The 218,412-nt window shown below is 59.3% G+C and carries 255 protein-coding genes, 1 tRNA gene, 1 pseudogene and 1 riboswitch (2 of these 258 cut by a window edge); of the genes and pseudogenes, 123 read left to right on the top strand and 134 right to left on the bottom strand.

Going from position 1 to position 218,412, the window contains the following annotated elements:
* Both SynRS9907_RS06290 and SynRS9907_RS06285 read right to left on the bottom strand, forming a co-directional pair.
* On the bottom strand, positions 1-33 hold the 5' end (the start) of the coding sequence (locus tag SynRS9907_RS06290; protein ID WP_188022187.1) for a hypothetical protein. 135 nt of this gene lie to the left of the window's left edge; only the first 33 of its 168 coding nucleotides appear in the window; its start codon is at positions 31-33; its stop codon lies off the left edge, out of view.
* 172 nt (positions 34-205) lie between these two features.
* Positions 206-1,228 carry a phage major capsid protein gene (locus SynRS9907_RS06285; RefSeq protein ID WP_188022186.1) on the bottom strand — a complete coding sequence of 341 codons (1,023 nt, stop codon included), beginning with the start codon at positions 1,226-1,228 and terminating at the stop codon, positions 206-208.
* A gap of 392 nt (positions 1,229-1,620) precedes the next feature.
* Here SynRS9907_RS06285 and SynRS9907_RS06280 point away from each other — a divergent pair, with 392 nt between their 5' ends.
* Both SynRS9907_RS06280 and SynRS9907_RS06275 read left to right on the top strand, forming a co-directional pair.
* Complete coding sequence (locus SynRS9907_RS06280; protein WP_188022185.1) at positions 1,621-2,313, top strand: hypothetical protein; 693 nt, start codon at positions 1,621-1,623, stop codon at positions 2,311-2,313.
* A 35-nt stretch (positions 2,314-2,348) separates the two neighbouring features.
* The gene (locus SynRS9907_RS06275) at positions 2,349-2,573 is read left to right on the top strand and encodes a hypothetical protein (RefSeq protein WP_223157685.1); all 225 of its coding nucleotides are present in this window, start codon (positions 2,349-2,351) and stop codon (positions 2,571-2,573) included.
* Positions 2,574-2,641: 68 nt separating this feature from the next.
* Here SynRS9907_RS06275 and SynRS9907_RS06270 read toward each other — a convergent pair whose 3' ends face one another.
* The 4 genes from SynRS9907_RS06270 to SynRS9907_RS06255 all read right to left on the bottom strand — a co-directional run bounded on the left by SynRS9907_RS06270 (position 2,642) and on the right by SynRS9907_RS06255 (position 8,737).
* Entirely contained in the window at positions 2,642-5,155 is a 2,514-nt protein-coding gene (locus SynRS9907_RS06270; protein WP_188022183.1) for a DUF5906 domain-containing protein, read from the bottom strand.
* 71 nt (positions 5,156-5,226) lie between these two features.
* Positions 5,227-5,382, bottom strand: a complete 156-nt coding sequence (locus tag SynRS9907_RS06265; protein WP_188022182.1) for a ribbon-helix-helix protein, CopG family — start codon at positions 5,380-5,382, stop codon at positions 5,227-5,229.
* Positions 5,383-5,438: 56 nt separating this feature from the next.
* Complete coding sequence (locus SynRS9907_RS06260) at positions 5,439-7,988, bottom strand: U32 family peptidase (protein ID WP_188022181.1); 2,550 nt, start codon at positions 7,986-7,988, stop codon at positions 5,439-5,441.
* Positions 7,985-8,737, bottom strand: a complete 753-nt coding sequence (locus SynRS9907_RS06255) for a M15 family metallopeptidase (RefSeq protein ID WP_188022180.1) — start codon at positions 8,735-8,737, stop codon at positions 7,985-7,987. Before SynRS9907_RS06255 ends, SynRS9907_RS06260 begins: the two co-directional genes overlap by 4 nt.
* A 108-nt stretch (positions 8,738-8,845) precedes the next feature.
* Here SynRS9907_RS06255 and chlP point away from each other — a divergent pair, with 108 nt between their 5' ends.
* Complete coding sequence (chlP, locus tag SynRS9907_RS06250) at positions 8,846-10,228, top strand: geranylgeranyl reductase (RefSeq protein WP_114989068.1); 1,383 nt, start codon at positions 8,846-8,848, stop codon at positions 10,226-10,228.
* Between the two features lie 49 nt (positions 10,229-10,277).
* Here the strand turns inward: chlP and SynRS9907_RS06245 are convergent, their stop codons facing one another.
* The gene (locus SynRS9907_RS06245; protein ID WP_255446014.1) at positions 10,278-10,502 is read right to left on the bottom strand and encodes a hypothetical protein; all 225 of its coding nucleotides are present in this window, start codon (positions 10,500-10,502) and stop codon (positions 10,278-10,280) included.
* A gap of 50 nt (positions 10,503-10,552) precedes the next feature.
* The gene (gene glyS / locus SynRS9907_RS06240) at positions 10,553-12,718 is read right to left on the bottom strand and encodes a glycine--tRNA ligase subunit beta (protein ID WP_188022179.1); all 2,166 of its coding nucleotides are present in this window, start codon (positions 12,716-12,718) and stop codon (positions 10,553-10,555) included.
* An 88-nt stretch (positions 12,719-12,806) separates the two neighbouring features.
* On the opposite strand from glyS, the gene SynRS9907_RS06235 reads away from it, so the two are divergent.
* Positions 12,807-14,549: an NADPH-dependent assimilatory sulfite reductase hemoprotein subunit gene (locus SynRS9907_RS06235; protein ID WP_188022377.1), complete on the top strand. Its 1,743-nt coding sequence runs from the start codon at positions 12,807-12,809 to the stop codon at positions 14,547-14,549.
* Here the strand turns inward: SynRS9907_RS06235 and SynRS9907_RS06230 are convergent.
* The 11 genes from SynRS9907_RS06230 to SynRS9907_RS06180 form a co-directional block, all read right to left on the bottom strand.
* Complete coding sequence (locus SynRS9907_RS06230; protein WP_188022178.1) at positions 14,513-15,214, bottom strand: M15 family metallopeptidase; 702 nt, start codon at positions 15,212-15,214, stop codon at positions 14,513-14,515. The two genes, SynRS9907_RS06235 and SynRS9907_RS06230, sit on opposite strands and share 37 nt — an antisense overlap.
* A gap of 22 nt (positions 15,215-15,236) precedes the next feature.
* Positions 15,237-17,753: an ATP-dependent DNA helicase RecG gene (gene recG, locus SynRS9907_RS06225; protein WP_188022177.1), complete on the bottom strand. Its 2,517-nt coding sequence runs from the start codon at positions 17,751-17,753 to the stop codon at positions 15,237-15,239.
* Positions 17,708-18,829: a hypothetical protein gene (locus SynRS9907_RS06220; protein WP_188022176.1), complete on the bottom strand. Its 1,122-nt coding sequence runs from the start codon at positions 18,827-18,829 to the stop codon at positions 17,708-17,710. The genes recG and SynRS9907_RS06220 overlap by 46 nt, the downstream gene beginning before the upstream one ends.
* A gap of 5 nt (positions 18,830-18,834) precedes the next feature.
* Positions 18,835-19,497: a translation elongation factor Ts gene (tsf, locus tag SynRS9907_RS06215; protein ID WP_038555235.1), complete on the bottom strand. Its 663-nt coding sequence runs from the start codon at positions 19,495-19,497 to the stop codon at positions 18,835-18,837.
* Positions 19,498-19,581: 84 nt separating this feature from the next.
* Positions 19,582-20,298 (bottom strand): 30S ribosomal protein S2, encoded by a 717-nt coding sequence (gene rpsB, locus SynRS9907_RS06210; protein ID WP_006850376.1) that lies wholly within the window; start codon positions 20,296-20,298, stop codon positions 19,582-19,584.
* 130 nt (positions 20,299-20,428) lie between these two features.
* On the bottom strand, positions 20,429-21,361 hold the full coding sequence (locus SynRS9907_RS06205; RefSeq protein WP_186515255.1) for a glycosyltransferase family 2 protein: 933 nt from the start codon (positions 21,359-21,361) through the stop codon (positions 20,429-20,431).
* 91 nt (positions 21,362-21,452) lie between these two features.
* Entirely contained in the window at positions 21,453-21,608 is a 156-nt protein-coding gene (locus SynRS9907_RS06200) for a hypothetical protein (RefSeq protein ID WP_006850288.1), read from the bottom strand.
* A 36-nt stretch (positions 21,609-21,644) separates the two neighbouring features.
* The gene (locus SynRS9907_RS06195) at positions 21,645-22,322 is read right to left on the bottom strand and encodes a DevA family ABC transporter ATP-binding protein (RefSeq protein WP_114989063.1); all 678 of its coding nucleotides are present in this window, start codon (positions 22,320-22,322) and stop codon (positions 21,645-21,647) included.
* Positions 22,322-23,491, bottom strand: coding sequence for an ABC transporter permease DevC (devC, locus tag SynRS9907_RS06190; protein ID WP_188022175.1), 1,170 nt, complete (start codon positions 23,489-23,491; stop codon positions 22,322-22,324). Before devC ends, SynRS9907_RS06195 begins: the two co-directional genes overlap by 1 nt.
* Complete coding sequence (locus SynRS9907_RS06185; protein WP_188022174.1) at positions 23,488-24,384, bottom strand: HlyD family efflux transporter periplasmic adaptor subunit; 897 nt, start codon at positions 24,382-24,384, stop codon at positions 23,488-23,490. The genes devC and SynRS9907_RS06185 overlap by 4 nt, the downstream gene beginning before the upstream one ends.
* Positions 24,384-25,127, bottom strand: a complete 744-nt coding sequence (locus tag SynRS9907_RS06180) for a phycocyanobilin:ferredoxin oxidoreductase (protein ID WP_115082481.1) — start codon at positions 25,125-25,127, stop codon at positions 24,384-24,386. Before SynRS9907_RS06180 ends, SynRS9907_RS06185 begins: the two co-directional genes overlap by 1 nt.
* Before the next feature lie 18 nt (positions 25,128-25,145).
* Between SynRS9907_RS06180 and SynRS9907_RS06175 the strand changes: the two genes are divergently transcribed.
* Together SynRS9907_RS06175 and SynRS9907_RS06170 are read left to right on the top strand one after the other, a co-directional pair.
* Positions 25,146-26,429 carry a pitrilysin family protein gene (locus SynRS9907_RS06175; protein ID WP_188022173.1) on the top strand — a complete coding sequence of 428 codons (1,284 nt, stop codon included), beginning with the start codon at positions 25,146-25,148 and terminating at the stop codon, positions 26,427-26,429.
* On the top strand, positions 26,426-27,682 hold the full coding sequence (locus SynRS9907_RS06170; RefSeq protein ID WP_188022172.1) for a pitrilysin family protein: 1,257 nt from the start codon (positions 26,426-26,428) through the stop codon (positions 27,680-27,682). The genes SynRS9907_RS06175 and SynRS9907_RS06170 overlap by 4 nt, the downstream gene beginning before the upstream one ends.
* Here the strand turns inward: SynRS9907_RS06170 and SynRS9907_RS06165 are convergent.
* Positions 27,679-27,906 (bottom strand): DUF3148 domain-containing protein, encoded by a 228-nt coding sequence (locus tag SynRS9907_RS06165; protein WP_006849608.1) that lies wholly within the window; start codon positions 27,904-27,906, stop codon positions 27,679-27,681. The two genes, SynRS9907_RS06170 and SynRS9907_RS06165, sit on opposite strands and share 4 nt — an antisense overlap.
* A 56-nt stretch (positions 27,907-27,962) precedes the next feature.
* On the opposite strand from SynRS9907_RS06165, the gene SynRS9907_RS06160 reads away from it, so the two are divergent.
* From SynRS9907_RS06160 to SynRS9907_RS06150, 3 genes are read left to right on the top strand one after another with little or no spacing between them, the layout of a single operon-like run.
* On the top strand, positions 27,963-28,532 hold the full coding sequence (locus SynRS9907_RS06160; protein WP_188022171.1) for a biotin transporter BioY: 570 nt from the start codon (positions 27,963-27,965) through the stop codon (positions 28,530-28,532).
* Entirely contained in the window at positions 28,529-29,020 is a 492-nt protein-coding gene (lspA, locus tag SynRS9907_RS06155) for a signal peptidase II (RefSeq protein ID WP_188022170.1), read from the top strand. Before SynRS9907_RS06160 ends, lspA begins: the two co-directional genes overlap by 4 nt.
* 34 nt (positions 29,021-29,054) lie before the next feature.
* Positions 29,055-30,644, top strand: coding sequence for a YcjF family protein (locus SynRS9907_RS06150; RefSeq protein ID WP_188022169.1), 1,590 nt, complete (start codon positions 29,055-29,057; stop codon positions 30,642-30,644).
* Between the two features lie 121 nt (positions 30,645-30,765).
* On the opposite strand, the gene SynRS9907_RS06145 is transcribed toward SynRS9907_RS06150, so the two are convergent.
* Positions 30,766-32,175, bottom strand: a complete 1,410-nt coding sequence (locus SynRS9907_RS06145; protein ID WP_188022168.1) for an aminotransferase class V-fold PLP-dependent enzyme — start codon at positions 32,173-32,175, stop codon at positions 30,766-30,768.
* Between the two features lie 40 nt (positions 32,176-32,215).
* Between SynRS9907_RS06145 and SynRS9907_RS06140 the strand changes: the two genes are divergently transcribed.
* The gene (locus SynRS9907_RS06140; RefSeq protein ID WP_188022167.1) at positions 32,216-32,719 is read left to right on the top strand and encodes a nucleoside deaminase; all 504 of its coding nucleotides are present in this window, start codon (positions 32,216-32,218) and stop codon (positions 32,717-32,719) included.
* Here SynRS9907_RS06140 and SynRS9907_RS06135 read toward each other — a convergent pair.
* Together SynRS9907_RS06135 and SynRS9907_RS06130 are read right to left on the bottom strand one after the other, a co-directional pair.
* The gene (locus SynRS9907_RS06135; protein ID WP_186542228.1) at positions 32,691-33,887 is read right to left on the bottom strand and encodes an alanine--glyoxylate aminotransferase family protein; all 1,197 of its coding nucleotides are present in this window, start codon (positions 33,885-33,887) and stop codon (positions 32,691-32,693) included. The two genes, SynRS9907_RS06140 and SynRS9907_RS06135, sit on opposite strands and share 29 nt — an antisense overlap.
* Positions 33,888-33,986: 99 nt before the next feature.
* Positions 33,987-34,511, bottom strand: coding sequence for an allophycocyanin subunit beta (locus tag SynRS9907_RS06130; RefSeq protein ID WP_188022166.1), 525 nt, complete (start codon positions 34,509-34,511; stop codon positions 33,987-33,989).
* Positions 34,512-34,717: 206 nt separating this feature from the next.
* Between SynRS9907_RS06130 and glnA the strand changes: the two genes are divergently transcribed.
* The 3 genes from glnA (at position 34,718) to SynRS9907_RS06115 (ending at position 37,716) form a co-directional block, all read left to right on the top strand.
* Entirely contained in the window at positions 34,718-36,139 is a 1,422-nt protein-coding gene (gene glnA / locus SynRS9907_RS06125; protein ID WP_188022165.1) for a type I glutamate--ammonia ligase, read from the top strand.
* A gap of 114 nt (positions 36,140-36,253) precedes the next feature.
* Positions 36,254-37,327, top strand: coding sequence for a class I SAM-dependent methyltransferase (locus tag SynRS9907_RS06120; RefSeq protein ID WP_188022164.1), 1,074 nt, complete (start codon positions 36,254-36,256; stop codon positions 37,325-37,327).
* A 74-nt stretch (positions 37,328-37,401) separates the two neighbouring features.
* Positions 37,402-37,716, top strand: a complete 315-nt coding sequence (locus tag SynRS9907_RS06115) for a copper-binding protein (RefSeq protein WP_188022163.1) — start codon at positions 37,402-37,404, stop codon at positions 37,714-37,716.
* A 13-nt stretch (positions 37,717-37,729) separates the two neighbouring features.
* Here SynRS9907_RS06115 and SynRS9907_RS06110 read toward each other — a convergent pair whose 3' ends face one another.
* Positions 37,730-37,999, bottom strand: a complete 270-nt coding sequence (locus SynRS9907_RS06110) for a hypothetical protein (protein WP_188022162.1) — start codon at positions 37,997-37,999, stop codon at positions 37,730-37,732.
* A 49-nt stretch (positions 38,000-38,048) separates the two neighbouring features.
* On the opposite strand from SynRS9907_RS06110, the gene SynRS9907_RS06105 reads away from it, so the two are divergent.
* Positions 38,049-38,303 (top strand): DUF6439 family protein, encoded by a 255-nt coding sequence (locus SynRS9907_RS06105; protein WP_114989049.1) that lies wholly within the window; start codon positions 38,049-38,051, stop codon positions 38,301-38,303.
* Here the strand turns inward: SynRS9907_RS06105 and SynRS9907_RS06100 are convergent.
* The gene (locus SynRS9907_RS06100) at positions 38,263-38,700 is read right to left on the bottom strand and encodes an ATP-binding protein (protein WP_011364176.1); all 438 of its coding nucleotides are present in this window, start codon (positions 38,698-38,700) and stop codon (positions 38,263-38,265) included. The genes SynRS9907_RS06105 and SynRS9907_RS06100 overlap by 41 nt on opposite strands.
* A gap of 53 nt (positions 38,701-38,753) precedes the next feature.
* Complete coding sequence (locus SynRS9907_RS06095; protein WP_186542224.1) at positions 38,754-39,473, bottom strand: GUN4 domain-containing protein; 720 nt, start codon at positions 39,471-39,473, stop codon at positions 38,754-38,756.
* Between the two features lie 40 nt (positions 39,474-39,513).
* Between SynRS9907_RS06095 and mnmH the strand changes: the two genes are divergently transcribed.
* The 6 genes from mnmH (at position 39,514) to SynRS9907_RS06065 (ending at position 46,051) form a co-directional block, all read left to right on the top strand.
* The gene (gene mnmH, locus SynRS9907_RS06090; RefSeq protein ID WP_188022161.1) at positions 39,514-40,557 is read left to right on the top strand and encodes a tRNA 2-selenouridine(34) synthase MnmH; all 1,044 of its coding nucleotides are present in this window, start codon (positions 39,514-39,516) and stop codon (positions 40,555-40,557) included.
* Between the two features lie 30 nt (positions 40,558-40,587).
* Positions 40,588-40,971, top strand: coding sequence for a photosystem II reaction center protein Psb28 (gene psb28, locus SynRS9907_RS06085; protein ID WP_188022160.1), 384 nt, complete (start codon positions 40,588-40,590; stop codon positions 40,969-40,971).
* Entirely contained in the window at positions 40,968-42,047 is a 1,080-nt protein-coding gene (locus SynRS9907_RS06080; RefSeq protein WP_188022159.1) for an AI-2E family transporter, read from the top strand. The genes psb28 and SynRS9907_RS06080 overlap by 4 nt, the downstream gene beginning before the upstream one ends.
* Positions 42,044-43,033 (top strand): AI-2E family transporter, encoded by a 990-nt coding sequence (locus SynRS9907_RS06075; RefSeq protein WP_188022158.1) that lies wholly within the window; start codon positions 42,044-42,046, stop codon positions 43,031-43,033. The genes SynRS9907_RS06080 and SynRS9907_RS06075 overlap by 4 nt, the downstream gene beginning before the upstream one ends.
* Positions 43,034-43,343: 310 nt before the next feature.
* Complete coding sequence (locus tag SynRS9907_RS06070) at positions 43,344-43,964, top strand: hypothetical protein (protein WP_188022157.1); 621 nt, start codon at positions 43,344-43,346, stop codon at positions 43,962-43,964.
* A gap of 500 nt (positions 43,965-44,464) precedes the next feature.
* Positions 44,465-46,051 (top strand): hypothetical protein, encoded by a 1,587-nt coding sequence (locus tag SynRS9907_RS06065; RefSeq protein WP_188022156.1) that lies wholly within the window; start codon positions 44,465-44,467, stop codon positions 46,049-46,051.
* Between the two features lie 316 nt (positions 46,052-46,367).
* Here the strand turns inward: SynRS9907_RS06065 and SynRS9907_RS06060 are convergent, their stop codons facing one another.
* Complete coding sequence (locus SynRS9907_RS06060) at positions 46,368-47,372, bottom strand: hypothetical protein (protein WP_188022155.1); 1,005 nt, start codon at positions 47,370-47,372, stop codon at positions 46,368-46,370.
* A gap of 307 nt (positions 47,373-47,679) precedes the next feature.
* Positions 47,680-47,871 (bottom strand): hypothetical protein, encoded by a 192-nt coding sequence (locus SynRS9907_RS14020; protein ID WP_255446012.1) that lies wholly within the window; start codon positions 47,869-47,871, stop codon positions 47,680-47,682.
* Positions 47,872-48,950: 1,079 nt separating this feature from the next.
* Here SynRS9907_RS14020 and SynRS9907_RS06050 point away from each other — a divergent pair.
* Both SynRS9907_RS06050 and SynRS9907_RS06045 read left to right on the top strand, forming a co-directional pair.
* A complete protein-coding gene (locus SynRS9907_RS06050) occupies positions 48,951-50,045 on the top strand; it encodes a hypothetical protein (RefSeq protein WP_188022154.1) in 1,095 nt (364 codons plus the stop codon).
* An 831-nt stretch (positions 50,046-50,876) separates the two neighbouring features.
* A complete protein-coding gene (locus tag SynRS9907_RS06045; protein WP_188022153.1) occupies positions 50,877-51,164 on the top strand; it encodes a hypothetical protein in 288 nt (95 codons plus the stop codon).
* A 541-nt stretch (positions 51,165-51,705) separates the two neighbouring features.
* Here SynRS9907_RS06045 and SynRS9907_RS06040 read toward each other — a convergent pair.
* Together SynRS9907_RS06040 and SynRS9907_RS06035 are read right to left on the bottom strand one after the other, a co-directional pair.
* A protein-coding gene (locus SynRS9907_RS06040) for an IS3 family transposase (RefSeq protein ID WP_370586624.1) occupies positions 51,706-53,297 on the bottom strand; the annotation gives its coding sequence in 2 pieces (ribosomal slippage) (positions 51,706-52,824 and positions 52,827-53,297; 1,590 coding nt in all).
* A gap of 496 nt (positions 53,298-53,793) precedes the next feature.
* Positions 53,794-53,973 carry a hypothetical protein gene (locus tag SynRS9907_RS06035; RefSeq protein WP_188022152.1) on the bottom strand — a complete coding sequence of 60 codons (180 nt, stop codon included), beginning with the start codon at positions 53,971-53,973 and terminating at the stop codon, positions 53,794-53,796.
* Between the two features lie 129 nt (positions 53,974-54,102).
* On the opposite strand from SynRS9907_RS06035, the gene SynRS9907_RS06030 reads away from it, so the two are divergent.
* On the top strand, positions 54,103-54,324 hold the full coding sequence (locus SynRS9907_RS06030) for a hypothetical protein (RefSeq protein WP_114989039.1): 222 nt from the start codon (positions 54,103-54,105) through the stop codon (positions 54,322-54,324).
* On the opposite strand, the gene SynRS9907_RS06025 is transcribed toward SynRS9907_RS06030, so the two are convergent.
* The 8 genes from SynRS9907_RS06025 to SynRS9907_RS05990 all read right to left on the bottom strand — a co-directional run bounded on the left by SynRS9907_RS06025 (position 54,321) and on the right by SynRS9907_RS05990 (position 60,629).
* A complete protein-coding gene (locus SynRS9907_RS06025; protein ID WP_370586623.1) occupies positions 54,321-54,473 on the bottom strand; it encodes a hypothetical protein in 153 nt (50 codons plus the stop codon). The genes SynRS9907_RS06030 and SynRS9907_RS06025 overlap by 4 nt on opposite strands.
* A 61-nt stretch (positions 54,474-54,534) precedes the next feature.
* Positions 54,535-55,524: a protein translocase subunit SecF gene (gene secF, locus SynRS9907_RS06020; RefSeq protein ID WP_188022150.1), complete on the bottom strand. Its 990-nt coding sequence runs from the start codon at positions 55,522-55,524 to the stop codon at positions 54,535-54,537.
* Between the two features lie 3 nt (positions 55,525-55,527).
* Positions 55,528-57,009 carry a protein translocase subunit SecD gene (gene secD, locus SynRS9907_RS06015; RefSeq protein WP_188022149.1) on the bottom strand — a complete coding sequence of 494 codons (1,482 nt, stop codon included), beginning with the start codon at positions 57,007-57,009 and terminating at the stop codon, positions 55,528-55,530.
* Between the two features lie 5 nt (positions 57,010-57,014).
* Positions 57,015-57,998 carry a pyruvate dehydrogenase complex E1 component subunit beta gene (locus tag SynRS9907_RS06010; RefSeq protein WP_011364166.1) on the bottom strand — a complete coding sequence of 328 codons (984 nt, stop codon included), beginning with the start codon at positions 57,996-57,998 and terminating at the stop codon, positions 57,015-57,017.
* Between the two features lie 182 nt (positions 57,999-58,180).
* The gene (locus tag SynRS9907_RS06005) at positions 58,181-58,498 is read right to left on the bottom strand and encodes a DUF3082 domain-containing protein (protein ID WP_188022148.1); all 318 of its coding nucleotides are present in this window, start codon (positions 58,496-58,498) and stop codon (positions 58,181-58,183) included.
* Positions 58,495-59,418, bottom strand: coding sequence for a 4-(cytidine 5'-diphospho)-2-C-methyl-D-erythritol kinase (gene ispE / locus SynRS9907_RS06000; protein WP_188022147.1), 924 nt, complete (start codon positions 59,416-59,418; stop codon positions 58,495-58,497). The genes SynRS9907_RS06005 and ispE overlap by 4 nt, the downstream gene beginning before the upstream one ends.
* A gap of 9 nt (positions 59,419-59,427) precedes the next feature.
* Positions 59,428-60,252: a 16S rRNA (adenine(1518)-N(6)/adenine(1519)-N(6))-dimethyltransferase RsmA gene (gene rsmA / locus SynRS9907_RS05995; protein ID WP_188022146.1), complete on the bottom strand. Its 825-nt coding sequence runs from the start codon at positions 60,250-60,252 to the stop codon at positions 59,428-59,430.
* Between the two features lie 14 nt (positions 60,253-60,266).
* Positions 60,267-60,629: a YraN family protein gene (locus SynRS9907_RS05990; RefSeq protein WP_188022145.1), complete on the bottom strand. Its 363-nt coding sequence runs from the start codon at positions 60,627-60,629 to the stop codon at positions 60,267-60,269.
* Between the two features lie 78 nt (positions 60,630-60,707).
* Between SynRS9907_RS05990 and SynRS9907_RS05985 the strand changes: the two genes are divergently transcribed.
* From SynRS9907_RS05985 to SynRS9907_RS05965, 5 genes are all read left to right on the top strand, one after another.
* A complete protein-coding gene (locus tag SynRS9907_RS05985) occupies positions 60,708-61,193 on the top strand; it encodes a pentapeptide repeat-containing protein (protein WP_186495107.1) in 486 nt (161 codons plus the stop codon).
* A 3-nt stretch (positions 61,194-61,196) separates the two neighbouring features.
* Positions 61,197-61,625, top strand: a complete 429-nt coding sequence (locus SynRS9907_RS05980) for a hypothetical protein (RefSeq protein ID WP_188022144.1) — start codon at positions 61,197-61,199, stop codon at positions 61,623-61,625.
* Entirely contained in the window at positions 61,622-62,056 is a 435-nt protein-coding gene (locus SynRS9907_RS05975; protein ID WP_188022143.1) for a 23S rRNA (pseudouridine(1915)-N(3))-methyltransferase RlmH, read from the top strand. The genes SynRS9907_RS05980 and SynRS9907_RS05975 overlap by 4 nt, the downstream gene beginning before the upstream one ends.
* A 111-nt stretch (positions 62,057-62,167) precedes the next feature.
* The gene (locus SynRS9907_RS05970) at positions 62,168-62,929 is read left to right on the top strand and encodes a hypothetical protein (protein WP_255446009.1); all 762 of its coding nucleotides are present in this window, start codon (positions 62,168-62,170) and stop codon (positions 62,927-62,929) included.
* Positions 62,930-62,931: 2 nt separating this feature from the next.
* The gene (locus tag SynRS9907_RS05965; RefSeq protein ID WP_188022141.1) at positions 62,932-63,531 is read left to right on the top strand and encodes a 2OG-Fe(II) oxygenase; all 600 of its coding nucleotides are present in this window, start codon (positions 62,932-62,934) and stop codon (positions 63,529-63,531) included.
* Here SynRS9907_RS05965 and SynRS9907_RS05960 read toward each other — a convergent pair.
* Both SynRS9907_RS05960 and SynRS9907_RS05955 read right to left on the bottom strand, forming a co-directional pair.
* On the bottom strand, positions 63,500-63,889 hold the full coding sequence (locus tag SynRS9907_RS05960) for a hypothetical protein (RefSeq protein ID WP_188022376.1): 390 nt from the start codon (positions 63,887-63,889) through the stop codon (positions 63,500-63,502). The genes SynRS9907_RS05965 and SynRS9907_RS05960 overlap by 32 nt on opposite strands.
* A 45-nt stretch (positions 63,890-63,934) precedes the next feature.
* The gene (locus SynRS9907_RS05955; protein ID WP_255446032.1) at positions 63,935-64,666 is read right to left on the bottom strand and encodes a calcium-binding protein; all 732 of its coding nucleotides are present in this window, start codon (positions 64,664-64,666) and stop codon (positions 63,935-63,937) included.
* A gap of 145 nt (positions 64,667-64,811) precedes the next feature.
* On the opposite strand from SynRS9907_RS05955, the gene SynRS9907_RS05950 reads away from it, so the two are divergent.
* Together SynRS9907_RS05950 and SynRS9907_RS05945 are read left to right on the top strand one after the other, a co-directional pair.
* Positions 64,812-65,243, top strand: a complete 432-nt coding sequence (locus SynRS9907_RS05950) for a LexA family transcriptional regulator (RefSeq protein WP_006850817.1) — start codon at positions 64,812-64,814, stop codon at positions 65,241-65,243.
* A 12-nt stretch (positions 65,244-65,255) separates the two neighbouring features.
* A complete protein-coding gene (locus tag SynRS9907_RS05945; RefSeq protein WP_188022139.1) occupies positions 65,256-66,530 on the top strand; it encodes a Y-family DNA polymerase in 1,275 nt (424 codons plus the stop codon).
* Positions 66,531-66,554: 24 nt separating this feature from the next.
* Here SynRS9907_RS05945 and SynRS9907_RS05940 read toward each other — a convergent pair whose 3' ends face one another.
* Genes SynRS9907_RS05940 through dnaG form a run of 3 tightly spaced genes read right to left on the bottom strand, consistent with a single transcriptional unit; the run spans position 66,555 to position 69,212 of the window.
* On the bottom strand, positions 66,555-66,851 hold the full coding sequence (locus SynRS9907_RS05940; RefSeq protein ID WP_006851716.1) for a hypothetical protein: 297 nt from the start codon (positions 66,849-66,851) through the stop codon (positions 66,555-66,557).
* Positions 66,851-67,108: a hypothetical protein gene (locus tag SynRS9907_RS05935; protein ID WP_115132806.1), complete on the bottom strand. Its 258-nt coding sequence runs from the start codon at positions 67,106-67,108 to the stop codon at positions 66,851-66,853. The genes SynRS9907_RS05940 and SynRS9907_RS05935 overlap by 1 nt, the downstream gene beginning before the upstream one ends.
* A 55-nt stretch (positions 67,109-67,163) precedes the next feature.
* Positions 67,164-69,212, bottom strand: a complete 2,049-nt coding sequence (gene dnaG, locus SynRS9907_RS05930; protein ID WP_186515210.1) for a DNA primase — start codon at positions 69,210-69,212, stop codon at positions 67,164-67,166.
* Positions 69,213-69,265: 53 nt separating this feature from the next.
* On the opposite strand from dnaG, the gene SynRS9907_RS05925 reads away from it, so the two are divergent.
* Entirely contained in the window at positions 69,266-70,156 is an 891-nt protein-coding gene (locus SynRS9907_RS05925) for a DMT family transporter (RefSeq protein WP_188022138.1), read from the top strand.
* A gap of 3 nt (positions 70,157-70,159) precedes the next feature.
* On the opposite strand, the gene SynRS9907_RS05920 is transcribed toward SynRS9907_RS05925, so the two are convergent.
* Complete coding sequence (locus SynRS9907_RS05920) at positions 70,160-70,621, bottom strand: hypothetical protein (protein ID WP_188022137.1); 462 nt, start codon at positions 70,619-70,621, stop codon at positions 70,160-70,162.
* 22 nt (positions 70,622-70,643) lie between these two features.
* Here SynRS9907_RS05920 and ruvA point away from each other — a divergent pair, with 22 nt between their 5' ends.
* The 3 genes from ruvA to SynRS9907_RS05905 are packed head-to-tail and all read left to right on the top strand — an operon-like array spanning position 70,644 to position 72,040.
* Positions 70,644-71,288: a Holliday junction branch migration protein RuvA gene (gene ruvA, locus SynRS9907_RS05915; RefSeq protein ID WP_188022375.1), complete on the top strand. Its 645-nt coding sequence runs from the start codon at positions 70,644-70,646 to the stop codon at positions 71,286-71,288.
* 56 nt (positions 71,289-71,344) lie between these two features.
* On the top strand, positions 71,345-71,614 hold the full coding sequence (gene rpsO, locus SynRS9907_RS05910) for a 30S ribosomal protein S15 (RefSeq protein WP_006851408.1): 270 nt from the start codon (positions 71,345-71,347) through the stop codon (positions 71,612-71,614).
* A 12-nt stretch (positions 71,615-71,626) separates the two neighbouring features.
* Entirely contained in the window at positions 71,627-72,040 is a 414-nt protein-coding gene (locus tag SynRS9907_RS05905) for a PAM68 family protein (RefSeq protein WP_188022136.1), read from the top strand.
* A 36-nt stretch (positions 72,041-72,076) separates the two neighbouring features.
* Here the strand turns inward: SynRS9907_RS05905 and SynRS9907_RS05900 are convergent, their stop codons facing one another.
* The 8 genes from SynRS9907_RS05900 to trpD form a co-directional block, all read right to left on the bottom strand.
* Complete coding sequence (locus SynRS9907_RS05900; RefSeq protein WP_188022135.1) at positions 72,077-75,595, bottom strand: DNA polymerase III subunit alpha; 3,519 nt, start codon at positions 75,593-75,595, stop codon at positions 72,077-72,079.
* Positions 75,596-75,664: 69 nt separating this feature from the next.
* Positions 75,665-77,140, bottom strand: a complete 1,476-nt coding sequence (gatA, locus tag SynRS9907_RS05895) for an Asp-tRNA(Asn)/Glu-tRNA(Gln) amidotransferase subunit GatA (RefSeq protein ID WP_188022134.1) — start codon at positions 77,138-77,140, stop codon at positions 75,665-75,667.
* A 28-nt stretch (positions 77,141-77,168) separates the two neighbouring features.
* Positions 77,169-77,414, bottom strand: a complete 246-nt coding sequence (locus tag SynRS9907_RS05890; protein WP_186495541.1) for a DUF1816 domain-containing protein — start codon at positions 77,412-77,414, stop codon at positions 77,169-77,171.
* A gap of 57 nt (positions 77,415-77,471) precedes the next feature.
* Positions 77,472-79,052, bottom strand: coding sequence for a 23S rRNA (guanosine(2251)-2'-O)-methyltransferase RlmB (gene rlmB / locus SynRS9907_RS05885; RefSeq protein ID WP_188022133.1), 1,581 nt, complete (start codon positions 79,050-79,052; stop codon positions 77,472-77,474).
* Positions 79,053-79,068: 16 nt separating this feature from the next.
* A complete protein-coding gene (locus tag SynRS9907_RS05880; protein WP_188022132.1) occupies positions 79,069-79,479 on the bottom strand; it encodes a Mini-ribonuclease 3 in 411 nt (136 codons plus the stop codon).
* Positions 79,476-79,865, bottom strand: a complete 390-nt coding sequence (locus tag SynRS9907_RS05875) for an STAS domain-containing protein (protein WP_188022374.1) — start codon at positions 79,863-79,865, stop codon at positions 79,476-79,478. Before SynRS9907_RS05875 ends, SynRS9907_RS05880 begins: the two co-directional genes overlap by 4 nt.
* A 42-nt stretch (positions 79,866-79,907) precedes the next feature.
* On the bottom strand, positions 79,908-81,068 hold the full coding sequence (gene carA, locus SynRS9907_RS05870) for a glutamine-hydrolyzing carbamoyl-phosphate synthase small subunit (RefSeq protein WP_188022131.1): 1,161 nt from the start codon (positions 81,066-81,068) through the stop codon (positions 79,908-79,910).
* 7 nt (positions 81,069-81,075) lie between these two features.
* Positions 81,076-82,122 (bottom strand): anthranilate phosphoribosyltransferase, encoded by a 1,047-nt coding sequence (gene trpD, locus SynRS9907_RS05865; protein ID WP_188022130.1) that lies wholly within the window; start codon positions 82,120-82,122, stop codon positions 81,076-81,078.
* A 150-nt stretch (positions 82,123-82,272) separates the two neighbouring features.
* Here trpD and SynRS9907_RS05860 point away from each other — a divergent pair, with 150 nt between their 5' ends.
* Entirely contained in the window at positions 82,273-84,036 is a 1,764-nt protein-coding gene (locus SynRS9907_RS05860; protein WP_188022129.1) for an ABC transporter ATP-binding protein, read from the top strand.
* Positions 84,037-84,103: 67 nt separating this feature from the next.
* Entirely contained in the window at positions 84,104-84,367 is a 264-nt protein-coding gene (locus SynRS9907_RS05855; RefSeq protein ID WP_188022128.1) for a hypothetical protein, read from the top strand.
* A 48-nt stretch (positions 84,368-84,415) separates the two neighbouring features.
* On the opposite strand, the gene SynRS9907_RS05850 is transcribed toward SynRS9907_RS05855, so the two are convergent.
* Positions 84,416-84,670: a hypothetical protein gene (locus tag SynRS9907_RS05850; RefSeq protein WP_188022127.1), complete on the bottom strand. Its 255-nt coding sequence runs from the start codon at positions 84,668-84,670 to the stop codon at positions 84,416-84,418.
* A 300-nt stretch (positions 84,671-84,970) separates the two neighbouring features.
* Between SynRS9907_RS05850 and msrA the strand changes: the two genes are divergently transcribed.
* From msrA to SynRS9907_RS05830, 4 genes are all read left to right on the top strand, one after another.
* Entirely contained in the window at positions 84,971-85,684 is a 714-nt protein-coding gene (gene msrA / locus SynRS9907_RS05845) for a peptide-methionine (S)-S-oxide reductase MsrA (protein ID WP_188022126.1), read from the top strand.
* A gap of 10 nt (positions 85,685-85,694) precedes the next feature.
* The gene (locus SynRS9907_RS05840) at positions 85,695-85,883 is read left to right on the top strand and encodes a hypothetical protein (protein WP_188022125.1); all 189 of its coding nucleotides are present in this window, start codon (positions 85,695-85,697) and stop codon (positions 85,881-85,883) included.
* 67 nt (positions 85,884-85,950) lie between these two features.
* Positions 85,951-86,286 (top strand): hypothetical protein, encoded by a 336-nt coding sequence (locus tag SynRS9907_RS05835; protein WP_006850005.1) that lies wholly within the window; start codon positions 85,951-85,953, stop codon positions 86,284-86,286.
* Between the two features lie 14 nt (positions 86,287-86,300).
* Positions 86,301-86,374: transfer RNA gene (locus tag SynRS9907_RS05830), tRNA-Pro, on the top strand.
* Positions 86,375-86,454: 80 nt separating this feature from the next.
* Here SynRS9907_RS05830 and SynRS9907_RS05825 read toward each other — a convergent pair.
* From SynRS9907_RS05825 to SynRS9907_RS05805, 5 genes are all read right to left on the bottom strand, one after another.
* Entirely contained in the window at positions 86,455-87,090 is a 636-nt protein-coding gene (locus SynRS9907_RS05825) for a Crp/Fnr family transcriptional regulator (RefSeq protein ID WP_188022124.1), read from the bottom strand.
* Between the two features lie 193 nt (positions 87,091-87,283).
* Positions 87,284-88,201, bottom strand: a complete 918-nt coding sequence (gene pstS, locus SynRS9907_RS05820) for a phosphate ABC transporter substrate-binding protein PstS (protein ID WP_188022373.1) — start codon at positions 88,199-88,201, stop codon at positions 87,284-87,286.
* A 231-nt stretch (positions 88,202-88,432) separates the two neighbouring features.
* Complete coding sequence (pstS, locus tag SynRS9907_RS05815; RefSeq protein WP_188022123.1) at positions 88,433-89,437, bottom strand: phosphate ABC transporter substrate-binding protein PstS; 1,005 nt, start codon at positions 89,435-89,437, stop codon at positions 88,433-88,435.
* Positions 89,438-89,471: 34 nt separating this feature from the next.
* Positions 89,472-89,741, bottom strand: a complete 270-nt coding sequence (locus tag SynRS9907_RS05810; RefSeq protein WP_188022122.1) for a hypothetical protein — start codon at positions 89,739-89,741, stop codon at positions 89,472-89,474.
* 79 nt (positions 89,742-89,820) lie between these two features.
* Positions 89,821-90,663: a 3'-5' exonuclease gene (locus tag SynRS9907_RS05805; protein WP_188022121.1), complete on the bottom strand. Its 843-nt coding sequence runs from the start codon at positions 90,661-90,663 to the stop codon at positions 89,821-89,823.
* Positions 90,664-90,748: 85 nt separating this feature from the next.
* On the opposite strand from SynRS9907_RS05805, the gene SynRS9907_RS05800 reads away from it, so the two are divergent.
* Both SynRS9907_RS05800 and SynRS9907_RS05795 read left to right on the top strand, forming a co-directional pair.
* The gene (locus tag SynRS9907_RS05800; RefSeq protein ID WP_188022120.1) at positions 90,749-91,204 is read left to right on the top strand and encodes a peroxiredoxin; all 456 of its coding nucleotides are present in this window, start codon (positions 90,749-90,751) and stop codon (positions 91,202-91,204) included.
* Between the two features lie 2 nt (positions 91,205-91,206).
* The gene (locus SynRS9907_RS05795; protein WP_114989005.1) at positions 91,207-91,935 is read left to right on the top strand and encodes a DUF1350 family protein; all 729 of its coding nucleotides are present in this window, start codon (positions 91,207-91,209) and stop codon (positions 91,933-91,935) included.
* Here the strand turns inward: SynRS9907_RS05795 and acs are convergent.
* Positions 91,925-93,898, bottom strand: coding sequence for an acetate--CoA ligase (gene acs / locus SynRS9907_RS05790; protein WP_188022119.1), 1,974 nt, complete (start codon positions 93,896-93,898; stop codon positions 91,925-91,927). The two genes, SynRS9907_RS05795 and acs, sit on opposite strands and share 11 nt — an antisense overlap.
* 129 nt (positions 93,899-94,027) lie before the next feature.
* Between acs and SynRS9907_RS05785 the strand changes: the two genes are divergently transcribed.
* Positions 94,028-94,678, top strand: coding sequence for an HAD family phosphatase (locus SynRS9907_RS05785; RefSeq protein WP_188022118.1), 651 nt, complete (start codon positions 94,028-94,030; stop codon positions 94,676-94,678).
* A 9-nt stretch (positions 94,679-94,687) separates the two neighbouring features.
* Here SynRS9907_RS05785 and sds read toward each other — a convergent pair whose 3' ends face one another.
* Genes sds through SynRS9907_RS05760 form a run of 5 tightly spaced genes read right to left on the bottom strand, consistent with a single transcriptional unit; the run spans position 94,688 to position 99,178 of the window.
* Positions 94,688-95,659, bottom strand: a complete 972-nt coding sequence (sds, locus tag SynRS9907_RS05780; protein WP_188022117.1) for a solanesyl diphosphate synthase — start codon at positions 95,657-95,659, stop codon at positions 94,688-94,690.
* Between the two features lie 37 nt (positions 95,660-95,696).
* On the bottom strand, positions 95,697-96,494 hold the full coding sequence (murI, locus tag SynRS9907_RS05775) for a glutamate racemase (RefSeq protein WP_188022116.1): 798 nt from the start codon (positions 96,492-96,494) through the stop codon (positions 95,697-95,699).
* Positions 96,491-97,585: an N-acetylmuramoyl-L-alanine amidase gene (locus SynRS9907_RS05770; RefSeq protein ID WP_188022115.1), complete on the bottom strand. Its 1,095-nt coding sequence runs from the start codon at positions 97,583-97,585 to the stop codon at positions 96,491-96,493. The genes murI and SynRS9907_RS05770 overlap by 4 nt, the downstream gene beginning before the upstream one ends.
* A gap of 5 nt (positions 97,586-97,590) precedes the next feature.
* Positions 97,591-98,412, bottom strand: a complete 822-nt coding sequence (locus tag SynRS9907_RS05765; RefSeq protein ID WP_186515184.1) for a carbon-nitrogen hydrolase family protein — start codon at positions 98,410-98,412, stop codon at positions 97,591-97,593.
* Between the two features lie 34 nt (positions 98,413-98,446).
* Positions 98,447-99,178: a 2-phosphosulfolactate phosphatase family protein gene (locus tag SynRS9907_RS05760; protein WP_188022372.1), complete on the bottom strand. Its 732-nt coding sequence runs from the start codon at positions 99,176-99,178 to the stop codon at positions 98,447-98,449.
* Positions 99,179-99,241: 63 nt separating this feature from the next.
* Between SynRS9907_RS05760 and SynRS9907_RS05755 the strand changes: the two genes are divergently transcribed.
* The 4 genes from SynRS9907_RS05755 to glmU are packed head-to-tail and all read left to right on the top strand — an operon-like array spanning position 99,242 to position 104,441.
* Positions 99,242-100,804 (top strand): UbiD family decarboxylase, encoded by a 1,563-nt coding sequence (locus SynRS9907_RS05755; protein WP_188022114.1) that lies wholly within the window; start codon positions 99,242-99,244, stop codon positions 100,802-100,804.
* Positions 100,805-100,828: 24 nt separating this feature from the next.
* Positions 100,829-102,154 (top strand): 3-phosphoshikimate 1-carboxyvinyltransferase, encoded by a 1,326-nt coding sequence (gene aroA / locus SynRS9907_RS05750; RefSeq protein ID WP_188022113.1) that lies wholly within the window; start codon positions 100,829-100,831, stop codon positions 102,152-102,154.
* The gene (locus SynRS9907_RS05745; protein ID WP_188022112.1) at positions 102,135-103,052 is read left to right on the top strand and encodes a tRNA (5-methylaminomethyl-2-thiouridine)(34)-methyltransferase MnmD; all 918 of its coding nucleotides are present in this window, start codon (positions 102,135-102,137) and stop codon (positions 103,050-103,052) included. The genes aroA and SynRS9907_RS05745 overlap by 20 nt, the downstream gene beginning before the upstream one ends.
* Positions 103,053-103,088: 36 nt before the next feature.
* The gene (gene glmU / locus SynRS9907_RS05740) at positions 103,089-104,441 is read left to right on the top strand and encodes a bifunctional UDP-N-acetylglucosamine diphosphorylase/glucosamine-1-phosphate N-acetyltransferase GlmU (protein ID WP_188022111.1); all 1,353 of its coding nucleotides are present in this window, start codon (positions 103,089-103,091) and stop codon (positions 104,439-104,441) included.
* Positions 104,442-104,465: 24 nt separating this feature from the next.
* Here the strand turns inward: glmU and murF are convergent, their stop codons facing one another.
* The 6 genes from murF to menD are packed head-to-tail and all read right to left on the bottom strand — an operon-like array spanning position 104,466 to position 111,293.
* On the bottom strand, positions 104,466-105,815 hold the full coding sequence (gene murF / locus SynRS9907_RS05735) for a UDP-N-acetylmuramoyl-tripeptide--D-alanyl-D-alanine ligase (RefSeq protein WP_188022110.1): 1,350 nt from the start codon (positions 105,813-105,815) through the stop codon (positions 104,466-104,468).
* Positions 105,812-106,588 (bottom strand): hypothetical protein, encoded by a 777-nt coding sequence (locus SynRS9907_RS05730; RefSeq protein WP_255446008.1) that lies wholly within the window; start codon positions 106,586-106,588, stop codon positions 105,812-105,814. Before SynRS9907_RS05730 ends, murF begins: the two co-directional genes overlap by 4 nt.
* 2 nt (positions 106,589-106,590) lie before the next feature.
* Positions 106,591-108,126, bottom strand: a complete 1,536-nt coding sequence (glgA, locus tag SynRS9907_RS05725) for a glycogen synthase GlgA (RefSeq protein ID WP_188022108.1) — start codon at positions 108,124-108,126, stop codon at positions 106,591-106,593.
* Positions 108,127-108,181: 55 nt separating this feature from the next.
* Entirely contained in the window at positions 108,182-108,727 is a 546-nt protein-coding gene (locus SynRS9907_RS05720) for a L,D-transpeptidase (protein ID WP_188022107.1), read from the bottom strand.
* Positions 108,728-108,732: 5 nt separating this feature from the next.
* Positions 108,733-109,602: a 1,4-dihydroxy-2-naphthoyl-CoA synthase gene (gene menB / locus SynRS9907_RS05715; protein ID WP_188022106.1), complete on the bottom strand. Its 870-nt coding sequence runs from the start codon at positions 109,600-109,602 to the stop codon at positions 108,733-108,735.
* Between the two features lie 5 nt (positions 109,603-109,607).
* A complete protein-coding gene (gene menD, locus SynRS9907_RS05710; protein WP_188022105.1) occupies positions 109,608-111,293 on the bottom strand; it encodes a 2-succinyl-5-enolpyruvyl-6-hydroxy-3-cyclohexene-1-carboxylic-acid synthase in 1,686 nt (561 codons plus the stop codon).
* A 57-nt stretch (positions 111,294-111,350) separates the two neighbouring features.
* Between menD and lepB the strand changes: the two genes are divergently transcribed.
* Positions 111,351-111,941 (top strand): signal peptidase I, encoded by a 591-nt coding sequence (lepB, locus tag SynRS9907_RS05705; RefSeq protein ID WP_188022104.1) that lies wholly within the window; start codon positions 111,351-111,353, stop codon positions 111,939-111,941.
* Between the two features lie 49 nt (positions 111,942-111,990).
* Positions 111,991-112,344 (top strand): DUF760 domain-containing protein, encoded by a 354-nt coding sequence (locus SynRS9907_RS05700; protein WP_188022103.1) that lies wholly within the window; start codon positions 111,991-111,993, stop codon positions 112,342-112,344.
* Here the strand turns inward: SynRS9907_RS05700 and SynRS9907_RS05695 are convergent.
* The 6 genes and pseudogenes from SynRS9907_RS05695 to SynRS9907_RS05675 all read right to left on the bottom strand — a co-directional run bounded on the left by SynRS9907_RS05695 (position 112,334) and on the right by SynRS9907_RS05675 (position 119,359).
* Positions 112,334-113,503 carry a DUF4336 domain-containing protein gene (locus SynRS9907_RS05695; protein WP_188022102.1) on the bottom strand — a complete coding sequence of 390 codons (1,170 nt, stop codon included), beginning with the start codon at positions 113,501-113,503 and terminating at the stop codon, positions 112,334-112,336. The genes SynRS9907_RS05700 and SynRS9907_RS05695 overlap by 11 nt on opposite strands.
* A 133-nt stretch (positions 113,504-113,636) precedes the next feature.
* Positions 113,637-113,828 (bottom strand): MerR family DNA-binding protein, encoded by a 192-nt coding sequence (locus SynRS9907_RS14010; protein ID WP_255442426.1) that lies wholly within the window; start codon positions 113,826-113,828, stop codon positions 113,637-113,639.
* A 224-nt stretch (positions 113,829-114,052) separates the two neighbouring features.
* Positions 114,053-114,466, bottom strand: a pseudogene (locus SynRS9907_RS14005) (EamA family transporter); the annotation flags it as partial.
* Positions 114,467-114,493: 27 nt separating this feature from the next.
* The gene (locus tag SynRS9907_RS05685; protein ID WP_188022101.1) at positions 114,494-115,663 is read right to left on the bottom strand and encodes an efflux RND transporter periplasmic adaptor subunit; all 1,170 of its coding nucleotides are present in this window, start codon (positions 115,661-115,663) and stop codon (positions 114,494-114,496) included.
* Positions 115,660-118,791, bottom strand: coding sequence for an efflux RND transporter permease subunit (locus SynRS9907_RS05680; protein ID WP_188022100.1), 3,132 nt, complete (start codon positions 118,789-118,791; stop codon positions 115,660-115,662). Before SynRS9907_RS05680 ends, SynRS9907_RS05685 begins: the two co-directional genes overlap by 4 nt.
* Complete coding sequence (locus SynRS9907_RS05675; protein ID WP_226424080.1) at positions 118,784-119,359, bottom strand: hypothetical protein; 576 nt, start codon at positions 119,357-119,359, stop codon at positions 118,784-118,786. The genes SynRS9907_RS05680 and SynRS9907_RS05675 overlap by 8 nt, the downstream gene beginning before the upstream one ends.
* A 107-nt stretch (positions 119,360-119,466) precedes the next feature.
* On the opposite strand from SynRS9907_RS05675, the gene rppA reads away from it, so the two are divergent.
* From rppA to SynRS9907_RS05650, 6 genes are read left to right on the top strand one after another with little or no spacing between them, the layout of a single operon-like run.
* Positions 119,467-120,177 (top strand): two-component system response regulator RppA, encoded by a 711-nt coding sequence (gene rppA / locus SynRS9907_RS05670; protein WP_363159579.1) that lies wholly within the window; start codon positions 119,467-119,469, stop codon positions 120,175-120,177.
* Positions 120,177-121,505, top strand: a complete 1,329-nt coding sequence (locus SynRS9907_RS05665; RefSeq protein WP_186597274.1) for a cell wall metabolism sensor histidine kinase WalK — start codon at positions 120,177-120,179, stop codon at positions 121,503-121,505. Before rppA ends, SynRS9907_RS05665 begins: the two co-directional genes overlap by 1 nt.
* 60 nt (positions 121,506-121,565) lie before the next feature.
* Positions 121,566-121,751, top strand: a complete 186-nt coding sequence (locus tag SynRS9907_RS14000) for a hypothetical protein (RefSeq protein WP_255446007.1) — start codon at positions 121,566-121,568, stop codon at positions 121,749-121,751.
* 12 nt (positions 121,752-121,763) lie between these two features.
* Complete coding sequence (locus SynRS9907_RS13995) at positions 121,764-121,976, top strand: DUF411 domain-containing protein (RefSeq protein ID WP_255446031.1); 213 nt, start codon at positions 121,764-121,766, stop codon at positions 121,974-121,976.
* The gene (locus SynRS9907_RS05655) at positions 121,969-122,724 is read left to right on the top strand and encodes a MauE/DoxX family redox-associated membrane protein (RefSeq protein ID WP_115070382.1); all 756 of its coding nucleotides are present in this window, start codon (positions 121,969-121,971) and stop codon (positions 122,722-122,724) included. Before SynRS9907_RS13995 ends, SynRS9907_RS05655 begins: the two co-directional genes overlap by 8 nt.
* On the top strand, positions 122,721-124,199 hold the full coding sequence (locus SynRS9907_RS05650; RefSeq protein WP_370586622.1) for a multicopper oxidase family protein: 1,479 nt from the start codon (positions 122,721-122,723) through the stop codon (positions 124,197-124,199). Before SynRS9907_RS05655 ends, SynRS9907_RS05650 begins: the two co-directional genes overlap by 4 nt.
* Positions 124,200-124,223: 24 nt before the next feature.
* On the opposite strand, the gene SynRS9907_RS05645 is transcribed toward SynRS9907_RS05650, so the two are convergent.
* Positions 124,224-124,622, bottom strand: a complete 399-nt coding sequence (locus tag SynRS9907_RS05645) for a MerR family transcriptional regulator (RefSeq protein WP_186473045.1) — start codon at positions 124,620-124,622, stop codon at positions 124,224-124,226.
* A gap of 40 nt (positions 124,623-124,662) precedes the next feature.
* On the opposite strand from SynRS9907_RS05645, the gene SynRS9907_RS05640 reads away from it, so the two are divergent.
* Genes SynRS9907_RS05640 through SynRS9907_RS05630 form a run of 3 tightly spaced genes read left to right on the top strand, consistent with a single transcriptional unit; the run spans position 124,663 to position 125,878 of the window.
* Positions 124,663-125,364 (top strand): DUF305 domain-containing protein, encoded by a 702-nt coding sequence (locus SynRS9907_RS05640; RefSeq protein ID WP_186473044.1) that lies wholly within the window; start codon positions 124,663-124,665, stop codon positions 125,362-125,364.
* Between the two features lie 32 nt (positions 125,365-125,396).
* Positions 125,397-125,612 carry a DUF3721 domain-containing protein gene (locus tag SynRS9907_RS05635; RefSeq protein WP_131455963.1) on the top strand — a complete coding sequence of 72 codons (216 nt, stop codon included), beginning with the start codon at positions 125,397-125,399 and terminating at the stop codon, positions 125,610-125,612.
* Entirely contained in the window at positions 125,609-125,878 is a 270-nt protein-coding gene (locus SynRS9907_RS05630) for a hypothetical protein (RefSeq protein WP_131455619.1), read from the top strand. Before SynRS9907_RS05635 ends, SynRS9907_RS05630 begins: the two co-directional genes overlap by 4 nt.
* 34 nt (positions 125,879-125,912) lie before the next feature.
* Here the strand turns inward: SynRS9907_RS05630 and SynRS9907_RS05625 are convergent, their stop codons facing one another.
* The 5 genes from SynRS9907_RS05625 to SynRS9907_RS05605 form a co-directional block, all read right to left on the bottom strand.
* Positions 125,913-126,446 carry a DUF411 domain-containing protein gene (locus SynRS9907_RS05625; protein ID WP_185189735.1) on the bottom strand — a complete coding sequence of 178 codons (534 nt, stop codon included), beginning with the start codon at positions 126,444-126,446 and terminating at the stop codon, positions 125,913-125,915.
* A 290-nt stretch (positions 126,447-126,736) separates the two neighbouring features.
* Positions 126,737-127,516 carry a glutathione S-transferase family protein gene (locus SynRS9907_RS05620; protein ID WP_223157683.1) on the bottom strand — a complete coding sequence of 260 codons (780 nt, stop codon included), beginning with the start codon at positions 127,514-127,516 and terminating at the stop codon, positions 126,737-126,739.
* A 384-nt stretch (positions 127,517-127,900) separates the two neighbouring features.
* A complete protein-coding gene (gene chrA, locus SynRS9907_RS05615; RefSeq protein ID WP_188022098.1) occupies positions 127,901-129,085 on the bottom strand; it encodes a chromate efflux transporter in 1,185 nt (394 codons plus the stop codon).
* A 13-nt stretch (positions 129,086-129,098) separates the two neighbouring features.
* A complete protein-coding gene (gene arsB, locus SynRS9907_RS05610) occupies positions 129,099-130,109 on the bottom strand; it encodes an ACR3 family arsenite efflux transporter (RefSeq protein WP_188022097.1) in 1,011 nt (336 codons plus the stop codon).
* A gap of 528 nt (positions 130,110-130,637) precedes the next feature.
* A complete protein-coding gene (locus SynRS9907_RS05605; RefSeq protein ID WP_255446030.1) occupies positions 130,638-132,263 on the bottom strand; it encodes a DUF2079 domain-containing protein in 1,626 nt (541 codons plus the stop codon).
* An 865-nt stretch (positions 132,264-133,128) separates the two neighbouring features.
* Here SynRS9907_RS05605 and SynRS9907_RS05600 point away from each other — a divergent pair.
* Complete coding sequence (locus tag SynRS9907_RS05600; RefSeq protein WP_188022096.1) at positions 133,129-134,856, top strand: hypothetical protein; 1,728 nt, start codon at positions 133,129-133,131, stop codon at positions 134,854-134,856.
* 728 nt (positions 134,857-135,584) lie between these two features.
* Here the strand turns inward: SynRS9907_RS05600 and SynRS9907_RS05595 are convergent.
* On the bottom strand, positions 135,585-137,522 hold the full coding sequence (locus tag SynRS9907_RS05595) for an iron uptake porin (protein ID WP_255446029.1): 1,938 nt from the start codon (positions 137,520-137,522) through the stop codon (positions 135,585-135,587).
* Between the two features lie 790 nt (positions 137,523-138,312).
* Between SynRS9907_RS05595 and SynRS9907_RS05590 the strand changes: the two genes are divergently transcribed.
* A complete protein-coding gene (locus tag SynRS9907_RS05590; RefSeq protein WP_188022094.1) occupies positions 138,313-139,377 on the top strand; it encodes a thermonuclease family protein in 1,065 nt (354 codons plus the stop codon).
* Between the two features lie 268 nt (positions 139,378-139,645).
* On the opposite strand, the gene SynRS9907_RS05585 is transcribed toward SynRS9907_RS05590, so the two are convergent.
* From SynRS9907_RS05585 to SynRS9907_RS05570, 4 genes are all read right to left on the bottom strand, one after another.
* The gene (locus SynRS9907_RS05585) at positions 139,646-139,921 is read right to left on the bottom strand and encodes an arsenic resistance protein (protein ID WP_255446006.1); all 276 of its coding nucleotides are present in this window, start codon (positions 139,919-139,921) and stop codon (positions 139,646-139,648) included.
* Positions 139,922-140,421: 500 nt separating this feature from the next.
* Positions 140,422-140,751, bottom strand: coding sequence for a hypothetical protein (locus SynRS9907_RS05580; protein WP_223157682.1), 330 nt, complete (start codon positions 140,749-140,751; stop codon positions 140,422-140,424).
* A 185-nt stretch (positions 140,752-140,936) separates the two neighbouring features.
* A complete protein-coding gene (locus SynRS9907_RS05575) occupies positions 140,937-143,084 on the bottom strand; it encodes a PhoX family phosphatase (protein WP_188022092.1) in 2,148 nt (715 codons plus the stop codon).
* A gap of 61 nt (positions 143,085-143,145) precedes the next feature.
* Positions 143,146-143,310 (bottom strand): hypothetical protein, encoded by a 165-nt coding sequence (locus SynRS9907_RS05570; protein ID WP_188022091.1) that lies wholly within the window; start codon positions 143,308-143,310, stop codon positions 143,146-143,148.
* A 492-nt stretch (positions 143,311-143,802) separates the two neighbouring features.
* On the opposite strand from SynRS9907_RS05570, the gene SynRS9907_RS05565 reads away from it, so the two are divergent.
* Complete coding sequence (locus tag SynRS9907_RS05565; protein WP_188022090.1) at positions 143,803-144,132, top strand: hypothetical protein; 330 nt, start codon at positions 143,803-143,805, stop codon at positions 144,130-144,132.
* A gap of 21 nt (positions 144,133-144,153) precedes the next feature.
* Here SynRS9907_RS05565 and SynRS9907_RS05560 read toward each other — a convergent pair whose 3' ends face one another.
* The 5 genes from SynRS9907_RS05560 to SynRS9907_RS05545 form a co-directional block, all read right to left on the bottom strand.
* Positions 144,154-144,459: a hypothetical protein gene (locus SynRS9907_RS05560; RefSeq protein ID WP_223157681.1), complete on the bottom strand. Its 306-nt coding sequence runs from the start codon at positions 144,457-144,459 to the stop codon at positions 144,154-144,156.
* 190 nt (positions 144,460-144,649) lie between these two features.
* The gene (locus SynRS9907_RS05555) at positions 144,650-145,123 is read right to left on the bottom strand and encodes a hypothetical protein (protein WP_188022088.1); all 474 of its coding nucleotides are present in this window, start codon (positions 145,121-145,123) and stop codon (positions 144,650-144,652) included.
* A 381-nt stretch (positions 145,124-145,504) separates the two neighbouring features.
* On the bottom strand, positions 145,505-145,801 hold the full coding sequence (locus SynRS9907_RS05550; protein ID WP_188022087.1) for a hypothetical protein: 297 nt from the start codon (positions 145,799-145,801) through the stop codon (positions 145,505-145,507).
* An 81-nt stretch (positions 145,802-145,882) separates the two neighbouring features.
* Entirely contained in the window at positions 145,883-146,023 is a 141-nt protein-coding gene (locus SynRS9907_RS13940; protein ID WP_186497541.1) for a hypothetical protein, read from the bottom strand.
* A gap of 603 nt (positions 146,024-146,626) precedes the next feature.
* Positions 146,627-147,088 carry a hypothetical protein gene (locus tag SynRS9907_RS05545; RefSeq protein WP_223157680.1) on the bottom strand — a complete coding sequence of 154 codons (462 nt, stop codon included), beginning with the start codon at positions 147,086-147,088 and terminating at the stop codon, positions 146,627-146,629.
* Positions 147,089-147,571: 483 nt separating this feature from the next.
* Between SynRS9907_RS05545 and SynRS9907_RS05540 the strand changes: the two genes are divergently transcribed.
* Both SynRS9907_RS05540 and SynRS9907_RS05535 read left to right on the top strand, forming a co-directional pair.
* The gene (locus tag SynRS9907_RS05540) at positions 147,572-147,820 is read left to right on the top strand and encodes a DUF3104 domain-containing protein (protein ID WP_188022085.1); all 249 of its coding nucleotides are present in this window, start codon (positions 147,572-147,574) and stop codon (positions 147,818-147,820) included.
* A 35-nt stretch (positions 147,821-147,855) separates the two neighbouring features.
* Positions 147,856-148,041 (top strand): hypothetical protein, encoded by a 186-nt coding sequence (locus SynRS9907_RS05535; protein WP_188022084.1) that lies wholly within the window; start codon positions 147,856-147,858, stop codon positions 148,039-148,041.
* A 2,873-nt stretch (positions 148,042-150,914) separates the two neighbouring features.
* Here SynRS9907_RS05535 and SynRS9907_RS05530 read toward each other — a convergent pair.
* Together SynRS9907_RS05530 and SynRS9907_RS13935 are read right to left on the bottom strand one after the other, a co-directional pair.
* Positions 150,915-151,820 carry an esterase-like activity of phytase family protein gene (locus SynRS9907_RS05530; RefSeq protein ID WP_255446028.1) on the bottom strand — a complete coding sequence of 302 codons (906 nt, stop codon included), beginning with the start codon at positions 151,818-151,820 and terminating at the stop codon, positions 150,915-150,917.
* 1,163 nt (positions 151,821-152,983) lie between these two features.
* The gene (locus SynRS9907_RS13935; RefSeq protein ID WP_255446005.1) at positions 152,984-153,163 is read right to left on the bottom strand and encodes a hypothetical protein; all 180 of its coding nucleotides are present in this window, start codon (positions 153,161-153,163) and stop codon (positions 152,984-152,986) included.
* Between the two features lie 388 nt (positions 153,164-153,551).
* Here SynRS9907_RS13935 and phnC point away from each other — a divergent pair, with 388 nt between their 5' ends.
* The 10 genes from phnC (at position 153,552) to SynRS9907_RS05480 (ending at position 163,699) form a co-directional block, all read left to right on the top strand.
* The gene (phnC, locus tag SynRS9907_RS05525) at positions 153,552-154,316 is read left to right on the top strand and encodes a phosphonate ABC transporter ATP-binding protein (RefSeq protein ID WP_188022083.1); all 765 of its coding nucleotides are present in this window, start codon (positions 153,552-153,554) and stop codon (positions 154,314-154,316) included.
* Between the two features lie 44 nt (positions 154,317-154,360).
* Positions 154,361-155,257 (top strand): phosphate/phosphite/phosphonate ABC transporter substrate-binding protein, encoded by an 897-nt coding sequence (gene phnD / locus SynRS9907_RS05520; RefSeq protein ID WP_188022082.1) that lies wholly within the window; start codon positions 154,361-154,363, stop codon positions 155,255-155,257.
* Positions 155,258-155,312: 55 nt separating this feature from the next.
* Positions 155,313-156,122: a phosphonate ABC transporter, permease protein PhnE gene (gene phnE / locus SynRS9907_RS05515; RefSeq protein WP_188022081.1), complete on the top strand. Its 810-nt coding sequence runs from the start codon at positions 155,313-155,315 to the stop codon at positions 156,120-156,122.
* 8 nt (positions 156,123-156,130) lie between these two features.
* Positions 156,131-157,120, top strand: a complete 990-nt coding sequence (locus tag SynRS9907_RS05510; protein ID WP_255446004.1) for a phosphonate dehydrogenase — start codon at positions 156,131-156,133, stop codon at positions 157,118-157,120.
* Positions 157,117-157,887, top strand: coding sequence for a phytanoyl-CoA dioxygenase family protein (locus SynRS9907_RS05505; protein WP_188022079.1), 771 nt, complete (start codon positions 157,117-157,119; stop codon positions 157,885-157,887). Before SynRS9907_RS05510 ends, SynRS9907_RS05505 begins: the two co-directional genes overlap by 4 nt.
* On the top strand, positions 157,884-158,486 hold the full coding sequence (locus SynRS9907_RS05500) for an HD domain-containing protein (protein WP_223157678.1): 603 nt from the start codon (positions 157,884-157,886) through the stop codon (positions 158,484-158,486). The genes SynRS9907_RS05505 and SynRS9907_RS05500 overlap by 4 nt, the downstream gene beginning before the upstream one ends.
* Positions 158,487-158,967: 481 nt before the next feature.
* Positions 158,968-160,047 carry a photosystem II q(b) protein gene (gene psbA / locus SynRS9907_RS05495; protein ID WP_006850357.1) on the top strand — a complete coding sequence of 360 codons (1,080 nt, stop codon included), beginning with the start codon at positions 158,968-158,970 and terminating at the stop codon, positions 160,045-160,047.
* 342 nt (positions 160,048-160,389) lie between these two features.
* Positions 160,390-160,674: a DUF1651 domain-containing protein gene (locus SynRS9907_RS05490; RefSeq protein WP_370586633.1), complete on the top strand. Its 285-nt coding sequence runs from the start codon at positions 160,390-160,392 to the stop codon at positions 160,672-160,674.
* A 730-nt stretch (positions 160,675-161,404) separates the two neighbouring features.
* A complete protein-coding gene (locus SynRS9907_RS05485) occupies positions 161,405-161,548 on the top strand; it encodes a hypothetical protein (protein WP_188022078.1) in 144 nt (47 codons plus the stop codon).
* 1,305 nt (positions 161,549-162,853) lie between these two features.
* The gene (locus SynRS9907_RS05480) at positions 162,854-163,699 is read left to right on the top strand and encodes a sigma-70 family RNA polymerase sigma factor (protein WP_255441955.1); all 846 of its coding nucleotides are present in this window, start codon (positions 162,854-162,856) and stop codon (positions 163,697-163,699) included.
* A gap of 38 nt (positions 163,700-163,737) precedes the next feature.
* On the opposite strand, the gene SynRS9907_RS05475 is transcribed toward SynRS9907_RS05480, so the two are convergent.
* On the bottom strand, positions 163,738-163,917 hold the full coding sequence (locus SynRS9907_RS05475; protein ID WP_255446003.1) for a hypothetical protein: 180 nt from the start codon (positions 163,915-163,917) through the stop codon (positions 163,738-163,740).
* Positions 163,918-164,187: 270 nt separating this feature from the next.
* On the bottom strand, positions 164,188-164,370 hold the full coding sequence (locus SynRS9907_RS05470; RefSeq protein WP_188022076.1) for a hypothetical protein: 183 nt from the start codon (positions 164,368-164,370) through the stop codon (positions 164,188-164,190).
* A 79-nt stretch (positions 164,371-164,449) separates the two neighbouring features.
* Between SynRS9907_RS05470 and SynRS9907_RS05465 the strand changes: the two genes are divergently transcribed.
* From SynRS9907_RS05465 to SynRS9907_RS05445, 5 genes are all read left to right on the top strand, one after another.
* Positions 164,450-164,662: a hypothetical protein gene (locus SynRS9907_RS05465; RefSeq protein ID WP_188022075.1), complete on the top strand. Its 213-nt coding sequence runs from the start codon at positions 164,450-164,452 to the stop codon at positions 164,660-164,662.
* 64 nt (positions 164,663-164,726) lie between these two features.
* Positions 164,727-164,957, top strand: a complete 231-nt coding sequence (locus SynRS9907_RS05460) for a DUF2973 domain-containing protein (protein ID WP_188022074.1) — start codon at positions 164,727-164,729, stop codon at positions 164,955-164,957.
* Between the two features lie 55 nt (positions 164,958-165,012).
* Entirely contained in the window at positions 165,013-165,195 is a 183-nt protein-coding gene (locus tag SynRS9907_RS05455) for a hypothetical protein (RefSeq protein ID WP_188022073.1), read from the top strand.
* Positions 165,195-165,338 carry a hypothetical protein gene (locus SynRS9907_RS05450; protein ID WP_188022072.1) on the top strand — a complete coding sequence of 48 codons (144 nt, stop codon included), beginning with the start codon at positions 165,195-165,197 and terminating at the stop codon, positions 165,336-165,338. The genes SynRS9907_RS05455 and SynRS9907_RS05450 overlap by 1 nt, the downstream gene beginning before the upstream one ends.
* A 205-nt stretch (positions 165,339-165,543) precedes the next feature.
* On the top strand, positions 165,544-165,711 hold the full coding sequence (locus SynRS9907_RS05445; RefSeq protein WP_188022071.1) for a DUF4278 domain-containing protein: 168 nt from the start codon (positions 165,544-165,546) through the stop codon (positions 165,709-165,711).
* 1,024 nt (positions 165,712-166,735) lie between these two features.
* Here the strand turns inward: SynRS9907_RS05445 and SynRS9907_RS05440 are convergent.
* Both SynRS9907_RS05440 and SynRS9907_RS05435 read right to left on the bottom strand, forming a co-directional pair.
* Positions 166,736-166,909, bottom strand: a complete 174-nt coding sequence (locus tag SynRS9907_RS05440) for a hypothetical protein (RefSeq protein ID WP_188022070.1) — start codon at positions 166,907-166,909, stop codon at positions 166,736-166,738.
* 289 nt (positions 166,910-167,198) lie between these two features.
* Entirely contained in the window at positions 167,199-167,345 is a 147-nt protein-coding gene (locus SynRS9907_RS05435) for a hypothetical protein (protein ID WP_188022069.1), read from the bottom strand.
* A gap of 380 nt (positions 167,346-167,725) precedes the next feature.
* Between SynRS9907_RS05435 and SynRS9907_RS05430 the strand changes: the two genes are divergently transcribed.
* Positions 167,726-167,959, top strand: coding sequence for a hypothetical protein (locus tag SynRS9907_RS05430; protein WP_255446002.1), 234 nt, complete (start codon positions 167,726-167,728; stop codon positions 167,957-167,959).
* Positions 167,960-167,961: 2 nt separating this feature from the next.
* On the opposite strand, the gene SynRS9907_RS05425 is transcribed toward SynRS9907_RS05430, so the two are convergent.
* From SynRS9907_RS05425 to SynRS9907_RS05400, 6 genes are all read right to left on the bottom strand, one after another.
* Positions 167,962-169,596 (bottom strand): FAD-dependent oxidoreductase, encoded by a 1,635-nt coding sequence (locus tag SynRS9907_RS05425; protein WP_188022067.1) that lies wholly within the window; start codon positions 169,594-169,596, stop codon positions 167,962-167,964.
* Between the two features lie 238 nt (positions 169,597-169,834).
* Complete coding sequence (locus SynRS9907_RS05420; protein ID WP_188022066.1) at positions 169,835-170,044, bottom strand: hypothetical protein; 210 nt, start codon at positions 170,042-170,044, stop codon at positions 169,835-169,837.
* On the bottom strand, positions 170,037-170,189 hold the full coding sequence (locus tag SynRS9907_RS05415; RefSeq protein WP_186495575.1) for a hypothetical protein: 153 nt from the start codon (positions 170,187-170,189) through the stop codon (positions 170,037-170,039). The genes SynRS9907_RS05420 and SynRS9907_RS05415 overlap by 8 nt, the downstream gene beginning before the upstream one ends.
* Positions 170,190-170,296: 107 nt before the next feature.
* Positions 170,297-170,455 carry a hypothetical protein gene (locus tag SynRS9907_RS05410; protein WP_188022065.1) on the bottom strand — a complete coding sequence of 53 codons (159 nt, stop codon included), beginning with the start codon at positions 170,453-170,455 and terminating at the stop codon, positions 170,297-170,299.
* A 91-nt stretch (positions 170,456-170,546) separates the two neighbouring features.
* Complete coding sequence (locus SynRS9907_RS05405) at positions 170,547-171,194, bottom strand: ParA family protein (protein WP_188022064.1); 648 nt, start codon at positions 171,192-171,194, stop codon at positions 170,547-170,549.
* A gap of 9 nt (positions 171,195-171,203) precedes the next feature.
* Positions 171,204-171,395 (bottom strand): hypothetical protein, encoded by a 192-nt coding sequence (locus SynRS9907_RS05400; protein ID WP_115094203.1) that lies wholly within the window; start codon positions 171,393-171,395, stop codon positions 171,204-171,206.
* A gap of 51 nt (positions 171,396-171,446) precedes the next feature.
* On the opposite strand from SynRS9907_RS05400, the gene SynRS9907_RS05395 reads away from it, so the two are divergent.
* Entirely contained in the window at positions 171,447-171,716 is a 270-nt protein-coding gene (locus SynRS9907_RS05395) for a hypothetical protein (protein WP_188022062.1), read from the top strand.
* Positions 171,717-171,900: 184 nt separating this feature from the next.
* Entirely contained in the window at positions 171,901-172,005 is a 105-nt protein-coding gene (locus SynRS9907_RS05390; protein WP_114988979.1) for a DUF4278 domain-containing protein, read from the top strand.
* A gap of 53 nt (positions 172,006-172,058) precedes the next feature.
* Here SynRS9907_RS05390 and SynRS9907_RS05385 read toward each other — a convergent pair whose 3' ends face one another.
* From SynRS9907_RS05385 to SynRS9907_RS05360, 6 genes are all read right to left on the bottom strand, one after another.
* Positions 172,059-172,223, bottom strand: a complete 165-nt coding sequence (locus SynRS9907_RS05385; RefSeq protein WP_188022061.1) for a hypothetical protein — start codon at positions 172,221-172,223, stop codon at positions 172,059-172,061.
* A complete protein-coding gene (locus SynRS9907_RS05380; protein ID WP_188022060.1) occupies positions 172,220-173,005 on the bottom strand; it encodes a J domain-containing protein in 786 nt (261 codons plus the stop codon). The genes SynRS9907_RS05385 and SynRS9907_RS05380 overlap by 4 nt, the downstream gene beginning before the upstream one ends.
* A gap of 15 nt (positions 173,006-173,020) precedes the next feature.
* Positions 173,021-173,686, bottom strand: a complete 666-nt coding sequence (locus tag SynRS9907_RS05375; protein ID WP_186508830.1) for an SDR family oxidoreductase — start codon at positions 173,684-173,686, stop codon at positions 173,021-173,023.
* 56 nt (positions 173,687-173,742) lie between these two features.
* Positions 173,743-173,955, bottom strand: a complete 213-nt coding sequence (locus SynRS9907_RS05370; RefSeq protein ID WP_114989190.1) for a hypothetical protein — start codon at positions 173,953-173,955, stop codon at positions 173,743-173,745.
* A gap of 110 nt (positions 173,956-174,065) precedes the next feature.
* Positions 174,066-174,251: a hypothetical protein gene (locus SynRS9907_RS05365; RefSeq protein WP_114988977.1), complete on the bottom strand. Its 186-nt coding sequence runs from the start codon at positions 174,249-174,251 to the stop codon at positions 174,066-174,068.
* Positions 174,252-174,459: 208 nt separating this feature from the next.
* A complete protein-coding gene (locus SynRS9907_RS05360) occupies positions 174,460-174,786 on the bottom strand; it encodes a hypothetical protein (RefSeq protein WP_255446001.1) in 327 nt (108 codons plus the stop codon).
* Positions 174,787-174,884: 98 nt separating this feature from the next.
* Here SynRS9907_RS05360 and SynRS9907_RS05355 point away from each other — a divergent pair, with 98 nt between their 5' ends.
* Both SynRS9907_RS05355 and SynRS9907_RS05350 read left to right on the top strand, forming a co-directional pair.
* Positions 174,885-175,040, top strand: coding sequence for a hypothetical protein (locus tag SynRS9907_RS05355; RefSeq protein ID WP_255446000.1), 156 nt, complete (start codon positions 174,885-174,887; stop codon positions 175,038-175,040).
* Between the two features lie 303 nt (positions 175,041-175,343).
* Positions 175,344-175,508, top strand: a complete 165-nt coding sequence (locus SynRS9907_RS05350) for a hypothetical protein (protein WP_170951296.1) — start codon at positions 175,344-175,346, stop codon at positions 175,506-175,508.
* A gap of 135 nt (positions 175,509-175,643) precedes the next feature.
* On the opposite strand, the gene SynRS9907_RS05345 is transcribed toward SynRS9907_RS05350, so the two are convergent.
* The gene (locus SynRS9907_RS05345; protein WP_188022059.1) at positions 175,644-175,808 is read right to left on the bottom strand and encodes a hypothetical protein; all 165 of its coding nucleotides are present in this window, start codon (positions 175,806-175,808) and stop codon (positions 175,644-175,646) included.
* A 175-nt stretch (positions 175,809-175,983) separates the two neighbouring features.
* A riboswitch (guanidine-I (ykkC/yxkD leader) is annotated at positions 175,984-176,084 on the top strand.
* A 26-nt stretch (positions 176,085-176,110) separates the two neighbouring features.
* On the opposite strand from SynRS9907_RS05345, the gene speB reads away from it, so the two are divergent.
* The 7 genes from speB to SynRS9907_RS05310 are packed head-to-tail and all read left to right on the top strand — an operon-like array spanning position 176,111 to position 182,148.
* A complete protein-coding gene (gene speB / locus SynRS9907_RS05340; protein WP_188022058.1) occupies positions 176,111-177,301 on the top strand; it encodes an agmatinase in 1,191 nt (396 codons plus the stop codon).
* A gap of 3 nt (positions 177,302-177,304) precedes the next feature.
* Complete coding sequence (locus tag SynRS9907_RS05335; protein WP_188022057.1) at positions 177,305-177,703, top strand: hydrogenase maturation nickel metallochaperone HypA; 399 nt, start codon at positions 177,305-177,307, stop codon at positions 177,701-177,703.
* A gap of 21 nt (positions 177,704-177,724) precedes the next feature.
* On the top strand, positions 177,725-178,429 hold the full coding sequence (gene hypB, locus SynRS9907_RS05330; protein ID WP_186498088.1) for a hydrogenase nickel incorporation protein HypB: 705 nt from the start codon (positions 177,725-177,727) through the stop codon (positions 178,427-178,429).
* 38 nt (positions 178,430-178,467) lie between these two features.
* A complete protein-coding gene (locus SynRS9907_RS05325; RefSeq protein WP_188022056.1) occupies positions 178,468-179,469 on the top strand; it encodes an ABC transporter substrate-binding protein in 1,002 nt (333 codons plus the stop codon).
* Positions 179,469-180,296, top strand: a complete 828-nt coding sequence (locus tag SynRS9907_RS05320) for an ABC transporter permease (protein ID WP_186495585.1) — start codon at positions 179,469-179,471, stop codon at positions 180,294-180,296. The genes SynRS9907_RS05325 and SynRS9907_RS05320 overlap by 1 nt, the downstream gene beginning before the upstream one ends.
* A 3-nt stretch (positions 180,297-180,299) precedes the next feature.
* Positions 180,300-181,055 carry an ABC transporter ATP-binding protein gene (locus SynRS9907_RS05315; protein ID WP_186495586.1) on the top strand — a complete coding sequence of 252 codons (756 nt, stop codon included), beginning with the start codon at positions 180,300-180,302 and terminating at the stop codon, positions 181,053-181,055.
* A gap of 22 nt (positions 181,056-181,077) precedes the next feature.
* On the top strand, positions 181,078-182,148 hold the full coding sequence (locus SynRS9907_RS05310) for an aromatic ring-hydroxylating dioxygenase subunit alpha (protein ID WP_188022055.1): 1,071 nt from the start codon (positions 181,078-181,080) through the stop codon (positions 182,146-182,148).
* Here the strand turns inward: SynRS9907_RS05310 and SynRS9907_RS05305 are convergent.
* Genes SynRS9907_RS05305 through SynRS9907_RS05295 form a run of 3 tightly spaced genes read right to left on the bottom strand, consistent with a single transcriptional unit; the run spans position 182,070 to position 183,488 of the window.
* On the bottom strand, positions 182,070-182,939 hold the full coding sequence (locus SynRS9907_RS05305; RefSeq protein ID WP_188022054.1) for a sugar phosphate isomerase/epimerase: 870 nt from the start codon (positions 182,937-182,939) through the stop codon (positions 182,070-182,072). The genes SynRS9907_RS05310 and SynRS9907_RS05305 overlap by 79 nt on opposite strands.
* Positions 182,936-183,112, bottom strand: a complete 177-nt coding sequence (locus tag SynRS9907_RS05300) for a hypothetical protein (RefSeq protein WP_255445999.1) — start codon at positions 183,110-183,112, stop codon at positions 182,936-182,938. Before SynRS9907_RS05300 ends, SynRS9907_RS05305 begins: the two co-directional genes overlap by 4 nt.
* Before the next feature lie 37 nt (positions 183,113-183,149).
* Positions 183,150-183,488 carry a phenylpyruvate tautomerase MIF-related protein gene (locus tag SynRS9907_RS05295; RefSeq protein ID WP_188022053.1) on the bottom strand — a complete coding sequence of 113 codons (339 nt, stop codon included), beginning with the start codon at positions 183,486-183,488 and terminating at the stop codon, positions 183,150-183,152.
* Positions 183,489-183,646: 158 nt separating this feature from the next.
* On the opposite strand from SynRS9907_RS05295, the gene SynRS9907_RS05290 reads away from it, so the two are divergent.
* From SynRS9907_RS05290 to SynRS9907_RS05275, 5 genes are all read left to right on the top strand, one after another.
* Positions 183,647-183,988, top strand: coding sequence for a hypothetical protein (locus SynRS9907_RS05290; RefSeq protein ID WP_114989188.1), 342 nt, complete (start codon positions 183,647-183,649; stop codon positions 183,986-183,988).
* Between the two features lie 13 nt (positions 183,989-184,001).
* Complete coding sequence (locus SynRS9907_RS05285) at positions 184,002-185,462, top strand: glycosyl hydrolase family 57 (protein ID WP_188022052.1); 1,461 nt, start codon at positions 184,002-184,004, stop codon at positions 185,460-185,462.
* A 56-nt stretch (positions 185,463-185,518) separates the two neighbouring features.
* Positions 185,519-185,641, top strand: coding sequence for a hypothetical protein (locus tag SynRS9907_RS13990; RefSeq protein ID WP_255441949.1), 123 nt, complete (start codon positions 185,519-185,521; stop codon positions 185,639-185,641).
* A gap of 495 nt (positions 185,642-186,136) precedes the next feature.
* Positions 186,137-186,310: a hypothetical protein gene (locus tag SynRS9907_RS05280; RefSeq protein ID WP_006851491.1), complete on the top strand. Its 174-nt coding sequence runs from the start codon at positions 186,137-186,139 to the stop codon at positions 186,308-186,310.
* A 35-nt stretch (positions 186,311-186,345) separates the two neighbouring features.
* On the top strand, positions 186,346-186,504 hold the full coding sequence (locus tag SynRS9907_RS05275) for a hypothetical protein (RefSeq protein WP_188022051.1): 159 nt from the start codon (positions 186,346-186,348) through the stop codon (positions 186,502-186,504).
* A gap of 3 nt (positions 186,505-186,507) precedes the next feature.
* Here the strand turns inward: SynRS9907_RS05275 and SynRS9907_RS05270 are convergent, their stop codons facing one another.
* On the bottom strand, positions 186,508-186,681 hold the full coding sequence (locus SynRS9907_RS05270) for a hypothetical protein (protein WP_188022050.1): 174 nt from the start codon (positions 186,679-186,681) through the stop codon (positions 186,508-186,510).
* Positions 186,682-186,726: 45 nt separating this feature from the next.
* Between SynRS9907_RS05270 and SynRS9907_RS05265 the strand changes: the two genes are divergently transcribed.
* A complete protein-coding gene (locus SynRS9907_RS05265; RefSeq protein WP_188022511.1) occupies positions 186,727-186,882 on the top strand; it encodes a hypothetical protein in 156 nt (51 codons plus the stop codon).
* On the top strand, positions 186,879-187,280 hold the full coding sequence (locus SynRS9907_RS05260; protein ID WP_188022049.1) for a DUF1499 domain-containing protein: 402 nt from the start codon (positions 186,879-186,881) through the stop codon (positions 187,278-187,280). Before SynRS9907_RS05265 ends, SynRS9907_RS05260 begins: the two co-directional genes overlap by 4 nt.
* A 7-nt stretch (positions 187,281-187,287) precedes the next feature.
* On the opposite strand, the gene SynRS9907_RS05255 is transcribed toward SynRS9907_RS05260, so the two are convergent.
* Entirely contained in the window at positions 187,288-187,428 is a 141-nt protein-coding gene (locus SynRS9907_RS05255; protein ID WP_188022048.1) for a hypothetical protein, read from the bottom strand.
* 87 nt (positions 187,429-187,515) lie between these two features.
* Between SynRS9907_RS05255 and SynRS9907_RS05250 the strand changes: the two genes are divergently transcribed.
* The 3 genes from SynRS9907_RS05250 to SynRS9907_RS05240 all read left to right on the top strand — a co-directional run bounded on the left by SynRS9907_RS05250 (position 187,516) and on the right by SynRS9907_RS05240 (position 190,024).
* The gene (locus SynRS9907_RS05250) at positions 187,516-188,892 is read left to right on the top strand and encodes a DUF2130 domain-containing protein (RefSeq protein ID WP_188022047.1); all 1,377 of its coding nucleotides are present in this window, start codon (positions 187,516-187,518) and stop codon (positions 188,890-188,892) included.
* 3 nt (positions 188,893-188,895) lie between these two features.
* Positions 188,896-189,393 carry an early protein (E6) gene (locus tag SynRS9907_RS05245; RefSeq protein WP_115082102.1) on the top strand — a complete coding sequence of 166 codons (498 nt, stop codon included), beginning with the start codon at positions 188,896-188,898 and terminating at the stop codon, positions 189,391-189,393.
* A gap of 313 nt (positions 189,394-189,706) precedes the next feature.
* Positions 189,707-190,024, top strand: a complete 318-nt coding sequence (locus SynRS9907_RS05240) for a hypothetical protein (RefSeq protein WP_188022046.1) — start codon at positions 189,707-189,709, stop codon at positions 190,022-190,024.
* Between the two features lie 11 nt (positions 190,025-190,035).
* On the opposite strand, the gene SynRS9907_RS05235 is transcribed toward SynRS9907_RS05240, so the two are convergent.
* The gene (locus tag SynRS9907_RS05235; RefSeq protein ID WP_006851686.1) at positions 190,036-190,269 is read right to left on the bottom strand and encodes a hypothetical protein; all 234 of its coding nucleotides are present in this window, start codon (positions 190,267-190,269) and stop codon (positions 190,036-190,038) included.
* Between the two features lie 93 nt (positions 190,270-190,362).
* Here SynRS9907_RS05235 and rpsU point away from each other — a divergent pair, with 93 nt between their 5' ends.
* The 3 genes from rpsU to SynRS9907_RS05220 all read left to right on the top strand — a co-directional run bounded on the left by rpsU (position 190,363) and on the right by SynRS9907_RS05220 (position 191,578).
* Positions 190,363-190,539 (top strand): 30S ribosomal protein S21, encoded by a 177-nt coding sequence (gene rpsU, locus SynRS9907_RS05230; protein ID WP_009790002.1) that lies wholly within the window; start codon positions 190,363-190,365, stop codon positions 190,537-190,539.
* Positions 190,540-190,682: 143 nt separating this feature from the next.
* Positions 190,683-190,922 (top strand): hypothetical protein, encoded by a 240-nt coding sequence (locus SynRS9907_RS05225; RefSeq protein ID WP_114988968.1) that lies wholly within the window; start codon positions 190,683-190,685, stop codon positions 190,920-190,922.
* Between the two features lie 251 nt (positions 190,923-191,173).
* The gene (locus SynRS9907_RS05220) at positions 191,174-191,578 is read left to right on the top strand and encodes a hypothetical protein (protein ID WP_255445998.1); all 405 of its coding nucleotides are present in this window, start codon (positions 191,174-191,176) and stop codon (positions 191,576-191,578) included.
* Here SynRS9907_RS05220 and SynRS9907_RS05215 read toward each other — a convergent pair.
* The 4 genes from SynRS9907_RS05215 to SynRS9907_RS05200 form a co-directional block, all read right to left on the bottom strand.
* Entirely contained in the window at positions 191,568-191,864 is a 297-nt protein-coding gene (locus tag SynRS9907_RS05215; RefSeq protein ID WP_255445997.1) for a hypothetical protein, read from the bottom strand. The two genes, SynRS9907_RS05220 and SynRS9907_RS05215, sit on opposite strands and share 11 nt — an antisense overlap.
* Before the next feature lie 195 nt (positions 191,865-192,059).
* Positions 192,060-192,215, bottom strand: coding sequence for a hypothetical protein (locus SynRS9907_RS05210; RefSeq protein ID WP_006850963.1), 156 nt, complete (start codon positions 192,213-192,215; stop codon positions 192,060-192,062).
* Between the two features lie 108 nt (positions 192,216-192,323).
* The gene (locus SynRS9907_RS05205; protein WP_250397550.1) at positions 192,324-192,827 is read right to left on the bottom strand and encodes a DoxX family protein; all 504 of its coding nucleotides are present in this window, start codon (positions 192,825-192,827) and stop codon (positions 192,324-192,326) included.
* A 91-nt stretch (positions 192,828-192,918) separates the two neighbouring features.
* Positions 192,919-193,137 carry a CP12 domain-containing protein gene (locus SynRS9907_RS05200; RefSeq protein WP_006852050.1) on the bottom strand — a complete coding sequence of 73 codons (219 nt, stop codon included), beginning with the start codon at positions 193,135-193,137 and terminating at the stop codon, positions 192,919-192,921.
* Positions 193,138-193,324: 187 nt separating this feature from the next.
* On the opposite strand from SynRS9907_RS05200, the gene SynRS9907_RS05195 reads away from it, so the two are divergent.
* Positions 193,325-193,483, top strand: a complete 159-nt coding sequence (locus tag SynRS9907_RS05195) for a hypothetical protein (protein WP_156915504.1) — start codon at positions 193,325-193,327, stop codon at positions 193,481-193,483.
* A gap of 147 nt (positions 193,484-193,630) precedes the next feature.
* Here SynRS9907_RS05195 and SynRS9907_RS05190 read toward each other — a convergent pair whose 3' ends face one another.
* Entirely contained in the window at positions 193,631-193,801 is a 171-nt protein-coding gene (locus SynRS9907_RS05190) for a hypothetical protein (RefSeq protein ID WP_255445996.1), read from the bottom strand.
* Positions 193,802-193,878: 77 nt separating this feature from the next.
* Here SynRS9907_RS05190 and SynRS9907_RS05185 point away from each other — a divergent pair, with 77 nt between their 5' ends.
* Together SynRS9907_RS05185 and SynRS9907_RS05180 are read left to right on the top strand one after the other, a co-directional pair.
* The gene (locus tag SynRS9907_RS05185; protein ID WP_188022044.1) at positions 193,879-194,376 is read left to right on the top strand and encodes a hypothetical protein; all 498 of its coding nucleotides are present in this window, start codon (positions 193,879-193,881) and stop codon (positions 194,374-194,376) included.
* A 17-nt stretch (positions 194,377-194,393) separates the two neighbouring features.
* On the top strand, positions 194,394-195,143 hold the full coding sequence (locus tag SynRS9907_RS05180) for a sulfite exporter TauE/SafE family protein (RefSeq protein ID WP_115132798.1): 750 nt from the start codon (positions 194,394-194,396) through the stop codon (positions 195,141-195,143).
* Here SynRS9907_RS05180 and SynRS9907_RS05175 read toward each other — a convergent pair.
* A complete protein-coding gene (locus SynRS9907_RS05175; RefSeq protein WP_188022043.1) occupies positions 195,120-195,350 on the bottom strand; it encodes a hypothetical protein in 231 nt (76 codons plus the stop codon). The genes SynRS9907_RS05180 and SynRS9907_RS05175 overlap by 24 nt on opposite strands.
* 97 nt (positions 195,351-195,447) lie before the next feature.
* On the opposite strand from SynRS9907_RS05175, the gene SynRS9907_RS05170 reads away from it, so the two are divergent.
* The 6 genes from SynRS9907_RS05170 (at position 195,448) to SynRS9907_RS05150 (ending at position 198,027) form a co-directional block, all read left to right on the top strand.
* The gene (locus SynRS9907_RS05170; protein ID WP_006850218.1) at positions 195,448-195,717 is read left to right on the top strand and encodes a hypothetical protein; all 270 of its coding nucleotides are present in this window, start codon (positions 195,448-195,450) and stop codon (positions 195,715-195,717) included.
* 52 nt (positions 195,718-195,769) lie between these two features.
* Positions 195,770-195,895 (top strand): hypothetical protein, encoded by a 126-nt coding sequence (locus tag SynRS9907_RS13985; RefSeq protein WP_006850359.1) that lies wholly within the window; start codon positions 195,770-195,772, stop codon positions 195,893-195,895.
* A gap of 4 nt (positions 195,896-195,899) precedes the next feature.
* Positions 195,900-196,799 (top strand): DUF481 domain-containing protein, encoded by a 900-nt coding sequence (locus SynRS9907_RS05165; protein ID WP_188022042.1) that lies wholly within the window; start codon positions 195,900-195,902, stop codon positions 196,797-196,799.
* Entirely contained in the window at positions 196,799-197,245 is a 447-nt protein-coding gene (locus tag SynRS9907_RS05160; RefSeq protein WP_255445995.1) for a nuclear transport factor 2 family protein, read from the top strand. Before SynRS9907_RS05165 ends, SynRS9907_RS05160 begins: the two co-directional genes overlap by 1 nt.
* 22 nt (positions 197,246-197,267) lie before the next feature.
* A complete protein-coding gene (locus SynRS9907_RS05155) occupies positions 197,268-197,777 on the top strand; it encodes an ATP-binding protein (RefSeq protein ID WP_255445994.1) in 510 nt (169 codons plus the stop codon).
* Positions 197,778-197,844: 67 nt separating this feature from the next.
* The gene (locus tag SynRS9907_RS05150; protein ID WP_041434599.1) at positions 197,845-198,027 is read left to right on the top strand and encodes a hypothetical protein; all 183 of its coding nucleotides are present in this window, start codon (positions 197,845-197,847) and stop codon (positions 198,025-198,027) included.
* Between the two features lie 8 nt (positions 198,028-198,035).
* Here the strand turns inward: SynRS9907_RS05150 and SynRS9907_RS05145 are convergent, their stop codons facing one another.
* The 5 genes from SynRS9907_RS05145 to SynRS9907_RS05125 form a co-directional block, all read right to left on the bottom strand.
* A complete protein-coding gene (locus SynRS9907_RS05145) occupies positions 198,036-198,188 on the bottom strand; it encodes a hypothetical protein (RefSeq protein ID WP_170950581.1) in 153 nt (50 codons plus the stop codon).
* Positions 198,189-198,368: 180 nt separating this feature from the next.
* Complete coding sequence (locus tag SynRS9907_RS05140; RefSeq protein WP_006851951.1) at positions 198,369-198,566, bottom strand: hypothetical protein; 198 nt, start codon at positions 198,564-198,566, stop codon at positions 198,369-198,371.
* 122 nt (positions 198,567-198,688) lie between these two features.
* Positions 198,689-198,907, bottom strand: coding sequence for a hypothetical protein (locus tag SynRS9907_RS05135; RefSeq protein ID WP_188022039.1), 219 nt, complete (start codon positions 198,905-198,907; stop codon positions 198,689-198,691).
* A gap of 108 nt (positions 198,908-199,015) precedes the next feature.
* A complete protein-coding gene (gene psbA, locus SynRS9907_RS05130; protein WP_006850794.1) occupies positions 199,016-200,092 on the bottom strand; it encodes a photosystem II q(b) protein in 1,077 nt (358 codons plus the stop codon).
* A 141-nt stretch (positions 200,093-200,233) separates the two neighbouring features.
* Complete coding sequence (locus SynRS9907_RS05125) at positions 200,234-201,550, bottom strand: YcjF family protein (RefSeq protein WP_370586621.1); 1,317 nt, start codon at positions 201,548-201,550, stop codon at positions 200,234-200,236.
* Between the two features lie 136 nt (positions 201,551-201,686).
* Between SynRS9907_RS05125 and SynRS9907_RS05120 the strand changes: the two genes are divergently transcribed.
* From SynRS9907_RS05120 to SynRS9907_RS05100, 5 genes are all read left to right on the top strand, one after another.
* Entirely contained in the window at positions 201,687-202,589 is a 903-nt protein-coding gene (locus SynRS9907_RS05120; RefSeq protein ID WP_115082094.1) for a cation diffusion facilitator family transporter, read from the top strand.
* Positions 202,582-203,109: a hypothetical protein gene (locus SynRS9907_RS05115; RefSeq protein WP_188022037.1), complete on the top strand. Its 528-nt coding sequence runs from the start codon at positions 202,582-202,584 to the stop codon at positions 203,107-203,109. Before SynRS9907_RS05120 ends, SynRS9907_RS05115 begins: the two co-directional genes overlap by 8 nt.
* 16 nt (positions 203,110-203,125) lie before the next feature.
* Complete coding sequence (locus SynRS9907_RS05110; RefSeq protein ID WP_188022036.1) at positions 203,126-203,626, top strand: hypothetical protein; 501 nt, start codon at positions 203,126-203,128, stop codon at positions 203,624-203,626.
* Positions 203,627-203,629: 3 nt separating this feature from the next.
* Positions 203,630-204,643 (top strand): tryptophan--tRNA ligase, encoded by a 1,014-nt coding sequence (gene trpS / locus SynRS9907_RS05105; protein WP_115082091.1) that lies wholly within the window; start codon positions 203,630-203,632, stop codon positions 204,641-204,643.
* Positions 204,644-204,876: 233 nt separating this feature from the next.
* Positions 204,877-205,566 carry a glycoside hydrolase family 104 protein gene (locus tag SynRS9907_RS05100; protein ID WP_255445993.1) on the top strand — a complete coding sequence of 230 codons (690 nt, stop codon included), beginning with the start codon at positions 204,877-204,879 and terminating at the stop codon, positions 205,564-205,566.
* On the opposite strand, the gene SynRS9907_RS05095 is transcribed toward SynRS9907_RS05100, so the two are convergent.
* Positions 205,551-205,907 (bottom strand): DUF2605 family protein, encoded by a 357-nt coding sequence (locus SynRS9907_RS05095; RefSeq protein ID WP_188022034.1) that lies wholly within the window; start codon positions 205,905-205,907, stop codon positions 205,551-205,553. The genes SynRS9907_RS05100 and SynRS9907_RS05095 overlap by 16 nt on opposite strands.
* A 3-nt stretch (positions 205,908-205,910) precedes the next feature.
* Here SynRS9907_RS05095 and thrS point away from each other — a divergent pair, with 3 nt between their 5' ends.
* The 6 genes from thrS to SynRS9907_RS05065 are packed head-to-tail and all read left to right on the top strand — an operon-like array spanning position 205,911 to position 213,867.
* The gene (gene thrS, locus SynRS9907_RS05090; RefSeq protein ID WP_188022033.1) at positions 205,911-207,746 is read left to right on the top strand and encodes a threonine--tRNA ligase; all 1,836 of its coding nucleotides are present in this window, start codon (positions 205,911-205,913) and stop codon (positions 207,744-207,746) included.
* The gene (locus SynRS9907_RS05085) at positions 207,743-208,138 is read left to right on the top strand and encodes a DUF1824 family protein (protein ID WP_188022032.1); all 396 of its coding nucleotides are present in this window, start codon (positions 207,743-207,745) and stop codon (positions 208,136-208,138) included. Before thrS ends, SynRS9907_RS05085 begins: the two co-directional genes overlap by 4 nt.
* 35 nt (positions 208,139-208,173) lie before the next feature.
* Positions 208,174-209,208 carry a glucokinase gene (gene glk / locus SynRS9907_RS05080; RefSeq protein WP_188022366.1) on the top strand — a complete coding sequence of 345 codons (1,035 nt, stop codon included), beginning with the start codon at positions 208,174-208,176 and terminating at the stop codon, positions 209,206-209,208.
* A 14-nt stretch (positions 209,209-209,222) separates the two neighbouring features.
* Positions 209,223-210,170, top strand: coding sequence for a homoserine kinase (gene thrB, locus SynRS9907_RS05075; protein WP_188022031.1), 948 nt, complete (start codon positions 209,223-209,225; stop codon positions 210,168-210,170).
* Between the two features lie 57 nt (positions 210,171-210,227).
* A complete protein-coding gene (locus SynRS9907_RS05070; protein WP_188022030.1) occupies positions 210,228-211,763 on the top strand; it encodes an NAD(P)H-quinone oxidoreductase subunit 4 in 1,536 nt (511 codons plus the stop codon).
* A gap of 1 nt (position 211,764) precedes the next feature.
* Entirely contained in the window at positions 211,765-213,867 is a 2,103-nt protein-coding gene (locus SynRS9907_RS05065; protein WP_188022029.1) for a M3 family metallopeptidase, read from the top strand.
* A 2-nt stretch (positions 213,868-213,869) separates the two neighbouring features.
* Here SynRS9907_RS05065 and SynRS9907_RS05060 read toward each other — a convergent pair whose 3' ends face one another.
* The 5 genes in view from SynRS9907_RS05060 to SynRS9907_RS05040 are tightly spaced (at most 8 nt apart) and all read right to left on the bottom strand, a layout consistent with a single transcriptional unit that may run on beyond the window.
* Positions 213,870-214,457 carry a triacylglycerol lipase gene (locus tag SynRS9907_RS05060; protein WP_188022028.1) on the bottom strand — a complete coding sequence of 196 codons (588 nt, stop codon included), beginning with the start codon at positions 214,455-214,457 and terminating at the stop codon, positions 213,870-213,872.
* Positions 214,454-214,825, bottom strand: coding sequence for a dihydroneopterin aldolase (locus SynRS9907_RS05055; RefSeq protein WP_114988319.1), 372 nt, complete (start codon positions 214,823-214,825; stop codon positions 214,454-214,456). Before SynRS9907_RS05055 ends, SynRS9907_RS05060 begins: the two co-directional genes overlap by 4 nt.
* On the bottom strand, positions 214,825-216,132 hold the full coding sequence (locus SynRS9907_RS05050) for a glutamate-5-semialdehyde dehydrogenase (protein ID WP_188022027.1): 1,308 nt from the start codon (positions 216,130-216,132) through the stop codon (positions 214,825-214,827). Before SynRS9907_RS05050 ends, SynRS9907_RS05055 begins: the two co-directional genes overlap by 1 nt.
* Positions 216,133-216,140: 8 nt before the next feature.
* The gene (locus SynRS9907_RS05045; protein WP_188022026.1) at positions 216,141-217,049 is read right to left on the bottom strand and encodes an ROK family protein; all 909 of its coding nucleotides are present in this window, start codon (positions 217,047-217,049) and stop codon (positions 216,141-216,143) included.
* A 3-nt stretch (positions 217,050-217,052) separates the two neighbouring features.
* Positions 217,053-218,412, bottom strand: the end of a protein-coding gene (locus SynRS9907_RS05040) for a translocation/assembly module TamB domain-containing protein (protein ID WP_255445992.1). It continues 3,089 nt past the right edge of the window; the window shows 1,360 of its 4,449 coding nt (coding positions 3,090-4,449); its start codon lies beyond the right edge, outside the window — the gene reads right to left on this strand; the stop codon is at positions 217,053-217,055.

The raw sequence follows: 218,412 nt of genomic DNA, 5'->3' as shown, positions 1-218,412 counted from the left end.
GGCGTAGGCCGTAATCCAGTTATGGCGCGGCATGACTGACCAGGGTTATGAACTGAGTTGAGACTTGACTGCTGAGGTGGTGGTCCTGGCTCTGGTGATCTGCCCTTGAAGTGCGGGCGGATCACCGTGCGTGGAAATAGTTGGGGGGAGGGAACTCCAACCTCCCCCCGTAGTGGCGCTCGTTCATCGCCACGATGTGATCGGCCTATGCCGAACCGACCACAACAAGGCTCCGGTCTCGAATCAGGCTGTCGACGTAGTTCTGCACGATCAGCTCGGTTTGGCCCGTGGTGCTCTTGCCGCCAGAGAAGGCATCAACGATCAGCTGAGGCGGGCCATAGAACAGCAACGTGATGGCGCTCATATCCGCCAGCAGCACCTTGCCTTCGGTTGCTGCGGTCGTGGCGAACACCGGGATGCCGGCGATCTTGTAGCCGTTACCCACGAAGCTCAACGTGGTGTCACCACCGCCGGTGGTGACCTGCTGCTTCAACAGCCCGGTCATATCTGAGGGATGCACCAGGAACCGTGCAGCGGTCAGATCACCGTTGGCATCCGCCAGCAGCTCGATCATGTCGACCAGCTCGGCATGAGTCGGGAGGGCGGCGCTGAACGTCTTCGAGCTGATGCCGGTGGTGTTGTAAATCCCGAGCGGCTGGTTGCTGCTGCCGCTGCCGGAAAAGTATTTCTTCTCGATCTCGACCTTGATGGTGCGGCGCAGCTCCGTGAGCAGCGAAGCCTCGAAGGCAGCCTTGTCGGTAGCCAACGCGGCAAGCCTGCGGCTGTAAGCAATCCGGCTGGAACAGCACTTGGGGGAACTCTGAATCGACTTGACGGTCAGAGCTGAGAACGACGGTGCTGCTGCGTTCTCGCTGATCCACGTCGTGTCGGTCACCTCGCCATCGAACACCGGCAGCGTTGCGGCGCTGGTGTCATTGAGCTGCACCACCTGGGCGCCGGCAGCCTCGAAAACAGTCTCCGGACGTACGGCCTGAGCGACAGGCAAAACACTGGTGACCGCCAAGGCTTGGCCACCATCAATCACGCCGGTTTCCAGATCTCGATACAGCTGAACAGTGGGCAAAGCCGCACCGGCACGGCCATGGTTTCCAAGCAACTCGAGCTGCATGCCAGACAGCCCGCGCTCATATTTGCCGCGTCGAATATCACCACCAATCTTCAGAGACTCGGCGAGATCGACGATCGAATATCGCTTCAGACGATGCATACCAACACCACAATCCTCTCCAAAACGTATCCCTAAAATGGGGTAAGTGTTGCCCAGTGATGGACATGCAATCAGAAGAATGGGTGTCCACTGAATGGATGGCTACTGAGATCAACCTCAGCAGCAAAACTCTCCAAAGATTTCGGAAGGCTGGCGTTCTACTGCCAGGTCGTCATTTCTACCGGTCCATGGGGAAACGCGGTCCGCTTTTTTGGAATCGCCACGCGGTCGTTCAGGCCGTTCGCTGTCGTACGGCCTGCCTGGAGTCGTAGTAGCCGCCTGGCTTGTGGATTGATCATTCCGCAATCACAGCGGTCAGATTGGCTCGGAGCATCATCATCACAAAGAGGAAACATATCTAGAATGCGATTAACAACAGGATAAACAATTAAATGGCGATTACTCACAACATCGACAGCATCATCAAGAAGTTGAATCTGATCGAGAAGGCATACCTGCCGCAGGCAGCAGAACAAGCATTGAAGTCATTCGGCTTTGAAAGTCGGAAGACTCTTGCTGATGCGATGCGTGACAAATATCAGACCGCAACCAACTACACGCTGAAGAGCCCTCGTTTCGAACATCGCGGTTCAGAACTACGGATTTACATCAACGACGATCAGAGGCAGAACCAGAGTGCTGCGCAATATTTGTTCCCCACCGACAGCAGCGACGGCAGGCGCCAGAAGCCGATTAAGCCCACCACGTTGGCGGGATTCCTTCAGGGCAAGTACGGCACCAACAAAATCGCGGTGCCGGTGCCCGGCTCCAGGGCCGGCCGCCAGTTCATCGCCAAGAACGGCAACCTCAAAGGCAAGAAGGTTCAGTCGCTGATCAGCCAACTCACGTCACCGAACCCAGCAGGGGCGGAGCGTTACTTCGTTCTGCCGGAACGCCATGGTGGCCTCGGCCCCGGTATCTGGAGGCGCTACAGGATCAAGAACCAGGTGTCGCTCGCCTTCGCCCTGGTGGATCAGAAGCCCAAGGTCGACACCCAGATCGACTTCCACGGCCTGCTGATCAAGAAAGCCGAGGAACAGTTGCCTGCGCTGATCGAGCAGAAGCTGCGGAGGCTGCTCCGGTAGCTCTTGCTACCAACTGGGGGTATCACTTGCCCCTTATGCAGATTCAGCAACGGAAGGCTTTGGTCAAGATCGCGCTCTTGGCATTTGGCTGGCCACTGGCTCTCAATCACTTCTATGACGGCAACACAGCTGGAGGTGTTGGCGCCTTACTCCTGACCTGGTTGGCATGGGTCACCATCATCGGAGTGATTTTCTGGATTTTCCCCTACTTCCAAGCACTCTTTGGCGCTCTCCGAGCCTTCGAAGGTTCTGACGACTGAACGATCAAGGCAGTAGGCATCCCGCGCCTGCATCTCTCGGAGGATGGGCGTCATCTCAGTGGGGTCCATCAGCCCGCCTCCACGTCGTGAGCTGAGCCAAACGGTTGCCAAACGGGTTCCTGCGGCTGAGAACCCTGTTCCCAACTCAACAAACGGTTCAAACGGGTTTGGCCGACTTCACCATCACCAGTGTCTGGAGAAAAGTCAGATTCCTGGTCAGAGGTGCTTGTTAGGCCCCCAGGGGCCTTGTTTTGGAAAAGTTCTGAACCCCTATGAGCTGAAACCTCTTCAGAACCGTTTGAACCGTTTGATCCGTTTGCTTCTGGGGTCTTGGCGTTTGCGAACCGTTCGTGAACCGTTTGGAGGTTGAAAGCTGCATCGATCACCCCTGGATGGTCAGCAGCATCGTCACCACGACGAAAGCGGATGAACGGCACCACGCTGCCTTTGCCATCGATTCGGTATTGCCCCTTATCCAGACGTCCTGGTGGCAATGGGATGCCGATGGCTTGCAGCATTTCCACCAGCGTTCGTTTGAACGTCTTGGTGGTGAGAGCCTCGCCAGTTTCGTTGGCCTCAAACCAGCTCCGGTAGTTGGTGAGGAGGTGGGTTTCAGGATCAGACTGGAGGTTGCCAACGCCCTGGGCGTGCAATGGCTTGCCGTCCTTCTTGAGCGTGGAGTCGTAAACCAACCGCTCGTTTGCCCATTGAGCCAGTGGGTCGGAATCCAGCAGAGATTGCTTGGCAGCATCACGCCGAGCCTCTGACGCCAGGTTTCGGCTCATTGCCCTGATGGCATCAGCCGGATCCATATCCAGAACCCAATTCACCATCGCTGACAGTTCTGGAACAAGGTCACCGATCCAGTTGCCTTCATCGTCGACTTCGCACATCTCGCGAAAATCTTTGTCATCGATGACCTTGTCGACAATCAAGCTGCGGCGCCGGTTGCTGATTGCAGCAGAAGCATCTTTGAAGCAGACAGGAGAATTGCCGGTGATGACAACACCACCCACATAGGTGAAGTCGACTTCTTCAGTGCTGTTCTTTTTCTCAGCGCGGATGCGGTCGCGACCTGTGAGGGCTTTGAGCATCTCCCCTTTGCCCTTGTAGTCCTGCGATTCGCTGAAGACGGCCAGCTTTTTGCCAGAGAGACGCTGGGTCTCAAAACGACTCTTGGAATCTTCGAGCTGGCTGAGGTCACAGCTGACCATGTTGGTAACGCCGACGATGGCCACGATCAGAGAGGTCAGTACTGACTTGCCGGAATTTGAGGCGCCAGTGATCTCCAAGAAGCACTTCATGCTGCGTCCGGTCAGAACGTGCCAAACGAAGGCGCGATACATCTCAACCAGCGCCGGATCACCAAGACGATCCAGAAGGAAGGCTTTGATCTTTTTCGGTTCGCGCTGTCCTGGCTCGTAGTTCAGGCGCAAAACAAAACGGTTCCCATTGTTTGGCGAGTGTTTGATGCACTCCCTGCTCTCCAAGTCGAGGCAGGTGTTGAGGAACGGCAGCAACCTGCGGCTCGCCTTGGGTATTGAGCTGGCGATGCCATTACGCAGCTGAAAGCGATCGCTGCTTAGGTCTCGAAAATCGCGGCTGCTCCAGCCGTTGCGAACGTAAAACTCCTCTTGGAGTGCGTTCACCGCATCGTGCGTGTTCTGCTCCTGCCAGTGCGTGCCAGTGAAGATGTCCCACTTCGTGGGTCCGGAGCGATTGGTCCTGATTTGAGTGCCAAGAGCCTCTGTGATGCGGTTGCCGCGTTGCAGTAACCGCTCAGGGTTCAACTCATGCTTCTCAGGCTCACTCCAGCGTTTACGAAGCCAATAGTCGTTCGTTTGCTCAGGGTGGGATGCACCCCGCAGCATGAGTTTTTCGCGGTCATCGTCATCCATTAGCGACGCCTGCTGAAACTCAGGATCGCTAAGGAGGGGATAGTCGCAGTGGTGATACAGCTCGGTCATGTATCGGCTGCGATCGCGAGGTTCGATACGTCCGATCTGACCTCTGAAAAAAGGATTTATGGGGACGCCAAACCACCGTTTTTCGTCTGCTGGATCCGCAAATAACGGCTCCATGTGGCTCTTAGCGATCAGAAGCGTCAGCCCGCCTTCCATTGCCGCCTTTTGATGGCGGAGAGCCTTCTCTTCCTCATCGGGACGGTCAGGTGTGACGTAGTAACAGCACCATGCGCCCCGATACCTGAGATCTGCATACCGCTGCACCATCTCCTGATGGGATTGGGCATGGTGCGGCTGGCAGAAGGCGTTCCTCTGACCGACATCCGCAGCCGCCTGTGCGTCGATGACATCAGGGAATTCGTAAACCACTCGATCTTCTGGATCCCTGGTTGACCGCAAGTCCTCCAGATAGGCGGAGACGCTTTCAAAGTTGAAGATCGACCAACCGTTAGGGCCAGGACCTTTGAGGAACCTGGTCTCACCAAAACCCTTGTTGGTTGGATCAGCATGCTCTGTGAGCAGCTCCAGGGTCTCTGGATCGCGAAATACCCGCTGGTGTGGGGAGAACTGATAGATCGTCCCCACAGGGCCATGTACTGGCCTGGTGGTGGTGGTCATACTGAAGACGAGAAATTTTTCGAACGCACAGACCCCTCACGCGGTTGCAGCCGCTGAGGGGTCTTTCCTTGTCAGAGCTTTCGGAGCGCAGCACGCACCACCTCAGCCCTGGTGGAGTTGCTGGCCTTGGCGACAGCATCGACGCGCTGAGCCAACTGACGGTCAACGTCAGCGGAGACGCGCACCTCGCGCTTGCCCTCGATGTTGATGGCTCTGGAGCTGGACATGAATCGGACCGGAACAGGTTCGATTCCGTTGTCTCAGACCCTGAGACTCATTGCAATCACTTGTGTTTGCGCTTCCGCCCGAACTTAGAAGGCTCGATGTGCGCACTTGACACCTTGAGGCTGCCGCGGGTGACGCCCAGCTGGTGGTGGATCTGCTCCTGGGACCAGACCTCCTGGGTGGCCATCCGACCCGCCAGAGCCTCGGCGTAAAGGCTGACGCGCCGTTGCGTCGCAGCGGCATCCTCATCGAGAAGTTCGAGCCGGATCCTGCGCACGCCTGCCCGCAGCAGCGACGGAAGCGCTTCAACGCCCGATTGCGCCGTGCCATTGAAAAGGGTGTTCCGACAACCCAGATCAGCCCGCAGGGGGTGTTCAACGCCACTGCGATCCCGCAGGGTGACGTGGTGCTTCTCACAGGGACGACCGCAATCGGTGTGGTCCTTGCCGTCCGAGAGGAATGCACAGAACAGGCAATGCTCCATGTGGAACAACGGCATGTGCTGGTGCAGGGTGACCTCCAGCAGCGCTGGATCAACGGCGGCGGCCAGATCCAGCAGTTGCTGAAGGTTGAGGTCGTAACTGGCCGTGAGTCGCTGCAGCGCCCAATGGTCGCGATACCACTGGAAACTCAGGGGGTTGGCGGTGTTGAGGGAAAAGTCACCAATGCAGGGGGCCAGCGGCGTGAGCACCTCCAGCTGATCGGCATTTCGCACCAGGAAACCGTCAGGACGGGCCCGAATCAGTGGCTCAAGCGACCAGCGTTCATCAGGGCGTGTGATCCGTGCACCGGCCAGCCATACACCCTCAGGCCAGCAGCCTCGGCCGATCGCCACCGCTTCCCGCAGCTCCCGAGGCTGCTCGAGATCCGCCACCACCGAGCGAATCGGCAGGTCCGTGCCGGAGAGATCCACCAAGGCCTGCAGCTGCTCCAGGCTGCGCACCAGCACCACCAAGCCTGGCTTGGTCTCGCTGAGGGGAGCGACAGCTGGTGGGCACATCTGAGCCAGCAGCTCCGTTGGGTCTGCCGTTTTGGTGGCTGCAGGGACAGGCCCTGAATCGGTGCTGCAGTCCCCTGTGGCCTCCAACTGCTCCAGCAGAGCCCTGCGCATGCGGTTCAGTTCCGCCACGGGCAGAAAAAGATCGCCCTCCAGTTCGATCTCCAGATGCTGAAGCGACCAACCGGTTCCCCCGAGGCGTCCCAATTGCTGCTCAAGCCGTTCCCGGTCCAAGGGGCGCTGCGAAGCACTCTGGAGCGGCATGGTGCTGCAGAGCTTCAGCTCAAATCCCTGGGGCTCCAGCACCTGCAACTCCAGCGGGGCATCCAGCCGACCGGACACCCGCAGCGCCAGATCCCGGGACCGAGCCTCCACCGTGCGACGGGCGGCACGCTGCCAACGGGACTGCCAATCGGGATCACTGGTGAGCCAGACCGAGGCGCCTGCTCTCAAGCCAGAGCCATCCACACGATCGGGCCCCAGGCGCAGCTTCCAGCGTTCGTCGCCCATCCGCTCACACACCATGATCCGGCCACCGATCTCCCGAGGCGGCTGCAGCGGGTCGGACGACAGTTGTTCCAGCACAAGGCCCTGCCCGGGATGCAGCTGTTCCCGGCTGCGCAGATGCAACCAACCACCCCGCTCCACCCGCAGCAACTGCCCCAGCAGCGGGCCCCTCTTCTTGCTCCAGCGGCCATGCACCAGACGGCGATGGTTCACCCCTTCCAGCCAACCGGTGGAAAGGCCTCGGGAAAAGGCCAGCTCAAGCTGGCGTTGCACCTGCGGCGCCGAAGCGGGGGTTTGATCCAGGCGCTGGCGATAGGCGTCGGTGACGGCAGCCACGTAGGCAGCATCCTTCAGACGCCCTTCGATCTTGAGGCTGGCCACGCCGATGCGCTGCAACTCCGGCAGCAGCTCCCAGGCCGCCAGATCCTGGGGCGAGAGGAGGTAGCGCTGGTCTTCAAGGGGGTGGGGTTGCCCATCCACCACCATTTCGTAAGGCAGGCGACAGGCCTGGGCACACTCACCTCGATTGGCACTGCGCTGCCCGAGGGATTCACTGGTCAGACATTGACCGGAATAGGCGACGCAAAGGGCGCCATGCACAAACACCTCCAACGGCATCGCAAGGTTCCGCTGAACCAGTTGTGTCTGCAGTCGCTCGAGATCACGCAGGGCCAGCTCACGGGCCAGCACCACCCGCTGGCAACCGAGCGCCGCAGCCTGGGCAATCCCCGCGGCACTGGTGATCGACATCTGGGTTGAGCCGTGCACACAGAGGTTCGGCACCAGCCGCTGGGCCAGGCGACAGAGCCCCACGTCCTGGACGATCACCGCATCCACACCGGCTCGATCTGCAGCGATCAGCAACTGAGCCGCTGACTCCAGTTCATCGCTGAACACCAACACGTTGAAGGTGAGGAATCCCTTCACCCCCCGCTGATGCAGCCACTGCATCACTTCAGGAAGGTCTTGCAGTCGGAAATTTTCAGCCCGCTGGCGGGCGTTGAAGGCATCAACGCCGAAATACACCGCATCGGCACCGGAGGCAGCGGCCGCCTTCATCGCAGCCCAGTCGCCGGCAGGTGACAGCAGTTCGGGAACGGTCAAGGGTCGCGCCTGGAGAAGCGACTGGCCGGCTCGAACAAACGCAGTGCATCCGCATTGCCCTCGTAGCGCCAATGCCAGGGCTCGTACATCACACCCTGTTTGTTGCCCTCAGGGAAGGACAACACGAAGTGATATCTCGCCGCATGGTCCTGCAACCAGCGAAAGGCGGCGGTGTCTTGAAAGCTCTGGGAGAGGTTGGTCTCAGGAAAACGGCCATCGCCGAGATCGACGGCGTAACCCGTGCTGTGCTCGGAGTAGCCCGGTGGAGCTGACACCTGGGCTCGCTCTTCGGCGGTCTGGTTCCGTTCGGAGGCCACATCAAAGAAGATCGATTCCTGGAGGGCCAAGGAGCGGAATCCACTGAGCAGACGCAGATCGATCCCGTCAGCCAAGGCAGAACGCATCATCGTGTCCAGGGCCTCGGCGGCTTTCACATTCAGCTTGATCCCCGGTTCAAAGACGATGAGTTGATCAGCGTCAGCCTCTCCGTAGGGGAAGTGGCCCAGGAGTCGGCCATCGGCGTCAGGACGTTCGCGAAAGCCTGAAATCTCAAGGCTCTGCGTGGGCTGGCGCCGTGACAGCAGCGTGGGAACCAGCATCACTACAGCCAGGCTTCCCGCACAGACGAGAACGAGCCCGAACAGCAATCCAGCTGCGCCATTTCCCTTGCGTTGACGCGGCTGCCGTGTTCGTCGAGCGACCGGAATGTCCTCCCGCTCGATGCGTCGCGCAGAGGAGGCCCGAACCAAGGCGCTGATGCGTGTTGTTTCGATCGTAAAGGCAGCAGCCAGCTCAACCCACAATGGTTGTTGTGACAGTGATAGCTTCACAAAACAATCCAGCGGAGACGGGCTGAGATGTTGCGAGTTGCGGTGATCGGCGGTGGCCCAAGTGGCTCCTGTGCTGCCGAAATTCTGGCCAAGGCGGGAATTGAAACCTGGCTGTTCGAGCGCAAACTCGACAACGCCAAACCCTGTGGTGGAGCCATTCCGCTTTGCATGGTCGAAGAGTTCGACCTGCCCGACGAAATCATCGACCGCAAGGTCCGCAACATGAAGATGATCTCCCCTTCCAACCGGGAGGTGGACATCAAGCTGGATCCCCTCGGTTACGACGAAAACGCCTACATCGGCATGTGCCGTCGTGAGGTGTTCGATGCCTTCCTGCGCAACCGCGCCGCCGATCTGGGCACAACCCTGATCAACGGCCTGGTCCAGAAGATCGACACCGGTGCAGACCGTCAGGGCCCTTACACCATTCATTACGCCGACTACAGCGGTGGTGGCCCGACCGGTGAGCAGAAGACTCTGGCTGTGGATCTGATCATTGGTGCCGATGGCGCCAATTCCCGAGTGGCGAAAGCCATGGACGCCGGGGATTACAACGTGGCCATCGCCTTCCAGGAGCGGATCAAGCTTCCTGCTGAGGAGATGACCTACTACGAAGATCTGGCTGAGATGTACGTCGGAACAGACGTCTCTCCCGACTTCTATGCCTGGGTGTTCCCCAAATACGACCACGTGGCCGTTGGAACGGGAACCATGCAGCAGAACCAGAGCCTGATCAAGGGTCTGCAAAGGGGCATTCGTGAGCGGGCCAACAAGCGCCTATTCCAGGGCGAAGTGATCAAGGTGGAAGCCCACCCAATTCCTGAGCACCCCCGTCCGCGCCGGGTTGTGGGCCGCATGGCCTTGGTGGGCGATGCAGCGGGCTACGTCACCAAGAGCTCCGGGGAAGGCATTTATTTCGCTGCCAAGAGCGGCCGGATGTGTGCCGAAGCGATTGTGGAAATCTCCAACAACGGTGCCTCCATCCCCACCGAAAAGCAGATCAAGTCGACCTACCTCAAGCGCTGGGACCGCAAATACGGTGCCACCTATGCGGTGCTCGACATCCTGCAGCGGATCTTCTATCGCAACGACGCTGCCCGGGAAGCCTTCGTCGAGATGTGCGACGACAAGGACGTGCAGAAGCTGACGTTTGACAGCTACCTGTACAAACGGGTGGTGATGATGAACCCCTGGCAGCAGATCAAGCTCACCCTCCGCACCCTGGGCAGCCTGATCCGGGGCGAGGCTCTGGCTCCATCCGTCTACAACCCTGTTCCTTCGGCCGTTGGCCGTTCCGACGGTGATTTCCTCGCGGAGGAAGCGGCCCAGCAGATCAAGGCTCAGGCTGGCGAATCCAAGGAGGGGAACTCCAAAGGTTCCGAGTCGAAGGAAAAGGCCGGCGTCTCCTGAGGGAGGCCGGCCCTCAACATCACTCCAACACCAATGACAACGCTGCTGGTCAGTTGCGTGACTCGATCGCCTTGCCAGCGGCATCCTTGATCCGCTCAATCCCCTGCTCAATGCTCTTGGCGGGGGATGTTTCTTTCTTGGTCGTCGACCAGACGTTGATGGCGTAAACGGCGGCAGCAGCCAAGATCAGCGCCGCAATCACGCTGCCCAGACCATTTCCTCCCTGGCGGATCACCACAGGCGGCTGGGTGGTGGTCGTCTGTTGATCAGGCATTTCGGCTCAAGCGGCTGGCCCCTGCTTAGCCGCAGAGGCCAGGGCTGCCTTCATTTGGATTGAATCGATTCAAATTCGGCCAAGACCGAAGCCTGATTGCGCAGGACCGCCAACAGGTTGAGGCGATTGAGCCTCAGCGCGGCATCGTCGACCATCACCATCACGCTGGTGTCACCATCAAAGAAGGCCTGGAGCGCCGGGGTTGCCGCGACGAGCGCATCGGCAAGGGCTTGATACGACCGCTGCTGAGCCAATGGCTGCAGCTGCTCGAGAGCTGCGAACAGATCTTTCTCACTGGCGGACTCGAACCGTTCGGCCTCAACCACTTCGCCGGCCACAAGCTGATCGCGTGCCAGATCACCTTTTTCGGCAAGCTTCGCTGCCCGCTGCACCACCGCCTGGACGGCATCCAGCTGACCGCTGTCCCGAAGGTCACGCAACAGTTGAATCCGCTGCTTGACATCCAGGGGATCACTGAGCAGACGCTGGCTGGAGACGGCATCACCAGCCACAGCCTGCACCAGATCAGGCGCAAAGCCGTCGTCTTCCAGTTGAGACACGATCCGCTGCCGCATCAGCTGACAGAGGTCGTTATGCAGTTGGCTGGCATCCACCGCAAAGGCCGGGAACAGAGCAGCCCACTCCTCCACGGCGTTGCTGAGGAAGGCCATGAGGTCGAGGCGCCAGGCCATGCGCCAGAGAATCTGCACAACACCATTGCCGGCCCGCCGCAGGGCATAGGGGTCGGAGGATCCGGTTGGTCGCTCTCCCTTGGCAAAGATGCTGAGCAGCAGCTCGAGCCGTTCCGCCAAGGCGACAACAGCTCCCGCGGGGGTTGCGGGCAGAGCATCACCGGCTCCCCGGGGCAGATAGTGCTCCACCACAGCGAGAGCAACATCGCGGGGTTCTCCCTCCTCCAGGAGGTATTTGCCCCCCATCAGGCCCTGAAGTTCAGGGAACTCACCCACCATCTGGCTGACCAGATCGTTCTTGCAGAAATGAGCGGCACGCTGGGCCGCATCCACCACGCCCTGATCAAGACCGAGTTGCTTCAACAGCAGGCCGGTGAGCCGCTCGATTCGCTCGGAGCGGTCCAGAAGACTTCCCAGGCCCTCGGCGAAGGTGACACGGTCGAGGGCTTCACGCCGGGAGTCGCTGGACTGACGCCGGTCAACATCGAGGAAAAATTCGGCATCCGCCAGGCGAGCTCCAAGCACGCGTTCATTGCCGCGAACAATCAAGGACGACGCCGGGGCCAGGCCATTCCCCACCAAAAGGAACTGGGGCCGAAGCACAGCCTCAGCGGTGAGTCGGAGCGGATCAGCCTCCAGACCAGGCACCTGCAGCGGCACATAACGCTGGTGGGCCTGCATCACCGTGCTGATCACCTCCGGAGGAAGCTGCAGGAACCGCTCAGCAATGGTTCCCTCGAGAATCCTGGGGTCTTCAACCAGGTCCACCAGTTCCTCAAACAGCGACTCCGGACAGTCGGGAGTTCCGTTGGCGGCCTGTGCCGACTGGTCCAGGCTGGTGCGAATTCGTTTGGCCCGCTCCGCACGATCGACAACAACGCCAGCGGCGGCAAGGGTCTCTCCAAACTGCTCCGCTGATGCGATGGAGAGTGGCTCGTCACCATGGAGACGGTGGGCACGGCTGAAACGATCGCTGCGGACCTCAGGGTCAGCGGCGCCCAGCACCACCGGGATCACCTCTGAACCCTTCAGCGCCAGCAGCCAGCGGATGGGGCGGCTGAAGCGCTGGGCTCCGGTGCCCCAGCGCATGAACCGCCGACCTTGCAACGCATCAATCCATTGGGGGATTAGCCCCTGGAGCAGTTCAACGCAGGCTTGACCGGGGGTGAGCACGGTTGCGAAGACACAAGGCCCCTTGGGAGTGTCACGCTGCTCAAGTGCTGAGGGATCAACCCCGCAGCGCTTGGCGAAACCGATCGCCGCTGGCCCTGGGATGCCGTCCTTAAAAGCCTGAGCCACGGGAGGGCCCTTGCGGTCTTCCTCAAGATCGGGTTGGCGGTCCTCCAGATCAGCAACGGAGACCACCAGACGCCGGGGGGTGCCGAACACCGACACCGCTCCATGGCCAAGCCTTGCCTCACGCAGATCACGGCTCACCCGTTGCTGCAGCTGGTCAAGCGCTTGCCTGACAAAATCGGCAGGAAGCTCCTCGGTGCCGATTTCCAGAAGAAAGGTTGCCGTCACGCCAAGGTCAGAGCCGGAAGCGACTGTATTGGAAGCCGTTTCGCTACGTTCAAATCAAGAAATCCTTTTCGGGGTGGGGGAAGGCTCCTTGGCAGTGGCGGAAACAGGAACTCAATCGCTGTCCAAGGCGGAGCAGCGCAAGCTGGACAGCGACCATCTACGCGACCCGTTGTTGAGCGAGCTCAGCAACGACGATGTTCGCTTCACGGAAGATGCCGTTCAACTGCTGAAGTTTCACGGCAGCTACCAACAGCACCACCGCGAACTGCGCAAGACGGACAAGGTTCGCAGCTGGCAGATGATGCTGCGGCTGCGCAGTCCGGGCGGACGCATCCCTGCCCGACTGTTCCTCGCACTCGATGACCTCTCCAACCGCCTTGGGGACGGAACTCTGCGGGCCACCACCCGTCAGGCCTTCCAGATGCACGGCATCGCCAAAGCCGACCTGAAAGAGGTGATCGGCACCATCGTTCGCAACATGGGCTCGACCCTGGCGGCCTGCGGGGACATCAACCGCAATGTGATGGCACCACCAGCTCCTTTTGAGAAAGGCGGCTATCCCGTGGCACGGCGCCTGGCCGACGACATTGCTGATCTACTCAGCCCCGAAGCGGCCGAGGGGGCCTATCTGGACCTCTGGGTGGATGGTAACCTGAGTTATCGCTTCAAGCCCAGCCGAGCCGTTCAGAAGGCCAGAAAGCGCCAGAGCGAGGGCGGCGTTTTTTCCGGCAGCACTGAGGAACCTCTCTACGGGGACACCTATCTACCCCGGAAATTCAAGGTGGCCGTCACCGTGCCGGGGGACAACTCTGTTGACCTGCTCACCCAGGACATCGGCCTGGTGGCCTTCACCGACCCCTCCGGCGATCTGCGGGGCTGCAACGTCTACGTGGGCGGTGGCATGGGCCGCACCCACAACAAGGAGGAGACCTTCGCCCGCACGGCGGACCCCTTGGGTTACGTCGATGCTGCCGACGTTCTGGATGTGGTTCAGGCGATCCTGGCGCTGCAACGGGATCACGGTGATCGGGAGGTGCGCAAGCACGCCCGCATGAAGTATCTGCTGCACGACAAGGGAATCCAGTGGTTCCGCGACACCCTGTGCGCGACCTACTTCAAGGGAAGCCTCAAGGGGCTGCGCAATGAGCCCAAGGCCAAGCTTTTGGACTATCTCGGCTGGCATCGCCAGAAGGCAGGGATGTGGTTCGTGGGACTTCCCCTGCTCTGTGGCCGCCTGAACGGAGATCTCAAGGCAGGGCTGAGGGAGCTGGTGGAGACCTACCAGCTGGAGATTCGCCTCACCGCCAACCAAGACCTGCTGCTGTGCAACATCGGCACCTCCCAGCGAGCCAGCATTCGAACCCAGCTGGAAGCCCTCGGGTTTGAGGTGCCTGAAGCTCCAGCACCTCTGGCCAGGCATGCGATCGCCTGCCCAGCTCTACCCACCTGCGGGCTCGCCATCACCGAATCTGAGCGCATCCTTCCGGATGTTCTGGATCGCCTCGATGCCCAGCTGCGACGTCTCGAGATTGAAAAGTCCCTGCTGGTGAGGATGACCGGCTGCCCCAACGGCTGTGCCCGCCCCTACATGGCGGAGCTGGGCTTGGTGGGCAACGGTGTTAACCAGTACCAGCTGTGGCTCGGCGGCACCCCCAATCTCCAGCGTCTGGCGCGCCCTTACCTGGAAAAACTGCCCTTGGATGATCTGGAGACAACCCTTGAACCGCTCCTCCTCAGCTGGAAAGCCGCCGGTGGACGTCGCAGCTTCGGGGACCACATCGAGAAGCTTGGTGATCAGGAAGTGAGCGCGCTGTTGACGGCCTCGGCGTAGACCGCCACAGCTGCACCTTTTCGCCAGGCCCAGAGCTGATCGCCGAACGAGTAGTGCCACCACTCGTTCGGATGCTGGGCAAAGCCGGCTGATCCCATCACTTCAGCCAGCAACTGCCGGCGTTGATGCCAGCGTCGAGCTTCGGAATCCTGCCGACCGGCGTAGTGCTGCGGTTCAGACACCGCACCTATGGCATCAATCTCTCCCCCCATGGCCAGCGGCGTTCCATCGCTGCTGCTGAGGGTGAGATCAACAGCCGCACCGGTGCTGTGGGGAGGCGGGGTCGCAGGATCCCGACTGGGAGCAGCCCAGAAGCGCCCCACATCGGCCACCACCTGATCGAAGGCGTGCCCTGAGCGCGCTTCCACGCCGCGTTCACGGCAGAGTTCCGCAATGCTGTGGTCCACCATGAAGGCTTGCACGGCGATCGGCCGCCAGGCATCAAAAATGCTCAGGCGCAGGCGGGGATCGTGCTCAACCAGCTGCTGCTGAGCATCAAGCAGGCGCTGAACGACCCCCAGGCGCAATTGAAAGGGATTCCCCGACGTCCCATAGGGCGCCCCCAGCGCCATGTACGGGTGAGGTTCCATCCGCAACAAAGCGGGAGGCAGCGCTTGCAAAGGCTCGCCGCACTCTTCGATTGGAATCGGACTCCAGGGGCGCATCGAATCGCGGCAACGGGATGGATCAGTTCAAGGGGGTGCCACCGCTGAGGCGACGCTGCTGGGCCTCCAGGGTCTCGCGCAGCAACGGGTGCTGCTTGAGCTCAGGATCGTTGTTCAACAGCTCCTGGGCGGCTGTTCGTGCGTCCTCCAGCACAGCACCATCATCGGCAAGGCTGGCCAAGGCCAGATCAGGCAGGCCCGACTGTCGGGTTCCCAGCACCTGGCCAGGCCCCCGCAAGCGCAGATCCATCTCGGCGATCTCGAAGCCATCGGTGGAGCGCACCAGCACATCCAGACGCTGGCGGGCCAGGGGATTGGAGCTGCCATTGATCAACAGGCAATGGGAGGCAGCGGCGCCACGGCCAACGCGCCCCCGCAACTGATGCAGCTGCGCCAGGCCGAAACGTTCGGCATGGTCGATCACCATCACGCTGGCTTCGGGCACGTCCACGCCCACTTCCACCACCGTGGTCGACACCAGCACCTGAGTCGTGCCAGCAGCGAAATCGGTCAGCACCGCCTGCTTTTCAGCACTGGAGAGACGCCCATGCAGCAAACCAACGGCCAGATCTGGGAATACCTCCGAGGCCAATTCAGCGTGAACTTCAACGGCTGAGCGAAGCTCGAGCTTTTCAGACTCGTCCACCAGAGGCAGAACGACATAGGCCCGCTGGCCCAGCTGCACCTCCTCACGGATCAACTCATAGGCCTTCTCCCGCTTTGCGGCCGTGAGCATGCGGGTGCGAATCGGTGTTCGCCCTGGCGGCAATTCATCGATCTGGCTGACATCGAGATCCCCATGCATCGAGAGCGCCAGGGTCCGAGGGATCGGTGTTGCCGTCATGGTGAGCAGATGGGGCTGCAAGCCCTTGTTGAGCAGGCGATCCCGTTGATGCACACCGAAACGGTGCTGTTCATCCACCACCACCAGCCCCAGGCGGTTGAAAACGACAGGATCCTCGAGCAAGGCATGGGTGCCCACCAGCACCTTCAGCGAACCGTTGGCCAGGTCATCCAGCAGCTCCCGACGGCGGGGCCGCGGCGTGGATCCCGTCAGCAAGGCGACGCTCACATGGAGCTGAGGCAGCCACTGACAGAGGTTGCGGTAATGCTGCTCGGCCAACACCTCCGTGGGGGCCATCAGGGCCCCCTGCCAGCCCGAGGCAATGGTGCTGAGCAACGCTGCAATGGCAACCACCGTTTTGCCCGAGCCCACGTCACCCTGCACCAGACGAGCCATGGGTTCGCTGCGCGCCAGATCGGCTTCGATCTCCTGAAACACCCGTTGTTGGGCTGCGGTGAAGCGGAAGGGCAGAAGATCCATGAACTCCCCCACCAGCCCATTGGCACTGGATTGGAGATCCAGGTCCGGACCCGTCCGGGAGCGCAGCGCCTGGCGTCGGCGCAACAGACCGAGCTGCAGGAGCAGAAACTCATCGAACACCAGCCGGCGCCGTCCCCGATCGAGGCTTTCGCGGTCCTTGGGCGCATGCAGGGCCTGCAGGGCCTCCGACAGTGCCGGCAGCTGGAATTGCCGCTGGATCGCGGCGGGGAGAGGATCAGGCCACGATGCCGCGAGGGGCAGGACCTGATCGATCAGGCTGCGGAACCGATCCGCGCCAACTCCTTCGGTGAGGGGATACACCGGGAGAAGCCGTCCGATGCTGGGGGATTTGACTGGAGACGAGGGGCTGTCCAGCACCTCGATCAACGGATCCTGAAAGGTGATGCCGTAGGGGCCGTCTTTCACCAGACCACTGACGGCCACGGTGGCACCAACGGGGTAGAGACGCTGCTGGCCCTTGAGGTAAGCCGGAGAACTGAAGCGTTTGCCCGCCAGGAAACGGCTCACCTTCAGGCGACCGGTCGGGTCCTGCAGCTGGAGCTCAATGATGGCGAGGTTGGTGTTCCGTGGGCTGACGAATCCGTTGCAACGGCGAATCGTGGCGACGATCGTGGCTGTTTCCCCCGACACCAGCGCCTCAATGCGGCGCATCGCGGAGTAATCGACATGATCACGGGGGTAATAGCGGAGCAGGTCACGCACCAGAAGCAGGCCGATCGAAGCCAGCCGTGCCGCGAATTTCGGACCCACACCACGGATCTGGGTGATGGGACTATCGAGCTGCAGTGGTGAGCTGGCACGCTGCTGGGGCGACGCCTGAACCTTGAGGCGTGGCGGTGCCATCGGAGCCGAGGGTTCCAGGCGATGGCGCAGCTCATGCAGCCACTGACGGGCATCGGTGACCAAGCGACGGCGGGCCGGATCAGCGAGCTCCGGATAGTCGGCAAAGCCAGAGCTGAGCTTGGACATGCGTTCACTGACCCCCTGGGGGAAGGGAACGGCCGGAGGCGCTGCGAGTTGCTGCTGCAGAAAGGCGTGAAAGCGCTGCTGGCGACCCTGCAGATTCTGAAAACCACGGTCGGCCTCCAACCCCAGCGAGCGCTGAAGGGGAAGCATCCAGGTGAGGAGCAGCGACAGCTGCTCGCTGGTCAGTCCCCGCTCAGCTGCTGCGTTGAATCCGATGGGGTCTGCCAATGGGTCCGGGCCTCACGATCCAGGGAGCGACGCTGCCAATGACGCTGCTGCCGCACCATTGTGAGCAGAGCATGGTGGTGAGCGCGCAATCGTTTGCGGCACTGACGCAGACGTGGGCTGTCGAACTCCAGATCGTTGCTGCGTAAGAGCACACAGAGCACATCCATGCCCTGGTCGAGCTCACCGACGGCCAGAGGGAGGCGCAGGCGAAGCACGTTCGTGGCGGTTGGCTGCGTTTCGACCTGCCCCTTCAGGACAGCATCCAGAAGGCTGATAGGAAGGAGGGTCTGGGCCAGTCCTGACCGCAACATCTGCACATTCACCGCATGGGACAGGTTGCGAAGGCGTCGCTCAAGCGCCTGATCCATGGCCTGAATCCAGTGCAACAGCGCATCCGGTTCATTCGGGATAAAGTTGTCGTTGCCCTCCACCGAAGGATCAAGAACAGCACCGGGATCAAGGGGCTGTTGGGCCTGCTGCATCGCATCACCGGCCAGCTCGAACAGTGAGCGGAGCACATCCAAATCAACCGAAGATTTGTTGTCTGCGGGTTCAGGGACCGGTTCTTTAACGGGGTCCGGGGAAGCCGTCCTCGGGGGGGATTCAAGCGGTGAAGCCAAGCTCAACTGAATGGATCCGCTCGGTTCTTCCCGTGGGAGCTCAGAGGTGGGTGGCTCGGGTTCAGGCGCACTCTCCTGGGACTGGCGACTGAGCTTCTGCAGCATGCTTCTGCTGGCATGGGCCTGCTGGCGCCGTTGCTCCTGCTGCATCTGCCCCACCAGCTGCATCAGCTGCTCAACTGTGAGCAGAACGCTGCAGCGGTCGATCAGGTCTGTGACCGCTGCATGGAAATTCTGACGGGTCGACTCCGGCAGTCGACCAAAACGGGAGGGATCAACCTCACCGAGAAGATTGAACAGGGCCTGACGGGTGGCTCCTTCCAGCAGTTCCCGCAGCACCTGAAGATAGAGAGCCTGCTCCCTGTACAGGGCGATGGCCCGCAGCCGGCACAACCGTTGAAGGCGTGCCAGCTGTTCTGACGGGTCGTAAGCAGGCCTGACGTCCGGGTCGGACAAGGGAATCAGCCGGCGTTCTGCATGGACGCCACTTCAGCAGCGAAATCGTTCTCTTCCACCTCGATGCCCTCGCCCAGGGTGTAACGCGTGAAGCGACGAACTTTCACGTTCTCGCCGATCTTGCCAGCGGTTTGCTTGACGAGGTCAGCAACGGTGATGGAGCTGTCCTTGATGAAGGGCTGCTCCATGAGGGCGAGTTCCTTGAGGCGCTTGCCGATGCGGCCCTCAACGATCTTTTCCTTCATCTGCTCAGGCTTGCCCTCGAGATCGTCACGACCCATCTCGATCGCCTTTTCCCGCTCACGGATCTCGTCGGGAATCTCGTCGGTGGTGACGTACTCAACGTTGGGGCATGCCGCCACCTGCATGGAGACATCACGCAGCAGCGACTGGAACATGTCGCCCCGGGCCACGAAGTCGGTTTCGCAGTTCACCTCAACCAGCACACCCACGCGGGCACCGGTGTGGATGTAGCTGCCGATGGCACCCTCGGCGGCGGTGCGGCCGGATTTCTTTTCAGCGCTGGCGATGCCTTTCTGGCGAAGCCACTCAACGGCCTTGTTGGCATCGCCTTCCGTGGCGGCCAGGGCCTTTTTGCAATCCATCATCCCCGCGCCGGTCTTGTCGCGCAGTTCTTTGACAAGCTTGGCGGATACGGCAGCAGCCATCGGTCGGAGCAGTGAGAAGGGAAATTGAATCGCCGCCGATTCCTTGATTGGAATCAGCGGCGTGAACTTAGCGGGGAGAGGAGATCAGCCTTCGCTGTCGCCACCACGCTGATCGTTGGAACCGTGGCGGCCCTCATTGATCGCATCGGCCAGACGGCCCAGGATCAGTTGCACAGAACGAACGGCGTCGTCGTTGCAGGGAATCGGCACCTCACAGAGGTCCGGATCGCAGTTGGTGTCCAACATGGAAACCAGGGGGATGTCGAGCTTGCGGGCTTCGAGCACAGCATTCGACTCACGACGCTGGTCCACCAGGACCACAACATCGGGAAGGCGACGCATGTTCTTGAGGCCACCCAGATACTTCTGAAGACGCTCGAGTTCGCGACGCAGCACCGCACCTTCCTTCTTGGGGCGCATGGCGATGGCGCCGCTGGACTCCATCCGCTCCAGATCCTTGAGACGGTCGATCCGCGCCTTCATGGTGGTCCAGTTGGTGAGCATGCCGCCCAACCAGCGCTGGTTCACGTAGGAGGCTCCGCAGCGGGCGGCTTCCAGCGCCACAACTTCAGAGGCTTGCTTCTTGGTGCCAACGAAGAGGAAACGCTTGCCGCTGCGTGCTGCAGAACGGGTCCACTTGTAGGCGTTGTTCATGCAGACGGCGGTCTGCACGAGGTCGATGATGTGAACGCCGTTGCGCGCGCAATAGATGTAGCGCGACATCTTGGGGTTCCAACGACGAGTCTGGTGCCCAAAGTGGGCACCAGCCTCCATCATCTCGGCGAGGGTGACGACAGCCATGGTTTGAGGGTTTCGGGTTCGCCTCCACCTGCCAGGGACCTGAACAACCAGCAGGGGCTGGTCTCACGGTGCACCCGAAACGGGCAGGTGTGCGGAGTGAAAGGACCTATAGAAGGTATCAAAACGTTGATCAGCGAAGCCCTGCCGCTCTGGCTTCACGGAACAGGGCACGCACACCGATGCGATTGAGGGGCAAACGAAGCAACTCCATCGCCGTTCCGGGATAGCCATGCCGGATCAGCCAACGGAGCAGCGGGCGAAGGCTTGAGGGATTGATCAGCCCACCGAGGGTGAGCACTTCCCAAAGGATGCGATGGAACCAGGTGAACTGGATGATCAACCGCACTCGCCTGGTGGGATGTTTGCGGTAAAAAACAAGCCCCATACGGGCCCGTTCACCCTCCACTTCAACAAGTCGGGGGATCTGGTCGAGACTCAGGGCGGGGTGCCAGTGATAGCCGACAGCGTCCGGGCACTTCACCAACTCAACCCCCATTCGCCGCAGACGCTCACCCAGTTCCAGGTCCTCCCAGCCGTAGAGGCGGAAACCAGTGTCAAACAGGCCTGAGCGCTCCAGCACCTCCCGATCGATGGCCACATTTCCAGTGGCGAAATAAGCCCAGGACAAGTCTCGTAATTTGTGGCGCTCCGAGCAGGGTGCTTCGAAGTTGGCGGTGTTGATGACAGCGCCGTAGGTGAAGCAGAGCCGATCACCGCGCCGTTGCCAGCACTGCTGCAGCGCCCGTGCATGGGTGGCCAGAAAGGTTTCTGTGACCACCAGATCGCTGTCGATGAAGACGATCACATCGCCACGGGCGTGATCCACACCGCGGTTTCGGCCCTCGGCAGGACCACCGTGCTCCTGCTCGATCAGGCGCACATGGGGAAAACGCTGGGACTGCTCGCTCAGCCATGACGGCGTTCCATCGGTGGAACCGTCGTCAACCACAACAACCTCGTAGTCCTGAAGAGCTCCAGCAAGCTGCTGATCTTCCAGTGCCGAGAGGCATTTCTCGAGGATCGGGCGTCGGTTGTAGGTCGGAATAACGACGCTGACGAACATCGCGACGGCCGATGCAAATGGCCACCCACCCTACGAACAACAAAAAAGGGGCCCGCAGGCCCCCTTTTTGATGCATGGTCTGATCCGTTGATCAGTCGGCGGCACCACCGTTGTTGGCGGTTCCGGTCACACCGTTACCAGCGCCTTCACCACGGCCATCGTTCCGCATCTTGCGCTTCTTGAACTTGCGGGCGTAGGCGCGGTTCCGCTCCTGCTTTTCTTTCTTCAGGTTTCTGCGCTTGGCCATGCGGAACTGCGGGCTCTGGTGTCAACTTTCATCGTACTAAACAGCATTCTTTAATCGCCCGTCCTCCATCTGAAGCAGGCGATCGGCCACATCAACGATGCGCGGGTCATGGGTCACCATCAGCACCGCGCAGGATTGTTCACGGGCGAGTCGGCGAAGCAGCTCCACCACCTCCCGGCCCGTACGGCTGTCCAGGGCAGCGGTGGGTTCGTCAGCCAGGAGAAGGCGGGGGTTTGCGGCAAGGGCACGGGCAATGGCGACCCGCTGCTTCTGTCCACCGGACAAGTCATGGGGGACTTTGGCCATGTGGTCCTCCAGGCCAACGGCACGAAGCCACTGACGGGCCTCATCCCGGCGCGCCCTGTAACTGAGATCAGGCAGAAGATCGGCTCCCATCTGCACGTTCTGTTCAGCCGTGAGGCAGCGCAGAAGGTTGTGCCCCTGAAAAATCATTCCAATGCGCCGGCGCACCTGCTGGCGGCGCCGACGGCCTGCACCATGCAGGGACTCACCAAGCACCGACACCTCACCCTGCTGAACCGTCCGCAAGGCGCCGATCAAGGTGAGCAGTGTCGTCTTGCCACAACCCGAAGGACCGGTCAGCAACACCACTTCGCCCGGCTCGATGCTGAAGCTGATGTTCTGAAGAACCGCGCGGCGCATCTCCCCTTGGCCGAAAGCGTGGGAGAGGTTGTCGACAACAACAGCTGCCATCAGAAGATCTCCGCAGGGTCTGCATCGATGAGACGACGCATGGCCAGGAACGACGACAACATGCACATCACCAGGATCATCACCAGAACGGTCAACGCCCGGGACAGATCCATGCCGACGGGCAGCTTGGTGGCGTCACGAACGAACCAGTACAGCCCCTGACCGGCCATGTAGGCGGGGACGTACCCCATCGCCGCCAGATAGAAGCCCTCACGAACCACCACTCCCAACAGATGGCTGAGGCGATAGCCCATGGCCATCAAAGTGGCGTACTCCGGCAGGTGATCACTCACATCGGTGTACAGCACCTGATACACGATCACGCAGCCCACCACGAAGCCCATGGCGGCGCCGAGCGTGAAGATGAAACCGATGGAGGTGCTGCTCTTCCAGTAGTTCTGCTCGAAATCGATGAAGCCCTGCTTGGTCAGCACCGAAACATCCTTGGGCAGCCGCTGTCTCAATCGGGACACCACCTGCTCAGGATCCGCGCCGGGCTTCAACCGCACCAGACCCACTTCGATCGCCCCAGGCGGCTTCTGAGGCATCAGATCGAGGAACGTCTCCGTGCTCGTGAGCAGGTTGCCGTCGGCACCGAAGCTGGTGCCCAGGCTCACCAGACCCGCCACCCGGACGCGGTTGCCAGCGATCTCGGTTTCCACCACACGCCCACCGCGATACCAATCGACAATGGGTCCGAATTCAGGACGTGACAGCTGATCGAAGAGGATCCGCCCCTTCCGCTTGAGAGCGTCAGTTTTCTCAGCCAGGGAGGGATCGACAAAAAAGGGATCGTCGGGATTGAAACCCAAGGCCAGGATCGACCGGTTGCGCCGCGTTTCCGGGTTCCGCCACAGCATCAGCCCCCAATGCACCGGGGTCACCCCATCGACGTCTGGATCAGCCAGGGTCTGAACCAGCCGCCGCCTTGGAAAGGCCTCCATGCTCACGGAGCTGGCGGAGCGGGGACTGATCAGAACAACATCAGCATCGAACAGCCGGTGCGCCGTGACGCTGGCGTCAAAGAGGCCATCACGGAATCCAAGCTGCATGAACATCAGAATTCCCGCGAAGCTGATGCCGGCAAGCGCCACCAGCAAGCGAACGGGCTGGCGCGTCAGCAACAGCCAGGAGAGGGGAATCCGACGCCCCCGCCAGAACCGGTTCATGGATCGAAGCGGGCGATCACCTTCAAACCCGCCAGACGACTGACCTTGGCGGCATCTTCAGGGTTCAGCACCACATCAACCATCACAACGCGGGCGTCGGCATCGCCGGTGGGATCGGTGGAAAGAACAGACCGTTGTTCCACCTGCGGGCTGATGCGCAGGACGCGCCCGACGAGTTCACCGCGGAAACCACCGTTCTCGCTGATGAGGCGCACGGACTGGTCGAGGCGGATCAGGGAGATGTCGGATTCGTAGACCTCGATGCTGGCCTGCATCGCCTGATTGGCCCCCACATCCATCACCCCCTCTGCACCAGGGCGCTCGCCTGCACGGGCATGCAGCTTGAGAACAACACCATCAAGAGGCGAGATCAGCTGACTGAGCACGAGGTCGGCCTGAAGCCCTTTGCGCTCCGCCAGGGCCTGATCCCGCTGTCCCTGAAGACGAACCAGCTCTTCACGCTTGTTGTCCACCAGAGTCAATTCGGCCGCACCCCAATCGGCGGCTCTGCTGAAGCGCTCCACCTCAAGGGCCTGTAGTTGTATCTCCTGATCGAGGCTGCGCAGCTGCGCATCGACGCGCTCCAGATCAGCGAGCAGTCCATCCCGATGATCGAAGGACGCCAACACCTGGCCGGTCTTGATCAGATCACCCTCATTCACATTGAGGGCTGCCACCCGGGGTGTCCCCGCCATCCCCGCATTGGGAGCCGCCAGATTGCGGATGTCCCCGGCGGGCTCCAGCTGCCCCAGGGCCGCGACCGCTTCGGGACGAACCGTGGGTGCAGGCGTCGGTTCAACCGGCTTGGGTTCGGGCGTCGGCCGCAGCAACCAGCCGCCGATGACCGCAATGACCAAACTTCCAGCCAGAACAGACCAGCGCTTGGGGGTCATCAGAGTTCCGGAGGGTTGTCGAACAGAAGCATGTCGATGTAGCGATCGGCCCAGGCTGAATCGAAGGCCTTCTCGAGCACGCGGCGGGTCTTGTCGTTGCGTTTCTGCTGAAGGCAATAGTTCAACTGACCCTCGTACCGGCGGACTGTAGTGAGAGCCGTGGACGGTTCGGGAGTCGCCTCGATCACGCTGGTGGCCATCACCTGCAGGTAATGGCTCACCAGTTCCTGAAAGGCTGCTTCCTCGTCAGCACCATCGGGGCGGATGAAGCACACCTTGTTCGAGAAGATGGCTGATCCCCAGGCCGGCAGCTCCCGAACCTGACGGAACGCCGGCCATGGCCTGGCCTCAAGCCGCTGGATCAGCTGCTCCGGCAAGGCATCGGAGGTGGGGGACAGATCGACGATCGCGGCGGAGATGCCTGCCGGGCCGGCCACGATGTCGGCCCCGAAGATCGGCAGGTCGTAGTGGGGATCGGGGAACCAGACGCTGTGGAGGATCTGCAGGCCGTTGCCGAGTCGCGCAACCTCCAGATGAAGTTTGCGAAGGCCGATGCAGCGAAAAAGCTCGTTGCCGATCGATAGGCCCTCGCCATCGAGTTGCCCCTGGATGAAGCGCAAATCCTCATCGCAGGGGAGGATCTCCAATCCGGGCAATCCCGCCCAGGCACTACGGATCGACGCCGCCAAGGCCTGCACGAGGGGATGCTGTCCTGGCGGTGGCGCCAGCGGCTTGGGCTGCATCGAAGGGGCAGGCACAGAATGGAACTTTGCCACGCAGTTCTGAACCTTCCGTTCTCCGGTCCCCCACTGGACCATTGGACCCTCCCCAACGGAGTGCGCTGCGTGACGGCGGACATGCCGGATGCCCCCCTGACCTGTCTCGATCTCTGGTGCCGTGCCGGCAGTGCCAGTGAGCAGCCAGGGGAAGAGGGCATGGCCCATTTCCTGGAGCACATGGTGTTCAAGGGAAGTGAGCGGCTGGCCGCAGGGGCATTCGATGAAGCCATCGAAGCTCTGGGGGGCAGCAGCAATGCCGCCACAGGCTTTGATGACGTTCACTTCCACGTGCTGACACCCCCGGATCGAGCCCGCGAAGCGTTGGATCTGTTGTTGGAACTGGTGTTGCAGCCAAGCCTCGAGCCTGACGGGTTCAACACGGAACGGGGGGTGGTGCTTGAAGAGATCGCTCAATACGCCGATCAACCCAATGAGCAGGTGCTGCAACTGCTGTTGAGCAAGGGCTGTGACCAGCACCCCTACGGCCGACCCATCCTGGGTACCCCCCGCAGCCTGGAGGCCATGACGCCCGAGGCCATGCGGGCGTTTCATCAGCGGCAGTACCGCGGTTCCAACTGCTGTCTGGCGATGGCCGGGCCTTCGTCAGCGGAGCTGCGCAGTGCCCTGGGTTCCTCGGCTCTGGCGGACCTCCTGGATGCGCCTGAGCCCTCATCACCGTCATCGCCCCTGAGCGTGCGTCCTGGACGCGAAAGCGTTGTTGTGGACCGGCTCGAATCCGCCCGACTGCTGATGCTCTGGGAAGCTCCACGGGCCCAGGATCAAACAGGCGTGATGGCCGCTGATCTCGCCACAACCCTGCTGGGGGAAGGACGACGCAGTCGTCTCGTGAACCGCTTGAGGGAGGAACTGCAGATCGTTGAAAGCGTGTCGATGGACCTCTCGGTTCTGGAGCAGGGAAGCCTGATCACGCTGGAGGTGATCTGTCCAGACGAGCATCTGGAGGCTGTGGAAGACGAGGTGAACCGGCAGCTGCGCGCCATGGCGGAAGAGCTCGTCAGCGATCAGGAGCTGAAACGGGGCCAGCAGCTGGTGAGCAACGGACTGCGCTACGCCTTGGAATCGACGGGCCAGGTGTCTGGGCTCAGCGCCAGCCAGACCCTCTGGGACCGGCAGCAGGATCTGCTCCATCCTCTTGCTTTCCTGCCGCCATGGACGGCGGAGCGGCTTCGCTCAGACCTGTTCCCAAGGCTTCAACCCGAACAGGCGTTTGTGCTGACCGCCCAGGCCAAGACGAAACACGGATGAGCAACCCCGAACTGCTGATCGAACCGGTCTCAAGCCCGGGGATTCTGGCCGCGAAACTGCTGCTTCCTTTCGGCAGCGCCGACGACCCTGCAGAAACGCGGGGTGCCCATGACCTGCTGGCATCTCTGCTCAGCCGCGGCTGTGGACGACACAACCACGTTGACCTGGCGGACCTTGTTGAGGGATGCGGAGCAGGTCTGCGCTGCGATGCCCAGGAAGATGCGCTCGTGCTGAGCCTGCGCTGCACGGTGGAAGACGCGGAGCAGCTCCTGCCCCTGCTGGCCCAGATGGTTCGTTCCCCCCGGCTTGAGCCTGGCCAGGTGGCCCTTGAACGTTCGCTCACGATTCAGGCCTTGCAACGGCAGCGGGAGGATCCCTTCCATTGCGCCACGACCGGATGGCGGCAGCTGACCTATGGCAACGGGGGCTACGGCCACGACCCGATGGGCATTGCTGAAGAGCTGGATGATCTGGATCGGGAGGCACTTCTCCCCCTGGCCGAGCGGCTAGCGAGGGCATCGAGCGTTCTCGCCCTGGCGGGCAGCGTCCCACCGCAAATCATCGACACGATTGGCTCCCTTGAGGACTTTCGCGACTGGCCAGAAGGGAGCGGCAACGATCGCTCAGGCCGCCGTCCCTACGCCGAAGCGGTAGGAACCGAAACGATCCAGCTCGAAGCGATGGACACCGAACAGGTGGTTCTGATGCTTGGGCAGGCGACGCTGGGGCATGGACACCCGGATGAACTGGCGTTGCGACTGTTGCAGTGCCATCTGGGCGTGGGGATGTCGAGCCTGCTGTTCCAGCGCCTGCGGGAAGACCATGGCGTGGCCTACGACGTGGCCGCGCACTTCCCTGCCCTGGCAGGACCGGCGCCCTTTGTGCTGATGGCCTCGAGCGTGGAGGAGCGCTCAGAGCTCGCGCTGGACTTGCTGCTGAACATCTGGGACGAGCTGAGTGAGCAACCCCTCAGTGAGGCCGCACTCGAGCTCGCACGGGCCAAGTACATCGGTCAGCTCGCCCAGGGCCTGCAGACCTGCTCCCAACGGGCAGAGCGACGGGTTCAGCTGAAGGCCCAAAGGCTCCCTGACGATCATGACCAGCGCTGTGTGCGGGCTCTTGCGGAACTGACACCGACGGATGTGCTCCATGCCGCCCAACGTTGGCTGAGGGAACCACGACTCAGCCTGTGCGGAACCTCCGCTGCACTGAAGCAGCTTGAACGGCGCTGGGATCGGCGGGACGCTGCTTAGTCCACCTCCGCGGCATCCACCGGATCCAGCCGATCGAGGGGGATCAGAAACGTGCCCCGGCGAAAACGCACAGCAACGGTGTCCATCGGATGAAGTGCAACCACCTCGCCCACTTCACCGGCGGCCACCAGATCCGGCGGCCGCAGCATCGGCATCGGATCCGCCGACTTGAGGTACGGAAGCTGCTGCGACAGGCGCAGCTGATCACCAATCGATACCGACATCTGAACTGGGCAGGATCTGCATTGTCGAGCAGGATGGGCCGAGTTGAGTGAGTGATGTGAGGGCTCTCGCCTCATGGTGTGGTGCCCTGGCGGGTCTGCTGGCCATCCTCATCGGTGGTCTTGTGCCGGCCGCGTTGTTCCTGCCTGCTCCCGAGCCGATCCTTCTCCCCCTGCCGGTCACATGGCAGGTGCCAGCGCTGCTTCTCTGCGCCATGGTCAGTGGCCCGCGTGCCGGCGTGATGGCCGCTGTTGGCTATCTGAGCCTGGGATTGTTAAGTCTGCCGGTGTTCCATGGCGGTGGAGGGCTGAACTACGTGCTTGAACCGGGTTTCGGCTATCTCGCGGGCTTCGTGCCCGCAGCCTGGCTCACCGGTCGACTGGCGCAGCAGGACGGCATGGATGACCTGCCCAGACAGTCGCTCTGTGCCCTGGCAGGGCTGCTCGTTCTCCAGATCTGCGGGGTGCTGAATCTCGCCCTCGGGGCACTGCTGGGGCGATGGAGCCTTGGTTTCCCCGAGCTGCTGATGCAGTTTTCGATCGGTCCGCTACCGGCTCAGATGCTGCTCTGCATCGGTGCAGGATTGCTTTCAATTGTGCTGCGTCGGTTGCTGATCATCGAGCCATGACGAGACCACTTCCACGTCGCTCAACCCTGCTGATTGCCCTGGTGATCGTGGTGGTGGATCAGCTGAGCAAGGCGGCGGCCTCGAGCGCTTTGCGAGAGGGTCAATCCCTACCCCTGCTGCCACATCTACTCTCGCTGCAATTGGTGCACAACACCGGCGCGGCCTTCAGTGTTCTGCAGGGCTCCACTGCCCTGCTTGGGCTGCTCAGCTTGGGGGTGGGCATCGGGCTGATCCTCTGGATCTGGCGTGAACGGGTGCTGCCGTTCTGGCAGGCCCTCGCCGCAGCAGCGCTTCTGGGCGGAACCGTGGGCAATGGGATCGACCGTTGGCGTCTCGGCCACGTGGTGGATTTTCTGGCCCTCGAGCCGATCGATTTCCCGATCTTCAACGGGGCGGATGTCGCCATCAATCTCGCCGTGCTCTGCTTTGCCATCGACCTCTGGACCCGCCGGGGGGACAGGAGCCTCCGTGACAACAGCCGTGGCTGACCCAAACTTGCCCTGAGGCTGGTGTGACGCAGGCATGAAACGCCAAACCCGGTTGCTGATCGGTCTCGCCGTTGCCTTTGTGGCACTCGTGCTGATCGGCGCTGCCGTTCAGACCATCCGCAGCCTGCTGTGGGATCTGAGTTACTTCCTGCCTCCCTGGTTGCTCACGCCGGTGCTGCTGCTGGGGTTCGCGCTGGTGGCCACCCTGGCGGTCCAGGTGGGTTGGCCGATGTGGAAACGCCTGAAATCACGCCCAACCCAACACCCACGCCAAGCCACCCCGGCTCCACAGAACCGGCGGGATGCCGCGACCACCAGCCTCGGCCATGTGGATCGTCTGATCGAACGCATTCAGGACGACATCAGTCGCCGCAGCCTTCAGAACGAACGCGACCGGGTCGCCGAAGAACTGAAGCGAGGCGATCTGGTGGTTGTGGTGTTCGGCACTGGATCCAGTGGCAAGACATCACTGATCCGTGCCCTGCTGAATGAAATGGTCGGCGATGTGGGAGCGCCCATGGGCGTGACCAAAACCAGCCGCGCCTACCGGCTGCGTTTGAAAGGCCTGGAGCGTGGTCTTCAGCTCGTGGACACCCCAGGAATCCTGGAAGCCGGAGACGAAGGACTCAGCCGGGAGGAAACAGCCCGTCGTCGGGCGGTTCGTGCCGATCTGTTGATCGTGGTGGTGGATGGGGACCTCAGAGCCTCGGAATACGCCGTCGTGACCTCGCTCGCCAGGCTCGGCAAACGGCTGCTCCTGGTGCTGAACAAGCGGGATTTACGCGGAGTTGACGAGGAGAAAAGGCTCCTGCAGGTGCTTCGCTCCCGTTGCCAGGGACAGCTCAACGCTGCTGATGTGGTGGCCTGCAGCGCCTCTCCTCAATCGATTCCTCAACCCGGCCGTCGCCCGCTGCAGCCGCTGCCTGACGTCAGCGATCTGCTGCAGCGCCTCGCCGTTGTGCTGCACGCCGAGGGGGAGGAATTGATTGCCGACAACATCCTTCTGCAGTGCCGATCCCTCGACAGCCGTGGGCGTGACCTGTTGAACGACCAGCGGTCTCGGGAAGCCAAACGCTGCATTGACCGCTACAGCTGGATGGGAGCGGGGATTGTCGCTGCCAATCCGCTGCCCGGGGTGGATCTGTTGAGCACCGCAGCGGTGAATGCCCAGATGATCCTGGAGGTGGCCAAGATCTATGGGGTCGAGATGTCCCGTGATCGCGCCAAGGATCTGGCCCTGTCCCTTGGACAGACCCTGGGCAAGTTGGGCATCGTCAAAGGTGCCATGAGCTTGCTGGGCACCAGCCTGAGCCTGAGCTTGCCCACTCTGGTGCTGGGGCAAGTGCTCCAGGGGGTGGTGACCGCTTGGCTCACCCGAATCGCCGGAAGCAGTTTCATGCGCTACTTCGAACAGGACCAGGACTGGGGTGACGGTGGCATGCAGACCGTGGTTCAACAGGCCTTTGAGCTCAACCGACGGGAACTCTCACTGCAGCGCTTTCTGGCCAGTGCCATGCGGCAAGTGGTTGAACCGCTTCAGCAATCGGCGGCGGGACGTCTTCCCCCCCGGCCAGGGCCTCAGCAGGAGGGGGAAGCATCGGCCCCCTGGCATCCAGAACGGTGATCAGAAGCAGATAGAGCACACCAATCGCCACGGAGATCGCCCCGGTGACGATGGCAACCCAGCGTGAACCCTGCTGCTGTTCCGGCATCGGAGCGTCTCGAACGATGGCGATTGTGAACGATCAGGCTGGAGCCAGCGATTTATCCAGTCGTCCCGACAGGTCGCTGAGGTGCTGAGCCGTGGTGTGGGGGTTTCCAAAAACCGCCTTGAGGCAGAAACGGTCGCCGTAAAAGGGTCGCGACAGCATGTAGCCGTGAGACAGCAGCATTTGCCGGGTGTCTTCACTCCAACGGCCGGCTGCAGCAGCATCTCCATGTTTGGGATGAAAGGCCAGCAGGTGCAGGTCACCCGCCAGCAACGTGAACTTCTCCGGGTCCAATTGGGCTGCGAAGGCGGTTCGCCGTTGCAAAGCTCCGCTGAGCGTTGCTTCGATGCCCGCCTCGCCCAACTGGCGCAGGCCCAGCCAAAGCTTGAGGATCTCCGCAGGTCGGGTGCCCTGCAAGCCGATCTCCCCGCCGTGATCCATCCCCTTGGGCGCCTCCATGTAGGGCAATCCTGTTGAAAAGGCCTGACGCAGATGGGTTCGATCCCGAAGCAGCAGCAGGGATGACGCCTTGGTGATGCCCAGCAATTTCTGGGGATTCAGCGTGATCGAATCGGCAGATTCCATGCCATCCATCAGAGAGGCATGGCGGGCCGTGAGGGCGAACACACCGCCGATGGCCGCATCAACGTGCAACCAGACCCCGGCATCACGGCAGAGGGTTGCCAGATCCGAGAGAGGATCAATGGCTCCACGCACCGTGGTGCCGGCCGTGGCCACCACCGCCAGACAAGGCCGCCCCGCCGCCTGTAAAGCTCTCAAACGCTTGGCCAAAGCCTCGAGGCAAAGGCCACCTTCCGCGGCGACGGGCAGCGTCTGAAGGGCATCATCCGCCAGCCCCATCACCTTTGCCGCCTTGTTGATCGAGACATGAGCGTCTTGGCTGCACAGCAGCACAGGGTCCCGATGGCTGGCCTTCAACGCCGCCCGTGCGGCCACCAGGGCCATGAGATTGCTCAGGGTCCCGCCGCTGGCCAGCACCCCTCCGGAACCGGCGGGCAAGCCAATCCTGTGGCAGAACCAGCGGCAGAGGTCATGCTCCAGGCCGGTGAGACCAGGCGAAAGCTCCTCGGCCAGGAGGTTGTTGTTGAGACCTGCACAGACCAATTCCGCCGCAATCGACGCAGTAAGCGGGGGCGGATCGAGATGGGCCAGAGCACCGGGATGGGACGGCTGATACGCCCCATCCATCACCTGCTGAAGATCACTGAGCAGCGATTCAACGCTGGCCCCATCAAGCCCTGGTGCCACGTCAGGCAAGGGCCGCATGACGGGGACCGGGCTTGATCGATCAGCGGAGCCGATCCAACGGCAGAGCAGATCCGAACTGCGATGCAGGAAGTCCCTCAGCACCGGGTCTTCGGCCGAGGGGATGGCGAACGGAGCAAGCCGATCCGGTGGGTGCTGAGACTCGGAACAGGCTTGCAACGGAGACCCGTGAACTGCACCGATCTTCGCGTCTCGTGGGATGGTGCTCAAAGGACAACGTGGAACAGCAGTGGATCAGCGGGATGAGTTCACTCGCTGGATGGATGTTCTGCTCCAGCGCGCGGAGGAGGCTGGAGCGGAAGGAGAAGTTCCAGTGGCCGCAGTGATCCTGGATGGACAGGGCCGAGCCATCGGCCATGGGCGGAACCGGCGCCAGAACGACAGGGATCCCCTCGGGCATGCCGAACTGGTGGCCTTGCAACAGGCAGCGATCGTTCAGAACGACTGGAGATTCAACAGCTGCACCCTGATCGTCACCCTCGAACCCTGCCCCATGTGTGCGGGGGCCTTGGTGCAGGCCCGCATGGGAACCGTGATTTTTGCGGCGTCAGATCCCAAGCGCGGTGGCCTGGGGGGAAGCCTTGACCTCTCCACCCATGCCAGTGCCCATCACCACATGAACGTGATTCAGGGCGTGCGCGAACCCGAGGCGAGGGAGCAGCTGGAACGCTGGTTCAGGCGGCGGCGGCGACGGAACCGCTGAAGCGAGGCAGCTCTGTCTCAAACAGGTTGAGCAGACGATTCACGTTTTCAGGGGTGGAGTTGTAGCCCATCAGGCCGATGCGCCAGATTTTGCCGGCCAGGCTGCCGAGTCCACCACCAACTTCAATGCCGTGGTTGTTGAGCAGGTGCTGACTGAAGGCCTTGCCATCCACACCTTCAGGGATGCGAACTGTGGTGAGGGTGGGCAGTCGGCGCTCGGCCGGCACATGCATCGAAAGGCCGAGACTTTCCAGCCCGTTCCAGAGCATCTCCGCATTGCTGCGATGGCGTGCCCAGGCCTGGTCGAGACCTTCTTCAGCCAGGAGACGCAGGGCCTCACGCATGCCGAAATTCATGTTGACCGGCGCGGTGTGGTGATAGACGCGATCGCTGCCCCAGTACTGGTTCAATAAGGAAACGTCCAGATACCAGTTGGGCACCTTGCCCTGACGGGCCGTCATCTTGGCCTCAGCACGGGGGCCCATGGTGAAGGGTCCGAGACCGGGAGGGCAGCTCAGGCCCTTCTGGCTGCAGCTGTAGGCAAGATCGACTTTCCACTCATCGATGTAGAGCGGAACGCCCCCCAGAGAGGTGACGGTGTCGAGCAGCAGAAGGCAATCATGCTTCCGGCAAAGGTCGCCGATGCCCTCCATGGGTTGGCAGACACCCGTTGAGGTTTCGGCATGGACCATCGCCAGGATGGCGGGCTTGTGCTCAATCAGTGCAGCTTCCAGCTCATCGAGGGAAAACCACTCACCCCAGGGCTTTTCAATGGTTTTCACCTCAGCGCGGTAGCGGCCGGCCATGTCAGCCAGTCGCAGGCCGAAGTATCCCTTCACCGCCACCAAAACGGTGTCTCCAGGCTCGACGGTGTTGGCGATGGTTGCCTCCATGGCAGCACTGCCGGTGCCGCTCATCGGAAGCGTGAGGCGGTTATCCGTTTGCCAGGCGTAACGCAGCAGTTCCTGCACTTCGCCCATCAGATCCACATAGAGAGGATCAAGGTGACCAATCGGGGTTCGCGACAGAGCCTTCAGAACTGTTGGATGGGCGTTGGAGGGGCCTGGTCCAAGCAGGAGGCGGTCGGGTGTGCCGATCGGTGCAAAGGCTTTGCGGTGACGATCGTCAACAGAAAGGAGTGAGTTCGTCGTCGCCAAAGCCCTGTTCATTGGTTCGAGTGTTGAGCCTACGCAGTCACGCCCCTTGGAAGGGGTGAGGGAGGGAGGCTTGATTGAAATCTGTTCAGATCCTGCGTTGAGCGTGCTGGATCAGCGCTGGCGCACATTGGTTTCACCCAGGCCCTCGGCCAGGTGATCGAACGGCTGAAGAACGGTGGCGAGCTGATCGGATGCAGCACCATTGGCAAGAAGCATCTCGGAAACAACCTCTCCCAGCAGAACGATGCTGCGGACCGTTGGGCCGGTGGGAACGCCGAGACTCTTGTAGGTGTCGTCGAGTCCGTTCAGCACACGCTCATTGAGGATTGTGGAGTCACCTGCCACAAGGGCGTAGCTGGCGTAACGCAGGAAATAGTCCATATCCCGCAGGCAGGCGGCGAGCCGACGGGTGGTGTAGGCGTTGCCGCCAGGTAGCAACAGATCGGGTTCATCCCGGAACAGGCGCTGGCTGGCCTCACGCACAATCTCGGCCGAGGATCCGTTGATCAGCTCTACGGCCTGAATCCGCAGCGCGGATTCATCCAGATACACATTGATGCTGTCGATCGCCGGGCGGTCGAAATAGCGACCCAGCTGGTCGTAACGACCGATCAGACCGCTGATTGCATCGCGCATGTCCCTGAATCTCCAGAGGATCCCCAGCGGAAGCTAACACCGTTGAGGCGGGCAGATCCTTTGGCATGCCTGCATTTCAGCCAAGTTGACAGAAACGGTTACGCAGTCGCCTTCCAGCAGCTGAAACGTACCTCTTGATACAAAATGGTGTCTTGTGGCTGTATACGGTCACATCACTGCACAATTCAGTCGAGCAGTCCTTTCTTATGTCGAAATCCCCCCAGGACATCCTGCGCCAGATCAAGGACGAAGGCATCGAACTGATCGACCTCAAATTCACCGATCTGCACGGCAAGTGGCAGCACCTGACGGTGTGCACCGATCTGCTGGAGGAAGAATCCTTCACGGAGGGCCTCGCTTTTGACGGCTCATCCATCCGCGGCTGGAAAGGCATCCAGGCCTCCGACATGGCCATGGTGCCGGACGCCAACACGGCCTGGGTGGACCCCTTCTACCGGCACAAAACCCTGAGCATGATCTGCTCGATTCAGGAGCCACGCACCGGCCAGCCCTACGAGCGCTGCCCCCGTGCCCTGGCCCAGCGGGCACTGAATCATCTGGCCAGCACCGGCCTGGCCGACATGGCCTTCTTCGGTCCTGAGCCGGAGTTCTTCCTCTTCGACGACGTCCGCTACAACTCGGCTGAAGGGGGCTCCTTCTACAGCGTCGACACGATTGAAGCGGGCTGGAACACCGGACGGATCGAAGAAGGCGGCAACCTCGCCTACAAAATTCAGGAAAAGGAGGGCTACTTCCCTGTCGCTCCCAACGACACCGCCCAGGACATCCGCTCCGAGATGCTCCTGCTGATGGGTCAGCTGGGCATTCCCACCGAGAAGCACCACCACGAGGTGGCAGGCGCGGGTCAGCACGAACTCGGCATGAAATTTGCTGAGCTGATCCAGGCCGCCGACAACGTGATGACGTACAAGTACGTCGTGCGCAACGTGGCCAAGAAGTACGGCAAGACGGCCACCTTCATGCCCAAGCCGGTCTTCAACGACAACGGCTCCGGCATGCACGTGCACCAGAGCCTCTGGAAAGGCGGTCAGCCCCTGTTCTTCGGCGAAGGCACCTACGCCAACCTCTCGCAGACGGCCCGCTGGTACATCGGTGGCATCCTCAAGCACGCCCCCGCCTTCCTGGCCTTCACCAACCCCACCACCAACAGCTACAAGCGTCTGGTGCCCGGTTTCGAAGCCCCGGTGAACCTCGTCTACTCCGAGGGCAACCGCTCTGCCGCCGTGCGGATCCCGCTCACCGGCCCGAGCCCGAAGGCCAAGCGCCTCGAGTTCCGCTCCGGCGATGCCCTCGCCAACCCCTATCTGGCCTTCAGCGCCATGATGATGGCTGGTCTGGACGGCATCAAGAACCAGATCGATCCAGGCGATGGCGAAGATCGCGACCTGTTCGAACTTCCGGCTGAAGAGCTCTCGAAGATCGCCACGGTTCCCGCATCTCTCAACGGTGCCCTGGAAGCGTTGAATGCTGATCGCGGCTTCCTCACCGCCGGCGGTGTGTTCAGCGACGACTTCATCGACAACTGGATCGACCTGAAGTACGAGGAGGTGCAGCAGCTGCGCCAGCGGCCGCACCCCCACGAATTCACCATGTATTACGACGCTTGATCAGCGTCCGTGCATCCAACGACCCGCCTCCAAGGAGGCGGGTTTTTTTGTGGACTGCTGGCCACGCGATTGTGCGCCTCATTCGTTGGAATGGGGTCGTTGTCTGAATCCGCGATGGCGTCAACGCCCCTGAGCAAGCTTGCGTACCAAACGCTTCAGCAAGGCAAAAGCATCGCGGGCCTGGCCCACAAGGAGCTGAGCACCAAGCTGATGGAGCTGCTGGCGCCGGATGCGGTGCCGAAAACGGAGCCCGTGTCCGCCGAAGTTCTTGGAGAGCTGCAGCTGGATATGAAGAAACTCCAGGACCAGGACTGGCAGGACGCCGAACAGGGGATCTACCCCGAGCAGTTGTTGTTTGATGCACCCTGGCTCGACTGGGTCAGCCGCTACCCGCAGGTGTGGATGGATCTTCCCTCCACCTGGGATCGACGCCGCGAGCGCAATGTTCGGGATCTGCCCAAGGAAACCGAAAAAGCGCTCTACCCCGAGTACTACCTCCAGAATTTTCACCATCAAACCGACGGCTACCTGAGTGACCATTCGGCTGGTCTTTACGACCTGCAGGTGGAGATCCTCTTCAATGGCACCGCAGATGCCATGCGACGCAGGGTTTTGGCTCCCCTGAAACGCGGCTTGAAGCACTTCGCAGACCGTGCTCCGGGTTCCCTCAAGATCCTCGATGTGGCTACCGGCACCGGCCGGACCCTGCAGCAGATCCGCGCCGCCGTTCCCCACGCGCAACTGATCGGAACCGATCTCTCCGAGTCGTACCTGCGTCAAGCCAACCGCTGGCTGAATGACGGCGATGCATCGCTGGTTCAGCTGATCCGTGCCAACGGTGAATCCCTGCCCTTGGCCGATGGATCGGTTCAGGCCGTCACCAGCGTGTTCCTGCTGCACGAACTTCCGGCGGATGCCCGCCAGAACGTGCTCAACGAGGCCTGGCGGGTGCTTGAACCCGGTGGTGTGTTCGTGCTTGCAGACTCCGTGCAAATGGCCGATTCAGCCAAGTTCGCCTCCGTGATGGAGAACTTCCGGCGCGTCTTCCATGAGCCTTACTACCGCGACTACATCGGCGACGACATCGACGCCCGCCTCTCAGCTGCAGGGTTCGAAGGCATCACCGCGGAAACCCACTTCATGACGCGGGTCTGGTCGGCACGCAAACCCATCGCAGAGGCCAGCTGAGGGGATTCCCTGACAGCATCCCTTGCACGAACGGCTGCGAGCCATAGGGTGTGCTGAATCCCGAAGGGAACGTCATGACCAATCCCTTCCGGCTGCGTTGGCTTCAGGGCTGGACATTCCAGGTGGTGCTGATGGAAGGCCATGTGCAGGTCGAAGCCCATGGGTTCGGCATCTGCCTGCGCACGGCCGTGATGCCTGGGGAAAGTCCTCAGGCTGCAGCCGATCGTTTGGTGTTGTCTGAAGATCGCCGCAGGCGAGCCCTGCACAATGCCTGGCTTCGCGGTCAGAACATGGCACAGCCCGCGGGGGGTACACCCACGAAGGAATCGGCACCGGCCTCGAATTCGCTGGTGGTGGTTGGCCAGGCCCATCGCCAACGGGTGGCCTGATCTTCTGATGCGTTCAAAGCTGCGCCAGCAGCCAGGCCAAGGCAAAGCCTGCTCCACCGAAGCGTAAGGATCTCCAGAAGCGCTCACCAGACACCGGGGAGAAGGCCCAGCCCACAGGCCGTTGCGTGATCAGATTCGCAGCAAGTTTGCGGCGCTGCAGCCATCGCCGCGCCGCAACACCCGACCGGGCATGGGCCTGACATTGCCCTTGCAACACCAGCCGTGAGGCATGGTGCAACCAACGCAGTTCACGAACGCGTCGTTGGCCTTTGCGCTGTTCCACGCCATTGCACCCACATCAACCGAAACTAGATCGATCTGATGATTCAGGGATGACTTCACCTGACGCCCCATGGCCCGACTCCGCTACAGCCAAGGCGGAAGAACTGCACCAGTTGCTCCGCATCGGCGATCGCGACTGGCATCAGCTGAAGAGCAACCGACAGCGGCGTGGTGCTGAGTTACTGGCTGCAGCGATGGTGCAACTGCTCCGCCAAGGGGACAGTGCCGACGTGGAGAACCTGACCCAACAGGCACTGGGGTGGTTCAAAGGAGAACTGAAGGATCCGGGCTGTCCGCGTCACTGACGGGCCGACGGCAGGCCAGCTGCAGGCGATTCCCCCGGCGGCTCCAGCGCACATCATCAAAACATTGATGGATCAGGAACAACCCACGCCCGCTGGGAGCATCGAGAGCCGGCGGCAGGGTGGCTGTGCGGGACTGTTGTGGGAGGCCGCAACCCTCATCCTGAACCTGCCAGACCATCCAGTTGGGCGTGAGGATGCGGCGAACACGGAGCTTCTTGGCGGGGTTCTCGGCATTGCCATGGCGAACGGCATTGACCAGGGCTTCATGCAACCCCAGCTCAATCCGCTGACTGGTGAGAACACAACCGACGGGCTCGGTCAGCAGCTCCAGCAGAGGAGCCAGCTGCAGGGTCGACGGCAGGGTGAACTCAGCCCAGCGAAACCTCTTGGACGGCACAGTGGGGCCCGTTGACGTCGGTGTTTCGAACTTACCGTTGATGGGAAGCCACGTCAGGATCTGCGGGCCACAAGTGCCGGATGATTCAAGAGGGAATCCATCAGGCGAACGCCACGGAGCTGATTGATCAACGGCATGTGCCCTTCTGGAGCCTCGATCGACCAGGTGAAGGCACCGGGGTAACGCGTCCAGACGCCATCACATTTCCAGCCAATCCGGGGCCAAAGGCGTTCGTAACGCCCATCGAGGGCTGACAGCAACTGGGACTGGGCTGTGAAGCCGAAGCGACCTTGGGAATAGACCGTCCAGAGGCGGTCAAGACTGACCAGATCAACGCCTGACATCGGCGCAACTTCTGTGAAATAGACGTAGCCCCGTTTCACGGCGGCATCACCGGCCAATTCACGCAGGCACTGGCTGGTGACGCGATCCGCCTCTTCAAAGTTCTGATCGAGCAGCTCCTGCTGCAGCGGTCCGTAATCCAGGCCAACCCCGGAATCAGTGGTCAACCAGCCTCGATCGGACGACGGGATGAGAGTGGTGACTGCATCGGGATGGTGGCGCTGCAACACCTGCAAGATCCAACCTGCAGCCCAGTCATCACCGGCGGGGTCAAAGCCAGAAAGAAGGTCTGGGCCCACTGCAGCCAACTCGTCGGCGCGGGTTTCGATCTGCTTGATCAGCGGACGTCGCTGGCGAGGTGTTCCCTTCGCGAAACGATCCAGCAGCTGATCAACGCTGAGTTTGGTGGCGGGTGTGGAACCGGAGAGCATGAGTCGCAACCGGCCCCAACTGGCTCGGTGTTGGCCCACTATGTCAGGCATGGGCGAGACATGTTCAATCGAAATCCAACAGCTGCGCGAGCTGAAGGGACCTTTGGTGGACGTTCGGAGCCCCGGCGAATTTGCGAAAGGGCACTGGCCCGGGGCCACCAACGTGCCGCTGTTCAACGATGAGGAACGTGCCGCGGTGGGCACCGCCTACAAGCAGCAGGGACGCACACCAGCAATTCACCTGGGGCTTGAACTCACCGGCCCCAAGCTCAACAGCCTGGCGCGCCAATTGGAGAGCCTGCGTCAGCAGGGGGAACCACGGATCTACTGCTGGCGGGGCGGAATGCGCTCGGCCAGTGTGGCCTGGCTTGCCCAGCAGATTGATCTCAAGCCAAGGCTCCTTCAGGGGGGCTACAAGAGCTATCGGCGCTGGGTCCAAAGCCGCTTTGAGCAGATCTGGCCCCTTCGCGTGATGGGAGGCCGAACGGGAACAGGGAAAACCGATCTTCTGTTGGCCATGGCCGCGCGCGGTGCAGCCGTGGTTGATCTGGAAGGGCTGGCCAACCACCGCGGCAGCAGTTTCGGCGGTCTGGGTCTGCCGGATCAACCCAGCACCGAGCACTACGAAAACCAATTGGCTGAGGCCCTGGATCAACACCAACGCCGTGGGGCCACAGCCATCTGGTTGGAAGCGGAAAGCATCCAGGTGGGCCGCTGCCGCATTCCCAAGGCCCTTTTCGATCAGATGCAAGAGGCCCCTGTGCTGGAGATTCAGCGCGACCTCGGGGAACGGGTGAACCAATTGGTGCAGGTGTACGGCCACCAGGGGGGAGCCGCCCTGGCTGAGGCGACCGAACGGATCAGCCGTCGCCTCGGGCCCCAGCGCACCAAGGAAGCCCTCGATGCGATTGCCAGGGAAGACTGGGCCACCGCCTGCCGCGCAACGCTCGATTACTACGACCGCTGTTACGACCATGAACTGGCGCGATCGCCCAAACGCGCCACGATCGATCTCTCAGGGCTGAGCGCTGATCAAGCCGCCGAGACCTTGATCGACGGCGGGTTTGTTGAAATCCCCGATTAGGATCGACCCCATCGACGGTTCGAGAACGGCATGAGCAAAGCGGCGATTCAGTTCTTTCGGGGAGTCAACGAGCCGGTGGTGCCCGACATCCGTCTGACCCGCAGCCGCGACGGCCGCACCGGTCAAGCCACCTTCCGTTTCGAGCAGCCTGCTGCGATTGCTCCCGAAACCATGGGTGACATCACCGGAATGTGGATGGTGGATGAAGAAGGCGAAATGGTCACCCGCGAAGTGAATGGCAAATTCGTGAACGGCACCGCCAGTGCCCTTGAAGCCGTTTACTCATGGAAGTCCGAGCAGGACTTCGAGCGGTTCATGCGCTTCGCCCAGCGCTACGCCGATGCCAATGGCTTGGGTTATTCACAAAGCCAGGATTCCAATCAGACTGAAGGGGCCGACGACCGACAAGCTTGAGACTGCCCCAGTGGCTGTTACTGACAGCCTTCATTGCAGCCATCGTTCTGCTGTGGTCACTGCGTGAGCTGCTGCTGCTGATCTTTGCGGCAGTGGTTCTGGCCATGGCGCTGTGCACCTTGGTGGGCATTCTTCGCGAGCGGCGGCCGATGCAAAGGCCCCTGGCCCTGCTGCTCTGCATCGTTGGGTTGTTGTTGTTGGTCGCCGGTGCGGCTGGTGTTGTTGTCCCCCCGTTTCTCGAGGAATTCGCACTGCTGTTGCAGAAGCTGCCCGAAGCGGGTCAGACCCTGGTGCGGCTGGGACTCGGTTGGATCGACAGCATCAGTGAGGCCATCTATGGGGCCGATGCATTCCCCGACCTGGATCAACTGGGCCTGAACGGTCCACGCCAACTTGTGCCCGACAGTTCATCCCTCGCCGCTGGTGTGGGCAGTGGCTTGCTGGGTCTGCTCGGTTTGGCAGGCAACCTCGGCAACGGCGTCCTGCGGCTGTTGTTCGTGGTGGCGGTGGCTCTGATGATCAGCATTCAGCCCCAGGCCTATCGGAATATTGGCCTGCAGTTGATTCCCTCCTTCTATCGACGCCGGGGGCGTCGCATCCTGGATCAGTGCGGTGCTGCCTTGAGCAGCTGGATGGTGGGTGTGCTGATCAGCTCCCTGGCCGTGTTTGTGCTTTGCAGCATTGCGTTAACGCTGTTGGGCGTGAAGCTCGTTCTGGCCAATGCACTCCTGGCAGGGCTGTTGAACGTGATCCCCAATGTGGGGCCAACCATGAGCACGATCTTCCCGATGGCGGTGGCTCTGTTGGATGCCCCCTGGAAGGCCGCTGCGGTGCTGGGTGCCTATGTGGTGATCCAGAACATCGAGAGTTACGTGATCACACCATCGGTGATGCACCACCAGGTGAAGCTGCTGCCCGGATTGACTCTGGCGGCTCAGTTCCTGTTCACACTCCTGTTTGGCCCCCTCGGCCTGCTGATGGCGCTGCCTTTGGCGGTGGTGCTGCAGGTGATCATCCGTGAAGTCGTGATCCACGATGTGTTGGATCGCTGGAAACGCCTGGAGCCGGTTCGATGACCGCCGGCACGTTTCTCATTGCACTCACCTTGGTGGTGCTGGTGCTGTTGCTCTGGCACCTGCGTTGGGTGCTGCTGGTGCTCTTTGGCGCCGTGGTGGTGGCCGTCGCCCTGGATGTGCTGATTGTTCAGGTTCAGAAGCGAACCCCACTGGAGCGGCCCCAGGCCCTGGCAGCCGTGCTGGGGATTTTGATCTTGGCCGGGGGGCTGCTGGGGCAACTGCTGGTGCCGGAACTGATCAGCCAGTTTCAGCAACTGGGACGGGATCTGCCGCAGTTGGTCAGCAAGGTGTCCGACCTGCTGAGCAGTGAGCCGCGTCTGGCGCAGCTGAATGACGCTTTGGGGGAGGGCCTCAATCTGAAAGGACTGCAGCCGTTGCTGGGGTTCGCAGGAGGTGCAGCGAACTCGCTGATTCAACTGTTCTTGATGGTGCTGCTCGCGATCCTGCTGGCCTTGGATCCAAGCGCCCACAGGCGCATGCTGGTGGCCATGACGCCCCGACCCGCCCGGGAGCGGATGGAGCACCTGCTCGACGAGTGCAGGCAAGCGTTGGGGGGTTGGCTCAGTGGCATGACCCTCTCCGCCACCACCGTTTTTCTGCTGACCTGGGGCGGCCTGTTGCTGCTGAAATCACCCCTGGCCCTGTTGAGCGCCCTGGTGTGTGGGCTGCTCACGTTCGTGCCAACCATCGGGCCCACGGCGGCAACGCTGCTGCCCACGGGATTGGCCCTGCTGCAGTCGCCGCAATTGATGCTGTCGGTGCTGGTGTTCCGGCTGGTGCTGCAGAACCTGGAGGCATTTCTGCTCACACCACTGCTGCTGCGCAAAACCGTGAATCTGCTGCCAACGGTGGCCTTAACGGCTCAGCTCAGCCTTGGTGCTCTACTCGGGCTTCCGGGCGTGCTGCTGGCCCTTCCTTTGGTGGTGGTGCTTCAGGTGTTGATGCAGCGGGTGGTGGTGCAGCAGATCATGGATGGCTGGGCTTAAAACGAAGATTCAGCCCCTAGCTGCAAATGCAGCAAGATCCAGTACCTCACTACGTTCCTAGCAATAGGCATTGCACTAGGCAGCGTTTCTGAACGCTCGATTGTGTCCGTAATAGCCACAGAGGTGGCCAAACTTTTTGGCGGGACTGACCCACTGCCACACGCTGTTGAGCTGCACACTCCGACGGAGTCAGCTCCAGGAGGAAACTCGGTCCCGACAATCTGGACACTGGGCACCAACGTGGCGAGACGCAGTGGACTGGATTACAAAAGAGGATTAGAAAAGGTGTAACCCTTGGCTGCTGCATCGCATGCCTAAGTTCAACCCCAAGAAGGTCGCCAAGGTCAAAGCCTTCGACCCTGGTGCCAGGTACAGCGTTAAGGACATCAATGGTGGAACCTTTGCCATTGCCCACAACAAGAAGGAACTGAAGCAGCTCATGAAGAGCGATGCGGACGTCGTCTACGACGAAAGCAAAGGCAAGCTGTACTTGAATGCCAACGGCGAGAAGAAGGGCTGGGGCGTGAAGAAGGGTTGGGGCGAGAAGAAGGGTTGGGGCAAGAAGAAGGACAGTGGACTGATCGCCAAGTTCAAAGGCAAGCCTGAGTTGAATGCTGAGAACCTCGAGGGATTCTCGGCTCATCTAGGCAATACCAAAGAGGAAATTGATTCTTTCCGGCATACGCTCTCTGACACAGAAGAAGCTGACTTGCTGGTTAACTTCACGCTAAAGCCCAAAAGGACATTGAAGAGAGTCATTAAGGATGGGAAGAAAGAGGGCTATAATTTTGACCGAGATGAGCTGGCTGATGCACTTGAAGAAATGGACAAAGGGGGTGCATTTATTGATATCGAGCTGGATGCGTCTGCGATAGAACTTATTTCTTCGCAAGGAGGAGCGGTGGGAAGAGGCACTGGCAGTTCATGCTGAATCAAGGTGTTGACCTGAGTGAACAGCCCCCGTCAAAAGGCGTAGCAATCATGAACCTCTCATAGGCACATAACACAACACGATAACGGCAGATATTATCTATTCAATATGTGACGGTGGCACCAAAAGGAAAAGTGCATATCAAGAAAGAATGGCTGTGGCCGATGTTGAGGCTGCGCCCAAAACCTTGATGGTTGATTTGGATGATGAGGAATGGCTAAGACGGAAGAGGGACGGCTTGGACTTGATCTTGCAAATTTTCAAAACTTGGCTTAAACCACGAAATTCTATTTGAGCAAATTAAAAAAATACAAGAAATGGATGGCAAAGCGGCTTAATTCATTTAATGAGTTTGAGCCCAGCACAGATAAACTTATAATTGATATTGCTCCTTTTGGAATAATCGAATCTCCCGAGATTCACATCGCGCGGTCTAAAAAAGCCTTCAGAAAAGCCAAAAAATCAAAAAGTTCATTCATTTACGATAAAAAAATGGACTCTTGTACTTCAATGAGAACGGCGAAGACAAAGGATTGGGGAAAGGTGGTGTTATTGCGTTGTTTCCAAGGAAGCTTTCATTAAAAAAAAGCTCGTTCGAAGTAATTGATTCCAATAGTTCCCCGCAGGAACCAACGCCAGCAACTGAGTCTGTATTTGAATTCGGACCACGTCCGACGGAGGTCATCTCAGAGAATTTTTATGGGTCCATCGATGTGGGAGAAGAAGTCGATCGCTTTTCGATCTCGGCTTCGGTTGGTGATGTGATGAAGTTGTCGGTAGTCGCAACTGATGGCACCTGGCCATTGGTTCGTCTAGTGGATGCGGAGGGGCGCGTTGTGGCTCCTGCCAGCTCTTACAAGAGTGATTCAGCCTCGACGTCTGGTTATCGCGTCGAAGGCGCAAGTGGTCTGGTCGCTGAGGTGTATGCCCAGCTCTCCTTCACGGGGACCTACACACTAGAAGTGGAGCGCTACAAAAGTGACGCTCCGCTGCGCTCGATTGCCCAGGACCTCCTCATTCTCCTAGACCAGGAAGCCATAGAAGCCGCAGATCAATATGCATCTCACTATCTATTTTCTGATGAGGGACTGATTTATGTCTCGTTCGGAGCAAGCCTGACAGACGAACACAAGCGCTGGTGGGAAGACGTCTTGGCAGCGACGGACGCCTTGATTGAGCCGGAATTCGTGGTAGTTCCGCAAGGCCATATTAAATCGCAAATGGTGCTGGAACAAACCTCTGCGTCGAATATCGGTGATGGTGCGGTAGGGATTCATCAGGGCCCGAGCTACACCTGGTCTGAATTAGCCGATGGAGGAAAGTACAACTATCGTCGAGCTGCACAGCTCGGATCCATCACCCTTTCAGAAGGAGTGTATTCCCACGCATCGCGTTTTGCAGGTTCGCTTGAAGCAGGCTGGAAAAGCACTGCCTTTCACGAGTTGGGGCATGCCTTAGGACTGGAACATCCCCACGACAGCTCTGATGACGATGCGGATCATGTCATTGATACCAATGGCACCGTGATGTCCTACGAGAAGGCACAGGATTCCGATGGTGATCCTGGTTTCACAGATCTGGACATAAGAGCGCTTCAGTTTGTCTACGGCTCTGAATCTGGTGTTTCCATACCGTCGCCACTGACGGGTGTGCCGCTGCTGATCGAGAGTCGCACGTTTGATCTCTCGGAACGCTGGAAGGCGCCAAAGCTTTCAGCAGCTTGGGTGGAAGGAAGCAGTGTGCAGGAACCAAGTTCGGGGCTATCGACCAAAATCCTTCAGTTGACACGTTCGGATGGTCATTTGGAGATCGAGTCCAAGATTTGGCTAGATTTTGACCTCGACCCTGAAGTTATGAATTGGAATTCTCGTACGGGATATTCCGAGGGTTTTCACGATGTGCTGATCCTTGGTAATTCGGTTACATTTCAATCGGGTGAAGCCACAGCTCTATTTGAACTAACCATCGTTGCGGGTAATCATACAGAAAACGATGAATGGCTGGATGTAACAGTGTATCCGGAGTACTCCCACCACTACAGCGCGGTTCCTGAGGCGGCGCTACGCCTCACCATTATTGATGCCTAAGGGGGCGGCTTCACCAAACAATCAAAAGTTGCTTTGATCTTGAATCGATCTAAAAGCAACCATAAACAAGAGACAACATATGCACTTAATAGACCGAGAAATTAATCAGAGAACTATACCTTTAAGATATTATCGCCGGCATGGATCACGCTTAGAGCACGATATTCAAGCAATGAAATCAAATATCCGTCCAAGCTTTAAAAGCTCCGAAGCGAGAAAACTGAGGAGTGAACTGCATATTAACCTGGCTTGCTCTAAAAAACATTAGCCGAAAAACAACAATTACCAATTTAGCGCAAGCAGATTGCATGAGCAACTAGGCATCAAAAAGGTGATAATAATTTTGCATCTGAATCCATGAGTCACATATTGGCTTGAACTTTTTGGTCACAAGTCGATGTAGTTTCCTGTTAGCAGGATGTGAAATGAAGTATGCCGAGTGAATTGGATATCCAACAGATTGTTCATCCTGAAAGGATGGTCTTGTACAAAAATGAGCAGCACGTATCACATCACAGAGCAATGCCAATGGAGCTCCAGAATGCTCCCAGCCAGGATCAACCCAAAGCTTTCCATAACGTAGAGTTTCCTCAGATATTAAGTGACACATCAACCATCCAATAATTCTATTTTTACTTATAAGCACTCGACTGTACTGAATAGAAGGTTCCCAATCATAAGAAGCTTCATCTGGATCCCAAGGGAGTCCGAGATTATTAGCTTTTGAAAAAGCAAGTCGTTCCTTCCAGCACTCCAAATAACTGGGGTCATATGACTCAATTCTCCACTGAGCATAAACTTGTTTTCGTTGAACAGCCTGCTCAAGACGCGATAATACAGGCCCGAACTTATGGATATTAGAAAGTCGGACTACAACTTTGCCTGGCTTTTGAATCCATGAGCCATCAGAAGACATAAGCTCACGAACAAAATCTCCATACTGTCCACTTTCAGGACAGCTAATGTGAACTCCAGCGCAGCCTTCGTTTGCAGAAAATGTTAAGGCATGTCGCAATAGTGCAGGACCGAGCAGATGGGCTAGCTTTGGTGAAGCGAATGCAATACTTACAATACTTAAAATTAGTGATGAGGCATTGTCATGAATAAAATGATTGACCAACTTAGCGACTAGCACACCACACTTGGCCGCTTCGGCCTCATCACTCTCTTGATGAATCTGAATGCCCCAAATCAAGAATCCTTTTTGCTGGTTTTGGCCTGCAGGAAGCTGACTAGAAATCCAAGAAAGCTGTAGGGGTGTAAAAAATCGTAACCAACCGCGATCAACAGGATCACTAAGTTGCTGGATAATAATTTTCATTCACTGATTGAAGAAGAAAGCAAATCTTCAAGGAAGAATCAAACGGGACATTTAAATAGTAACCATGTAAATCCGATTTTTCAATAGAAAGTCAAATTAAACGATGGATCCGCCAGGAATATAAATCCAACTATCAACAACTCAATAATCAGCAATTGCAGAGATTGCATAAATGAAATATCAAGCATCAACGCGTATCAAAACCCAACACCATGGCCGCGTTGCCTGTTGTAGTCAACGCCGGTAATGTGGTCAAACTGACTGATCGCACACACTACGCCACCAGATTTGTTCTGCTTCATGGCTGCTAAGCAGCAGCCATCAGCGTTTGGATTGACCCGCTCAGCAGCTCTTTGCGGTCGATGCCGGATTCATCCAGATCGTCCTTGATCTGCGCCCACGCCTTCTTCAACAGCCGGTAGCCCTGCGCTCTGGAGACCCCCCACGTCTGTCTCGCATGAGCAAGACAAGCGGTGTTGGGCTCGCCGTTCAGGATCATTCCCTGGAGCTGGTCGACTCGCTCGGCGGACTCTGCTGAGGTGGCTCTTGCCATTGCCCATCAAACAGTAAAAACAGCTGGTAGTACCAGCAAAGTGTGGTGACAAGAAATTAGTTTGGCATGGGTGAGCCTTTTATGAATTACTCTGAAATTGAGAGGATTTCCGTACTTTCGAGTGGAGAGAAACGATTTCGGCTCAATTCTGGCCACTAGACACCGGGCGAAAGCCTCAGCATCAGATGCTTCCCGATAGGTCTGACCAATAGCCTGATCAAAATCCATCATTCGCTGACCTCTACTGCAGTTCGAAGACTTTGGTGGTTACTAATGGGGCCATCTACTGGTGTAAAAGATGAATCGTCACCAACATCAAACGCTGAATGCTAACGCTCAACAACCATTTCACAACGAAGACGGTAAAAAATTAGATCAGTCGGAATAGGCTTCTGAATATTAGAAATAAAAACAATGTATATCAGTTCAATCAGCTTGGATCATTTGGGTAAACCAAAATCAATCAGTTCTATCGTTCTTTTGATTGCTCAGATCAGAAGACAAGGCTCGCCTGTTCAGACCTTACAGACCACTGAAGAATATTACGAATTAGTTCATCAACCTATCAACTCCAAAACAAATGCATGGAACTCCCTTTACCTGAAAAGCTATTTCCGACATTAAAAAGGATTTATGCGAATGATTGTAATTAAATAATTACTACAAATCATCTAGCCAATAAACAGCACCATGCCACTTTCAATTGTGAAAGCAAGGAACATTCTATTGGCTAAAGCAAGCAAAATATAAGATACTCAAAGGCTGTGAAAATTAGTCCCTACGGCACGAATACCTGGCAAGCACTTAGCTACAAGCAGCCTGCTCATGATGAGCAAGCATACAAGCCAGAAAACTGCCAAAAACACTCAAATAGGCTTCATTCATTATTTAATACAAAAAATTCCGTGTAGATTTTTCAGGTATGCAAAATTAAACAAAACCTCGACAGCCACCCGGCTAATAGCTAAGATAATGGTCTAACAAGAGAAATCACAATGTCACATCCAAGTGATTCGCATTCAGATTTGCCTACCAAGCAGTCGGTCGAGCACATCCTTAATTGGTTTCCAGAAGATTATGACTTTAGGGTTTTTCAGAATTATATGTATGGGAGCAGTCAAGGGCAAACTTTTTATTATTGGATGTATTCTGATGAGCCAAATATTATAGAAATTGGACGCGGTGGTGTAATCAATCAATTCGTTGAAGCAAGGCCTGTACGCGGAGAAGACTATGAGTGGGCAATAGATTTATTTGAAAGCCTAGATGAATTACTAGAATTAGATTTTGAGTTGACGAATAATAAGGACCAGGCTAATTTTCGTCTTTATGGTACGACTGGACACAACCTAGATGGTTCAGGCGGTTTTGCAGATGGAACTCAACTCTTAAACGTTGGCTATACAGACATTATCGTCAATGTTGGCGAACTGAACTCAGATATGGAGGCAAATGATCCGAGGAACACATATTTAGCTCTTCATGAAATAGGTCATGCTCTAGGCCTATCCCACCCGGGCCTCCCTCCTATCTACGAGACGCGAACAACAATGGGATTTTCCGGGATTAGAGATATTCCTAGTTGGGATCTGTATCACAGCAAGGATACTATTATGAGCTATAATCATCACTCAAGTGGACCAGGTCAGACCTATACAGAAGGTGATATCCTGGCCCTCCAAACAATATGGGGTGAAGAGGGAGAATACACATCCCCCAGTATTATTCGCTCCAATAAAGGCAAAGGAAAAATGAAAGCAGGCAAGGGTACTACAACATTTTATTTTGACAAATTTGATAAATTTAAGAACAAAAATGCAGACAAAATTATTAATTTTGAGGCCAGTCGTGGAGACAAAATTGCCTTCAACGAACTTGCGCTTCCTGGCCTGAAAGACAAAGATACCTTTTCCTTTGTCTCAGTAAAAAACTCAAGAAAACTCAAAAGGCTGTCTAAAAAGGGTTACGACATTATCTATTTTGAGAAAAAGGGATTTCTTTACGCTGATGGAAATGGGTCTCAAAAGAATTGGGGAGCAAAGGATGAAGGAGGTCTTTTTGCAAAAATCGCCAAAAACACAAGCTTGAATGTTGATGATTTTATCTTCTATGATGTTTAGCAGGGTCTTGTATTCAAACCCGCGAGCGATTCAAATATGCATTTATAGCTCAGGGTTTCTAAATTGAATAGTTAGCGAATAGTTTAATATTCAGATTGAATATCAATGTCCCAGTATTACTAATTAATTTAAATATAATGGCATTGCTGGAGTATCACTCACATTCTTGAATACGTGTTAAAGCTCTACGACTCCCAGGTTGTTACTGGGTATTGGTCGTCTATTTGCCTCTAGCCATAAAAGGTTTTATAGATTCTATTGGTTCTGATTAACTAAATCGAAACTTTTGCTGCATTTCATGCAGCTCATGACTAATCAAAGCTCGGGTAACAATGCTGAAGACCAACTGAAGAAACTACCTCCCCTCCTGTTCGCTAGGGCAGAGTGACCCAGCAGTTGAAACTGAAACGGGCCTCATATTGTCCCGAAACTCTTCAGTTAGAGAATTAAACTCAATTACGCCATCGACTCCAATCATTTTAGCATTAAATGTTGTTGACAGAACCAATAGTTGCTGGCAGAAAAACACGAGGTATGTACTGTATATGTGATCTGGATGATACGGAAATTTCTCTCGCTTATTTATCTATTGAACATGTGATTAGTTCACTTGTTGACCTACATAAGTGACCCATTATAAAATGGGTAGCCACTACTTACAGCAGTTGGGGCCTATTTCAGAAACGAGGCAGCCAACCATTGAGAATGCTCTTACTGCTTCAAACTCGCAGATCAACTGGGGCACTTATTTTGCAACTAAAATGAGCTTATGGATACGCATCAACGGCTAATTTCTGTCTCATATAATATGGAGTTAAATCTGGCTCTTGTGTGAAATTTCTCCTTTGTATTGCCACAATTCTCTCAACGGCATGTCCGGTATTGGCTGAAACCCGAATCTATGGCCCCTTGATCCTTGATTTTGATCGCGCTCAAAAAATGGGACAATCAATTGTTGTCCCATCTAAAAACTCTCAAGGACAACCGCTTTTCATTGCAGTTCTTTGCACAGAGCGCTTGTTTAATTTTACTAGTTCTGAATCAAAATGGAATGATTGGGGTGAGCCGGCGAATATTCACGAGGCTAGAATTATTGCGGATGTATGTAACTTTATTTGATAAAAGCGAAGCCACCTGCTCGTCAACTATCCTCGTCATTGGAAGCTGACATGAACCGTACAAACCTGATAGGTTCGGACATGTAAAATACGGACCTAATAGGAAATAGGAGGACCTTAAAGGTATAAAGCACACAATGCAGGGCAAGCAATTTATATCTTCAAACCTACCCTTACGGCACCATTAATATCAGCAGTTCGCCCTTTGATGTGGCAGGAGACCTGCATGACTTGCCGAACGCAACATTACTTCTTAATGCTTGGCCCTACAGCGCAGCACTAGGAAGCATCACTCCTAGCAACAAGAGGTTTTCCACGCTATGTACATGCAGACTTGGCTTAGGGTCAACGACTCCTAACCGACGAGAGAGAAGACGGTCTACAAATACGAAGACGGATGGTGCTTTTAGCCCGACGATCCATGCATGCGGTTGGAACACGCTTTGGTTCAGATCTGAAGGAGTCAGCAGAAGCTATGCAAGCCAAGGCTGACTGCATGCGAACGGTGACTTTCAGGAAAGATGTCACTCCTGAGCTGCCGTTCAGGCGGCTTGCATTAACGGTAGCTGCCCTGGTTCATTGAGTTCATCTGGCGGCTGATTGATCCAAACCACCTCCGGTTGATGCCAACACCTGGTTGACCTTGAGCAACGTCTTGGATGGCGCTGACGGGCCTGTTCATACACGACAGAACGGTGCCTGCAGATCTCCGTAGCCTGGCCATCGTGAAGTTGCTGAGGCGTCACGAATTTGATCTCGCTGTGACGGTGCCGATGGTTGTACCAGTCGACGAACGCAGCGACCCACTCACAGGCCTGCCCTCTGGAGGAAAAGGGCTTGCGGGGGTAATCAGGCCGATATTTCAATGTCCTGAACAGCGATTCTGAGTACGGGTTGTCATTCGACACCCTTGGCCTCGAAAAGGATCTGAGCACACCCAGTTCCTCCAGCCGGCTCTCCAGCGTGGCGGCACGCATGGCGTTGCCGTTATCGGCATGGAGCACCAGGGGGTGCTTCCTGCCCTTGCAGATCCTCTCTCTCAGGCAAGCCCGACTCACCAGATCCGCAGCAATGGCTGGATCCTCACGCTCATCCACTTCCCAGGCCACCACTTTGCGGCTCCAGACGTCGATCACCAGGTAGAGGTAGAGCCAGATCCCACGCACGCTGGTGGGCAGATAGGAGATGTCCCAACTCCATACCTGGTTCGGACCTGTGGCCCGCAGCCGTGGAACTTGTCTGGGCTCCTGCGGGAGCCTGGCGCGACCACGTCGGTGAACCTGGTCATGGTCGTGGAGTACCCGGTAGAAGCTGCTCTCTGAACCGATAAAGATCCCCTGGTCAGCCAGATCCGGCACGATCTGACTCGGTGGCAGCGCGGCGTACAGGGGTTGATTGCAGGTGAGCAGAATCCGCTGACGTTCCTCGGCGGTGAGGCGATGGGAAACTTGGCGGCGGCTGCCTTGACGACGATCCTCACCGTTCCCATCACCCAGAAGGCGTTGGCGCCAGCGCTTGAGGGTGCGCAGGCTGATGCCGATCTCACCGCAGGCGTTGACCAGGCCCGCACCAGCGGCATGGGCCTCGTTGATCAACTCAATCGCCTTCTGGCGTTGGGAGGCACGAGTCAGCCTTCCGCGTCCTCCGAGCAGAAGGCCTCCCACTTTTTTCGCAGCATCAACAAGGCCGCCATCTCAGCCATGGCTTTCTCCTTGCGCCTCAGCTCCTGCTTGAGAGCCTTGATCTCCCGCTGTTCCTGGGCGCGGAGCTTCTCCAGCTCCTTCTGCTCTTTCCTGGTCAGAACCGGCTTCTCATTGGCATCCTGCGCGGCCTGCCACCAACGGTCCACTTGCTCCGGGTAGAGGCCCTTCTGGCGGCAATAGGCGCTGAGCTCGGTGGCATTGAGCCCAGCGGTTTCCAACACCACCGTGAACTTGTCAGCAGCGCTCCAGCCCTCAGGTTCCTTCTCCGATGCCGGCACCACCTTCCCCTGCAGTCGCCAAGTCTTCCTCCACTTGTAGAGGGTGATCACGTGGATGCCCAGCTCTTCTGAAATCCGCGCCACGCTCTGACGCATTGGCGGACTCATTCGCTTCCTCACATCAGCTTTGACGGCCTCGCTGTAACGACGCATTGCTCATGTCCTCAAGCCCCCGGGTGTACTGATCAGAGGGGTGACAACTTTCCTGAAACCGGGGGGAACGGTGAAGCTCTATCGCGAGGACTACACACGAGGAGAAATCGGCTCGAAGTCCACTTACGACACCGGTCTCTATGACGACAGAGCGATGCGGAGGTGACAGAGGAAATTGCCGCGAGGTTTAGGAACCTTAGAAAAGTCGTTCAACCGAAACAACCAAAGGGGGAAACTCCTATGTGAGTTGCGCTCAGAGAAGAAGACGCTTACTTAGAAGTTGTGGCCACACTATCGTTCAAATCGCTTGTTAATACTGGCTTCCTCATGGATCGCTGGGGCTATAAATCCAGCCATGAGGCCTGTATCCGCACAAACATCTGGTAGCAAGGGTCACACCTGAGACCCGACCTGCATGCGTATTTTTGCGGGGTCGTGAGAACGACGCGTCGAGCCTTGGGACTCTTGGGAGAGGGTCCCGTTTTTTTCGAGCAGATCAGAGCAGCTGACGCCGCTTCTTGTCTGTCGAATCACGCTCCCGCTCAACCGCTTGCCAATAGGCCGCAGAAACCGCGACCTCCTGGCCACGCTCGATCTTGTTCAAGCGCGTCTTCAGAGCCTCAACCTCAGCACGCAAGCCGAAGACCACCTCGCTGAGACCAGGATTCAACTCCATGGAACCTGAGCAACCAATTGAGTCGTAACTCAGCCTTTACAGGCCATGACGTTCACCCCGATACCAAAGAAGCCAGCTTGACGCTCTTCAATCCAATAATGTGTCCAAGAGGTCGTGAGACGAGCGGGCTTGGACGTCATCTTCAATTTCTCCCGTTACGAGGAACTGAGGCAGGCCGTGATGCAGCTGGTTCGCGAGAATCTTGACCCCGATTTGCTGCAAGAGGAAGCCCACGATCTGTTCGAATCGTGGTGGGCCTCAACCCACAGCCAGGGGCAGTGGAACGCCGAGGTAAAACAACGCACCTGGGATTCGATCTGGCGGGAATTCGGCAACGGCTCCAAGCGCTAACCGAAACGGCGCCAGAGAGAGCCGGAACCCAGCAAGACCAGCACAGCGAGCTGATGATGCCGAATGGCATAACCAAGCCCTGTGATCGTGAACTGATCACTGAGCAGCAGAACTTCGGTGCGCAGATCAGCCAGAGCCAGCAGGATCAACAGAATTGGAAACCATCGGGCCGAAACAGCACGACGTCTCCGCTCTGAATTACCGCTGGATTTAGTCACGGGAGCGGTCCCATAGCGTGAGCAACGAGGGTGCCAGGGCGATGCTCGACCAGGAACCAACAACAACCCCGAGTGCGAGGGCGATGGCAAACCAATACAGCGTTGCTCCACCGAAAAACACGAGCGCCAAGAGAGGCAGCAGGGTGGTCCCGCTGGTGTAGAGCGTGCGGGTCAGGGTGGCGGACACCGCTTGATCCACCTGCACTGAAAGCGGCAGGTCGGCAGCATCCTTGCTGCGTTCACGGATGCGATCAAAGACCACCACCGTGTCGTTGACCGAATAACCAGCAATGGTCAGCAATGAAACCGCAAAGAGGCTGTCCACCTCCAGCTGGAGCACAACCCCAAGCCAGGCAAAAACTCCACAGACGATCGCCACGTCATGGGCCAGCGCCACCAGGGCGAGAAACGCGTAGCGGCGGTCGTAGCGGAAGCTGATGTAGGCCGCAATACCACTGAAGGCCACCAACAGAGAAATCAGACTGCTGCGCAGCAATTGTTTGCCCAGGCTCGGCCCGATCGTGTCGACCGATTGACCACCGGAGAGGAATGGCCCTGCAACGGGTTCAACCGCCTCAATCACCGCTTGGCCCTGGGCAGCCGACAACGTTGGCAGGCGCAGCAACAACGACTGACCGCCATCCAGAAGCTGCACCCGGGGAGCGCCCAGGTTGGGGAGAGGTTGGCCCTCCTCCTGAGGCAGCTCCAGGCTGCGGATCACATCCGAGACATCAATCGCCTTGAGCTCAGCGCAGGCGTCATCACAACGGCGTTCCAGTTGGATCTGTGTGCCGCCGGTGAAATCCAGACCCGGACGGAGGGGAGCACGAATCGCAGGGTCCAACCAACTGAGCAGCAAGCCAAGCAGGCTGATCAGAACCACCAGACCAGAGATCAGCCACACCTTGCGGCGCATGCTGCTGAGGGACCAGCGCAGGCTGAGGACCGTGGCCGCTTGTGCCGATGACGAAGCTTCAGTCATGGTTCAGGCGGTGGGGGAAGGAAGTTGCCCGGTGGGCAGAAAATTGCTGGCACGACGCAGACCGGCGTAGCCCATCAGGAAACGAAGCAGGGTGCGGGTGCACGTCAGGGCTGTGAACAAACTCAGCAGAACACCAATGCCCAGGGTCGCTGCAAAGCCCTTGACCAGGCCGGTGCCGAGGAAGAACAGAGCTGCGCAGCTGATCAGCGTGGTCAGGTGACCATCAACGATCGATGAAAAGGCTTCAGAGAAGCCTGTATCGATCGACCGGATCAAGGTGTTGCCCCGCCGTAATTCGTCCTTGATCCGCTCAAAGATCAGCACATTGGCATCCACAGCCATGCCGATCGAGAGAATGAAACCAGCGATTCCCGGCAACGTGAGGGTGACCGGAATCAAGGCGTACACCGCCAGGTTGAACAGGGCATAAAGGCTCAGGGCCATCACGGCCACCGCCCCCGGCAGGCGATAGGCCACCACCATGAACACCGCCACCAGAGCCAGACCCGAGAGGGAAGCCACGAGGCTGCGGCGGATGTTCTCTGCTCCCAGCGTGGGCCCGATGGTGCGGACCTCGATCACTTCAACCGGGAGGGGCAGGGAGCCGCCGCGCAGCTTCACCTCCAGCTCACGGGCCGTTTCGGCGCTGAAATTGCCACTGATGGTGGCTGCTCCACCTGAGATTCCTGCGCTTTTGAATTGGGGGCCAACGCTGGCTGCACTGATCAGCTGATCGTCCAAGGTGATGGCCAGCAACCGGTCGGTACCGGCAATCGATTTGGTGAGATCAGCGAAGGCCTCAGCACCCTCACCATCGAAATTGAGGGTCACCTCCCAGTTGTTCGGATTGTTCTGGAGCGGTTGGCGGCCTGCTGTCACCAGCTGCTTGCCCGTCAGCGCTGCCGGCTCGAGCATCGTGAGCAGATCAGAATCAACTTTGTTCAGAAGCTGACGCAGCTGCTCCTCCTCTGAGCTGGCCTGGCCATCAAGACCCAGGGTCTGCTGGGTTGACTTCAGCTGATCCAGATCCAGAGGCTCCGGGGTCTCACCACGGCGGATCTGATCCTCACGCAACCTGAGGATCGCTTCCACCTGGGAACGGAGCTGTCTCAGCCCACGGAACTCAGCCTCGGTGTCGGCCTTTTGGGCACGAAACTCGAGCAGGGCCGTATCACCCAGAACCCGCGCGGCGGCGGTGGGATCCTGCTCGCCGGGGAGCTGCAACACCAGCTGCGACTCACCCACCGTCTGCAGGGTGGACTCAGCCACACCAAGACCGTTGACCCGACGATCGAGCACGGCTTTCACCGCTTCCATCTCTTCGGCGCCAACCCGGGTGATCTCGCCGGCTGGCTTCACTTCAACGGTGAGCTGACTGCCGCCCCGTAGATCGAGGCCCAGTTCCAGCGGCGAACGAACCAAAAACATCCCGGCGGCGATCGCCAGGGCAAGAACAAGGGCAAACCAACCCTGATAACGCGCCATCAACGTCAGATGCCCTTGTTGACCAACGCCTGAGCCGCCTCAACGATCTGATGCGGCTGAATGATCGTGAGGTTCTCCAGGGAACCGTTGTAGGGGGTGGGGATGTCCTGACTGGAAAGACGCACAGGCCGGGCATCCAGGTCGTCGAAGCACTGCTCGGTGATCAGCGCAATCAACTCAGCCCCGATGCCGCCGGTCTTCATGCATTCCTCCACCACGATCACCTTGTTGGTCTTGCGGATGGAGCGGCTGATTGTCTCCATGTCGAAGGGCTTGAGGCTGATCAGATCGATCAGTTCAACGCTCACACCCTCCGCCTCCAGTTGCTCCACAGCCTTGAGACAGTGATGACGCATCCGGGAGTAGGTGAGGATCGTCACATCGGTGCCTTCCTTCACCAGATCCGCCTGGTCGAGTGCACAGGTGTAGTCGCCTTCGGGGAGCTCCTCACTGAGGTTGTACAGCAGGACGTGCTCGAAAAAGAGCACGGGATTGTTGTCGCGAATCGCGGCCTTCATCAGGCCTTTGGCATTGGTGGGCGTGCTGCAGGCCACGATCTTGATGCCGGGAACGGCATGGAAGTAGGCCTCAAGCCGTTGGCTGTGCTCAGCGCCAAGCTGACGACCCACACCGCCGGGGCCGCGCACCACGGTGGGAATGGTGAAGTTGCCCCCGCTCGTGTAGCGGAGCATCCCCATGTTGTTGGAGATCTGGTTGAAGGCCAGGAGCAGGAAGCCCATGTTCATGCCCTCAACGATCGGCCGGAGACCGGTCATCGCAGCACCAACCGCCATTCCGGTGAAGCCGTTCTCAGCAATTGGTGTGTCGAGCACCCTGAGATCGCCGTATTTCTCCGCCAGATCCTTGGTGACCTTGTAACTGCCGCCGTAATGACCGACGTCCTCCCCCATCACGCAGACGTGGGGGTCTCTCCCCATCTCCTCGTCGATGGCTTCCCGAAGGGCGTTGAAGAGAAGTGTTCCTGCCACGGCGTCACAGTGATCCCGGCCTATCCGGGTGGTGAGGCCAAGCTATCTCAGTCAGCGCAGGGTCAACCGCCGGCCGCGAAAGTGAACAGCAACAACACTGAAAGCAGCATGGCCGGAGACAGCAGCAACGCCAGCTGGCCGAGGTCGTGGGGCGTCATCCGAACCCTGGCAATGAGCGGACGCTAGGCAGGGTTCTGACCGCGAGCCGTAAAGAGACTGCGAAGAAACACCAGGGTCAGACCAAGGGCCACAAAAGCGGTGCTGAAGGTGGCCAGGAAGGACAAACCCACCAGCAGGGTCTTCAGGGTGACGGCGATGTTTTGGGCAATCGGCGAGCTGTAGTGCGGGGGATGAACGGCGAAGTACACCACCATCCGCCGACTCAACCCCAGGGCAAGCCAGGCCAAAAGCCCAGCCGTCAGCGCTCCGGAGAGAAAACTGAGCGGACCTTTGCGCGGATCCCGTGGTTCGGGGCTCTCTGGTGTGGGGACATCAGTCATGCCTCGATCCTCACGCCATCGCTGCGGAGGGCGCAAGACCAGGCCTTCAGGCCGGCGCGCTCCAGCTGAGGAGCAAGCTGATCCAGCGCCTGGCGGCACGACGCCAGATCGGAGAACAGCCCGAAGCAACTGGGTCCAGAACCGCTCATGGCCACCGCCAAGCTTTGGGGAACGCTGTTCAATAGATCGAGCGCCGAACGCACCGCAGCTGTTTCGGGGGCCACCACGTCCTGCAGGTCATTGCGCAAAGGAGGTGGCAGATCGCTGCGCAATGGCTGGAGCCAATCAACGCTGCGCAAGGCTTGCCGGCGTTGTTCAAAAGCCGCCTCATCCGCGAGGTAGTGGGATTGCTTGAGTTCGCGGCAACGCTTGTAAGCCCAGGGCGTTGAGACGCTCACCGTGGGGTCTTTGACCAAGAGCACCGCCAGGGGTTGGGGCGTTGGCGGCACGGCTTCCAGTTGTTCGCCTCGCCCGAAGCAGAGCTGACATCCTCCGGCCACACAGAAGGGCATGTCGGAACCGAGCTCAGCGGCCATTCGCTCCAGATCCGCGGGGCTGTGGCCCAAGCCCCACAGAGCATTCAGACCAACCAGTGCCGCGGCGCCGTCGCTGGAGCCACCAGCCAGGCCAGCACCGATGGGGATGCGCTTCTCCAGATGAATGGACGCCCCCAATTCACTGAAACCCGAACGATCCCGCAGCAACTGGGCGGCCCGGAGGATCAGGTTGTCGTCGCCGACGCTGAGGCTGGCGTCATCGCAGGTGAGGCTGAGTTGTGCATCGGCGGTGTTCTGAAAGCTCAGGCGATCCGCCAAGTCGATGCTCTGCATCACCATGGCCAGCTCATGGAAACCGTCCGAACGCAGCCCCAGGACCTCCAGGTGCAGGTTGACTTTGGCCGGGGCCGACACCGTGATCATGGTGGTTGTTCAGTCGCCCCGATTCAAACCCCTGGCCAGGGCGACCCAGGTGGCGGGCGCGAGTTCCTGGGGGCGTTGCTGCAGGCTGAAACCCGCAGAGGCCGCAAGATCCTTCAGGCGGTTTGGCTCAGCCACACCCGCCAGGGTGTTGCGCAACATCTTGCGCCGCGCCAGAAACGCCTGCTTCAGCAGCGATTCCACCCGGGCGGCCAGGGCTGGCCCCACCCGCTCCGAGGCCGGCAAGGGCTCCAGGCAGATCACTTCCGATTGCACCTTTGGTGGCGGCTGGAAACAGCGCGGCGGCACCGGACACACCGAATGGCACCGGGCCAGCAACTGCATGCGAACACTCAGGGCGCTGAAGCTGCTGTGGCCCGGCCGGGCACGAATCCGCTCAGCCACCTCTTTCTGCACCAGCAACACAAGCCGTTGGTAGGGCGGATCCACCGGCCGGTCCAGTCGGCCCACCAACCGCTCCAGCAGTGGGCCAGTGATGTTGTACGGGATGTTGGCCACCACCTTGTCGGCGATGCGTCCATCACTTAATTCCAGTGGGGCATCAAGAACATCGCCTTGATGAAGGCTGAACCCAGGCTGAACCTCAAAACGCTCTCGAAGGCCTTGCACCAGATCGCGGTCGAGCTCAATCGCATGCACCGCCTTCAGCCCCGCGGCCAGCAGACGCTCGGTCAACGCCCCGCGACCGGGCCCCACCTCAAGCACCCGATCGGTGGACTGCAGATCAGCGGCTTCGATGATTCGTTGCAGCACGGATTCGTCCCGCAACCAGTGCTGACCGAAACGCTTGCGGGCGTGATGTCCGGAGAAACCCATGGGTCAACTGTGCATCAGCACAGCCGTTCCACATCAATCCAGCGAATCGTTCGACAGGGTGCTGTTAAGGGAACAAGAGCCAGCTTGACCCGAAGCAGCTGCTCAGCTGATGCCGGATGCACCGCTCTCCAGCAACTGATCGCGCGAGCCATGCGGCGCCGTTTGGCGGAATGAAAGGCATCGAGGCCATGGCGGTCGTGATGCCCCGTGCGACGCCCCTTCACCTCCACCACCAGCAGCAGCTGCTGCCGCTCCAGCACCAGATCGAGCTCGCCCCAGCGGCAGTGCCAGTTGCGGTCCAGCAACCGCCATCCCTGCGCTTCCAGCTGCTGCAAGGCCTGCTGCTCCGCCCAGCCACCGCTGCATTGACACCCCACAGACTTGAACCATCACGTCCTGGTTCAAACCATTCCCCCCTGGAACAGTTCTAGGGTTCAGCGGTGATGGTTTCGATCATGCGCAGACGCTTCACGGCCGTACTGATCTCTCTGGTGGTGTTCTCATGCCAGTGGCTGTTGGCGGCTCCGGCCCACGCCGCGATGGATGTGGCCAAACAGGTGCTGATCGGTGCCGACTACTCGAACAAGGACCTGCGGGGGGCCACCTTCAACCTCAGCAACCTGCGCGAAGCCAACCTCTCCGGATCGGATCTTCGGGGAGCCAGCCTCTACGGCGCCAAGCTGCAGGATGCCGACCTCAGCGGCACCGACCTGCGCGAAGCAACCCTCGACGCCGCTGTGATGACTGGCACCAACCTTGAGGACGCCGTGCTGGAGGGAGCTTTTGCCTTCAACACCCGTTTCAGTGATGTGTTGATCACAGGAGCTGACTTCACCGACGTTCCCATGCGAGGAGACCAACTCAAAAGCCTCTGCGCCGTTGCCGACGGAACGAATTCCGTCACGGGCCGCAGCACCCGCGAGAGTCTCGGTTGCGCTTGAACCATGAGTTTTGATCCCCGCAGCCTTGAGCGCCTGCGTGAGTTGGGGCGTCAACTCCCTGCGCGCCTGCCGGAACCGGAGAAACCTGCGGCAGCGCCCAAAGCCAGCCAGGTTCGCCATCGCGTTGAAACCGAGAAGAACCCCGAAGAGCTCTTCCGGGAACTGATGAAGGCCAGTCAGGACGGCACCGTTCCTGAGCACCTGATGGACCGCCTCAAACAGTTGGAGGCTCAACGCAAACCATCAGCACCACCGTCGCCGTTCAACAGCAACAACGACTCTCCAGACCTCGCCGTACCAGTGCGCAGCCAGCCCGGACCGGGAAAAAACACCCAGCCGAAACGGCCGAAGGTGGCCCCGGGCAGCGAGGAGGAAAGCCTTTACGTGGCTTTCGGGCAGCTGCTGCTCGAGGACGAAGGAGACGACGTTTGAACCCGGCTCGTTGCCGGATTCTTGCGGTGGGCAAAGTGCGGCGTGGCTGGATTCAGGACGGCATTGACCTCTACCTCAAACGCCTGCCTGGGTTGACCATCAGCGAACTGCGCGACAGCAACCCAGACAAGGAAGCCGATGCCATCAGGGCAGCCCTGCGGCCCGATGAAACCCTGATTGCGCTGATGGAACAGGGCGACACCTTGGCGTCGGTTCCCTTCGCACAACGACTCGAGCAATTCGGCAACCAGCGGCTGGCCTTTGTGATTGGTGGAGCCGACGGTCTCACCGCCGAGCTCAAGGAGCAGGCCCAATGGCGACTGAGCCTCTCCCCGATGACCTTCCCCCACGAACTGGCGCGGCTGATGCTTGTGGAACAACTGTTCCGGGCCCAGGCGATTGTCCAAGGCAGCCCCTACCACCGCGCCTAGGGTTCAGCGATGGCCGCTGATCTCTCCCCCTCGACCATGCGTCTGGCTCTGCTGTCCCCGATTCACGGCCAGTCGATTGATCACATCGCCCGACAACTGGAGAACTACAGGGTGTTTCTTGCGCCCTTCGAGCTGCATCATTACTTCCACGTGTCTCTGGAGAGTCACCCTGATCTCCAATCCGAGCTGACCGCCTTCGCCGAGCGGGAGGGGTACAGCATTGCCTTCACCAAACGAAGGCAGCCCACCTGGCGGCCCTGCACGGCCTATGCCCTGTGTGAACTGATCAAAACGGCGCTTGCCGATCACCAGATCCACGACAAAGTCCTGATTCACACTGATACCGATCTGCTGGTGTCCGCCAAAGCCAAAGATCAGCTCCAGAACCACCGCATTGGCTGCGGCAATAGGGCGTTTCGCTACGACAAAAAAAGCGCTTGGAAATGGTCAGCTCCAGCCGTCGCTGATCCTCGACTCAAGCGCTTTACCACAGAAATGCTGGACGGAGACGTTTCAAAACTCCGTAGCGGGCGAGTTTGCGGTGCCTACATGCCCTGGTCAGTCTTCAAAACCTTCGGTGTCATTTACAACTACTTCTTCAAAGACAATTACTTCAAGAGAAAGACACATCGCATCTGGCCGTTGGCTGAAGTCGCCATTCCCAGCATTCTTCATCTCCTGGAAGATCAGAACGCGATCTTTCAGCCGCCTCTGATCACAGTGCCCAAGAAAAAGAAAGTGTCCTGCAAAAGCATCGATCGCATAATTGAACGCCGCGACAGCTTCGGGCTAAAAAAAATTGCTCGCGACACCGACAGCGAGGCGTTTCACTACTTGATGCGCCTGCAGGCACAAGCTGCAGGTGAGTCCTGACCATGCTGCACGTCATCGACAACCTTCTACCCGCCAGCGCCCTTCAGGACCTACGCGACCTGTGTGACATCCACGGGCGACTCAAGGAGGAACACGACGGTGATGCTCAATTCAGCTGGCGACCCGAAACCGGTTCTCCCCGCTCGATTCACGCAGCGGCTCAGCAAGCCGTCGTCGATCACTACCTCGACGAGGTCCTGCTCCCTCTGGCAACACCGTTCGCACCCCAGCGGGCCGGAGTCGAGTGGTGGTGCAACACCAACAACGATCTCGACTGGCACATCGACAAGGACGAGCTGGAAGGTCGACGCAGCGGCCGTTTCCTGCTGCCGTTGCTGTCCACCGTGTTCTACCCCCACGTGAGCTGCGCTGGCGGCGAACTGCTGGTGGCCGATAGCCCTCCGATCGAGAACGGATACCAGGGGCCGTTACCCACATTCCGCTCGGTGATCTCGATCCCACCGGTGGTGAACCGTCTGGTGCTGTTCTCCCCAGGCATCCTGCACCGGATCAACCCGTTCGAAGGCGAGCGCTATTCCGTGGCCGTGAACATCTGGGAGCAAGCACCCCTCACCACAACGGCTGCAGAGCCACCGGCTTGAATTTTTCGATCGAAACCGTCCAGGCCCGCGGGGAGAAAGCCTGCAATCCCGCTTTGAACTTGGCCGTATCCCCCGTGTTCAACCAGTCCGCCTTGAGCCTGGGCACGTCCTCCGGCAGCCGTTCCATCGGCAGCTCCACCAGCAGCAGGCTGTCGGCTCCAGCCGCACGCTGCAGCACACCCTGATCACTGCGCTGCCACACCCGCAGCAACAGCTCCAGCACCAGAGCATGGCCTAACGCTTCCGGAGCCTCACCCTGCGGAGCCACATCTTTCTGAGACCGTCCCCCCAGGGGCAGGGCGCGCCGGCCCTGCTGATCGATCAGCGCCATAGCCACGAGGTAAGGGGAGTCAGCCATGCCGTTGCGAGCAAGAGACGACATCTTCCCTGATGAAAAACGGGATCACATCCCTTGAGAAACCAGCCACTCTTTTCGCCACTCACCCAGGCCAGGGAGCTGGATGAAAGCATCGGCGCGTTTATCCCCGTCGTCGTCCACCGCCAGCATCACTCCCTGAATCATCCAACTCGGCACCCTGCCCTCCGATTCAGGCAACATTCCAGCCATCCAGACCATCGCTTGAAGCTCACCAGACCGCCCGGAGAAGCCATCCATGCCGACGTCATGGCGAACGCCATTAATTTTGATCCGGTCCCCTTCGTCTGGATTGAAGTCGACAACCGTATCTGTATCCACGCCTTGGCCCCGACGATCGACCTTTCGAAATCGGAAGCGGTCTGCTCCAGTGCCCCCCGACAGCAGATCGCTCCCCTTCCCCCCGATCAGAACATCCCGTCCCGCGAAGCCCATGAGGACGTCATCACCACGACTTCCAGCCAAACGGTTCCGACCGCGATGACCTGCAATAACTCCGGGCTTCTTCAGCCGCCCGTGCCTCGCTGCAACTGCTTTGATGCCATACACCTCCGGAGACGATAAAGCTGGTATCACTCTTTCTCTCCTGCCGATCAACTGAATGGCTGGCGATGCCACCGGCTGATCCTTCAATTGATGCGCAAGCGAAGCATGACGCCGCTCAAACCGCTCATAAGCCGCCCAACGGGTGCTACTGACTCCACCCAGAACCGGATGAGATCGGTAATCCCTCGTCTCGATCCTCAACCTCGAGAACATAGGGCTGAGATAAAAAGCCTGGCCTAGGGCCGTTGGTGGGCTCCGTTTCCACCACTTATCCATCGGCTGAAAACCGGCACCACCTGAACGTAGCCCCGCCGACAAGAACCTCTTCTATAGTACAAAAATACTAATTTGATGCTCTGTGGAGCTCCAACACAGACCGCTTCCCCTGCAGCCCAAGCGCAGTCGACTCACGCTGCCCCTGGCCGGAGAACGGGTCGCCGCAGGCTTCCCGTCCCCCGCCGATGACTACGTCGACGTGGGGATCGACCTCAATGAACAGCTGATCCGGCATCCCACCAGCACCTTTTTCCTGCATGTGAGCGGCGAATCGATGACCGACGCCGGCATCCACGACGGCGATCTTCTGGTGGTCGATCGGAGCCTCGACCCGCGCCCGGGCCAGGTGGTTGTGGCTGTGCTCGACGGTGCCTTCACCCTCAAACGCCTGATGCGTCATCGCGGCCGGTTGCGCCTGGAAGCCGCCCATCCGGACTATCCGCCACTGGAGCTTCACCGCTGCGGCGAAGTGCAGATCTGGGGCGTCGCCATCCACGTGATCCATCCGCTCTGAAGCGACATCGCCATGCCTCAGGCCACGGCCCTGATCGATGGAAACAACTTCTATGCCTCCTGCGAACAGAGCCTGGATCCGGCTCTGATCGGTCACCCCGTGGTGGTGCTGTCCAACAACGACGGCTGCATCGTTGCGCGCAGTGCCGAAGCCCGTGCCCTCGGCATCCGCATGGGGACGCCGTACTTCAAGGCGCGCCGGGAGCTTGAACGGCACAACGTTGTGGTGCGCAGTTCGAACTACGCGCTTTATGCCGACATGAGCCAGCGGATGATGAGCCTGCTGGAGGCCCACTGTGAAGAGCTGGAGGTGTATTCGATTGACGAGGCCTTCGGGAGGATTCGTCGTCCCCGCGATGGCGACCTGCAGGGTTGGGCCCGCCAGCTGCGGGCACGGGCACGGCAGAACCTCGGCCTACCGATCGCCATCGGCTTAGGGGCCAGCAAGGCCCAGGCCAAGCTGGCCAATCGCCTGGCCAAACAGACCCCAGACCATGCCGGGATGTTCGACCTCGGCCAGTGCGACAACCCCGATCGCTGGCTGGAAACCATTGCGATCGAGGATGTCTGGGGAATCGGTCGACAACTGGCCCATTGGTGTCGCCTGCGGGGCGTCAGCAACGCACGACACCTCCGGGACATGCCGAGCGGTGAACTGCGCGCCAAATGCGGCGTGGTGGGTCTGCGGCTGCAACGGGAGCTGCGGGGCCATGCCTGCCTGCCGCTGGAGCTGGCACCAGCACCGAAGCAGGAAACCTGCGTGAGCCGCAGTTTCAGCCGACCCATCACCAGCCAGGAGGAGCTGCACCAGGCCATCGCCACCTATGTGGTGCGCGCCGCCGAGAAATTACGCAAGCAACGGCAACGGGCAGCAGCGCTCACCATCTACACCCGCACCAGCCCGTTCGCTCCTGGGTTTTACAGCCAAGCCGCCAGCACGCAGCTGGACCTGCCGAGCAATGACACAGCCGTGCTGCTGGAGGCGGCACGCCCCTTGGTGGCACGGATCTTTCGCCCCCACCGTCCATTGGCCAAGGCCGGCGTGCTGATGCAGCACCTGCAGAGCCACGACATCCTGCAGACCCATCTGATGGTGCCGATGAGTGAGGAGCAGCAGCAGAAACGGGAGTGCCTGATGCAGACCATCGACCGGATCAATCGGCGTTACGGGCGTGGAACCCTGCAATGGGCCGGTTGCGGACTGCAGCCCAGTTGGTTGATGCGGCGTGAGCAACTCAGCCGCGCCGCCACCACCCGTCTGCAGGATCTACCGGTGGTGAAGGCCTGACCCACAGCGTTGATGAGCCAGGCCTCAGACCTCCTGCAGCAGCTGGATGACCTGCTCACGGGTGCTGAGCAGCAAGACCATCCGCTCGCCGTGGGCGTTGAGACCCGTCTGCTCCCGCACCAGATCGGTGCTGGCCAACGCCAGTCCTCCGGTTTCAGTGAACAGCACCGGCAGGGTGCCCTGGTGCCCTCGCATGCCCTGCAGATCCAGCGCCTGACGAACAGCCCGCTGAGCCTTCTCGGAACCCAGACGCTCCACGAAGGCCGGCCAGAGGTGGTTGACCGGATCGAGCGCGGCGAAATCCAGCTGCGAATCAGTCATCAGGACGGCAACAACGCAAGGGCTTCGCTGATCATCTGCGGGGTGACGGCAATGCGCTCAAGCGGATCAGCATTGTCGAGGTAGGCGTCAAACGAGGCGAAGCGCTCGATCACAGGGTCGGCCCCCTCGGCGGCGCAAGCCTCAACCCAATCCCCCTCCTCCGGCTTCACCGCGACGTAGGCCTGCAGCGCTTCCTCCAGATCACCGCCGTCGCCGACGCCCTCGCCGTGCCAGATCGCTTCGAAGAATTCAGACATCTTCAACTCGAGGAACAGATCCTGATGCAGTTTGCCCAGACCAGCGGCCCATGGCTCAGGCGGCCGGGGGAACGGTGTAGCTGGCGCATCGTTGCTGATCCAGATGGCCGATGTGTTTTCGCTCGGTGTAATACAGCTCCTGGTAGCGCAGCGCATCACGGTTGAGGTCATCGAAGAGGGCCTGAATCCGCACCTCCATGTCCACGGAGGCCTGATCTGACGAAGCCTCCTGATCAATCAGAACAGCGATGCAGGATTCCAGGGTTTGCAGACGCTGGCCGCCCCAGGCCTCCAACAGGTGCCGGCAGCGCTTCAAGCTTTTCTGACGCTCCAGCAGGGCAGCAATGCCCCGCAGCTGCTCCAGGGGCTCCGCCAGGGCAACACGCTGCAATTCACCTGGCTCCAAAAGGGGCGTCAGGCGGGACACCAGCGCACTGCTCTCCAGCAGAAGCTGATCGGTGAGCAAGCGGGGCAGATCGATGAGATCCAGACCCTCGCCGTCGTCGTCGCAACGGCTGATCGACTCCATGCGCCCCTCACCCAGGTTGGTCTCCTCGAGATCCGTAATGGCCGCCCAGAGATGGCGGTGATGGGGAATGGCGAAATCCTCCAGTTCGCGTTTGCGCAGTTCCTGGCGAATCGTGGCCCGATGCCGGGGGCAATGCAGATACAGCCGCAGCAGATCGGCCTCACAACGCTCCCGCTGTCCGGATTCACCGGGCTGCTCGTGACGGCTGGAGCGCCCATGCCAACGCTGGCCCTTCACCTGCTGCCGCAGGTCGTCCTCGAGCTGAAGCGCCAGGCGTCCCTGGCCACCACTGAGGCGCTCCGCCACCCGTTGGAGGTAGTGGGTGCGCACGGCGGACTGGGGCAGTTTGCCCAGCAGCCCCACCAGGGCCGTGACCGCCTGTTGGAACTGGTCGGCCCGGCTGAGATCGCGCTCCTCCAGCACCTGCTCGATCTGCCAATCCAGCCAGAGGGGGGCCTGATCGAGCAGGGCGCGGTAATCGCCGGCCCCGTTTTGTTTGAGGAACTCATCGGGGTCCTTGCCTGATGGAAGGTGCAGAACCCGCAGCTCCAGCTGGCCCTGCATCGCCAGCTGCTCCACCTCACCGATGGCCCGATTGGCTGCACGGACACCGGCGCCGTCAGCGTCGAAATTCAGAACGATCCGCTTGCTGTCGCTGACGCGGCACAACTGGGTGATCTGCTGACTGCTCAGGGCCGTGCCGAGGGAGGCCACAGCGTTGGTGATGCCGGCGGCATGCAGGGCAATCACATCGAAGTAGCCCTCCACCACCACCGCCCTGTCGTCCTTGCGGATGGCATTGGAGGCCTTGTCGAGACCGAACAGATGCTTCCCCTTCTCGAACACTTCGGTCTCAGGGGAGTTGAGGTATTTCGGTTCGCTGCCATCAAGGCTGCGTCCCCCGAAACCGATCACCCGGCCCTGACGGTCATGGATCGGCACCATGACCCGATGGCGGAAGCGGTCATAGAACCCGTTGCCACCCTTGCGGGGAACCACCAGCCCAGCAGCCTCGAGAAGCTCAGGCGCCAGCCCCTCAACCTGTTGGAGATGCTTCAGCAGACCATCCCACTGATCCGGCGCATAGCCGAGTTGAAAGGTCTCCTGGGTGGCGGGACTCAACCCTCTGGCCTCACTCAGGTACTTGAGGGCCTCTGCGCCGGCAGGCGCCATCAACTGGCTACGAAACCACCCGGCAGCCAGGGCCAGGGCCCGTTGCAGCTTGTCTCTGCGGGACAACTGTTGCCGCAGCCGTTCCTGCTGCGGACCATCCACCGTCTCGATCGGCAGCTGATAACGCCGCGCCAGATCCAGCACCACATCGCTGAAACTCTGGCGCTGGAACTCCATCAGGAACTTGATGGAGTTGCCGCCAGCACCACAGGAGAAGCAGTAGTAGAACTGCTTGGCGGGCGACACCGTCATCGACGGTTTGCTGTCGTCATGGAACGGACAGATCCCGACGAATTCCCGTCCCTTCTTCTTGAGCACCACGTGCTCGCCCACCACATCAACGATGTCGGCCCGTTCCTTGACGGCCTCGATCGTTCTTGGGTGCAGGCGGGCGTTCACCATCGGTCCATTCTGCGAAGTCGCAGGGTTCCGTGCACCCCGTCATCCAAACAGCCATGGCCGAACCGCAGACCCCGCAGCCCTGGTGGAACCGGGACTCGGTGCGGGGCAGCCGTGCCCTGATCCTGAGTTCCCTGGCTTTCAGCCTGATGACGGTGTGCGTCAAGCAACTGAACAGTCGGCTTCCGGTGGCGGAAATCGTGCTGTGCCGGGCCCTGATCAGCATCGTTCTGACCGCTGTGGGCCTGCGTCTGGCCGGGGTCTCCCCGTGGGGCCAGCGACGGGGGCTGCTGGTGGCGCGGGGGGTGCTGGGCAGCTTGGCCCTGCTCTGCTTCTTCGAAGCGATTGACCAGCTGCCGCTCGCTTCAGCGACGGTGCTCCAGTACACCTACCCCACCTTCACCGCCGTAGCAGCGCTGTTGCTGCTAGGCGAGCCCCTGCGCCGACGCATCAGTGCGGCGGTTCTGCTGGGCTGGATCGGCGTCACCCTGGTGGTGCAACCGCAGTGGCTCACGGGAACAGCCCAACCTGCGCAACTGATCCCTGCCCTGACCGGCATTGGAGGCGCTCTGATGACCGCCCTGGCCTACGTGAGTGTGCGACGGCTGTCGCAAACCGAGCACCCCTTGGTGATCATCCTCTATTTCCCGATGATCTCGGTTCCCCTGACCCTGCCCTGGGTTCTGCAGCAAGGGGTCTGGCCCCAAGGCATCGAATGGTTCTGGCTCCTGGGGGTTGGGGTGATGACCCAGCTGGGCCAGATCTGGGTGACCGAGGGCCTGCGCTGCCTGCCCGCCGCCCGAGCCACATCGATCAACTACGTGCAGGTGGTCTTTGCCGCAGGCTGGGGCTGGCTGTGGTTCGCCGAATCGATCAATGCCTGGCAGGTGGGCGGCGGGATGCTGGTGCTGGCCGCCACCCTGATCAGCCTGTCGGCGCGACGTTAGAGCTCAGGCTTTGTCCAAACCCAGGGGGTACGTCAGCCAGGCCTGGCGATCGTCGGATCCGCCTTTGGGTCTGGCCAGGCGCCAGCTCTGACCACGGGAGCCCCGCTGCAGAAACAGTTCAAACGGGCTGTCCACCTGCACACGGTCGCCGGGCAGCTGCCAGTCGAAGCGGCCTGAAATCCTGAGGCCCTGCTCGTCACCCAGGGCAAAACTTTCCTGGTCCTCCACCCGCACCCGACTCACGCTTGGGGCGATGGGCATCGGGGTGAGATCGAGGGAGCTGGCAATGGCCGATTGGGTGAGCTGAATCTGCAGGGCCAGCGCTTCATTCAGAAGAGCCCGTGGCGGCTGAGATCCGTTGCATGCCGTCAGTGAAACCACGATCGTTAGAACGCACAGCACCTGAAGCAAACGGCGCACAACGCGCTTGAAAGCAGAGACAGGCAATGACAGCTGCGGCAACATGACGCGGTTGAAACCTCTCCCCATGATCGGCTGGCTGCAGGGACGACCGATGGAGTGCTGGACTCAAGGCAACCGTAGCGGCGTTCTGCTGCTCTGCGGTGCGGTCGGATATGAGGTGCACCTGACAGAACGTCATCAGCAGAACCTGCCGGCGGATGGCGACCTGAACCTGTGGATTCATCAGGTGCAGCGGGAGGACGGCAGCAGCCTCTACGGCTTTCCCCTGCGCCAGGAGCGGGATCTGTTCCGGCTGCTGATCAGCGTCAGCGGTGTGGGCCCCCAGGCCGGTCTGGCGCTGATGCAGGAATGCAAGCCCCAGGAGCTGGTGGAAGCGATCAGCAGCGGTGATCTGCGTCGCATCTGCAAGGCGCAGGGCATCGGCAAACGCACCGCTGAGCGCCTGGCGGTGGAACTCAGGGCCTCGATTGCGGCCTTCGCGGGCGTGGATCCCGCCCCATCGCTGGCGGAAGGCGTCAGCTCGGAGCAGATGCCGGCAAGCGGTGCCGATGTGGAAGCGACCCTGTCGATGCTGGGTTACGACGATCTGGAAATCCGTCGAGCCATCCGTGCGATCGCTGAGGGCGCCGATGGCCAACCGCCTGCTGGTGACGACCAAGACGCCTGGCTGCGGGGCTGCCTGCAATGGCTGAGCCGCGAATCGGCCTGAGCCGCCCCACGCGAAGGTAAGCTAGTTGTTTGCACTGACAGGGCCGCCCCCCGCGCATGTCGCTTGATACCACCGAGAAGCAGCAGCTGATCAACACCCACCAGACCCACGGCACCGACACCGGTTCTGCCGAGGTCCAGGTGGCCATGCTGAGTGAACGGATCAACCGTCTCAGCAGCCACCTGCAGAACAACATCCATGACTTCTCCTCACGCCAGGGGCTGCTCAAGATGATTGGCCGCCGCAAGCGCCTGCTGAGCTACATGCGCAGCAAGAGCGAGCAACGCTACGCCGACACGATCGCCAAACTGGGCATCCGCGGCTGATCGACGTCCCCCATGCCTGAGCAACGCAATCCCCTCCCCTTTGAGCCCAAAGGGTCCGGGAAGGGAAGCAAGCCTGCTTCAGGGACGCCACGGCAGGAAGCCATTCCTCGCTACGTGGCCGATCGGATGGCGCGCCGGGTTGCTGTGTTCACAGGACTCCCGTCCCTCGCTGGGATGGGAGTTTTTGTTGGCAGTTATTTCGTCGTCACCCGTGGCATCGCCGATATCGCTCCAGGGCTCACGCTGACTGGCTCCGGCCTGTTTTTCCTCCTGGGTCTGGTGGGCCTCAGCGTTGGCGTGTTGACCGCCAGCTGGGATCCCGAGCCGGGTTCTCTGCTGGGCTTCGAGAACTTCAAGCCGAACATTCAGCGGATGAAGGAGTCGATCCGGGCCCAGAAGCAGCAGCAACAGCAATCGAAGTCCTGATCCAGTTCTGTGGATCAGGCCCTCCTGATCAGACGATCAGGTGAGCACCAGACGGTCGCTGCATCGGGCTTCAAAAGATTGGGTGCGCAGTGACGCGATCGCCGCATCAACGTCTTTGACGCAGAACTGGGAACCGAGTCGCACATAGCGAACGCTGTCGCCGTGGAACACCTCGGCGACCACAGGCACCTTCACGCCCAGCTCATCCCGCTCGGGGCGATGTTGGTTCAGGCATTCCCGCAGCTTGTGCTGAATGGCGATGTCGCTGGCCTGATCGGAGGGGAGCTGAACCAGCAGCAGATTGAGCTCATCGACGGCACGGCAGTCGTCAATGATCAGCTGCACCCGCTCGTCACGCCGATCAACCCCAGCCCACACCAAGAGGCGGGCTTCAGCCATCAGGTGATCTGCGAGGCGCGCGTAGCTCTTGGGGAACACCACGGCTTCGCAACTTCCGGTGAGATCCTCGAGCTGCAGGATCGCCATGCGATCGCCCTTACGGGTGGTGACCTGGCGCATTTCAGCCACCATCGCGATGGCACTCACCTTGGCTTTGTCGGGCTGTTCCTCCAGGGAGCCCAAACCGATGGGAGCCAGCAACTTCGACGAGGGTGTGAGCTGTTTGAGTGGGTGATCGGAGAGGTAGAAGCCCACCAGATCTTTTTCGAGACGAAGCTTTTCGGTTGGGGGATAGTCCGGCACCGGCGCCGCCTTGGGTGCATGGCTGAGATCCGCCGGCCCATCGGCATCGGCGGCAGGAGCCATCAGATCAAAGAGGTTGCCCTGTCCGCTGTCTCGATCTTTGGCCCGTGAGGAGGCCCAGTCGAGCAGCAGATCAAGATCAGCCATCAACTGGGCACGGTTGGCCTGCGGATCCATGGCATCCAGGGCACCGCAGTGAATCAACGACTCCAGGCCACGGCGGTTGAGCACCGAGGACGGGATCCGATCACACAGATCGGCCAGGGAACGGAAAGGCCCATCGCTATCGCGGGCGGCGATCAATTGACGGATCGCACCATCACCAAGGTTGCGAACGGCGGACAGGCCGAACAGGATCCGATCGCCGTTGGGGGTGAAATCGGTGAGCGAGGCATTCACATCCGGGGGCATCACCTCAATCCCCATCGCATTGCAATTGGAGATGTAGCGCTGCACTTTGTCGGCAGCTCCGGCGTTCACCGTGAGCAGGGCCGCCATGTAGGCGACCGGGTAGTGCGCTTTCAGGTAAGCCGTCTGGTATGTAACGGCGCCATAGGCCGTGGAATGGCTCTTGTTGAAGCAGTATTCAGCGAAAAGAACCATCTGATCAAACAGTTCGTCGGCGACCTTTTCATCAACGCCGCGCTCTCCAGCACCCTGAACGAAGATGCCGCGATGCTTTTGCATCTCGGAGACTTTTTTCTTGCCCATCGCCCGCCGGAGAAGGTCTGCCTGACCCAGGGAGTAGCCGGCCAGATCCTGAGCGATCCGCATGATCTGCTCCTGGTACACCATGATCCCGTAGGTCTCGGACAGGATCGGCTCAAGAATCGCGTGGGCGAAGTCGATCGCCTCCCGGCCGTGCTTGCGGTTGATGAATTTGGGAATCAGGCCCGCATCGAGGGGCCCCGGTCTGTAAAGGGCAAGAATCGATGAGATGTCTTCCAGGGATGACGGCTTGAGATCACGCACGATCTGCCGCATCCCGCTGGATTCCAACTGGAAAATCCCCTCAAGATCACCACGCGCGAGGAGCGCAAAGGTCTCTTCATCCTGCGGTGGCAGCTTGTCGGGGTCGACACGGGTGCCACTGCTCACCTCCACCAGTTCGAGGGTCTTTTCGATCATCGTGAGGTTCTTCAACCCCAGGAAATCCATCTTCAACAGACCCATGGATTCCACGTCTTCCATGAAGTACTGGGTGATCACCTGACCATCGTTGTTGCGCTGCAACGGCACCAGTTCATCGAGGGGATCAGCGGCGATAACAACACCAGCTGCGTGAACACCAAAGGTTTTGTTGGTGCCTTCAATCCGCATCGCCATGTCCACCCAACGCTTCACCGTTGGATCCGCCTCGTACTTCTCGCGGAACTCGGGGTTGGGTGATTCCTCGCCGATCATCGCCTTGAGCTTGGCGGGCTTGCCGCGAACCACCGGGATCAGCTTCGCCAGACGGTCGGCATCGCCGTAGGGAATGTCGAGCACCCGGGCCACATCCTTCAAAACCGCCTTGGAGGTCATCCGGTTGAAGGTGATGATCTGCGCCACCTTGTCCTCGCCGTAGCGCTCGGTGACGTAGTCGATCACCTCCCCACGACGCTCGATGCAGAAGTCGGTGTCGATGTCAGGCATCGACTTGCGTTCGGGATTGAGGAAGCGCTCGAACAGCAGACAGTTGGTGATCGGATCAATGTTGGTGATCCCCAGGCAGTACGCGACGAGCGACCCTGCGGCGGAGCCACGACCCGGACCGACGGGAATGTTTTGTTCCCGGGCAAAACGGATGTAATCCCAGACCACAAGGAAGTAGGTGGGGAATCCCATCTGCTCCATGATCTTGAGCTCATGGGCCATGCGCTCGGCATAGTCGTCGGGCAACGGGGCCTCAGGGCTGAGCTCGAGCCGATCCCGCAATCCCTGCTCGGTCACCTCCCTCAGGTAGCTGACGGGGGTATGGCCCTCGGGAATGGGGAAGCGGGGCATTTGATAGCGCCCAAGAATGTCGTAGGGCTCCACCTTCTCGGCCACCTTGACGGTGTTGGCGATCGCCTCCTGAACCACCTCAGGCTCCAGGTGATCCTTGAAGAGAAGTCCCATCTCCTCTTCGGTTTTGATGTATTCGGTGCCGGTGTAACGCAGCCGCTTCTCATCGGTAATCAGCTTGCCGGTGAGCACGCAAAGCAAGGCATCGTGGGCTTCAACGTCCTGCTTGCTCAGGTAGTGGGCATCGTTGGTGGCAACGATCTGAATGCCGAGCTCCTTGGCAATTTTGACGATCTCAACGTTGACGATCCGATCTTCCGGGGATCCGTGATCCTGGATCTCGAGGTAGTAGTCGTCGCCGAACACCTCCTGATACCAAGCCGCCACCTTGCGAGCCACATCGGGGCGACCCCGCAGAATCGCCTGGGCGATTTCACCGCCGAGGCAGGCCGTGGCGATGATCAGGCCTTCGCTGTGTTGCTTCAGCAGCTCCTTGTCGATGCAGGCACGGGAGAAAATCCCGCGTCCCCGCATCCCCCGCAGGTGGCTGATGCTGGTGAGCTTCACCAGATTGCAGTAACCGGTGGCGTTTTTGGCCAGCACCACCAGGTGATATCGCTTCTCCTTCTTGGGTTGTGGGTCGTCAATGGACCCGTTGATCACATACATCTCATTGCCGATGATCGGCTTGAGATCTGAACCCTGACAGAGCTTCAGCAGCTCAATCGCGCCGTACATCACGCCATGATCCGTCAAGGCGATGGCGGGCATGCCCAGCTGCTTCGCCCGCTCCACCATGGCCGGCAACTGCGACGCACCGTCCAGAAGGCTGTAGTCGCTGTGGTTGTGGAGAGGAACGAAAGCCATGGGGTCAGATTAGGACCCCACGCAAGATCCAGCGTTCAAGGGGAACACACCCCCCACATGTGGGGCAACTCAGGGAACCAGTGCGGCTTCCGGGCGTGATGCAAACACCTGAGCGGCCTGCTCATACTGATGCGCCACCTGAAGCAGGCGCGGTTCATCCAACACATTGCCGATCAGCTGCATCCCGATCGGCAGACCCGCCGCGCTGAATCCACAGGGAACACTGATGGCCGGAAGTCCAGCAAGGTTGACCGGAATCGTCAGCAGGTCAGCCAGATACATCGCTAGGGGGTCGTCGGCGTGGGCGCCAGCCTTGAAGGCCGTGGACGGCGCTGTTGGCGTCAGCAGCACATCAACACTCTGGAAGGCCGCATCAAAATCCCGCCGGATCAGGGTGCGCACCTGCTGCGCCTTTTTGTAATAGGCATCGACGTATCCGGCAGACAGGGCGTAGGTGCCGATCAGGATTCGCCGTTGCACCTCAGCGCCGAATCCTTCAGCACGGCTTCGCGCCGTCATCGCGGCAAGGCTCTCGGCGTCTTCGGCACGGAAGCCGTATTTGACACCGTCGTATCGCGCCAGGTTGGCCGACGCCTCCGATGGTGCGATCACGTAGTAGGTGGCGATGCCGTCGTTGAACCGGGGGCAGCTCACCTCCACCAGTTCAGCGCCGAGAGCCTCCAGCTGGGCAGCAGAGGCCTGCACCGATGCCTTCACCTCAGGATCGAGGCCTTCGGCATCGAAGCACTCCTTGATCACCCCCACCTTCAGGCCCTTGATGGACTGGTTGAGGCCGGCGCTGAAATCGGGAACCTCTGCATCAAGGCAGGTGGAATCGCGGGGGTCGGGCCCGGCGATCACCTGGAGCAGTTCGGCCACATCAGCAACGCTGCCGGCGAAGGGACCCACCTGATCCAGAGAGCTGGCGAAGGCCACCAGGCCCCAACGGCTGACGCGGCCGTAGGTGGGCTTGAGGCCCACCACACCACAGAACGACGCCGGTTGGCGGATGGAGCCACCGGTGTCGGAACCAAGCGAAGCGACGCAACTGCCAGCAGCGACGGCCGCTGCACTGCCACCGGAGCTTCCACCCGGCACATGGGCGGTGTTCCAGGGGTTCTGTGTGGCCCCGAATGCGGACGTTTCGGTTGAGCCACCCATGGCGAACTCATCCAGATTTGTCTTGCCCACCAACACACCACCGGCCTGCCAGAGCCGCTCGGTGACCGTGGATTCGTAGGGCGGCACGAACTGCTCAAGCATGCGGCTGGAACAGGTGGTGCGAACACCTTTGGTGCAGAGGTTGTCCTTGATCGCCAGTGGCAATCCCGCCAGGGGGCCAAGCGTCTCTCCGGCGGCCCGGGCTTCATCGATGCGGGACGCCTCAGCACGGGCCTGATCGGCCGTGACTTCAACAAAAGCGTTCAGCGAAGGCTCAGAACTTTCGAGCCGCTTGAGGTGCTGATCAACGAGCTCGCGGGAGGAAACCTCGCCGCTCTGCAGTTGCTGACGCCACGCGCTGATCGTCATGTCCCTGCGATCCATTGCAGCAAGGACGCTATCAGCCGCAGGATCAGCCCTCAGCCGAGATGGTGAGGGGCTCGGAGCGCCGGGTCCGCAGCAGGGAATGGCTGATCGACTGGGGTTGCTCCGACTTGACGTCGTCCAGGAAGGCACTGAGCTGGCTTTCCAGCCCCTTGCGGGTGATGAAAGGACCGAACCAGTAGGTCACATCAGGGCCAGACGTCTGAACGCGAGCCCACCAAGCGACTCCAAAGCCATTGGCAAGGCTGCGCAGCGGCCGAATCAGGGGACTCATGGGAGGAACAAGACCTCGGGGCATTGTGCCCCGAGATCTTGGTCAACCGCGCTGTTTTCAGGGAGATAGCTGGATGTTCTGATCGAACGGCAAGGCAGCATCCGGCTGCGATGGATTCAGATCCAGGTCAATCCGCTGTTCCGGAGCCTGCTCCACAGGTGCTTCAGGCTGTTCGGGCGAAGCGGGCTGTTCAGACGAAACAGGTTGTTCAGCCACAACAGGCGATTCAGCACCGGCAAGTTTGGGCCTCCGAATCGGCGGCGACGGTGCCTGACCGTGAATGTCCTTCATCCAGTTGCGCCGTGCCACTTCATAGACGCACAGGGCTGTGGCGACGGAGGCATTCAGGCTCGGTGTGATGCCCCGCAGCGGGATGCGAACCAACTGGTCGCAATGGCGCCGGGTCATCAGCGACAGGCCCTGGTCCTCGGATCCGGTGACCAGCACCATCGGCCCACTGAGGTCGACATCGGTGAGGGTCACATCCCCTTCAGCGGCAAGGCCCACCACCCTGTAGCCGGAGTCTTTGAGCTTTTCCAGGGAGCGATTGAGGTTGACCACGCGTGCCACCGGCAGGTGTTCCAGGGCTCCGGCGGCCACCTTGGCGGCGGAACCGGTCAAGCCAGCACTGCGGCGCTGGGGGATCACCACGCCATGGGCTCCCATGGCTTCAGCGGAGCGAACAACCGCCCCGAGGTTGTGGGGGTCGGTGACACCGTCCAGGGCCACCAACAGGGGGGGTTCGCCCAGATCCGAGCAGCCCTCGATGAGGCTGTCGAGATCAAGGGTTTCCGCCGCCGCCGTCTGCAGGGCGATGCCCTGGTGAACGGACCCACCTGTGATCTGTCCCAACCGGGCCCAGGTCACCTCTTCCACGAGAACGCCCGAGGCCTTGGCATCGCGCAGGAGCTGGAGGAATTTGGAGGCACTGCGCATCTCGGCAGTGCACCAGATGCGATGGATGGGGCGTCCACCCTCCAACGCGGCTTGGGTGGCATGACGCCCCCAGATCAGATCGTCCGCTGGCGGGGTGGCCGCTGCAGCCTCCGGGGCTGCATCCGGCCGCTGAGGACGAGCCTCGTCGAAGCGGGATCTGGGGCGCTGGGACGGTTGGCGCCGTTCATCCCCGGAGCGACGGCGGTCGCCGAACCGATCGTTGCGATCGCGAAAACGTCCCGGCCCTGAGCGTTCGTTTTGATAGCCCGAGCGGGGGGCGTTCTGATCTCGGTCGAAGGAACGGGAGCGGTTGCCGAAACGCTCTTTCGGGCGATCACCGAAACGTTCTCCAGTTCGATCACCGGATCGATCACCGAAACGCTCACCAGACCGCTCCTTGAACCGATAACCGGGTCGATCACCAGAGCGCTCACCAAACCGATTGCCGGGTCGATCGCCACCTCGCGACTGGTCCCACTCCCCATCCCGTGGAGCGCGTCGTTCGCGATAACCGCCGCCATCACGCCCAGGCTTGGCATAAGGGGAGCGACCGCCGTCAGAACGGCGGTTGCCCGGCATGGGGCGACCATTGCCGGAACGGCCCATCGACGAGCGCCCCCCTGCCGGTCGTCCACTGCCACCAGGCCCCGAACGGCCATCGCGGGATGGGCCGCTGGAGCGGCGTTCAAAGCGAGGGCTCATGGTGTGCGAGGCAACGTTATGGGTTGGATCCGGCTTGCTCCAAGTGATCGAAGAGCTCCGCAAGCCGGGCTGGATTGTTCAGAAACAGCCAGCCCACCATTGTCTCAAACCCTGTGGCCCTTCCATAAACCGCAGCGTCTGCGCGCCGTGGCCCCCGCCCGGCACTGTTGCGACCCCGCCGCACCAGATCGAGTTCTTCTGAACAGAGGAGCTCGCGTTCTTCCAGCCAGCTCAACAAACGGGACTGGGCGTCAGCACGAACATCAGCCACAACGGCGCGATGCAGGTCGTCAGAACGTCCTGGCCTCGACCCATGGCGGAGCCGTTGATGCAGCTCCCACACAGCATCACCAATCCAAGCCAGCTGCAATGAACCCAGCTGTTCGTTGATATCCCGGGGAGACTGGCTTCGAATCCAATCGCTCAAGCGGCCAACTGGTTGAGGGCTGTGGGCAGATCCTCCACCAGATGAAGGAACTCCTCAAGACGCACCAACTTGATCGTCTGCGTCACCCTGGTGTTGCCCACCAAAAGAAACGATCGTTTGGCATCCGTGCATTGCTTGGCCAGCTGAACGAGCGCCCCAAGGCCGGATGAGTCGAGAAAATCGATCTTGCTGAGATCGAGAACAGACGGAAGCTTGTTGGCCTTCAAAACATCGCCCACGTACTCCTTGAACTGCTTCTCGGAGTAGGCATCCAACTGACCGGTGAAATGAAACACCAAACAGCCGTCTTTCTGTTCGAATCCGCCCCGGAGAGAGACGGTCAGTCGCTGCAGTTCGCTGATGGGATCAAGCCCCCCAGGCATCATCGGCACGAAGTGTAGTGATGCTGAGCGTTGGCTACCACCTCATCAACGGCGATCGGCCATCAGCGTCACAAAGCGGGCGAAATGATGGTCGGCGTCATGGGGGCCCGGACTCGCTTCTGGGTGGTACTGCACCCCGAACACCGGCTTTTTACGGTGGGCGATCGCTGCCACGGTGCGGTCGTTCAGATTGAAATGGGTGACGTCGATGACGTCTGAATCAAGGGAATCAGCGGAGAGGGCAAAGCCGTGGTTCTGACTGGTGATTTCAACCTGGCCTGTGGTGCCACAGGGATGGTTCAAGCCGCGGTGGCCATAGGACAGCTTGAACGTCTCTCCGCCCAGGGCCAGACCAAGGATCTGATGGCCCAGACAGATGCCGAACAGGGGTAGATCGGATTCCTCCAGCAACAGCTTGGCCAGGGCAATCCCACGGGTCACCGCTGCCGGGTCGCCAGGGCCGTTGGACAGGAAGACGCCATCCGGGCGATGGGAACGAACCGTCTCCAGATCCGTGTCTGCCGGCAGAACCGTGACATCACAACCATGGGCGACCAATCGATCGAGGATGGCGCGCTTGATGCCGAAATCGATGGCGACAACGCGGAAGGGCGCGTCGCTGCGGCGCTGCAAACGCTGATCGAAGCCAACACTGCAGGCCTGATTCCACTGGTAGGGCTCACGGGTTGTGACGCGGTCCGCCAGGTTCAACCCCTGCATCGACGGGGCCTGCTTCAGGAGCTCAAGCAACTGCGCCGGGGTCTGGCCGTCACTGCTGATCACGCCATTCATGGCCCCCACCTCACGCAGGTGACGCACCAGGGCACGGGTGTCCAAACCGCTGATGCCCACCAGCTGGTGGGTCTGCATCCAGCTCTCAAGGGACTGTTCACAGCGCCAGTTGCTGGGAACTGGGGCCAGCTGGCGGGCAATCACGCCACGGGCATGGGGGCGATCAGCTTCTTGATCGTCAGCATTCACCCCGGTGTTGCCGAGTTCCGGATAGGTGAAGCTCACAAGCTGCCCGGAATAGGAGGGGTCTGTCAGCACCTCCTGGTAACCGGTCATGCCGGTGTTGAACACCACCTCACCGATGGTGGTGCCGCGATGGCCGAAGCCGACACCGGTGAGAACCGTGCCATCGGCAAGGACGAGATAAGCCTTGTCTGATGGGGAATCGGGCATCGAAGGGCCGCCGCAGGTCATCAGTCACTCATTCTCCATCTCCGTCGGACAGGGCATCCCGCAGAGCCACAAGCTTGTCCCAGGCCTTGCCCTCGTTGAGAACAGCCAGAGCCTGAGCAACAGCAGCCGGCAGATCGCTTTGCAGCCCGGCAGCCCAGAGCACCAGGGCTGTGTTGAAGGCCACAACCTCCGTCTGCGCCAGGGATCCCTGCCCCTGAAGAACGTTCTGAAGGATCTGCTGGTTCACCGCGCAGTCACCACCGCGTAGCTGATCGAGACCAGCACGGGTGAGGCCCAGATCTTCAGGGGAAACCTCCTTTGTGGTGATGCCCCCGGATTCGATCAGACGCAAGGCATTGGGCCCCGCCAAGGACGCCTCATCGAGGCCTCCAGCGCCATGAACCACCACGGCACGGCTCAAGCCCAAGTGCTGCAGAGCGCCCGCCATGGGGTCGAGAAGTTCCGGACGCGCCACGCCAAGAACCTGCGCCTGGGGCTGCAGCGGATTGACCAGAGGACCCAACAGGTTGAACACCGTGCGGACCCCCAGGCTGCGTCGTAGCGGCGCCAGATTCACAAGAGCTGGATGCCAGGCGGGAGCGAACAGGAAGGTGACACCGGTTCCCGGCAAAGCGTCAACCACCTTGTTCAACGCTGCCTTGAGGTTGAGGCCGAGCCCCTCGAGCACGTCGGCTGAACCCACTTTGCCGCTGGCGCTGCGGTTGCCGTGCTTGGCCACATTGACCCCGCAGGCGGCGGCGGTGAAGGCGACCGCCGTGGAGATGTTGAAGGTGTCGGCACCATCACCACCGGTGCCGCAGGTGTCGACCATGGCCAGATCGGGCCGGGGGCAAGGGAGGGGGCAGGCCTCGCGCAGGACAGCCGCCATGGCCGCCAGCTCATCGGCCACCATCCCCTTGGCCCGCAGTCCCGCAAGGAACGCCCCGGTCTGCACGGGCTCGAGCTCTTCGGCCAGCCAGGCACGCATGAGAGCAGTGGCCTCATCGGAGCTGAGGTTGTTTCCCTGCAGCAGATGGTCCAAGCAACCGGACCAGGAACGCGGGTCTGAAGACATGGAGGGGGGCTGGCAGTAAAAAACCCGGGGTGCGAGGCACGCCGGGCCGGGTGATGGGGACAGTCCCACTATCCCCCAGATCAACGGATAACGACCAGCCGTTGAAGCCGGATGCCTAGGTTGGCCTGCCAACGGGACCCACGAGCTCGCATGGCCGCCCTTCGTCTCGATCTGATCGGCCGCTATCTGCGTCCCCACCGCCGCACGGTGCTGCTGGGAGCCATCGCTCTGGTGGTGGTCAACGTTCTGCGGGTCACGATCCCGATGGAAGTGCGCAGCGTTGTGGACGAGCTGCAGGAGGGATTCAGTTACGCCGGAGTCCTGCGCCAGGCGGGATGGGTTGTGCTGCTCGCCAGCACCATGGGGGTGATCCGGCTGGCCTCGCGACAACTCATCTTCGGCGTGGGCCGGCAGGTGGAGGTGGATCTGCGTCAGCGCCTGTTCGAGCACATGCTTCGCCAGGAACCCGATTGGATTCAGAGCAAAGGCAGCGGTGAAGTGATCAGTCGCGCCACCAGCGATGTGGAAAACATCCGGCGCCTGCTCGGATTCGCGATTCTCAGTCTGACCAACACGCTGCTGGCCTATGCGCTGACGCTGCCCGCGATGTTGGCCATCGATCCGTGGCTGACCCTGGCTGCCGTCGGGCTTTACCCCGTGATGCTCAGCACCGTGCGCCTGTTCGGTGGACGCATGATGCGTCAGAAGCGCGCGCAGCAGGAAGAACTCTCCGCCCTCAGCAACCTGATTCAGGAGGATCTCTCGGGAATCGGGGCCATCAAGATCTACGGCCAGGAGGGAGCAGAACAGCAGGCCTTTGCCACACGCAACCGCCGCTACCGCGACAGTGCCATTCAGCTGGCGAGAACACAAAGCACTCTCTTCCCGCTGCTTCAGGGCATTTCCTCCCTCTCGGTTCTTTTGCTGCTGGCCATCGGCAGCGGCCAGCTCGAAGCCGGTCGTCTGAGCATTGGAGGACTGGTGGCCCTGATCCTTTATGTGGAGCAGCTCGTCTTCCCAACGGCACTGCTGGGGTTCACGCTCAACACCTTCCAGACCGGCCAGGTGAGCCTCGAGCGGGTGGAGGAGTTACTGAAACGGGAACCAAAGATCAAAGACCCAGATCCCTCTGATGCTCAGCCCCGGCCAACGGCAGAACGCCGGGGGCGTTTTGAAGCCCGTGACCTGACGGTTCAGTACCAGGGCACAGAGCAGAACACCCTCAATGGCCTGAGCTTCTGCATCGAGCCTGGGGAGTTGGTGGCTGTTGTCGGGGCCGTGGGCTGCGGCAAGACCACCCTGGCTCGGGCCTTCGGTCGGATGGTTCCACTGGAACCGGGACAGCTGTTCCTGGATGGTGTGGATGTCACCCAGATGCCCCTGAAGAGGTTGCGCCGTGACGTGGCGATCGTTCCCCAGGAGGGCTTTCTGTTCACCAGCACCCTGGCGGACAACCTGCGCTATGGCGACCCTGAAGCCAGTGATCAGCGGGTTGAACTGGCGGCAGAGCAAGCCCGCCTGGCTGATGACGTGAAGGGCTTTCCCGATGGTTTCGGAACCATCGTTGGTGAACGCGGCATCACCTTGAGTGGTGGTCAGCGTCAACGCACAGCTTTGGGCCGGGCTCTGCTGATGTCGGCGCCGGTGTTGGTCCTCGACGACGCCTTGGCCAGCGTTGACAACAACACGGCTGCGGCGATTCTGGATTCGATTCGAGCTCAGGACGACCGGACGATCGTGATGATCAGCCATCAACTTTCAGCCGCAGCGGCCTGTGATCGCATCCTGGTGATGGAGAACGGACGCATCGTTCAACAGGGTCACCACAACGCCTTGATTCAGCAGCCGGGTGTGTACAAACGGCTTTGGGAGCGTCAGCAGGCCTCGCAACAACTGGATGCGTTGGCTTCCTGAAGAATCTCCGGGCGGTTTCTGACAACACGAACGTTCGTGGCTTAGCTGTGAAGGCAACTCCTTGCCTATGACCAGCGGATCCCCCTTCGCGGTGCGCTGCACGCTCACCTTTGGCGATATCTACGGACAGGTGCTGGCCTGGATGGCCGTCATTTTTGTGAGCCTGGCTGCGGGGCTTGCCCTGATGGGCTCGTCGCGACCGGTGTTTGCGCTGGTGGGAGTGGGGCTGATTCTGGTGCTCAGCCTGCCGTTTCTGCTCTTCGCCTTTGTCACAACGCTGCTGAATCACATCCAGCTCAACCCAGTTGAGGGGGAAGCCGACGCGTCTTGAGCATCCACGGCAACAAGAAACAAGGGCCTGTCAACACATCCGGAACGGCTATCCCGCGATGGTTCCGGAGGACGAGACCACGATCCCTTGGTCGGCCATCAGCAGAAGCTCGTTCCATCCTGCACAGCGATTAAGGACAGACAGTCCTGGCGCAGACGCGGTTTCTGGTTCAACCGAGTGAACCACCTGTTTTTGTTTCTGAGAAACAGCTTTCTTCATCAACAAGCCATCAATCAATGGCTTGCAATTGATTGATCCATCCAATTCGTCTTCTTTCTGGCCATAGCCCAGCCATCGGCACAAGCTCCTCCACCCCTGATGACATTCCCAATGGTATCAACAATCAAATGTGCCTGACCCGCAGACTCGCCTCGAGACAGCTCAGCAACAGCGCCATTCAGGCTGAAAACCACTGACAAACAATCAAAACCTTTCTGCAGAGCATTGTTCAAAGAAGAACCACTCTTCAAGACAAGCTTTGATTCGTTCCCTATGTATCCCTCCCTTGGGGAGCCATCACTGAAAGTTCACAGATGGCCCTCTACGCGGCAGCATCACTGTGCTGAATCCGCTGCCTAAGCTCTGCGGACCAACGCAACCAACATGCTTCCTTCCTGGCTGTCTCCCCGCGGCAGCGCCGAATCCTCGGCCCCGGCAACGCACGCCGTGTTGGGAACGCCGCTGAAGGCACCCCTAATGGCTGACCAGGAGGAAGCAATCTTTGCCTGTGGATGCTTCTGGGGTGCTGAAAAAGGGTTCTGGCGACTGCCTGGGGTGGTGAGCACTGCTGTGGGGTATGCGGGAGGCCAGACCGAGGAACCGAGCTACAACGAGGTCTGCTCCGGCAGAACCGGGCACACGGAAGTGGTGCGCGTGGTGTGGAGCCGACCCGCCCTCGACTTCAGCGACCTGCTGAAACTGTTCTGGGAGTGCCACGACCCCACCCAGGGCAACAGGCAAGGCAACGACACCGGCAGCCAATACCGATCAGCCATCTACACGTTCAATCCGGAGCATCTGCAACTGGCCCTGGCCAGCCGGGATGCCTATCAAGCCTCCCTCTCGGCCAAGGGCTACGGGGCCATCACCACCGAAATCCTGGCGGACCAGACCTTCTATTTCGCCGAGGACTACCACCAGCAGTACCTCGCCAAACCCGGCAGCCGCCCCTACTGCTCCGCGATGCCAACCCAGACCCTGCTTGATGACTTCGAGGGATCGAACTACAAACTCCCGAAGCAGGTCTGGGACCAGTACGACTGGTCCATCAGTCACTGCGTGCTTCGATCCGAGAACAGCCCGATCGCCCTGGGCTGATTCGGCCAAGATGAAGAAGGTCCCGACCCATGTCATGCCCGAACCCTGGTCTGATCGGCAGGTGATCCTGGCGATCGCCCTCACCTTGATTTTGGTTCTGGGCCTGATCCTCGGCAGTGTCTCCTTCAATCGAGAGCAGCAGGCTCCGATGCTGTGGCGGGAGACCCCCCAACCCACAGCAAAACCTTTGGCAATCTGACCACCAGCCCGCGGGCACGCTTCCTGTTGGTGCGATCGTGGGACAACAAGGACCCCTCCGTTCTGCGGTGAGTGAACGGCCTGATCCATCCGAGCAGCGTCAACTGCATCCCCTGCCGAGGGGGCTGGTGGAGCTCTATGGCTTGATCGCCGTTCTGGTGGTGCTCATCCCCGAATGGCTGGCGGATGGAACCCTGAATCTGGGCCAGGCCAAAGGCCCTGCCTCACTCCCGATGCGCTCGAGAGCCTGGCGCACCCTGCCCGAGCTGCGTCTGGCGGCGATGACCCTGGCTGAGCTTCGCCAGGCGGCTGCGGAACTGCGGGTGTACCACTACGGATCCGCAACGAGAGACCAGCTCACCACTCGGTTGCTCAGGCGACTCAGACGCCGGGATGCACTGTGATAACTTAAATCTGACGGGGCGTGGCGCAGCTTGGTAGCGCACCACTTTGGGGTAGTGGGGGTCGTGGGTTCAAATCCCGCCGCTCCGATTCAACCGTCTTGTTTCCCCACCTGAACATCAAAACTTCAGGGATTGAGCCGGCGGTTACGCCGGCTCTTTTTTTTGCCTTCAGCGGCGGCCAGCGCCAGTCACCACCAGATGCCTGGAGGCATCAATCTGAAGCCAGCCTTCATCCCGCAACTGCCCCAACACGCGGGTCACGGTCACCCGTGTGGTGCTCAGGGCACTGGCGATCTCCTGATGGGTCAGGCGAAGGTTGAGCCGCAAACCGGCATCACACGGTTCGCCAAAGTCCTTGGCGAGCAGCTCCAGGAAACCCCGGACCCGTTCCTCAACGCGACGCAGCCCCAGCAGGGCCAGGAGCGACTCCGCCTGGCGGTAGCGGGCGGCCATGGCCTTGGCCAAACCAAGCGCCAACTGAGGAGACTGCTCCAGCTCCGCCAGATTGCAGCAGAGCAGATCGCAATCGGTGAGCGCTACAGCCTCATAGGCCTCCACATTGGTGAATGCGGCACCGAAGGGTTCATTGGGACCCACCAGGCCAAGCACCAGCTCGTCGCCATGCACCGACAGCGCCCCGAGCTTCACCATGCCGCGCACCACAAACCAAACACTGTTCTTCAGCAGAGGAACGAAACTTCCCGCGGTGACATGAACAACATTGCGATTGTCGTAGCTGCTTTCAAGAAACGCCTTGAAGCCCAGCGCTGTTGAACTCAGATCAGCCGACGGAGTGGCAAGCATTTGGAATCCCGTGAATCCAGAAAAACTGTATTGAGGACAACATCGATCCCCAACAAAGAGCTGGGAGAGATTCGGGGGAGATTCGGTTAAGAAGGCTCTAACACTGATCGCAATTTGAATCATTCAGCCCATCAAAAAAGGGCCCCGAGGGGCCCCTTTGATGACTGGTTTTCAAAACCAATTCAAGCCAAGATCACTTGCCGATCTTGTTCACAGCGGCCTTGGACTTGGCCAGGATGTCGCCCTTGAGGGGAACGAAGCCCAGGGAAGGAGCCTTGTTCTGAGCAGCGTCGCTCAGCATGTAGTTGAAGGCGTCCTGAACCACCTTGGCGTTGTCTCCGTTGCCGGTTTTGTACGCCAGAACCCAGGTGAGGGTTGCGATGGGGTAAGCGCCCTTGGCGGTGGGGTTGGGGTTCTTGCCAGCCAGGTCCTTGTCCAGGCTGATGCCATTGAGGGCCTTGGCACCCGCAGCCACAGAGGGCTTGAGGAACTCACCGGACTTGTTCTGGAGAGCGGCGGCAACCACCTTGCCCTTGATGTACGACTGGTTCACATAACCGATCGCGCCTTCACGGTTCTGGATCAGGCCAGCCACACCGGAGTTGCCCTTGGCGCCAACTCCTGCGGGCCACTTCACAGACTTACCAGTGCCGAGGGTCCAGGTCTTGGAGAAGGCCTGCATGGAGTTGGTGAAGGCCTTGGTGGTGCCAGAGCCATCGGAACGGTGCACCCAGGTGAGGGTGCCGGGCTTGCAGCCGAGCTCCTTCCAGTCCTTGATCATGCCCATAGCGACCTGAACGGCCTGCTCCTGGGTGAGCTTCAGGTTGCAACCGGGCTTGTTGTAGCCGAAGGCGATGGTGCCACCCACCATCGGGATCTGAACCACACCACGGGTGACCTTGGCCATGTCCTTCTTCTTCATCGGATCATCCGATGCACCGAAGTTCACGGTCTGGTCGATGAAGGCTTTACGGCCGGAACCGGAACCCACCGCCTGGTAGTTGACCTGAGGGCCACCTGCCTTGGCCAGGTCGGCGAACCAACGCTGATAGATCTTGGCGGGGAAAGAGGCACCTGCGCCATTGAGCCGTTCAGCGGCAGAAGCCGACATGCTGGCGCCAAGGGCCAGAACGGAGGAAAGGAGGAGAGCCTTTTGGGCGAAACGAGTCACAACCAGAAAGAGGACTGTTGCAATTCACACCTAATCGGAGGCCCAACAGAGTGTCGTTAAAGCCCCGTTAACAACGGTTAAAGCTCATGGATATCCTTCAAAAACCATCAAAAAACCCCGGCTTGGCCATCCAAACCGGGGCATGTCATTCACCCAATCAAGGGTTCGCATTCAAGGCTGAATGCCTGCCACCGCACTGCGGGATTTTTCAAGGATGCTGCCCCGGAGAGGCACAAAGCCCAGGGCCGCAGCACCCTCCTGGGTGGAGTCGTCCAGCATGTAGTTGAAGACGTTCCTCACAGCTTCAGCCTTGGCGCCATTGCCCTCGGCGTAAGCCAACACCCAGGTGAGTGTTGCGATGGGGTAGGCACCGGCAGCGGAGGGGTTGGGGTTGCTGCCCGCTAGGTACTGATCAAGCTCAATGCCGTTGAGGGCTTTGGCACCAGCCTCCACGGAGGGCTTGAGGAATTCCCCGGATTTGTTCTGCAGCGCAGCAGCCTGCACATTCCCCTTGATGTACGACTGGTTCACATAGCCGATCGCGCCGACCCGGTTGTCGATCACCCCGGCAACGCCCGAGTTGCCCTTGGCACCCACGCCCACCGGCCATTTCACCGATTTACCGCTGCCGAGGGTCCAATCCGTTGAAAAGGTCTGCAGCGAGTTGGTGAAGGCCTTGGTGGTGCCGGAACCGTCCGAGCGGTGCACCCAGGTGATCGTGCCCGCTTCACAGCCGAGCTCCTTCCAATCCCTGATGCGGCCGATGGCCACCTCCACAGCCTGTTGCTGGGTGAGCTGAAGCTCGCAACCCGGTTTGTTGTAACCGAAGGCGATCGTTCCCCCCACCATCGGGATCTGAACCACCCCCTGGCTCACCTGCTTGCGGTCAGCCTCCTTGATCGGGTCGTCCGAAGCGGCGAAATCCACGGTGCCATCGATGAAGGCTTTGCGGCCGGAACCGGAACCCACCGCCTGGTAGTTCACCTTGATTCCGCCGGAGCCGGCGAGCTCGGCGAACCAGCTCTGGTACACCTTGGCGGGGAAGGAGGCCCCCGCCGCATTGAGGCTGGACACACTGGAACTGCCGCCACAGGCGGCGAGGCCAACAGCGAGAACGCTCAGGCTTAAAACAACCAGGGAACGATGTGCCAAAACCGTTTGAGTGATTTGCTCCATCCTCCCGCGTCGTTAAGCCAGGCTCAGAGGTGGCCTACACGGTGGGCACGAAGGTGGAGGCGACGGTGAGCCGTGTTGCCACCGCATAACAGCGCAGCCAGCGGTTCACCCGTTTGCGGTGGGGAGCGGGAACCTCCTCAATCAACTGGCTGAGTTCATCCGCCCCCATGCGTCGCAGGGCACGCACATCCACATGCCAGAGCGCTTCAGCTTCACGGATCAAACGCGCCCAGGTGCGCACCTGCTGCCACTGACGCAGGCGGGAGCGGACGGGGCGTTGGTGGGGATGCAGAAAAGCCGTCATGGATTCAGCCTGCTGCGTTCAGCAGCACTCTCTGCAAAATCACCCAGACGCTTCGGAGTGCTGAAGCAAATGCGCAGGCTCAGGCGCTGAGGCGATCGGCTTCGAGCTCAACGGGGGCGACCGGAAACTCCAGCTCTGCCACCTCACGATCGCTCAAACGACGGGTCCAGGCCCCCTTGATCGGATCGTTCCAACGGAAACCCGCTGCTTTGGCGAGGTGGCGTTCGTCGAACGACACCCGGGCACGCATCAACTGGCGGGGTTCCAGGCCCCGCTCCAACAGCTGCTCCAGGTCGTCGCAGCGGGCGAAGACTTCCGCGATGTAGATGCAATCGCTGAGGGCGCGGTGGGCCGCCCAGACCGGGACGCCGTAGGCCAGGGCCAGGTCCCGCACCGACGGCCGCGAACGCAGCTGACGCTCCGCCGGCCAGCGGATGTCTTCCATGGTGCACAGCCACGGCGTTGCGGTGGCCGGCACAACGCCGAGACCGAACCACTGGCGATCGAAGGCCGCGTTGTGGGCCACCAGCAGATCGGCAGCTTCAAGCAGATGCTCAAACCACACCAGCGCCTCCCGCCAGGGCTGGGGCCTGCGGGTGACGGCGGCGGGGATCCGGTTGATCGCCTCTGCCGCGTTGGAGTCCACCGGCAGGAGGAAAGATTGCTGGGCCAGCACCGAACGACTCGGCACATCAAACAAAATGCAGCCCACCTCCAGGCATTGGTCCTGCTGCGGATCCAGACCGGAGGTTTCAGTGTCGATGATCAGCAGGGTGGTGGGTGAGGCCTTTGGCGCGTCCTCGGGCTGATCAGCCTTGGCCTCGGGTTCAGCGGCTGGAGGAGCAGGCATCGGCATTGCCGCTGTTTGGGGCTCCGCCTGAGGCCTTGAAAATCCCGCAAGCAAATCGAGCTGTTCAGGCATGGCGCAGTGACTCCTCCCGCCCCTGATTCTCCCGCCCCGGGCAAGGTGCCTGCTGCCTAGGGTTCAATCCCTTCATTTCAATCGAATGGCCCTCGGGATCGGCGACCGGCTCCCCTCCTTCAGCCTGGAGGATCAGAACGGCGACCTTCGCACTCCCGCTTCGGTGCAGGGCCGCTGGCTGGTGCTGTTCTTCTATCCCAAGGACGACACACCTGGCTGCACAGCTGAAGCCTGCAGCTTCCGCGACAACGCAGAGAGCTTTGCTGCCCTCGATGCAGAGGTCTGGGGCATCAGCGGTGATGACGCCGTCAGCCACCGCCGTTTCGCCAGCCGCCACAACCTCACGTTTCCGCTGCTGTGCGACCGCAACAACGCCCTGCGCCGCGAGATGGGTGTGCCCAAAGCCCTTGGCCTGCTGCCCGGTCGTGTTACTTACATCGTTAATGGCGAGGGGGTGATCCGTCACACCTTCAGCAACCTCCTGGATGGCCCGGCCCACGTGCGTGAAGCACAGCAAGTGCTGAATCAACTGCGCGGTTGAGCATGGCCAACTGGCGTCAGCTGGGTGCGATCTGGCAACTGCGGCCGGCCGAACCCACGGGATTGATCGAATTCATCGGCGGCAGCTATCTGGCGGCCACCCCCCAGATCAGCTACCGCAGGCTGCTGGAAGAGCTGGCGGCGGATGGGTTGGCGGTGCATGCCTGGGCCTATGTGCCCGGGTTCGATCATCAACGTCAGGCCCGCGATGCCTGGAGTGCCTTCCGCTCTGCGCGTCGCCAACTTGAGGAGCGCTGCGGAACCTTTGGGGCTCCGCTGCGGCTTGGCCACAGCCTGGGATGCAAGCTTCACCTGCTGGCCCCCGATGGGGGTCGGGGCAGCAGGGCTCTGGTGGCCCTGAGCTTCAACAACTTCAACGCCGATCGCTCGATTCCCCTCCTGGGGGAACTGGCACCAAGGCTCGGGGTGGAAACCGAGTTCAGCCCAAGCCCAGCTGAAACGCTTCGCTTGATCAGCCGCCACTACCAACAGGAGCGGAACCTGGTGGTGCGCTTCGGGCGCGATGAACTTGATCAAAGCGGCGATCTGATCCAGGCCCTGCGAGAACGTGCTTCCGACGCCAGCTCAACCCTGGAGCTGCCCGGTGATCACCTCACCCCGGCCAGTGCAGGGCTGCGGCGCAGCTTTCTCGGAGACTGGGCGGATGACCCCAGACGGGTGGCGGTCATCCGTCAGCTGAGCCGAACCATCGGCCAGGCGATCAGGCCCTGAGGCGATCCAGCACGGAGCGATCTTCCAGGGTGCTGGTGTCGCCACTCACCTCCTGACCCGCCGCCAGGGCCCGCAGGATCCGGCGCATGATCTTGCCGCTGCGGGTCTTGGGCAGAGCATCACTGCAACGGATCTCATCCGGCCGGGCAATCGGACCGATTTCCGTTCCCACGTGGGCGCGCAACTCCTTCACCAGGGCGTCATCGCCCTCGCGGCCCGCCTCCAGGGTGACGAAAGCCACGATGCCTTCGCCCTTGAGGTCGTCGGGCCGACCCACGACGGCCGCCTCCGCCACCGCGGGGTGACTCACCAGGGCTGATTCAATTTCCATCGTGCCGAGACGGTGGCCTGAGACATTGATCACGTCATCGACGCGACCCATCACCCAGAAGTAGCCATCGGCATCCCGCCTAGCACCATCCCCCGCGAAATAGAGGTAAGACCCATCGGCAGGACGGATGTGCTCCCAATAGCTTTCGCGGAAGCGTTGGGGGTTGCCATGCACGGTGCGCATCATTCCCGGCCAGGGGGCACGCACCGCCAGGTACCCGCCTTCATTGGCACCGCAGCTGTTGCCTTCCGCATCGATGATGTCGGCCTGAATGCCGGGCAGGGGCAGGGTGGCGGAGCCGGGCTTGGTGGGCGTTGCCCCCGGCAGGGGGCTGATCATCACCCCGCCGGTTTCGGTCTGCCACCAGGTGTCGACGATCGGGCAGCGGTTGCCTCCAATCACGTCGCGATACCACATCCAGGCCTCCGGATTGATCGGTTCGCCAACAGTGCCAAGCAGGCGGAGGCTGCTCATGTCGAACTGATCCGGGACGGAGCGCCCGCTCTTCATGAACGCCCGGATTGCGGTGGGAGCCGTGTAGAAGATCGAGATCTTGTGTTTCTGGATCAACTCCCAGAAGGCACCGGGCTTGGACGGTCGCGGCGCACCCTCGTACATCACGGTCGTGGCACCGTTCGACAAGGGGCCATAGACGATGTAGCTGTGGCCGGTGATCCAACCCACATCGGCCGTACACCAGAAGACATCCTCATCCCGGATGTCGAAGATCCACTGGAAGGTGAGGTGGGCCCAGAGGTTGTAGCCGGCGGTGGTGTGAACAACGCCCTTGGGCTTGCCGGTGGAGCCGGAGGTGTAGAGCACGAACAGGCGGTCCTCGCTGGCCATCGGCTCAGCGGGGCAGTCGGCACTCTGACCCTCCACCAGGTCATGCCACCACTGATCACGACCGGAAACCATCTCAACGTCCTGCTTGGTGCGCTGCACCACAAGCACGCCGGTCACCGAGGGGCAAGCGCCATTGGCCAGCGCCGCATCCACCGCAGGCTTGAGAGACACCGGCTTGTCCTTGCGGAAGCCGCCATCAGCGGTGATCACCGCTTTCACTGCACCATCGTTGAGACGGTCCCTCAGGGCCTCGGCGGAAAAGCCGCCGAACACCACTGAATGGGGTGCACCGATGCGCGCGCAGGCGAGCATGGCGATCGCCGCCTCAGGCACCATCGGCATGTAGAGCGCCACAAGGTCACCCTTGCCGATGCCCATGGCCTTGAGGCCATTGGCGGCTTTGCACACCTCGGCATGCAGTTCCCGGTAAGTGAACCGGCGCACATCCCCCGGTTCTCCTTCCCAGATCAACGCTGTCTTCTGCGCCGTTGGTCCATCGAGATGACGGTCCAGGCAGTTGTAGGAGAGGTTCGTGGTGCCGCCCTCAAACCAGCGCGCGAACGGAGGATTCGACCAATCGAGCACGGTGTGGAAGGGCTCGAACCAATGCAGTTCTCGACGGGCGGCCTCACCCCAGAACGCATCAGGATCGTTTTTGGCGGCATCGGCCATGGCCCCGTAGGCCTCGAGGCTGCCGATGCGCGCTTTGGCGGAGGTGTCTGCTGGCGGCTCGAACACCCGCTGCTCCTGCAGCACGCTTTCGATGGTGGTGTTGGCGTCGGTCACAGCAGACTGCGCAGTGCTTCTCCTGGAAGGGTAAGGAGCAGGACCCCGCTTGATCCAGGTCCCGTATCAATCCGTCGGACGATAATGCAGTCGATGCGAAAGGATTGAGCTGGGCATCGCCATCCCGGGATGAAACTGCCACCTGCCGCTTGCCTGTTCGATCTGGATGGGCTTCTGCTCGACACCGAGCCGCTGCATGGCCGGGGCTGGTGGGAAGCCGCGGCCCACTTCGGCACCCAGCTGAGCGAGGCCCAGTTGATGCAGCTGAAGGGCCGTCGCCGGCTCGACTGTGCGGCCCAGGTGGATGCATGGCTGGCGAAACCGGTGGGCGCGGATGCCCTGTTGGCGGTGCAGCAGCCGATCGTGCGTGCCCTGCTTCCGGATGCTGCCCCGATGCCTGCCGCGCAGGAGCTGGTGGCGCATTGCCACAACCGGGGCATCCCCATGGCACTGGTCACCAGCAGCAGCAGCGAGGCCGTTGCATTCAAAGCAGCCCCCCATTCCTGGCTCGAGCTGATCCAGGAACGGGTCTACGGCGACGATCCCGAGCTCGACGCGGGCAAACCCGACCCCGCACCCTTTCGCCTTGCTGCCCACCGGTTGGGGCTCAATCCAAGCAACTGCTGGGCCCTGGAGGATTCCCAGGCCGGCAGCCAATCGGCCCATGGCGCTGGGTGTCAGGTCTGGCTGGTGAACCCCAAGGGATCAGACCAAGCCAACCTGAACACCAACCCCTGTTCGATCAACAGCCTGGCTGTTGTGTTGAGGCTGTTGTCTTGAGGTATCCGCTCAGTACAGACGGCTGAGAACGAAGTCCGGCAGTTCCATCAAGGCGCGTTGCGCCGCAGATTCAGGCAGCCAGGCGATTGATTCACGGGATTCGCGGGCAAAGGTTTCCGCCAGCTCACGGGTGCGTTCAATCGCCTTGGAGGCCCGCACCATCTCCAGTGCCTTGTCCAGGTCACCGGGCTCGGAGAACTGGCGATCGATCAACGGCTGCAGCGATGGGTGCTCCTCAAGGGCATAGAAGGTGGGTGCGGTGAGGTACCCGCTGGCGAGATCACTGGCTGCGGGCTTGCCGAGCTGCTGGTCGTTTCCGGTGAAATCGAGGATGTCATCCACCACCTGGAAGGCCAGACCCAGCTGGCGGCCGAATTGGTAGAGGCTGTCGAGCTGGGTCGGCGAGCAACCGCTGAGCACACCTGCAGCACGGCAGCTGTTGGCAATCAGAGATGCCGTTTTGCAGTAGCTCTTTTCGAGGTAAGTCTCAAAGGTTTGGGCGGTGTCGAAGCGGTAAAGCCCCTGCTTCACCTCCCCATCCGCGAGGTCCATGATCACGCGGCTGAGCAACTTCACCACATCGAGGTCATCGAGGTTGGCGAGGTGCCAGCTGGCCTGGGCGAAAAGGAAGTCGCCAGCAAGCACAGCGACGCGAGCATCAAAGCGGCTGTGGACCGTGTCCACACCGCGCCGGGTCGACGCCTCATCCACCACATCGTCGTGAACGAGCGAGGCCGTGTGGATCATCTCTGTGATCTCGGCCAGGCGGCGGTGGCGGGGCGAAAGCTCTCCCTGTGCGGCGAGGGCCCGGGACAGCAACAGAACAATGCCCGGGCGCAACCGTTTGCCACCGGCGCTGAACAGGTGTTCCGCAGCAGCCTGAAGAATGGGGTGACCTGCTCCGATCAGGCTGCGCAGGTCTCCGAGCAGGGTTTCAAGATCTGTCTCTACCGGTTGGAGTAGCTCGGTAACGGTGCTCATGACTCCCCTCGGCGCCGCGATCCTAGTGGCCCCACGCTCAGTCCTGCAGGAGCTCGAGGCTGACGGAAGGCCGCTGGCCCAGCCAGGGGGTGGCGCGCATCGCGAAGCCATCGGGGTCAGCGGTGACACAGAAGCGGCAGCTCTCCAGGGAAAACGGGCTTGGGATCGCGGAGATCCGCGGCGGTGGTCCCAAAACGGCGTCCAATTGACGGGCCACGCCAATGGCCGGGTCAATGATCTGAACCGACTCCGGCAGCAGTTGCCGCAACAGGGGCACCAGCAAGGGGTAATGGGTGCAACCCAGCACGATCGTCTCCACCGAAGCGGCCAGCAGGGGGTCGAGATAAGCCTGGGCCGAGCGGCGCAGGTCTTCACTGTTCATGTCGCCGGCTTCGATCAGCGGAACGAACGCTGGGCAAGCCTGTTCAATCACCACCGACCCGGGGTGAAGGGCTTCGATGCTGGCCCGGTAGGCCGAGGAGGCCACAGTGGCCGGTGTGGCCAACACACCAACGCGGCGGGTTTCGACCATCGCCGCTGCGGCACCAATCAGGCCGATGACGGGTGCCCCGGCCTGCCCCTCGGCCACATCCCTGGCCAAGGCGTTGGTGGTGTTGCAGGCCATCACCACCGTGGTCACGTGCTGGTCCCGCAACCAACCCACCACTTCTGCGGCAATGCGCCGGATGTCATCCGGTTGACGGTTGCCGTAGGGAACCCGTGCCGTGTCACCGAGGTAAACGCAGGGCACCGGTCCATGGCGTTCGAGCACCCGGCGGAGAACCGTCAGGCCACCCAGGCCGCTGTCGAAGAACCCCAGCAGTTGCAGCGTCATCTCACCTCCTGCTTCAGGTAATTGAGGATGCCGGCCGCCAGGGCCAAGGCCAACCGGCGGCGATGGTCGGCGTTTGCCAGACGCGGCGCATCAATCGCCCCGGTGACAAATCCCATCTCCACCAGGGCCGAAGGCATGGTGGTGCGACGGATCACAAAGAATCGACCTCGCCTGACACCGCGATTTGGTGTTCCGGGAGAGACATCCATCATCTGCTGCTGCAGGTAGGAGGCCAGGCGTCCGGAACGGGGATCGGAGAAGAAGAAGGTCTCGATCCCGTTCACATCCGGACGGTTCATGCTCAGGGCATTGGCATGGATGCTCACAAAGGCGGTTGCCCCGGTTCGATTCGCCAAGGACACCCGCGGCGGCAGGTCCACATCCACCTCCCGTGTGCGGGTCAGCTGAACATCGACGCCACGGGCCTTGAGCAGGTCCGCCACCTGCAGCGACACATCCAGAACCACGTTGGTTTCTCGCAAACCGCCGATACCGATGGCCCCGAGGTCAGGGCCACCGTGACCGGGATCGATCACAACGCGATATTTGTTGCGGGTCACCGTCGGAAGCCCGGAGGGATCCACCGGCGTCCGGCTGGGACGGAAGCCTCCCGGCGGCATCCAGGCCGTGGCACGGCCGCTGAGATCGCCTTCACCGAAATCATCCAACCCGCGGGTGGGCAGGCCGGTGAAGACCAGTTCCCAGCGGTCCGGGGCGGTTCCACGAAGACGCAGATCGTTGGGGTTGAGATCCACGTCCGGACGGAATTCCACCACCAGACGGGTGGCCCCGGCGCGGGGCTTGCCCAGCCTGATCTCACGGACGGCACCTCGACCGGCCAAGCGGCGGGGAAACCTCAGCTCGCCGGGGAAGTCAATCCAGACCCGGGTGCCGCGGCCATCACTGGCCGCCTGAAAAAAGGCTTCCAAGCGAGCGTTCCGGCTCGTTCGCAGCTTGAGGACACCCTCCTCGGTGAAAGCCCAGGCCGCAAGGGCACTGGCGGCCCGGGCGGGCAACGCCTGGGTGAAGGCAGTGCACTGCAGGGCTGCGGCCAGAAGCCAGGCCAGCCGTCGGGACGACGCTGGAGCCATTGCGCTCAGAACAGGGCGGGCTGACGGTGCCGAAGGCTCGGCATCTGACCCCGAACATGACCGAGGTGATTGGTGTTCACCGGAGCAATGGCAGCTCCCGCCTGGACACCCGCATCGGCAAGGACCGTTCCCCAGGGATCAATCACCAGAGCGTGTCCGTGGCTCTGTCGGCGGCCGTGGTGGACTCCCGTCTGCGCCGGAGCAACCACATAGGCCGTGTTCTCAATGGCCCTGGCCTGAAGAAGAACCTGCCAGTGGTCCTTTCCGGTGAAGGCTGTGAATGCCGCAGGAATCATCAGCAGGTCTGCGCCGGCACCGACGAGATGGCGATAGAGCTCAGGAAACCGCACGTCGTAGCAAATGGACAGCCCCACCTTGCAGAGTCCGGGAATCTCAACAACCGGAGGCAAATCACGCCCTGGGTTCACGGTTGCCGACTCGCGGTAGGTGTTGCCGTCCGGCAGGTCGACATCAAACAGATGGATCTTGTCGTAACGGCCCAGAAGCATGCCGTCGCGGTCAACAAGTTCGGCGCGGTTGAGTGTGCGTGATCCATCACCCACCGGCACGGGAAAGCCTCCGCCCAGAAGCGCCACCTGGTAGCGGCGCGCCATGGTCACCAGAAAGCGACTGCACTGCTCAGCCAGGGTTGGGGCCAGCTCCAGGCGCCGGCTGTCTTCACCCATGAAGGCGAAATTCTCCGGCAGACCGATCAGTTCAGCTCCACGGCGTGCAGCCAGATCGATCTGTTCTTCAGCCGCGGTGAAGTTGAGCTCCGGATCCTGACCGCTCGTCAGCTGGACAGCAGCCGCCAGGAAGTCGCTCACTTGAATCGATCAGATCAGCCGATTTTACTGAGGTTCAGGCCGCCCGAAGCACCCCGGGTTCGACCTGTGTCGGAACGACACTCAGCTGATCAAGGCCTGCACAGCAACGGAAATCCGCGTCGTGATCGCCCAGGCGAATCAAGCGCTGACCGTGGGTCGCCGTGCGCAGACAGGCCTCAGGATCGGATTGCCACTGACGCCAGAGGGAAACGGCCGCCGTGAGTTCGTCGTTGGCAGCACTGCTCCCGGTGGGATCCAGCTCCAGCAAGCGATGGCCCAAGGCGCCAGCAGCCAGTGAATCCTCCAGGGAATAAGCCCCCTCCCAACCGCTGCCGACGATCGCCAGATGGCTGGGTTGCTTGGCCAGCAAACGCTGGGCCACGGCATCACGGTTCGGCAAGGCGGCCGTCAACAGCAGGGGAACCGCGCGCACACGATCCAAAGCCCGGGTGCCGTTGGTGGTGCTCATGAACAGACGCTTGCCACCCACCTGCTCCGGCGTCACAGCAACAGGTGAATTGCCCAGGTCAAATCCCTCGAGCATCTTCCCCCCGCGTTCACCCAACAGCAGCCGGACATCTGCGGGCCACGCGTCTGCCGCCGCCCGCAGATCGTCAAGGCTGGCGAAGGCCTGCACTGCCTCAGCACCGTTGTGCAGCGCCCAGGCAATGGTGGTGGTGGCCCGCAGCACGTCAATCACCACCGCCGCATCGGGGCGAAGGTCCTGCGGCATCTCTGCCGGCACATGGAAGTAGGAGATCTGCATGGCCACGCTGAACACCGGCGTGCGACACAGTACCGAGACCGCTTGCGCCGAGACCGTCATCCCATGGCCCTGTTCCAATCCGGTCCGGCCACCCGAGATCTGCGGGGCTTTCTCAAGCTGCTTGAGGACCGGGGCCAGCTGCGACGGATCACGGCTCCGGTGGATCCCGACCTCGAGCTCGCCGCCATCGCCGACCGGGTGCTGAGCCAGGGGGGGCCCGCCCTTCTGTTCGAGAACGTGATCGGCTCCTCGATGCCGGTGGCCGTCAACACCCTCGGCACCGTGGAGCGGGTGGTGTGGAGCATGGGCCTCGAACGGGCAGAGCAGCTGGAGGAGCTGGGGTCTCGGCTGGCCCTGCTTCAACAACCCCGACCGCCCAAGGGCCTGCAGGAAACCAAACAATTCGCCCGGGTCTTCTGGGACCTGGTCAAGGCCAAACCCGATCGGGACCTCACACCCCCCTGCCGGCAGCAGGTGTTCCGCAGCGATGAGGTCAATCTCGACAACATTCCCCTGATCCGGCCCTGGCCCGGCGATGCCGGGGGGGTGATCACGCTTGGGCTGGTGATCACCAAAGATCCCGAAACCGGGGTCCCCAACGTGGGCGTCTACCGGCTTCAGAAGCAGTCGGTGAACACGATGACCGTGCACTGGCTGAGCGTTCGCGGCGGCGCCCGCCACCTGCGCAAAGCCGCCGCCATGGGCAAGAAGCTGGAGGTGGCGGTGGCCATCGGCGTGCATCCGCTGTTGGTGATGGCTGCAGCCACACCGATCCCGGTGCAGCTGAGTGAATGGCTGTTCGCAGGCATCTATGCCGGAGAGGGGGTTCGTCTGGCCCCCTGCAAAACCATCGACCTGCAGGTGCCCAGCCACAGCGAGGTGGTGCTGGAGGGAACGATCACGCCGGGAGAGGTGCTGCCGGATGGTCCCTTCGGGGATCACATGGGGTTCTACGGCGGTGTGGAGGACTCACCTCTGGTGCGCTTCCACTGCATGACCCAACGGCGGGACCCGGTGTTTCTCACCACCTTCAGCGGTCGCCCGCCCAAGGAAGAAGCGATGTTGGCCATCGCGCTGAACCGGATCTACACGCCGATCCTGCGGCAGCAGATTCCGGAAATCACCGACTTCTTCCTGCCGATGGAAGCGCTGAGCTACAAGCTGGCGGTGATCTCGATCGACAAGGCCTATCCGGGGCAGGCCAAGCGGGCGGCCATGGCCTTCTGGAGTGCCCTGCCGCAATTCACCTACACCAAATTTGTGGTGGTGGTCGACAGCCACATCAATGTGCGCGACCCGCGCCAGGTGGTGTGGGCCATCGCAGCTCAGGTGGATCCCCAGCGCGACCTGTTCACCCTGGAGAACACACCCTTCGACACCCTGGACTTCGCCAGCGAACAGCTGGGCCTGGGGGGACGACTGGCCATCGATGCCACCACCAAGGTGGGACCGGAGAAGAATCACGAATGGGGGGAACCCCTCAGCCGTCCGGCTGATCTGGAACAACGGGTCAGCGACCGCTGGGCCGAGCTGGGTCTGGAGGACCTCGGCAGCGACGACCCCGACCCCAGCCTGTTCGGCTATGCCCTCGACCGCCTGATTCAGGGCCTGAAGACAGGCCAATAGGATCAGCCCAACGACGTTGCGACCTTGAGCGGCACAGGCCAATCCGACCACCCCCGCGAGCTCAAGGCCGGAGGAAGCCTGCAGGGACGGGTGAAGGTCCCGGGCGATAAATCGATCTCCCACAGATCCCTGCTGTTCGGCGCCATCGCCGAAGGCACCACCACAATCGATGGACTTCTCCCCGCCGAAGACCCCCTGAGTACGGCCGCCTGCCTGCGGGCCATGGGCGTCAGCATCAGCCCGATCACCGATGGCGGCATCGTCACCGTTGAAGGTGTGGGCCTGGATGGATTGCAGGAGCCGGCAGAAGTGCTCGACTGCGGCAATTCCGGCACCACGATGCGTTTGATGCTGGGCCTGCTGGCGGGCCGCGACGGTCGCCATTTCGTGCTGGATGGCGACGCCTCCCTGCGCCGTCGCCCGATGCGTCGGGTGGGCCAACCGTTGGCCTCAATGGGTGCGGAAGTGCGTGGCCGTGATGGCGGCAACCTGGCGCCGCTGGCGGTGCAGGGGCGCCAGCTGAAAGGAACGGTGATCGGTACGCCCGTGGCCAGTGCTCAGGTGAAATCAGCCCTGCTCCTGGCTGCGCTCACGGCCGAGAGCCCGACCACGGTGATCGAACCGGCCCAGTCCCGTGATCACAGCGAGCGGATGCTGAAGGCCTTCGGCGCCGATCTCACCGTTGGCGGCGAAATGGGACGGCACATCAGCGTGCGTCCCGGCGCCACCCTGCAGGGCCAGAACGTGGTGGTCCCCGGTGACATCAGCTCGGCGGCCTTCTGGCTTGTGGCTGGAGCCTTGATTCCAGGAGCCGATCTCACCATCGAGAACGTGGGGCTCAACCCAACACGCACAGGAATCCTCGAGGTGCTGGAGCAGATGGGAGCCCGGATCGAAGTGCTCAACCCCCGCGATGTGGCGGGCGAACCGGTGGGCGATCTGCGGGTGACCCACGGTCCCTTAAAGCCTTTCCACTTCGGCGAGGAGATCATGCCCCGCCTCGTGGATGAAGTGCCGATCCTCAGCGTCGCCGCCTGTTTCTGCGAGGGCGAGAGTCGGATCAGCGGAGCCTCTGAACTGCGGGTGAAGGAAACCGATCGACTGGCCGTGATGGCCCGCCAGCTCAAAGCCATGGGGGCCGACATTGATGAACACGAAGACGGCATGACCATCCGCGGTGGTCGCCCGCTGAAGGGAGCCGTGCTCGACAGCGAAACCGATCACCGGGTGGCGATGAGCCTCGGCGTTGCCGCGATGCTCGCCGACGGCAACTCCAGCCTGGCGAGAAGCGAAGCCGCCGCAGTGTCGTATCCCTCGTTCTGGGACGAACTTGAACGGCTCCGCTGCTGAGCTTGGTGCGCTCAGCGTCTATCCGACGGCGGATGGCAGCTTCAGCCTGCACAGCGATCACTTCGGCGAGGCCTTTCACAATTCGGCGGGGGCCCTGAATGAGGCCCGGGCGAAGTTCGTCCAGCCCGCGGAGCTGCAGCGCTTCGGCAAAGGCTCTGCCCTGAAGATCCTGGATGTGTGCCTGGGGCTCGGCTACAACACGGCCGCTGTGCTGGAGGCCTTGCCAGCGGCTGGGCCAGCCGTGCAGTGGTGGGGGCTCGAGCTGGACCGGCGCCCCCTGGAGCAAGCCTTGGACCAAGCAAGCTTCCAATCCCTCTGGTCCGCCCCTGTGCTGGCGAGGCTTGAAGCCATTCGCGACCACGGCGGCTGGCAGGAGCCCAACAACCAAGGAATCCAGCTCTGGGGTGATGCTCGAGCCATGCTCCGGGAGATTCCTGAGCCCGATCGCTTCGATCTGGTGCTGTTGGACGCCTTCTCTCCCCAGCGCTGCCCGGAACTGTGGAGCGAGGAATTCCTGGGAGCCCTGGCGCATCGCTTGGCGCCACAGGGACGGTTGCTCACCTACAGCCGTTCCGCCGCAGTGAGAGCCAGCCTGAAGCGAGCCGGCTTGAGCTTGTTTTCCCTGCTGCCAGCCCCGGGTGAGCGGGTGGGGTGGAGCAGCGGCACCCTGGCCACGCCCGCAGACTCCGGCTGTCCGCAGGACGGACCCGTTTGGCGGCCCCTCTCGGCGATGGAGTGGGAACACCTGCAGACGCGGGCGGCCGTGCCGTTTCGCGATCCCTATGGCAACGCCACGGCCGAGGTCATCCTTGAGCGCCGTCGTGTTGAGCAAGAGCAATGCGGCTACGAAGCCACGAATGCCTGGCAAAGGCGCTGGCGCAAGGACAGTCCGTCCTGAGCCCGGTAGATTCCGCCCGTCTTCCCCCCGCTCCGCATGCTCGCCGTAGCCGTTCTGGCCGCTGGAAAAGGCACCCGCATGAAGAGCGCGCTCCCGAAAGTGCTCCAACCCCTGGCGGGAGCCACCCTTGTGGAACGGGTGCTCGCCAGTGCCGGCAACCTGCAACCGGAACGGCGCCTGCTGATCGTTGGTCATCAGGCCGAACGGGTGGAGCAGCAACTGGCCCCGCTCGGCGGCCTGGAATTCGTCCTGCAGCAGCCCCAGAACGGCACAGGCCATGCGGTTCAACAGCTGATCCCATCGCTGCAGGGCTTTGACGGCGAACTGCTCGTGCTCAATGGCGATGTGCCGCTGCTGAGACCTGAAACAATCGACGCGCTCGTGCAACAGCACCGGGCCAGCGGCGCCGATGTCACCCTGCTGACGGCGCGGCTGGCGGATCCAACCGGGTATGGACGTGTGTTCGCCGATCCCAACGGCCAGGTGAGCGGCATCATTGAGCATCGCGATTGCACGGACGAGCAACGCAACAACAACCTCACCAACGCTGGGATCTATTGCTTCAACTGGAGTGCCCTGGCCAACGTTCTGCCAAAGCTCAGCACGGACAACGATCAGGGGGAGCTGTATCTCACCGACACGGTGGCGATGCTGCCAAAGGCCATGCACCTGGAGGTGGCCGATGCCGATGAGGTGAACGGCATCAACAACCGTCGGCAACTGGCCCAGTGCGAAGCCCTGCTGCAGCAGCGGTTGCGCCACCACTGGATGGATGAAGGGGTCACCTTCATTGATCCGGAAAGTTGCACCCTGAGTGAAGGCTGCAGCTTCGGCCGCGATGTGGTGATCGAACCGCAAACCCATTTCCGCGGCCGCTGCGTGATCGGCGACAACTGCCGGATCGGCCCCGGAAGCCTTGTGGAAGATGCCTCTTTGGGAGCCAACGTCAGTGTGGTGCACTCGGTGGTGCGGGAGGCCAACGTCGGCAACGACGTCGCCATCGGCCCCTTTGCTCACCTCCGGCCGGCGGCCGATGTCGGCGATGGCTGCCGCATCGGCAACTTTGTGGAGGTGAAGAAAAGCCAGCTGGGGGCTGGCACCAAGGTGAACCACCTCAGCTACATCGGCGACGCCACCCTCGGGGAGACCGTCAACGTGGGGGCAGGCACGATCACCGCCAACTACGACGGCGTGAACAAGCACCGTACCGTGATCGGCAGTAACAGCAAAACGGGGGCCAATTCCGTGCTGGTCGCTCCGGTCAACATCGGAGAACGCGCCACCATCGGAGCAGGCTCGACCATCACCAAGGATGTGGCGGATGGCGCCCTGGCGATTGGACGCGCCCGCCAGATGACCAAGGAAGGTTGGGCTCAACGAAAGGTCTGATCCAGCCCATTCCGACCAGCTGGCTCAGAAGCGCGGCAACAACGGAATCAAGCGTTCCAGGGCAACGCCGCGGCTGGCCTTGAGCAGCAGAACATCACCAGCATCCAGCCAGGCTGCCAAGGGAGCTGCAGCATCTTCCGGGCTGGCCACCAGCTGCAGTTTGGGCAGGGATGACGCCACCTCAGCCATCACCTTGCCCTCCGCGCCGCCATCCACCAACACCACGCCGTCCAAGCCGAGCTGAACAGCACGTTCAGCAACCTGACGATGCAGCTCCAGGCTGCGCTCCCCGAGCTCCAGCATCGTGCCCAGCACGGCAAAACGTCGCCCCGGTTGGGCAGCCAACAGCTCCAGGGCCGCCAACACAGCCTCAGGCGAGGCGTTGTAGGTCTCATCGAGAAGCGTCAAGCCACCCTGCTGCAGGCGGCGGTTGCGTCCGCCCGGCACGGTCACCTGCATGCCTTGCAACTGCTTGCGAGACACGCCCAATTGATCGGCAACAGCAACGGCCAAGAGCAGGTTGCGGGCGTTGTGACGCCCCTCCAGCTGAAGCGGGAGACGATCCGCCTCGATCTGCAACTGATCCCCATCCATGGCTCCAATCAGATCGGATTCGGCCTCGGGATCGTCAGCCAGGCGCACGCGCAGCACGCGGCCGGACCAGACCGCCGCCAAAGCTGACTCCAGCAGGGGATCACCGGCGGGAATCACCACGGCCCCGTTCGGATGAAGCCCAGCGGTGATTTCACATTTGGCCGCTGCAATCGCTTCACGGCTGCCGAGGCGCCCGATGTGGGCTGTGCCGATGTTGGTGATCACCGCCAGATCAGGCTCCGTGCAGCGGGAGAGACGCTCGATCTCTCCAGGCCCGCGCATGCCCATCTCGATCACCAAAGCCGCATCAGCTGCCGTGGCACCCAGAACGGTGAGCGGAACACCGACATCGTTGTTGTTGTTGCCCTCACTGGCGACGATGGAACCCAGGGGTGCCAAGGCCGCTCGAATCAACTCCCGGGTCGTGGTTTTGCCGGCTGAGCCCGTCACTGCCACCAGAGGCTTGCCCAGGGCGCGGCGATGCAGCAAGGCCAGCTGTTGATAGGTCAGCAGTGTGTCGTCCACCCGCCAATGCAGCAGCTCCGGCGGTAGCGGCTCAACCCAGCTGCGGCTCACCACAGCTGCCTGGGCCTTGCGTTCAGGCAGTTGCTCGAGGAAGTGATGGCCATCGAAACGCTCACCCACCAGGGGGACAAAAAAATCACCCGCCTGAAGCTGACGGCTGTCGGTGCACACCCGTCCCACCAAGGCATCGGGTTCCAACCTGCCGCCCTGGGGTATCCCCCAGGCATCGATTAGCTGACGCAGCGTCAGGGTCATCCCACCAACCCGAGGTCGAACAGGATCATGCCGCCCCCAACCCGGGCCGACCGCCCCAGCAGATCGCCCTGTTGATTGACCAACTCAAGACTGGCGTAATCCAGCTCGAATGCTGACTGAAGCCAACTGGAGGCAAGGGTCTGACGCTGGTCGATTGGCGTCTGCGCCCAAACGTCAACGGACAACTCCAACAGCAAGCGGTCCTGCTCCGGAACAGGCTTGGCTGAGCGGAGCAGTCCTTCGGGGACGGCCGTGTCCTGAAACAGCTCGAAAAGAGGATCGAAACTGAGTTGGGGTTGGAGGGGCTGCTCCGGCTCAAAGGATTCCACGGCCGGCTCAGCATCCATCGCTTCCGGAATGGGGGGTAGCTCCTCTTCCACGGGCTGTGGTGCTGGGATCAGCTCCGGCACGGGAAGCTCAAGCGGAGACGTGCGCTGCAGCTCGACCGGCTCCGGACGCAGTTCAAGGCGAGCATGGTCCTGCCAGAAGCGGATCCCAGCCAGCGGCAGCAGAAGCAGCAACACCAGCAGCAGCGGCCAGAAGCTGGGGGCCAGATCCCGGGGCCAGAAGCCTGGAACCGACAGCTCTCCCTCCCGATTGCGACGCCAGAGTTCCTGGCCCCTAAGCCGAACATCGGCGGCCATCGCCTGCAGGTTGCGGCCGAACTCCAGCCAGGGGCTGACGTAGGGAGCCGGAAGATTGCCCGATGGATCCCCTGCCAGGGACTCAGATTGAGCCTCAGAGGGGGAGTCGGATCGGGCGCGCTCGCTCAAACTCAACTGGATCGACGACCGAAGAGACGGTTCAGCGGGTTGCGGCCGGCGGAGGTCACCTCAGCAGGGACGCTGGTCTCTTCAGTCTGCCCCTCAGGACGGGAGGGGTCAGCAGCCTGACCCTGGGAGAACTGTTCCACCAGGGCAGCGTCAGGTGTGGGCTCCTTGATGCCGCAAACGTCCTTGTACATGAGGTCGTAATCGACCGCGGAACGATCCCAGCTGTAGTCCTGATTCATGCCGCGTTTCTGCAGCTCAACCCAACTGTCGCGGTGGCGGAAAGCCTCCCAGGCCCGCACCAGGGCTGTGTAGAAGTCGACCGGCTCAAAGCGATCGAAGCAGAATCCCGTGCCGCTGTCGGCAACGGGGATGTGGGGTGGGACCGTGTCGACCAGGCCACCAACCTTGCGGACCACCGGCACCGAGCCGTAGCGCATGGCATAGAGCTGGCTGATGCCACAGGGCTCAAACCGGCTGGGCATCAGGAAGGCATCGCTGCCGCCGTAGATCAACCGCGAGAGGTCGTCGTCGTAGGTGAGGAAGACGGCGCACTTGCCCGGGTGACGCGATGCGAGTTGCCAGAGCCCGGATTCCAAACCACGGTCACCGGTTCCCAGCACAACGATCTGGGTGTCGGTGTAGGCCAAAAGGCGATCGGCAACCTGCAGCAGCAGATCAACTCCCTTCTGGTCGACAAGGCGACTCACCATGCCGAGAACGAAGGCGTCCTCACGCACCTCCAGCCCCATCCGCTCCTGGAGCACCTTCTTGCACACCGCCTTACCGGAAAGATCGTCGGCGCTGAAATTCGCCGGCAGGGAGCGGTCGGTGGCTGGATCCCAGGCCTCCAGATCGATGCCGTTGAGGATGCCGCGCAATTTGCCCGAGATGAAATTGAGCAGACCCTCCAGCTTTTCGCCGTATTCCGCGGTGCGGATCTCCTGGGCGTAGGTGGGCGACACCGCGTTGACGCGATCGGCGTAGAGCAGGGCTGCGGCCATGGTGTGATCGCCCTGCATGTACCAGGGGCACCAGGTCATCCGATCCAGCTTCCAGCGCCAGGGCCCCTGGTACTTGAGGTTGTGGATCGTGAACACCGTGCTGATGTCGGGGTCCTGGTGCATCCACACCGGGATCATCCCGGTGTGCCAGTCATGGCAGTGCAGCACCTGCGGTTTCCAGACGTTCCAGGAGAATTCAGCAGCGGCGCTGGCGAAAAAGGTGAAACGCCAGTCCTCGTCCTCGCCGCCGTAGATGCGCTCGGGGTCGAACACGGGGTGCCCCACCAGGTAGATCGTCATCCCATTGGTGGGATGCTTCGTTTCATAGACGGCGAATTCGGTGCCCATGGTCTGGGCCCGCCAGATCGGATCCGCCGGCACGTTGAGGCGACTCCAGAGCTTGGCGTAGCCCGGCATGATCAGGCGCACGTCGTGGCCGAGTTTGGCCAATGCCGGGGGCAAAGAGCCAACGACATCGCCCATCCCTCCAACCTTGATCATCGGGGCGCATTCCGCTGCGGCGAAGAGGATGCGCATGTCTCAGATCGGCGTTGGCGCGGCGACTTTAAGGGGAATTTAGGAATCTGTTCCGTCAGGGGAGAACCGTCACCTGAGTTCCAAGCGACACCTGGCGATACAGGGCACTCACATCCTCGTTGTAGAGCCGCACGCAGCCATGGGAGACAGCCCGTCCCACCGTCCAGCGGTGGGGGGTGCCGTGGAACCCTGTGGTGGTGCACCCCTTGATCGTGATCCAAGCCTCGCCGTCATGGGCATCACGGCCGAGGCAGTCGCGATGAAATGCGATCCAGTGGCTGCCCAAGGGGTTATCTGGCCCTTGCTCCTCAACGCGCTCGCCACTCACCGGGTGCACCCACACAGGATTGGGAATCTTCTGCAGCACTTCAAAGCGACCGGTGGGGGTCTCCCAGCCGGGCATGCCGACGGCCACCGGGAAGGCGTTGCGCAAGGTGGCGTGATCAAGCAGAAACACGCGGCGACGGCCGCGCAGCATCACCACATGACGACTGCTTTTGCCCCGCAGATCCTGAGGCAGTGAAGCCAGGCCTGCCGTCACGGAATCCTGAGCCGCCGCCTGCAGCAGGGCCAGCGGTTCCGGGGGAGGCAAGGGCAACATGCTCGTCAGGGTAACCAGCCCGTCTCAGAAAAGTCCGGAGGCCGCTTCTCAAGGAAGGCATTGCGGCCTTCTACAGCTTCTTCGGTTCGATAAAAGAGATGCGTGGCGTTGCCGGCAAGCTCCTGAAGCCCGGCAAGGCCATCGGTTTCGGCATTGAAGGCGGCCTTGAGGCAACGGATGGCCGTGGGGCTGTGCTGCAGCACCTCCCGGGCCCAACGCACCCCTTCCGCCTCGAGCTGCTCCAACGGCACCACGGCATTCACGAGCCCCATCTCCAGGGCCTCCTGGGCGCCATAACGGCGGCAGAGGAACCAGATTTCACGAGCCTTGCGCTGGCCAACCACCCGCGCCAGGTAGCCCGCACCAAAGCCACCGTCAAAACTGCCGACCTTCGGGCCGGTCTGGCCGAACACAGCGTTGTCGGCGGCAAGGCTGAGGTCGCAGAGCAGATGCAACACCTGGCCGCCGCCCATGGCATAGCCGGCCACCAGGCCAATCACCACCTTGGGCAGGCTGCGGATGATGCGCTGCAGATCGAGCACGTTCAAGCGCGGCAGGCCGTCCTCGCCGACGTAACCACCATCGCCGCGAACGCTCTGGTCGCCGCCGGAACAGAAGGCATAGCCACCATCGGGGGCTGGACCAACCCCCGTGAACAGCACCACACCGATGTCACGGTCATCCCGGATGCGCGTGAAGGCATCACAGAGCTCCATCACCGTCTGCGGGCGAAAAGCGTTGCGCTTGGCGGGGCGGTTGATGGCCACACGCGCCAGGCCGTCCGCGCAACGGTCCACCAGGATGTCCTGGTAGCTGCCCCACGGTGTCCATTGCGCGGTTGGCGCACCGGGGAGCACCTGACGCATGTCACTCATCGGGTTCAGAGCTCAGTGCGCTCATTCTGAGCAGCGGTGCGCAACTGCTGACGCAGGGCGGCATCACGAGCACGGTCGCTGCACAACCGCAACACCACCGGGCGTTGCTGCGACAAGCCCCAGGCCAGAGCCTCCTGCAGATCCTCCAGACAAGCCACCTGGCGTCCGGGCACACCATGGGCTGCGGCCAGGGCCAGGGGGTGCACCTGCTGGGGCATGGCGAAGAGCGATTCGAAGCCCGGCGTGGCGATGGGCAGCTGCTGAAAAATTCCGCCGCCACCATTGTCGATCAGCAGCACCAGCAGAGGCGGAGGTGATGCAGACGACGACGCATGCAGCCAGCCGTTGCTGTCGTGCAGCAGGGCCAGATCACCGGTCACCAGCGCCGACGGACCAAGGTTCGCCGCCAGACCCATGGCAAGCGACAAGGTGCCATCAATGCCCGAGGCCCCGCGGAAGCTGAAGCAACGGTGGCGGCCGCAGGCGGGCCCGCCCCAGGTCAACCAGTCGCGCACCGGTGAACTGGCAGCCAGCATCACCGGCATCTGCTCCGGCAGAAGCTGGGGAAGCCAGTAGGCCAGAGCCGGCTCATTGACGGCGCCACGCAAGGGCAGCTGGGCCTCGAGCCACGGCGAGAGGTCATCGGTGCCAACCGAGGGCTTGGTCGCCTGTTCAGGACCAGGCTGTTGAGCGATCAAGGCGGCCATGCCCCCCGACCATTGGCTAGCCGTCTGCAGCGGATCCAGCGGCCTTGAATCCCCTTCGGTGATCAACAGCTGGGGGCCCTTATGGCGCTGAAGCCAAGCCTCCAAATGCCGGCTGGCGGGCATCGGTCCCAGCCGCAACACCTGAGCGTCGTCAGGCAGGTTCAACCGATCGAGCTGCAGCTCCCAGTGCTCGATGCGGTTGGGGCAATCGGGAGCAAGAGCAGCGAGAGGATCGGCCAGCAGAGGCCAACCGCTGAGGTTCAGCCATCGATGCAACGCCTGTTGATAGGCCTCCAAGGCGGGCGATAGTCCACGCCAGGGGCCCGCAATCACCACCCCCGGGCGCTCTGGATCGAGACGAGGTGCAGGCCCGATCTCGGGCGAAGGCTCTGAGCAATCCGCGGTTGGACGTGCGCCTGAAACCAGCTGTTGTTGCTGTTGGAGGCTGGCGTGCAGCGGCTCCTCGAAAGGCAGGTTGAGGTGAACCGGTCCCGGCGGCTCAGTGCCTGCACCCTGGGCTTGCTGCCAAGCCTGAACCGCCAGGGCATTGAGGGCGTCGTTGGCCTGGGTGTGGACGCCTTCTGCCGCACCACTGCCGAACCAGCGGCAGGCCGCGAGCAGAAAGGATTCCTGATTCACCGTCTGGTTGGCGCCGCAGTTTTTGAGCCGGACGGGGCGATCCGCCGTGAGCAGCAGCAAGGGCTGACAGGAGCGGTCGGCCTCCACCGCAGCGGGCAGCAGGTTGGCCACCGCAGTGCCGGAGGTGGTGACCACTGCCACGGCACGACCATGGGCGGTGGTCATGCCGAGGGCCAGAAACGCGGCCGAGCGCTCGTCGATGGCCGTGACCAGCTGCAGCTTCGCCTGGGACGCCAGCACGCCCGCCGCTGTTGCCAGGGGGCCGGAACGGCTGCCAGGGCAGAGCACCAGCTGCTTCAGACCCTGGAGACAAAGAGCCTCAAGAAGCGTGAGGGCGGCCTGCAAATTGGCGCGAGCGATGGTCAGTGCAGCAGGCCAGGCTGGTGTGATCTTCGGTCAACGATGACCCAACCCACGACACCCACTCCAGGAGATGACAACAAGGGCTTCTGGCGCAATCTGATTCTCTGGGCCCTGCTGGCGCTGCTGCTGCGCTGGTTGGTGGTGGAACCGCGCTGGATTCCCTCCGGCTCAATGCTGCCCACCCTGCAGCTGCAGGACCGCATCCTCGTGGAGAAGGTGAGGCCCCGCCTGGCCCGCAGCCGCCACAGCCATCTGCACCGGGGCGATGTGGTGGTGTTCGCCCCGCCCGAGCAGCTCGTGGCCGCTGGCTACGACGCCTCCGCTGCGTTGATCAAACGGGTGGTGGGACTGCCTGGCGATCAGCTGGACGTGCACGACGGCAGGCTGTTCCGCAACGGCGAACCTGCTGCAGAACCCTGGTTGGAGGAACCGATCAACTACGCGATGGCCCCGATCACCGTGCCGGCGGATCAGCTGTGGGTGATGGGGGACAACCGCAATGCCAGCCTCGATTCCCACCTCTGGGGATCACTACCGGAGAGCAATGTGCTGGGCACGGCGGTGTGGCGGTATTGGCCGATGCAGAGGTTCGGTCCGTTACGGATCACCGACAGCAGCGATGCCGGTTGATGCCAATGGCTTGCGTTAAGGTCAAGTCCGTGATGTAGATCACAAGCGAATGTTTAACCCCGAGTTCCTAACAACTGACAACAGTGATGGTCACGCGGGGAACAGCCTGATCCAGTACTTGCAAGAGCAGTCGCCGGACACCCTGCAGCGGGTCGCCAAGTCAGCAAGCAACGATATTCAGGACATCATTCGCCACAACGTTCAGGGCCTGCTGGGGATGCTCCCCGGCGAGCACTTTGAAGTGAAGGTGACAGCCAACCGCGACAACCTCGCCAACATGCTGGCCTCGGCAATGATGACCGGTTATTTCCTGCGCCAGATGGAACAGCGCAAGGAGCTCGAAGAAACTCTGTTCGCAGACGAACAGATGGCAATCGAGCCAGAAGACGAACTCAAGCTTTGATTACGGGCTGATCAGGCACGACGCCGAGATCGAGCAAACGCTGATCAATGGATCCCAGAAACTCCCAGTTTTCTGAACTGGGAGCCCAGTCCCGCTGTTGCAACGACGCGAGCAGGTGTTGCACGGTTTCGGGTGTGAATGTGACCGGCGCGCTGTAGTGAGCCGGCACCAGCCAGCGCAACACGGCTTGACCTCTCAACTCCTGCAGCCATTGCAATAGAGCCTCTTTGGCTCTGGGCAACACCAACCGCTCAAGCACAGGGGCCACCTGCAGCTTGGGCGCTTCTTCGCCGATCAAGCCATCGGCTGCCGTCTGCCAACCGGCCTTCCAGCGGAAGGGGTAGAGGCCGAAGTGGGCTTTCAGGGAACGGAGCCCGGGCTTGAACGCATCCCGAAGCAACTCCGGCAGTTCTGGTACCTCGAGCGGTTCCGGCCTCAGGTAGGAGGCAAACAGCACCAGCCGGGCCCAGCCGCGGCGGCGGGCTTCCGCTGAATCGCGAAGGGGCTCATCGCCGCGTTCGCGGGCATGGAACAGCAGCGGCGTTGGATCGAGCTCGAACAGGGCCGGGGGTTCAGCACTGATGCCCACCAGGGCATCGGTCACCAACAGAGCGCCAGAGGGGCGATGCAGACAGGAGACCTCCTGGAAACGGCCCACACCAAGGTCGAGCGGTCCGAGGGAGAACCACTCACAAACATCGCCATGGGGAAGGCCATCGTCGAACAACACCTTGGTGCGACGTGCCGGCACACCCAGCCAGGCCAGAGGCAACTGCACCGGGAAACTCCACTGTCCCGGACACACCCAGACGTCCGCATCCGGGAAGGCGCGGGCCAGGGGACCGAGGGGAAGCTTGTGCTCCAAACCGGAGGCGGTGGGCAGCACGATGGTGCGCACCGGGCCATGTTGTTGTTCCAGCCCGGCGATGGCTTGGCGCACTTCACCGGTGGGAGGCAAAGGATTCACCAACATCAAGCCGCCGGGCACCTTGGCCACGGTGAGCCGCACCGGCACGGCCACGTAGTACACCCCCTGCAACTGCTCCAGGCTCCAGAGCTGGCCAGGGATCAGCTCACTGAACAGCGTGCGGCGACGGCCGTAGGGGTAGAGCGGCAGCAGCGGCCAGAAACCCCAGTACTGGTCGGCACGACTATTCATGGCCAAGCCTCTCGCGCACCCTGGATTCGATAGCTCCACCCCCATGATCACAGGTCTTGATCACCGATCGAGCACCCGCAGCAAAAGACCAGATTCAACCGAAGCCTGAGCACTGCGCTGATCGCGCAACGCATCAACGGCCGCCGCAGCGCTCCCAGGTGTTCAGCATCGTGTTGAGTTCGGCTTCCAGGCTCTGTAGTTCGTGGACGCGCTGCTGAATCTCGGTGAGCTTGCCGCGGATCGTGGCCTGGAGATCGTTGCAGGTGCAATTCCCGGATCGCCGTGCACCCAGCACAGTGCCAACCGTCGCCAGCGGTAGATCCATGGCCCGCAGACGGCGGCAGGTGGAAAGGGATGCCCCAGGACCCAGGCAAGAACGAGCATGGGCAGCGATGCACCCAGTGCCTTGACGGTGGCAATCTGAATCGGATCGCGCAGACTCAGGCGTTGGCTGAGGTTGTTGTCGATCCCCCAGGCCAGGGTCGCCAGAGCGATCAGGGCAGCTCCGGTGGCATTGACACCGCCGAGTGATCCATCCGAAAGAACGATGGCCCCAGCGATGGTGAGCGCTGCTGCCGCAGCGCCGCGTTTGCCGAGATGTTCACGCCCCACCAGAACAGCGATGGCCAGGGTGAAGACGGTCTCAAGGTTGAGCAACAGTGAACTCGATGCGGCTGGTAACCGCGCCAGGCCGTGAACCAGGGCAACGGGCCCGACGATCCCGCCCAGAAGGATCAACCCAGCCAAGGCAGGCGCATCACGCCGTTGGAGGGGGCTTTCATCCTGGGTTCGGCCTTTCATCAGCCGAACAATCGCCAGAGCCAGAGTCGTCCCTGCGTAGAGCAACCCGGCAATGCTCAGGGACGAACCGCTGGCCGTGAACGTACTGATCAGTGGGGCGCTGCATCCGAACAGCACGGCCGCAGCGAAGCCAGAGAGTTGACCGCATCTCAAGGATGCCATCGGTTTGATCGGGTTGCTGAACTTCACTCAGTTCTGGCTGCTGTCCTTGGAAGCATCCAGTGCGTTGCGCAACATCTGCGTGTTGCCTCTCAGGAGCACATCACCTTGACGAACACCCTGAAGGATTTCCGCTTGCCCCGCCGTTTGCTGGGCCACCACCACAGCAACCTGTTCCACAGCCCCCCGTTGATAGCGAAAGACCACCGGTGATCCATTGATCAGGGCAATGGAATCCTGCGGAACAATGAACCGTTGCTCGGAGGATGGGATCTGCACAAAGGCCGTGATAGCTGTTCCGATCGGTGGGAGTTGAGCATCAATAGGTTGCGCGCGGAGCAGCATCACGCGCCCGGCGGTTTGCGCATCAGGTGCCACAGCGATCACCCGTGCCTGCAGCGTCTGAGCTCCCGCTCGAACGCGCAGCAGCTGTCCGGTCCTGATGTTCGTGGCGAGTCCCGGTGACACGAGGAAGCGAAGCTCACCCCCTGTGACATCACTGATCTGGGCCACGTCTTCCCCCACAGACAGGACGGCACCGGGTGAGGTGCTCACAGCAGTGACCTGACCGGCAATTGGACTGCGAATCAACAGATGCCCTGAATCATCAGGCTTCCCTAGCGCTGAAGCCTTGGCAGCGGCTGCCCTGGCTGTCGTCGCGGCTGTAACGCTGGCGATGCGGCGGCTTTCCAGCTCCTGGGTCGAGAGTGCACCTTGCCGTGCCATGGGTTCGGCAAGGCGGTACAGGTATGCGAGCGAGTGCGCCGTGGCCTGCGCTGCATCGGCATCGGCGCGTACAGCAGCCGCATCAGCGCTTTGGACTTCTGCGATCGGTTCGCCAGCACGAACACGGGTGCCCGGTGACACCATCAGACGTAAAACACGTCCCGCCACAGGCATCCCCACGCTTGAGCGCGACGATGTTGCTGCTTCAACAAAACCAGTGATCGGACGTTCCGTGCCCGAGCTCAGTTCGGGGCGAACAGTGGTCAATCCCAATCGCCGAAGCTGGTCTTCGCTGAGAGCCACGCTGCCATTGGCATCCGCACGGTCCATCGCCGCAACCGATGGCGCAGAGACCGGCCGGCTGCTCTGGCGACCCACACCGATTCCAACCAGCAGAGATGCGGAGATCGCCAGAGGAAGAAGCACGCCGGGTTGGCGCAGGTGATGCGTGAGGTGGTTAAGGCTCAGGTTCATGACGGGAGAGAGGCAAGAGACGACGCCGAACCGTCGCGGGCGGGCAGCAGCCAATGGCCAAAGCGTGCATAGAGCGCCGGGAGCACCAGCAGGGTCAGGGCCGTGGAGGTGGTCAATCCACCGAGCACCACCACAGCCAACGGTTGCAGGATTTCATTCCCGGCCCCGAAAGCGAGTGCAAGAGGCAAGGCTCCGAGTGCCGAGGAGAGGGCTGTCATCAGGATGGCGTTGAGGCGCTCCAGGCTTCCCTCACGGATCACCTCGCCCAGGGGTTGCCCTGCGCCGTGGCGGCGGTTGTAGTTGTCCACCAGCAACAACCCATTGCGCACGGCGATGCCAAACAGCGTGATGAAGCCGATCAACGAGGCGATCGATAGCACTCCTCCCGTGAGCAACACCGCCACCACACCTCCGATCAGGGCCAGGGGCAGGTTGAGCATGATCGCCACTGTGGCGGGCACTGATTTCACCGAAATCACCATCAGCACACCGATCACCACTGCGGCAACAGCGCTGTAGAAGACCAGAGACGCGGTTGCCCGTTCTTCTGATTCGAACTGGCCGCCGTAGCGGATCGTGTAGCCCTGAGGCAGTGGCACCTCACGGGCAATGGTGCGCTGGATGTCTTTGACGACAGTGCCGAGGGGCCGGCCGCTGACGTTGGTGGAGACCACGATCATGCGGGAAACATCTTCTCGGTTGACGATGTTGGCCCCCAGACCTTCCTCAACCCAGGCAACACTGCCGAGAGGAACGGTCATGCCATTGCTGAAGGCCACCGGCAACGAGCGGATGGCCTCCAGGTTCTGGCGAGCATTCTCCTGAAGCTGCACGAGCACATCGCTGCGCACACCCCCTTCCACCACGTGGCCCACCACCTTGCCGTTGAGCGCGATCTCCACTGCTTGCGACAGCTCCTCCACCGTGAGCCCCAGCGCCGCCGCAAGCGGGCGGTCGTAGTGGATCTGCACCTGGGGAATCGGCAGCTGCGGTTCCAACTGCAGATCCACCACTCCATCAATGGGTTTGATGGCCTTCTCCACCGCCTCACCGATGCGGCGCAGTTCGCCTAAATCGGTGCCGTAGATCTTGATTGCAATCGCGCTGCGCACCCCCGAGAGCACCTCATCCATGCGATGCGAGATGAAGCCGCCGATGTTGGGCACCACACCGGGCAGCTTTAAAAAAGCCTGCCGCAGCTCGGCAATGGCAGCGGGCCGATTGGCCATGGCTTGATCGCTCAGTTCCACATCCACGTGAGCTAGGTTCACGCCGGCCCCATCGGCATCACCGGGGGCGCGGCCCGTGCGCACCTGCACCCATGCAAACAACGGGTTGTTCTGCAGCGAACGGGTCAGTGCAAGCCCCGCTCGGTTGGTCATCTCCAGTGACACCCCGGGGTAGAGCACCATCGAACTCACCAGCGATTGTTCGCGGAATTCCGGTAGAAACACCCGGCCCAGTGCCGGCAGGATCGTTGTGGTGGCGACGATCAGCGCCAGAGCGATGGCCAGCACGCGCTGCGGTGATCTCAGCGCTAGATCCAAGATTGGCCGGTAGAGCCGCTCAGCCCGGTTAGCCAGCCAGGTGTTCTCCTCTGGCAGCTCCGCAGGCGCAAGCAAGATGGCGCACAACGCGGGAGAGAGCGTTACCGCTACGAGGGTGGAGGCCGCGATCGACAGCAGGTAGGCCAGGCCCATCGGCGCAAAGATGCGCCCTTCTACGCCGGTGAGCGAAAAGATCGGCGCAAACACCACCACGATGATCACGGTGGAGAACAGCACGGGCTGGCGCACCTCTACCGAGGTGTCGAACACCACCTGCAGGGGCGATTTGGGCGTGTCGCTGGCCCGGTTGCGGCGCAGCCCCCGATAGCAGTTCTCCATGTCGACGATCGAGTCGTCGACCACCGAACCGATCGCCACCACCAGCCCACCCAGGGTCATGGTGTTGATGCCCAGGCCCAGGCTCTTCATCAACATCAGGCCAATCAGCAGTGACAGCGGAATGGCGCTGAGGCTGATCACGGCGGCGCGCCAGTTCATGAGAAACAGCACGATCACCACCGAAACGATCACCACCCCCTGGAGCAGCGACTCGCTCACATTGCGGATGGCACTATCGATGAAATTACTCTGACGAAATGTGGTCTGGACCTGCACATCGCTCGGCAGCGTGCGGTTCAGCTCGGCCAAGCGCTGCTCCACTGCCCGGGACACCGTGGGGGTGTCCACATCGGGCTGCTTGGTCACCATCAGCACCACAGCTGGCTTGCCGTTGAAGCTGGCGTCACCGCGTTTGAGCGCTGCACCGCGCTTCACTTCTCCCAGTGTTGAGAGCAGCACCGATCGTCCCTGCTCGCTCTTCACCGCCGCATCCGCCAGATCGCTCACCTGTGTGACCTGAGCCAAGGGGCGAATCAACCGCTCCTGGCCACCCCCGATCAGAAAGCCTCCAGGGCTGGTGGCCATCGCCGAGCCAACACCCTCCATCACCGCCTTGAGCGAGACAGCCTGAGCCTGCAGCTCCTGGGGATCAAGGAGCACCTGAAATTGCTGCTCATCGCCGCCGTAGATCGTCACCTGGGCGACGCCGGGCACCGCCAGGATCGACTGGCGATAGGAGCGCAACACCAGCTGCTGCAGATCCATCAGCGATGTGGCGCCATCGCCGTTCACGGTGAAGGCGACCTGCAGGATTGTGCCCAGAGGCGACACCAGCGGGGAGAGCTCGGGGGGATCTGCATTGGTAGGCAGCTGGGCGCTCACCTGTTGCAGCCGCTCCGCCACGGATTGGCGGGCGCGGTAGATGTCGGCGTTCTGGTTGAACACCACCTGCACCATCGACAAACCCGGCTTGGAGGAGGAGCGCACGGTCTCCACCCCGGCAATGCCATTCACTGCCGATTCGATCGGCAGCGTGATGCGGGTTTCCACTTCTTCCGGTGAGAGCCCAGCGGCGCTGGTTTGCACATCCACCTGCGGCGGCGCGAAGGGGGGAAACACATCCAGGGGCATCTGGCTCACCGCCAGCAGGCCCCAGAGGCTGATCACCACCGCGGCGGCAACGATCAGCCAGCGGCGTGCGATCGAAAACCGCAGCGTTGTGTTGAGCAACCGCTCAAGCATCCGTCTTCCTGCGGCGGTTCAGCCAGATAGCCCCAGCGGTGAGTACGACAACCGCGCCAGCTGCCAGGGCGGGAATGGGTAGAGCGGACGGGCTCGCCGTCGCGCTGTCCTGTGGCGCAGCGGCTTTGTTATCTGCTGCCGGCTCAGCCTGTGGTGTCTTCTTCGATTCGGCGTACAGCGAGAGGGCGCCAGAGATCACCACCTCGTCGGTGGGATCAAGGCCCTCGGTGATCACAACCCGGTCACCCTGTCTGGAACCCGTCACCACGAGAACAGGGTCGTAGGTGGTCTGGGTTTGCACGAACAGCAGTGGCTTGCCATTCGCATCGACTAGAGCAGTGGAGGGAACCGAGAGCCCATCCGGCCCGTCTTCCGGCGTTGCCGTGGCCACCCCCAACAGGGCATCGGTTTCGGCGTTGCGGCGCACCTGGCGTGCGTCGCCCTGCTGCTGAAACTCATCGCCATGGCCCACATGCGCCAGGGCCAGGGGCGTGGCGATGGGCGCTGCGAGTAAGGCTGTGGCAGCAAGGCTGGCGCTGGCCGCCAGCTGCAGGATTCGGGGAAGCAAAGGCCTGGGGAAGCACTGGATAGGCGGAAGTTGGCACAACCGGGATGAAAAACAGATGAAATCCACTGCCCTCACTAAGATCTGTGCCCTGTTGATCCGCCACGCCGATGCCCATGCGGATCCTGTTGGTGGAGGACGAGATGGATCTAGCGCGATCCATCCAGGCAGTCCTGGAGGGCCAGGGCCATGTGGTGGATCACTGCGTCAGCGGTCAGGACGGCTGGGTGCTTCTGGGGAGTGATCAGGCCCACTACGACCTGGGAATTCTTGATTGGATGCTCCCGGAGCTCAGCGGCCTCGATCTGTGCAGGCGAACGCGATCGCGGGGCCTGGCGCTACCGCTCTTGCTGCTCACGGCCCGTAACGAAACAGCCGACCGGGTTGAGGGCCTGGATGCCGGCGCGGACGACTATCTGAGCAAGCCCTTCGCGATGGAGGAGCTGCTCGCACGGGTACGGGCGTTGCAGCGGCGACAGCCCAGCTATCGGGCGCCGCTCCTGGAAGCCGGTTGCTTCCGGCTGGATCTCGCCGCGGGGCAGTTGCTCGTGGCAACAGCCGCAGCTGAGGTTTGCATTGAGCTCTCCACGAAAGAGCAGCAACTGATGAGCTATTTCCTGGAACACCCCGGTGAGGTGATTTCCGGCTCACGCTTGCGCAACCAACTGTGGAATCTGCAGCAGGATCCCATCAGCAATGTTGTTGCCGCCCAGGTGCGATTGCTGCGGCGCAAGCTTGCTTCTCATGGGCTTGCTTCTCCGATTGAAACCATACCGAGTAAGGGGTATCGGCTGAACCCGCATGCTGCGGTGTTGCTGTGATGACCATCCAAACGCCAGCGCATCGCCTGTTATTTCAAGCTCGATTGAGACTGGCGGGACTCTCCTTGCTGGTGATGGGTGCACTCCTTTACGGCGCGGGGTTCGCGATGGGACGGCTGTTGCTGCAGAGCCAGGACAGCGCCATCCGGCGTGAACTGCAAGCTCTTGCCGGCACCCTGCACGACAGTCTCAAGCCTGACCTGCTGCCGCAGGCGGCCCGGCCCACGCCCGCACTTGTTTCGGTTCTACCGGGCCTCTGTATTGCAGGAGAGCCTTGCAAGGCACCGGATTCATTGGTTGAACGCCATGCCATCAGTGCCACCGATTCCGACCGCTACAAGCTGCGTGTTCTCGATCCCAACGGTGCTCTGCTGGCCAGCTCCCCCGGGGCTCCGATCCTGCTCCCGCCAGCGGCTGATCAAGGTTGGCAGCTCACGCAAGAACCCGCTGGCCGGCGCTGGCTCACCTACTCCATTCATCTGCATCACTCCAACAGCAACAGAGAACCCGTCTGGGGATTCCTTCAGATTTCACACAGCCTGAACGATCTGGACCGGGAAGCACAACAGCTGGTGTGGTTGGGACATGCTGTCTTCCTCGTTGCGCTGCTGGCCATGGGCGCTGCCAGCTGGTGGCTGGCTGGATTGGCGATGGCACCATTACTGGAGGCCTATCAGCGACAGGAGCAGTTCAGCGCCGATGTGGCCCACGAATTACGCACCCCGCTGGCCAACTTGATGGCAGTGGTGGAGACAGGACGCTGGGATCGGGTGCTGGCCCAGGGCCGGCGCCTGCAGAACCTGATCGGCGACCTGTTGTTGCTCGCCAGCCTTGAACGACCCTGCGAGCGGGAGCCGGCAACGGTGTGTGATCTCGCCGAGATCACGGCCGATGTGATGGAGGATTTTTCAGAGACAGCTGCGGCTGCTCAGGTGAGCCTGATTCACACGTCATGGATGTCCAGTGCCAAGGTGCTTGGGGCGGAGACAGAACTCAGCCGGCTTGTGATCAATCTGCTGAGCAACGCGATGCAGCACAGCCCAGCAGGTGGCGCGATCGACGTCTCCCTGAAGCACCAGGGTCGCCATTTCCAGCTTTCAATCACCGACAACGGACCTGGCATCGCTGAGGAGATGCAGGGCCGAATCTTTGATCGCTTCACGCGACTGGATCCGTCTCGCTCACGCCTCCAGGGTGGCAGTGGGCTGGGGCTGGCCATCGCGCAAGCCATCGCCGTCCGCCATCGCGCAGCAATCCAGGTGCACTCCAGGACTGGATGCGGCAGCTGCTTCTCCCTGGAGATTCCGGCGGCTGAGCCACCCCATTGACTCTCCACCGACTGGAGTGTTTACGGTGGAAGCAGTCGCCGTCCTCCTGTGCCTCTGTTGATGCCTCCAGTCGCCGCCATACCTGTGCCTGCGGTGGTTTCCGCCTATCGCTCCCCAAGCTGTGGCTGCTGCAAAGGCTGGCTGGACCACCTCAGGCAAGCCGGCTTCACAGTGAAGGACTACGTGACGAGCAACCTTGCGAGCATCAAGCAGCGCTACGGCGTTCCACCTCAGCTGCAGCCCTGACACACCGCCCGGATTGGGGGTTACACGGTTGAGGGTCATATTCCAGTGTCGGCGATTCAGCGGCTGCTGAAGGAACGCCCACAGGTGGCCGGAATTGCCGTACCCGGTATGCCGCTCGGTTCGCCCGGCATGGAATCACCGTTCAAGACAGAGAGCTACACGGTGTTCACCTTCACCGAATCCGGCCGGACCCAAGCCTTCCAGACGGTGGAGGGTGATGGCTAAGCCGGAACTCAGCGCTGTGCGTCTCTACAGGATGGAGACGCCCGAGCATGCCTGTCCGTGGGGGCAGCGCGCGCTTCAGCTCCTGCGCGCCCAGGGGATTCCGTTTGAGGATCATCCTCTGCGCAGCCAGGCGGAGGTGGAAGCCTTCAAGCATGCCCACGGTGTGACCACCACGCCGCAGGTGTTTGCCGGCGCGGAGCGCATTGGGGGCTACACCGAGCTGGCGAAACGGCTTGGTGTCACCGCGGAAACAGCAGAGGTGTCCTACGCACCAGTGATCGCTGTGTTCCTGAGCGCTCTGTTGATCAACCTGGCATTAGGGGGCGAAATCCGGGGCTACATGGGCCTGGCGATCTGCCTGTTGGCGATGCTCAAGCTGATGGATATTGCGGCATTCGCTGCAAGCTTCCGCAAATATGACCTGCTCACGCAGCGTTGGCAGGCCTGGGGAAAACTGTATCCCGCTGTTGAGCTATTGGTGGGACTTGGGATGCTGCAATCGGCCGAGAGTATGGGCCTTGAAGCTGTGATTGGCGTGACAGCAGTGCTTCTCGGTGTGATGGGCATGGTCTCCGTCGGCAAAGCCGTGTTCGTCGATCACCTGGCACTGAACTGTGCCTGCGTGGGCGGCAACTCCCGCACACCGCTGGGGGTGGTGAGCTTCGCTGAGAATCTGATCATGGGGCTGATGGGTTTGGCGATGTTGATTCAGCCAGTGATGGCTCTTGCTTCTGGGGGTGCGTTGTGATCAGCCGGCGCTCCTTTCTCGCCCTGGCAGCCGGTGGCACTGCAGCAGCCTCAGTCGCGGCTCTGCGCCATGGCTGCCATGGCTGGGCCGCAGATCCACGGAGGAGCATCAACGCGGCGGCGACGTCGCCAGTGCGCTCTCAAGCTGGCCTGCTGGAGCTGGATCTGGTAGCGCAGGAAACGTCCATCAGCATCCCTGGCACATCAGGACGGGCACTCACCTACAACGGCTTACTCCCTGGCCCCCAGCTTGAACTGCAGCCTGGTGATGCGGTGCGGATCCAGCTGCACAACCGCCTGACTCAGCCAACGAATCTGCACTACCACGGCCTGCACATTCCACCCAGCGGAGCAGCCGACAATGTGTTCCTGAGGGTTGCTCCTGGCCAGCGACAGAGCTGCAGCTTCTCCTTGCCGGACAATCACCCGGCGGGCCTCTTCTACTACCACCCCCATCACCATGGAACGGTGGCTGACCAGGTGTTTGGTGGCCTGGGTGGTGCGCTGCTGGTGAGAGGCGATCTCGATCGCATCCCTGAAGTGCAGGCGGCCCAGGAAGAAGTGCTTGTGCTCAAGGATCTTCCAGCCGCCAACCAGCGCTCCGGTTCTGGTGTGATGCTTGGCCGAGAAGGCTCGATTCTGAGCGTGAACGGCCAGGTGAAGCCCGAGCTGCAGGTTGCAGCCGGCGGCTTGCTGCGCCTACGCCTTCTCAACGCCTCCAATGCCCGCTTCTGGCGACTGGCGCTGGAGGGTCACACCATGCATCTGATTGCCACTGATGGTGGTGCACTGGAGCAACCACTGCCGTTGCAGGAGTTGCTGCTGGTGCCCGGCGAGCGTGCCGATGTGTTGGTGCAGGTGGCTCCCGAAGGTGGTCGGTTTCGCTTGAACAACCTCCCCTACAGGCGCCTGGGGCGCCCAATGATGGGCGGCATGGGTATGGGCATGGGTATGGGCATGGGTATGGGTATGGGCATGGGGAGAGCGGTGTCTGGCCAGGAACAAGCTGATGTCATCGCAACGGTGAGCACCAATGGCGTTGTAGCGCCGCAGCCTCTGCCGCAGCAGCTCTTAGCGGTGGAGGAGCTCCCCAGCCCGCTGCGTACGCGCCGATTTGTGATGAATCACGGCATGGCACCAGGCATGGGCATGGCCTTTTTGATCAACGGCCAGAGCTACAACCATGGGCGCATTGACACGCGCGTGCAATTGGGAGACACAGAGGACTGGGAGCTGCTGAACACAGGCGTGATGGATCACCCCTTCCATCTGCATGTGAATCCGATGCAGGTGATCAGCCGCAATGGCAGGCCTGAGCCCTACCGGGCCTGGCGGGATGTGGTGCTGGTGCGCCCTGGCGAAACCGTGCGCGTGCGCACCCGCTTCAGCGACTTTGCTGGCAAGAGCGTGTATCACTGCCACATCCTCGATCACGAGGAGCTCGGCATGATGGGCAACATCTTGATCGAAGCCTGAGTACTGAGCTGATCACGCGACTGATCAAGCCCCGCCACAAGGCTCCCAGCTCTTCAACATCGTTTTGATCTCAGTCTCCAGCACCTTCAATTCATCCAGGCGCTCATGAATCTCGCTTAATTTTTCGCGCATCGTGGTCTTGAGATCACTGCAAGTACAGATTCCAGATCGCTGTGCCTGAATTACTTTTTTCACCAAATCAAGAGGCAAGTCCATGGCCCGCAGACGAAGGATTAGACTAAGATCGTCAAAAACAGACTCATCAAACAATCGATATCTGGAATCGGTACGTGATACTGGCAGCAATAAACCTTCATCACAATAAAAACGAATCGTTTTCACCGAAATGTTGCTTCTTGCAGAGACAACTCCAATCTTGAGTAGATCGCCAGGCGCTTTAGGCACGAAGGGTTGACTCTCCACTTACTGGAGACTCCACAATAGCGACGTGATTGTTCTTTCCATGCGTCGAATCGCTTTTGCTCTGGCCGCCATCTCGGCACTGCCCCCTCAAGTCGCATTGGCCCAAATGGACCATGGGATGCATCACCCAGCACCTGAAAAAACGAAAGAGGCTGCACCCCCCCATTCCGGCAACCATCAGCACCATGCCCATGGCATGGGACCAGCAGGCAGCACCTACGACCTGCGCTTTATCGATGGCATGGTCGAGCATCACACCGGGGCGTTGCGGATGAGTGAGTACGTCTTCAACATCGGCGCCCCTGGGGTGGGGGCGTTGGCAAACAGCATCTGGAACGAGCAGGCCCGTGAGATCAAGGCGATGCGCCAATGGCGCAAAGCCTGGTATCCGGATGCACCGGTTTATCCCGTGGCATTGCGCCCTAACGGGGACCCCAACTCCATGGCAGATCTGGTGCGCATGAGTCCTGATGTGATTGCCGCGATGCGCATGTCGGGAACGAAGCCAACGCGCGACAACAGGGTGCAGTGGTTCTTAGAGGGAATGATTGAGCACCATGGAGGCGCACTTCAGATGGCCCATGAGGCTCGGCAAAACTCCACCAACCCCACCGTCCTTCGCCTGGCGCGCGAGATCATCGTCGCCCAGCGCAAAGAGATCATCGAACTCCGCAAGATGCTGCAAAGCGGAGGACTGAATAAGCCGGACTACTACAAATTTGATGGCCTTTTCGCGCTGTGAAAGCAATCACTTTTAATGCCTTCACCACAACGATGATGGGATGGATCTCCATCTCATTCGCCCTCGTCGCTGCTTTCGTTGTCCATCCCATGGCCAGCCATGCTCACAGCAAAGGCATCTACCAATCCAAAGCTGACGCGCAACAACGTGCCAGTGAGATTGGTTGCAATACGCTGCATCAGAACAACGGAAAGTGGATGCCCTGCGCAGATGAGCGTAAACTCCACCGCCAACTTCGCAAGCAATGAACCAACGACCGCTTTCACGGCGAGCACGCAAAGTTCACCGTTGGCTGGTTCCAATCGCCGCTGTTCCGTTGCTGATCACCGCAGGCACGGGATCTCTCTACAGCTTGCTCTTGGAGCAAGACATTGATGCCTTCTGGCTGCTGAAGATCCACACCGGGAATTTCGGTGTTCTGAATCTTCAGCCCGTCTACCCAATGCTCTTGGGTGGGCTCACCGTCATCGTCACAGTTTCGGGTGCAGCGATGCTGTTAAAACCATCGCGATGACCCCCGTTCCCCGAAGCGGTCTCCCTGAAACCGCTTAATAACGCGCGAAGACGGAGGTTGTTCCGTCATGGGCAATGGCAAGCACCTCGAAACGTTCAGCCTCGACGCCAGCCACCTCCATCCCGGGAGAACCCATTGGCATCCCTGGAACTGCCAGACCTCGGATATTGGGCCGTTCTGTCAAAAGACGCTGAATCGCAGAAGCGGGCACATGCCCTTCGATCACATACCCCTCCACAACCGCGGTATGGCAAGAAGCTTGTTGTGGGCTGATGCCACGCGCTTTCTTCACGGCATCCATGTCCTCGGTGACATGGTCCTCAATGCGGTATCCCGCTGAAACGATGTGGGATCCCCATGACGTACAGCAACCGCAACTCGCCGATCGATACACCGTCATCTGAGGCCCGGTCGCCCCACTGTTGACGGGCATCGCAGCATCCCCTTTCACATCACCATGCGCCTCAAGCGGTTGACTCGCTGAAAGCAGCGAGACGACTACAAAGGCTCCAACCAAGCTCTGTCGCACGGCAGCTGAACACAGATGCGCAAAACGCGAAGCGTTCATGGATTCCTCAATGCAGCGAATTGAATCGACTCTCCGCATTATCGCGAGTTGCTCATAAACACACCCAGTTGCACAAAATTCCAGGGACAACTCGGGGACCAGCCCTTCAGACCTGTTCCAACAACTGGAAGCCAAGTGGCAGCAGCGGCCAGAAACCCCAGTGCTGATCAGCAGGATTCACACCAGCTCCAGCCACCATGCTCCCCTTCAATGCAGTGATTCTGCACAAACAGGATCACCTCCGGAAATCACTCCCAGCAAGGATTCATGGAGCCGAGACCCCTGGCAGCTCAACTGGGTGATTTTGAAACCACAGCGAACTGACCGGCGTTACGCACAATCTCCGCCTCGATGTCCTCCGGTGTTGCATACGGAGGGCCAAAGAAAGCAGGCCTCGAGAAAGGCACGGCGAGGCCGGTACTGAAGGACGGACGTTGGTGGAGCATCTCGATCCACATGAGCAGATGGCTCATCTCGGAGATATCGACATTGGCCCAATAGGCACTCGCGCAGTAGGGAAAACAGGCGACATCGACGAGTGTGCAGCGCTGGCCGAGCACAAAAGGGCCGCCCGATGACGCGAGCTGGTCGTTGAGCATGTGCAAACAACGCTCCGCTTCCGCAATGAAGCGACCAATGGCGAAGGGATCGTTGTGGCCGCGAACCTTGGCAATTCGCTGAAAGTACATGGCTTGCCCCATCGAAGGCCCGAGAGCGCTCACCTGCCAATGGAGCCATTGCTTCGTCTGCAGGTGCAGCTGCAGATCCTCATCAGCAGGGGGTAGCAAAGGGCTTGCGAAGCGAGCCGCGCTGTACTCCAAGATGGCTCCTGACTCGGCGACTGTTACTCCGCGCGCACGATCAATCAGTGCTGGAATCCGACCGTTTGGGTTGATGGAAAGAAAACGCTCACTGCGCTGCTCACCCTTCTCAAAGTCCACCAGTGCCCAGTCATAGGGCACACCCATTTCTTCAAAAAGGATTGGTAGCTTCCAGCCGTTTTGGGTGGCATAGATCAGACAGCAAATTTCACTGTGCTCTGAAGACGACCACGCTTCGTCGAGCGTCACCTGCCGGGCGAGTCTTGATGTTTGGCTCATGTCATCGCCTCTTTCATTCCTGCATCCCTGATTAACGCTAGGGAGCCGATCCGATCATTCAACTGAGTGCTCCAATCCTGAACTCAGATCAAATCAACCATTCGGTCACTTGCTGTAGGCACCGCGCCGAAGCCAATCTTTGCGGTGTTCTCGGATGGTCATCCAGTTGCCCATCATTCAACCCAGTTGAACAAAATTCCAGGGACAACTAAGGGACAAGCCCTTCAAATCCATTGCAACGTCTGGGCCTAAAGAGGCAGCAGCGGCCAGAAACCCCAGCGCTGATCCGCAGGATTCACACCAGCTCCAGCCACCACACTCCCCATCAATGCAGTGATTCTGCAGAGGAATGGATCAAGCCAGGGTCAAACCACCCACCCCGGCGCAGAACAGCACCACCCGCCACGCCGGTTGCCGCCAGCTCACCAACAGCACAAACGCCACCAACGCCAGGCTGAACTCAGCACCCCCGCGAATGCCTGTCTGCCAGACGGGCTGAAACAACGCCGCCAGCAGGATGCCCACCACCGAAGCATTGATGCCCAGCAGGGCTCGACGCATCGAAGCCAATCGGCCCAGGTCGCTCCAGAAGGGCAAGAGCCCACCAAGCAACAAGAACGATGGAAAAAATAGAGCGATGAGCGCGAACGCAGAACCCGCGATGCCCTGCAGCCCAGGCTGCAGATCAAAGCCAAGAAAGGCCGCGAAACTGAACATCGGTCCTGGCACCGCCTGGGCTGCGCCATACCCCGCCAGAAACTGCTGCAGGTCGATCCAGCCGTTGGGCACCAAGGCTTGCTCCAGCAAGGGGAGCACCACATGACCACCGCCAAACACCAAGGCACCGGTGCGCAGGAAACAAGAGAGCTGCTGCACCAGCAGCGGTCTGGCCTCAGATGACAGCCAGGGCAGAGCCACCAACAGCAGCACAGCCAACCCAAGCAAAACCACCGCCACCGAACGCCGCAGCGGAACCACGAGACGTTCCGATGCCGATGGCTCCAGAGCAGATGGGGTCAACGCGCACCAACCCACCAATCCACCAAGCAGCAGGGCCAACAGCTGAGCCCAGACGCGAGGCACCAACAGCACCAGCACAGCAGCCGCCACCATCAGGCTGACCCGCTGCCGATCGGGAGCCAGCTTGCGCTGCAAGCCCAGAACGGCCTGGGCCACCACGGCCACAGCCGCCACCATCAAGCCATGCACCCAGCCCCCATCGATCCAACGGGGATGGGCTGAAAGCAGCGACGCCGCCAGCACCATCAACACAGCCGAAGGCAAGGTGAACCCTGCCCAGGCCGCCACACCACCAAGCCAACCGGCCCGGATCAGCCCCAGACCCATGCCCACCTGGGAACTCGAAGGCCCCGGCAACAGCTGACAGAGACCAACGAGATCGGCGTAGGCCTCAGCGGTGATCCAACGCTCCCGCTGCACAAACCTCTCGTGGAAGTAACCGAGGTGCGCCACGGGGCCACCAAACGAGGTCAGCCCCAACACGAAGAACTGAACAAACACCTGCAGTGGAGCGGGCATCGTGCTGCACCTATCAGGCGGGGAACAGGCGTCGGTTCCGGTTGGCCATCGCCACGAGCGACAGCATCACCGGAACCTCCACCAGCACACCAACAACCGTGGCCAAGGCAGCACCGGAGTTCAAACCGAACAGGCTGATGGCCACCGCAACTGCCAACTCAAAAAAGTTGGACGCGCCGATCATGGCCCCGGGTGCCGCAATCGATCGTGGCTGCCCTGCTGAGCGCATCCAGAACGCTGTGATCCAGAAGATCAGATAGGTCTGAAGGATCAAAGGGATGGCAATCAAAACGATGGCCAGCGGATTGGCCAGGATCGCCTGGGCCTGCACCATGAACAGCAGCAACACGGTGGCGATCAACGCGCCAATCGACAGGGGCTTGAGCCGCGTCTCCAACCGCTCAATCCGGCGAACACTGCGCAGGCTCAGCCGCGTGAACCATCCGGCCACCAGGGGGAACACAACGAACAGCCCCACTGCCGTGAGCATCGTGCCCCAAGGCACCAACACATCCGAAACCCCCAGCAGAAGCGCCGCAATCGGGGCAAAGGCGAAGACCATGATCAGGTCGTTCAACGCGACCTGCACCAGGGTGTAGTTGGGATCGCCGTCGCTAAGACGACTCCACACGAACACCATCGCCGTGCAGGGAGCGACGCCAAGAAGAATCATCCCGGCCACATACTCCTGGCCGATGGCTGCCGGGATCCAGGCGGAAAACACGCCACGTATGAACAGCCAGGCAAGAGCCGTCATGGTGAAGGGCTTGATCAGCCAGTTCACAAGTGCTGTCACCAACAGCCCCCGCGGCTGATGGCGAATCGCTCCGATGGAGGAGAAGTCGACCGCCAGCATCATCGGGAAAATCATTCCCCAGATCAGCACCGCGATCGGAAGGTTGATCCCCGCAGCCTCCAGGCCCGCAATGCTTACCGCCGCATCAGGGAACCAAGCGCCAAGACCAACTCCCACCACAATTGCCAGACCAATCCAGACGGAGAGATAACGCTCGAACAAACCCATCAATTCATCAAGAATTCTTGATGGGAGAACCTTACCTCCAGCAGGTTCCACTCACCAAAGGATGTGCTTTGGAATACATGCTCGGCATGGCTTAATTGCTTCTAAAGCCATCCACAAATCTCACTTAAACCACCTGACGCACAATTTTCAAATGGCGACTGAATATCGATGACTGAAAAACCCATAGGCCTATTTCCTTGGGCCATCTTGATCTTTGCGCTGGTTGTGCCAAACCCTTGGAAACTGGCATCGGAACGGGCATTCGCTGAACAAAGCGTGACAACGGAACAATGCTCAAGCCGCCAGTGAGGCATCTCTGAAACCTGTGAATACCCAGATCAAAACCCACTGAGGCCATTTGGTTAACGTCAACAACCGGGTATGAATTCTTAGAATCACATTTCTGGATTTTTTAGGAGTGAGAAGCCATCGTGTCGCAGTGCATTGATCGAATGCATACGAACTTTTGGCAGTGAAGTTGAACTCAATCGGCTTGGCATCCACCCCCTTTTGAGGCGGAGCCGTGGTTCAGGAGCGCCGCCGGCGCGGATTGGCTGGAAGCGGTTGCTGCAAGGTCTGGTCGAGAGCCAATTCCAGTGGAGCGTGAATCGGGCCTTCCTTCTGGAGCACCACAACGCCATCCTCTAGGGATTGAACGCGATAAGCCTGGCGATGCTCTTCAATCCAGCGCTTGCTGTTGCGGAGCTGGCGCCAATCTCCTGCGAACGCCCGGCCGTAACGCTCAAGCAAATCGAGGTCCACAGCAACCCACTCCACGCTTCGAGGCCGACCCTTGCGGTCCAGATAGTCGGTGTTGAAGGGGAAGCGCACCAACACCTCGCGGCGGGCAAGCAAAGGCACCAGGGGTGTGTTCGCCGCAACGCTGGCCTGCGGTCGAATCACAGCCAAGGCACGCCGAGCCGCTGCACCATGGCTCCATTGTTCAGCCGGGCTGCTGTGCACCCATGGCTGCACGCTGGCAGGAACAAGAAACGAGAGGCTGCGGTGGGGATTGCTGGTCAACGTGAGCAGCAGAGAGAGGCTGATGGCTGCGCCCCAAGCCAGCCTGAGGCGAGGCCCCAGCTGTAAGTGGGGGCGCCGCTGCCACCAGAACAGGGTGCCAAGGGCGAAGCCAGGCACCACCAGCAGGGTGTAGCGAATGGTGATCGCAAGAGGATTGTTCGCGCCCTGGGCCAGGAACAGTCCCAACAGGCTTGGGCCCGCCAGCAGCCAGGCATCGAGGCTGATCAGGGGGAGGAACAGAAACGGCAGGCTGTGACCAAGGAGGTAGCGAAGGGTCCCTCCGGGGGGATCCACCAGTTGCTGCAGCAGCAGGAATGGCTGAGACAACATCCGTTGGAGAACCGCAAGGCTGCTGCTGCCCTCGCTGTTGCCATCGCTGAGGTACTGACCGAAGTTCTCGACCATGAAGCGCTTGGCGTTGTCGTCTGAGAACAGCGGCATCAGAACGTTGGTGCAGAGCAACACCCATCCCCCTCCCCAGCTGATCAGTGCCAAAGCCAGGGGCCAGCGTTGGCGATCGCGCACCAACAACCAGAAGCCAACCGCTACCAGAAGCACCCCCGTGTCCTCTCGAATCAGGGGCATGAGGCCGGCGGCCATCAAGATCAGCCTGGTGCGCCGTTCCACCAGGCCCAGCATCAGCACAAAGACGGCCAAAGGCAGCTGACAGAGATCCGTGAAGTTGCCGAGGGTGGGACCGATCAAGGCGTTGCCGCCGAAATAGCCGTAGGTGATCCAGTTGGCGATGCGTTCCGGCAAACAACCACTGGCGAGGCGATGCAGCACAAGACCCGCAGCAGTGATGAGACCCACCTGAGCCAACGGGAGAGCAGCTCCCCCCAGCAGCCCCAGCAATGGAGCAATGAGCAACAGGGTTGGCGTGAAATGCTGGCCAAGCCGTTCGTAATCCACCGAAGGCAGCTCTCCGGCGTGCTCCACGTTGGTGGAGAGTTGGGAGGAGAGGGTGCTCTCGAACCAATGGCCGTGCAGGCTGTTCCAAAGCACCTGCTGAAAAATGCCCTGGTCGTAGCTGGCCAACAGGACCCAGGAACGCCAGGCCTGCAGTCCCAGGCAAATCACGGCGAACAAACCAGCAGCAATGAAGACGCGACGGGACGTCAACAACGGCACCTGCACGCTTCACTCAAGCCAGCCCAGCGTTGCAGCGACTTCATCACCTGCATGTGCTGTGGAGCACCTGGGCTTCTGAGCAAAAGCTCAAACAGATTGGGTGCAGCCAACCTGCGTGATCAAGGCCTGAAACGGTGCATGCCCACCAAGCAGGCTCAACCCTCCAGAAGGGGTTCGCCATTGGCCCGATGGATGGCAACCACACCGGGACGGGGCGCTTGCTTGCCGGTGTGTGGCGCCGGTTCAGCTCTTGTATGCAACTCCTCGATACGTGCAGGTCGCAGAACCACGGGCAATGGTCGGAGAGAGGTGGGCTGAGGTGTCGACACCGCGGTAAGCGGTGACACGCAAATGGGCAAGTTGAGCCTCAGTGAGGCGTTGCTTGCGAAGGGTTGCGCGCTTGACGAAGTCGAGAGGTGACATGAACGTCTCCACAGTGTCCGGGTCCCCGTTGCATGACTCCGGATCGAACTGCACCTGCAAATGGCAGGCCAACGTTGAACAAAAGTTATCGATAAAAATCAATGATCGATGTACCCAGCAACACCGAGACGGGACCATCAGCAACACATTTCCAAACGCTCTTCGGCTTTGCATACCCATCTGACTCAATGCCAGCGGCGAGACATCACCACATTCAGAAGCGATGCAACCAATGAACCCTAAGATTATGAATACGATAAGAGCAGGCAAAAAAATTTTACCTCTCGCGGCAATTATCCAGCCTTTGCCACACGTTATCCAATCATTAACCAACAAGGCGAGATATCGGTATTCTTAAGAAATCTTTCCCAGACCTTAATCAAGAGCTAACGCTTTTTCTGGGGCCATTAATTCATTATTGGATGTGGCGATTCAGCATCCAATGATCAGCGACAAAATCATTTCTCCGCTGCAGTCAATCAACCCTGGTGGCGCTGAAAAAGTTGATTGGGACCCCAAAGCCAAGATCGCTTATGTCATTACTGGCGAATATACCGATGACAAAGGAGGTCAGGTTGTTGCCATTGATTATTCCAAGGGCTATGACAAGGGAACAGTTAGTGCCGAATATTATTTGGCAGGGGATGTTACCGACGTCCGGGTGAGCTCTAAAGGTTTAATTGCTGCATCCGTTTTTGACAAGGAAACCCGGAAAGGGACAGTTCAGTTTTTTAAATATAATTCAAAAAAAGGATTGATCAGTAAAGGATCTGTTGAAGTTGGCTATCAACCTGATCAGCTTACTTTTAGTAAAGATGGAAAAACTTTGGTAACGGCAGACGAAGGCGAGCCACTAATGTTCTATGGCTCTGACGAGATTGATCAAAATCCTAAGGGTAGCGTTTCAATCGTTAAAATTAACAAAAAAAATCTTTCGAAGTCCAAGGTCAAAACTTTGTATTTTGACAAGCCTGACTCTTACTATTTAGACCGAGGTGTGCGACTTTACAACCCTGAGGGTGTTGCTGGTTCTGACAATATTGCAGTGAGAGATATTGAGCCTGAATATGTTGGAATCGTAGACAACAAAACCGCTCTTGTTGCTTTGCAGGAGAATAATGCGTTAGCTGAGGTTGATTTCAAGAAAGGCAAAATCAAAGGGGTGTTTGGTTTGGGCTATAAAGACTGGACAGGCATTCCAATTGATACTTCTGATAAGGATAATGGATACGATCCCAGTGTAAAGAGCAATCTTGTTAGTGCTCGAATGCCTGACGGGATCGATACATTCAAGACGAAATATAAAGGCAAGAAAAAACTTTTCTTTATCTCGCCCAACGAGGGAGATGGTCGGGTGAGACCAGATGAAGTTAATTTTGAAGCCGAGAAAGATGGGACTTTTTCTTATGGAACAAACTCTAGTGGTAATGAAGTAGATTCATTTACTGATCCACTTGATCAAAAAAGTACTATTTACGTCTATGACCAATCCGGCATAGGTAATTTGGGTAATTTTGAGGCGGAAGAAGGTGATGAGTTCTTCATTACTACAAAATATGGTGTAAGTGACGATGACGAATTTTGGTCAGACGAGCGCCGCGCTGGCAAGCTTGCAGACGATGGTGATGCGAGTCAATTCGACTCTCAAATTATTGCTGAGGGTCGCCTAAAGACATTGGTTGATCAAAACGATCCCATCACAGGGAAACTTACCGGTTTTGGTGGACGTGGATTCTCCATACATAATAGAAAGGGCAAAGTGATATACGACTCTGGCAACCTCACAGAAGAAATTGCTAACGAGCTTGGCTATTATCCCGATGGTCGTAGTGATGATAAGGGCACAGAGCCTGAAACTGTAGAGTTCTTTAGGCTTGGTAAGGGCAAGAATAAGCGTGATTTCATTGCTGTAGCTCTTGAGCGGTGTTATAACAATGCTGATCAAGAAAATGAATACGGTACCATCGTTCCTATCTTCGAAGTAGTCGATCTTAGTGCTGCTAAGAATGATGATCGTGTTAAGCACGTGACCACTCTGCAAAGTCCTAACTCCTTGTCCCCCGAGGGTTTACTCTTTGTCAACGAAACCAAGAATAAGGGCCATATGTTTGTGACAAATGAGGTTTCCCAGACTCTTGACACCTTCAAAATTCATATCAATGATCTTTGATCTCTATTGAGTGGTTGCATTTTTCACTCTCTTAAGCCCCCTTTTGTAGGGGGTTTTTTATTGCTTTAATTTCTTGTTTGATCCTTACTTTAACCTCTCAAGCCTTACTCTCTAAAGGTAAAGAGTGCATCTCAACTCTTATTCCAATAGCAACCGTTCTTCTTGGAATTGGAGGATTGATGAATCTCAGATATTTATTTGCGGACTTCTTCCCGAGATACTTCGCTGGATTATTCCTACGGTGTTGGTCTGCACTGCTACATGGCACATAATTCCTGACCAATAAATGTCGTTGTAAGCAAATCAAAGAGTCTAATGGCTGTTCTTGTTGGTTTATGTGATCTAATTTTGGTGTATTAATCTTCTTAGAGGTATCTGACTAGAAGTCTTTTGCTGGCATAAGCAATCTTCAAGCATTGCATGTGTATAGCGCAGGTTGATTACTATCTGTAAAATGGTAGCGTAACTAGACTGACTGGTATTCATTTTGCGAACTTGATTGTTATACCATAACTCTTGACACCGTCGCAGCAGTTATTTAGCTTTAATCGGAGGTATCTTAACACAACTTGCGCCATCTTAAGTTGAATTTATATTGTCAAAGCCGAAGAGACAGCTTTAACTATTAATTATAAACTTATTCTCAATAGTCACCAAATCTAAGAAATATGTATTGAAACCCTATTGATTTCTAAAACTATGTTTGTCTAAACAGGAGGTCTACGTGTTTAGAACTTAAACGTACTTTGGATGACGCCACCAAGTACGCCGAACTTTGCGCCCTTACCTTGGGTTTCAAAAAGATTGTTTGTGTATTCACCCATCGGACGAGTGAGATAGAAAGCTGAGGGTGTAATGGTTATGTTGTCTGTTATGGGGAACGCTGCGTATAACTCAAAGAGATAATTGTAATCCTGTGGAGTCAAGCTGTTGTCATTTAGCTCAGTTGCGAAATTTGGTTGGCCAAATGCCAATCCAATGTCGGCACCTTGGCTAAGAACATTATCCCACTTCAACCCTACAAACCAAGATCGGGTCTGAACAGGGGATTGTGTGAAAAATCCTTTGCCTTGAATATTTGTTTGTCCAATGCCAGCAGAGATAGACGGAATCCAGCCTGTTTCTTCGGGTGCCCAGTATGCATTCAGGGCGAAATTATGAGTGCTACGGTTGGTACGCTCGTCGACGAAAGATCCTTGATAGAGATCTTCATCTACGTAGTTCCACACTTTGGACCAGCAAGAATTATTGTATTCGAAATCGGCCGTGAAACTCGTTCCTTGACGTTGGCCCGTTCCGCATTGGCCATATCGGTATCCAAGGGCTACGCCAAATTGGTCACCACCATAGGCAATTTGAGTCAAGAGGTTGCCCCCTGAGTTGTTCGTGAAGAGGCCCCCAACTGTGGCATCACTGATTCCGCCATTTTCGGCGACATAGTTGAGCGTGGCAGAGAAAGCAGGATCACCCTTCTCTTCTGTCTTTTTTTTGTAAATAACTCCTGCGATAGCTCCGGTTGCCTTGTTGTAGACATTGGCTGTGCCAGCCAAGGAGGTCCAGTCCAACACCTTAGATGCACCCAAGTTGTATACAGAGGGCCACATCCCAAGGGCTTCTGTGTTCCTTCCCTGTGGACCGACAACAAATGTCAGGCTGTAATCAATCAGTTCGTCATTCCTGTAGGGGAAGCGGTAATAAAGTCGGTCGATAGCGACTTGGTCGAAGGTAGATTCGGAGACATCAAGCTTTGTTAAAGACAGAGCCGATCCATTGAAGGCATTGTTATCAAAATTGCCAGCTCTAAGTCTCGTTAGAAGAAGGTCTTTGCCCGTAAAGCTTGTGTTAAATCCTAGTCTTACATCGTAATTGAGTGTTGCGGCTCCGTATCTGTTGTTGTAAGCACGAGCACCGCCAGCAGTGCCATCTTTATTCCAATTTTTTCGGCTACGGAATTTTCTGGAACCTATGTCTTTGTAATGCTTTTCAAGTTCTGTCCCTTGAATAATTTCTCGTCCAATCTTTCCGTTCTCTTCTCTAAGGCTTCCATCTTTGTTATGAACTTTGCTCCAGGCTTTGCGTGTTAATTGCCAGGAACGACTGTTTCGAGTGGCTCCTAAAGGTGATTCTCGACCATTAATTGTGACGATTTGATGGTATTTATCGTAATCCCAATAGTTGTCTGACCCATTTTGTGTGCCATAGGCTTTTGTGGCACCTGCTACGAAAGTTGCCTGGCCTTTCAGCTTGGTTGTTGTTGAGAACTGAGATGCCTCTAGGGTGCCAACCCGGTTCTCCAGAAGCATGATGCTCCCTGTAACAAAATCGAGTTCCGATTTAAATTCATCAACAAGTCTTTGAACGTCATCTGTAACAACAGATACGCGATCAAGGCAGGATGAGAGAAGAGCTGCTGCCTCATAGCGAGTTATAGGCAAGTATCCTCTAAAGTTTCCATTCGGATAACCTGCTACACAACCGTAGTTTTTAATTAGGTTTATAAGTGCCTGGTATGCCCAGTCCGTGGGATAAACATCATTGAATTGATTGACACTTGTGACTTGCTGAAGAAGTTGTTTGGCTTGCTCAAGATCTAGTGTTGCTGAATAATCTGATACAGATTCGATATTGATGTTTGCGTTCGCTTGATGAGATTGAGTAATAAGCATCGAAGCTGCTACTGCGCTTGACACTAGAAGGTTTTGACGCTTCAAGACTTCAAAATAAAAATTATTTTACCGGCCATTGGATTAGCTTCTTTAATTCAAGTTTAAAGAATGTTTGTGGTTGGGTTATTTATTTGATTGTTTGGCTGCCTTTCGTTGTGAGCTCACTGGTCGGATCTCCGAAGTAAGGAGGACATTTCTTCCACCTGGCCGTTTTGGCTTCAACCGGCCCAGAGGTGATAACGAACAGGACGGAACGGGCCAGCAGCTCAGAGGTCAGACAACTCTCGAGTCTGCGTGCCGCTTCACATTTGCGCACAGTGAGCGTACAGGTGTGCGCATGGCGCAATCTTTTTGTTGTGATAAGTGGCTCCAAGCATCACGCTTGATCTTTGAGATTGGCTGAAAAGACTGGGGTTCTCAAGATGCTCACTTGTCTCTCGATTGCCGATTGAGTCTGCTGGGGAAGAGTTCCGATTTCTTTGGATCTACGGTTGGAGGTCCATTGCGGATGCACGGCTGCTTTGTGGGGTTTGTAATGACAGAACTGTTGAGAGGAGTACAGCCAACCCTCATCAACAGCCTTTTCCAGATTGTGGTGGTTGATGATCAACTTGTGGGGGCGTCACAGTTACGAATTAGGTTGCTGAGATTCAGGAGGGATGAGGTGCGCCCCAGAGGCTCTGTGTTTCTCTGAAGCAAAGTCTCAGCTATTTCACAGATTAAGGAACATTCATAATGGTCCAATACAAGCAGACCTTTTCTTCGCATCATGAAAGGCAAGTTCAGAAACATGGCTCGTATCACCGGAATCGTTGACGGCGACAGCTTCACCGTTTCGGTAAAGGGTGAAGAGAAGAGCATTACTCTTGCTAACATCGATCCCATCAGCAACGTTGATGTCAAGGCTGAGAATTACCTCTCGAAATTGCTCAAGGTCGGGCAGCGTATCAACCTGCAGGAGTTTGGGGAGAACGACAACGGTGAGACAATCGCCAACACTTACAAGGGACGTAAAGGTAAGGACATTGCCCTGACAATGGTGAAGAAGGGCTTTGCTGAGATTTCAGATGAAATTGTGTATCGCACAGATCTTAAGCGGCTGGCGAAGTTTGAACTGAAGGCTCAGAAGCTTGGTAAAGGGATCTGGGCAGATTTAGGAGAAGACAATGGTGATGAGGCTGATGATGATGTGAGTGATGATTTCATGGAAGAGACGGAAGAGGTGGAGGATGCGCTAGAGGAAGAGATGGAAGAGGTGGAGGTTGAACAAGATCTCGAGAACGATGTGGAAGATTCTCTTGTGGACTTGATTGACAAGTTGCAGGGCAAACTCGCAAAGGCTGGCAAAAAGCTTGAAGAAAAAAGAGAGAAACTTTATGACAAGCTGGGTCTGGTCGATAGTGATGCAGCAGCGATGGTGATTAAGGCGCACATTGAAAAAGCTGAAGAGAAGGTAAGCCGCTTGGAGGAGAAGCTCGAGTCGGCCATTCAAAAGCTCGAGAAATCAGATTCACTCACCGGTTTAGGATCCAAGAAATCTGGCAGTCCTCTTGAGGGTTTGGAGATTTTGTCTGCTGAAATCAATGATGGACAATTGCTTGTGAAGTTCAGTGATGACATCACGTTCCAGGAGTATGGAAAGAAAAGGTTTAAGTCGTTCTTGGGTCACAAGAGGCTGAACATGAAAAAGGCAGAAATCCTTGGCAGTGATCTGATTGGCTTCGATGTGCCTCTTAAGCGACAGCCATCCCATGACTCTTTCTTCAAGATGTTCTTTGCAGGGAAAGGTAAAGGAAATCTTGATTATCTGATTCAAGAATCAACTGCTCTCATTGCAGAAATTGAAACTGTTTGAATATGTCCTGAAGTCTATGGCTTCTCTTTGAAAAGCATGGTCAAAGGTAATGCCTCAACTATTCATTTCAGTTGAGGCATTTGTTGCGGATGTACATTAAATGAATGCTGAATCAAATTGGATTCTCCCCTAATCCGTGAATCTTGCTTCCAATAATTTCCTGAATAGGTCAAGATCATGGCCTCCCAATGTGTAACCGCATGAGGCGATCAGCGGTAGGGAAATATGGGCTGATCTTTCCAGTTGACTCAGGCATCACACCGATTTCCTAGAAACCAGTTCTGCGACTGAATTTTTGCTGGTCTACTGGTCTTTGGTTTGCCGTTCGAGGCTGCTGGCGAATCGCTCCGATGGAGGAGAAGTCGACCGCCAGCAGCATCGGGAAGATCATTCCCCAGATCAGCACCGCGATCGGAAGGTTGATCCCCGCAGCCTCCAGGGCCGCAATGCTTGCCGCCGCATCAGGGAACCAAGCGCCAAGACCAACTCCCACCACAATTGCCAGACCAATCCAGACGGAGAGATAACGCTCGAACAAACCCATCAATTCATCAAGAATTCTTGATGGGAGAACCTTACCTCCAGCAGGTTCCACTCACCAAAGGATGTGCTTTGGAATACATGCTCGGCATGGCTTAATTGCTTCTAAAGCCATCCACAAATCTCACTTAAACCACCTGACGCACAATTTTCAAATGGCGACTGAATATCGATGACTGAAAAACCCATAGGCCTATTTCCTTGGGCCATCTTGATCTTTGCGCTGGTTGTGCCAAACCCTTGGAAACTGGCATCGGAACGGGCATTCGCTGAACAAAGCGTGACAACGGAACAATGCTCAAGCCGCCAGTGAGGCATCTCTGAAACCTGTGAATACCCAGATCAAAACCCACTGAGGCCGCTTGGTTAACGTCAACAACTGGGGATGAATTCTTAGAACCACATCTCTTGATTTTGAAGTGGTGAGCTGTCATCGTGTCGCAGTGCATTGATCGAATGCATACGAACTGTTGGCAGTGAAGTGGAACTCAATCGGCATAACATTCAACCCTTTTGAGGCGGAGCCATGGTTAAGGAGCGCCGCCGGCGCGGATTGGCTGGGAGCGGTTGCTGCAAAGTCTGGTCCAGAGCCAATTCCAGTGGAGCGTGAATCGGGCCTTCCTTCTGGAACACCACAACACCATCCGCAAGGGATTGAACGCGGTAGGCCTGGCGGTGCTGCTCAATCCAGCGCTTGCTGTTGTGAAGCTGGCGCCAATCTCCTGCGAACGCCCGGCCGTAGCGCTCAAGCAAATCGAGGTCCACAGCAACCCACTCCACGCTTTGAGGCCGCCCCTTGCGGTCCAGATAGTCGGTGTTGAAGGGGAAGCGCACCAACACTTAGCGGCGGGCAAGCAAAGGCACCAGCACGCCTTACTGAAAGCAGCCCAGCGTTGCAGCGACTTCATCACCTGCATGTGCTGTGGAGCACCTGGGCTTCTGAGCAAAAGCTCAAACAGATTGGGTGCAGCCAACCTGCGTGATCAAGGCCTGAAACGGTGCATGCCCACCAAGCAGGCTCAACCCTCCAGAAGGGGTTCGCCATTGGCCCGATGGATGGCAACCACACCGGGACGGGGCGGCCGGCCGGGGGCCTGAGCCGGCCAATTGGAACCCAGCGGCACTTGACGCAACTGCTGGAAGGATGCGCCCTCACGATCCACGAGCTGGTGCGACTGGAACTCAATGCCGCCGGAGACCCGAGCCCCATGGACTTCACCGGGGTGCTGCACCGCCAGGAAAAGGCTGCTTTCCTCTTGATCAAGGCAAACCCCAGTCAGTTCGCATTCCATGGGCCCGGTGGCGAAGCAAAGAGCTGAGCCCCCATCCCGCGGCACCCACCAGCAGCTGTTGTTGCCGAAAACATCGCCTGCGGCGGACTTCATCGAGCGATCGGTCACGATCCAGAGATTGCCCTGTTGATCCAGGGCCAGGTTGTCGGGATTGGTCAGCCCAAGGCCGCCAGCCCAGGGCTCGCCGCCAGTCACAGCCATGGTCCAGCGGAAGCCACGCTCCCCACGCTCCGTCAGTCGCATCACCCAGCCATGGCCCCAGCTGCTCTGGCCCTGCGGACCAGGGAACACAGCCGGATCGGCACCACCCTTTCCGCCGGGAGAACCCGACGTGAAAGCGATCAGCAGGTCCCCGCTGATCGGGTCAATCTTGGTGTCTTCCGGTCGGGCCGTTGGGGTGGCACCGATGGCGCTGGCGGCCAGATGCGCGTCGATCAAGATGGCTCCCTGGAGGGCTTCACCCTCTCCGCGATAAAGATCGCCAAGTGTTCGGAACTGCCGGGCATAGGCCGCAACAGAGGCGTCGTCGCGAAACAGCTCTGCACCGGCGCGGTCGCGGTCGCGGTGGGGCAGCTCCACGGGGCAGCTGAGACTTGCTTCGCTGAAACGGCTCGGCCGGAAAGGATCCACCACGGCATCCGGTGTCAAGGACAACCACTCGCCGGAGCCATCGGCATGAAAGCGGGCCACTTGAAGCTCACCGGCCTCCAGCAGCCTTGAATTCGCTTTGTCGGCCAGGTCGGTGAGTTTGCCGCTGCTGACAAATCTGTAAAGGTGCCCGCCGCGGCGATCGCAACCTGAATACACCTGCAGGGGCCGACCTGCCTCGGCCCTCACCGCGACGGCCTCATGGCGGAAGCGGCCAAGAGCCGTGTGTTTGCGGACCGCATGGCCTGGGCGCTGCGGATCAACCTCCACCATCCAGCCGTATTTGTTTCCCGCCAGGCCGTAAACATTGCCCAGACCGGCCAGCTTCCCTTCGCGGCAGAGAAAGGGGCATGCCGATGGAGGCACAGAGCTGCCATCGGCATACACCGCCTCCGGCACCTGCGACTGGATGTTTTCTTCGGCGCTCAGCACCGTGCCCCAGGGGGTGGTGCCACCACCGCAGTTGGCGAAGCTGCCAACGATGCCATCACCGAGGCCATCGTCGTAACCGAGGCGCTGTTGGGCCTGGAACACCGCCGCGGCAGGGCCGGTGCTGACCAACCGCTGAGAGGGATCGCTCAACCCCGTAATCCCGGTGATGCGCCGATCACTGGCGGCGTCGGAACGAATCCAATGCCCCTGGGGGTCACGTCGCAAACTCATCACCCCGAGACCCAGGTCGGTCATGGCCTGATCAGCCACACCTCGAATCAGGCCAAGAAGGGGATCCCCAGCCGTCAGTGGTGTGCAGTCGATTTCCCCATCGGCCGGTGCCAACTGCTCCACCAGGCGTGAAAACGGAATGGCTTGACCGATCACATCCTCGAAACCCTCAGCCCAAGGCAAGGCACTGATGTATTCGAAATTGACCGTCATCGAGGCGTGATCAGGCCCGTGCTGAACGAAACCCAGATGGTCGTTGTTGAAGCCGAAACGGCTACCTCCAAGGGGATCGCCCCAGGCCGCCAGCAAGTCAGCGCGAAATCCCTCTGGCAGCGTGAGCCGATCTTCAAGGGCGATATCGCGATAAACGTTGCGCTGCTCGGACGCCCTCAAACCATCGCCCTCGACGGGGAGCGGAACAGGAACGGGGTCAAACGGTCGACTCTGCAGTCCTCCACGTTGTGCCGATGGAACGAGAGAGGCTTCAGAGAACACGCGTGCTGTCACCATGCCGGCCGTGCCAAGTCCGAGCAGAGACAGAACAGAGCGGCGGCGCAACGACATCGGCTTTGGTGAACTAAGCGATCAGCGGTTGAGTGGTGGTGCAACGATCACTGACACGGATCTAGATCAGACCCCGACGCACGAAGGCATCAACAACGCGGTTGTAATCCTCACCATCCAGTGGTGAATCAGCCAGTTCGCCTAAAGCTTCACGAACCAACTGCTTAACGTGCAGATCAGGAGGGGCGCTGGAGGGATGTTCAAGCGGGGGTGAAGCTGAAGGCATTGGCCGACAAAACATCAACCACCCTTAGTTCAATCCGCACGAAATGCACGTGCCATGGAACACACCATTCCAGAAACCCTGACCGCCTAATCCTCAGATTCGTCCACCTGCATGGTTGAAGCTTTCTGGTCATAGATCTGGCGCCATTCATCACTGGTTTTGCAGTAGCGCCCATGCTCAACAACATGCATGGTCTGAATGACGCACACAATAGAGACGAACACAGCAGGAATCAGCCAAACCGGACTGGAAAACGAAAAGTGTTTGAACATCAATCCACCTTCAACTCGCGATCGTAAATCTCATCATTCTGAGTGGTCCATGCGGATTCGGTTAAGCAACCTCGGTCATGGAGACGGTGATGTTCAACAAACAAACAGACAGTCCATACAAGCAAACTGATTGCAATCGAAAATCGCAATCCAAACAGGAAGGCTTTAAGACTCATTTCACCGCTCCACCACGATCAATGGTGAGACGAGACACAGAGAAATGAACGTGTCGCGGAACACACGCGACAAAGAATTTCATGACTGTCGAGCCCAGGGCAATGCGACGGAAGATGGGAAACGATCAAAACAGGCAGTCGTGCGAAGGCTCGTGCTGGCGTTGATGCTGTGGTCCGTGCTGCCCGCACAAGCAGCAACCCCCGTACGGTTGCAGGTGATTCCCTATCAAGTGAACAAGCAAGCCTTGCCTGCTTTACCGGCCTTGCTTGCTCCACCGCCAATGGTCAATGATCAGGCCCAGCCAAGGAAACGAAGGCCAGTACAAAGCAAAGGTTGGAACAACGACGATGACTTTGACTGGCTGATGGATTAGCTCTCAGCCCGCGCCTGGGCATCAAGCAGCGGAGTAACTGTCACTGTCGTCTTGCTGTTTCAGCAAGATTGCCAAGCGGGTCAGAAGAGGAATGGTGTCGTCCAGCAGGGCAACATCAGGGTCTCGGCCGGGGTCGTAGGGGACAGCATCTGGCTTGACCTGCTGCATCTCCTCCAACAGGTCGATCAAATCAATCACCGCCGGGCGCAAATCATGGAGCGCCTCGCCGATATCCGTGACATTCATCCAGTAACGGCTGCGGCGAATGCTCGCCAATCGCATCGCGAGAGAATCCTGAAGGGCTTGATCGCTCAGGTTTGACGCCATTGGTGAACAGGGCAAGACAGCCCTGATATCAGCCTTGAAACCGTGGCATGCCGTGGTTAATGGCACGTAAAAGAACGCATAAGAGCAAAAGCCGTTGCACAAGCCAAGCGATGCCAAACGACAATCAATGATTCGGTTGTACAACTTGAGCGCAGCCCATTGCGAACAGGTAGCAATTAAATCTATATAACTATTGAGGCATTAATGCAGCATTGTCTCTCTTCAACTGCAACAAAAGCTGGGCCTTGTCGTGGCGTTTTTTGAAACCAGCTTTTAGAGCCGAATGCTGGGCCATCAGCTGGGCACGGAGGCCATCCCGTCGCTTCACCTCCTCAAAAACAGAATCACACAGCAACCAATAGAGCTCAACAATTCCTAATTCGCGGGCATAGTCCTTCTGCTTGCGCAAAAGGCTTGCAACCCGCTTGAAGCAGTCGGGCGTAGGGAAAACGTGCTTACTCTGAGATGTCTCGATTTCAGACTTACAACAAGCCAGCATCAAATCAAGATTGCTTTTGTTCTTTGGAGAATTCTTCACAGCCATCCAATCTTGCTTTTCAACGCCGCGCACTTGGGGAAACATCATCACCAAGACTTCGGAAGGGTTTTTATCCGCGCCCTCGCCTCCCATCGACCAGTCAAATTCACAGTCAACAGCCTCCACCAGAGGAGCTTGAGGCGGTGCTGGCGGGTCTTCCAAACCCACCGATGCTGAAGACGGTGATACCTCAGAAGCTTGTGCTCGGAGCTCAGCGGATCGCGAACCGCGAAAGCCAGACACCCTGACGGGCCTCGCGTTCTTGCACTTTCGAGCTATGCGCCTGCCAATTGCCTTGGAGAGAACAAAAGCAGTCGCCAGGACAGCCAGCAGAAAAGCAAGCAACTCCATTGAGGAACTGAGTGAGGATCGCCAAAACAACGTGGCGAAGCCTACTTTGATATCGCCCAACCTGTTGTTCTGATCAACAGCAAGGGAGAATCAGCGTGGAGGCCCAGAACCCCGGCGCATGGAAGGAGCGATGCAGCAAGGACAAACCCTGCCTGGCTAGTTCGATCCCTTAGGCGGGGCAGAAGCAAAACGAATCGAACTGATCCATTGCACTTTGGATCGGAGCCCATTCAGAACGGTGCCAAGGTTGCCACCACCCAGTTGTTGCTTGCGCGTGTATTGAATCACTTTCAAATCACCATCATTCCGTTCTACAAAATCACGACCGGAAATGTACGCCTTGATTTCACTGATCACAAAATCCTGATCCACAGCATGCTCGCGAACGACGACCGACGTGATCGCATCAACCATATCCCGAATTTCCTTGCGGGCCTGATCAGCGGGGCTCACCAGCCAAAAACTGTGTCACTGGATACATTTTAATGCAGCCAGGCGCTCCGAAAACAGCGCTAATACCTAAGGAGTCTGGCCTCAGCGGCAGCGGCTGCCATCAAGCTTCTGCTTGGCCTTCTCGGCTTTTCTGATCAGCTTCTGCGCGGAAGAGCGATCAACACACGCTCGAGCCTGAAGCTCAAGGCGATGCAGCTTGAGAAATTGCTTCAACGGATTCATGACAACCTCCTGTTAACCAACCATTAACCTCTGCCACGGCATGGTGCCATGGAGTACATACCTATTCGGGTTTCTTAATCACGCTGCAATCAAGCCTTGACCTTCAGGCCGTAAACAGCAGTGATCTGGTCAGGATCCCTTGCAAGACCCACTCTTGAGATCACCGTTTTGGTCGTGGATGCTCGCAGCGGGCATCGTGTGGGGCCCAGGGGCGGTCGCACTTCACCTTCAGCACAACGGCGTCATGCCGATCCCCTCTGATCAAGCGTTAACGGTGAGCCAGAAAAGCCAGGACATAACCAATCAGTAGGCCATTGCCGAAGGTGAGCCAGAGGAACTGGTACTTGCTCAGGCCAATCGACTTCCTGAACTGCTTCGTGGCGCTTTTATGCCAACTGAACATCGAATGCGTAACGCGAAGTATGTATCAACAACTAGACCACAGCGGTGCATGAACGCCAGACCGATCATTCGGCTCTGGGGTCTGGTTTTAGGGAGCACTGCGATGAGCCAAGCACTTGCTGGAGAAGCAGGCGCGACAACTCAATGCATCGAATGATTGGATGTCACCCCAAGCGCCCGACATCAAAGGTCTGAGCCAGTTCAACGACGGGCCAGGGCGTACTGATCCCTCCACAGGATCGCCTCCACAGGGAGCACCTCCCAGGGCTGAGGAAGCTGAAGGCCAGCATGAACCGCGCGGTGCCGGTGCTCACTGATCCAAAGCAAAGAGCCCACAACCCAGTTGGGGAGGTTGGCCAGGAGCCGGGCCTCGAATTCCTGGTCCGTCTCATGCTCGTCGTAAAGCAGCACCGTCATCACCTCACGGTCATCCATGGTCCAGCGGACCAACCAGGTGAGCAGTGGCTCTGGAATCAGCGACTCCCGAAGATCGAAATTTTCCTGAATGGCATGCACCATCTCGTGGCGCAGCACCCGTTCGAGGTCCTGATCGGCACGATGAACGTTGGCATGACAGAGCTCAATCAGATTCGTGCCCGTGATGTAGCCACCCATCAGGCCCGGTTGATCGCGGCAGTCACGGGGACTGTCGACAACACTCACACCGGACAGCGCCAGGAAAACAGATAAGCCGAGGTCCCACATCTTTCATTCTCTTAATCATCCCTTAAGCATCCAAGCATTGATCTCGCGCGTCTCAACATCCGCTCAACAAAGCGTTTCCCGTCTTTCCGTTCAAGCTCGACCTATGAGCACTGGTCGGTCTTGCGCCTGCAGGTGTCACCTGCACGATGGATCAGCAGGACAGACGTTGCAACACGACCAGCACCTCACGCAGAAGCACAAGCTCGAGGGACCGACATGGAAGAAATCGGTTGAGCTCCACAAACTGGCTGAAACACACTGTTGTGGCGGAAGCTCTTTTGCTGCTCCTGATGGAAATTGATCGTTAAGAAGGCTTATCCGCACGCCTACAGGCTTATGGCGGGGCAAACCGAGACCAGCCCTTAAACAGCCGTTGAAGATCTCTTGGTTGGCTCAGCGACCTGGATCAGCTTTAAATAAAAGGGTGCGATCCGAAGGTATATGCCCACTGGCCCTTTGAGACATGTTGCCCCACCTAACCCAGATCCGATCTTTCACCACGTGAAAGCGGGGATGTCCGTGATCATCAAGAACACGGACGAGACCTGGCATATGGCTGATGTGATTCACGTTATTGGCAGCGCCAAATGCCCAAAGGTCCCATTGTTCTTCCAGGTGACCTATGTGGACAACCACGTCACCAACTGGGTCAAGGCTGACCTCGTCACCCACATTGTTCCAAGGCTCTGAATTGTTGCCATCCTTGGAAGAGCTCTATGGCTCTGATGGGAAAGAACAAGGGCAAGACCGTAACGGTCCAACTTTCAGACGAGACGGCGGCAATGATTGACCGCAAGCTCAAACAGTGGTCGCTGAAAAGTCGCACCGAGGTGATTGAGCAAGTTCTTGGCTGGTACGTTCAGCCCTCAGATACCAAGGTGGCCCGTTGCAGAATCACAGAGCTGCTCTAGGCGCCAACCACCACCCAGTGCCACAGGGGTGGCACGCAAAAGGAGATGGGCTGGGCAACCACGATGTTCATCCAAGAAAAGGCGCCTCGACGGAGCCCTTGCTTGCCGATGTGTAACACCGGTTTAGCTCCTGTAGGCACACCATCGATAAACGTCTCGATCGTGCCTGGTTCCCCGGTGGATGACCCCGGAATTGACTGCACCTGCAAGCTCTAGGCCAACGATGAATCAAGGTTATCGAGACCGATCAAGGATCAGCATGCTCAAAACAATAGTGTTGCTCGACTCGCAAGGGTGATTCGTAGGTCACAAAGCAGGAACTTATGCTCCTTAACGCTTTTCATCACCAGCGGTCACATAAAAAGGTCTTTTCCTTGACGAAGAACAGCAATCACGTTGCTGGATTCCTGGTCGACAACCCTGTAATTGCAATTGTTCACCTTAGACATCACTCTCGCTCGAACAAAAGCTCTTAGCTCTGTCTTGAAGCAGAAGTCCTGAATCCAACGATCAGGAGCCTCCTCGCGATGGATGCAGTACATGGCCCATGCGGATTGCAACACTTTTGTCTTAACACAAAAGGGAGGTGTCCTCAGATACCTGGATGTTCGCACCTCTCCTTTGATGATGAAAAAGAAATCCCATTGAACATAATCTCATCACCACCAGACAATAGTTAATAAATATTCTATTGGAAAAAACAATACTGAGGAGGAAGAGTTCTGATTACTCGCTCAGTGACCCGCCCCTGAGACGGGAAGGGACGGAGGGAGGTCGCTTCATAGCCGCCTCATCCCATTGCTTAAGGAATCGCTCAAGTTGCTCTTTGGTGTAGGGGCTTTTGCTGGCATGAGCGGACGACGCCATGACTCAATCGATGAGCTGGTGTTCGGCACAAAGCTAACCAGCTGGATCCACCAGATGTGGTAAAGGCCGATACCACAGGACTGCATATTCAAAGGCAACTGAAGACAGCACCCCTCTACTTTGTGCTGCAGTGGATGAGACGCCTAAAGCACTCAGTATTGATAACCAGGCCTCAACCCTGCGGCCAACTCGTTATCAGCTCAGCACCCAACTCATCAAGCCCGTGGCTTATCAAACCGAAAAGAAAAACTGTCCCGAGGGTTGAAAGCGACAGAGCGACCATTCGTCGCGCACGGCGATAATCCGAGCTTCGCTTGGAGAGCTTATACATCAATTCAACGCTATACGGTGTGTGATGCATGGCTAAACTTTCATTTTGCCGAAGGATTTGACATCCAGAGGCTCGTCGCTATTACTGACGGATATCTCTGATTTCTCGTTTGCTGACGTCTCCCTGTCCACAGGGACTAGCGAATACATAAGCTTCAGTTTTGCCTGAGCCAAAGCCTTCGAATACAACCAGCGCGTCGCACCAAACGCGGACCACTCATTGCTCGGATCCGTTACCGAGCAAGTGGAGATTTTTTCTCCGTCATCGATGGCCTCGATGTCTTTAAACCTGATACAGGCGAACACAAAGACCCTGCAACCAAGACGATATGAACATCTGATTAAGCCTTGGTCATGCTGACTCAAAGCATGCGAAATCCACTTGTCATGCACATATCAATCTGCTCGAGAAGTGGCGCCCCAGCCACCACTCCAGAGAGGGAAGTCCCATGGTTTGCGGTGGCATGACGGCGCCTCCAACCAGCCGGTGCAGGCAAGATTCATTAATGTGTCGCGCAAGACACGATTTAGGAATGGCAAACGGTTATGACTTTAGTGAGCGGGACCCACGAGAGGGTGGCGGTCTTAGCTCGGGCGATCTGCCTGCACCTCGGATCGCCTTGTCAGGAACTTTTTTGTGTGACGCAGGAGACAGGTGAAAAGAAAGGCGGACGGTTATGACGCCAATGAGACGACCCATGACGAGGGGGATCGGCTCGGGTGATCTGTCTGTCTCGCAAGCGGATCGCCCTGTCAAAGATTCGGCAACATGCGTTCCATCAGATGCTTCCCTAGCTACCGAATCCCCAAAGAGGACATGGATCAATTCACCGTGGGCAACGGATTTGATGCAGTGAAGTCTTCTCCTCATACAGAGACTTCACAGCTCTGGAATTTGGGGTTGGCTCCGTTCTCAGCCGAGGCCCCATCGTGGCGGGGAAGCTCAAAACCAGCCACTGGAGGCGTCATCGAGACGGGCTGGGCTCTTGATGCAGGCTGAAGAAGACATAAGTCGCAGCGACTATCGACTAAAGGCCGTGTAGTTTCAACATACTTTTTTACCCACTCAACTTCAATTTTTTCAGTTTTTTCTCGATCGGGCTAGTCCTAATCGCTTCAGCTCTTAGAGAGGGACAGGCAATAGAGAAGAGCTTGAGCAACTCATTGCCCCATGAAGGTAAGTCATTGTTAGAGGCCACCATAGGATGTTTCAAGGAAGGCACCCATGGCCCAGAAAGAGAGGGCCTGAGCAATTCAACCACTTCCCGATAAATGGTGGGACTGGATCGTCAGGAAATCCTTTGAATATCCACTTGCCAAGACACCCATGAAGAAAGGATGTGATTTAAATCACTTGAGTAGCTTAAATCTGTTCGCAGACTTAGCAAGATGAGCATGAAAGCCAACAAACTGAACAGAGCAAAAGATCTGACTGGACTTGAATCGGAGAATCGTAGGCGGTTCATCCTTTCCGAACAGGAATCAGCCCATCAGATGCCCGGTTCGATCTAGATCTGGCATAAGACATGCATCAAGGAGATTCGGCAGCGCTTTAGTTTGAGCAAGTATCAAATGCTCTGGATCACCTTCGGCAAGGGCTTAGTGATTGGGTACGCCTTGGTGTTCTTTCTTCACCGTTGAGGTCAAGAGAATGGGGTGAGCCCGAGAGGTGCAAGCTAGTCAGAGCAAGCTTCGGAACGGCGAGGAGCCATAACTGCTAGCCAGCTTGACTGGCGTGGGTTGAAATTGTCGTCACTCCCCAAAATCATCGTGGTGCGACCATCACGCAGTTTTGGGCCAATGGCCAGGGCCTCCCAATTGTCAGCCGGCAGACCAGCTGTGAGCAGATTCCAACCGTGCAATGGTTGCAGCGGGGGAGACGAGTCAGTACCGCTGGGATATGGAAATAGCAGCAGCTGAGCAGACCATGTCAGTGGTGGTTGAAATCCACGAACGAGTGCTAATAGTTTTTGCTGCGCTGGTAGAGCCAGCATTTCGGTTAGACCAGCCCCATTTTCTAGCAATTGAATCTGCAAGGTGCTTTCAGGTCGCACCTCCGTGCCTTGATTGACTCGCGCTATTGGTACCAACAGTGGATCTTTGCTCTGCAGCACAGGCCGTTCTGCGGCGACCAAAAGCTCAGCAGGAGCCAACGCCGTGAGGGATTCCGGCCCTTGATTTGTCGCCAGACCGCGTCCTGAAAGCTCCCTCCAGGACGATGGCAGCTGCCCTACTTGTTGCTGCCGGCCCGTGTTGATGTTGATGCGGATCAGTCGTGCGACGCGATCCGGCGTGCGGCGCCCCTCACTCGCGATCCAGGCACTGTTGCCGATCAGAACCAGCCCCTCACCATCAAACCCCTCAGGCAGTGGGTGGCCAAACTCATCCCTAATCAGCAGTCTTGACCCTGGATTGAGCGACGTAGTTTGTCCGTTGAGCAACTGGGACAACCCACTCCATGGAATGAGATGACCGCGAGGAGCATCACTAAGCAACCAGAGTCGATCCAGCTCAGGCTGGTATGCGGCTGCCGAGAAACCGCCCAGAGGAGACCCATCTGCCCCTCTCTTCGGTAAATCCACCGTGCGCACTACCTCCCACCCAGCGTCAAGAGGGCAGGGAAGAGCTAACTCCACGAATCTCACCAAATGGATCCAGACCCTCGCACCTGGCTCTGATCAGTGACAAGAACAACGCACACCCTTGCCCCAACGCCAGAGGCAAAATCACACACCAACGCAGCAGAGGGAGATGGGCTGGGCTCCCTATTGAAAGAGGAACTGAAAAATTCTCCTCAGAAAGGAGCGCGGACCACGCCTATCGGCTCTTGTGGAAAAGATGAATCTTCGTGTTAGAGGAGAACAGCCTAGAACCATAACTTAAAAATAATAGCCACGAAATCAGCCATTAATCATATGCTTCCTTGGCTCTAACTTCTGCTTAACCGCAACATGGAGGCTGAGTTTAATAGATCATTTGTCTTGTATTGGATACACCATCGCGCTTTGCACAAGTTTGGCGTGCGCGAGATCCTTGCCCTTGATCCATGGAGGCTGTCATGCAATTCATCCTCAGAAACGGTCGAAGTATCGCCGCTGACATCAGCGCCAAAGGGTTAGAGGTCTATGCATATAAGGATCGCCTTGGCGACAACGTCCATGCACTGGCTTCGAAAACAGCCGAGAAAGACTTCCTCAGGCGCTTGACCTCGCATTTGATCGAGCTACATGAGCTCCCACAGCAAGCAAAAGGCTCATAGAAGGAAACCTCCCACTGAGGGGGAGGTAGTTTCTCATTCTCATGCCTAGCGGAGCTTAGAGCGATTAGCTCCGCGCATTTATAATGCCTGCCCGAATCCTCGATAGAGGCAATGCTCTGAATATGTTTCGATATCGGAGCACCACCTGAAGCGCAGAAACCAATCCCCATCAAGTTGCCGTCAATGGGGACTTGATGATCTGCCAGCTACGGGTCGCTCTCCCGTGCTGCCGCGATGACAAACTCAACCGCAAGAGGAGGTGTCGCAGGACTCCTTAATAGGGAATCTCCCGTGATTTCGCACACCATTTTTCGGAGAGCTTTGGGATCAAGGATTTCTTCCGTGAAGGACTTTGAACCTCTAACCATGACTTAACCAAAGCAGCAGATGGAGCGTTGCCGAGAGAGATGGACTGGGCAACTGCACTATTTATCAAAAAAAAACGCCCCTCGAAGGGGCGCATGCTTGTCGATGTATGGCACCAGGTCAGCTGGTGTAAGCAACTCCCCGATAGGTACAAGCCGCAGAACCACGGGCAATGGTCGGAGAGAGGTGGGCTGAGGTGTCGACACCGCGATAAGCGGTGACACGCAAATGGGCAAGTTGAGCCTCAGTGAGGCGTTGCTTGCGAAGGGTTGCACGCTTGACGAGGTCGAGAGGTGACATGAATGTCTCCACAGTGTCCGGGTCCCCGTTGCATGACTCCGGATCGAACTGCACCTGCAAATGGCAAGCCAACGATGAACAAAAGTTATCGATAAAAATCAATGATCGATGTACTCTGCAACACCGAGACGGGACCATCAGCAACACATTTTCAACCGCTCTTCAGCTTTGCGCACCCCATCTGAATCAATGCCAGCGGCGAGACATCACCACATTCAGAAGCGATGCAACCAATGAACCCAAAGATTATGAATGCAATAAGATCAGAGCAAGAAATTTAAAAATCAACAAGCGATAAGCAGCTCTCTACCAATCCTTATTCATTTGTTAATCGGCACAGCTTGCCGGGGGTTAGGTTTCATCTGGGAACGCTTAGCAGAGAAGAGCAATGGAAGAGCTGTTAAGCGTCCAGCAATTGTCTGTGTCGTTTGGGGAAGATAACTTCGCAGTCCGCGATATCAGTTTTTCAATCCAAGACGGGGAATTTATTGTTCTTCTGGGCTCCTCCGGGGCTGGAAAATCAACGCTGCTGCGCTCCCTGAATGGGTTGGTTCAGCCCTGTTCGGGAAGCATCCGATCACGCCACCACGGAGAGATCAGCGCGAGCACGAAGCGGCAGCTCCGCGCCCACCGTCGGGACACGGCCATGGTGTTCCAGCAGCACCAGCTGATTGACCGCTTGTCCGTGCTCGACAACGTGCTGATGGGGCGCTTGGGTTACCACTCCTTACTGCGTTCACTGATTCCGCTTCCGGAGAGCGATCGCCAAAAAGCCCTCTCAGCCCTGGAGCGCGTGGGTTTGATCGATAAAGCACTGGCCCGCGTCAAAGACCTCAGCGGCGGCCAGCAGCAGCGCGTCGGCATCGCGCGGGCCCTTGTTCAGGAACCCCGTCTGATTCTTGCGGACGAGCCCATCGCCAGCCTGGATCCAGAGAGTTCACTGCAGATTCTTTCACTGTTGAAAGACATCTGCCAACGCGACCGAATTGCTGTTCTGGTGAGCCTTCACCAGGTGGAATTCGCACGCCAGTTTGCTGATCGAATCATTGGCATGGCTGCTGGTCGCATCATTTGCGACCAACACTCCGTGACCTTGGAAGAAAGCGAGATTCACGCCCTGTATCGCCACAATCTCGAGGCAGCGGTCACCTAAACATCCGCCGTCTCGACTTCAGGCTTGCTCTTCACTTCATCCCCATGTTGTCCCAAGCTGCGCGTTTTTCAGCCGTTGCTTTTGCCTCTGCTGCGATTGTTCTGACTGGTTGCTCCAGCCAAACAACAACTGGCAAGTCTGCCGACTCCAGTGATCCCGACAAGCTGATTGTTGCCCTGATCCCGGATGAAAATGCCGCAACGGTGATTCAGGACAATCAAGGGCTGAAGGATTACCTCAACCAGAAGCTCGGTAAGGAGATCGAACTGGTGGTCACCACCGATTACTCCTCCATGATAGAGGCGGCTCGCAACGATCGCCTCGACCTGGCCTATTTCGGACCACTGTCCTACGTGTTGGCCAAGTCCAAGAGCGAGATCGAACCATTCGCCGCGCGGATCAAGGGGGGCACCAAGACCTACCAGTCATGCCTGATCGGCAACACCGAAGCCGGCGTGACCGACTTTGAGGCGATCAAAGGCAAAACCTTTGCCTTTGGAGATCCAGCTTCAACCTCCAGCCGTCTGTTCCCGGAACTGACCCTCAAAGAAAATGGTCTCGTCAAGGGTGAGGACTACGAGGGTGTGTTCCTCGGCGCCCATGACGCTGTGGCCCTGGCCGTTCAGAACGGCAATGCTCAGGCCGGTGGCGTGGCTTGCCCGATTTTCGAATCACTCAAGGAGAAGGGCAAGATCGACGACACCAAGGTGACCTTGATCGCCAAGTCAGCGCCAATCCCGCAGTACCCCTGGACGATGCGCTCGTCATTGAAGCCCGAGCTGAAGAACACCATCAGCACCACCTTCATTGAACTGAACGACGACGGCGTCCTGAAGCCGTTCAAGGCCGATGGATTCGCTGTGATCACCGATCAGGACTACGACGGCATCCGCAAGGCGGGTGATCTGCTGGGCCTCGACCTCGGCAAGTTCGTCAACTGAACACGTTCCTTTGTCCCGATGGTTCCCACCATCGGGACTTTTTGTTTTTTTCGTTATGAGTGCTTCCGTTGATACCCATCGCGCCATTCTTCGGCACCATGAGCTGCGATGGCGGCAGCAATTCCTCCGTGTGCTGGTGATTCTCACGGCGGTTGTTGGTTCCTTGGCCGTTGTTGGTCTGTTTGATCCGAATCGGATCGCCACTGGGGTGCCGGCGATTTTGAACTTGCTGCCAGAGATGTTTCCGCCGGATTTCGCTCGGTGGCCGTTCTGGATCAAGCCTTTGATCGACTCGATGGCGATGAGCATCGCAGGCACCTCCATCGCGGTGTTCTTCTCGCTCCTTCTTTGTTTCTTTGCCGCCCGAAACACCAGCCCCAGCCCAGCGCTCTACGTGATCGCCACGGCAGTGCTCAACGTGACCCGAGCCGTTCCCGAGTTGATTCTCGGCATGATTCTTGTGGCTGCTGTTGGCTTCGGAGCGCTGCCCGGAACCCTGGCTCTTGGTCTTCACTCCGTGGGCATGCTCGGCAAGTTCTACGCCGAGGCGATCGAACTCTGCGATCAGGAGCCGATCGAAGCCGCCCGCTCATCGGGGGCCTCTGAATCGCAGGTGATTGTTCACAGCATCCTTCCACAGGTGTTTCCAGCCATGGCGGATGTCACCTTCTACCGCTGGGAATACAACTTCCGGGCTTCGATGGTGGTGGGCGCCGTGGGCGCCGGCGGCATCGGCCTGGAAATCATCAGTGCCCTGCGGATCATGGAGTACCAACAGGTCTCGGCGCTGCTGTTGGTGGTGCTTGTGGTGGTCACAGCACTCGATTCGATGAGCAATGCCCTGCGGCATTGGATGGTGCAATGACGACCCCGATGAGCCATCAACAGCGGCCCCATCTCGTGGTCACGAACTACGTGCAGGAGGAGGTGATCGACTTCCTCTCCGAATTTGCACGGGTCACCGCCAATCGCAGCCGGGAGCCCTGGAGCCATCGCGTCCTGTTGGAAACAGCAGCGGACGCCGACGGCCTGCTGATGTTCATGCCGGATTGCGTCGATGCCGAGTTTCTGGATCACTGCCCGCGGCTGCGCTCGATCGCCGGAGCCCTGCGTGGGTTCGACAACTTCGATCTCTCCGCCTGTGATGCCCGGGGCATTCGCTATCAATTCATCCCCAATTTGTTGGCGGCACCAACGGCAGAACTCACCATTGCGATGCTGATCAGCCTGGCGCGATCCATCCCGGCAGGGGATGCCTTCATGCGCACAGGCCAGTTCCCTGGATGGCGGCCCAATTTCTACTCCAAGGGAGTGATCAACAGCACGGTTGGCATCGTGGGGATGGGGCAACTCGGCATTGAATTCGCCGAGCGCATGCGGGGCTTTGGCGCAACGCTGCTGTACTGCGATCCCGTTCGTCTTGATCGCCCATCCGAGCAACGTCTTGAACTGCAGCATCTGGAGTTCAACGACGTGATTGAACGCAGTGATCACCTGGTACTGATGGTGCCGCTCACGAACGACACGCTGCATCTGATCAATGCGGATGTGTTGGCCCGGTGCAAACCGGGGGCAGTGCTGGTGAATCCATGCCGCGGCTCGGTGGTGGATGAACAGGCTGTTGTGCGGTCGCTGCAATCAGGCCAGCTGGGGGGCTACGGGGCGGATGTTTTTGAGATGGAGGACTGGGCCCGGGATGACCACCCCTCGTCCATTCCCCAGGGCTTGCTTGATCAGTGCGATCGCACGGTGCTCACCCCGCACATCGGGTCTGCCGTTCAATCGATCCGAGAAGACATCGCCATGACGGCGGCCCGCAATCTCAAGGCACTTGTTGAGTCCACCCTGACGCCGATCAGATGAGCAACACCACAACCACAACGCACTGGGATCCGAAGGATCTCCTTGAATTCAAAGGGCGTCATCAACAGGACGGCGTCGTCCATGTGCCCGGCTTGGTGGCAAGCGACGCCATGGCTGAGCTGCTGGCTTGGATTGACGACATCTCCAACGCATCGACATTGGGGCGCCACTACTTCGAAAGCACAGACCGTGGCCGTGTCAAAGCGCGAACCGAAGACTTCGCCAAGGATCACCCTCCCCTGCATCAGTTCCTGACCCAAGGGCGTGTGCGCGACGTGCTCGAAGCCTTGTTTGGCGAACCACCGGTGCTGTTCAAGGAAAAAATCAACTACAAGCACCCCGGTGCCGCCGGGTACGCCCCCCATCAAGATGCCCCGGCCTACCCGTTTGGCTCGCTGCACATCACGATGCTGCTGGCCTTGGATTCAGCGGATACAAGCAATGGCTGCTTGGAATTCGCCAAGGGGGCCCATCACAACGGGGTGATCGATGTGAATGCCGATGGATGCCTCCCAATTGAGCGGGCAGCTCAACTCGAATGGACGCCGATGCCTGTGGCGGCTGGAGACGCTGTGTTCTTCAACTCCTTTGCACCACACCGCAGCGGCACCAACCGCTCCGATCGTTCGCGCCGCGCGCTGTACGTCACCTACAACGCCAGCTCCGAAGGCGATTTGCGATCGGAGTACTACGACCACAAACAGCAGGCGCTGGCAGATGGGCGCGTCAGCTTGATCAACCACTTTCTTGGGGAGGACGTCTCATGACTGCACTGGCCGACCACGCCATCGAATGGATGAAATCCATGCAAGCGGGGAGTCGGGAAGAGCGTTTTGATCTGCTCTTCGCCTATCTCAACACCCATGGGCAATCCAGCTACGACCCATCGGTGACGCAGCTGGAACATGCTCTGCAGACAGCGCATTTGGCCCACCAGGAGTCGCAGCGGCCCCACCTGGTGGTGGCATCACTGCTTCATGACATCGGCCATCTGATGATCGATGAACACGATGAGCGAAGAGATTTCCTCGATCAAGACTGTGCCCATGAGGCCGTCGCCGCCCGAGCACTCTCGGTGTTCTTCCCCACGAAGGTCGTTGCCCCCGTCCAGCGCCATGTCTCAGCCAAGCGGTTGCTGTGCTCCCTGGATGAGACGTATTACGCAGGGCTATCGGATGCATCGAAACGCAGCTTTGCCGTGCAAGGCGGAGAGCTGAGCCGTTCAGAAGCAATGCGGCTGTTGGCCTTAGAGGGGATGGACGATGCCATGGCACTGCGGCGCTGGGACGACCGGGCCAAGGTTCATGGGGTTGACGTGCCCGACTTGGATGCCTACAGGCAGGTGGTCTTGGACCATCTCCTGTAGAGCAGGGTTCAAGCGAGGTCAGCTCCCTGGGAGTTGCACACCATTGATCCCAGTTGCACAAAAAATGAGGAAAAAATCAGGGACAAGCCCCTCAAGCCTGTTCCTGTAACTCGAACCCAAGTGGCATCAGCGGCCAGAAACCCCAGCGCTGATCCGCAGGATTCACACCAGCTCCAGCCACCACGCTCCACATCAATGCGGTGATTCTGCAGAAAGATGAATCAGGCCACTCTTCAGGCCAATTTCTTCATCCCAAATCGCTATGTCCACACGGCAAGCATTCGGGTGCAAAGAACACGCAGATTTCTTGCCCAACGCACACCGCTGATCAGCTGATAAGCCGAGCCTATCGATCCCATCAGGAGTGCTCGGGTTGAGTGTCGTGTCGTCGCCGCAAACTTCCTTTACGTTGCCGCTGTCGGGTTAACCGACCTTTCTTATCTGCCACCGGGATTCGTCCCACCGGCTCATTTCCGTTCTCATGACCACCACCCTCCAGCAGCGCTCCGGCGCTTCCAGCTGGCAGGCCTTCTGTGAGTGGGTCACCTCCACCAACAACCGTCTGTATGTCGGTTGGTTCGGTGTGCTGATGATCCCCACACTGCTGGCTGCCACCATCTGCTTCGTCATCGCTTTCGTCGCCGCTCCTCCGGTCGACATCGATGGCATCCGTGAGCCCGTCGCTGGCTCCCTGATCTACGGCAACAACATCATTTCCGGTGCTGTTGTTCCTTCCAGCAACGCCATCGGCCTGCACTTCTACCCCATCTGGGAAGCTGCTTCCCTCGATGAGTGGCTGTACAACGGCGGCCCCTTCCAGCTGGTTGTTTTCCACTTCCTCATCGGCATCTACGCCTACATGGGTCGTGAGTGGGAACTCTCCTACCGCCTGGGCATGCGCCCTTGGATCTGCGTTGCCTACAGCGCACCTGTCGCTGCAGCCTCCGCTGTCTTCCTGGTTTACCCCTTCGGTCAGGGTTCTTTCTCTGACGCAATGCCCCTGGGCATTTCTGGCACCTTCAACTACATGCTGGTGTTCCAGGCCGAGCACAACATCCTGATGCACCCCTTCCACATGTTGGGCGTCGCAGGTGTTTTCGGCGGCAGCCTGTTCTCCGCCATGCACGGCTCCCTGGTGACCTCCTCCTTGGTGCGTGAAACCACCGAGAGCGAGTCCCAGAACTACGGCTACAAGTTTGGCCAAGAGGAAGAGACCTACAACATCGTGGCTGCCCACGGTTACTTCGGTCGCCTGATCTTCCAATACGCCTCCTTCAACAACAGCCGTAGCCTTCACTTCTTCCTGGCTGCCTGGCCTGTTGTCGGCATCTGGTTCACCGCCCTCGGCGTGTCAACCATGGCCTTCAACCTGAACGGCTTCAACTTCAACCAGTCCATCCTTGATGGTCAGGGCCGTGTCCTGAACACCTGGGCTGATGTGCTGAACCGTGCCGGCCTCGGCATGGAAGTGATGCACGAGCGCAACGCTCACAACTTCCCCCTCGACCTGGCTGCTGCTGAGTCCACTCCTGTGGCTCTGCAGGCTCCTGCCATCGGTTGAGGCTGAAGTCTCCAAGAGATTCAGCTTCGGTTGAATCGCAAGCCCTCACCGCAAGGTGGGGGCTTTTTGTTGTGGCTGCAGTTTGTTGAGTCCGATCAACGGCCTCACCAGAGCGGACCATCAGTAGTGATTCAAGAGATTCACTTTTCCCTCACCAGAAGGGGGAGGTGATGGTCCACTGTGGAGAGGACCTTCGGTCCGAGGACCCAACGAGAGAACTCAACAACCAAATCTCGGAGCTTCAAGCTCGGGTTGCTTACCCACAACACTGGAGCAGCGGAGAGCATGAGCAGCACATCGAAAAGCTCCGCCAGCTCACCTACGAAAAAAGCCGTCTGAGCGATCGATCTGGCTCCTCCCCCATGGGGCGAACTCATCACTGAAGAACTCTCCTACAAGTCAGTTGGTGCATGGCTTTCCAATGAGCCACAGAAGCTGTACTACCAATTCACCGCTGCCAAGGATGGCTCTCAAGGCGAGTCGATCGTCATGCGCAGCTTCCATTGGCGACCACCTGACGACCCGATTCCTCAGGGGAGTCAGCTGATGACACGACAAGAGGCGCTTGAGAAATGGAATGCACTCAAGTCAATGGGCTGGAGGAGGTGCGCCGGTCCACTTCGTTAGGGCAGTGAACGGGGCAACCAAGTGCTAGCGAGTAGTTGGCTATTGGAGCAAAACCAGCGGTAGTCCAGAGTGCGGTTATGAAACAGCCGAACACACAGCGACTTAGGGCTCTACGTCTGTCTGCACTCGCGAGGGACAACAAAGCCGTCGATGCCATTCGCTCCTCGATCACTCAGGCCCCTGATGCTCTGGTTAAGGAATTGATGGACGTCCATGGATGGCCAGCGCATGAAGCCCTCTGCGCAGTTCAGCAGCTTCAGCAAGATGTCCTCGATGAGACGACTGAACAGGCATCGGCGTAAAAGAAATCATTCGCAACGGCCAAAATTTGGTCGAGCGATTGAAGCCCAAGTCAGCTCTGGCCATCGCTTGAAGTGAGGGCTCACTGGCATTCGATGCACGCTCGATTCATATGGCTACGTTGCAACTGTCGTCCTCTTTAGGGACATGGGATTCGACGGAGTCGATAAGACAGATCGCTTCATCATCGCTGCCAGGAGACGTGCCGAAGCTGCATTACACGAGTCAGATCCAAAGCTGACGGCGCTTGAGAAAGCGATGTGGCTGAGGTTGAAGCGAGGTGAACGCCCCTGCAAAAACAACAAAGCGACCGCCTAAAAGAAAAATGAAAGTTCTGGGCACCGACGTGGCAGAAGAAGATGGGCTGGTGGATATCCAGTGTCGGGTTGAGACTGTTTCTACGACCGAAGAAATCCCATAGGGTGCCGACATGGGCATCCATCCAGCCGATCAACCGCTCCTTGAGCAGCAAGAGGAGGACAGCTTTGAGGCTTGGCAGAAGCGCAGAGCAAAAGAAGCGGAAGAGCCTTGGGCCTTCCCCGACGATGAAGTTGGATCTACAGAGGCGGCCTGACGTTGCTCCTTAAGTGAATATTCAAGCGCGACGTGCGCGGCGGCTTTGAGCTGAATCCAAAGGAGATTCCTCTGAGCCCGTTGTCACAGCTTCCAATGGACAGGCGAGAGCACGGAAAGGTGCGTGCTTGCCTTCAAAGATGACCGAGCCGATGGGGGCGCCGCCTGACAGATCGATTGTCATGACTGAGCAAAATCTTTGAAAGGTCTACGGACGTATTGCTCCGAGCCGCCGATCGGCTTCCCGTACTTCACCTGATCCAGCGCCACAGGCGAGACATCACACCCTTGGGATTGCTCTAGCGATCCTGCCAAGCATCAAGTACTGGTGAGCTTGGTCGGCCTCATCTGATTCATACGATTTTGCCCTGTACTTCCTCTTCTGCCTCAGCACGAAGGAAACGCTTGTGTTGAGGTGACTCAAGGCCAGTCATCTGAGCGTCGAGCCTTTCCAGAGCTTTGTTCTCGACTTTGCGACGTTCCTCATCCCACCACACCAATAGGGGATGCACATCACTTCTGGCCATTACAGAGACCTCCTAATCAGTTCTCGCGTTGTGATCTCTCGGCCCTTCCGCATGAGTTGAGCCTCTCAGGTATTTCAGGTGCCCAATACCCCTATGCGGGGGTATTGGAAAAAGCCAAACAGGAGTCAACTAAATAGATCGAAGGGGCGTCAGCACCTCCTTCGGTCATCGAGCGAGAGCCCTGGACCTGAGACGACAGGGTTTTCGTCTTTGCCTCGAGAACCACCCTGGAGCTGTCACTCTCCAGGGTTTTTCTTTTGTCCCCAAGCAGGGGTATTGATGTGCCTGTGCCGGAAAGGAGATTGACAGAATCAAAGCAGGAAGGTCTTGTGGCCACTTCCTTCATTCCCCAAACGTGTACTGGGAGAACTTGCTTGAAATGGTCTCCTGACGGCTCATTGTCCGAGCACGATCAAGATGAACTGATGAAACGCCTTTGCGCGACTGATCCGGCATTGGCTCAATCCGAAGCTTGTAACGCTAGTCAGGATGCAGATCTGAGCAAGAACAACAAAAGGTGAGTCCTTTTCTATTACTGGTTGGCTTAGGGGCTCGGCGGCTATCTCGCCGTATGGCGTAACAAGCGGGCCTTCAAAGGCAAAAAAAAGGTCAAGCTTTAGCTAACCAAGCTTGCTCGATCGGATATTTCGCAGCATACGTCGCCGTGACTACGGCACAGGTGGCAGAGATGTTGATGCAAGCAAATGTGCGGAGAAATCTGGGGGGTTTCACCACCTCGCAGAAAAACCTGCAACGATCGTTGAAACAAAGGTCGCCTTATGGACTCTTTCGGCGACTACTTGCAGGAGATCGGACGGGTCCCCCTACTAACGGATCAAGAGGAGATCTACTGCTCCCGTCAAATCCAGGCATGGCTCCAATACGTTGGCGGACCTGAAGCCGCTCCCGCACAAGTTCGGCGGCGCGGGAGGCGGGCTAAGGAACGTTTGATGGCAGGCAATCTCCGCTTGGTTGTCTCCGTTTGTAAGAAAAAGATGGGGAATGGCCTTGAGTTACAGGACATGGTCCAGGAGGGTTCACTTGGTCTGAGCCGAGCCGCTGAAAAATTTGATGCAACAAGGGGGTATAAGTTTTCGACCTACGCCTACTGGTGGATCCGTCAGGGGCTCAACCGAGCGATCAGCCAGCAGAGCAGAACGATCCGAATTCCCTCAAACCGGAGGGAGCTGCTCTCAAAAATCAAACAAGTGAGTTCACGGCTGACCTTGCAGCATGGAGACCAGCCGACGCTGCAACAGATCTCTGATCATTTGGCCATAACAGTGGAGGAAATAACGAAGACCCTTGCCGACGACCAGCGCACCCGCTGCTGCTCACTCGATGCAGCAACAACAGAAGGAGGTAGAAGCCTTCTGGATCGGATCGCAGCCCCTGGCGACGAGCCGGAGGTGACTGACATGGAGGAAGCAGTCCAAGCCGCACTTGGTCGACTTAATAAGCAAGATGCCCAAATTATTCGTATGCGCTTCTTTGAGGGACACACCCTTGCCGAGATCGGCAGATCAATGAGTATTTCTCGAGAATGGGTTCGTCGGTTGGAGACCAGGGCTTTGATCAACCTGCGCATTCAGCTGCGAATATCGCCAGCATTGATATCACTCTGAATAACGACAACGTGACACCTTCTTTCGTCGACGTTGGTCTATTGATTAGAATCATTTGCAAATTCAAGGTCAGCCAAAGTCAGTTCAACCCAATTAAGACCCTCCTCAATTTCTTGCTTTAGAAGTGCAGCCTCATCGTTGGCACCATCGGCGACGAGTATTAAATACTTTCTGTACTCAACCAGCCAGGCAACGAGGTTTGGAGTGCTGTTCGTCATGCTCTGCCCTTCATGCTGCATGCTAAGCAGCATCGCAACTTTGGCTGCTTAACCGTGGTGCGATGAGGGCAGGTTGCGCAAACCCAACTGTTCCCTCATCCCGTCGCCTCAGTTTGACCACCGACCTAGAGGAGGTCTGCACGAGCACGACACCCACATACTGATAACAGCCGAACGAGATGGCACCAGTAGCAAAAAAGGATATTTACTCACCTCAGCCATGGTTATCACCCGATGGTCCACTGTGGAGGTGAACCTTGGACGGAGGACTCAACGACAAATCTCAACGACGCAATATCGGAGCTTGAGGCCCGAATCGCCAATCCACGTCATTGGAGCAAAGAAGAGCATGAGCAGAACATCGAAAAGCTCCGTCAGCTCAACTTCCAAAAGCAACTTTTGATCGACTACGACCAGAAGTAGACAACGCACCTGCGGATAGAGGCTGGTCACCCGCAGCTGACAGGCCAACCCCACTAGAAGCTATCCATGGATACCCACACCACGGGTCTCCTTCATGGAGGAGGCTCCAATGGCTGAACGTTCAATGCGAAGTCGGCTCACCTACAGCGGTGCAACAAGTCGAACCTATGCAGAGTCTTTGCATTGGGGCATTAGATGGGAAGGGCTACGCAGCAACTGGTTCAGCCGCTATGGGCGCTGGGCGGAAGCAGAAGAGTGCCTGGCCCGCCTTGACTACCTGGAGCGGGAATATGCGGGGGAGGTAAAGCAGGGCCGCAAGTAGCGATTAGCAACCCCAGACAGCGATAGCAGTGGTTAACGTTTCTTAACATCGCATTGAAGAGGCAGTGATCGCAGGTCTTTTCCCAATCGCTTACGCAGCTGTCTTGACGTGCTTGCTCTTGCAGGCTTTTCGGATGATGCGCCCATCGTCGGCCTCTAAACCCAGCACATCGAACGACCGAACAGGTCTCAAAACCACACACCCAGAACTGCTTGATGAGAACGGTGAGGTGACTAACGAGGAGCTTTGGGCTGTTCGCTTCTCGGACGAAGGCTTGATTCTCCCTGAGGCATGAGCATCGAATTCTGGATTCAGCCAGTAGGGTCCGCTGACTCTCAGGTCAGCCTCACGTGAATCGTCACCCAAATCTGGCCTTTTTTGGCGGCACCGTGATCATCGCGATCATGGTTTTGGCTGCCTTCGCCAACGTCGCCAATGCTGGCGGCTGCTCCTACAGCAAGTCCAAATCAGCGGAAGCAACAACTGAAGAGATCAAAGGCACAGGCGATACAAAGGCTGAGGTTGAAGCCTGATGACCGACTATTCATCAGCCATCACTGCGCTCGTCATCGTCACCGTGGTGATCTCTGTAGCAGTCGTTTACGTCCTGGCTCAGCCCACTGACCTGCCGAGATACAAGGAGAACGATCCGAGATCTAAGGAGGACGACCGCTGAACGTCGATCATCTTTGGCGTTCCCAGGGGCTGAAAGCCCCCTCTACCGGCTGGGCTCCTGAAACCAGGCAAGGCTGTAAACCCAGAGATTGACTTAGGCGTATAATTTATTTGTAGCAACCGCTACACAACGTTCACCCCTTTCCAAGGGGCGCAGACACTCCAAGCCACGGAACGGGGACTTGGAATTTTCTGAGGAACCAACCATGACTGCTCTTCTCTACAGAGGTAACTCCTACGAAGCTCCAGCAGCATCGCCCAAAGCTTGTGTCGAGCTGACCTACCGCCGCGAGCACTACAACACCTGCCGCAAAGAAGTCGCTCACAATGCCCATCCAAGCCTGACCTACAGAGGCACTTCCTACACCAAGTGATCAGGGCTTAATCAAACCCCAAACCTCTGCCTTCGGCGGGGGTTTCTTTTTGCATCTGAGGCAGCTCCGAGCCTGCCAAAAGAATTGGGCTGAGATCCTGAAGCGGGCTAACCCCAATGCGGAAACCACTGGGGAAGAAGCCCCGCACGAGCAAGGCCAAGTACGGCTGCCACTGTTACCAGCTTCACTCCCGTCAGGATTCCTGCCGTTTTCCAGGTGAACAGCGATTTCGTCAGGGTGATCAATGCACATGCTCAGCCAAAGAACATCATGTGCCATTGACGAGCTGGGCTCGTAAGACTGACTGGGTCCCTTGCTCACTGGTCGACAACTGAAGACATGATCCCGAAGCTCATTTGGAGATAGCAAGCGAGCAGCTCTGCCCTCTCCAAGCTGAGAGCCTCAGGGAATACAGATGATGTTCTGTGTTGAACGAAGCGATGGGCCCGACATTTGGTTTCAGGAGCAGTGCTTCGAGACTGAGTTCAGGGCTTTCACCAACGCCCGAGCCAAATCGCTGAATACTTTCGGGCTTTATCGAGTCATCTACGAAAGTCCCGGCAACTCAGGTGAGGTGATGAGGATTTCAAAAGGCAAAGCGATCCTGGCTGAAGATGACCGACTCGTTGGATAAGTGCTGGCGCCTAAACAGTGGAAATTCCGTGATTTGGACTGACGAATTAAAGGCATTGCTAGAGCAAGGGTCCAGGTAATAGCCGTGTACAACGTCGTCAAGCAAGAAGCTCCCGACCGTTGGGTCAAGGAGCTTTACTTCCAAACGGAATTCAGGGCTTACCTATGTGCCCGCACAAAGTCGAAGGCGCTGATGTGCACTTACATGGTGGTTGACGCGACCAATAACAAGGTGACCTCGATCGTTCGTCATGGCATGCCCCTCATCGCATAGGAGACGAACTCGGTCAACCCTCAAATTTATAGCTCCAAATTCTCGATAAAAGACCAACGCAATCTCATGGCCCGGCGCTGAGGAATAACTCGGAGAGCTCAATAATATTGTCTCATGTCAACGCGAATTGGAACGCTTGGAGTGAATGTGTTTCGACGACAGATGCAACAAATTTGATGCTTTGTCTTGCTCTTCCACCTTGATGAGCTTCCTCACGAGATTCCAGGTGTCTTGCGCAGACATTTCACCATCTTGCTCCCATTTGATGCTCGACAATTCAGCAGGAGACATCAAGGGAAGACGTGGCTTTTCAACTTAAGGAACCTGATGCCGATGTGGCCGTTGCCACCAGGCGATGTCACTTAAGACAATCGGAAGTTGGTCTACCTGGATACAACGACCTGCAAAAAGGCAAAAAAAAAAGCCTCAACCGCATGGGCTGAAGCCAGGTGATGGGGAACAAACGAAACATACCGGCCCTGCACCCACAATCAAGGGCTGAGGACACCACATCTGGTGGCTGGCGCAGTCTTGCCGAGGCGATTAACACCACTGAGCGCCAGCTGCCAACCCGAAAAGGTCAGTGCGAACCGAACCAGGAGCAACAGGTGCCAAGACGGATCGTCAATAACGCCAGAACGCCAGCTGCTGCAGCCACAAACGACAGTCCCATCAGCTGCTGACGGCGCTTCTCACTTCTGGCCTCGACCGATTGGCTGCCGTTCAACTGAAAAATCCAGACGAATCAACTTAAGCGTTTTCAGTAGCTTGCGCTACCAAGACAGGCGTTCTGCCGGCGATGCTGCGGCGGCTGCGTGCGCTGAGTTGCGTTCGTGCCCTCAGATGACGGTGACGGCGACAGGGCCTTTCATACAGATCGGCGCTGTTTTTCCATGAGCGCGGGTAAGGCCAGCTGCGTTTGACCGCGGGCGAATTGGTTGTTCTGCAACACCACCAGGCGTGGAGCCACAGGGCGGTCATGCCACAGATCAAACCAGTCATGGCTGCATGATGAAACCCATCGGGGCGGCGTCAAGCGCAGGCCAGCAACCTAAGCAACGCTGAGTCATCCCCTCGCAGCTCTGCGTGAATGAGTGATACGGCCTGTTGCCAAGTGGCCTTGGGCCGATGCAGAACGGGTGCATCGGATCAGCAGCCATGGCCAAGCGTCGCTTTCTCGAAAAGCAACCGCTCACCGAAGCGGGAGGACTGACCGCCCTGATCATGATGGGGGTGGGGCTCACCCTGGGTGGCATCAGCGTGACCATCCTAATGGCGCTGAATGCCTCAGCCGCAGGGTCTTGGCAGGAACTCTGGCTTTCAGGTCAACTGAATTTCTGAGCTCAGGCCAGCCAAGGCCAACGGATCCCGAACGCCTCCAGGGGGTCCATCACGAGTTTGTTGAGGGCCCGGCCCAACAGCACCTGGGGTTCTTCCGGACGGATCGGCCGCACCGGATGTTCTGGGCGCGTCGCAGCATTCGCCCCTCTCACCACCCCACTGCGCATCAAGGCGTTGGCCGCCTCAAGACCGCAGACGTAGGCCCGTTCCTGGCACAGGCCCTTGGCACCGTGCTCGCGTTCGCCCATCCGCACCCAGTCGCCAGCGCAGACCACAGACGGAAGTGACGTCTGCAGCGGCGGCCGCTGGCTGAAACTGCCGGGGGAGAACAACGACACCGAGGTCGGGTAACGCCGCACCTCAAACTCCAGCACCTGGGCAAGCCGGAAGGCCGGCACCGCCTGGGGCAACAGCTCCTTCAGCAGGGTGTCGACGATCTCCTGATCACTCAAGGCTGCGATTGCCGTGGCGTTGTAGAAGTCGCTGGCCACCACGGATCCCTGGGGCTCGCTGCCGCCCCAGAGCGCATCAAGATCCGCGTTCTGCAGCTGGTCGAGCATGAAAAATGTGGCGCCCGCACCCTGCAAGGCGTCGAAGCGCGAGAAGACATTGGCGGGATCAGCGACCGCAATGGTGCGATCCAGCCACAACCGCACCGACACCACATCAATCGCCCCCAAACCGCCAGCAGCCACCAGCTCCGGCAGCACATCACTGCAACGCGGCGACTCCGCCATCAGGGCATGCATGCCCTTGGCACCCACCGCCAGCACAACCGCATCAACGTCATCAACAACGCTGGAGCGGCCTGTTGCTTTGCAGCGGACCTCCACCGACCGAATTGCTTCGCCTGGCTGATCAAAATTCAGGCGCGTGGCCAACGTTCCTCCCAGAACAGTGAGCAGGCCGGAGTCGAGCAGGCGTTCCGCCAGGGGAGCGATCAGCTGCTCGGCGATGCTGCCGGAACGAATCCATCGCACATCAAAGGAATCTTGATGCGCCAGGGCGTAGTAGTAGAGCAGCTCCATGGTGACGGCTGCCGACAATTCCTCCGGTGGCTTGAACAGACCCACCAAAAGGATCGGACGCAAGAATTCGTCGATCATCCGCTCCGTGATGCACAGTTGGCGGAACAGGGTCAACGCATCGATGGCGTCGTAGCGCCGGAAGATCTCCTCGTTGCGGTTCAGATCAAGCATCGCCACCAAAAGGCCGGCAATGCTCAGGCGATCGGCAACAGGCAGGCGCTTGAAGTTCTTGATCGTTGCCATGGCCTGCCCCAGGGGGCTGGGCAACTGCAACCCGTCACCGAACACCGGGGCCGTGGCCTCCAGACCGGCGGGAGACCAGAAGGCGCTTGTGGTGAATTCCGTGAACACATCGGTGAGCCCAAGCTCATCAGTCAGCGCATTGATGTTGGGGTAATCCCTCCAAAAGCCCCGGGTGCCCGCTTCGAAGGGTTTACCGCTGGCGGTGCGCATCGGCGTTCTCCCCGTGGGATCCGGCATCCCATCAACCAGGGTGACGCGAACACCGGCTTCACAGAGGGTTTTGGCTGCACCCCAGCCGGCCCAGCCTCCACCGATCACCACCACATGGGAGGCATCACCGTTAGCGGCCTTGGAAAGCTCAGGCATCGACCAAACAGAGATGCTGGGAGAGGCTTCACATCATGCAGCCATGGCACGAAAAAGGTCGCCATCGCCACAGAGAAGAGGGAATGAATAGCGTCGTCTGGAGATGAAACCGTTTTATGGCTTCATATTCAGCCGTCCGCTGGCCTGTTTTTCTGCCATTGGTGCTGTTCTTTGGTGGCATCGGTGCCGCAGCAGCGATGACCCAGTTGCTGGGATCGTTCTGAGCTTCAGGGCGCGATCAGACCAGATTCAAAGCCTCAAGCACTTGAGCTCGAATCCCGCCGAGACGAAACCAGGCTTGAACGGCATCGGCCTTGCTGGTGTAGGGCCGCCAGTCGTCTTCATTCATCCGCCGTTGGATGTGGCGCAACACCCGTTCTGCGACGACACGATCGCTGGATGCCTTCAGAACAATCTGCCGGCCATTCAGCTCAAACGTGTCACTCATTTTTTGGAGGTTTGATCAGCTCACCGGTCTGCAACGACACCACAGCAAAGCTGCCCACAAAGACCACCGCCACCAGAGCGAGGAAGGCCGCTGTGAGATTGCTGATCTCAAGCTGCCCAAGCATGAAGGCAAATGAGGTGGCCATCAAAAGCAGCAACTGCTTCTGAACTTAAACGGGCTCGTCGTTGTTCAAATTGCCAAGAACCACCCCTGCCATCGACAAACCAATGGCAAGCATCACAACGGCTTCGATCATGCGGCCTTGGTGGAGATGCTCGGCGTCTTGAGCAGAACCGCCGCGGTGGAGGCCTTCACCGTCACCTGAGCAGAAGAAGCGGCTTGCACCTGGGGCTGCCAGGTGGATGCTGCTGAGCAACGGGTGGGATTTTTCAACCAAGAACTGCGTCCCATCAACCTTCAATCAGCTACTCCAAGGATTGCGGCTGAAGCTCAGAAGATCTGTCTGATTGGCGACCGACGCCAAAAGTGAGCTGTTTCTTGATCAAGCACTGATGGCGCTAGGCGTTGCTGCTGACAAGCGATCACGGATCTGAACAGCAGCCTGGCAATAGGCCGCCCATCCCCCCATGCGCCTCAGATCGGCACGGCCACGGTCATCGACGGCATTCGACACACAAACACCCTCCACTTCTGCTTTTTCAAACGCCGCCAACAAGGGGATTTCCGCCTGCATCACATCCACATCAAAACCCTCCAAAATTTGGCGTGCTTCCTGCGCTAGCCGTTGTTTTCGGCTGTCCACCTTCACCAACAATGCGGCATGCATGGTGTCCATCTGCCTGAGGATTGAGGAGAGTTCAACAGTGAGCTCAACCGATCTCGCCTGCGGCGTGGTGGGCAGCAAAACAAGATCTGCTCCGGCCGAAAGATTCTTGAGTTCATCTTCGTGGCTGCTGGCCTGCCCGTCGGTGATGATCACTTGGGCATGGCGGGTGGCCTTTGCTGCAGCCTCCACAGGCACCACTTCAAACGGAAGCATCCCCCGGGCTGCGTAGGCGGTTGCCGAGCGGTTGCGATCCGCATCAACAACACACACCGACAGGCCCTGCTGGGCCCAAACACAAGCCAAATGAATGCTGGTGCAGGTTTTTGCCACACCACCCTTCTGGCCAAAGACAGTCAAAAACATGGCTGAGGTTCAGATGCGCGGAATGATCGCGTCGTTGGGGAAGAACTCTTCAAACACGCAGATTCGGTCGGCCCAGCGGGCCTCCACTTCCAAGCGCATTAAGCGATTGCGCACCCACATCAATGTGTCCACATCAATGGGTTTGTGGAGCTTGTGCTGCTGCGCCTTCACCCAATCATCCTTGCTCTGAGAGCTGTTCATGACCGCGAACACTGACCTACCCACACCGTACGGATGGCGTCTTGCGGCGCCATGAGCTTCACACTGAGTAAGCATCAAGGATCACTCAATCGCGAGAGAACTGTTCAGCAGAACAACGAATTAATAGAAGCTTTGAGTCCAAGCCAGAGCTATCAGAGCCTGAACCTTGAGATCGGTAGCCATTCCATCATTCCGACCATTCAAGCGGCGACAGAATTGATTCAATTCACCTTCAACCGTGATGACCCAGAAAGCACCTCAACTCAAGCCACGCCCGGTGCACACACCACCCAAAAGCGCTTGAAGCACTTAAAGGCCTGAATCAACCAATCGGAGCCGAACAAATTTCCTGTTCTGTAACAGCACGAACGACACGTGGATTGACACCACCCCTATAAAGGATCTGTAGCAACTGCTACGCAATCACGTTCACCTCGCCTTCGGCGAGGCGCAGTTCGACTCAGGCCATGGAACGGGGACCTGAGCTTGCTTCGAGGAACCCATCATGACCCTGACCTATCGCGGCCAGAAGTACAACCAGAACAACGCTGCTGCATCGAACGTTCAGCGCCCAGTTCTTGTTTATCGCGGTCAGAAAGTCGCCCGCTGACAGCAGCACGACAACCTCTCACAAGCCCCGCCTCGGCGGGGCTTTTTTATGGCTCATTTGCCTTCAGGATCGGGTTGTTTTGCCTTCCAACGTTCAAACCAAACGGCGACGGCGAGGGACACACCCACGGCAAAGCCAGCACCAATCAGCACCACACCAACTTCCACCGGCATCAACACCACCTGTTGCGACCCCAGATCATCGGACAAGAGCGTCACTGAACCAACGACTGATACGCCTCATTGACGCGTCGAAACGCCTCAGCAGAACCACCGAGATCGGGATGGTGCTGCTTCACCAGTTTTCGATGCGCCTGCTTGATCTCAGCGAGGGACGCGTTGGCCTCCAAGCCCAACACCCTTAAAGCGGCACGACGTGGATCACGGGCATGGCCATCGTCCTGACGATCCGTTTGACGTTGGTCCGTTCGGGTGCGGCGACCCTGCCGCCTTGAACCTGATTGGTCCTGCCGCTGACGCAACTGCTCCACCACACGCTGTGGATCCTCATCCAGCCATTCACTGGCGCGAACCCCAAACAAGGCAAACGCCGCCAGAACGGCCGTTGTTTGCTTGTTCGGCTTGGCTCCCACCGCCGCCTTGAGATCTGTCCCCAGCCCCCGAACCAACCGATCCAACCGCTGTTCCAGGGTTAAGCGGGCAGGAAAACCACTGCGGTTGAGCTGCTCGATCAACAGCTCCAATCCGCGCTGACGCAGTGCCGTCCATCCCGGCTGCTGAGCGAGGGCCTGCCCCCAGGCCCGCACCTGTTGGCTGCTGATGCGCGGTGGAGCTTGTGCCGATGGCTCACTCCAGGGGCGATGGGATCTGGGCTCCGTACGAATGCGTTGGCGTTGCTGACGTTGGAGTCGCTCCAACTCACGGTTGAGCCGCAACACCTCGCGGCGCAAAGCGTCGTTCTCCGCCAGCAACGCCTCAACATTGCTGGTGACCCGTTGTTCAGGGCGTCCGCCTGACCACTGACGCGGATCAAAGCCCAAAGCGTGTCTCCCGCCTCACCACGGCAACAACTCACCATTGGCATGCCAGAAGCTGCCGCTGGTGGCCATGGTCAAATCATCGATCCGGGCCAACAGACCCTTCACCGACTGCTCGGGGGGGATGCCGCTGGGATTGAAGCGAATCATGCGGGTGCGCACCAATCCGGGATGCAAGATCGCCACGGCGATGCCCCGCGGTTCCAGATCAATCGCCAACGACTTTCCGGCCATGTTGAGCGCCACTTTCGACATCCGATAGCCATAGGAGCCTCCCGAACTGTTGTCGTCGATGGACCCCATGCGGCTGGTCATCAGCACCAACTTCGCTCCGTTGGGCATCTGATCCACCAACGCCCTGGCCAGCAGCAAAGGAGCAAGGGCGTTCACCTCAAACTGGCGGCGAATCCCGGAGGGATCCAAATCCATCAGGCCCATCGACTGCAAGATCCCGGCATTGAGGATGACGCCATCGAGGGGCAAACCATCCAGTCGCTGCACCAGGTCATCAATGGCTTGGCTGTCGCTCAACTCAAGGCCGGCTTCCACCCGCACCCCCAGGCACTCCAGTTCATCACTGGTTTGACGGCAAACGGCCACCACGTCATCGCCACGGGCCTTGAGCTGCCTGCAGTATTCCAAGCCGATACCACGGTTTGCGCCGGTGACCAAAAACGTCGCCATCGGGAGGTTTCAGCAACCGCCATCCTGCCGGCTCTTGCGTCGATCCCCTGACGCGATCACGCCGGGAAATCCCCCTCGACGCCGTACTGATGCAAACACTGTTTCACCGTGAGCACGGAGACCGTGCTGCCGGTCTCTGCATCCACCAGCAGATAGGGGCAGCCTCGGAGCACGCAGCGTCGCCGTGCGTCGATATAGGCATCAAAAGCGTTGGCATGGGAACACTCCTCCACCCAACCTTCACTGCTGAGATACCGCGTGAGGATCATGCCCACAGGCCCCTGGGCCACCGGTTATGGCTCAGGACATTTCACATCCAGGAAAGAGCCTTGAAGTCTTCGGGATCGCAACGGCTCGGGAAACGCCGAAGCAAGCCAGATCAATGGGGTTCAGCTGATCCCTGCACAACGGTGACCACCTGATTCCAGGTGGCATGCACCACGCGATAGGTCTTCAACGTGGCGCGCGATTTGGTGCGGGCATTCACAAAGGCTTTGAACTCCGTTTTGAAGCAGATCTCCTGGATCCACTGCCCTCCTGTATCAAGCCTCTCGATGCAATACATCAGAGATTGAGCGGTTAAAAACATCACAACCGCAAAACATTTGCTGAGCACAAAATCGAAAGGTGCTGTTCGGGATCAATCAAAAAAAAGCCCCCGCGCTTGGCGGAGGCTCGGGTGGTGTGAGGAGTCGACGATTTTGCAACTGCCGACCCTGATTTCATAGCTCGATTTCAGATCAGCAGCGGCCCCGGCCACAAAGCTTTATCCACTACAGATAAAGAACACTGGCGCGACAACGCCGGAGCGCATCACGCACAGCCTCCAGCCTCGTTTCGTCCGGTCGATGCAGCCCGGCAGGCACCACCATCTCGTCGTTCGCATCCAGATGAACCCGTGCCGAGAACCAGGTGCCGGGTCCTGGCACAGACGCACGGCAGATCGGATCCTGGTTTGCGTCCAAACGTCGCTCGATCAACCAACCCTCCACCCGATCCAAGGGCTGAAACGACGTGGAGGCAGAGGCGACGGACGCCATCAGGGTGAGCAGCAACAAACGCAGGGCCTGCATCACAAGGCTGGGGCGAGCGAAGCGCACCCATCGTCACAGAGAACACCGGTTCAACCCCGCCGTTGCGTTAGAAGGGCTGCGTCGCGGAGCCGTCGATGCCGTTATTTCGCTGTGAAGGGTGCTCCATGCGCATCGAGCGCTCGATGGCGGCGTACTGGCGCAACAAGGGGAAATTGCTGTGCTCAACGTGTCTCGATCGTCAGGAGATGCCTCTGAAAACGGCCGAGGGCGGCCGAAAGCAAGGTTCTTCCGAATTCCGTGCCAACAGCAACAAAAGCTGACGCCAGCTGTGGGAATGATGCCCTAGTCGTTCCCTCCCCCCGATCCATGGGTTTCCTCGCCGTCGCCGGATGCGTGCTCCTGGCCTCCGCCATGTCTGCTGCACTCACCACCAAGCCTTCGAAAGCCTGAGCGTTCAAAACGCCAGCAAAAGCTGAACAAAAACCGGGCCTAGCCCGGTTTTTTTATGGCTGTGAGCTTTTAGCCATGGATCTTTTCTCCCGCAGAAGAGATTTAGAACTGCAAATCAGAGGTGCATGGCGGCCCCTCACGGCTGTAGATCCTTGATCCACTGAGCGAATCCCATGGAGAGCATCAGTCGCATCTGTGCCACCTCCAAGGGCACAACCATTGATGCCATCGGCCAGGGCCGCTATCGCGTCTGCAATCGACATGCGGTGTGCTCTGACGTCGAAGGTCTTTGGCAGGCCTATGAGATTCTGCGGCGTCAGGAACAATCCTTAAGTTGATCGTTACGCCAAGGAATAAGTATCAACACCTACAGCGGCTGAGTGTTCGGCACGTAACACTTGATTTACCCCGGTGAGGGGTAATGCGTCGACTCCGGGAGGGCCTAGGGAACCCTCCTTTTTTATGCAGGTTGCTCAGAAACCCAGCGTTCCTGCACTTTCCTCCCCGAACTCCAGGTAAAGGCAGCGGGCATCCTCAGCCCGGCCGCAATCAATCAGGTGTTGAACCCGTTCGCGCCACCACTGCGACACACTAGAACTCAACTCTTTGTTGGGCAGACCACCGAAGGATTCACTCACAGCAATCATTCGTGTTGAGCAAACGCTAAGCAGAACGATTGACAACGCGAATTGGCTTGTTACTTGCTGTTAGCAGCTGTTGTTACCCAACAGCCATGTTCTGCAAAACCAGCCACACCAATCATTTGTAGCGGTTCACACTCCACAGAGCATCAAAGCCGCAGACAGTGAATTTGCGGATGAAACCTAGGGTTCCGATCTCTTCACAGGGATGCCTGGTCCAAGAGGTTTCCACCGGCCTTGCCGGTTGCACGGAGGGACAAAAGCCCGGGAGACCGCCTCAACGCACACTCCCTTGTTTGATGTCATCCCCATCGGACCCTTCAGGGGCCTTCCAGCGTTCGCATCCCAGCGAAGGCATGCAGGCACTCGAGAAGGAACGCAAGCTTCCACTCACTGGCTGGCAGCAAGAAGTTGACCAGGCCAAACGCTTCGGGCTTGAAGCCGCCGAAAGCATTGTTGACCGCAACATCTCAACCTTCTCTAGAGGCGAGCTGCCGCATTTCGCCGGCATCAACACCTTCATGAAGGCGCCCTACTTGGAAGATGTGAACCAGGTGGGCAACTACGACGTCGCCATCGTTGGTGTACCCCACGACTGCGGCACCACCTACCGGCCCGGAACGCGCTTCGGCCCCCAGGGGATCCGACGAATTTCAGCGCTTTACACCCCTTACAACTACGAAATGGGGGTCGACCTGCGTGAACAGATCACCCTCTGCGATGTGGGTGACATCTTCACGATCCCCGCCAACAACGAAAAGAGTTTCGATCAGATCTCCAAAGGCATCGCCCACGTCTTCTCGAGCGGCGCCTTCCCGATCATCCTCGGTGGCGACCACTCGATCGGTTTCCCCACGGTGCGTGGGGTGTGTCGCCATCTCGGCGACAAAAAAGTGGGAATCATCCATTTCGATCGCCACGTCGACACCCAGGAGATCGACCTTGATGAGCGGATGCACACCTGCCCTTGGTTCCATGCCACAAACATGGCCAACGCCCCGGCAGAAAACCTGGTGCAGCTGGGCATTGGTGGATGGCAAGTGCCTCGCGAGGGCGTCAAGGTCTGCAGGGAGCGGGGCACCAATGTGCTCACGGTGACCGACATCACTGAAATGGGGCTTGAAGCCGCAGCCCAGTACGCCATTGAACGAGCCACCGATGGCACGGACTGCGTCTACATCTCCTTCGACATTGACTGCATCGATGCCGGCTTCGTGCCGGGAACTGGCTGGCCTGAGCCCGGTGGCCTAATGCCGCGAGAAGCGCTCAAGCTGCTCGAGCTGATCGTGCGCAACGTTCCCGTCTGCGGCCTTGAAATCGTTGAGGTTTCACCTCCCTACGACATCAGTGACATGACCTCCCTGATGGCCACCCGGGTGATTTGCGACACCATGGCCCACCTTGTGGTGAGCGGTCAGTTGCCCCGCAAAGAGAAGCCGGAGTGGATCAGCGACGCCTGCAACATGAACGTTGATCAGAAGTGGAGATAGGTCATGCATGAAGTCGACATGACCAAGTGCCTGCTGATCTCCCTGAATGAATGGCGCGACCGTCGCGAAGACACCTCCGCGATGGTCGAGACCGTTCATCTCGATGTGGGCCGATTCACCTGCGTTGAACCCGATCAACTGGTGACCACCTACAACGCTGCGGTGCAGGGCACCTGGCTGGATGGATCCCGGCTCACGATCACGGAAATCCCCTTTGTGGGCCGCTGCTTGATCTGCAACGGCACCTACGACCCCGTACCCGAAAACGCCTACCGCTCTCCCTGCTGCGATCACCCGCTTGAGGAGATCGTCAGCGGTAGGGAATTGCGCATCCGCAGCATCGATTACCGCAGCGATGCCGCCGCTGCCCTTGAGTCCGCTCCAATCCAGCGTCAGCGCTGAAACCAATACCCCCCTTTTGCCATGCATATGCCTCTTGAGGACACCCTCGGCCTCAATCTGCTTGCCGCCAACAACCATCAGGCCGAACACAACAACGAGCATTTCCAGAGCTGGGATCTGCTTTGCCTCAACCTGATGAGCAGCCCAGGCGCAGGAAAAACCGCCCTGCTCGAACGGTCCCTCCCAGCCTTGGCTCGCGAACTCAGCATGGCCGTGCTGGAAGGCGACATGACCACCCAGCTGGATGCCGACCGATTGGAAACCGTTGGCATCCCGGTGGTGCCCATCACCACAGGCAGAGCCTGCCACCTCGATGCGGCCATGGTGAGTGGTGGCCTGGAGTTGCTGCAACAACGGCTCGATCCATCCGCGCTGGATTTACTGCTCGTGGAGAACGTGGGCAACCTGGTCTGCCCTGCGGAATTTGACGTTGGGGAACACCACAAAGTGGCGTTGCTCAGCGTGACCGAGGGCGATGACAAGCCGCTCAAATACCCCCTGATGTTCCGCAACGCGGATGTGGTGCTGATCACCAAGGTGGATCTTCTGCCCCACCTGCCTGTGGATGTGGCAGCGATCCGCCGCAACATTCACAGCATCAATCCCAACGCCACGGTGATCGAGGTCTCAGCCCTGACAGGTGAAGGCCTGGATGCCTGGCACATCTGGGTGCGGCAAGCCCTCGCCAGCCGGACCACCACAACCCCTGCTCTGGCCACCGCCTGAGCAGATCAATTCAACGTCTTGTTCCTCCCGCCCATGCCATGACCAAACAACTGCGCAACCTTCTCTTCGCCGGCCTCGCCATCGTGCTGGCCGTCGCTTGCTCCAAGCCCTCCACACCGACGGTGGGTGGCACCCCGATCGTTTTGGGCTACAGCAACTGGGCCGGATGGTGGCCCTGGGCGATTGCCGTGGAGGAAAAGCTGTTCGAGAAGAACGGCGTGAATGTGGAGATGAAGTGGTTCGACGGCTACGTGCAGTCGATGGAAACCTTCGCCGCTGGCAAGATCGACGGCAACTCCCAAACCTTGAACGACACCATTTCTTTCCTGCCGGGTGAGAACGGCGGTGAAGTGGTGGTTCTGGTGAACGACAACTCTGCTGGCAATGACCAGATCATTGCCGATGCCTCCATCACATCCATCGCCGATCTCAAAGGCAAGACCGTTGCTGTTGAGGAAGGCGTTGTGGATGACTATCTGCTCAGCCTGGCCCTCAAGGATGCGGGCCTGAGCCGCGACGACGTGGTGATCAAAGGCATGCCCACCGATCAGGCAGCCACTGCATTCGCGGCCGGTCAAGTTGATGCCGTTGGTGCCTTCCCTCCCTACACAGGCACCGCCATGCAGCGAGAAGGTGCCCAGGTGATCGCCAGCTCCAAGGAGTATCCCGGTGCCATTCCTGATCTGCTCACCGTCAGCGGTGATCTGATCAAGGAGCGCCCCGACGATGTGCAGAAGATCGTGAAAACCTGGTGGGACGTTCGCGAGTTCATGGAAAAGAACCCCGAAAAATCCGAGGCGATCATGGCCAAGCGTGCCGGCATTCCCACTGAGGAATACGAGCAGTACAAAGACGGCACTCGCTTCTTCTCCATCGAGGAAAACCTCGAGGCCTTCAGCACTGGTGAGGGAATGAAGTTCATGCCATTCGCCGCTGAGTCGATGGCCGACTTCATGGTTTCGGTGGGCTTCATCCCTGAGAAACCAGACATGAGCAAGCTGTTTGACGACAGCTTCATCAAGAAGGTCGCCGCCTCCTGATGACTGCCACGGCCGCCGCTGCTCGCAAGGGGAGAAGCCATGGGCTTCTCTCCCTGTTCACCCTTGGTGCCATGCCATCCAAGGCCGTGCGTGGCGGCCTGCAGGTGGCATCACTGCTGGTGCCCCTGCTGCTCTGGACCGCCATCGCTTCCCTCGGACTGGTGGATGAAAAATTCCTTCCCTCTCCGCAGGCCGTGTTCCGCTCCCTGGCCTCCATGGCCGAGAGCGGAATCCTTTTCCAAGACATTGTGGCCAGCACCGGCCGCGTGTTTGGAGGATTTCTTCTCGCCACACTTCTGGCGGTGCCGATCGGCATCTGCATGGGGGTGTACCCAGCGATCTGCGCAATCTGCGAGCCGCTGATCGCCATGCTGCGTTACATGCCTGCAGCGGCATTCATCCCTCTGCTGATCATCTACCTCGGCATCGGGGAGGAACCCAAGATCGCTCTGATTTTTCTCGGCACGATCTACTTCAACATCCTGATGGTGATGGATGCGGTGAAGTTCGTTCCCAAAGAACTCATCGAAACCACACTCACCCTGGGTGGTCGCAGCCGGCAGGTCCTGGTGCAAGTCGTCGCCCGCTACAGCCTGCCCAGCATCATCGACACGTTGCGCATCAACATCGCAACCTCCTGGAACCTTGTGGTGGTGGCTGAGCTGGTGGCCGCGGAAGTGGGCCTTGGCAAACGCATCCAGCTGGCTCAGCGCTTTTTCCGCACCGATCAGATCTTCGCCGAGTTGATCGTTCTCGGCTTGATCGGCTTCGCCATCGACATGGGATTCAGGCTTTTGCTGCGTCTCAGCTGCAAATGGGCGGTGTGAGCCTTGGAACTGATCGTTAACAACCTAAGCAAGCGTTTCGGGGAGAAATTGATCCTCGATCACCTTTCGTTTTCCATGAAATCCGGAGACTTCATGGCCCTTGTGGGCAGCTCTGGGTCCGGGAAGAGCACAATTCTGCGGCTGATTGCTGGTCTGGATCAACCGAGCAGCGGCAGCATCACTGTTGACGGCACACCAGTCTCTGGTCCCGGGCCAGACCGGGGCATGGTGTTTCAGAAATACAGCCTTTATCCATGGCTCAACGCCGCTGAGAACGTTGCCTTCGGGATGCGACTTCAGCGGATGAAAGCAGCAGAGATCAAGGAGCGAACCGCCTATTTCCTCGAAGTGGTTGGCCTTAGTGACGCCGCCACAAAATTGCCGCGCGAACTGTCGGGCGGAATGCAGCAGAGGGTGGCCATCGCCCGGGCCCTCGCCACCAACCCCAGCATCCTGTTGCTGGATGAACCCTTCGGGGCTCTGGATCTACAGATCCGGGAATCGATGCAGGACTTCCTGCTCAAGCTCTGGCAACGAACAGGCCTGACAGTTCTGCTGATTACCCACGACGTGGAAGAGGCTTTGGTGCTGGCCCAGCGCGTCCACGTGCTTGCCCCAAATCCAGGGCGAATCATTCGATCCCTCGATGTCGATCTCGATAAAACCGATCTCGATCAGCTGCGCCTAAGCAGCGACTTCCTCTCCATGCGTCGTTCCCTCTCCGCCACCATGCGGGAGCTGGAGCCGGCACTTTCCTGACTGAACTGTCCCAAGTGAAGCCGTGTTGAATCAGACGTTCCTTTCTGCATCGCTATACCGCGGCGACGCGATGCATGAATGGGACATCCACACGTATGCCAACCACTACTGGCATCCGGTTGCACCCATCAGCCATCTCCAACCGGGAGAGGTGCTGGCCATCACCATGCTGGATCAGCCACTTCTGCTCACCTGGCCCAAGGGTGAACATCCCCGTGCTTTTCGCAACCGCTGTCCCCATCGCGGTGTTGCATTTCGGCAAGGCGGAGGAATGGGGCAGTCCTGTCGACGCCTGGTCTGTCCTTATCACGGCTGGACCTACAACCTGCGCGGAGAGCTGCTGGCCGCGGCACGTGAAGCCGATTTTGTGCAGGACTTTGACCGGCAGAGATGGGGATTGCAAGAGCTTGCCTGCCGCATCGATGGCCCACTGATCTGGATCGCTTTCAGCGACCAGGCTCTAACGCTCGAGGAGCAGCTGCAGCTGGTTCATACCGAAGCCGGAGCAGCCTGGAATACTTCATCCACCCTGCTGCGCCAGAGCCGAAGCAGCCTTGCCTGCAACTGGAAGATCGCCCACGACAACACACTTGACGACTACCACGTCGCCATTGCCCATCCGACAACGCTGCACCGCGAACAAGGGCCGGTGCGGGATTACCGCCATCGCTTCAGCCAACACAACAACCTTCTGGAGACCCCCCACTTGGACGGTGGTCGATTCCTCACCTTCGGACTGCCGCCATGGAGCCATCTTCTGGTCTGGCCAGACGGGCGGTTGGCATGGCTGGAATTCATGCCCGAACGACCCGACCGCTGCACGATGCAATTGCACCTGTTCGCAGGCAGCGGCGCCATCGATGCAGCCACTGCCGACGCCTGGCTGAGAGACATGCTCACCTTTCTGGACGAAGACAAGGCGTTGGTTGAATCAGTCCAACAGGGCTATCAAGGCGATTTCGAGCCAGGGCCTCCGCATCGGCTGGAACGGAGGATCCTGCATTGGCAGGGCCTCTACCGAGAACGATTGGGATCAGCAGGAATCAGCATTGAGGAACGCAGCCAGGAGGCCATCTCCGCATTGAGCAGCTGAACATCAGCGAGGGGTGCAGCTGTGAATGGCTGAAGCGGCATGTAGCCGTCGGGACCAAACTCAGGCGTGATCGTGACCGGCCGTTCGGGCCTCGCGCTCTGATCGAGAAACAACTGCCAACAGCGACGATGGCTCTCGAGAGCCTCAGCCCATTCCGGTGCGAAAGGGTGGCTGACGGAGGGCCCCTGAGCATGGCCGATTCGGGCATGAATGTGATCAACCCGAGCGGCCATCGCCTGAATGGGGGGGAGTTCAGGTGTCATTAACCGTTCCGATACCGCACACCAGTGACTGAGATCCGCTGTGAGCCGAAGCCGTGGATGGCGGGCTAGCCAGGCGGGCATGCGCCATGGGTCGAAGAGAGAACGACTGCGATGCGTCTCGAGCGTCACCGGAATCGCACACGCATCAATTTTGTCCAGAAGTCTGTCGAGAAAGCGATGCTGCTCGACTTCTTGCCAGCTATCGCTGCCGGTGATCAGAGTGATCTTGAGCGGGGCCAGCGCCATGGCTCGCTCCAAGCCGCGATGAACTTGATCAAGATGCTGCGATGGAGAGCAGTTGAGATCGGGGGTGTAATCCCCCCCGGTAACAATTTCAACAATCAGATGCTGTTTTGCATCGGAGAGGCAGCGACGGATTCCTTCAGGCTGAAGAGCCTTAAGACAAGGGTGATCGAGGTTCACCTCAAGGCCATCAAAGTGCTGGCCTTCAGCGGAGGTGCAGGCCTGTTCAAGGGACCCAGTCCAACCCCACAGTGTTTTGAACAGCAGCAACCCGGGGCTGCTCAATGGATCTCTGTAAACAGCTGCGGCTGAATGCCGAGATAGATCGCTTCGCGGAAGAGAGCCTGCTTCGCCTTGGCATCACGGTTTTGTTCCGCCAAGCGAAACCTTTCACGCAACGATGCGATCAACGTGGTTTGACGTGGGTTGCCCGGAGTGCCGGGAGGAGAGCTTGTCACCACCAGAGCGCGATCTCGGCCTCAGTATGGGAGAGCATCAGCCAAAGGTGTTGCCGTTCCATCCCCAGCAGCTGGCCTGCACATCCTCAAACCCGATGTACACACGGTTGGCGGGGATTCCCGTCCTCGCCTGAATCAGCTCACAGAACGCAGCTGTCATCGCAGGCGGACGCAGGGCACCGATCGATTTCACCTCGACATAGGCACAGGGCTCATGACTGCCGGCGAAGGTCATCGGAACGCCTGTCTCCAGAAGCGTCATCACGTAAGCCTCCGGCTTGCCCGTCTGATTGGCCAACTCAGACGAAAGCTCCTGCAACAACGCCGATCCGTCTTTCAGTGCGGGAAGCGACGTGTGCACATTGATCAGAGGCATCGGCTCAAGAATGCTGGGAGAAGCTTGGCACTCTCGGGCCAGGAGTGCCAAGCCCTGGATGTTGATCCAATTGAAATATTTCCACAAACAAAGAGCATCAACCTGAACAATTTGAAGAAAGAAAGGCTCATAAATTTCACACAAAAGTGATCAGCTCAATGATCCTTCTTCACTTCTTTGGCCTTGGAGACGTTCTGCGTCGCTTTGAACTCGAGCAGATCACAGGTCTGACAATCATGGGATTCAGGCCACTAAGCCTGGATGAATTGATGCACTGGTCGCAAAACATGGCCGACCAGCACCACTGGGATGGGGAGGCGATTCGTCACGACGTGATGAGCACCTGGCTCGATCAAGCCGAAGACATCACCCGCTGGAGGCATCGACTGGATCAGGCCCCTGCTGAGGTTGAACTGTTGGCTGGCATTGGCGATCAGCACACCTGGCGTGATCATTGGGAAGGCATGCTGCGCCAAACACCGCGTGCCGGCTGGTCATAACAAGCGGAGTGCAATGACAGGCTGCCCCCCGATCAGCGGACGAGAAGCGGACATTGCCGCTGTGATGCTGACCCCGCGTCACGTGTGGGCCAACAGCGCGATCGATCTGGAACAACTGCGTTCCGGATTTGCCTGTGCTCTTCACATGCACCAACCAACGGTGCCGGCGGGGGCGAACAACAGCTTGATCTCCCATCTTCAATACATGCTCGATCACCCCAACGAGGGTGACAACCACAACGCAAAGCCATTCGCCCACTGCTATCGGCGTCTTGCCGACCTGCTGCCTGAACTGATCAACGAAGGCTGTAACCCAAGAATCATGCTCGACTATTCGGGCAATCTGCTCTGGGGAATCGAGCAGATGGGGCGCGGCGACATTGGCGATGCACTCCACTACCTCGCCTGTGACCCTTTGATGCAGGGACATGTGGAGTGGCTTGGAACCTTCTGGAGCCATGCCGTGGCTCCATCCACACCCATCCCAGACCTGAAACTGCAAATCAGCGCCTGGCAACAGCAGTTCGCGGCCTGTTTTGGCAGCGCTGCCCTGGAGCGAGTGAAGGGGTTCTCACCGCCGGAGATGGCTTTACCCAACCATCCCGACACCCTGTTCGAATTCATCAAAGCCCTCAAAGAAGCTGGATATCAGTGGCTTCTGGTGCAGGAGCACAGCGTTGAACGCATGGACGGCAGTCCACTGCCGCGCAGCCAATGCTTTATTCCCAATCAACTTCTCGCCAGGAACAGTCGAGGCGAGGAGATCAGCATGACGGCACTGATTAAAACCCAGGGGTCTGACACCAAACTTGTGGGCCAGATGCAGCCTTATTACGAGGCATTGGGTTGCGAACGGCAACGTCTTGGTGACGTTGCGCTGCCATCTCTGGTGAGCCAGATCGCCGACGGAGAAAACGGTGGGGTGATGATGAATGAATTCCCAGAGGCGTTCCGGCAGGCCAATCGCCACATCCGTGACAACCCCAACGGCACCGTGGCCATCAACGGCAGTGAATACCTTGAGGCCCTGGAGCGCAAGGGAGTGAATCGCCAACACTTCCCCACCATCCAGGCGATACAACAACACCGCCTTTGGCAAGAGCTTGACAACAACTCCTCAGCCGAAGCGATGGAAGAGACCATCAGCAAACTGAGGGCTGACGACACCAGCTTCAGCATGGAGGGTGCGTCCTGGACCAACGACCTGAGCTGGGTTGAGGGTTACGCCAATGTGCTGGCCCCGATGAATCAACTCAGCGCTCAGTTTCATGCGCTGTTCGACCGCTCAGTCGCCGCAGACCCCACCACCACCGGGACACGGGCTTATCAGGAAGCGTTGCTGCATGTGCTGCTGCTGGAAACCAGTTGTTTTCGCTACTGGGGTCAAGGAACCTGGACCGACTATGCCCAGGAGATCCATCGCCGGGGAGAGGAGCTGCTGAATCAGAGAACGGCAACGGCTCCAACCAGCTGAGAGATGCTTTACAGAGCGTTACATTCGTGTAACATGATGAGAGCTGGACGCACCTGATGGGTGATTACACAACCGCAATCATCGCCATGGTGGGCATTGGCATCGTGTTGACGGCTGCTGTGGTGTTTGCCCTGATGCGTCCCAGCGACATGCCACCCATCGACGAGAACCGCAACTGAGCATGGGAATCGTTACCGAACTGCTGATCGCTGCCACGGAAATCGGAATTGCCCTGCTGGTGGCTGTTTCCCTGCCCGTCGCTGAATCCCAGAATTGATTTCGAATCAGCCGATTCTTTTCAGGCGAAATTCCATATAAATCGAAGCGGCATCGCCCTCACGATCGAGCTCCTGCAGGTCGCTACATCGCGCTTGCATCCAGTACACCGTTTCCCTCCAAACTTCCAGGTGATAACGGCGCTCGAGATTTTGCCCGGAACCGTCCAAAGCTCTACCTGCATCACCCACAAAATATAAGCAATGCAGAACGGCATCGCCTTCGATGTCAACATTTAGCGACTGGCGCTTGCTTCACATCACGATGGCAAGAACGAGGGTCAATGCTCTTTCATCCAGACCAAGTACGGAACAGCACACAGCAGGGATAAAACGTACCCGTTGTTACGACAACGCAGGATCGGGTCAATACTTTGAGCTGATCCTGCCGACGTCACCATGGAGCCCATCGCTCTGACACTTGGCCAACAATTCGACATTGAACAGCGCAGTCGCGATATCAATTCAATGACTGACGTGAAACAGCTTCAGGAGATCAGCAAAGATCTGCTTCTGGCTTGGCAGCAGGAGATTGCCCGCTCACGGGCAGCAGCCAGCCCACACAAGAAATAACGCTTCGTTACAGTTGGTTGACCTGCTTGGAAGTCATGAACCTGAGCTTGCCTCAGCAGTTCGAAGCTGAAGCGATCAAGCGGTCCATCAACGAAACCGACGATCTTGACCAGTTGAAAGCTCTGGCACGGGAACTCGCAGATCTCTATGTGCGTCAGAGAGCTGCCACGGCCTGGGTGATCTCCGAGAAATAAGCATCACACTTTGCTGTCGTTTCGCCAGCGTCTTTCCAAACGTTGACGTGCTTCGTCAACGGTTTGCCCACGGGCAAGAGTTTTGTCGCGATAGGGGCGCGTGATCGACCAAAACTTGAGGGCAGACGCCAGCGCCACCACCAACCATGCGAGCACAATCCAACCCGGATTCGTCATCGTTGCCCAGCAATGCGCTCCATGATGGCGAACGGGACGCGAGTCTTGCCTGCATGTCCCCCCATCAGCGCAACCGTGGATCCTGAGGTGCGCCAGTTCGTGATCAGCCAGTTGGTGGTGATCGCCTTACCCGTTGGAACCCTGTTCGGCATCTGGCTTTGGATGCTGAACTGGGGCGGTCGTTCCCGCAGAGACCAGTGACCTTCCTCGCCGGCCTACTGGCCCCCGTGTTGATGCTCTTCCATCTTTCTGGCCCCGTCCCTGCGGATCTCGGCGTGAGCAACGGGGCGTTGCGCGACTGCCCGACAACAGCTCACTGTTCCAGCCAAACCTGGGCGAGCTCCGACCCGATGGCGGACTTCAGCAAGCTGAATGTGTTGGTGCAGGAGTCGCCGCGGACGGTTGTGATTGATCAAACCGAGACCTACCTGCATGCCGAGGCCAGCAGCGCTTTCTTTGGCTTTGTGGATGACCTGGAGCTGTTCGCTGATCGCGACAACAACCGGATCCAGGCACGGTCCGAGTCGCGTCTCGGCGACTCGGATCTTGGTGTGAACGCCGCACGATTGGCGGCGCTGCGGTCGGGGCTGGAGAGCTGAAGGCCGCTTAAACCTTGGCGCGACGCAGTTTGCTCAGATCGGTGATCATTTCCTTGATGCCAACCACGAATCCGATGGCGGCCAAGGCCACGATGCTCGAGATGATCACCGTGTCGAGCAGCGAACGTGGATCGATCCAATCGGGCATGGCATGAACCGTGGGCTGATCTCGTATTAGCCAGAGCCGGATAAAATCCCAGCACGTAGCGCGAACGTTCAACACAAATCGTCAGACATGCACGACATCATTTGCCCTCACTGCAATACCGCCTTCAAGGTGGATGAGGCCGGGTATGCCGACATCCTCAAACAGGTGAGGGATCGTGAATTTGAACAGCAACTGAACAAGCGACTGGCCCTCGCCGAACAGGACAAACGCAATGCCATCGAGTTGGCCGTTGCCAAAAAAGACAGAGAAATGCAAACGCTTGAGGCCCAACTCAAGCAAAGTGCAATGCATCAGGAACTGGCGATTAAAGATGCCGTTAACAAAGCGGAGAAGCAGCGTGATCGCATTGCCGCTGAACTCCAGCAGATTCGTGAGCAGCAGGCCACAGAACTACGCCTGGCTGAAACCAAATTCGCCAAAGAAATGCAGGCGATGACGCTGCAAAAAGAAAGTGAAGTGAGGGACTTGCAGGCGAAGCTCCAGGCTGGAGCCATGCAGCGCCAGCTGGCCGTGAATGAAGCGGTCAGTTCCGTGGAGAAGCAACGCGATGCACTTCAAAGCGGCTTGAAGGAAGCGGAACTGAAGCATCAACTGGAATCTCAATCACTGAAAGATCGCTACGAAGCCCAGCTCAGTGATCGGGATCAGGCCATTGAACGCTTGCGCGACATGAAGGCGCGGCTTTCCACCAAAATGGTGGGAGAAACCCTCGAGCAACACTGCGAAACCGAATTCAACAGGATTCGTGCAGCGGCTTTCCCCAAGGCCTATTTCGAAAAAGACAACGACGCGCGCAGTGGAAGCAAGGGGGACTACATCTTCCGCGACCAGGACGACCACAACAACGAAATCATCTCGATCATGTTTGAGATGAAAAATGAGGCTGATACAACGGCCACCAAAAAGAAAAACGAAGACTTTCTCAAAGAGCTAAATAAAGATAGAAACGAAAAAAATTGCGAGTATGCGGTGCTCGTCTCCCTGCTGGAGCCTGAAAATGAGCTTTACAATTCAGGCATTGTTGATGTGTCTCATCGCTTCCCAAAGACCTACATCATTCGCCCACAATTCTTTATTCCATTCATCACATTGCTCCGCAATGCAGCCATGAAGTCTCTGGAATACAAGGCTGAACTGGCTCTGGTGAAGGCACAGAACATTGATGTCACCAATTTCGAGAACGACCTCGAAACCTTCAAAACAGCTTTCTCGCGCAACTACGACCTCGCCTCCAGACGCTTCCAAACGGCAATCGATGAAATCGATAAATCGATCGATCACCTCCAAAAAACCAAGGATGCCCTGATGGGTGCTGATCGAAACCTGAGGCTTGCCAATGACAAGGCACAGGATGTGACCGTTAAAAAGTTGACCCGACGCAATCCAACGATGGCAGACAAGTTTGCCGACTTGAACAACGCTCCTGATCAGAAATCGGCCTGAGCCATGCCCTCCAGTCCACGCAACCGCATTGGCGAGGTTTACGGCAAACTCACCGTGGTGCGAGCATCCGAACGGCGAACCAAAGCAGGAAACGCTTTTTGGTGGTGCCGCTGCAGCTGCGGGGCCGAGCGAGAAGTTCCCAGCGACAAGTTGTCGCTGAACACGGCTCGCCGCAAGCCCACCGTGAATGCCTGTGAAACCTGTTCCCGCGAACTTCAAATTGAAGGGGTTTATCGCAAAAACGATCGGGAGGAAAAACAACGCCGCCAAGCAGCGCTGGAAGCCAGATCACAGCTGAAGGGTCAAGTGCCTGATCGCTGGCTTTCCCTGCCGCTCACCGATGCCCACGCGCGAGAACTGGGACAAAAACTCTTCTTCCGCGGCACAACTTGCCTGCGTGGACACCTCGCGCCCTACCGCATCAACGGCGGTTGTCAGGCTTGCTCTGGTCAGACTCCATCCGCGGCAAATTCGCCATCAACCAAGCCCAAAGGGTCATAACGGCGGCACCAAAGGCCAACATCGCCAGGAGCTTGGCTTCCATTCAGAGGAAATCGAAATCGTCTTCCGAATCACCGGAAAATGCATTCATCACGAGGGCAGAAAAGGGCACAAATATGGCCGCAATCACAAGTATTTCCACGGTCTTGAGAACAGCTGACTGAACCTAACGAGTTTGACTTTACAAAAAGTCATCAGCACTACCGTCCCACTGGAGTGAGTTCAAATACTCATTTCTGATCCAGGCATAGGCATTTCACTCCGTTGTCAGCCCAGACGACCGAATCAGACTGAACTGAGTCGGACAACGACGATGCCAAAGGTGCTGAAGGCGGCCTCACAGACGATTCGCAATCTGCTCAAGCCGGCAACTCAACACAGCTTCTCCGAAGACCGGCTGCGCAACGACCGGCAGAGCTACATCGCGATGACGCGGGCACTGGTCGATGCCCAGCTCAAATGGCGTGATGCGGAGCTCAGTTCACGCCTCTGGAAAGACGTGGCCGACCGTGGCATGGATCGCGGCCGCCTGCTTCACCTCATCTACAGCATTGACGTTCATCACGATGATGTAGCCCTGCAGAACGCCGATACGGCCTATCTGCAGCTGGTTGATCCCAGCGATCCCTGAGGCGGAACTGCTTAGAGCTCAAACAGAGTGCCCAGCAGCATGGCGGGATGGGTTGACTCCCCTGCCGTGCTGCGTTCGAGCTGAACGGCCATCACGCAGTGGGCCATAAATCGAACGGCCGAAAGAACAGCCAGACCAATGCACAGGGGGCAGTGCGTGAGGGTCAAGACAGGGGCCTGCCGGAGTGATGGACCCATCCCAAAGCAGAAGCCGGGACGCGCCACGATCTCTTCAACAAGCGTCATGCAAGAGACCCATCCCACCCTTGGCAGGTTGTGGGGGATGGGGTAGAGGGCGGCTGGTAGAGTTGTTGTTTATTGCTCTCTTTCGGGGAACGGATGAGTCAGGTCACAGTCGGCGAAAACGAAGGTATTGAATCCGCGTTGCGTCGCTTCAAGCGCTCCGTCGCCAAAGCCGGCATCTTTTCTGATCTGCGTCGGATCCGTCACCACGAGACCCCCGTTGAGAAATACAAGCGCAAGCTGAAGCAGCGTTCACGCAACCGTCGTCGCTGAGCTCGCACGACACGTCAGCTGCCAACGGGCCCTCGGGCCCGTTTTTTTGTGGCCATCCGTCGCCCTCTTCACGGTGCTCTTTTCACGGTGCGCTCTGGTTTTCGCCAGACTTCATAAATGCTTAATAAGACCAAGACCAGCCAATGGTGTTGATCAATCCTTTTTGCCCGATCAGTGCGGCAAAAATCGCTGGCTTGAAGACCACCGTGGTCTTGCTGTTGGTGTTGTTGATGAAGTCGAAATTGCTGCGAATCAAGATGTCCCTCCTGGGATCTGTTCTTGGATTCGCCATGTTGGTGAGCTTCTTACTCACCACAGGCCTCCTCACTGTGATCACCGGCGGAGCCGTTGCTTACGCCGCCATGCAAAACCGGAGCAACTGAGCCATGCGCAATCGTCTTCCTTTCTTGAGCGGACTTGCATTGGCAACCTTCGGAGTTTCAGGTCTTGCCGGCGGTGGTTTGCTTTGGAATTTTCAGGGCCGCACTCTGGGGCTTGGCAGCACGGTTACGGCATTGGTTCTGCTGGGAATCAGCTTTGTTCTGCTTCGGCCTGAACCACGACTTTCACCCGTTGAAGTCCCTGAAGCCAGCCGCTCAAATTCAAGGCACCACAGGCATCCTTCCTCGGCCTGATGCTGGCGATCCTCGGCACCTTCGGCATGGCGGGTTCCGGATTGCTGTGGAACTTTCAGGGTTTGGCCTTTGGACTCACCGGCACCCTCACGGCCGCCGTTGCTCTTTTGCTGAGTCTGGTTTTTCTGTGGCCCCTCGGCACCTCCAAGACCAAAACATCTCTCAAGACCGAGCCGGTGGAGACCATCGAAGCTGTTTCGGAGAGCGCAGCTCCCGCACAAACAACAGCAGAGGCCATTGCCGAATTGCTGGCAGCCGAGCAGCAGCAGCGCCCAGAGCTGACGTTGGTGAATTTCGCTCCGTTGAACCTGTTGCCGGGACAACGTGTGCCCACAAAGTCTCGTCGCGCAGGCAGTTCTCTTGGTCGCTATCGCTCAATGGCTAACGACCTGTTCAAGAGCTGAAGTCTCTCCAGAGATTGCGAATCTGTCGGTGCCAGGGTGTGATGTTGAGATCAGGGCGCTGAACATTCGACCTGGGTTCATCAACACTGAATCCAGCCTCTTCCATCTCCCGTCGCAGCCGACGGGTGATGGGGATGAGCGCTATGGAAAGCAGCAAGGCTGCGAGAAGCAGAAAGGGAAGCAACGACACCATCCAAATGGTGGCAATCACAGTGATGGCACCCGCCATGACCGTCTTCAGCCATCGCGGCAGGGTTCTGCTCTGTTGACCTGGAAGTTGCTTCATGGCTCAGGACAGTCCGTTCGCTCTTGAGAAAATCCGCTGGAGTTCACGTTGAAATGCTGTTGAGCTGAGTGGTTCCCCCAGGCGCCTGCGTTGGTTGCGCCGAAGCACAGCTCCAATCCAACAAATCTGCAGAGCAATCAACAGCGAAGCAATGATCAGAACCGGAGATTCAAGATCATTCCACTGCAACTGAGTTCAGTAACTGGATTGGGGCAGGGTGAAGCCCGACTGCATATGACCAACATCGAGCATCACGTAGGTGAGCCAAATCAGCACTGCTGCAACACCAGCACCTGCTGCAACCTTTGCCAGAGAACGGCCAATCATCTCGAGCAGGCTGACCTCTTTCATCGCGTTGATCCAACTTCGATGATTCTGACGCGTCTTTCGCCCATACCGTCGCCAGCCATGAAAAAAGCCCCACGATGGCGGGGCTTTTGAATCTGATCACGCTGGTGTTCAGCGGCTGGCCACGGCTTCTTCCAGAACAGCGGCTTCGCCAGCGGCGAAATCCGTGTCTTCCGCAGCGGAAAACTGCATGTCGGGCTCAAGGCGGCGGGCGATGAGCTCGTCAATGGAAAAGACACCTGGGCCGCAGGCGAGAACGGCCACGGCAGCCGCGAAATAAAGGCCAAGAAGCTCCAACAGATAGATGTTGAAGCCCGCTGTGACGATGGCGTGATAAATGGCGACGGAGATGGTCCCGGCGACTGCCAAGGCTCCCATCCGCGTCAGCAAGCCAGTTATCAACAGCCAGCTGCCGATCACCTCCGAGAACGCTGCGACGTAGGAGAGAAGGATCGGGAAGGGCAAATGCAGAGGGCGAACGAATGCATCTGCAAAATTCTCAATATTGGCGAGCTTTTCGTAACCGTGGTGAATCAGCAGCGCGCCGGTGAACACCCGAAGCAGGAGCAGACCGAGATCGCCAGCAATGGGGCGGGTCAGAATGGCGCGAATCACCACAGAACACATCGACTACACACAACTTAAATAAGTTGCGTGTAGCAACGCGGCTTCGCGCCAGGGCGGAGCAAGGAATGAGTACTTCTACTCAGTCGTCGTAGACCAGGCACTCGGGCTCATCGGGGTTCTGCTCGCAGAACAGCTCAAGGGGTGAGGGGTCATGGGGATCATCAGGAAATTCCTTCTTGTGATCCAACAGCCACTGCAGCTCCTCCGTGAGATGACGCACCTTGCCTTCGTTGTGCTCAGACAGGGCCTTAAGGAACTCCTCCTGGTCCTTCTGAATGTGCTCGTCAATCGTTTTCATGACTGAAACTGTCATCTGGCTGACATTCGGTTGTTAGCGAAGACCACCCCGATCGATCAGTCGGTAGATCTACCTTTGTGGCCGAAACCACACAACAGATCCGCTCCGGGCCCCATCACGTCCTGTGACACCACAGTGGCCATTGGACGATGGCCGCAGGAAAGTCAGGTTGGCTGATGTTGAGTGGATGCAATTTTCCGAACGCAGCGTTCTGACGGGGCTGCTTGTCTTCGCCGTAGGCGTTGTGGTGGGAATCGGAATTGGCTCAGCCAGTGCTGTTGCCGCCCTGACCCAAGGCGCACCTGACGTTCTGCAGAGTTGGTCGGGGGTGGTTGCCCTGCCGTGAAGGTTGACGGGACAGCCTTTCCCTCCTATCAGAAGCGCAGATCGGGTGAGTCGCGCGATGCTGTCAGATGAGCGGCAGATTTTTAGCCGTGACAAAAAGCCCCTGCGGCAATTACTGAAACGGCTTCAACGCTTTTTGTTCGGATAATCAACGCGTTCCAACACTGATATTCCCTGCGCCAATCAACTGTTCAAGCCGTGCAGTGAGTTTCCGTTCGGTTCGATCAAATTGCTCCTGATTGCCGGCCACATAGGCAAGCTCTTCACTGGTGATCACCTGGTGGGTTACGGCATCAAGGTAGATCTGAATCAGGGACATCCACATCGGCATCAACCGCCGGCCATCCTGGCAACACTGGAACGCAAACGGTGAATCGGGCCACGCGGAACTGAGCTATGGATCGAGAGACCATTCAGAGCCTGATCAAGCAATGCAGCTTGGGGCTGTTCGATCTGGCCTGTGCCGTCAGCGGACACCCAAGCTGGGATCTCAATCTGCCTGTGGGAGTGATCGATGCACGACGCTCCAAACCAAAGCTGATGGTGAGTGCCATCGGCACGATCAACTCAACCCTGAAGGCCTCATCCACCATTGCCCACCCGTTGATGGTGCGCCTGTTCGAACGGTTCGAAGACGTGGGTCTGGAACAGGCGCTGACGGAAATGAAACATGGTGAGGATGGGGATGCGTTCTGCGAGGTCTGGCAGGCCTACAGGGATGAACGCCGTTGTGGTGATGCCCCGATGTGGAGCATCGAAGACGCCACAGCCTTTGTGGTGCAGTCCCGCGAGGCTCACGCTGATCGTGAAGTGGCCTGCGTCGCCATTCTCCCGGGGGATCCCCACCGCATCGTCACCTTTTCAGTTCCCATCGCCTTCCTGACACGAGATTGAGTGTGTCCGAACTGCTGATGCAAATCGCCCTGCTGGGAATCGCCATTGGCGCCAATGCCCTCTCGGCTCTGGCGGGAGGGGGAGCAGGACTGGTACAACTGCCCGCACTCATCCTTCTGGGCCTTCCTTTCTCCATGGCACTGGCCACCCACAAGGTGGCCAGTGTTGCGCTGGGGCTGGGAGCGAGTGGGCGTCATTGGCGTGCCAGCAGCCTTGACCTGAAACGCTCGGCGCTGGTGTTGGCGGCCGGTCTCCCAGGTGTGTTTGTGGGAGCCAGCATGGTTCTTGCGCTGCCCGATCAAGTGGCTACTGCGAGCCTTGGGCTGCTGACCCTGGGGCTGGGGGTTTATTCGGCTCGGAAACCAGATCTGGGGACGACAGATCAGCCCTACCCGCTGACAGCCCGCACCGTTGGGCTTGGCAGCTGCGGGCTGTTCATCATTGGCGTTCTCAACGGTTCCCTCACCTCAGGCACAGGGTTGTTCGTCACCCTGTGGCTGGTGCGCTGGTTTGGGCTGAGCTACGCCAGAGCCGTTGCCCACACCCTGGTGTTGGTGGGCCTGGGGTGGAATGGCACCGGGGCGCTGGTGCTGGGTTTGAGCGGTGAAATCCGTTGGGACTGGCTTCCACCGCTGGTGCTGGGGTCGCTGATCGGAGGCTTCCTGGGGGCCCACTATTCCCTGGTGAAAGGAAGCCGCCTGGTCAAACAAGCGTTCGAGATCTTGGCGCTGCTGATGGGCGGATCACTCCTGATCCGCAGCCTCTGAATCGGCGTCTGTCAGGAAACGCCCCGAAAACCGCGTGGCCAGCACCACTGTTGCAGCCCCATAGGCAATGAACGTCACCGCCTGACCGGTGCTGGCCGTTTCGTAGACCTCACCTGTCAGCAGCATCCAGTCCATCAAGGACGCCACCGTTCCCCAAATCACCACCCAGACGGACACGTAGGCAACACCGCGGAAGGTCCGATTCACAAGGCCATGGGTTCAACGAACCCGACGCTAGGGGAAGTCGCTCGAAGGAGGAAGACCTGCGGCTCCCGTAATGTCGCTGCTTGAACCGGTTGAGGGGATGCCGAAGAAACGCCGCAAGCTCAATAAAGAGATGGAAGCGGAGATGGCCGCTGCCAAGCGCAAGATTGAGCTGGTGGGCGCGCTGATCAACGACATCCGCGATGAAGACATCCAGGGTGAGTACCTCGGCGCCTTCACGCAAATCCGCAGTGCCGTGGTGAATCTGATCGCGAAGTACACAACGGACGGATTCTGCGAAGAGACCGAGGGCCTTCTGGCGCTCTACAAGGGCTTGATTGAGCAGTTTGAAGAGGAGTACGAGCTCTGAACAGGCACGAACGCAGCACAGCGTTTAGGTTCACTTGCCTTCGTGCCTTGCCATGGCTCTTCGAGAGACCAAACCCCAGGTGTCACCGCTGCGCCTCAAGATCACCGTGTTGATCGCCGGCTTCGGGCCCCTGGTCGCCATTGGCCTCTGGCTTCAGTCCAAGGGGTTTTTCAACTGACGCCATGCATCGATTCCTCGCCACGGCTGGACTTCTCGGCCTCGGCCTGGTTCCTAGCGTGAGCTGGGCCGAGACCATCAACTTGACCCTGCGCAACGGCGACAGCCTGCACGGGGAGTTGCTTGAGCGGAATCCAGAGAACGGGACCACGGTGCTGAACCACCCCCAGCTGGGACGGCTGGAACTCACCGCAGACCAACTCAAACCAGCCACGACCAAGCCCCTGTGGACCAGCTCGGTCTCAGCCGGTGCGATCGGCAATGAGAAGGATGGCGACAACTCCCTGTCGGTCAGCTTCACCGGCAAAACCCGCTACAAAGACGATCAGCAGAAGCTGTCATTAAGCGGCAGCTTCAACGCAAGCAAGTCGAAGGATTCAGGAGAGTCACTCTCGATCGATACGGAGAAAGGGTCAGCGGAACTCCGCTACGACAAACCGATCGGTTCCAACCTCGATCTGTTTGCTCTCAGCGGTTACCTCTACAACGGCACCAATGATTCCGGGGTGAACACTGTTCTGGGGAACATCGGTGTGGCATTCCCGCTGTTGAAGTCAGAAACCACTGAGCTCACCATCTCCATCGGTCCGTCGCTCCAGTGGAGCGGCGGTGGCATCAGCTGCGCCAGCGACTCGTTTTGCGGCAACAGCTATGGCGGCGCAACGCTGACGGCCGATCTCAACTGGAAACCCTGGCCCACGCTCCAGTTCGGACTCCAAAACCAGTTCACAACGGTCTGGGCGAATGAGATTCAACCGGCCAACACCCTGACCGCTGAGGTGCGCTACTACCCCGCAGAGAACAGCAAGTTGTTCACAACGTTGCGGGTGCAATCGATTTACCAAAGCATGCACACACCCGAGTTAAACAACACCATCACCGCTCAGGTGGGTGCCGACTTCTGATGACAACACCCATGCTTCACCCTCCACTGAACGCCGAACAGATCCGTGCCCTGTTCACCAAGCCCTACGGCACGCCAGGCCCCACAGCTGCGCAGTGGAAAGCCGTCTATGCCAGTGACGTGCATTTCACCGATCCAACCCAGGAACGGCAGGGCATTGACGCCTACATCCTTGCCCAGGATGGTCTGATGCAGCGCTGTGATGACGTGTTCCTGGAAACGGAATCGGTAGTAGTAAACGGTGAAACAGCCTTTGTTGAATGGCGCATGGGCCTCAAGATCAAAGGGATTGAGTTCATCTACCCCGGGGCGACCCGGCTCCGCTTCAATCCAGATGGAAAGATCGGAGACCACCGCGATTATTTCGATTTCGTCGGCCCCACGTTTGCTCCAGTGCCCATGATTGGTGGACTGGTGCGTTGGCTCTACAAACGCTTCGTTGCCTGAACCACGGCCCCATGGCCATCTGTTGATCGGCCCCCCGGGCAGCGGCAAGACCACCCTCGCCACGATCCTCGCTCCGCTGCTCCCTGCACGGGTGATCGCCAATGACGCCCTGAGGGAACAGCTCTGGGGAGACGCGAATGTGCAGGGTCCTTGGTCTGAATTGGAACCGCATCTGCATGGCGCCATCGACCGCGTCATCGCCGATGGCGACAACGTGCTGGTGGATGCAACCCATGCACAACTCAACTGGCGCCAGGGGTTGATGCAGCGGAGCATGGGGGCCCAGCACCTGCCATGGACCGGCTGGTGGTTGCAGACACCGTTGGATCAGTGCCTGGTCTGGAACCGCAGCCGCCAACGGTGCGTTCCAGAGGCCGTGATTCGTGCGATGCACCTGAGCCTGAACAGCCCCCCCAACAGGCCCGACCTCAGCGAAGGATTCGCAAGCTTGATCCGCCTCAATCCCGCCGCCCCCCAGCTCAGCGATCAGATCAACCGGGCCCTCCAGACCATCCTTGACCCCTTGCCATGAAGAAAGGTGAGCAGGTCATGCACCCCCTTGGGAGTCCCATCAACGTGATCCCAACGGCACAAGGGTCATGACACTCGGCGAACTCTTTCTCGAAGCCATGTCCACCGGCGTGATCACCAACGGTGAAATGGCGTGGGTGACAGCCCGCCAGGATCAATTCACACGAACTGAGGAAGCTGTCGCCCAACGGCTCGGCCGTTTGATCGACGAAGGCACGATTCAACTGGGGTGTCGCATGCCCATGGCCTGATTGAAGGCCTAGTGATGGTGCTTGCGTCGCCGCGAATGACGACGCATCCGCTTCACCAAACGGCCGCTGACGGAGCGGCTTTCAGCACATTCGAGCTGATTCCAACGCCATCCCAGCCAGGACAGCACCACGACGATGGCAAGGGCGATCAACCAACCCACGGGGACAACGGCTTAAGAGAACAACGCAGGAACCAAAGCTGCTGGAGCCCAGTTCTCTTCCATCGTTAATGCAACAGGTGGCGATGCAGTCCAGCCAGGCCTCAACCGACTCAATGCGTTGTACAGCGGCCAACGCAGCGCTGTCGCGGCTTCCCTGCTCAGCCGTGAAGGGAGCAGGTTTCAGCGCTGACCGTCCTGGTCAAGGCTGAACTCAAGCAACGCTGCCGTGAGCAGGGTCTTCATCGACTGCAGGGCCTCCTGCTCTCTGGGATCTGGCCCCCCGGGCCATTTCTCAAGGTGAAAGCTCACCGAGCGGTGGAGCAGGCGAACAGCTTCAAGGTCCAGATCGAACTGGAGGGTGGGGCGAGGCTCACTCATGACTCCATTCTCCCCAACACCACGTTGACAGCCAAAAGGACTGCGAGTAGTACATAGTTACCAATAAGACGCGTATGGGCATCGTCAACGCTCCGCCGCCAAGCGCCTGGCCACCGATGGGATCAGGGCAACTCCGACCGAGCCGGTCCCTCATGGTGTGCCTCACCTGCCAGCACTTTCAACACACCCTTGCTGAGGCAGGGGTTACCCAGCCAGCCTGCGCACACCACCAACAGCGCATCCCCCAAGGAGCACACCTCACACACCGCTGCCATCAATGGATGCAACGGCTGGAGAAGCAGATCGGCTGGTGCCCTGAAGGGGCCTGATGCACCGCCCAACCTTCACAGCGAACACAGCAACAAAAAGCCCCCTCCGAGGAGGGGGCTTTCCGATTCAGTTGATCTGAATCGTTTTTGCTGTTCCAAAGGGAACAGGTTGATTCCAGATCAACCGATGGCAGGAGCCTGCAGAGCCACAGGAGTGGACTCAGCGGCAGCCAGGTCGAGGGGGAAGTTGTGAGCGTTGCGCTCGTGCTGCACTTCCATGCCGAGGTTGGCGCGGTTCAGCACATCAGCCCAGGTGTTCAGGACGCGGCCCTGACTATCCAAGATGGACTGGTTGAAGTTGAAGCCGTTCAGGTTGAAGGCCATGGTGCTGATGCCCATGGACGTGAACCAGATGCCGACAACAGGCCAGGCGCCCAGGAAGAAGTGAAGGCTACGGCTGTTGTTGAAGGAGGCGTATTGGAAGATCAGGCGACCGAAATAACCGTGGGCAGCCACGATGTTGTAGGTCTCTTCCTCTTGGCCGAACTTGTAGCCGTAGTTCTGGGACTCAGCCTCGGTGGTTTCACGCACCAGGGAGGAGGTCACCAGGGAGCCGTGCATGGCGGAGAACAGACTGCCGCCGAAAACACCTGCGACGCCCAGCATGTGGAAGGGGTGCATCAGGATGTTGTGCTCAGCCTGGAACACCAACATGAAGTTGAAGGTGCCAGAAATGCCCAGGGGCATGCCATCAGAGAAGGAACCCTGACCGAAGGGGTACACCAGGAAAACAGCCATCGCTGCAGACAGCGGAGCGCTGTAAGCGACGCAGATCCAAGGGCGCATGCCCAGGCGGTAGGAGAGTTCCCACTGACGACCCATGTAGGCGGAAATGCCGATCAGGAAGTGGAAGCAGACCAACTGATAAGGGCCGCCGTTGTACAGCCACTCATCGAGGGAAGCAGCTTCCCAGATGGGGTAGAAGTGCAGGCCAATGGCGTTTGAAGACGGAATAACAGCACCGGAGATGATGTTGTTGCCGTAGATCAAGGAGCCAGCGACGGGCTCACGGATGCCATCGATATCAACCGGGGGAGCGGCGATAAAGGCAATGGTGAAGCAGATGGTGGCCGCCAGGAGGCAGGGAATCATCAGCACGCCGAACCAACCCACATAGATGCGGTTGTTGGTGTCGGTCACCCACTGACAAAAGGCTTCCCAATTGCTCTGGCGTCCGCTGCGAATTGCGGTGGACATGGAAGAAAAGAAGACGGATGAACCTCTCCCTCAAAAAAGGGACAGGTGGATTAAGTGTATGGACGGAACGTTCCGTTACATGACAACTCAACAATCAGAATCAGGTCTCAAAAAAACTTCATTAAGCGCTTTATCAAGCGTTCATGAAGTTGCATGAAGCAGCCACTCGCGGGATTGCTGAACGAAGCCGTTCCAGTTCACCCGTTCCTCCTCTGCAGCCCGAGCCACCAACAACGGTGCCTGCTGCTTCAACGCCACAAGATCAAGCTCGTCAACGCCGGCATTGATCGCCAGCCAATCCGCCATGGAGCGTCCCACCACACGGGTGAGGTAAGCCGCACTGAGGGCCTGCATCGAACCGGCGATCAGCCAGCTCCCCCCATCCAGCTTGGCCAGCCCCAGCAAGGTCTGTCCGGTCCACTCCACCACGCCCTGGGCGAGGGCCACCCGAGCCAGCTGCGCCGCAGCTTCCCTCAGCACATCCGGTTGCAGCGATGTTCCCCAGATCTCTCCCATCTCCTTGATCATCAAACCGTTCGCCACCGCCACGGCCAGAAGATCAAGGCTGGCGATGGGGGAGGCCATCACCGACCCGGCCACCACCCACTGGGTGCGCTGCTGGATCTGCAGAAAGCGTTCGCGACGAAGCGATTCGAGGTCATGCTGCCAACGGCGATGCAAGTCCGCGAGGAGACGCGGACGCGCCTCCATCGCAGCCTGTTTCAGCGAACGGCGCAACGGTGCCAGGGCAGTGCGCAGCTGCATCGAAGACTCCTGAACCAGGATCCGCTCACGCCAGCGCTCGGGAAGATCGTCCCGAACAGCCGCGCCGGCATCGGTGGATGCGTCCTGCGCATCGGTCGACACAAGCAGCCAGGCCGGCTGATCGTCCGGCACCTGCTGCAGCCAGAGCAGATCTGAAGCCAGCAGAGGCGCCTGCAGGCTGAACAGGATCAGATCCTGATCCAGCAGGCCGCCGGGCCAGGAACGGCTGCCGTCGTCGGTGGTCAGGGGATGGCAGAGCGACAGCGTCACCGGCGCCGGGCCAGCAAGAGAGCTGCTGAGGTCTGCCTCATTCGGTCCCTGAGAGCCCCCCAAGGCGACCATCGCCATGCGCACCGGACCACAACGGTCCTGCACCCGTTTCAGTTCAGCGCGACGGGCCTGATCGGCAGAGGGTTGCTGCTCAAAACGTGCGAATTGATCCAGCACCTCCTGGCACCGAGCGATCCATCCATCCAGAGAGACCGGCGCCGCAAACCGCGGCTGACTTGGCTTGCGGCCAAGCCAGATCACCACGCCACCGGCGGCCAGCAGACCCAGTCCCCCGCCGGGAACATGCATCACATCACTGATCAGCCACTGTCCAGCAAGCAGACCAGCTCCAGCCAGAGCCAACGGCCGCAGCAGCGACGACGGTGGCATCACCAGTTCTGGCCATGAAGCCGGGAGTTTCAACAGAACGGCTGCTGTAGCAGTGGCCCTTCTTAGCTCAACCCACCACCTGACACCAGAACTTCAGGCCAGAAACACGAGTTCTCCATAAGTTGGGAACAGGCCGGAGTCAGCCGTGACACACAGTCATCCCAATGCGATGGTCGACAACCGCCGGGGGGTGCGCAGGGTTCTGATGGTGGCCCTGGGCCTGAACATCAGCATGTCGCTGCTGAAGCTTCTGGTGGGGGCCATGAGTGGTTCCCTGGCGGTGATCGCCGATGGCATGCACAGCGCCACCGATGCGTTGTCCAGCCTCACGGGACTGGTCACCAACAAACTGTCCGATCCGCGCCCCGACAGGGATCACCCCTACGGCCACCGCAAATACGAGGCGGTGGGAGCCCTGGGCATCGCTGGTTTCATCCTGTTCACAGCCCTTGAGATCCTGCTGCGTTCGGGGGAAAGGCTGCTCGAGGGCCTGCCACCGATCCGGGTGACCAGCCAGGAGCTGGTGCTGCTCACGCTGGTGCTGGGGTTCAACCTCCTGCTGGCGGGATATGAGCTGCGGGAAGGTCGGCGACTGAACAGCAACCTGCTCAAAGCGGATGCTCAACATGCGGCGAGCGACGTTTGGACCACCGTGGTGGTGCTGGTGGGCATGGCCGGGGCGGTGTGGCTGCAGGTGAGCTGGCTCGACGTTGCGCTGGCCATCCCCATGGCACTCCTGCTGATCCGTGTGTGCTGGCAGGTGCTGCGCGGAACCTTGCCCTGGCTGGTGGACCACATGGCGGTGGCACCTGAAGCCATCTATGCCGAAGCGATGGCCACCGCCGGCGTCTTGAACTGCCACGACATCGCCAGCCGGGGCGTTCTGGGCCAGCAGGTGTTCATCGAAATGCATATGGTTGTCGACGCAGACGACCTCACCAAGGCGCACCGGATCACCGAACAGGTGGAAGAGCGCTTGGACGAAAGTTTCGGGCCGGTGCGGTGCACCATCCATCTGGAACCCAAGGACTACGTGGAGGACGGGATCACCTACACCGGCGCCCATGGCTGAGGTCGACACCACAACCCATGCGCTGGCTGGACTGACCGAGCGTCAGCAGCGGGGGCTGATTGAGGTGCTCGATGAAGTCCGTCGTGCCGACGGCTGGTCGTGGCAACTGCCGGTGTTGCTGCGGGAACGCTGCTGGCTGCGGCTGTCTCGAACTCCCCTGACCGAGCTGCACCGTTTGCTGCCTCCGGATGGACGCGATGAAGCCCCGGAACTGGTGCATTACCGGCGCTTGCTGAAACAGGGGATGGATCCACTGTTGGCCCAACAGAGCTGCTGGAGGGAGTTCGGCATCGAGGACTGCCAAAGGGCGCTGCAGGACTACTGGAACAGTCGTGACACAGCCATCCACGGCTGGACAGCGGAGCGGTACCGACAACTGGTGAGCAGCTATCGCGAACGGATTGAACGGGGGATCACGGTGGTTCCGATGCTGGTGCTGGCTCGGAAGAACAGCGTTGAATGCCACCAGCTGCTCTGGATCACGGAAAACACCCCGGTGATGCGTCACACTTGCGCCTGATTCCAGGCCATGGGCCATGAGTGATTCCTACAGCGATCCCCAACAACAGGCGGGACAGGGAGACGGCGGCCGAGATGGTCAGCGCAGTCGTGGCAACCGTGGTGGCGGCCGTGAAGGCGGAGGCTTCCGGATTCGCCTGAGTGACAACGAAATGCGCTCAGCCCGGGCCCTGCAGGAGGCCTTCAATCTCCGCTCAACCGTGGCTGTGCTGGGTTTCGCGGTCCGCAGCCTTGGCCAAATGCTGGAGGACGGCCAACTGGACGCTCTGATCGAACAGCAGAAAAATCAGCCTGCCCGAGGTGGCCGGCGTGATGGTGGTGGTCGTGGCCGCCGTTTTGACGATGAGCGTGGTGGCCGCGGGTCCCGTCCGAATCCCTTTGCCCGACCAGCCAAACCCCAGCCGGAGGCTGCAGCTGAACCGGTTGCCGAGCCGGAGGCCGAACCAGTGGTGGAGCCGGTGGTGGAGTCAGAAGCTACCGCCAGCGACGACACCAACACCGCAGCAACCGAGGCCTGATTGATGAGCCGGCCAAGGGTTCTTTCCGGGGTGCAACCGACCGGAGCACTGCACCTCGGCAATTGGCTGGGTGCCATCCGCAATTGGGTTGATCTGCAGGAGACCCACGACACCTTTGTGTGTGTTGTGGATCTCCATGCCATCACCGTTCCCCATGACCCCAGCCGCCTGGCTGAGGACACCCGTTCCACAGCAGCGCTCTACCTGGCCTGTGGCATGGACCCCAAACGCTGTTCGGTGTTTGTGCAGAGCCAGGTGGCAGCCCACAGCGAACTGTGCTGGTTGCTGAATTGCGTCACGCCGCTCAACTGGCTGGAGCGGATGATTCAGTTCAAGGAGAAAGCGGTGAAGCAGGGGGACAACGTCTCCGTGGGCCTGCTGGACTATCCGGTGTTGATGGCCGCCGACATCCTTCTCTACGACGCTGACCTGGTGCCCGTCGGTGAGGACCAGAAGCAGCATCTGGAGCTGGCGCGCGACATCGCCCAGCAGCGCATCAATGCCCGTTTCGGCGGCAAGGACACGCCGGTGCTCAAAGTGCCCAAACCGCTGATCCTCAAGGAGGGGGCACGGGTGATGAGCCTGACGGATGGTCGCAGCAAGATGAGCAAGAGCGATCCCAACGAGGGGAGTCGCATCACGCTTTTGGACCCTCCGGAGCTGATCACCAAAAAGATCAAACGCGCCAAGACCGATCCAGAGCGTGGCCTCGAATTCGGCAACCCCGATCGACCGGAAACCGACAACCTGCTTGGGCTCTACGCAATCCTGAGCGGCAAGGGGCGGGAGCAGGCCGCCACTGAATGCGCCGAGATGGGTTGGGGACAGTTCAAGCCGCTGCTGGCCGAAGCCACCGTGAGCGCGCTGGAGCCCATCCAGGCCCGCTACCGGGAGCTGATGCAGGACCCCACAGAGCTCGATCAGGTGCTGAGAACAGGCCGTGAGAAGGCCGAAACCGTGGCCAACGCCACGCTTGAACGGGTTCGGGATGCCTTGGGTTTCGCCCGGCCAGCCTGATCAGCAACAAAGAGAAGCATTAGCTGCTCTGATCAATGCGACGGCCATGGGCTCAAGCCATGGCCCCTGAGGCTTGGGGGAGACAACGTCAGCCGCAGACGCGAGTCTCGCAAGACTCTCAGTCTTCTCTCAGCTGCACATACACAGCACAGACAACGCGTCAACCCCTCAGGCCCGATCTCGCGTCCAGACCTCGTGGGCCAGCACTCTGATCGTCCACCTGAATGTTCTGCGTGCATCGCCTTTTTTCTGCGTTCAGCCCAGCCACACGTTGGAGCCGGCCTGTCGTCGGTGCAGCCCTGACCGCAGGATTGGTGCTGTCCGCAGGAGCCAAACAGCCGCTCCAGAACGCAGAGGCGGCCGCAGAACATTTCGAGCAAAGCGCCACCAGCAGCCGCGACACCAGCAGCCGCGCCACCCTGTCCTCCGGCAAGGAGGGTGGTCGTTACGAGCTGACACCTGAGCGACGCGCCCTGCTCAACACCATTCGCTACGCCGAGGGCACCTGGAAAGACGGTGAAGACAAGGGTTACCGGATCATGTACGGCGGCGGGCAGTTTCAGGACCTCTCACGTCATCCCGAGCGGGTGATCGTGAAGCGCTACACCAGCGCCGCAGCGGGGGCCTATCAATTCCTGCCCAAGACCTGGAAGGGCGTGGCGAAGGAGCTCAAGCTGTCCAGCTTCGAGCCCAGGCACCAGGACCAAGCCGCTCTGCACCTTGTTGATCGTCGCGGTGCTCTCAAGGAAATTGACCGAAAAGGGCTGACCAGAAACGCCATGGCGAAGCTGGCACCCGAATGGGCATCCTTCCCCACCTGGACCGGCCGCTCCGCCTACGGTCAACCGGTGAAGAGCCCTCAGGACCTGGCGAGCTTCTACAGCAGCAACCTGCGCCAGCTGCGCAATCAGCTCGGGGCCTGAGGCGAACGGTTCGACCCCAACCTCGCGGCCAGGGCCCACACCTCCGTGACCAAGCCATGCCACGGGTTCATCACCTCCATCGAGACCGCCATGGGCTGCGTTGATGCAGCCACAAGAGAGCGTGTTGCAGCAATGGCCTTCTTGCCCTCCTGCAGCCGCTCCTGCATGCGTTGGCGCTCCTGCAACGGCATCACCTCCTCCGGACAGGCCTGCAGAAGCTCCTCACCGCGCTGAAACCAGTGCTCGAAGTCATCGAGCAGGGATGCCAGCAACTCATCCAGCAGTGCGCCAGCTTCCTGATTGGTTGACTCACCCACCTGGTGCCCTCGGGTCTCGCCCATAGGATGGCGGGCCCCGAACCTGAACCGGTGAGCAGCGCTGCAGCAACCACCCCAGCCCCTTCAGCACCGGTGGTTCTGCCCAAGACCAGCGAAAGCGATCAACTGCTGAAGATTCGGCACTCCATGAGCCATGTGATGGCCATGGCTGTGCAGCAGTTGTTTCCCAAGGCACGCGTCACCATCGGCCCCTGGACCGAAACAGGTTTCTATTACGACTTCGACAATCCCGATCCCTTCACCGAGGCCGACCTGAAGGCCATCAAGAAGGGGATGATCAAGATCATCAACAAGAAGCTGCCTCTCGAACGCGTCGAGGTGAGCCGCAACGAGGCCGAGGAAAAAATCAAAGCCCAGAACGAGCCCTACAAGCTCGAGATTCTTGAAGGACTGCAGGAGCCGATCACCCTCTACACCCTTGGTGAGGACTGGTGGGACCTCTGTGCTGGCCCCCACGTGGATCACACCGGCCAACTCAATGCCAAGGCCTTCGAGCTGGAAAGCGTGGCAGGCGCTTACTGGCGAGGCGATGAAACCAAAGCGCAGCTGCAACGCATCTACGGCACGGCCTGGGAAACCCCGGAACAGCTGGCGGAACACAAACGTCGCAAGGAAGAAGCGCTTCGCCGCGACCATCGCCGCATCGGCAAAGACCTCGACCTCTTCTCGATCGAGGATGAGGCCGGGGCTGGTCTGGTGTTCTGGCACCCCCGCGGTGCCCGCATGCGCCTGTTGATCGAGGAGTTCTGGCGCCAGGCCCACTTCGAGGGCGGATACGAGCTCCTTTACACGCCCCACGTGGCGGACATCAGCCTCTGGAAGACCTCAGGCCACCTCGACTTCTACGCCGAGAGCATGTTCGGCCCGATGGAGGTGGACGAACGGGAGTACCAGCTCAAGCCGATGAACTGCCCGTTCCACGTGCTCACCTACGCCAGCAAACTGCGCAGCTACCGGGAACTGCCGATCCGCTGGGCGGAGCTTGGAACGGTGTATCGCTACGAGCGGCCCGGTGTGATGCACGGTCTGATGCGGGTGCGGGGCTTCACCCAGGACGATGCCCACGTGTTCTGCCTGCCGGAGCAGATCAGCGACGAGATCCTGAAGATCCTCGATCTCACCGAACGGATTCTCTCCGCCTTCGATTTCAGCAATTACGAGATCAACCTCTCCACCCGCCCCGAGAAGTCCATCGGCGATGACGCCGTCTGGGACCTGGCCACCAAGGGACTGATTGAAGCCCTGGAGCGCAAGGGTTGGGCCTACAAAATCGATGAGGGCGGCGGTGCGTTCTACGGCCCGAAAATCGACCTCAAGATCGAAGACGCCATCGGCCGGATGTGGCAGTGCTCCACGATCCAACTGGATTTCAATCTGCCGGAACGTTTCGAGCTCGACTACATCGCCGCCGACGGCAGCAAGCAGCGGCCGATCATGATCCACCGCGCCATTTTCGGTTCGCTGGAGCGGTTCTTCGGGATCATGACCGAGAACTACGCCGGCGATTACCCCTTCTGGCTGGCCCCCGAGCAGGTGCGTCTGCTGCCGGTCACCGACGAGGTGCAGCCCTACGCCGAACAGGTGTTGGACCAACTCACCAAAGCTGGCGTTCGCGCCACGATCGACCGCAGCGGTGAGCGGCTCGGCAAGTTGATCCGCACCGGCGAACAGATGAAGATCCCCTTGCTGGCGGTCATCGGTGCCAAGGAAGCGGAGCAGAACGCCGTGAGCCTTCGCAGCCGACGGGACGGTGACCTCGGGGTCACAGCGGTGGCCGACCTTCTCAGTGCTGCCCAGATGGCCAACAGCGAGCGCGCCGCGGGCCTGGAGCTGAACCGATGACGGATACCCCTGTGCAGCATCTGGCCGATCTCGCGCGGCTGCGGGGAGCGCCGGAGTTGGCTCCCCAGATCAGAAACGAGCTGCGAGGAGAACTCGATCAGGCGATGGCCCAGGCCAGCTGGTTCACCATCGGCGTCATGGCCCCGTCCAGGGAGCAGGCCCTCACAGCGCTGCGCAGCCTCGAGCAAAGCCAACAATGGGAGCCGCTGGAGCTCGTCGACAGCCCCGAGGAGCAGGGCCCTGTTTTCTTGAAAGCCAATCAGAAGGGGGGCACGATCCGCATTCGGATCGAGCACGGCCTTGGCGAAGGAATTCTGATCAGTGGCCACGGTGACGACGACACCACGCCAAGCACCACCTGGGGACCGCTCCCACTGGACTTCTTCTCCTGAGCCAACCACGCTGGTAGGAGTTGCCGCAGCCCTGGATGGCCACCAGCACACTCCTGGCGGGGGACATGGGAGGCACCAAGACTCTGCTTGCTCTCTACCGGAGTGAGGCGGGCCAGCTGCGCCTGCTGCATCAGGAACGCTTCCGCTCGGGAGAATGGCCATCCCTTGAGCCGATGCTCGAGGCCTTCCTCAACAATCGCCCCGCCGATCTCCCGGCTCCAGCGCATGCCTGCATCGCCGTTGCCGGTCCGGTGCGCCACAGGGAGGCCAAGATCACCAACCTGCCCTGGCGGTTGCGGGAAGCCGACCTGGCGCGTGCTGCTGGCATGGAACAGCTCGAGCTGGTGAATGATTTCGGCGTGCTGATTTACGGCTTGCCCCATTTCGACAGCCATCAGCAGGTGATCCTTCAGAAGGGCCACCAAGACAAGGGCCCCCTGGCCATTCTTGGGGCCGGCACCGGTCTCGGCATGGCGCGAGGCCTGCAGAGCGACCAGGGACTGGTGGCCCTGGCGAGCGAAGGAGGGCACCGCGAATTTGCTCCGCGCAACGAAGCGGAATGGGAGCTGGCCTCCTGGCTCAAACAAGACCTCGGCGTCAGCCGCCTTTCGATCGAACGCATCGTGAGTGGCACCGGCCTGGGGCATGTGGCCCACTGGCTGCTTCAGAAACCCGATGCCGCCATGCACCCCCTGCGCAGCGTGGCTGAGGCTTGGCGACGCAACAGTTCCAACGATCTTCCCGCTCAGGTGAGCGTTGCCGCTGAAGGGGGTGATCCCTTGATGCAACGCGCCATACAGCTTTGGCTGGAGGCCTATGGCTCAGCGGCAGGCGATCTTGCCCTTCAGGAACTCTGCACAGGAGGCCTCTGGGTTGGCGGGGGCACCGCATCAAAACAATTGAAAGGACTGCAATCCGCCAGCTTTCTCAATGCGATGCGCGACAAGGGACGCTTCCGCGAACTGATCGAAGGGATGCAGGTCACAGCGGTGATCGATCCCGATGCCGGACTGTTCAGTGCAGCCTGTCGCGCCCGGATGCTGGCGGAGTCAGGTGGGACACTGACCTGAGCAGAGGATCAGCGATGGCGCAGCCGCGCATCGGTCAGAAAGTGGTCGTGGACGTCCCGGCAACCACCGCCAATCTCGGCCCTGGGTTTGACTGCCTCGGTGCAGCCCTTGATCTGAACAACCGCTTCGCGATGCGGCGAATCGAAGGGGGCGGTGAACGCTTTGAGCTGATTATTGAGGGAACGGAAGGCAGTCACCTCCGGGGTGGGCCGGAGAACCTCGTCTACCGAGCGGCCCAACGGGTGTGGAAAGCGGCTGGGCTGGAACCCGTCGCCCTTGAGGCACGGGTGCGTCTTGCCGTGCCGCCGGCACGGGGGCTGGGCAGTAGTGCCACGGCGATCGTGGCGGGATTGATGGGAGCCAATGCCCTCGTCGGTGAGCCTCTCTCCAAGGAGAAGCTGCTGGAGCTGGCCATCGATATCGAAGGTCACCCAGACAACGTTGTGCCCTCCCTTCTGGGGGGCCTCTGCATGACCGCCAAGGCCGCCTCTCAGCGCTGGCGCGTGGTGCGTTGCGAATGGACGCCGAGCGTGAAGGCCGTCGTGGCGATTCCATCGATTCGCCTGAGCACCAGCGAAGCCCGCCGGGCCATGCCCAAGGCCATCCCCGTTGGCGATGCTGTGGTCAACTTGGGTGCCCTGACACTGCTGCTGCAAGGACTGCGCACCGGCAATGGTGATCTGATCTCCGATGGCATGCATGATCGGTTGCACGAGCCCTACCGCTGGCGCCTGATCAAAGGCGGCGACCAGGTCAAACAGGCCGCCATGGAAGCGGGAGCCTGGGGCTGCGCCCTCAGCGGAGCTGGACCAAGCGTTCTGGCTCTGTGCGAGGAAGACAAAGGCCCAGCCGTCAGCCGAGCCATGGTCAAAGCCTGGGAAGCTGCCGGGGTCGCCAGCCGAGCGCCGGTGCTGAATTTGCAGACCGCAGGCAGCCACTGGCAACCGGCCGACGATGAGTAGATCCACCTAAACAGGGCATTCAGCCCTGTTAGCTTTGTTAAAGATTGCGGACACGGAATGGATGCTGGGTTAGCAGAGCTTGCTGTCTCGGGCAGTCCCTTCCCTTGGTTGTCGCTGATTGTGCTGTTGCCGGCGGCAGCAGCTCTGGTGCTGCCGCTGGTTCCGAGCACCGAAGAGAAGCCATCCCCCGCGCCCAAGATCATCACCCTGGTCGTCCTTCTGGTCGATCTTCTTTTGATGATGGGGGTGTTTGCCACCCGCTTCGACCCCAGCACTGAAGGGCTGCAGCTGGTGGAGCGGGTGAGCTGGCTCCCAGCACTTGGCCTCGAATGGTCCCTTGGTGTGGATGGTCTTTCAGCACCTCTTGTGGTGCTCAGCGGCCTGGTCACGTTCCTGTCTGTGGCGGCCAGCTGGTCGGTTCAGCGCAAATCACGGCTGTACTTCGCCCTGATGCTTGTTCAGGCCTCAGCCCAGGGCCTGGTGTTTCTGTCGCAGGACTTCCTGCTCTTCTTCCTGGCCTGGGAGCTGGAACTGGTTCCCGTCTACCTGCTGATTGCCATCTGGGGCGGACAGAACCGCCAGTACGCCGCCACCAAATTCATCCTCTACACGGCCCTGGCCTCTCTGCTGATCCTGATCAGCGGCCTGGCACTGGCCCTCTCCGGTGACACGTTCACCTTCAACATCACGGAACTGGCGGCCCGTTCCCCCGGCGGCAGCTTCGGCCTGTTGTGTTACGTGGGCTTCCTGATTGGCTTCGGCGTGAAACTGCCGATGTTCCCGCTCCACACCTGGCTGCCCGATGCCCACGGTGAGGCCAACGCTCCGGTGTCAATGCTGCTGGCCGGGGTGCTCCTCAAGATGGGCGGCTACGCCCTGCTGCGCTTCAACGTGCAGATGCTTCCTGAAGCGCACGCCACCCTGGCGCCAGCCCTGGTGATCCTTGGGATCGTGAACATCGTTTACGGCGCCCTCAACGCCTTCGCCCAGGACAACGTCAAACGCAGGATTGCCTGCAGTTCCGTGAGCCACATGGGCTTTGTGCTGGTGGGGATCGGTGCCGTTGATGCCCTGGGAATCAGCGGAGCCATGCTCCAGATGGTGAGCCATGGCCTGATCGCAGCCGCGATGTTTTTCGTGACGGGCGTGTTCTACGAGCGAACCAAGACCCTCTCGATCCCCAACATGGGCGGTCTGGCCAAGGCGCTGCCCATCACGTTTGCCTTCTTCCTGGCCAGCTCCCTGGCGTCGCTGGCGCTGCCGGGCATGAGTGGCTTCATCAGTGAAATCACCGTGTTCCTCGGCATCACCAGCCAGGAAGCCTTCACGTCAGTGTTCCGATCGATCACCGTTCTGCTGGCCGCCATCGGACTGGTGCTCACACCGATTTATCTGCTCTCCATGTGCCGACGGGTGTTCTTCGGCCCCAGGATTCCGGCCCTGGCCAGCGTCGCTGACATGCGTCCCAGGGAGCTGGTGATTGGCCTGAGCCTGCTGGTGCCAACCCTGGTGATCGGCATCTGGCCCCGCATTGCCATGGACCTCTATGAAGCTTCCACCAACGCTCTGGCCCTGCAGTTCATTGCCAGCTGAGATGTCGACTGTTTCCCCCCTCCTGCGCGGCCAAGGGCTTCCCGAGTTCCGGGCCATTTCCCCTGAGCTCGTCAGCACAGACATTCCGGTTTTGCTCGCACAGCTGGATCAGGACTTCACTGCGCTCGAGCAGGCTCTTGAGACAGCTCTCGCCGGACCCTCGAAGCTGTCCTGGGATCGGGTGATGCAACCGCTGCAGGCCATCGGCGAACGGCTGCGTTGGAGCTGGGGTGTGGTGTCACACCTCAATGGCGTCTGCAATTCCCCTGAGCTGCGCGATGCCCATGGCGCCCAGCAACCGGATGTTGTGCGCCTCAGCAACCGGCTTGGCCAAAGCCAGATTCTTCATCGGGCCTTGATGGCCCTCCAAAGCGATCCCTCCGAACCACTCAACCCAACCCAGGAGCGGATCCTGAAATCCGAGCTGCTCTCGATGCAGCAGCGCGGTGTTGGCCTCAGTGGCGATGAGAAAGCAGCCTTCAACAGCACCAGTGAACGCCTGGCCGCTCTCTCCACCCAGTTCGGCAACCACGTGCTCGATGCCACGCAGCAGTGGACCCTGAAACTCAGCCAGCCCCATGAGGTGGAAGGCCTGCCGCAACGGGCCTTGGAGGCACTGGCCGCCGCAGCGCGTGAAGCAGGGGATGCTGATGCGTCTGCGGAGTCCGGCCCGTGGCTGCTGGGACTGGACATGCCCCGCTATCTGCCCTTCCTCACCCACGCCAACAACCGATCCCTGCGGGAGAAGGCCTATCGGGCCCATGTGGGGCGGGCCAGTGAAGGCGAACTCGACAACCGGGCACTGATCGAGGAGATCCTGACTCTGAGGCGCGAGCAAGCGTCCCGCCTGGGCTATGCCCATTGGGCTGACCTCAGCCTCAGCGCCAAGATGGCTGACGATGTTCCGGCGGTGGAAGCACTGCTGGAAGAACTGCGCGCTGCGGCATACCCAGCAGCTGAGCAAGAACTGCAGGATCTCCAAGCCATCGCCAGGGAGCACAAGGCCCCCGAAGCCGATGAGCTGGCCCCTTGGGACATCGCCTACTGGTCGGAGAAGTTGCGCCAATCCCGGTTCGATCTGGACCAAGAGGCCCTGCGTCCCTGGTTCCCGCTGCCGCAGGTGCTCGAAGGACTGTTCAGCCTTTGTACGCGTCTGTTCGACGTCGAGATCGTTGCCGCCGACGGCGAGGCACCGACCTGGAACGACGATGTGCGCTTCTTCCGGGTGAAGCGCTCCGATGGCACACCGATTGCCGGCTTCTACCTCGACCCTTACAGCAGGCCCGCCAGCAAACGCGGCGGAGCCTGGATGGATGAATGCCTGGGCCTGAGCAAGAAACCTGATGGCTCTGTGGTGCTGCCGGTGGCCTACCTGGTCTGCAACCAGACCCCACCTGTGGGCGACACGCCCAGCCTGATGAGCTTCGAGGAAGTGGAGACCCTTTTCCATGAATTCGGCCATGGGCTCCAGCACATGCTCACCACCGTTGAGGAACCGGAAGCCGCCGGCATCAGCAACGTGGAATGGGATGCCGTGGAACTCCCCAGCCAGTTCATGGAGAACTGGTGCCTTGATCACGCCACCTTGATGGGCATGGCGCGCCACTGGCAAACCGGTGAACCCCTGCCTGAATCGGAATTCAACAAGCTGCGCAGCAGCCGCACCTTCAATGCAGGCCTCGCCACCCTGCGGCAGGTTCACTTTGCCTTGAGTGACCTTCGTCTCCACAGCCAGTGGACCCCGGAACTTGGCGTCAGCCCAGACGGACTGCGCCGTGAGATCGCGGCCACCACCACCGTGATGGATCCCATCCCGGAGGATCAGTTCCTCTGTGCCTTCGGCCACATCTTCGCGGGGGGCTACTCCGCCGGGTACTACTCCTACAAGTGGGCTGAGGTGCTCAGCGCAGATGCCTTCTCCGCTTTTGAGGAGGTGGGTCTGGATCAGGAGGATCAGGTGCGTGCAACGGGAGCCCGCTTTCGCGACACCGTGCTCAGCCTCGGTGGCAGCCGATCTCCAGCAGAGGTGTTTGAAGCCTTCCGAGGCCGTCCTGCCAGCACCGAAGCCCTGATTCGCCATTCCGGCCTGGTGGCCGCGGCCTGATCTCAGGCGCGCAAGCTGCTGCAGAGCCGTCGAATCGCGGCGGGATGGCTGATCAGTTGCTGATGGGTCCAGACCGGAATTTCCTCACTCCGGCCCAAGGGCAGAACGGCCCTCCAGCCGGGGCAGACCATCAGATCCCAGCGGCAAAAGAAACTGGAGCACTCGACCCCAGCCAGGGCATCGGGTTGGCGATTCAGCTCGCGCAGCAGGCGACTTCCCACTTTCATGTCTGCCGCACCGGCCAGGAGCGGGCGGGGAATCATCTGAGCAGCCAGGGTGCCCTGCTGCGGGCTGCCCACGCTGAGGAAGCGCCGGGTGCGCTGCACCCCCCCCAGTTCCTGCAGCCAGATCCTGCCGATCACGCCCCCCATCGAAAACCCCAGAAGATCAACCCTGGTGTCAGCACCAAAGCGCTGCTGGATGTGCTGATCCAGGCGAGAGGCCATCTGCCGCAGGGGAATCCAACCCAGACCATGGGGCAGATGCGGCGCCAGCAGCGGGCGATCGGGCTGGTCCAACCCCTGAATCAATCGATGAAACAGGCGGGGCGTGTCCCAGAGACCATGGACCAGCACCAACGGGATGCTCACAGGGCTGATCTGCCGCCATGGCGGGAGCGTTCCACGAACACGCGGCCGTTAAATCCTGGAACCGGTGCAGCACATTTGGTCAATCGCAGCCAGACCGGGATGGGCCCGTACAACGTTTCCAGCCGATCCAGCATCTGCTCGCTGAAGTGCTCGATCGTGAGGCAACGAACCTGCCGGGACAAGCCTTGCAGGGCCTGAATGGCCACGCCGTAGTCCAGGCTCCGGCTCAGGTCGTCGGCCACGGCAGCAGCCTTCAGATCGAGTTGAACACTGAAATCAAGGCTGAACCATTGGCCATCCCGACGTTCGTGTTCCAACACCCCGACGTGGGCCCACAACCGCAGGTCCCTCACACCGATGCAATCCATCAGAGCGGCCGATCGATGTGGGTGAAGACGCGGCTGCCGTTGGCGTAGTCGGCAGCGATGTGGCCCTCGCCGCGCAACCGATAGCGGTAGGTCACCAACCCTTCCAGACCAACGGGTCCGCGGGGCGGCAGGGTCTGAGTGCTGATGCCCACCTCAGCGCCGAATCCGTAACGGAACCCATCGGCGAAGCGGCTGGAGCAGTTGTGATAGACGCCTGCGCTATCCACCGCCGCAAGGAAACGATCAGCCGCCTGGGCATCCTCCGTCAGGATCACTTCAGTGTGACGCGAGCCATAGGAGCGGATGTGATCGGTGGCTGCCTCGAGATCGTCCACCAGCTTCACCGCCAGGATCAGATCCAGATACTCCGTGCTCCAGTCCTCCTCCGTGGCCGCTTCCGCCACACCAAGGGCCACGCTCTCGGCATCGCCCCGCAGCTGCACCCCGGCAGCAGCGAAGGCCGGCAGCGCCGCGGCGAGAAAAGGCTGCGCAATCGAGCGGTGCACCAGCAAGGTCTCAATGGCGTTGCAGGCGGCGGGGTACTGGCTCTTGCTGTCCACCGCCACCCGAACGGCTTTGTCGACGTCGGCCGCCGCATCCACGTAGAGGTGGCAGACCCCATCGGCATGGCCCAGCACCGGAATGCGGGTGTTGTCCTGGATGAAGCGCACCAGTTCGTTGCTTCCCCTGGGAATGATCAGGTCCACGAAGCCATCGAGACGCAACAAGGCCAGGCTTTCTTGACGGGTGGTGAGCAGAGCCAGGGCATCATCAGACACCGGACTGGCCGCCAGGCCTGCCTGCAGGGCCTCCATCACAGCCTCATTGGTGCAGCGAGCCTCACTGCCCCCTTTCAACAGAGCACCGTTGCCCGAACGGATCGCCAGCGAGGCGATCTGCATCACCGCATCCGGCCTGGCTTCAAAGATCACACCCACCACCCCGAGCGGAACGGAGACCCGTTCCAGCACCAGGCCCTGATCCAGCTCCCGATGCAACTGACGACAACCCAGCGGGTCACTGAGGCTGGCCACCTTGCGGACGCCATCAATGGCCGCCGCCAACTTGGTGTCATCCAGCTTCAGCCGCGCCATCAAAGCCGGCGCCAACCCCTCGGCTGCAGAGCGTTGGAGGTCTTCACGGTTGGCCGCGAGGATGCTTTCCGCACGGTCGGTCAGCGCGTCCGCCATCGCCTGAAGCGCCTGAGCTCTCTGACCGTCATCGGTCTGCCCCAGATCAACAGCAGCACGGCGGACAGCCGCGGCACGCTGCAGCAACGCAGCAGAAGGCTCTGGAACGCTGGACATCAAGGCAATCAATCTGGAGCCATCATCCCGTTCAGCCGCTGCAGAGCGAGTCGCGCAGCCCCCAGGCGTCCAGCGCCGTTCCCCAGACAGGCGGCTTCGATCCGCAACCCCTCCCTTGAGACGGCCTGAACCCGCGACTCCACCTCGCGGCGCACCGCCGGCAGAAAGTGGCGGGCAGCACCGGCCAGGCCGCCACCCAGCAACACCAACTGCGGCGTGAACACGTACACCAGCGAAGCAACGCCACAGCCCAGGCGCTCGCCGTAACGGCTCCAAACCTCAAGGGCCTCCGCATCACCAGCATCGGCCTCTGCACTGAGCTCGCGGGGATCGCGATCACACAAGCGCCGCAGGCCGGTGATGCTGGCGAACTGCTCCAGGGAGCCACGGTTACCGCTGTTGCAGGCCGGACCATCGGGCTGAACCCCGATCAGACCGGGTTCCGCTGCAGCGCCGTTGTGGCCGGTCAATAACTCCCCCCGCAGGATCACTCCTCCTCCAACACCGGTTCCGAGGGTGAGCAGCACCACGTCATCAACACCACGGGCGGCGCCCAGCCAGGCCTCACCGACCACCGCACAGTTGCCATCGTTGGCAAGGGTGACCCGGCGGTTGAGCCTGGACTCCAGCCAATCCGCCAGCGGCACGTCCTCCCAGCCGGGCAGGTTGATGCAAACCCGGGCCACCCGCGCCGCCGCATCCATGGGACCGGGGAGGCCAATGCCGACCGCCTCAGCCGCATGCTCAGGATCAATCTGTTCAATGGCGTCACACAGGGCCATCGTCACGGCGCCAGGTACGGCGGGCTGCGGTGTGGGGCATTGCGCCTCCGCCAGTAGCGTTCCATCAGCACGAATCCGGGCCAGCTTGATCGCCGTGCCCCCGAGATCCACTCCAATCACCTGCGCGGTAGGCATGGCTCAGAACCGGAAGAACACCTGCAACTGGCTCTGCCAGGTGCCATTGGCATCCATGGCCGCGGAGACTGACGTGGTCGGTGTCAGCCGATAGGAGACCGTTCCTTGTGGAGGAACGTCGGTTGTGTTCGGTGCCATCAGAACGGAAAGGTTGAACCGGTCGGTCAACGCCACACCAAACTCCGTCACCACTGTGAGTGTTGGTGAAACACGGCCGGAGGTGCGCTCCTTCTCTGATTTCACCTGAGGGTTGACGTAGGTGGGGAAGATCGCCACCTGAAGCCGTTGCCCCATGGCATCGGTCAACGTGCCCAGCACCGGTGAGAGCAGCGACTGACTAAGCATCGTGGCCAACGCGGCGCCACCGGTTCCACCCAGGGAAGCCAGGGTGTTGCCACCGATCAAACCCAACAGCTGTTGCTCGCTCATCGGTGGCGAGCTGCGCAGGACCAGGTTGTTGCTTTCACCCAGACGATTGGCCGGGCCGCTGACCTGGACCATGACCTTCACCAGCCGCAGTTGGCCACCGCCGACATAGGCACTGCCCGTTCCATTCGAAGCAAAGAGGTTTGCACTGGTGATCTGATCGTTGGTGCCCGCACTGACGGTGTCGGCGACCCTGGCTTGCATGGCGATATCCACGTAGGGGACAAGCCCCAGCGAAGGCGTGAACACCGCTGCATTGGCCGCCTGTGGGTCCAAACGCAGTGGCGCCAGAGGCGGAACCCAGATCCTGCCGGAATTGAGCTGGATCAAGCCTCGTGCCTTGAGCGAGGGATCCCAGGGGCCGTTCAACGTGACGGCACCTCCCCCTTTGAAGCTGATCCAGGGGGGCATCAGCACCTCGATATCAGGGCCGAGGGCCAGCCGAAGGTTCTCCAAGCGGATGGCCGGCAGTTTCGGCATGAACCGTTGCAGCTGATCCGGAGCTTGGATGGATCGGTTGGGACCCATCAGGACCAGAGGTTCCTGGAAGTCCCACTCCTCCTCCAAAAGTGTGTTCAACGCCTGCGGACCGAGCTGCACCGCCGCTGAGGAGCCCTCCACCCCGGTGGGTACCAGGGCTTGAAGTCCGCCCCGCCGCAACCGTCCGAAGAAGCCTGACTGGGGCCGAAGCGTGCCCCGCGACAGGTCCAGATGTCCGGAGAGGACGGGTTGCAGCAAAGCTCCAGACACCTGCAGTTCGCCATCGGCCTGGAACTGCACGATCGGCTGTCGAATCTGAGCTTGGCTGAGTTGCAGGGTGAGCGGTGAAGACCCGTTCTGGGGGGTGAACAAGCCAAGGCTTCCTGAACCGCGCAGCAAGCCGCCGCGGCCCACTTCAGCCTCCAGGCGTTGCACCAAGACGCGATCGAAATCGAAC

Source organism: Synechococcus sp. RS9907 (genome assembly GCF_014279615.1).
Taxonomy (GTDB): Bacteria; Cyanobacteriota; Cyanobacteriia; order PCC-6307; family Cyanobiaceae; genus Parasynechococcus.
Note: the sequence above shows the minus strand (reverse complement) of the source record. Positions and strands in the feature narration are given on the sequence as shown.

Excerpts from the sequence above, each read along its gene's own strand:
- SynRS9907_RS06285 (WP_188022186.1), bottom strand. The coding sequence starts at position 1,228 with ATGCATCGTCTGAAGCGATATTCGATCGTCGATCTCGCCGAGTCTCTG.
- SynRS9907_RS06280 (WP_188022185.1), top strand. The coding sequence starts at position 1,621 with ATGGCGATTACTCACAACATCGACAGCATCATCAAGAAGTTGAATCTG.
- SynRS9907_RS06275 (WP_223157685.1), top strand. The coding sequence starts at position 2,349 with ATGCAGATTCAGCAACGGAAGGCTTTGGTCAAGATCGCGCTCTTGGCA.
- SynRS9907_RS06270 (WP_188022183.1), bottom strand. The coding sequence starts at position 5,155 with ATGACCACCACCACCAGGCCAGTACATGGCCCTGTGGGGACGATCTAT.
- SynRS9907_RS06265 (WP_188022182.1), bottom strand. The coding sequence starts at position 5,382 with ATGTCCAGCTCCAGAGCCATCAACATCGAGGGCAAGCGCGAGGTGCGC.
- chlP (WP_114989068.1), top strand. The coding sequence starts at position 8,846 with ATGTTGCGAGTTGCGGTGATCGGCGGTGGCCCAAGTGGCTCCTGTGCT.
- SynRS9907_RS06245 (WP_255446014.1), bottom strand. The coding sequence starts at position 10,502 with ATGCCTGATCAACAGACGACCACCACCCAGCCGCCTGTGGTGATCCGC.
- SynRS9907_RS06230 (WP_188022178.1), bottom strand. The coding sequence starts at position 15,214 with ATGCGCCCCTGGAGTCCGATTCCAATCGAAGAGTGCGGCGAGCCTTTG.
- tsf (WP_038555235.1), bottom strand. The coding sequence starts at position 19,497 with ATGGCTGCTGCCGTATCCGCCAAGCTTGTCAAAGAACTGCGCGACAAG.
- rpsB (WP_006850376.1), bottom strand. The coding sequence starts at position 20,298 with ATGGCTGTCGTCACCCTCGCCGAGATGATGGAGGCTGGTGCCCACTTT.
- SynRS9907_RS06205 (WP_186515255.1), bottom strand. The coding sequence starts at position 21,361 with ATGTTCGTCAGCGTCGTTATTCCGACCTACAACCGACGCCCGATCCTC.
- SynRS9907_RS06200 (WP_006850288.1), bottom strand. The coding sequence starts at position 21,608 with ATGGCCAAGCGCAGAAACCTGAAGAAAGAAAAGCAGGAGCGGAACCGC.
- SynRS9907_RS06195 (WP_114989063.1), bottom strand. The coding sequence starts at position 22,322 with ATGGCAGCTGTTGTTGTCGACAACCTCTCCCACGCTTTCGGCCAAGGG.
- devC (WP_188022175.1), bottom strand. The coding sequence starts at position 23,491 with ATGAACCGGTTCTGGCGGGGGCGTCGGATTCCCCTCTCCTGGCTGTTG.
- SynRS9907_RS06185 (WP_188022174.1), bottom strand. The coding sequence starts at position 24,384 with ATGACCCCCAAGCGCTGGTCTGTTCTGGCTGGAAGTTTGGTCATTGCG.
- SynRS9907_RS06180 (WP_115082481.1), bottom strand. The coding sequence starts at position 25,127 with ATGCAGCCCAAGCCGCTGGCGCCACCGCCAGGACAGCATCCCCTCGTG.
- SynRS9907_RS06175 (WP_188022173.1), top strand. The coding sequence starts at position 25,146 with ATGGAACTTTGCCACGCAGTTCTGAACCTTCCGTTCTCCGGTCCCCCA.
- SynRS9907_RS06170 (WP_188022172.1), top strand. The coding sequence starts at position 26,426 with ATGAGCAACCCCGAACTGCTGATCGAACCGGTCTCAAGCCCGGGGATT.
- SynRS9907_RS06165 (WP_006849608.1), bottom strand. The coding sequence starts at position 27,906 with ATGTCGGTATCGATTGGTGATCAGCTGCGCCTGTCGCAGCAGCTTCCG.
- lspA (WP_188022170.1), top strand. The coding sequence starts at position 28,529 with ATGACGAGACCACTTCCACGTCGCTCAACCCTGCTGATTGCCCTGGTG.
- SynRS9907_RS06150 (WP_188022169.1), top strand. The coding sequence starts at position 29,055 with ATGAAACGCCAAACCCGGTTGCTGATCGGTCTCGCCGTTGCCTTTGTG.
- SynRS9907_RS06140 (WP_188022167.1), top strand. The coding sequence starts at position 32,216 with ATGGTGCTCAAAGGACAACGTGGAACAGCAGTGGATCAGCGGGATGAG.
- SynRS9907_RS06135 (WP_186542228.1), bottom strand. The coding sequence starts at position 33,887 with ATGAACAGGGCTTTGGCGACGACGAACTCACTCCTTTCTGTTGACGAT.
- SynRS9907_RS06130 (WP_188022166.1), bottom strand. The coding sequence starts at position 34,511 with ATGCGCGATGCAATCAGCGGTCTGATCGGTCGTTACGACCAGCTGGGT.
- glnA (WP_188022165.1), top strand. The coding sequence starts at position 34,718 with ATGTCGAAATCCCCCCAGGACATCCTGCGCCAGATCAAGGACGAAGGC.
- SynRS9907_RS06120 (WP_188022164.1), top strand. The coding sequence starts at position 36,254 with ATGGCGTCAACGCCCCTGAGCAAGCTTGCGTACCAAACGCTTCAGCAA.
- SynRS9907_RS06115 (WP_188022163.1), top strand. The coding sequence starts at position 37,402 with ATGACCAATCCCTTCCGGCTGCGTTGGCTTCAGGGCTGGACATTCCAG.
- SynRS9907_RS06105 (WP_114989049.1), top strand. The coding sequence starts at position 38,049 with ATGACTTCACCTGACGCCCCATGGCCCGACTCCGCTACAGCCAAGGCG.
- SynRS9907_RS06095 (WP_186542224.1), bottom strand. The coding sequence starts at position 39,473 with ATGCTCTCCGGTTCCACACCCGCCACCAAACTCAGCGTTGATCAGCTG.
- mnmH (WP_188022161.1), top strand. The coding sequence starts at position 39,514 with ATGTCAGGCATGGGCGAGACATGTTCAATCGAAATCCAACAGCTGCGC.
- psb28 (WP_188022160.1), top strand. The coding sequence starts at position 40,588 with ATGAGCAAAGCGGCGATTCAGTTCTTTCGGGGAGTCAACGAGCCGGTG.
- SynRS9907_RS06075 (WP_188022158.1), top strand. The coding sequence starts at position 42,044 with ATGACCGCCGGCACGTTTCTCATTGCACTCACCTTGGTGGTGCTGGTG.
- SynRS9907_RS06070 (WP_188022157.1), top strand. The coding sequence starts at position 43,344 with ATGCCTAAGTTCAACCCCAAGAAGGTCGCCAAGGTCAAAGCCTTCGAC.
- SynRS9907_RS06060 (WP_188022155.1), bottom strand. The coding sequence starts at position 47,372 with ATGAAAATTATTATCCAGCAACTTAGTGATCCTGTTGATCGCGGTTGG.
- SynRS9907_RS14020 (WP_255446012.1), bottom strand. The coding sequence starts at position 47,871 with ATGATCCTGAACGGCGAGCCCAACACCGCTTGTCTTGCTCATGCGAGA.
- SynRS9907_RS06035 (WP_188022152.1), bottom strand. The coding sequence starts at position 53,973 with ATGGAGTTGAATCCTGGTCTCAGCGAGGTGGTCTTCGGCTTGCGTGCT.
- secF (WP_188022150.1), bottom strand. The coding sequence starts at position 55,524 with ATGACTGAAGCTTCGTCATCGGCACAAGCGGCCACGGTCCTCAGCCTG.
- secD (WP_188022149.1), bottom strand. The coding sequence starts at position 57,009 with ATGGCGCGTTATCAGGGTTGGTTTGCCCTTGTTCTTGCCCTGGCGATC.
- SynRS9907_RS06005 (WP_188022148.1), bottom strand. The coding sequence starts at position 58,498 with ATGACTGATGTCCCCACACCAGAGAGCCCCGAACCACGGGATCCGCGC.
- ispE (WP_188022147.1), bottom strand. The coding sequence starts at position 59,418 with ATGATCACGGTGTCGGCCCCGGCCAAAGTCAACCTGCACCTGGAGGTC.
- rsmA (WP_188022146.1), bottom strand. The coding sequence starts at position 60,252 with ATGGGTTTCTCCGGACATCACGCCCGCAAGCGTTTCGGTCAGCACTGG.
- SynRS9907_RS05985 (WP_186495107.1), top strand. The coding sequence starts at position 60,708 with ATGCGCAGACGCTTCACGGCCGTACTGATCTCTCTGGTGGTGTTCTCA.
- SynRS9907_RS05980 (WP_188022144.1), top strand. The coding sequence starts at position 61,197 with ATGAGTTTTGATCCCCGCAGCCTTGAGCGCCTGCGTGAGTTGGGGCGT.
- SynRS9907_RS05965 (WP_188022141.1), top strand. The coding sequence starts at position 62,932 with ATGCTGCACGTCATCGACAACCTTCTACCCGCCAGCGCCCTTCAGGAC.
- SynRS9907_RS05960 (WP_188022376.1), bottom strand. The coding sequence starts at position 63,889 with ATGGCTGACTCCCCTTACCTCGTGGCTATGGCGCTGATCGATCAGCAG.
- SynRS9907_RS05955 (WP_255446032.1), bottom strand. The coding sequence starts at position 64,666 with ATGTTCTCGAGGTTGAGGATCGAGACGAGGGATTACCGATCTCATCCG.
- SynRS9907_RS05945 (WP_188022139.1), top strand. The coding sequence starts at position 65,256 with ATGCCTCAGGCCACGGCCCTGATCGATGGAAACAACTTCTATGCCTCC.
- SynRS9907_RS05940 (WP_006851716.1), bottom strand. The coding sequence starts at position 66,851 with ATGACTGATTCGCAGCTGGATTTCGCCGCGCTCGATCCGGTCAACCAC.
- SynRS9907_RS05935 (WP_115132806.1), bottom strand. The coding sequence starts at position 67,108 with ATGTCTGAATTCTTCGAAGCGATCTGGCACGGCGAGGGCGTCGGCGAC.
- dnaG (WP_186515210.1), bottom strand. The coding sequence starts at position 69,212 with ATGGTGAACGCCCGCCTGCACCCAAGAACGATCGAGGCCGTCAAGGAA.
- SynRS9907_RS05925 (WP_188022138.1), top strand. The coding sequence starts at position 69,266 with ATGGCCGAACCGCAGACCCCGCAGCCCTGGTGGAACCGGGACTCGGTG.
- SynRS9907_RS05920 (WP_188022137.1), bottom strand. The coding sequence starts at position 70,621 with ATGTTGCCGCAGCTGTCATTGCCTGTCTCTGCTTTCAAGCGCGTTGTG.
- ruvA (WP_188022375.1), top strand. The coding sequence starts at position 70,644 with ATGATCGGCTGGCTGCAGGGACGACCGATGGAGTGCTGGACTCAAGGC.
- rpsO (WP_006851408.1), top strand. The coding sequence starts at position 71,345 with ATGTCGCTTGATACCACCGAGAAGCAGCAGCTGATCAACACCCACCAG.
- SynRS9907_RS05905 (WP_188022136.1), top strand. The coding sequence starts at position 71,627 with ATGCCTGAGCAACGCAATCCCCTCCCCTTTGAGCCCAAAGGGTCCGGG.
- SynRS9907_RS05900 (WP_188022135.1), bottom strand. The coding sequence starts at position 75,595 with ATGGCTTTCGTTCCTCTCCACAACCACAGCGACTACAGCCTTCTGGAC.
- gatA (WP_188022134.1), bottom strand. The coding sequence starts at position 77,140 with ATGGATCGCAGGGACATGACGATCAGCGCGTGGCGTCAGCAACTGCAG.
- SynRS9907_RS05890 (WP_186495541.1), bottom strand. The coding sequence starts at position 77,414 with ATGAGTCCCCTGATTCGGCCGCTGCGCAGCCTTGCCAATGGCTTTGGA.
- rlmB (WP_188022133.1), bottom strand. The coding sequence starts at position 79,052 with ATGAGCCCTCGCTTTGAACGCCGCTCCAGCGGCCCATCCCGCGATGGC.
- SynRS9907_RS05875 (WP_188022374.1), bottom strand. The coding sequence starts at position 79,865 with ATGATGCCTGGGGGGCTTGATCCCATCAGCGAACTGCAGCGACTGACC.
- carA (WP_188022131.1), bottom strand. The coding sequence starts at position 81,068 with ATGACCTGCGGCGGCCCTTCGATGCCCGATTCCCCATCAGACAAGGCT.
- trpD (WP_188022130.1), bottom strand. The coding sequence starts at position 82,122 with ATGTCTTCAGACCCGCGTTCCTGGTCCGGTTGCTTGGACCATCTGCTG.
- SynRS9907_RS05860 (WP_188022129.1), top strand. The coding sequence starts at position 82,273 with ATGGCCGCCCTTCGTCTCGATCTGATCGGCCGCTATCTGCGTCCCCAC.
- SynRS9907_RS05855 (WP_188022128.1), top strand. The coding sequence starts at position 84,104 with ATGACCAGCGGATCCCCCTTCGCGGTGCGCTGCACGCTCACCTTTGGC.
- msrA (WP_188022126.1), top strand. The coding sequence starts at position 84,971 with ATGCTTCCTTCCTGGCTGTCTCCCCGCGGCAGCGCCGAATCCTCGGCC.
- SynRS9907_RS05840 (WP_188022125.1), top strand. The coding sequence starts at position 85,695 with ATGAAGAAGGTCCCGACCCATGTCATGCCCGAACCCTGGTCTGATCGG.
- SynRS9907_RS05825 (WP_188022124.1), bottom strand. The coding sequence starts at position 87,090 with ATGCTTGCCACTCCGTCGGCTGATCTGAGTTCAACAGCGCTGGGCTTC.
- pstS (WP_188022373.1), bottom strand. The coding sequence starts at position 88,201 with ATGTCGGCTTCTGCCGCTGAACGGCTCAATGGCGCAGGTGCCTCTTTC.
- pstS (WP_188022123.1), bottom strand. The coding sequence starts at position 89,437 with ATGGAGCAAATCACTCAAACGGTTTTGGCACATCGTTCCCTGGTTGTT.
- SynRS9907_RS05810 (WP_188022122.1), bottom strand. The coding sequence starts at position 89,741 with ATGACGGCTTTTCTGCATCCCCACCAACGCCCCGTCCGCTCCCGCCTG.
- SynRS9907_RS05805 (WP_188022121.1), bottom strand. The coding sequence starts at position 90,663 with ATGCCTGAACAGCTCGATTTGCTTGCGGGATTTTCAAGGCCTCAGGCG.
- SynRS9907_RS05800 (WP_188022120.1), top strand. The coding sequence starts at position 90,749 with ATGGCCCTCGGGATCGGCGACCGGCTCCCCTCCTTCAGCCTGGAGGAT.
- SynRS9907_RS05795 (WP_114989005.1), top strand. The coding sequence starts at position 91,207 with ATGGCCAACTGGCGTCAGCTGGGTGCGATCTGGCAACTGCGGCCGGCC.
- SynRS9907_RS05785 (WP_188022118.1), top strand. The coding sequence starts at position 94,028 with ATGAAACTGCCACCTGCCGCTTGCCTGTTCGATCTGGATGGGCTTCTG.
- sds (WP_188022117.1), bottom strand. The coding sequence starts at position 95,659 with ATGAGCACCGTTACCGAGCTACTCCAACCGGTAGAGACAGATCTTGAA.
- murI (WP_188022116.1), bottom strand. The coding sequence starts at position 96,494 with ATGACGCTGCAACTGCTGGGGTTCTTCGACAGCGGCCTGGGTGGCCTG.
- SynRS9907_RS05770 (WP_188022115.1), bottom strand. The coding sequence starts at position 97,585 with ATGGCTCCAGCGTCGTCCCGACGGCTGGCCTGGCTTCTGGCCGCAGCC.
- SynRS9907_RS05760 (WP_188022372.1), bottom strand. The coding sequence starts at position 99,178 with ATGCAGATCTCCTACTTCCATGTGCCGGCAGAGATGCCGCAGGACCTT.
- SynRS9907_RS05755 (WP_188022114.1), top strand. The coding sequence starts at position 99,242 with ATGGCCCTGTTCCAATCCGGTCCGGCCACCCGAGATCTGCGGGGCTTT.
- glmU (WP_188022111.1), top strand. The coding sequence starts at position 103,089 with ATGCTCGCCGTAGCCGTTCTGGCCGCTGGAAAAGGCACCCGCATGAAG.
- murF (WP_188022110.1), bottom strand. The coding sequence starts at position 105,815 with ATGACCCTGACGCTGCGTCAGCTAATCGATGCCTGGGGGATACCCCAG.
- glgA (WP_188022108.1), bottom strand. The coding sequence starts at position 108,126 with ATGCGCATCCTCTTCGCCGCAGCGGAATGCGCCCCGATGATCAAGGTT.
- SynRS9907_RS05720 (WP_188022107.1), bottom strand. The coding sequence starts at position 108,727 with ATGTTGCCCTTGCCTCCCCCGGAACCGCTGGCCCTGCTGCAGGCGGCG.
- menB (WP_188022106.1), bottom strand. The coding sequence starts at position 109,602 with ATGAGTGACATGCGTCAGGTGCTCCCCGGTGCGCCAACCGCGCAATGG.
- lepB (WP_188022104.1), top strand. The coding sequence starts at position 111,351 with ATGACCCAACCCACGACACCCACTCCAGGAGATGACAACAAGGGCTTC.
- SynRS9907_RS05700 (WP_188022103.1), top strand. The coding sequence starts at position 111,991 with ATGTTTAACCCCGAGTTCCTAACAACTGACAACAGTGATGGTCACGCG.
- SynRS9907_RS05695 (WP_188022102.1), bottom strand. The coding sequence starts at position 113,503 with ATGAATAGTCGTGCCGACCAGTACTGGGGTTTCTGGCCGCTGCTGCCG.
- SynRS9907_RS14010 (WP_255442426.1), bottom strand. The coding sequence starts at position 113,828 with ATGGATCTACCGCTGGCGACGGTTGGCACTGTGCTGGGTGCACGGCGA.
- SynRS9907_RS05685 (WP_188022101.1), bottom strand. The coding sequence starts at position 115,663 with ATGAACCTGAGCCTTAACCACCTCACGCATCACCTGCGCCAACCCGGC.
- SynRS9907_RS05680 (WP_188022100.1), bottom strand. The coding sequence starts at position 118,791 with ATGCTTGAGCGGTTGCTCAACACAACGCTGCGGTTTTCGATCGCACGC.
- rppA (WP_363159579.1), top strand. The coding sequence starts at position 119,467 with ATGCCCATGCGGATCCTGTTGGTGGAGGACGAGATGGATCTAGCGCGA.
- SynRS9907_RS05665 (WP_186597274.1), top strand. The coding sequence starts at position 120,177 with ATGACCATCCAAACGCCAGCGCATCGCCTGTTATTTCAAGCTCGATTG.
- SynRS9907_RS14000 (WP_255446007.1), top strand. The coding sequence starts at position 121,566 with ATGCCTCCAGTCGCCGCCATACCTGTGCCTGCGGTGGTTTCCGCCTAT.
- SynRS9907_RS05655 (WP_115070382.1), top strand. The coding sequence starts at position 121,969 with ATGGCTAAGCCGGAACTCAGCGCTGTGCGTCTCTACAGGATGGAGACG.
- SynRS9907_RS05640 (WP_186473044.1), top strand. The coding sequence starts at position 124,663 with ATGCGTCGAATCGCTTTTGCTCTGGCCGCCATCTCGGCACTGCCCCCT.
- SynRS9907_RS05635 (WP_131455963.1), top strand. The coding sequence starts at position 125,397 with ATGATGGGATGGATCTCCATCTCATTCGCCCTCGTCGCTGCTTTCGTT.
- SynRS9907_RS05630 (WP_131455619.1), top strand. The coding sequence starts at position 125,609 with ATGAACCAACGACCGCTTTCACGGCGAGCACGCAAAGTTCACCGTTGG.
- SynRS9907_RS05625 (WP_185189735.1), bottom strand. The coding sequence starts at position 126,446 with ATGAACGCTTCGCGTTTTGCGCATCTGTGTTCAGCTGCCGTGCGACAG.
- chrA (WP_188022098.1), bottom strand. The coding sequence starts at position 129,085 with ATGCCCGCTCCACTGCAGGTGTTTGTTCAGTTCTTCGTGTTGGGGCTG.
- arsB (WP_188022097.1), bottom strand. The coding sequence starts at position 130,109 with ATGGGTTTGTTCGAGCGTTATCTCTCCGTCTGGATTGGTCTGGCAATT.
- SynRS9907_RS05600 (WP_188022096.1), top strand. The coding sequence starts at position 133,129 with ATGATCAGCGACAAAATCATTTCTCCGCTGCAGTCAATCAACCCTGGT.
- SynRS9907_RS05595 (WP_255446029.1), bottom strand. The coding sequence starts at position 137,522 with ATGCTTATTACTCAATCTCATCAAGCGAACGCAAACATCAATATCGAA.
- SynRS9907_RS05590 (WP_188022094.1), top strand. The coding sequence starts at position 138,313 with ATGGCTCGTATCACCGGAATCGTTGACGGCGACAGCTTCACCGTTTCG.
- SynRS9907_RS05585 (WP_255446006.1), bottom strand. The coding sequence starts at position 139,921 with ATGGGTTTGTTCGAGCGTTATCTCTCCGTCTGGATTGGTCTGGCAATT.
- SynRS9907_RS05575 (WP_188022092.1), bottom strand. The coding sequence starts at position 143,084 with ATGTCGTTGCGCCGCCGCTCTGTTCTGTCTCTGCTCGGACTTGGCACG.
- SynRS9907_RS05570 (WP_188022091.1), bottom strand. The coding sequence starts at position 143,310 with ATGCCTTCAGCTTCACCCCCGCTTGAACATCCCTCCAGCGCCCCTCCT.
- SynRS9907_RS05565 (WP_188022090.1), top strand. The coding sequence starts at position 143,803 with ATGAACGTGTCGCGGAACACACGCGACAAAGAATTTCATGACTGTCGA.
- SynRS9907_RS05560 (WP_223157681.1), bottom strand. The coding sequence starts at position 144,459 with ATGGCGTCAAACCTGAGCGATCAAGCCCTTCAGGATTCTCTCGCGATG.
- SynRS9907_RS13940 (WP_186497541.1), bottom strand. The coding sequence starts at position 146,023 with ATGAATCCGTTGAAGCAATTTCTCAAGCTGCATCGCCTTGAGCTTCAG.
- SynRS9907_RS05540 (WP_188022085.1), top strand. The coding sequence starts at position 147,572 with ATGCCCACTGGCCCTTTGAGACATGTTGCCCCACCTAACCCAGATCCG.
- SynRS9907_RS05535 (WP_188022084.1), top strand. The coding sequence starts at position 147,856 with ATGGGAAAGAACAAGGGCAAGACCGTAACGGTCCAACTTTCAGACGAG.
- SynRS9907_RS13935 (WP_255446005.1), bottom strand. The coding sequence starts at position 153,163 with ATGTCACCTCTCGACCTCGTCAAGCGTGCAACCCTTCGCAAGCAACGC.
- phnC (WP_188022083.1), top strand. The coding sequence starts at position 153,552 with ATGGAAGAGCTGTTAAGCGTCCAGCAATTGTCTGTGTCGTTTGGGGAA.
- phnD (WP_188022082.1), top strand. The coding sequence starts at position 154,361 with ATGTTGTCCCAAGCTGCGCGTTTTTCAGCCGTTGCTTTTGCCTCTGCT.
- phnE (WP_188022081.1), top strand. The coding sequence starts at position 155,313 with ATGAGTGCTTCCGTTGATACCCATCGCGCCATTCTTCGGCACCATGAG.
- SynRS9907_RS05510 (WP_255446004.1), top strand. The coding sequence starts at position 156,131 with ATGAGCCATCAACAGCGGCCCCATCTCGTGGTCACGAACTACGTGCAG.
- SynRS9907_RS05505 (WP_188022079.1), top strand. The coding sequence starts at position 157,117 with ATGAGCAACACCACAACCACAACGCACTGGGATCCGAAGGATCTCCTT.
- SynRS9907_RS05500 (WP_223157678.1), top strand. The coding sequence starts at position 157,884 with ATGACTGCACTGGCCGACCACGCCATCGAATGGATGAAATCCATGCAA.
- psbA (WP_006850357.1), top strand. The coding sequence starts at position 158,968 with ATGACCACCACCCTCCAGCAGCGCTCCGGCGCTTCCAGCTGGCAGGCC.
- SynRS9907_RS05485 (WP_188022078.1), top strand. The coding sequence starts at position 161,405 with ATGGGCATCCATCCAGCCGATCAACCGCTCCTTGAGCAGCAAGAGGAG.
- SynRS9907_RS05480 (WP_255441955.1), top strand. The coding sequence starts at position 162,854 with ATGGACTCTTTCGGCGACTACTTGCAGGAGATCGGACGGGTCCCCCTA.
- SynRS9907_RS05475 (WP_255446003.1), bottom strand. The coding sequence starts at position 163,917 with ATGACGAACAGCACTCCAAACCTCGTTGCCTGGCTGGTTGAGTACAGA.
- SynRS9907_RS05465 (WP_188022075.1), top strand. The coding sequence starts at position 164,450 with ATGGCTGAACGTTCAATGCGAAGTCGGCTCACCTACAGCGGTGCAACA.
- SynRS9907_RS05450 (WP_188022072.1), top strand. The coding sequence starts at position 165,195 with ATGACCGACTATTCATCAGCCATCACTGCGCTCGTCATCGTCACCGTG.
- SynRS9907_RS05445 (WP_188022071.1), top strand. The coding sequence starts at position 165,544 with ATGACTGCTCTTCTCTACAGAGGTAACTCCTACGAAGCTCCAGCAGCA.
- SynRS9907_RS05440 (WP_188022070.1), bottom strand. The coding sequence starts at position 166,909 with ATGTCTCCTGCTGAATTGTCGAGCATCAAATGGGAGCAAGATGGTGAA.
- SynRS9907_RS05425 (WP_188022067.1), bottom strand. The coding sequence starts at position 169,596 with ATGCCTGAGCTTTCCAAGGCCGCTAACGGTGATGCCTCCCATGTGGTG.
- SynRS9907_RS05420 (WP_188022066.1), bottom strand. The coding sequence starts at position 170,044 with ATGAGTGACACGTTTGAGCTGAATGGCCGGCAGATTGTTCTGAAGGCA.
- SynRS9907_RS05415 (WP_186495575.1), bottom strand. The coding sequence starts at position 170,189 with ATGGCCACCTCATTTGCCTTCATGCTTGGGCAGCTTGAGATCAGCAAT.
- SynRS9907_RS05410 (WP_188022065.1), bottom strand. The coding sequence starts at position 170,455 with ATGGGACGCAGTTCTTGGTTGAAAAATCCCACCCGTTGCTCAGCAGCA.
- SynRS9907_RS05405 (WP_188022064.1), bottom strand. The coding sequence starts at position 171,194 with ATGTTTTTGACTGTCTTTGGCCAGAAGGGTGGTGTGGCAAAAACCTGC.
- SynRS9907_RS05400 (WP_115094203.1), bottom strand. The coding sequence starts at position 171,395 with ATGAACAGCTCTCAGAGCAAGGATGATTGGGTGAAGGCGCAGCAGCAC.
- SynRS9907_RS05395 (WP_188022062.1), top strand. The coding sequence starts at position 171,447 with ATGAGCTTCACACTGAGTAAGCATCAAGGATCACTCAATCGCGAGAGA.
- SynRS9907_RS05390 (WP_114988979.1), top strand. The coding sequence starts at position 171,901 with ATGACCCTGACCTATCGCGGCCAGAAGTACAACCAGAACAACGCTGCT.
- SynRS9907_RS05375 (WP_186508830.1), bottom strand. The coding sequence starts at position 173,686 with ATGGCGACGTTTTTGGTCACCGGCGCAAACCGTGGTATCGGCTTGGAA.
- SynRS9907_RS05370 (WP_114989190.1), bottom strand. The coding sequence starts at position 173,955 with ATGATCCTCACGCGGTATCTCAGCAGTGAAGGTTGGGTGGAGGAGTGT.
- SynRS9907_RS05365 (WP_114988977.1), bottom strand. The coding sequence starts at position 174,251 with ATGTATTGCATCGAGAGGCTTGATACAGGAGGGCAGTGGATCCAGGAG.
- SynRS9907_RS05355 (WP_255446000.1), top strand. The coding sequence starts at position 174,885 with ATGCGCATCGAGCGCTCGATGGCGGCGTACTGGCGCAACAAGGGGAAA.
- SynRS9907_RS05350 (WP_170951296.1), top strand. The coding sequence starts at position 175,344 with ATGGAGAGCATCAGTCGCATCTGTGCCACCTCCAAGGGCACAACCATT.
- speB (WP_188022058.1), top strand. The coding sequence starts at position 176,111 with ATGTCATCCCCATCGGACCCTTCAGGGGCCTTCCAGCGTTCGCATCCC.
- SynRS9907_RS05335 (WP_188022057.1), top strand. The coding sequence starts at position 177,305 with ATGCATGAAGTCGACATGACCAAGTGCCTGCTGATCTCCCTGAATGAA.
- hypB (WP_186498088.1), top strand. The coding sequence starts at position 177,725 with ATGCATATGCCTCTTGAGGACACCCTCGGCCTCAATCTGCTTGCCGCC.
- SynRS9907_RS05325 (WP_188022056.1), top strand. The coding sequence starts at position 178,468 with ATGACCAAACAACTGCGCAACCTTCTCTTCGCCGGCCTCGCCATCGTG.
- SynRS9907_RS05320 (WP_186495585.1), top strand. The coding sequence starts at position 179,469 with ATGACTGCCACGGCCGCCGCTGCTCGCAAGGGGAGAAGCCATGGGCTT.
- SynRS9907_RS05295 (WP_188022053.1), bottom strand. The coding sequence starts at position 183,488 with ATGCCTCTGATCAATGTGCACACGTCGCTTCCCGCACTGAAAGACGGA.
- SynRS9907_RS05290 (WP_114989188.1), top strand. The coding sequence starts at position 183,647 with ATGATCCTTCTTCACTTCTTTGGCCTTGGAGACGTTCTGCGTCGCTTT.
- SynRS9907_RS05285 (WP_188022052.1), top strand. The coding sequence starts at position 184,002 with ATGACAGGCTGCCCCCCGATCAGCGGACGAGAAGCGGACATTGCCGCT.
- SynRS9907_RS13990 (WP_255441949.1), top strand. The coding sequence starts at position 185,519 with ATGGGTGATTACACAACCGCAATCATCGCCATGGTGGGCATTGGCATC.
- SynRS9907_RS05280 (WP_006851491.1), top strand. The coding sequence starts at position 186,137 with ATGGAGCCCATCGCTCTGACACTTGGCCAACAATTCGACATTGAACAG.
- SynRS9907_RS05275 (WP_188022051.1), top strand. The coding sequence starts at position 186,346 with ATGAACCTGAGCTTGCCTCAGCAGTTCGAAGCTGAAGCGATCAAGCGG.
- SynRS9907_RS05270 (WP_188022050.1), bottom strand. The coding sequence starts at position 186,681 with ATGACGAATCCGGGTTGGATTGTGCTCGCATGGTTGGTGGTGGCGCTG.
- SynRS9907_RS05255 (WP_188022048.1), bottom strand. The coding sequence starts at position 187,428 with ATGCCCGATTGGATCGATCCACGTTCGCTGCTCGACACGGTGATCATC.
- SynRS9907_RS05250 (WP_188022047.1), top strand. The coding sequence starts at position 187,516 with ATGCACGACATCATTTGCCCTCACTGCAATACCGCCTTCAAGGTGGAT.
- SynRS9907_RS05245 (WP_115082102.1), top strand. The coding sequence starts at position 188,896 with ATGCCCTCCAGTCCACGCAACCGCATTGGCGAGGTTTACGGCAAACTC.
- SynRS9907_RS05240 (WP_188022046.1), top strand. The coding sequence starts at position 189,707 with ATGCCAAAGGTGCTGAAGGCGGCCTCACAGACGATTCGCAATCTGCTC.
- SynRS9907_RS05235 (WP_006851686.1), bottom strand. The coding sequence starts at position 190,269 with ATGACGCTTGTTGAAGAGATCGTGGCGCGTCCCGGCTTCTGCTTTGGG.
- rpsU (WP_009790002.1), top strand. The coding sequence starts at position 190,363 with ATGAGTCAGGTCACAGTCGGCGAAAACGAAGGTATTGAATCCGCGTTG.
- SynRS9907_RS05225 (WP_114988968.1), top strand. The coding sequence starts at position 190,683 with ATGGTGTTGATCAATCCTTTTTGCCCGATCAGTGCGGCAAAAATCGCT.
- SynRS9907_RS05220 (WP_255445998.1), top strand. The coding sequence starts at position 191,174 with ATGCTGGCGATCCTCGGCACCTTCGGCATGGCGGGTTCCGGATTGCTG.
- SynRS9907_RS05215 (WP_255445997.1), bottom strand. The coding sequence starts at position 191,864 with ATGAAGCAACTTCCAGGTCAACAGAGCAGAACCCTGCCGCGATGGCTG.
- SynRS9907_RS05210 (WP_006850963.1), bottom strand. The coding sequence starts at position 192,215 with ATGAAAGAGGTCAGCCTGCTCGAGATGATTGGCCGTTCTCTGGCAAAG.
- SynRS9907_RS05200 (WP_006852050.1), bottom strand. The coding sequence starts at position 193,137 with ATGAAAACGATTGACGAGCACATTCAGAAGGACCAGGAGGAGTTCCTT.
- SynRS9907_RS05195 (WP_156915504.1), top strand. The coding sequence starts at position 193,325 with ATGCAATTTTCCGAACGCAGCGTTCTGACGGGGCTGCTTGTCTTCGCC.
- SynRS9907_RS05190 (WP_255445996.1), bottom strand. The coding sequence starts at position 193,801 with ATGTCCCTGATTCAGATCTACCTTGATGCCGTAACCCACCAGGTGATC.
- SynRS9907_RS05185 (WP_188022044.1), top strand. The coding sequence starts at position 193,879 with ATGGATCGAGAGACCATTCAGAGCCTGATCAAGCAATGCAGCTTGGGG.
- SynRS9907_RS05180 (WP_115132798.1), top strand. The coding sequence starts at position 194,394 with ATGCAAATCGCCCTGCTGGGAATCGCCATTGGCGCCAATGCCCTCTCG.
- SynRS9907_RS05170 (WP_006850218.1), top strand. The coding sequence starts at position 195,448 with ATGCCGAAGAAACGCCGCAAGCTCAATAAAGAGATGGAAGCGGAGATG.
- SynRS9907_RS13985 (WP_006850359.1), top strand. The coding sequence starts at position 195,770 with ATGGCTCTTCGAGAGACCAAACCCCAGGTGTCACCGCTGCGCCTCAAG.
- SynRS9907_RS05165 (WP_188022042.1), top strand. The coding sequence starts at position 195,900 with ATGCATCGATTCCTCGCCACGGCTGGACTTCTCGGCCTCGGCCTGGTT.
- SynRS9907_RS05160 (WP_255445995.1), top strand. The coding sequence starts at position 196,799 with ATGACAACACCCATGCTTCACCCTCCACTGAACGCCGAACAGATCCGT.
- SynRS9907_RS05150 (WP_041434599.1), top strand. The coding sequence starts at position 197,845 with ATGACACTCGGCGAACTCTTTCTCGAAGCCATGTCCACCGGCGTGATC.
- SynRS9907_RS05140 (WP_006851951.1), bottom strand. The coding sequence starts at position 198,566 with ATGAGTGAGCCTCGCCCCACCCTCCAGTTCGATCTGGACCTTGAAGCT.
- psbA (WP_006850794.1), bottom strand. The coding sequence starts at position 200,092 with ATGTCCACCGCAATTCGCAGCGGACGCCAGAGCAATTGGGAAGCCTTT.
- SynRS9907_RS05120 (WP_115082094.1), top strand. The coding sequence starts at position 201,687 with ATGGTCGACAACCGCCGGGGGGTGCGCAGGGTTCTGATGGTGGCCCTG.
- SynRS9907_RS05115 (WP_188022037.1), top strand. The coding sequence starts at position 202,582 with ATGGCTGAGGTCGACACCACAACCCATGCGCTGGCTGGACTGACCGAG.
- SynRS9907_RS05110 (WP_188022036.1), top strand. The coding sequence starts at position 203,126 with ATGAGTGATTCCTACAGCGATCCCCAACAACAGGCGGGACAGGGAGAC.
- trpS (WP_115082091.1), top strand. The coding sequence starts at position 203,630 with ATGAGCCGGCCAAGGGTTCTTTCCGGGGTGCAACCGACCGGAGCACTG.
- SynRS9907_RS05095 (WP_188022034.1), bottom strand. The coding sequence starts at position 205,907 with ATGGGCGAGACCCGAGGGCACCAGGTGGGTGAGTCAACCAATCAGGAA.
- thrS (WP_188022033.1), top strand. The coding sequence starts at position 205,911 with ATGGCGGGCCCCGAACCTGAACCGGTGAGCAGCGCTGCAGCAACCACC.
- SynRS9907_RS05085 (WP_188022032.1), top strand. The coding sequence starts at position 207,743 with ATGACGGATACCCCTGTGCAGCATCTGGCCGATCTCGCGCGGCTGCGG.
- glk (WP_188022366.1), top strand. The coding sequence starts at position 208,174 with ATGGCCACCAGCACACTCCTGGCGGGGGACATGGGAGGCACCAAGACT.
- thrB (WP_188022031.1), top strand. The coding sequence starts at position 209,223 with ATGGCGCAGCCGCGCATCGGTCAGAAAGTGGTCGTGGACGTCCCGGCA.
- SynRS9907_RS05070 (WP_188022030.1), top strand. The coding sequence starts at position 210,228 with ATGGATGCTGGGTTAGCAGAGCTTGCTGTCTCGGGCAGTCCCTTCCCT.
- SynRS9907_RS05065 (WP_188022029.1), top strand. The coding sequence starts at position 211,765 with ATGTCGACTGTTTCCCCCCTCCTGCGCGGCCAAGGGCTTCCCGAGTTC.
- SynRS9907_RS05055 (WP_114988319.1), bottom strand. The coding sequence starts at position 214,825 with ATGGATTGCATCGGTGTGAGGGACCTGCGGTTGTGGGCCCACGTCGGG.
- SynRS9907_RS05050 (WP_188022027.1), bottom strand. The coding sequence starts at position 216,132 with ATGTCCAGCGTTCCAGAGCCTTCTGCTGCGTTGCTGCAGCGTGCCGCG.
- SynRS9907_RS05045 (WP_188022026.1), bottom strand. The coding sequence starts at position 217,049 with ATGCCTACCGCGCAGGTGATTGGAGTGGATCTCGGGGGCACGGCGATC.